The following is a 230686-nucleotide window of genomic DNA, read 5'->3' on the forward strand; positions in this document are numbered from 1 at the left end:
TACCTCAATTGAATGGAGAGGAGCGAAGGGGAACATTTTGGCAATTCAAACGTAGTACATATGGAGGTGAAACACATGAAAACATCCATAGAAAAAGACCTATTTCTCTTATCAGTCAGACACGCATTGATTGCCTGTTATTTTTTAGTGTTTCCGTTCGTTGCACAAGTCCTTTATACCCCGTCACCTTTATTGATGGCCCTCATCTCTCTTTTTATGATTCATAACCTTACAGAAAGTACCATTTGGCTCTACAAATCGAGAAAGATTAGAAAGCACCAGTCTGGTGACTTATCAAAACGCGGGCATGTCTTTAGCCAGCTCGTGCAAAGAGTTGAACAGCTCCTCATCCTCAGTTTTGTCATTCTATTGATCAATGAATGGATACATGGAAGGGCGGATCTATCTACACTCTCATTCACTCTTTTTCTATTGATCATCGTTTTTCTTCAGCACGTCCAGTTTTACTACGTTCAGCTATTTTTTAAATCCAACAGCTGGTTCACTTATGTTCCTTCTTTGCAAAAAGCACGTCCTTCATACATGGCGAGGGAGCGAAAGGCCCTGAAAAGGTTATAAATGTGCCATCACTCGTTTGATCCAGCCATAAACATCAGAAAATTATGATAAAATGTGGTAAGAAAGAATAGAGAAAGGGAGTGCGAGCGAGTGAAAGCAGTTGGACTATTGGAGTATTTGCCGATTGAGCATGAGCAAAGCCTGATGGATCAGGAGATCGAAAAGCCTAAGGCGTCTGGCAGAGATGTACTCGTGAAGATAGAGGCTGTGTCAGTGAATCCAGTTGATACAAAGGTGAGATCACCGAAGGATCAGAAGGAAGAAAAACTGAAAATTCTTGGCTTCGATGCAAGCGGTACGGTTGTTGAAGTGGGCGAAGCGTGTACATTGTTTCAGCCAGGTGATCACGTCTACTATGCGGGAGATATTACGCGTCAAGGATCGAATAGTGAATATCAGCTTGTGGATGAACGTATTGTGGCGAAAAAGCCTGCCAATCTATCCTTTGCAGAAGCAGCTGCGATGCCCCTTACAACAATTACGGCTTATGAGGCTTTATTTGACCGGATGCATATGAAGCGGAATGCTGAAGGGTCAACCTTGCTAATCATTGGTGGTGCAGGCGGTGTTGGGTCTATCGCCATTCAACTAGCCAAATTAGCGAAGGCAACTGTGATCGCTACCGCATCAAGACCAGAAACAAAAGAGTGGTGTCTGTCATTAGGTGCCGATCATATCATTGATCATCATCAGCCGCTTTTAGCGCAGCTCGAGGAAAAAGGAATTGGCGAAGTGGATTTTATTTTATGCTTAAATGATACAGATGGACATTTCAAAGGCATGGCAGAAGCCATCAAACCGCAAGGCACGATCTGTACCATTGTCGAAAACCAGCACAACCTAGACATTCAATTACTCAAAAATAAAAGTGCGGCATTTGTATGGGAATTCATGTTCACACGCCCTATGTATGAAACAGCGGACATGATCAAACAGCATGAGCTTTTGACAGAGGCGGGTGAGTTATTTGAGCAGGGAAAAATAACGCATACCTTAACAAAGGTTCTCAGTCCGATCAATGCTGCTAACTTGAAGCAGGCACATCAAACACTTGAGCAAGGAAAGATGATTGGAAAATTTGTGCTTGAAGGATTTGAGAGAGGAGAGAGCGTATGACGTCATTACAATATCCGATTGGCTTATATGAACCGATAGAAACAAAAACGAAAGCACAGCTTGAAGCATGGATGGATCAGTTGGCTGCAATCCCCGAAGAGTATGAAGCGGTGACCGCACCGCTGACAGATGCTCAGCTTGATACACCTTATCGGCCGGGAGGATGGACTGTTCGTCAGCTCATTCACCACGTAGCAGACAGCCATCTGAATGCATACTTACGATTCAAGCTTGCTCTCACAGAAGATACACCGGACATACGTCCATATGATCAGGAGGGATTTGCCTCACTTCCTGACAGCAAGGCACCCATCAGTTTATCCCTGCCTTTGATCAGCAGTCTGCATCGCAGGTGGGTCACTTTACTGCGGGGAATGTCAGAGGAAGACTTCAACGCTTCTTATTATCACCCAGCCGATCAACAAACGGTGTCCTTATATGATGCAACGGGAATGTACGTCTGGCATTCAAAGCATCACCTTGCCCATATCACGGAATTAATCAAAAGAAATCAGTGGAATTAAAGGAGTAAACGCATGTCTGGAAGAAGAATTGTCGGCGCCATGTTTATCTGTATGGCGGGATTGTTTTATATAGCGAAATATGTTCTTTTTGAGATTCATTTTTTTAGAACGAGCTTTGATGATGAGGTAAGTAAATTTCAGCTTCTTGAAGAAGTGCTCCCTGGCAGTACGTGGATCAGCATTTTTTTCCTCATCATTGGCTTAGCCTATCTTTTATGGGATGACAGGGAAGTGATTCGTAAAAATCTTTTCACCCCAGATCGGCAAGTAGAAGAAACAAAAAAGACGGACTCCAAGTGACCGTCTTTTTTCCTTTTAACCGCGTTCAGGACGCAGTGCTTTTTCTAAGATAGCAAGGCCTTCATTGACTTTTTCTTTTTCCTCGTCATTGAGCCGCTGCAGGGAATTTTTGATTTTTTCGTGTCCTTTTTGATAAATACTTCTGAAAATATTTTTCGCTTCCTCTGTCAGTTCTACGACAATGATTCTCCGGTCACGCTCAGAGTGCTTTCGCACGACAAAGTTAGACTGTTCTAACCGGTCAAGCAGACCTGTCATATTGGACAAAGAAGCGCCCATTTTTTCAGCGATTTCGGATACTTTGAGAGAGCCATGGTTATTGAGCAGCATGAGCACCTTCATTTGAGGCATACTCATATCAAGCTTCATCCATTCAGAAACATCTCCAAGACCTGCAGCTGTGAGCACTTTCATATAAAGAACCCATGTCTTTTTTTCTTCTGGAGATAAAATCTCTTCTTTTAATACGGTGGTGTCATGAATATTATATTCCACGCTTGTTCACTTCCTTTAAGCGGCTCTTTTTCTTTATATTACTGATTTTTACTTCTAATTGAAAGGTTCGTCAAGCTTTTGAATGTTAAACTGCATGAATCAAGTGGTATTTGTTGTATAATAATGTTCAGTTGAAATAATGAAGCAACCTAGAAAGTTGGGAAAAACATGTGGAACAAAAAAACGGGTATGACGATCTTAAAAATGCTTTTTCCGATCGTCATTATCCTTGTCTTGATTTTTGTCGCGAAGCAGGAGCTGAGCGGACTTTCCATTAAAAAGACGTTTTATATTATTGACAGCTTGAACCGAATGGACTTGTTTATTCTTGTCTTTCTTGGACTTGTCGCGGTTTTATCGATGTCCTTATACGATTTTATTTTACGAAAAAGCCTTGATATGCCCATCAGCGGCTGGAAAACGATACGCATTTCCTGGATTGCGAACTCCTTTAACAGTGTTCTTGGATTTGGCGGTCTATCAGGAGCAGGGCTTAGAACGCTTCTCTATAAGGAGTACATAACAGATACGAAAAAATTGCTGAAAGGCATTGCCCTTTTGACTTCCTCTGTCCTTTTGGGCTTATCTATTTTCAGTGATTTGATCTTGGTCAGGGTGCTTCCAGTTGAAAGTATTATCAGCCAGGAGCCGTGGCTTTGGGCATTTGTCATTATCTTTGCCTGTATTGTACCGATTTATATCGTCATGGCATCCATTCGAAAAAGCTCGATCGAGAGCGGTGAAAATGGACTGAAGCATCCAATTTACGCTTATATCGGGGCATCGTTTTTAGAATGGCTGGCAGCTGGACTTGTCATGTACATGGCTGTCGTCTCTATGGGGATGAATGTCGATGTCCGAATAGTCTTAGGTGTATTTGCGATTGCGTCAATCGGCGGTTTAATCAGTATGGTTCCGGGCGGATTTGGTTCGTTTGACCTTATCTTTTTACTGAGCATGCAATACATTGGTTTTGATAAAGAGATGGTGCTGACGGCGCTCGTCTTGTACCGCTTCGTGTACTCGATTTTCCCGTTTATCTTAGGGCTTTGTCTAGCTGCTTACGATTTAACGGGAACGACGCTTAGACGTCTTGAAGGCAATCCGAAAATGGCACCTGCCATTGAAACAACGAACGTTTTAATTGTTTTGCACCGTGCTTTATTAATCCGTTTATTGTACGGATCTTTATCGATTTTAACCTTTGGAAGCGGCTTGCTTATCATGGCATCTGTTGTGCTTCCAGTCGATCGATTAGGTGTGATTACCAGCATTCCGCGCTTTCTGTTATCAGGATTTAATGGTCTTTCTTTAATGTTCGGAATCATTCTGATGATTTTGTCCATTGAAGTGTATAAAAGAACGAAAAGATCGTACGTGCTGACAATGATCTCTTTAGCAGGCGGTTTTGTGTTTACTTTGTTAAAGGGGTTTAACCTCAGTCTGATTTTTATTTTGCCAGTCATCATGGCTGTGTTTTTCTCTCTTCGAAATCAATTTGTAAAGCAGCAGGCACCTTATTCCTTGTATCAGTTTGTGACGGCTGCCGCTGGTTATTTACTCGTGCTGTTTAATTATAATGTGATTGGCAACTTTATTTGGACAAAAATCGGACATTTCTTGAGTAAGGATTACTTGGTGCATAATGAACGGCATATCACGATGACAAGCATGATTGCTCTCATCGGTGTCCCGCTTTTCTTCTTCATTAGTAAATTGATTTTTAATAAGAAAGCATTTCCGATTGGAGAAAAAGCAGATGAGGAAAAACTAAAAACGTTTTTAGAAGAAAAGGGCGGAAATGCCCTCAGTCATCTTGGCTTTTTAGGCGACAAAAAACTATTTTTCTCAAGTGATGGAGAAGCGATGCTTCAGTTTGGACGAATTGGCCGCTGCGTCATTGTGCTTGGAGATCCATCTGGACGTGAGGCGTCTTATCCGCTTGTACTTGAAGAGTTTTTACAGGAGACAGAAAAAGCCGGCTACCGCGTCGCTTTTTATCAAGTAGAACGAGAAGGGATGGCTCTTTATCATGACTTAGGCTTTCACTTCTTTAAGCTTGGGGAAGAAGCCATGGTCGATTTAGAAACGTTTACTCTGTCAGGTAAGAAAAAATCAAATTTACGAGCTGTGGCGAATAAATTTGAACGAGAAGGCTACACCTTTGAAATGCTGGAACCTCCCTTTTCAAATGAGTTGATCTCAACCTTAAAACAGATCTCTGACAGCTGGCTCGGAAAGAAAAAAGAAAAAGGATTTTCGCTCGGTTATTTTCAAGAAGACTATCTTCAAAAAGCACCGATTGCGATTCTAAAGGATGAACAAGGGCAGATCATTTCCTTTGTATCATTGATGCCGATGTATCAAGAAGGGGAGATTTCCATCGATTTAATGCGTCATATGCATGATGCACCGAACGGGATGATGGATGCGCTGTTTATCCACCTGTTTCAATGGGCGAAAGAAAAAGGCTACAAATCGTTTAACATGGGAATGGCACCTTTATCGAATGTGGGGACGTTCCATCAGTCCTTTCTTACGGAGCGTTTGGCGAGTGTTATTTTCAACAATGTCAGATACATGTACAGCTTCAGCGGTTTACGGTCATTTAAACAGAAATATAAGCCTGAATGGCGCGGGAAATATTTAGCGTATAAAAAAAATACGTCACTGCCAGTCACAATGGTACTTGTCACCAAGCTGATTGGGATGGACCCCAATCGAAAGCGGCGTCCATAAACCAAAAGACCTTTACCTTTCACTAGGTGAAGGTTTTTTTAGACAAAAGAATAGCAAAAGTGGTAAAGTTGAAGGGTAAGGGGGATGTTCATATGACATTAAATGAATGGTTTACAAAGGGATTAGCTGAACGTATATATGTACACAACATGGAGAAAAACCGGGAAAATCTGCTCACGGTGTACAACCAGTATGCAATTCATCAAAAAGAAAAAGAGCTGCTTCAAAAGCTGCAAAAGAAAAAGCTCAGAGCACTTGTCATCACAGCGGATTGGTGCGGAGATGCGATGGTTAATGTCCCAATTTTCATGCGTATTGCAAATGAAGCACTCATTGATGCGCGCTATTTCATTCGGGATGAGCATCTAGACCTGATGGATCAGTATTTAACGAACGGGACCGCAAGATCGATTCCGATTATCGTCATCATTGATCAGGACGGGAATGAAGTGGGCAAATGGGGACCTCGCTCAGCAGAAGCGCAGCGCTTTGTCGACGAGAAAAAACCGGACAAAGATGCACCTGATTATGAAGAAGCTTTTCAAGTATTTGCGAAAGAAGCCGCACATCACTATACGACAGACCGCTACTTATGGAAAGATATTGAGAAAGAAATAGTAGAAGTTTTGGCAAAAATATAAACCAAAAGACTACTTCGCCGCAATGTGAAGTAGTCTTTTTTTATCTTGTTTTTGCGTTTTACCTACAAAACCACCGCATAAAGATGTAGAAAACCGCAGAATTCTATCAAATACCGCAGAAAACCGCAAAGCACCACGATTTTCCCAACCACTTTTAGTTGAAAAACCTCATATATGCTATGAAATCAATGATTTTGCCCTTATCCAAAGGCTCATATAACGCACAACGGTTGGCTTTTTCCCAATACAAGAGGCCCAGCAACTATAGTAATCTAGTTGTAATCTCCTTTGAACGAACTAAAAAAATGATGGAAAAGGACAGGCGATCAATTTATGAAAAAAATCATTTATCTCGATCAAGAAAAAAAGAAGCTCGCTGAATCGAAAAAAAGAGAACAGCGTTCCATTAAATCACTGAGGCTGCTTGTGTTTTATGACGGACAAAGCCCTGCATGTGCAAAAACGATTGATGTGTTAAGATCACTCGATTGGAAAAATCGGATTCACTTTGAATCCTTTAGACACTCGCAGCTGCTCAGGCTGAATAAAATCAGTGAAGAGAAGGCGGAAAAACGAATTGTGTCTATTTCCCTAGCCAAAAATCAAAAGAATTCAGGGATTTATACTTGGCTGCGTATGGCCTGCCATATCCCTGCTTTATGGGGAACGGTCCCATTCATCGTGCTCAGTATTTGGCTAGGCTTTGGACAGCATGCGTACGATTTCTTTGCAAAAAGACGGTATATTCATTCTGTCAAACGGGTGAACCATCATGACACAGATCAACAAGAGACCATTTAATAAATAGAAAAAGCATGACCTTCGATCGGCAGAAGGTCATGCTTTTTTGTAATAGGGAAGATATACTGTTAAATGATCGAGCAGTTTCTTTGTGTAGGACTTATAGGCCTGCTCATCAAGCTCAGCACCTGCATAGGTAAGTAAGGTCCTAAGAGCAAACAAATATTCACTGTGCAGCTCATTGTGTTCAAAGTAAGGAAGGGCTGCTTCGACCAAATAGGTTTTCAAATCAAGAGGGTTTTCCTCAATCATCAATTTATAGATTTTGATCATATATAAACAGTTTGGCTGAATACGAGGCTGTTTTAACAGCTCGTGTATGTAGGGAAGTGCTTTTTTGCGGTCATATTCAGCGTATAGTGTCGCAATTTCATATAGCGTTTCACAGTAACGATCTTCTATCTGTTCTTGATTAAAGTAATTGAGTGAATCTAGTAAATAAGGCACGGCTGAAGAGAAATCACCTTCACGTTTTAAGAGCACACCGTAATAAAAATAAGCGGACATTTTAATATAGGCATCAGGATGAAGGGACGTGTGCAAAATCACTTCCTTTATATATTTCTTCGCAGTTTGATAGGCTTTTAGTTCAAGTGAGATCACGCCGTGAATAAGTGTACAGTGAATAATCCGCTTGAAATTGTTCTTTTGTCTATATAAATCCATCGCTTGATGTGTCGCTTCAAGCGCATCACCCAGCTGTCCCATGTTTCCAAGTGCTTTTGCATAGTGATAATACAAATCACTTTGTTCGACTGAAGCGTAGGAAAAGCAGCTTTCAAGCTTTTTGAGCCCATCTTCAAGCTGACCAATTTTAATTTGATGAATGCCGTCAAGATATTCAAAAATTTCTTTTTCCGTTTCAATAAAGGTTTTTTCGAATTTTTTGAGCACGCGGTGTGTTTTTAAGGCAAGCGGCTGTTTATCCGTTAATAAATAAAATTGAAATAAGGACAAATGATACTGAATACCTAAATCGAGCGAAAAGAACTGCTCCTCGTGCTGAATGATCATTTCTGCATTTTGTTCAGCCTGATCGAGAGCATAGAAATACATATTCATTTGAAACTCATCCAAAAGTGATAGCAGATGACGCGCCTTTTGTGACAGCTTTTCTTGGCTGATGCCAAGCCGTTCAAGCAGCAAATTGATCGTATCTTGATTGGCCTCCTTTGAGCCATTTTCAATTTTACTTAAATGAGAGACAGAACAAATTCCTTCTGCCAATTCAGATTGGGTCATATTTTGTTTATAACGGTAGAGTTTAATGATTTGTCCAATATTGATTTTCATTCCATCCAGAAGCCTCCCTTCCAATCATGGTTGAAAGCCTTTTGACAAAAAAACCAGATCAGACAAAATGGGAATACTTGAAAATCATTTCATCATCTTGGCTTTTTTCTCAAAATTTGTTTAAAACGTAATATGATTGTAACATTACTTGAAAAAGTCAAACAACTATTTAGCAGACGGGGAGGAGGGATACTTGATTTGCAACTGCATGCGATGACGTTTATAATGTGAATGAGAATCAATTTCAATTAAGTTGATTGAAAGGATGACATATCATATGCCAGAAACGAAACAACAAACAGAAGCGTTAACGGTTCGAGACGCTGTCAGATATAGACGATCGATTCGAAAATTCAAAGACACACCGGTGACGATTGAGCAGCTTCAGCCGCTATTAGAGGATGCAGTCTATGCACCGAACCATAAAATCACGGAGCCATGGCGCTTTTTATATGCGGTGACGGATGAAGCGAAAGCGACTTTTGTAGAGCGCTTTATTGCTTTCTTTCAACGCAACAACCCAGATGCAAAAGAAGAAAAAATCAATCAATACAGAGAATACTTTTCTAAGGTTCCAGCGCTTTTACTTGTCGTGCTAAAAGAAGACGAGAACCCTGTCGTGAGAAATGATGATTTTGCCGCCGTCAGCGCACTTATTCAAAATCTTCAGCTGCTTGCGTGGGATCAAGGGATCGGTATGGTTTGGAAGAGCGGACGTATTTTATACGACAAAGGCTTTCAACAAGACATGGGATTAAAGGAAAACGAACGGTTTGCTGCGATCCTTCATATAGGTTATCCAGAAGAGGTGCCTGAGGAAAAATCACGTCAGAAAGCATCAAGTCTTCTTACTGAAATCAAATAAAAGAAAAGCAGACCGCTGAATAAGGTCTGCTTTTTTACTTATTGTTTTTTGGCGCGCTGATCGGCCGCTTTCATACGTGCCATTGCTTTTACGTCATTCGGATCTGCAAGTTCTTTGGAAAATTCAACATATTCGCCATCCGTCTCTTGTGCCGCGAGCTCGTGGTTGGATTTTTTGTGTTGGTCTTTTTTCAAAGCCTTTCCCTCCTTTACAAGATCACTTTAGTTATGTGCTTGTTGGAGGGGAATATCCGTCTTATTTGTTTCTTTTTTCTGCTGCTCTTTCCGCTTTTTTGAATTCCTGCTGATACAGGACTTCCTGGGTTTTCTTCAGCTTCGAAGTTGGCTGGTGTTCTTTTTTCTTCATCAAAATCGCCCCCTCATATCATTTCTAATAGGATGGGTGTTTTTGACAACATTTATTCCTTAGAATGCAAAATCGCTTCTTTTAGTTCAGGGTGCAAAAAGTCATAAGAAGAGAGCAGTGCTTTTTTTGGCAGAGCACGCTGACCTTCTAAAACAAGTAATGACATTTCGCCAAGGGCTGTTTTGATCACAAAAGATGGCACCTTCAACCAATGGGGGCGGTGAAGGGCAGAAGCAATGGTTTGTCCAAGCTGTTTCATTTGAACAGGATTCGGTGATGTCACATTGAGCGGGCCTGAGATCTCGTCATTATGAATCGCATAAGCAATGAGATGTGCCACATCCTCAACATGAACCCATGAAACCCATTGCGAGCCTGAGCCGATTGTCCCGCCGGCAAACAGCTTGTAAGGAAGTGTCATCAGTGGCAGTGTCCCTTTTTCGCCTAACACGACGCCAAAGCGGGTGTAGACTGTACGAATGCCGAGTGCTTCAATCTTTTGTCCCTCAGCTTCCCAAAGTTTTGATGTATGACTTAAGAAATCAGTATCTGCAGGAGGTGACTCCTCCGTAAAATCTCCTGTTTGAGATGTGCCATAAATTCCGACAGCACTTGCTTGAATCAGCACAGATGGCTTTGATTCCTGCGCTTCTATAATGCGTCTTACCTCTTGTGTTGATTTGAGACGGCTGGAGAGGATGCCTTCTTTTGCCTTGTCTGTCCAGCGTGTAAAAATAGATTTTCCAGCAAGGTTAATCCATACATCGATGGCAGGCAATTCATGCTCAGGCGCAGCACCTTCAGTCAGCCACTGCACATAATGTAAATGATTTTGTTCGGATTCCTTTGGATTTCTTGTTAAAATATATAGATGATGTCCCTCAGCAGCGAGCACTTTTGTGACATGCTGGCCGATAAAACCGGTTCCTCCGGTAATGGCGATATTCAATTGACATCTCTCCTCTCATATACATACCTATATCTTTCACGATTTTGAATCAGAAGAAACATCCTGACTGTTTTGGAAAAGGAGTGATCACAGGATGCCCTATATTACAAAAATTTCTGCTCAGAAAAACAATACAGAGCGGGTCAACATCTTTCTTGATGAAAAGTACGCCTTTAGCGTTGATTTAGATGTGCTCGTCCAGCACGATTTGAAAAAAGGAAAAGAGCTGGACGAAGCAGATATCATTGAGATTCAATTCGGTGATTCGGTGAAAAAAGGATTTCAGCAGGCCGTTGATTATTTATCCTACCGTATGAGATCAGTGAAAGAAGTCACCGATTATTTAACGAAAAAAGAAATCCCGGCACCTGCTATTAGTGAAATTATACACAAATTAAAGCATTATAAGTATGTAAATGATCTTGAATTTGCAGAAGCCTATGTCAGCACCCACCGCAAAACGAACAGCAAAGGACCGTCCGTCCTAAAAAAAGAATTGAAGCTCAAAGGCATAGACGATGACACGATTGAACAGGCGCTATCGCAATACCCTGATGACTTACAGCTCGAGGAAGCTGTTAAGCAGGTTCTCAAGCTTGTTAAAAAAGAAAAAAATCGTTCTGCAAAAGAGATCGAGCAGCGCATCAAGCTGCAGCTGCAGCGAAAGGGATTTTCGTTTGAGATCATTGATAAAGCCCTTCAAGAAGCCTATGATGGACAAGAAGAGGAAAAGGAAGAAGAAGCCCTCCTTTATATGCTGGAGAAGGCAAAACGCAAGGTAGGATATGACGGATCATTTGAAAAGAAGATGAAAGTGAAGCAATTTTTATTCAGAAAAGGCTTTGATCTCGATACAATTGATCACGTTTTAGACAAAGGGGAATGACAGATGGAAAAACGCTATAGTGAGATGACAGAATACGAATTGAAGCAGGAGATTGCCGCCCTTTCTGAAAAAGCACGAAAGGCTGAACAGCTTGGCATTGTGAATGAATACGCAGTTTTAGAACGGAAAATCGATATGGCGAAAGCCTATTTATTAGATCCAGCCTCAATTCAAACCAAAACGACTTATCAAATCAAAGACACAGAAGAAGAGTTTTATGTAGATTATCTAAATGGCGTTTTTGCGTGGGGATACAGAGTATCGGCTCCAAATAAGGAAGATGCCCTGCCGATTTCAATGCTGACGCAAAAGGACTGATCCTAAAAGATCAGTCCTTTTCTTTACTTCGAACGCTGTTTACGGACGTTGTTCTGAAGTACGATGTCGTGCTGCGTTTGCTGCGTTTCTCCGTTGACCTGAGAGGCAGAATGCTTTGCATTTGCCCATGGTTGAGGGTAAGCGGTTGTCCTTAATTGAACAAAGTCTGCCATATACGATTTCCCATTTGAACTCATATCTCAAGCACTCCCTTTGGAAAAATTAGCGTTTCCCTGATGCCCTCATACGTTCCTGTGGACGTGTGTTCGTTTCACCATTCGGCCGTTTAGACGCATAAGCATCTGTAGCGCCTGGTTCGCCTTCAAACTTGTGATTTACCTGATTTGGAAAGCCTTTTGCTTTATTACGCATATCGATTCCCTCCAAACAATACAAATCATTTGCGTCTTTTGAAGACGTAAGGGTAGTATATGAAAAAAGAAGTTTTTTTAAAAAGGCACATTCTGCTAGATGAAGGAGGAACAGGCATGGAACAATACTTTGAGCGATTAACAGAACAACTTATGGAAAAAAACAATATGCTGACATATGACGAAGCACGTACGTGGGTAGAGCTTCTTTGGAGTGATTTTGAAACGACTTATGCAAAGGCTGGCCGCAAATATAAAGGACAAGAAACAACAGAACGAATTGTCCAAGAGTGGATCGAGAGCTACGGCGCACAGCTGCATCTATTTCAAAATAAACAATCAAAGGCAAACGAGCATCTGCAACAAAACAATCGAGGGCTGCTTCACTAAAAGGTTGCCCTTTTACTTCCATTCATCTTTTTCAATCATTTGGAAAATATACAAATGAACAAATAACTTTATGAAACAATACCCAGTCTGTGATCGAAATTACAGGCTTTTTACAATGATTAAACTTAAAATTACATTAAATTCATCCTGCTGAAAATCACTGGAAATAAAACTCTGATATAATGAAACGATTGAAGAGACATGTAATTTATGGATAATAAAAAAGGGTTTCGTTTTCTGACAAAAAAGGAATAATGAACATATCAGACTATGTGAAAAAAGTGAAGAGAAGGTGCGATATGGAACGGGAATTGCTCTCTGTGATAATTCCTTCTTACAATGAAGGTGAAAACATCAGACGAATCTTTGAGGCACTCGAGGAAGAGTTTCGCGATTTTCATTATGACTTTGAAATCATCTTTGTGAATGATGGAAGCAAAGACAATACGCTTCAATACATGAGAGAGCTCTCTCGCAAAAGTGCAAAGGTCAAATATATATCCTTTTCGCGTAACTTTGGAAAGGAAGCCGCTATTTTGGCAGGTCTTGAACATGCAAAAGGAGCAGCTGCGATTATTATGGACGCCGATCTGCAGCACCCGACGTATTTAATTCAGGACTTTGTCAGAGGGTATGAAGAAGGCTACCATCAAGTCATTGCCAAACGGAATCGTAAAGGTGACAGCAAGCTACGCTCTTACCTGTCATCCATGTACTATAAGGTGATGAACAAGGTAGTAGAAGTGGACTTGCGTGATGGCGTCGGGGATTTCCGTTTAATTTCACGCCAAGCCATCGATGCACTGCTTCAGCTGAAAGAGGGAAATCGTTTTTCGAAAGGGCTTTTTTGCTGGATTGGGTTTGAAGAAAAGGTCATCTATTATGAAAATGTAGAAAGGCAGCATGGTGATACAAAATGGTCACTGAAGAAATTATTTAACTATGGCATAGATGGCGTCATTTCTTTTAACAACCGCCCGCTGCGAATTTGTTTTTATACTGGCATACTGATCTTATTTCTCTCATTGATTTACATCGTGGCCACCTTTATTCAAATCGTCAGAACGGGCATTATGGTGCCGGGTTATTTTACTTTAATATCAGCTGTGCTGTTCCTCGGAGGTGTCCAGCTTTTGAGTCTAGGTGTGATTGGAGAATATATTGGCCGTATTTATTATGAAACGAAAAAGAGGCCGCATTATTTAATCCAGGAATCAAATGTGATGGAACAAGAGACAAGCTCAAAGGAACAAGACCGAGTGTTAACGCAGTTATTTAAATAACGTGGAGTCAAATAACCGGCAAGCACGAATCGCTTGCTGGGTTGTTTTGTTTCAAAGAGTAGTGGATCTTTTGTGGAAAGGATTTAGATGATGAAACGTAGATGGATACTAATAGGAATGTGCCTCATTCTCGCTTTATTAGGACACTCCTTTTTCTTATATGAATATACCCAAGGCCGGTACATGACAGGAGATGGAGACGGGATCTCACAAATGCTCCCATTTAAAAAGCTGCTGTACGATGAATACGTCAAAGGGAACTTCTTTTATTCCTATCAATTCGGTCTAGGCGGCGGTACATATACGCAATTAGGTTATTATTTCACAACGTCGACTGTCTTTATGGTTACAGTCGCTGTCGTCTGGCTGATGAATGCGCTTCATCTCATCCAGTCAACGGACATCCATTTCTGGGCAAATGCCGTCATTTGGCTGAGTGTGATCAAGTTGACGCTTATTCTTTTCATCGCTTACCGTGTGCTCCATTCAATGGTTCAGCATAGGCTGAGTGCATTCACAGGAGCCGCAATTTACGGATTGTCTATTGTGTATTTTCGACATCAAACATTTTGGGAGTTTTTCACCGACAGCATGATGTGGCTCCCGCTGCTGGTGCTTGGGGTTGAACGGATTTTCAAAACTGGTAAGCCGGCTTGGTTTATTGCGGCGTGCAGCCTGATGCTCATCAACAATTTTTACTTTGCTTATATTCATTTTATCTTTTTAGCGATCTATCTTGTCTTCAGATATATCATCAAGCTTCGAAGTGAGGAGCATGGGTGGAAGGTGTTCTGGACGCTGGCGGTTTCTACGCTGTTATCCTTTGGAATCAGTGCTGCCTTTTTTGTCCCGTCTGTCTATGGATTTCTGAATAATATAAGACCGCCATATGATCAATCTATACCTTGGTTTGATCTGCATGATCATCTGCTGTTTACTAGCAGGGTGTATTTATTACCTGTCATCTTTCTCATTTGTATGTTCCTCGTTCCGCTTTACCGGAACAGGTGGTTTTTCATGTTTACATCGATCAGCGTTCTGCTCATTGTTTTTCACTACAGTCCAAAGATGGCGAGCGTGTTTAATGGTTTTTCAGCACCGCAGTACAGGTTTGAATACATTCTTGCCTTTACAGTTGGGGCGGTCGTAGCCATCACCATCAAGCATTTCTCGCAAATCGAGTGGAAGTGGAAAAAGCGTGCGGTCTTAGGCGCTTGGATCGTGTTTCTTCTCGCAGTCATCTTATCAGAACGAGCAAAGGGAAATATGGATGTTGTTGTATTTACAGGCATAGGACTGCTTGTGATCAGCTTGTTTTTCCTTGTGATTCATGCGGAAAAACGCCAGCACCTTCGTCTCATTTCAGCTGTGCTCATCGCTTTCAGCTTACTGACAGCAGGCGTGTATCAGCAGGGCTATTTATCTGAAAGAAGCAATATTAAGAGCGTATCAGATACGTATCTGAATAGTGAGGCGTATGCTGGACATGAGCAAATGAAGCTCATTCAGCAGATTCAAAGCCGCTCTTCAAAAGATCCGCTTGCCCGGATTGATTGGATGAACGGCGTGCGCAACAACACCCCGTTATTTGAAGGCTTTCAAGGCATGAGTGCGTATTCAAGTATATTAAATAAACATTTGCTCAATTTCTACTGGAATGACCTGCAAATCGATATGGGACGTGAAAGTGTCAGCCGTTATGCAACAATGGGGGACAGAGCGAATTTATACAGCCTGACCTATGGAAAGTATTATATGAGAGACAACATTATGCCTTACTCACCGCCAGCTTATTTTAAGCCAATATTGGAAAGCGAGCATTATAAAGTGTATGAAAATACACGGCCGCTGCCATTTGCAAGAACAACAAGCACGATTTATTCAGAAGAATCCTTAAAAAATGCCTCAGCGCTTGATAGAGAGCATGCGATGCTGCAAGGTGTGATTTTAGACAAAAAAGGAAACGCTGAAATTGAGCACGCGCCAGATCGAGTCAAGGATACAAAGATTCATACGGAACAAGCCGTATACGAACATGGCGTGCTTGATGTATACGGAGAAACAGGCGGCCTGAATATCACGCTGCCAGATGATATGGCCCGCGCTGGGGATGTGTATGTGAGCTTTTATGTGAAGCGGACAGACCGGAACGAAGGATTTCAGTTATCCGTTGACAACTACGTCACCTCACGAAAAAGCAATACATCCATTTACAAAACAGGCGTCAATGAAGTGACGATTCGGGTTCCTGCTGAGAAAATACTTTCGATTCGAGTGCCAAAAGGGACATATGAGCTCGATCAATTGAAACTGTATCAAGAGCCTTACCGCATCCTAGAAAAGGCATATGAAAAAGAAAAACAGGATAATGGCAGCCAGCAGGTAAAGCTCGAAAACAACCGCTTTACGATTTCATATGATAACAAACGCGGCGATGATTATATGGTTCTGCCAGTACCATATGAAAAAGGCTGGGAGCTCACAGTAAACGGTCAGCAGACCGATATTGAACAAGCCAATTACGCCTTTATCGGTTTTCCAATAGAAAAAGGCAAAAACGAGATTGTGCTAACCTACTATCCGCCTTATATCAGAATTCTCGCGTTGATTTCACTCGTCAGTTTGATCGGTGCGATCCTATATGCACGAAGACAACACAAGAAACACCACTTTTCATCATAAGTGGTGTTTTTTATCTTCCAAGGTCTGATCGAACACGATATCCATCATATGAAGCAAATCACTAAGCTTCTTTCTCAAACGAAAACGTCGCATAATCAAACAAAAAATGAAACAACCAAAGGCTTAGAGCAAAGAGGATTTCCTCAGAAGTAGACAGTAAAATGCCGCCTACCAATTCATCTGATAAATAGACAGCACCCCAAATAAACAAAAGATGAATGGATATGGCATAGAAAACGATGGAGCGTTTTTTGGAACGGCATTTTCTAACAACTCTCATAAGCACATGCTCCACATGCTCAAAGGATATCCCAAGTACCACATAGATGCCCATAAATAAAAGCATCGATAAAATCGATTGATAAAAAGCACCCGTTAAATGAAAGAACAGTACACAAAACAACAAAAATATGTAACAGACAGCAGACGCCGCCATGAGCCATTTCAGCCCTTGCCATAAAGCGTGAACAGATTGCTGCATAGGTGAACAAACACTCCTTTACATGAAGATACCTGCAAAAAGGACAGCCTTTTTGCAGGAAGTCATATGTTAATCCTCTTTTTTAGGCGCAGCGATCACAGGATGTTTTTCAGTATCAAGCAGTTTTAAGAAGTCTTCGCCTTGATCTAAATGATCAAGAACAAGCTGTTTCGGTGTGACCGCAAGCCATTGATTAAGTGAAATGTCTGCATAATGATCGCTCTTAAAGATTTCTAAGAAATAAAGCGGTTCGTCGCCTGTATTCTCTACATAATGCCCCATCGCAAATGGGACATATCCAACGTCTCCGGCCTGATAGTTGAAGGTTCTCGCATGTCCATCAGAAGCAAATACCGTCATTCGTGCTTTTCCAGAAATAAAATATTGCCATTCATCCGTATTTGGATGCCAGTGCAGCTCGCGAATGGCACCTGGATCAACTTTCACAAGAGCAGATGCAATCGTTTTAGACGCTTTGAAATTGGTAGAGTCCGCAATCCACACTTGTCCGCCGCTTGACGTAATCGGCTCCTGTTTTAACAGCTCATATTTAAAGGAATTCGGGACTTCTCCTTGCTCTGTTTTTACCTTGTCACATTCAAGGGAACCAGGAATTCCTTTTTGGAAAATATACTTTTCTTTCTCTGGCAGCTTGTCAAACTGCTCTTTTGTCATACCGAAGTTCTTGAGCACGACTTCCTCTGGCGTGTGGGCAAGCCAATCGGTTACTTGGAACGTACTATTTTCTGAGAATGACCCATCATCAAACACAAGCAAGAATTCAGCTCCCGGTTCAAGTGCTTGGATAGAGTGCGGCAGGCCAGAAGGGAAGTACCACAAATCACCCTCAGTCACATCCTCTGTAAAATTGCGCCCCTCTGCATCAACCGATGTAATCCGGGCTTCCCCATAAATCATGTACGCCCATTCCGCTTCCTTATGCCAGTGCAGCTCACGAATCGCACCAGGCTTTAGCCGCATATTGACAGATGCAAGACTTTTAGAGATCGGCAGTTCGCGGACTGTTACCTCTCGGGCGTAGCCGCCTTTTTCTAAACGATTGTGTGTATCAGAAAAAGAATATTTCAGGTTGGAGACTGTTCCATGATCGGTTTCTGGCGGCGTGAGCATATCTGGATTTTGTCTGTCCCGCTCGAGATTACGTGGAATTTTGACCGTTGCTCCTTTTTCTCCTCGAATCGGCTGCGGTATTCCATTTTGCTTTTCACTCATGATAAAATCCCCTTTCAACATCGTATTGTGTGAGGTGACAAAAGGCCTTTCATTTCGCCCTCGTTTTCATAAGGTGAAAAGAATCAAGCAGATGTCAATCTGATTCATCATTTTTTTGAGCAGCGACTAATCGTTGGATGAGCTTGCTTAATTCATCAAACTTTCGTTCAAAGCGTGTCAGCAAGTAAACCGTCAAAATGGCAGGGAAGCCAGCCTGACCGAGCTGCTTCAGCCATTCCTCTGAAAAAAAGGTCTCCATTTGTCTCACCTCCCAGCGGATGCTCGTCTTCTATATAAGTGGTATGAAAGAAGAAAAAGGAAAGCAGAGGGGGAGAAAATGAATCATTAGACCCGTTTCACGAAGTTTACTTTTTTTAACTTTTGTCCACTTAATGCTAGTAGAGGGAACAAAGGGGAGGATGCACATGGATTATCGGCTGTTATTGAAAGCAAAGTGGAAGGAAATCATTGATCACCCGCTCATTCAGCAGTTTTTAAGCAACCCGAAAAACGAGCAGCTGCTCCGGCAGGTCATGGAAGAGCCAAACGAGGAAAATGCCAAAAAACTAGATTCCGAGTTCAAACAGTTCTATCAGAAAATCCGCATCATCAAGTATATCTCCACAATGATACGCATCTTTTCAGTCGACTTTGACAAACGAGTAAAAAAGAAGCAGCAGCGTTTTCCGCTCATACTTGATCATCCTGATACGCAAGAAGTGAAAGACCCTGTTCAAACAGATACGTATGAAGCTGTGCTCTTCAACCAGCAAGACCTAGGGGAGCATCTGCAAGACCAAACATTGTACAAGGCCTACCAGCAGCTCACAGACAAACAAAAAATGGTCTTAACCCAAATCTATGTCGAAGGCCAAACGATGAAGGAAATAGCCGATCAGTTCGGCGAAACAAGACAAAACATCTCAAACATTCACAAAAAAGCACTCAACAAACTAAAAGAAGAAACAGGGGGAGATGTCCGTGCACGAAGACAAAATGACCAATGGAGAAATGGAAGAACTCATTGAAACCTTCACACCCATGATCAAAAAGAAACTACAAAACACGGCATATCAAGAAAGAGAAGACCTCGAACAAGAACTCTATATCAAACTCATCGAAAAAATAGACTGGCTGATTTACCAAGAAGGACCTGGATTTTGGGAGTTTATTGTGGAATATATGACGAAGTTGTAAAAGTGAAGCACAAAAAAGACTCGCTCACACAGAGCCGAGTCTTAATTTTTTTTGTAGTTTTTCTTCACTGAAAATCCAGCCGGTATAGGAATTTTTGATTTGATGATCCATGTCAATATGGCAGATCGCGACAAAAGGATAATGACCTTTGCTTCGGTAGCGCAAATCAATGAACCGCACCTCGTAATGATCCTTGTATTTATCCACTTCCCACCGATAGACAGGGGAGAAGGAGAGAAAGGCTGAAATGTTTTCATCTTGTTTGGCAATTTTCATAATTTCAGTATCAGGGACCGGCACACGGTTAAAGGTGTCTAAAATGACGACTTCTCCATTCATGCTGCGCCCAACATGGAAAGAGGATTTACATTTCACGGCAATGCGCCATTGTCTGAACTTCATTGTAGGCGAAATGATAATCTCTTCAATTTCATCGAATCGTGCACGCAGCTGACGTTTAATCTGAAGCTGCATGATGACCCTGACGATATAGTAACAGAAAATCACGGCGTACAGCGTGATGAACGTAAAGCCGGGATGACCGCCAATCGCCCAAACGACTATGGCGACAAGGTGTGTAAAAAAGATAAACGGATCAAACGTATTAATGATTCCAAGCGCTACCCATTTCTTCGAAAATGGACGAATGGCCTGTGTGCCGTATGCATTGAAAATATCGACAAACACGTGAAGCACAACGGCTAATAGTGTCCATAACCAGAGGTGAAGTAAATTCGCCCCCGGCACAAACGGGAAAATCACAGCCGGAATCAGCAATGACCAAAACAGTACAGCTGGAATGGAATGTGTAAATCCTCGGTGATTTCTTATATAAACCGCATTATTTTTTAGTTTTAGCACAGTATCAATGTCTGGTGCTTGGGAGCCGGCGATGGTCGCGATCATCACGGCGTGTGCCATGTGTGGATCTGCGCTGACGGCTGGATCTAAAAGTGCAAGTCCCCCAAGAGAAATGCCCATTACTACATGAGTACCAGTGTCCAATTGATTACCTCCTAGTTGTCATGCTTAGGAACAATCATACAAAGTATACGTCTCCAATCAAGACTATGTGCAAAATCACTTTTGCTTTATCCCGATTTAATGTAACATGTTAACGTATCTACAAACAGTATACAACAAATAAGGTTCTATTCAGAACGTTAGCCCTCGGTCCAATGAGAAGGAGTATAGATATGAAAGACATTCAAGAAAAGCTGGACCGCAAAGATATTGCGGGCTTTCAGCATGATTTAATTGATTGGTATGAAAAAGAACAACGAACATTGCCATGGCGTGAAAATCAAGATCCATACCGCGTCTGGGTATCAGAAGTCATGCTTCAGCAAACGAGAGTAGATACGGTCATTCCGTACTTCAACCGGTTTATGGAGCAATTCCCGACGGTGAAGGATCTCGCTTTAGCTGATGAAGAAAAGGTCATGAAAGCATGGGAAGGTCTTGGCTACTACTCAAGAGTGCGTAATTTACAGGCAGCTGTGAAAGAAGTATATGAATCCTACGGTGGCATTGTCCCTAATACGAAAGAGCAATTTTCAAAGCTCAAAGGTGTAGGCCCATATACGAGCGGCGCAGTGCTGAGTATCGCCTATAACAAGCCGTATCCTGCGGTAGACGGCAACGTGATGAGGGTCATTTCTCGTATTTTGTCCATATGGGATGATATTGCAAAACCAAAAACGAGAAATATTTTCGAATTTGCGGTCGATCAGCTCATTTCCCGGGAAAAGCCGTCAGAATTTAATCAAGGGCTGATGGAGCTTGGTGCGCTCATTTGTACCCCAACATCCCCTGCCTGCCTCATTTGCCCTGTAAACATGCATTGCTCGGCATTCGAGGAAGGCGTTCAGCATGAGCTCCCAGTGAAAAGCAAAAAGAAAAAGCCGACTGCTAAATCAATGGCAGCAGCGGTGTTATTTGATGACGCAGGCAACCTATATATTCATAAGCGGCCAAGTACAGGCCTTCTTGCGAATTTATGGGAATTCCCTAACATGGAAACCATGAAGGGAAGAAAAACGGAAAAAGAACAGCTCATTGATTTCTTAAAAGAGGAGGCGGGTGTACAAGCGGAGCTTGGTGATTTAGAAGGCACCATTCAGCATGTATTTACCCACCTCATCTGGAATATTTCTGTTTTCTTTGGACGAGTTACCTCTGTATCTGATGACACGAAGCTGAAAAAAGTCACAACAGATGAATTTGAGGCATATGCTTTGCCAGTCTCACACCAAAAAATTTGGAAGCTGGCACTTGAGCAGCCTAGTCATATTTAACCGTTGTACCGTGGGTATAATCAGCTTCATTTCGGTGCAGACCCCCGCGGTCTTCGATTTCAGAAATGATTTCTCGATACTTAGATTGCCCTTCTTCATTCAAATAAGGTAAAATTTGTTGGAAAGCATGATGAAAGTAAGCAAGCTCAGTATCTTTCCATTGATCCTTGGACATCATGCCAAGCTGGCTTAAATCGCGTCCGACATACATGAATGTAACCTCCTAATAGGAACTTTCCTATTAGTGTGAAGCGAATGAACGAAAACTATTCAAATCAGGAGATGAACCATAATGAGTCAACGTAAATGTGCATTAATTACAGGAAGCAGCAGAGGAGTAGGGAAAGAAGTGGCCCTTCGCCTCGCTGAAAAAGGATATGACATTGTCATTAACTATGCGAGAAGCAAAAAAGCCGCACTTGAAACAGCAGAAGAAATTGAAGCGATGGGTGTCAAAACATTGGTTGTTAAAGCCAATGTAGGTCAGCCTGAGAAAATCAAAGACATGTTTCAGCAAATCGATGATACCTTTGGTCGTTTAGATGTATTTGTGAACAATGCGGCATCAGGTGTTCAGCGTCCAATTATGGACCTTGAAGAAAATCATTGGGACTGGACGATGAATATCAATGCGAAAGCCTTGTTATTCTGCGGACAAGAAGCGGCGAAACTAATGGAGAAAAACGGCGGCGGACATATCGTCAGCATTAGCTCTCTTGGCTCTATTCGCTACCTTGAAAATTACACAGTAGTCGGCGTATCAAAAGCAGCACTAGAAGCTTTGACACGTTACCTTTCTGTTGAGCTTTCACAAAAAAATATCGTCGTTAACGCTGTATCAGGCGGCGCGATCGATACCGATGCACTTAAGCACTTCCCGAACCGTGAAGAGCTTTTAGAAGATGCGAAGAAAAATACACCTGCCGGCCGAATGGTGGAAATTAAAGACATGGTCGACAGTGTGGAATTCCTTGTATCAGGCAAAGCAGACATGATTAGAGGCCAGACGATTATTGTCGATGGCGGACGTTCTTTGCTTGTTTAAAAAAATCATGAATAGGATGTACACCTTCTGCACAAATTAATGTGCGTGGAGGTGATAATGATGGATCAACAACAAAACAAAACAAACGCACAACAAGTGAAGAAACAAAACCAAGCTGCTGCACAAGGTGGTCAATACGGCACTGAATTTGCTAGCGAGACTGACGCACAGCACGTAAAAAAATACAACCAAAAAGCTGAGCAAAACAAACAACAAAACAGCTAATCACTGAAACAAAGGAAAGCACTTCATATACGAATGAAGTGCTTTTCTTTTTGCCTCTCACCACCATCCGACAAAACCTGTAAAACCTCTACATAAACAGTCAAAGGATTTCCTTCTTCTTTCAAGAAATGGTATACAGACAAAAAGTGGATTCGATGAAAAGGGAGGAGTTAGATGTCTGATTTCGATCAGCTTGTAAAAGAACAAATGCAGCTCATGGATCAGCTGCTCGATGTGCAGGGAGAACTCGATCTATGCTTAGAAACAGAAAAACAATTGCTGCAGGATGAAAAAAAAGAAGAGTGGCATAGGCTTTGTGATCAGATCAAACAGAAACGTGAGGAACTGCAAAAAGTGCAAACCTTGTTTACAAAACAGACAGAAGAGGTCATCAACTCATATAAACAGATGGAAAAGAGTTCTAGCGTGATGTAAGTCAGTGTGCCGTTCAATTGGGTTGAATGGCTTTTTCATTTCATTTTTTAATGATGTAACGGTATAATATAATAGAGACATGTTTAGTTGGGAAATTAGGTCTTTGGACTGTTAGGTTTGTTTGTTATAGAAAGTAGGGGAGAAAATATGGGCTATCCCAAGGAAGGAGAAACCATCCAAATTCAAAGCTATAAACATAATGGCTTGATCCACAGGATTTGGAATGAAACCACCATTCTGAAAGCAACGGAATTGTGTATCATTGGTGCAAACGACCGTACAATGGTGACTGAATCCGACGGCCGTACTTGGATGACGAGAGAACCGGCTATTTGCTATTTCCATGCAAAACAATGGTTTAATGTAATTGGGATGCTTAGAGATGATGGGGTATATTATTACTGCAACATCAGCTCTCCTTTTGCGACAGATGATGAGGCAATTAAGTATATTGATTACGATTTAGACGTCAAAGTCTTTCCAGACATGACGTACAATATTTTGGATGAGGACGAATATGCAGATCATAAGAGGCAGATGAATTATCCAAAAGAAATCGATAGTATCTTAAGAGAGCATCTGAATACATTACTGCATTGGATTCACCAGCGGAAAGGTCCGTTTGCTCCTGAATTTGTGGATATGTGGTATGAACGTTTTTTACATTATACAAAATAAGCAAGAGCATCAAAAAACCTGTTTGGCTTTTTAGGCTAACAGGTTTTTGACTGCGTACGGATAAGAGGCACTGATAGATTGGGAAGGAGATTTACATGGGGGTCATTAAACGCTACATGGCTTTTGTAACACCGTATAAAAAACAGATTGCATTGACAATGGTCATCGGAATGATTAAGTTCTCGATTCCCTTAACCTTGCCTCTGCTTTTAAAGTATGTCATTGATGATGTCATTCAAGGCTCGGGGTCAGCTGAAGAAAAGACATCAACTCTACTGATCATAATGGGAATCATGCTCGTATTATTTTTAGTGTTGAGACCGCCTGTTGAATACTATAGACAATACTACGCACAGTGGACAGGCAGTAAGGTATTGTTTGATATTCGGGAGAAGCTGTTTTCGCATATTCAAAAGCTAAGTCTTCGTTATTATGCCAACACGAGAACAGGAGAAATTATTTCAAGAGTGATCAACGATGTGGAGCAGACAAAGGAATTTGTCATCACAGGGCTCATGAACATTTGGCTGGATATGATGACTGTACTGATCGTGATCGCCATTATGTGTACACTGGATCTGAAGCTCACCATCGTGTCTGTCATTATTTTTCCGCTATACGCGTTTGCAGTAAAGTATTTTTACGGACGGCTTCGTAAGCTGACAAAAGAGCGGTCACAGGCGCTGGCTGAAGTGCAAGGGCACCTGCATGAGCGGGTACAAGGAATGCCGGTCATTCGAAGCTTTGCGATTGAAGAATATGAACAAGAGAATTTTCATGATGAAAACAAAAATTTCTTAAACAAAGCAATCAACCATACGAATTGGAATGCCAAAACATTTGCTGTCGTCAATACCATCACCGACATTGCGCCGCTGTTAATCATTGCATTTGCGGGTTATACAGTAATTAACGGATCGCTGTCGATCGGGACCATGATCGCCTTTGTCGGCTATATTGACCGGATGTATAATCCGATTCGCCGTCTCATTAACTCATCCACGACGTTAACCCAGTCCGTTGCATCAATGGATCGGATCTTTGAGTTTATTGATGAGCCATATGAGGTCACAGACCGGCCGAATGCAAAAGAAGCCAATCATTTAAAAGGAGAGGTAGAGTTTAAACATGTGTCGTTTCGTTATGAACACACGCAGGAAGAGATTCTGCACAATATCTCCTTGAAAGTAGAAAAAGGACAAACGGTTGCCCTTGTAGGAATGAGCGGTGGAGGAAAGTCGACACTCGTCAGCTTAATTCCAAGGTTTTATGATGTCACAAACGGGTCACTTGAAATTGACGGCATTGATATCAAAGAGTACAAAGCAAGAAGCCTTCGAAATCAAGTCGGAATGGTGCTGCAGGATACATTCCTATTCAGTGACACGATTAAAGAAAATATTGCGGTTGGTGACCCTGAAGCATCTTTTGAAAAAATCGTGTCGGCTGCAAAAGCGGCAAACGCCCATGATTTTATTATGTCTCTTCCTGAAGGATATGACACGAAAGTAGGAGAACGGGGCGTGAAGCTGTCAGGCGGACAAAAACAGCGGATTTCCATTGCAAGAGTATTTCTAAAAAATCCACCGCTTTTAATTTTAGACGAAGCGACGTCTGCACTTGATTTAGAAAGTGAGCATTACATTCAAGAAGCGATGCAAAAGCTGGCGAAGGATCGCACAACCTTTATTGTCGCACACCGATTATCAACCATTACACACGCTGACCAAATTGTGGTCATGGAACAAGGCGAAATTGTGGAAAAGGGAACACACGAAGAATTAATGAATCAAGACAGCCACTATCGTCATTTATTTACCATTCAAACATTAAATTAGTAGAAGCCTATCCGATTCTAGCGGATAGGCTTTTTTATGCTTGTCAAAAACATGACATATTTCCCAGCTTGTCTCAATACAATTTTAAAAAGTATGACGGGGTGGTGAATATGTGAAAGAACAAGACGTGCTGCTAGATGTCAAACAGCTGTCCATTGCGTTTCAGCAGAAAAAGCAAAAAGTGCCCATCGTCCATCACATATCGTTCTCGATTCAAAAAGGGGAAACGTTAGGAATTGTGGGCGAATCTGGCTGCGGGAAAAGTATTACAAGCATGTCATTAATGGGATTGAATCAGCAAACCGATACAACGGGCGAGGTCCATTTCGAAGGGCAAAATCTGCTGTCACTTTCAGAGAAACAGTGGCGAGAGATAAGAGGAAATGACATTTCGATGATTTTCCAAGAGCCCATGACCTCTCTGAACCCATTAATGACCATCGGCAAACAAATGACGGAAGCCCTTTTCACACATCAAGCAATCGGTCAAAAAGAAGCAAAAGCGAAGGCGGTTGATCTTCTTGAAACAGTTGGGTTGAAGCAAGCGGAATCGCTACTTAAAAAATATCCACACGAATTATCAGGCGGCATGCGCCAGCGAGTCATGATTGCGATGGCAATGCTTTGTCACCCAAAGCTCATGATCGCTGATGAACCGACAACTGCACTTGATGTCACCATCCAAGCGCAAATCCTTCGTCTGCTCAAAAAGCTGAACGAAGAAATGGACACTGCTATTTTATTTATTACCCATGATCTAGGTGTCGTGCGGCAAATATGCCAGCGAGTCATGATTATGTATGCCGGTCGAATTGTAGAAGAAGGAACCGTTGACCGTATTTTCCAAAAACCTCTGCATCCCTACACGAAAGGTCTTTTCGCCTCAGTCCCATCGTTTAAAGAGAAAAAAGAAAAACTCATCTCTATTGCAGGTCATGTGCCAAAGCCAGGGGCCATCCGGTCCGGCTGTCAATTTGCACCACGCTGCCCATATCAAATGGCGCAATGTCTTGAAAAAGATCCAGCCTTACAATCCATAGAACACAATCACCGCGTGGCATGTTTTCTAATGGAAGGAGGAGAAGACACTGAGTCACCCACTCTTGCAAGTGAATCAGCTGACAAAACGGTATGACACAGCCGCTTTTTTTTCTAAACATAAACAATCGACTTTGGCATTAAATCAAGTGTCCTTTCACGTGAAGGAAGGAGAAACGCTTGGCATTGTTGGTGAATCAGGCTGCGGTAAATCAACACTTGGCAAAAGCCTAATGAGATTGACTGAACCGACGTCAGGCTCTATTCAATTAAAAGGGCAGGAGATCACCCTTCTAAAAGAACGAGACATGCGTTCCTTAAGAAAAGATATTCAAATGATCTTTCAAGATCCATATGCTTCTTTAAATCCGAGAATGAAAATCAAAGATATTTTAGAGGAACCGCTGATTGTCCATCAGCATGGGACGAAAGCAGAAAGACGGAAACGGGTAAAAGAGATGCTGCACATTGTTGGGTTTGATCCGTCTTACGGGGAACGTTATGCGCATCAATTCAGCGGCGGACAAAGGCAGCGTATCGGTATCGCTAGAGCACTTATTACGCACCCAAGTCTAGTTATTGCCGATGAACCAGTTTCGGCTTTAGATGTATCCGTTCAAGCGCAAATTTTGAATTTGATGCTTGAATTGCAAAAGACGCTTTCTCTGACGTATCTGTTTATTTCTCACGACCTTGGGGTTGTCAGATATATGAGTGACCGGATCGCCGTCATGTATGCTGGGCGCATTGTGGAGATGGGGCCTGCCGAAGATGTGTTTCACAGCCCGCTTCATCCCTATACGTCGCTGCTTCTGAAATCCATTCCACATATGGATCACGTACTAGAGGCGCAAGATGTGGCAGCAGAAGAAACCACAATGACGGAACGCGGCGGCTGTCCTTTCTACAAAAGGTGTCCAAAAAGATGGGAGAAATGCCTGAAAGCAGTTCCTGCTTTGTATGAGGAGGCACCGGGGCACGCGGCCGCGTGTTATTTATATCAAAAGGAGGAACACAATGAAGAAGACATGGTTATTCAGTAGTTTCATTTTTGTGCTGGCACTGGCGCTCTTTTTAGGGGGATGCTCGTCTTCACCGACATCAGAAGAAAAGGCAACAAAAGATACCCTCGTATTTGGCAGAGGGGGAGATTCCACTTCACTAGATCCAATCACAACAACAGAAGGCGAAACCTTTAAGGTCACAGAGAATATATTTGAAAAGCTTTTGAATTACGGTGAGAAAGACACGACCATCCATCCTGGCCTCGCAACAGAATGGGATGTTGCAAAGGACGGAAAATCATACACGTTCTACTTAAGAAAAGGTGTGAAATTCCACGATGGTACAGACTTTAACGCAGAAGCAGTGAAATTCAACTTTGACCGCTGGATGAATGGAGACGCAGAAAAGTTTCCTTACTATGGTATGTTTGGCGGCTATAAAAAAGATAAAGGGCATGTCATTAAAGACATCATCGTCAAAGGCGAGCATGAAATTGAATTTCAGCTAAAGCGCCCGCAGGCGACATTCCTCAAAAACATTGCCATGTCACCATTTGGCATCGCCAGTCCAGCCGCAGTTGAAAAAAGCGGCGATTCATTTAGAGAAAATCCAGTGGGGACAGGACCATTTAAGTTTAAAGAGTGGAAGCAAAACGACCGTATCGTGTTAGAAAAAAACGAGGATTATTGGCAGAAGGATAAACCAAAGCTGAATCAAATCATCTTCCGCTCCATTCCAGAAAACTCTGCTCGTTTAAATGCCCTTAAAACAGGTGAGATCGACTTAATGGATGGCGTGAATCCGTCAGATTTAGATGGCATTAAAACCGATAAAGCACTCCAGCTCATTGAAAGACCATCGATGAACGTAGGCTATATCGGACTGACCGTCACAAGAAAGCCGCTTGATAACAAGCTGGTTCGTCAGGCACTCAATTATGCGGTCGATAAAGAATCGATTATTGAGTCATTTTATGGCGGACTTGCTGAGCCAGCAAAAAATCCATTGCCGCCAGCTTTAGAAGGCTACAATGACGACATTGAGCCATATCCGTATGATCCAGAAAAAGCGAAAGAACTATTAAAAGAAGCGGGCTTCCCTGACGGCTTTCGCATCAAGCTTTGGGCGATGCCTGTACCACGTCCATACATGCCAGATGGGATGAAGGTAGCAGAAGTCATTCAGTCAAATTTTGAAAAGGTCGGCGTCAAAGCAGAAATTGTCACATATGACTGGGCGACCTATTTAGATAAAGCAAGTAAAGGGGAAGCAGATGTGTTCTTATTAGGCTGGACAGGGGACAATGGCGATCCTGATAATTTCATTTACACACTGCTGGACAAAGACAGCATTGGCGGTAACAACTATACATTCTTCGAAAACGATAAAATGCATGACATTCTCATTGAAGCGCAAACAGACACAGATCAAAAGAAACGAAATGAGCTGTATAAAAAAGCGCAGGAAATCATTCATGACGAAGCGCCTTGGATTCCATTGGTGCATTCGATTCCAATGCTTGCCGCTTCTAATGATTTAAAAGGCTATCAGCCGCATCCAACTGGTTCAGAAGCTTTAACTGACGTGTATTTCGAATAAGCAAATAAGGGAGATCATGTATCTCCCTTATCAAACAAAGATAAAGGCGGTGAAAGCTGTTTGTTTGCTTATTGTATGAAGCGGGCAGGAATGCTCATCCCAGTACTGATCGGAATGACATTGGTCGTGTTTTCAATTATTCGTTTTATACCTGGAAATCCAGCGCAGGTCATCTTAGGACAGCGGGCAACGAAAGAGGCTGTAGAACAATTAACGATCCAGCTCGGTTTAGATCAGCCATGGTACGTTCAATACGGTCATTATATGCTTGGCCTTTTAAAAGGGGATTTAGGGACTTCCATTCGAACAGGAGCGGCTATTGCCCAGGAAATGAAGCCTTACTTATTTGCGACGTTAGAATTGACCTTTTTTGCCATGGTGCTGGCGATTGTCGTGGGAGTGAATGCCGGAATCATTAGTGCTTGGTTTAAGCATTCCTTCTTTGATTATGCCGCGATGTTTATTGCACTCATCGGAGTGTCCATGCCAATTTTCTGGTTAGGCTTAATGGGGCAGTGGCTGTTCTCGATCGAATTAGGTATTTTGCCGACAACGGGCCGAGAAGACGTAAGGAATCCAGTCGAATCGATTACGTATATTCATACACTGGACACGCTTTTACAAGGCCGGTTTGATCAATTCGCTGACAGCATCAAGCATTTGATCTTACCAAGTACAGCACTCGCCACAATTCCTGCTGCGATTATTGCGAGAATTACAAGGGCAAGTATGCTGGAAGTGCTTCATTCCGACTTTATTCGAACAGCAAAAGCAAAAGGAGTACGTTCATTTTTTATCATTTATCAGCATGGCCTGAAAAATGCGCTCATTCCGATCTTGACGATTATTGGTCTTCAGACAGGACTCTTGCTTGGTGGAGCGATTTTAACAGAAACCATTTTTGCTTGGCCGGGAATTGGGCGGTATATATATGACGCCATCAGTTATCGTGATTACCCAGTCATTCAAACAGGTATTCTTGTCGTTGCGCTTATATTTGTCCTGATCAATTTCATTGTGGACATCTTGTATGCGGTCATTGATCCAAGGATTAAATATTAGGGAGGGAGAGTGACAATATGGAAGCACAAAAAGAACTTGAACTACCTCAGCCAAAAGATGAACGCTCTCAATCATTGATTCTTGAATCAATGAAGCAGTTCTTTCAGCATAAGCTGGCGGTCATTGGTAGTGTGATTGTTTTTTTATTTCTGATCCTAGCGATCTTTGCGCCGCTCATTGCTCCTTATGGAATCAATGAACAATCACTCGGTGAGCGATTTAGTGCCCCTTCAGCTGCACACTGGTTTGGTACGGATGATTTCGGCAGAGATATATTTTCAAGAGTTGTGCATGGAGCACGGATTTCCTTATGGGTCGGTTTTTTCTCGGTCCTCGGGTCTGTCATTTTAGGTACACTGCTTGGATTGATAGCAGGCTATGGCGGAAGAGTGTTAGATGCTGTGATCTCCAGATTGTTTGATATTTTACTTGCTTTTCCTAGCATTCTATTAGCGATTGCTATTGTCTCCATCCTAGGCCCCTCCTTACAAAATGCCCTTATTGCCATTGCGATTATTAATGTCCCAACCTTTGGACGGCTCGTTCGTTCAAAAGTGCTGAGTATTAAACAAGAAGAATACGTGCTGGCAGCAAAGGCGGTGGGGATGTCACACCGCCGCATCGTTCTGCGCCACATCCTGCCAAATAGTATGGTGCCGGTCATCGTACAGGCAACGCTAGCGATCGGAACGGCAATTATTGAGGCAGCCGCTTTAGGCTTTTTAGGATTGGGGGCACAGGCGCCAAGTCCAGAATGGGGGAAAATGCTCGCCGATGCGAGGCCTTATCTCGTTCAAGCCCCTTGGACATTATTCTTCCCAGGAATAGCGATCATGCTGACTGTTTTAGGCTTTAACCTGATGGGGGATGGATTAAGAGACACATTAGATCCTAAAATGAAGAAAATAAAATAAGACCGATTCTCAGAATCGGTCTCAGCGCGCGGGCAAACCCTCGCATTAAGTGTCAGTCCTGCGTGCCGGTGCTCACGAATACTCAATTCGCTCCGCTCCGGTACTCGTTCTTCCTAGACTGCAAAGGTTTTCAAGTCACGCTGAAAAGAAGACAAAGAGCTAAAATCAAGATCATTTTAGCTCTTTGTCAACAATTTAAGACCGATTCTAGGAATCGGTCTTTTCTGTTTATGCTTCTTTTTCTTCTGTCTCAATTTCACTATCTTTTGGGTGATACGTCTGGAAGCTTGTAATCAATGTATCTAAATGCTCTAATTCATCACGGTATTCGATGATGCTGGACATGACATTCAGCATGTTGTAATCGAGTAAGTCATTTTCTTGGTTTTGCTGATGCTGAATAAATGATTTCGTTAACGTCTCAAGGCGAAGAGAGCATTCATTTTGAAATTCATCGTCCTGCGGTTTCATTTTTCCGACGAATTTCATCAAGGTGCGCTCATGCCAATACAGTAAATAATCAATTTCATCCGTTAAGCTTTCCCTGAAATGCTCTGGCATCAAATGAATCTCATTTTCTAATTTATGAAGCTTCTTCAGCAAATACAGAGCACGATTTGAAGTCATAATGGCCTGCCTGAACAAAACAAGCTTTCTTGATTTGACATAGGTGGTTTTCTTTAAATAGCTTCGTTCCTCTTTGTATAACAAGTAAATATGATCTAATTTGATCATGCGTTCTTTTATTTGATCGATGTCATCCTTTAATGTGGAATGATCAGTAGACTGTCTGGAGGTCAGACGAATCCATTTTAAAATCTCCTCCGTATTTTCCATAATGTGATGAACAAGCTTTGTTTCATACTTTGGCGGCAGGAAGATTAAATTCACTAAAAATGAAGAGAGAACCCCTAACACCACAGTAGCTGTTCGAATTAAGGCAAAGGAAAGGAAATGATCCCCTGCACTTTCTAAAATCGCGATGACTGTTACAAGTGCAATTGGAATTGTGTGTTCAATCTTCAGCTTTAAATTAATGGCGATGACCATGACGGCGGTTAAACCGATAATGACTGGTCCTGTGCCAAAAAGCAGACCGAACGTAATGGCAAGCGCTGCTCCAATAATATTGGCTTGCACTTGATCAACAATGGTTAAAAAAGATCGATAAATTGATGGCTGGATAGCAAATACAGCTGCAATTCCCGCGAAGACGGGCGTTGGCAACCCAAGCCATGTTGCCAGGTAAAGCGCGAGTACAATGGCAATACCAGTTTTTAAAATACGGGCTCCAAGTTTCATTGGTTTTGTCCCTGCATTCCTTTCTTTTCGATAATAGATGATCACTCGTCATTTATCATTCATATTTTGATGAAACAACTAAGTAATATACAGCGGTCTTCCGAAATATTCAAGTGATTTTTGAAAGTTCATGAAAACATCTAAAGAAGGTATTGAGAAGAAATGTAACAGATTCGCACGCTTTTGACAAACAAGAGTTGGTCAATAAAAAAACAGGCGCATGTTTTTACGCCTGTTTTTGGACTTCATTATGATTGTTTTAGCTGTGCAAATGCATGATCTACTGCTTTTAGCGTCTCAGAAATATCTTTTTCAGTATGTGCGATCGTTAAGAACCAAGCTTCATATTTAGAAGGAGCGAGGTTAATGCCTTGGGCGAGCATTAATTTGAAGAAACGGGCAAACATTTCGCCATCAGTATTTTCAGCCTGCTCGTAGTTCACAATCGTTTCTGTTGTGAAATAAATTGTGAGCGCTCCTTTTAAGCGATTCACTGTAATATCTACTTGATGCTTTTTGGCATGGGCTAAAATGCCTTCTTCTAACATAGCGCCAAGCTGATCAAGACGCTCGTAAACACCGTCTTCTTTTAACACTTCCAAGCAGGCAATACCTGAAAGAATGGATGCAGGATTTCCTGCCATTGTGCCAGCTTGATAGGCTGGTCCAAGCGGGGCAACTTGTTCCATAATTTCTTTTTTACCGCCGTAAGCGCCGATAGGAAGTCCGCCGCCAATAATTTTTCCTAATGCAGTAAGGTCCGGTTTTACTTGAAGCAAGTCCTGTGCACCGCCATACATAAAGCGGAAAGCGGTAATGACTTCATCATAAATGACCAGTGCGCCTTTTTCATGTGTGAGGTCATTGACCTGCTGCAAGAAACCGTCCTTAGGCTCTACGATGCCGAAGTTCCCGACAATTGGCTCGACAAGGACAGCTGCTACTTCATCACCCCAGCGATCTAATGCTTCTTTATAGCTGTCAATATCATTAAATGGAACGGTAATGACTTCGTTGGCGATACTTTTTGGTACGCCCGCAGAATCAGGTGTTCCTAAAGTGGAAGGACCAGAGCCTGCTGCCACAAGCACAAGATCAGAGTGGCCGTGATAGCATCCGGCAAACTTAATGATTTTTGTTCTGCCTGTATATGCGCGAGCCACGCGAATCGTTGTCATCACCGCTTCTGTACCTGAATTGACAAAACGAACTTTGTCCAAAGCAGGCATGGCTTCCTTCAGCATTTTAGCAAAAGTGACTTCATGCTTCGTTGGTGTTCCGTAAAGGACACCTGTTTCAGCCGCTTTCGTGATGGCTTTTGTAATATGCGGGTGGGCATGTCCTGTAATAATTGGACCGTATGCTGCTAGATAGTCAATATAGCGGTTTCCGTCAACATCCCAAAAATAAGCGCCTTCTCCTCTTTCCATCGCAACGGGTGAACCGCCGCCTACTGCCTTATATGAACGAGACGGGCTGTTGACACCTCCAACAATGTGCTCCAGCGCCTCTTGATGTAATTTTTCTGATTCTGTTAATTTCATAAATAGCCTCCTATCTCAACGTATCACGTCGTCTAACATTATTTTAACATGCCGATGCAAGCGTCCTTAGTTGAATATCCTCTCAAAATTGGATAGGCTAATTAAAAAATAGGTTGGAGGGATTGTGTCATGACAATCGAAGTAGGACAGCAAGTACCTGACATTGAATTAACCGGTGACAACGGGGAGAAAGTAAAGCTTTCTGATTTTAAAGGAAAACATATTGTCCTTTATTTCTATCCAAAAGATATGACACCAGGCTGTACAACAGAAGCATGTGATTTCCGCGACCGCCATCAAAGCTTTGCAGAATTAGATGCTGTCATTATCGGCGTAAGCCCAGACAGTCAGGACAAGCACCAAAAGTTTAAAGAAAAACATGATTTGCCGTTTCTGCTTCTTGTAGACGATGAACAGAAATTGTCTGAAGCCTTTGGGGTATGGAAGCTGAAAAAGAACTTTGGCAAAGAATATATGGGAATCGAGCGTTCAACGTTTCTGATTAATAAAGAAGGCACGCTTGTGAAAGAATGGCGAAAAGTAAAGGTAAAAGACCACGTAGAGGAAGCACTTGAGGAATTGAAAGCTCACGCTTAATATCCTAACAGGATGAGATCGGCAGTCATGCCGGTCTTTTTTGTAAAGAAGAATAGGTAAAAAAGAGGATTGTAATTGACAAAGTTTCGGCTCTGGGGGTACACTATTTATAAAGATTATAATATAAGAATATTTTTGAAGAGAGGTGCATGATGAAATGGCTGCTCACGAACTAAAAGACGCTTTAGATGCTCTAAAAGAAACCGGTGTTCGAATTACTCCGCAGCGCCATGCCATCTTGGAGTTTCTCGTAAATTCTATGACTCACCCAACCGCGGACGATATATATAAAGCACTTGAAGGGAAATTTCCAAACATGAGTGTCGCAACGGTTTACAACAATTTACGAGTCTTCCGGGAATCTGGATTAGTAAAGGAATTAACGTATGGTGATTCCTCAAGCCGATTTGATTTTGCGACATCTGACCACTACCATGCGATTTGTGAAAACTGCGGAAAAATCGTGGACTTTCACTATCCTGGCCTTGATGAAGTTGAACAGCTTGCATCCCATGTGACGGGCTTTAAAGTCAGTCATCATCGCTTGGAGATCTATGGAACTTGTCAAGAATGTGCGAAAAAAGAAAATCATTAATGAAAAAAGCTGACCGGTTAAATGGTCAGCTTATTTTTATGACTTTTTTCGATTGTAGGATTCATCAAACTCTTTACCTTCTAATGCTGGATCAAGTGTAAGCGGCTCCCTGCAATGCATGCACATGTCCACCCGCCCAAGCACTTTTGTTTCCTTCTCACAGCCTGGACAAACGACACGTACTGCCTTCGTAGAAAGCATACCAATCCAAAAGTAAACGGCTGTACTTAATCCAATCGATAAGACGCCAAGCAGCATAAAGAAAGTCGACAGCCAGATCGATTCCTTGAAGAACACACCGATATACATGATCAGAAAGCCAACAAAAACCAAACTAAGTGCAAATGTTCTGATTTTATTAATCTTACTGGAGTATTTCGCCATCCCTAGTCCCCCTTATCTCCAATATAGCACATTTTACCTTTCCGTTTGAATTAGTTATAGAGTTTTGTGAATAAATTGCTTATAATGATTCAATGATCTTTTTTCATGTATTGAAGGAATTTTGATTCTATGAGGAGAAATACATAGCATTAGAGAAGAACTTTACACCCGAGTATTGGAGGAATCACTATGGAAAATCTTCTCCGTCCTATTTATCAAGAGAGAGCAAGCCATCCAGACACATTAGCTGTGATTATAGTAGAAAGAAGACATAAAGTATCTTCTGAGACGGATAACTTTGATGCAGCACTTTTAGTCATCGTAAAAGAAGCGGAAGAGCCGTTATTTATCAAGCACTATGAATCCGATCACCAAACAGCTTCTTTAAACGTTGTCACAGATGATCAACTGAAGGAATGGATTACCCTCGGTACTAACCGTCGAATCATCGATTGGATTTTGAATGGAAAAGTCCTGTTTGATCGAAATGAATATATCTTCAACTTAATTGATGAACTAAGTACATTCCCGTTTTCAAACCGCAAGCTCAAAATCGGTTTAGAATATGGCAAGCTCATTCGCAGATATATAGAAGGAAAAGCATTTTTTGAGTCAAATCAATTCCTTGATGCATATAATTCCATTGTGCATGCCCTGCATCACTTAGCACGTATTGAAGTAATTGATAAAGGCTTTCACCCAGAAGTGACCGTTTGGAACCAAGTGCGTCATATGGAGCCGGAAGTATACAAACTTTATTCAGAACTGATTGAAAGCCATGAAAGCCTGCATAAACGTTTGGAACTTTTATTTTTAGCAAATGATTTTTTGATCCATTCAAAAGCAGAAATTGGTGCCGCTCATTTGCGTCATGTCATGGAGCAGAAGGATATATGGCTTTTTGGTGAGCTTCTTGCACACCCTGATCTAAAGTATTTCACGCCTGACCTTAGCGTTATGATTGATTTCTTTGTGGAAAAAGGAATTGTTCAAGTGGAGCCGATTGAGACAAAGGGACAAAAAATCTATCATCGAGGATATTTTGTGAAAAAAGATATTGACGCATGAATATTATGATGGTATATTATTAAACGTCGCTAACGAGCAACTGAGTTGCTTTGAAAGAAAAGCTGACAAAAAGAAATTCTAAAAAACGCTTGACGCACACGGTGCTCAAATGTTATATTAAGAAAGTCGCCTCTGAGCGATAACGAAGATGATCTTTGAAAACTAAACAAGACAAAACGTACCTGTTAATTCGAGTTTTTATAAAAAAATCCTATGATACTTCATAGGTAGTCAGTCAAACTGGCGAGGCAGGAAGTGATCACATGCTAAGTTCGCTACATCGTGTAGCAACGCATGTGTGATATGCATCCTGCATACCTCGGAGAGTTTGATCCTGGCTCAGGACGAACGCTGGCGGCGTGCCTAATACATGCAAGTCGAGCGGACAGAAGGGAGCTTGCTCCCGGATGTTAGCGGCGGACGGGTGAGTAACACGTGGGTAACCTGCCTGTAAGACTGGGATAACTCCGGGAAACCGGAGCTAATACCGGATAGTTCCTTGAACCGCATGGTTCAAGGATGAAAGACGGTTTCGGCTGTCACTTACAGATGGACCCGCGGCGCATTAGCTAGTTGGTGGGGTAATGGCTCACCAAGGCGACGATGCGTAGCCGACCTGAGAGGGTGATCGGCCACACTGGGACTGAGACACGGCCCAGACTCCTACGGGAGGCAGCAGTAGGGAATCTTCCGCAATGGACGAAAGTCTGACGGAGCAACGCCGCGTGAGTGATGAAGGTTTTCGGATCGTAAAGCTCTGTTGTTAGGGAAGAACAAGTGCGAGAGTAACTGCTCGCACCTTGACGGTACCTAACCAGAAAGCCACGGCTAACTACGTGCCAGCAGCCGCGGTAATACGTAGGTGGCAAGCGTTGTCCGGAATTATTGGGCGTAAAGGGCTCGCAGGCGGTTTCTTAAGTCTGATGTGAAAGCCCCCGGCTCAACCGGGGAGGGTCATTGGAAACTGGGAAACTTGAGTGCAGAAGAGGAGAGTGGAATTCCACGTGTAGCGGTGAAATGCGTAGAGATGTGGAGGAACACCAGTGGCGAAGGCGACTCTCTGGTCTGTAACTGACGCTGAGGAGCGAAAGCGTGGGGAGCGAACAGGATTAGATACCCTGGTAGTCCACGCCGTAAACGATGAGTGCTAAGTGTTAGGGGGTTTCCGCCCCTTAGTGCTGCAGCTAACGCATTAAGCACTCCGCCTGGGGAGTACGGTCGCAAGACTGAAACTCAAAGGAATTGACGGGGGCCCGCACAAGCGGTGGAGCATGTGGTTTAATTCGAAGCAACGCGAAGAACCTTACCAGGTCTTGACATCCTCTGACAACCCTAGAGATAGGGCTTTCCCTTCGGGGACAGAGTGACAGGTGGTGCATGGTTGTCGTCAGCTCGTGTCGTGAGATGTTGGGTTAAGTCCCGCAACGAGCGCAACCCTTGATCTTAGTTGCCAGCATTCAGTTGGGCACTCTAAGGTGACTGCCGGTGACAAACCGGAGGAAGGTGGGGATGACGTCAAATCATCATGCCCCTTATGACCTGGGCTACACACGTGCTACAATGGACAGAACAAAGGGCTGCAAGACCGCAAGGTTTAGCCAATCCCATAAATCTGTTCTCAGTTCGGATCGCAGTCTGCAACTCGACTGCGTGAAGCTGGAATCGCTAGTAATCGCGGATCAGCATGCCGCGGTGAATACGTTCCCGGGCCTTGTACACACCGCCCGTCACACCACGAGAGTTTGCAACACCCGAAGTCGGTGAGGTAACCTTTATGGAGCCAGCCGCCGAAGGTGGGGCAGATGATTGGGGTGAAGTCGTAACAAGGTAGCCGTATCGGAAGGTGCGGCTGGATCACCTCCTTTCTAAGGATATATGGAGCAGCGTACGTTTTCGTCTTGTTTAGTTTTGAAGGATCATTCCTTCAAAACATGTCTCTAGCGAGACAGGATTGTTCTTTGAAAACTAGATAACAATAAGTAATACATTCACATTGAATGCAATGCAAAGTTCATCACACATAGTGATTCTTTCTAAAGTAAGAAATGGTTAAGTTAGAAAGGGCGCACGGTGGATGCCTTGGCACTAGGAGCCGATGAAGGACGGGACGAACACCGATATGCTTCGGGGAGCTGTAAGCAAGCTTTGATCCGGAGATTTCCGAATGGGGAAACCCACTGCTCGTAATGGAGTAGTATCCATACTTGAATACATAGAGTATGAGAAGGCATACCCGGGGAACTGAAACATCTAAGTACCCGGAGGAAGAGAAAGCAAATGCGATTCCCTGAGTAGCGGCGAGCGAAACGGGAACAGCCCAAACCAAGAGGCTTGCCTCTTGGGGTTGTAGGACACTCTATACGGAGTTACAAAGGAATGATATAAGCGAAGAGGTCTGGAAAGGCCCGCCAAAGAAGGTAACAGCCCTGTAACTGAAATGTTGTTCTCTCCAGAGTGGATCCTGAGTACGGCGGAACACGTGAAATTCCGTCGGAATCCGGGAGGACCATCTCCCAAGGCTAAATACTCCCTAGTGACCGATAGTGAACCAGTACCGTGAGGGAAAGGTGAAAAGCACCCCGGAAGGGGAGTGAAATAGATCCTGAAACCGTGTGCCTACAAGTAGTCAGAGCCCGTTAACGGGTGATGGCGTGCCTTTTGTAGAATGAACCGGCGAGTTACGATCCCGTGCAAGGTTAAGCAGAAGATGCGGAGCCGCAGCGAAAGCGAGTCTGAATAGGGCGCATGAGTACGTGGTCGTAGACCCGAAACCAGGTGATCTACCCATGTCCAGGGTGAAGTTCAGGTAACACTGAATGGAGGCCCGAACCCACGCACGTTGAAAAGTGCGGGGATGAGGTGTGGGTAGGGGTGAAATGCCAATCGAACCTGGAGATAGCTGGTTCTCTCCGAAATAGCTTTAGGGCTAGCCTCAAGGTAAGAGTCTCGGAGGTAGAGCACTGATTGGACTAGGGGCCCCTACCGGGTTACCGAATTCAGTCAAACTCCGAATGCCGATGACTTATCCTTGGGAGTCAGACTGCGAGTGATAAGATCCGTAGTCGAAAGGGAAACAGCCCAGACCGCCAGCTAAGGTCCCAAAGTATACGTTAAGTGGAAAAGGATGTGGAGTTGCTTAGACAACCAGGATGTTGGCTTAGAAGCAGCCACCATTTAAAGAGTGCGTAATAGCTCACTGGTCGAGTGACTCTGCGCCGAAAATGTACCGGGGCTAAACGTATCACCGAAGCTGCGGACTGTTCTTACGAACAGTGGTAGGAGAGCGTTCTAAGGGCTGTGAAGCCAGACCGGAAGGACTGGTGGAGCGCTTAGAAGTGAGAATGCCGGTATGAGTAGCGAAAGACGGGTGAGAATCCCGTCCACCGAATGCCTAAGGTTTCCTGAGGAAGGCTCGTCCGCTCAGGGTTAGTCGGGACCTAAGCCGAGGCCGAAAGGCGTAGGCGATGGACAACAGGTTGATATTCCTGTACCACCTCCTCACCATTTGAGCAATGGGGGGACGCAGGAGGATAGGGTAAGCGCGGTATTGGATATCCGCGTCCAAGCAGTTAGGCTGGGAAATAGGCAAATCCGTTTCCCGTAAAGGCTGAGCTGTGATGGCGAGCGAAATTTAGTAGCGAAGTTCCTGATTCCACACTGCCAAGAAAAGCCTCTAGCGAGGTGAGAGGTGCCCGTACCGCAAACCGACACAGGTAGGCGAGGAGAGAATCCTAAGGTGATCGAGAGAACTCTCGTTAAGGAACTCGGCAAAATGACCCCGTAACTTCGGGAGAAGGGGTGCTTCTTAGGGTGTTAAAGCCCCGAGAAGCCGCAGTGAATAGGCCCAGGCGACTGTTTAGCAAAAACACAGGTCTCTGCGAAGCCGTAAGGCGAAGTATAGGGGCTGACGCCTGCCCGGTGCTGGAAGGTTAAGAGGAGCGCTTAGCGTAAGCGAAGGTGCGAATTGAAGCCCCAGTAAACGGCGGCCGTAACTATAACGGTCCTAAGGTAGCGAAATTCCTTGTCGGGTAAGTTCCGACCCGCACGAAAGGCGCAACGATCTGGGCACTGTCTCAACGAGAGACTCGGTGAAATTATAGTACCTGTGAAGATGCAGGTTACCCGCGACAGGACGGAAAGACCCCGTGGAGCTTTACTGCAGCCTGATATTGAATGTTGGTACAGCTTGTACAGGATAGGTAGGAGCCTTGGAAACCGGAGCGCTAGCTTCGGTGGAGGCATCGGTGGGATACTACCCTGGCTGTATTGACCTTCTAACCCGCTGCCCTTATCGGGCAGGGAGACAGTGTCAGGTGGGCAGTTTGACTGGGGCGGTCGCCTCCTAAAATGTAACGGAGGCGCCCAAAGGTTCCCTCAGAATGGTTGGAAATCATTCGCAGAGTGTAAAGGCACAAGGGAGCTTGACTGCGAGACCTACAAGTCGAGCAGGGACGAAAGTCGGGCTTAGTGATCCGGTGGTTCCGCATGGAAGGGCCATCGCTCAACGGATAAAAGCTACCCCGGGGATAACAGGCTTATCTCCCCCAAGAGTCCACATCGACGGGGAGGTTTGGCACCTCGATGTCGGCTCATCGCATCCTGGGGCTGTAGTCGGTCCCAAGGGTTGGGCTGTTCGCCCATTAAAGCGGTACGCGAGCTGGGTTCAGAACGTCGTGAGACAGTTCGGTCCCTATCCGTCGCGGGCGCAGGAAATTTGAGAGGAGCTGTCCTTAGTACGAGAGGACCGGGATGGACGCACCGCTGGTGTACCAGTTGTTCTGCCAAGGGCATCGCTGGGTAGCTATGTGCGGACGGGATAAGTGCTGAAAGCATCTAAGCATGAAGCCCCCCTCAAGATGAGATTTCCCATTCCGCAAGGAAGTAAGATCCCTGAAAGATGATCAGGTTGATAGGTCTGAGGTGGAAGCGTGGTGACACGTGGAGCTGACAGATACTAATAGATCGAGGACTTAACCTATATTCTAATGTGAAGCATGAACATTGTTATCTAGTTTTGAGAGAATATTTTTAAAATATCTCTTGATTTATTTTCAATACATAGTATAATATCTTTTGTCACTAAATTGTCTGGTGATGATGGCGAAGAGGTCACACCCGTTCCCATACCGAACACGGAAGTTAAGCTCTTCAGCGCCGATGGTAGTTGGGGGTTTCCCCCTGTGAGAGTAGGACATCGCCAGGCTTTCTTCATTCCGCAGTAGCTCAGTGGTAGAGCTATCGGCTGTTAACCGATCGGTCGTAGGTTCGAATCCTACCTGCGGAGCCAATTTGGAGAGCTGTCCGAGTGGCCGAAGGAGCACGATTGGAAATCGTGTAGGCGGTAACCCCGTCTCAAGGGTTCGAATCCCTTGCTCTCCGCCACAATTTACATAATAAAGGGCCCGTTGGTCAAGCGGTTAAGACACCGCCCTTTCACGGCGGTAACACGGGTTCGAATCCCGTACGGGTCACCATTTTTATAGAATATACACCAGTTTTTTATTCGGAGGATTAGCTCAGCTGGGAGAGCATCTGCCTTACAAGCAGAGGGTCGGCGGTTCGAGCCCGTCATCCTCCACCATATCTTTTATATCGTCGCGGGGTGGAGCAGTTCGGTAGCTCGTCGGGCTCATAACCCGAAGGTCGCAGGTTCAAATCCTGCCCCCGCAACCAAAATGGTCCGGTAGTTCAGTTGGTTAGAATGCCTGCCTGTCACGCAGGAGGTCGCGGGTTCGAGTCCCGTCCGGACCGCCATTTTTCAAAAGAATACTTGGCTCGGTAGCTCAGTTGGTAGAGCAACGGACTGAAAATCCGTGTGTCGGCGGTTCGATTCCGTCCCGAGCCACCACTATTTGCCGGTGTAGCTCAATTGGTAGAGCAACTGACTTGTAATCAGTAGGTTGGGGGTTCAAGTCCTCTTGCCGGCACTGTTTTTCAAAAGTGGAGGGGTAGCGAAGTGGCTAAACGCGGCGGACTGTAAATCCGCTCCCTCCGGGTTCGGCGGTTCGAATCCGCCCCCCTCCACCATTTTTTGTTTTCATAGGGGCATAGTTTAACGGTAGAACAGAGGTCTCCAAAACCTCCGGTGTGGGTTCGATTCCTACTGCCCCTGCCAATTATAATTCATTACATCTATGGCGGTTGTGGCGAAGTGGTTAACGCACCAGATTGTGGCTCTGGCACTCGTGGGTTCGATTCCCATCAATCGCCCCATTTTATTATTGGGCTATAGCCAAGCGGTAAGGCAACGGACTTTGACTCCGTCATGCGTTGGTTCGAATCCAGCTAGCCCAGTTGATGTGCGGAAGTAGTTCAGTGGTAGAACACCACCTTGCCAAGGTGGGGGTCGCGGGTTCGAATCCCGTCTTCCGCTCCAATAATGGCGGCATAGCCAAGTGGTAAGGCAGAGGTCTGCAAAACCTTTATCCCCGGTTCAAATCCGGGTGTCGCCTTTTTTGAAAAGACTGCCGGGGTGGTGGAATTGGCAGACACACAGGACTTAAAATCCTGCGGTAGGTGACTACCGTGCCGGTTCAAGTCCGGCCCTCGGCACCATTGTTTTTTAATATAAGATGCGCTCTTTTATAATCATGCCGGTGTGGCGGAATTGGCAGACGCGCACGACTCAAAATCGTGTTCCTCACGGAGTGCCGGTTCGACCCCGGCCACCGGTATCATTTTTTAGTCAATAACGTTAGTATGACTACATTTAAGAGGATTGTACTTTGGTTTAATCGACCAAGTTACAATCCTCTTTTTGTTTGAGTTGTGTTCGCTAATCATGTTCGTTTTTTGTTAACTGACAAGAATACTTTACACGAAGGGGACAATTGATTTGTCAAAAAGACGAACTACAATTGAGAGGAAGGCTATATAGCTACAAACCCAGCAGAAAAACTTTCTAAACAAAAGACTAAACAGGTCAAGATGAATCCTTTTACTGAAACGGAAATCAAGGCATTGCTGAATGCTCCCGATAACAATATTTTTGTTGGTTATAGAGACTTTGTCATCAAGATGGGAAAAGGTAATAAGGAGCGTACTGTTTACTTTCAATATAAAATTAAGGAACACCTAAAGCGTTACTTTAAAGTAAGAGGAGAGCTAAATCACGATTACTTGTTCATTGGTCGCTTGGATAATCCACTTTCTAACAAGGCAATACAGGATAGGTTAACTTTATAAGGAAACATTGTACAATTAACTAAGAGAGTTAGTCCCCATACCTTAAGCCATACTTTCGCAAAGTTCTATATCACGAATGGCGGCGATGCATTTTCTCTTCAACAGATACTTGGACACACTTCAACTGAAATGACGAGGAAATATGTTCAGTTATTCGGTACTGACTTAAGACAAATGCACAAAAAGTTTAGTCCGATAGAAGGGATCTTGCTACGATGAAAAAGACACTAATATTTTTAGGCAGGCAATTAATTAAGGAGTCCATTTGGGACTCTTTTTAAATTCCTGTAGACTATGTATTCAGTCCATAAGGCTTCTAATTGATTTCTAATATAAATACATAATTATAAAATCAATATTTTATATGTATTATTTTTAATTTGCTGTAAAAACTATTCCTGAATTTGAGAAGGGAGGTAAGTATTTGTACAGAAGAATTAATGGTAAAGTATATTGGTGTGTTGAAGTTCCATCAAAATTTGTAAACGATGAGTGCCCAAAACCACCAGGGCCTGAACCTGATCCTTGGCCTAATCCACCTTGGTGTGACCCGCCTGAGCCTAATAAGGTATCTAATATAGTAATTAACTTTTATGACGACGACCCAGGAGGTACGGCTCATGGGGGAGCAGATCCTAGCGATCCTAAAGATCCTATTGAACCAAGTCCTGACCCAAATCCTGCGGAGCCAGATTCGCCTGAAAAATTCAGTGGAAAAGTAGTAATAAATTACTATGCGAAACGTTGATAAGTTATAAACTATTTATAAGTTGTATAAGATACAAAAAGGGTTAGTGTAATAACTGACCCTCTATTCATTTTTTCGAAAAACCACATACGTTAAACAATGAGTTATTTAATATGAAGCAATGTCAGTATACCCTTTCGAATTATAAGTTATAAATTTCTTATTTTATTAATTAAAACAAAAAGGGCCAATTGGCCCTTTTTATAATGCGTTTTCTTAATTGATCTACCGATAAATAAACATCTTTTTCTTTGCGATGAAGCATTGCATGGCAGTTCGGACAAACAGGAATGAGGTCTTTAATTGGATTTGCAATATAATCCTTTTGTATTTTGTTGAGTGGTACTATGTGATGTAAATGAATTAAATCTTTTGCAACTTCTCCATATACGCTTTCAAAATTCAAAGCACAAACTTAGCATTGAACCCCATAATGTTCTATACATTTCTTACGAACAATAGGGTTGCGCTCATATACGTTGACTGTTATAGATTTACGTTGCCCTTCTTCTAACGATTCAGGGACTTCGTCTGGATAATAATCTTTTGTTTCATGATCAAAGAATGAGGATATAATCCCGGACTTCGATAGGAACTTTCAGCGGTCCTTGTATACTCCTTTCACCACGAAAGTGGACAAAAGATAACTCAGTAGCATCAACCTTATCTATTAAGTGAAAGCGTGACCAGTTCCATGTCTTAGATTGCGTAAATTTCTCTTCATCTTTCCAAAACATTTTATTGTATTGAACTTCATGAGGTAATAAGAGTCCTTTGATTACCTCGAATTTATATTGTCCTTTTTGCACGTTATTCGAAACATATATAAATGCAAAATCACCATTTTCGTATTAACCGACCGTCTCCAGTGTATTGAATCATAATGACTGAATTTGCCTGCCAAAATCATATTCCTCCGGATTAGAGGGGACTAACCAAAAACGACGAGCATTAGAATGTTCTGTTTCTTCAAGTTCTTTTCTACGATTAGCAGCTGTTGTTTCTGGTGCAACAAAACAATACTCATCTTCTTTAACATAGTAAGGAATGTTATATACATAGCCACGTTCGATAGGATTATAGCACCTATACTTAGTTGTATTGATTTGCTAGGAATCTAGCAGCTTCTTGGATATTTGAAGCTTCAAAAATAAGTTCATCATTTTTAATGATAGTTATTTGATATATCCATAAATTCCCTCTAATTTATACAATATATCTTTTTCTACTTTATAAAGGCATCCCTAGTAGCTATTTCTTTACTTAAACTAGTCATTAATTAAATTCTCTTTTGCTTTAGGAAGCCTTGCATGTGCTCAAGCGCAGCTTGATTACATGCAAGTGTTACAAAATGGTTTATGGACACGAGGACAATTTTTGAACTTTATAAATATACCAATGTTCTATTTTTGTCCTCCAAAATTTAAAAAAAATTACTCCGTTGATTTACGTTTTTCATAGAGCAGATACTATTCAGTATTACATGAATAAATTTGAGGGGTTTCTTAATTCTCTAACAGTACAAGAAATAAATTAAAGCCTTACAATATGACAGAGGAACATATGAAGGAGATTATCTTTTACTTTATTGATGGTTACCTTATTATTAGACTAAAGGGATTGGATAATTGAAGAAGGATGAGATAAATTGTACATAGGAGAGGTGTTGTCATGATTACGGTTAAAAATGCTGAAAGTTATCTTAAAGATAGCATTGGTGAAGATACCGATGATATAAAAAAGGTTTGGGAAACATTTAAGGCTTTTTCAAAGGAGACAGTTGAGGGCGAAGAAGATAAAGAAATTTTATTTCAGTGTGGTGTCTATGACTTTACAGGAGAGGAACTATTTCATTTTGACCTTGTACGTCAGTTTACAGTTTATGAAGAAGATGATTATTCTCACATGGAACAACTACACTGTGAATTTTTATTTAAACCAACAAGCGAGTTAAAAAAGTTAAAGGTGGTAGAAGAATGGTCAATGGATTATGACGATATCGATCATTTTTTTAATCATATTGAAAGTATTCATGAGTTTAAAATACCTTTGAGTTTAAAGCCGATAAAATCAGAAATATATCAAGAAGAACTTTGATTGTTATTTCATAAACGGGTACTTTACTTTAAGAGGGTATACCTTGCCTTTTAGGAATAATTTATCATGGATTGCCGGTTCAGCTCCGGCCATCGGTATCTATTAAAAGTTTCATGATTGGTTTTTACCGTGAACCTAACGTTTCACCCTTGTGGTAAACGTTTTTTTGTGGTTATTAAAAATAGAAAACTATTAGAAAATAATGAGTATGTACTTCTTTTAGCAGAATAATCTTTAGATGATTTGCAACATTTGATAAGATACATTTAACCATGTAAGGCAGCACATTCACATAAAACAGTGTACAACCTTTGTGTAACTAAATGAATATTTGTGGGTACATACACATCTTTAGCTGACATCAACATGGTGACCCAGTTTAAGGGGAGAATTTATGAAAAAACAAAATGATCATGAGGAGTTATTGACAGGTGGAAATGTCTCAAACGTATATCGTTCGGGAGATACGGTTCGTCGAGAAGTAAAGTCAGACAATATCAATATACAAAAGCTGCTAAAGCATTTAGAAAAAAAGAATTTCTCCTATGCTCCAAAGTTTTTAGGGGTTGATGAACAAGGTAGAGAGATATTGTCCTTCATTGAAGGCGTAGCCGGTCATGATCCTTTAAAAGAATACATGTGCTCTCACCATGCCTTAAAAGAAATAGCGAGAATGCTTAGACTGTATCATGAGGCTGTTCGAGATTTTCCCATTTCAGACGATTTGGAACGAATGGACAATACGCCTGGAGAAATAGAGGTTGTGTGCCATAATGATTTTGCGATGTACAACATCATTTTCAAAGATAAAAAACCAGTGGGTATCATTGATTTTGATGTAGCTGCTCCTGGTCCAAAACTTTGGGATATCGCATATACTCTGTATACATGTGTACCTATCAGTAGGTTTTTTCGCACCAAAACAGGAGAAATCGTGAACTATCATTCATCAGAACATGCAGACCAGATAAAGCATAGAGTCAAACTGTTTTTTGAAGCTTATGGTGAGGAAATAGCAGAAGATTATTTGGAGATGGTGCTGCTGCGTTTAGAAGGATTATGTCAGTATATGAAACGAAAAGCGAGTGAGGGGGATATCGCTTTTCAAAACATGATTCAAGAAGGACATCTTGAACATTATCAAAAAGACATTCAATTTATTCATGAACATAGAAAAGATTGGATGTAAAGAGGCGGCGTTGTGATCATGCAAACGAAGACGATATTACAGGCTATCATTCAAGACGAGGGAGTAAATGATTATCCTCTTTTTAGACAATACTGTGTGAGAAAAGAACAGGGGCTGCGTAAAGATGCGCTAAACGTTCTTCAGGCCTTTATTGAAGAGATGACAGAGAACGATTTTGAAGTACAGCGTGAATTTGCTGCTTGGCTGTTTGAGTGGATTGAACGGTTTGAGGATGGTCATCATCTGCTTGTGTATCCGCTGGTAAATGGGGTGATCCAGCCTGTTTTTCAAACGTGGGAGAATGTTGACCCATTGGATGTGAGAACGTATCGCTGGCAAGGTTTGTTTGTGCATCAGGGAGAAGGGCTGCCTCATTTATTGAAGGCACTAGAGCTTGGGGGCAGCAAGGAACAGCGTGTGATTGTTCAAATTTGCGAAACCTATTTATCGGCCTTGTGGTATTCGTTTCATCATATACATGAAGATCTTTATTTAAGCACCTATGAGAAGGATCAAGAGAGAATTCAAGGGATTGAACGTGTTATGATGCTGATTCAAGATCAAAGAACTCGTACGAATGTTCAAAAACAAGCTGTCTATTATGACGAGCTTTTAACGGACTGGATGACGTTTCAGCAGACGGAGACAAGGGGCTTTATGAAATGGTGTGCGGAGCGTAAGAAACCGTATGAGTGGGTAGAGTCCTTTTATTATCAGCAATAGATGAGAAAACGGCAGAGTTCATTCTGCCGTTTTTTATTGCCATATTCGCTTTGCTTCTATATGATCTGGACTAAAATATTTCAGGGTATAGACATCTGGATTGCTTAGTTTCTTCCACTCCTCGAATCCAAGCGTTGGATCGGCGTGTTTAAGAAGCAGGCTCATGATATTGCCATGTGTGACGAATAGGGTATGATCTGTTTCTAATATTATTTGTTCGTGGAGCGCTTCTACAATACGATTCATGGCTTCTTGGCTCGATTCTCCGCCTTCACAGGTCATATGTAAGTCTGTAAAACTGAGCTTTAGTTTCTCATACCAATCGTCTATTGGTTTGCTGCTTAATACACGTTCAGAGAGGCGCTGATCGATTTTTATCTCGAGTTGTTTTGCATGAGCAAGTGGCTCAGTAGTTTGGATCGCTCGTTTATAAGGACTTGAGATAATTTGATTGAGATGAATGCTGGAAAAAAACTGTGCCAGTTCATGAGATTGAGTGATGCCTTGTGGTGTTAAAGCTGCATCTTTAGATTGTCCATCTGCTTGGCAGTGTCTGACGATATAATATGTTTTCATTGGATACACCTTTCATTGAGTATAAAAAAATCATCCAGTATTGGATGAGGATTTACGAAGATCTAGGTAAGCTTGTTCGTATCTGTTTCTTTATAGGGATCTATGAGCTTGGAGGTCAGGTCTAGATTGAACAAAAAATCATCGACGGTGTCTGTGCCAAAGGGAAGTGTGGAGAAGTTGATTGGGATGCTGTCTTCTTGCTTTTCTGAAGTGATTTGCTGTGCAGGCTGCTTTTTTCTCCAGTTCTTAAACAAGCGCATGTGAGGCCTCCTTTTCTTTGAAAAAGATGGATTTATACATAATATACGGGGAGAGTTGTCCAGGCGTCAAATGTTTTCTTCAAAAGGAACGATTCAATTGATAAACAAGAGCCACAGGAAAGTGCGGCTCTTGTTGTCAGTTTACATTGCGCGTTGTAATGCTTGCAGTAATTTACGTTCGCATCTTATGTTGTATTTCTTCTTATGGAGTTTCTTCGTTTTAAACCTGCCTATGACACGTCGAACATCGGGATCATAAATGATGAGCTCTCTGCAAGTTTGATCATGTAATAGTGCTTGAAACCAGCTATATTTTTTGAGATGTGCTACGTTCCTCGAGATATCCTCTTCATCCACTTGTAGAAAAGGGATATACACAGCAAGTGAAAAGATGTCTAAAATGAATCCCATTTTGCTTCCTCCTTTCATTGTTATTCATTACGCTTAGGAGAAGGCAAGGTTTCATTCAATAAACGTTAAAAACAATCCCAGTGCATAAACCATTCTTTTGATTCTTTGTCATAATAGAAATACATCGTGCCGTTATCACCAATCATGAAACGAGGTTTTTCTTCTGAGGCGATTTGCAGCATGAATTCGCCTTGTTGTTGATGGGGCGGGGATTGAATATACGCCCCATATCCACCGATTTTTGTGAACGAATAATTTGTGTATTGATTAAAGAAGTGGTCTGTCGCTTCTTCACTTTCGTTTACTTCTGTTAGATCCACATATGACCATGCTTCTTCCCAGCAAGGGAAGTCCCTTTGCTCACTTTCGTTCCATTGGATTTGAAAGGCTTTGAGCCCTCTCACTTCTTCAGGAGTTTCAGCTACTTCTAAACCTTCGATTGATGAATATTCAATGAGCTTCCAGCCTTCACCGTTTTTGGTGATATCAATCGGAAGTGTTTTCTGATTAAGAAAAATTTGAATCAGCTTACATTCATTGAAGCCGTTCATTCCTCCTGGCACTTCTGGTAAATAAATTTGTAAAATCGGAATCATGGCTCCATCTTGATCTGTCGGCCAGCCTTGATGAGGATCGATGAAAAAATGGCCGGCAAACCAGCTGTGTACAGCTGGATCAGGACGGAAGCCGCCAATTTTGGCGATGGCTGGCGTTTTCCCGATTAGATTTAATTCTTGAAAAGCTTTGATTTCCATGGGTTATTCCTCCAGCCTTTAGCCTGCAATGTGTGCATCATGAAATGTGCCCTTTATATTTCCTGTGACAATAATGACATGACCCCAAAATAAATCACCGTCATGATAGTAGACTTCAAACTCTCCCTCAGGGTAAACATGCAGGCTTTCAAGTGAAATGCGGCTCATAAATTGATTCAGTGTGAGTTCTTCTTGCTTTTCAGCTGATTCGTCTTGTTCCTGCCAATCTTTCGCTAGATCTATCAGCTGATTCGCGGCAAATGATTTAATAGAAGAATCCCATTTGGCCTGTTCTTGCATGAGTCGGTTTGCTGTTCGAAGAGAGTCCTTTATTTTTTCATCTTCTTCGAGGTTGAAGTAGAGAAGGCACTCTTCATTGCTCCATTGGATCGTCTTTTCAAATAAGTCTAGTCCTTTTACTAACTCAAAGGTGCCAAGTATGTCATCATGATAATACACAGGCTTTTGGGCTTCTTCTAAAATTTCTTGAAGCGCTTGATCCTGTGTATCTGTATTGATCAAAGATACAAGCATGAATTCACCTTCGCCTTTTCGAACCTGAAGTGTAACGATTGATTCTTTATGTAATTGTGCCTGTTTTTCTCTTAATCCTTCGTCATCTGTTAGCCAGCAAAGTCTTACATTTTCGGTTATGATATGGCCGTTTTCTTTCCAAGCAATTAGTGGAATAGAAGCGGTCCAAAGAGGTTCCTGTCCTGCTTTTCCTGCCCCTACGCCAGAAGGTCCTGTAACAGCAATGATAGTGACTACATCTTTTGAAAATCTCTCTTCAAAAGTGTTGATTTGTTTGTTAATCTTCATGTGATGTCCTCCAGCCTGATTTTTTTGTCATGAACATATAAGTGTTGTGATCAAGTTCTACCTCTTTATCACACCGCACATCAGTAGGGGAAATCAAGCTTTTTTTGTTTAAAACTGTTTTTTAGGGAGGTACATGGATTAATGGAGGTTGAGTCACAATAAAAGAAGCAAGGATCGAATTTTGTATAAATTTGGGTAAATGAGTCGAAAAGCCTAGGTGATTCTTCCTTTTCTTTATAATTACTTTGACACGAATAGATGAAAAAAGTAAAGTAATACTGAGTGATTTACAAAACCTTCTTCATCCACTAAAACATGAAGTGTGCGTAAATTTAATGTAAATGGATATTTTTCCTTTTATTTACTCGTATTTTTTTTGAAACTTATGATGCCTCTCATTCGTTATATTAAAGGAGCGCATGTATCCGGCGGAGACAGAGCATCGGCATGCTTGGCGAAGAAGATTTACATTTGCAAAATGAATGTAAATTTTTTATGATTTCATTTATATCAGAACGATGATAAGAAAGAAGAGGTTTTATGAAAAAAATATTTGCAAACAAATATAGCTTTTTTGTTTTGGCTGTCCTTTTATTCTGGGCTAAATCGTACACAGCCTACAAAATGGACTTTAATTTAGGAGTAAAAGGTTCTTTTCAAGAGGGGCTTCTCTTATTGAATCCATTTAGTTCAGCCATCGTGTTTTTTGGACTTGCTCTCTTTTTGAAGGGGCGTAAATCTGCCATTGTTTTAATTGTGATTGATTTTATTATGACCGCACTTTTATATGCAAATGTAGCGTATTACCGTTTCTTTGATGACTTTTTGACTTTCTCAACAATGAAGCAGGCAGGAAATCTTGGGGGAGGCATGACTGGCGGTGTGCTAGCAAGCATTAAGCCGCATGACCTTTTATACTTCCTTGATATTATCATCTTGATTGCGATTGTCATTTGGAGACCAGAAGTGAAGAAGTTCCAAATGAAAAAGACGTTTGCACTGCTGATTGTAGCTGCAGGTATTGGACTGTTCTTTGTAAACCTTCATTTGGCTGAAAAGGATCGTCCAGAATTATTAACGAGAACCTTTGATCATAAGTATGTTGTCAAATACTTAGGTGTTTATAACTATACGATTTATGATGGGGTACAAGCAGCACAAAACGCAACACAGGTAGCCAATGCAAGCAGTGAAGATTTAACGGATGTTGTGAACTATACGTCCTCTCACTATGCGAAGCCAAATGCAGAGTATTTTGGTAAAGCAAAAGGCAAAAACATTATTAAAATTCATTTAGAAAGCTTTCAGTCTTTCTTAATCGACTACAAATTAAATGGAGAAGAAGTGACTCCATTTTTAAACAAACTGGCTCATGGGAAAGATGATTTTACGTATTTCGATAACTTCTTCCATCAGACTGGTCAAGGGAAGACATCAGATGCTGAGCTGATGATGGATAATAGTATGTTTGGCTTGCCAGAGGGAGCAGCATTTGTGACAAAGGGTGAAAATACCTTCCAATCACTACCTGCCATCCTAGATCAAAAAGCAGGCTATACGAGTGCAGTACTTCACGGGGACTATAAATCTTTCTGGAACCGTGACACGATTTATAAACATATGGGAATTGATCAATTCTTTGATGCTTCCTATTACAACATGGATGAAGAAAACCTTGTGAATATGGGTCTGAAGGATAAACCGTTCTTCAAAGAATCAATTCCAATGCTAGAATCAATGAAAAAGCCATTTTATGCACATTTAATGACACTGACAAATCACTATCCATTTAATTTAGATGAAAAAGATGCGACAATCGCTAAGGCAACAACTGGCGATAAAACAGTCGATAACTATTTCCAAACAGCAAGATATTTAGATGAGTCATTAGAGCAATTCTTCAAGGACTTGAAAAAATCAGGTATGTATAAAGACTCAGTCATTTTATTATATGGTGACCATAACGGTATTTCTGAGAACCATAACCGTGCAATGAGTGAAATTCAAGGGAAAGAAATCACTCCTTATCAAAATGCACAAAACCAGCGTGTTCCGCTCATGATACGTATTCCTGGTAAGAAGGGCGGCGTGAACCATACGTATGGTGGTGAAGTCGACGTTATGCCAACACTTCTTCACTTACAAGGTATTGATTCAAATGAATTCGTGAATTTTGGAACAGACCTATTCTCTAAAAAGCATGATGAGACTGTTGCCTTCCGTAATGGAAACTATGTGACACCGAAATACACACTTGTTGATAATACCGTTTATGATACAAAAACAGGTAAAGTGGTGAAACAAAATAAAAAGACAGAGGCGATTAAAGCCCGTGTTGATAATCAGTTAAGTCTTTCAGATAAAGTGCTCTATAGGGATCTTCTTCGATTCCATAAGTTATCTGATTTCAAACCAGTGAATCCATCGGATTATTTCTATGGTAAAGCAAACAAAGAAAAAGAAGCGGATTCTTCTGCTAACTAACTGAGTTTTGGGCAAGCACAGAAAGGTGCTTGCCTTTTTCTCTCTCTTCGCTTGATTTGTTGGCAAAATATGTTTATATTTAGGGAGAAACAAGCGTGATGCCGGCTGACGCTGGTGACACACATTTCGTCCTTGGGGAATTCAGGAGGAGCTTATGACAACAAATACAAAAACACAAAAAAAGAAATCAGAATTATGGGGCTGGATCAAAGCCATCTTAATCGCATTTATTGCTGTTTTTATCATCCGGAACTTTTTATTCGCGCCGTACATTGTGAAAGGGACTTCTATGGACCCAACACTGCATAACACAGAGCGGGTGTTTGTGAATAAAACGGTTGATTATTTCGGTGATTATAAACGGGGACAGATCATTGTTCTTGATGGGGAAGACCGCAGCACTCATTATGTCAAACGATTGATTGGTTTACCTGGTGATAAAATTGAAATGAAAAATGATCAGCTATATGTTAATGGAAAAAAAGTGGCGGAGCCTTACTTAGCGTCAAACAAAAAGAAAGCAGCTGCAGATGGCACCTTGCTGACACCTGATTTTGGCCCTCTGACTGTTCCAAAAGGAAAGTACTTTGTCATGGGGGACAATCGCCAAAATTCAATGGACAGCCGCAACGGCTTAGGTCTTTTTACAAAGCGTGATATTCAAGGAACTACCTCATTTGTATTTTATCCTTTCCAAGACATTCGATTACTCAATCATTAATAAACAATAAAAAAGCACACAGCCGTGTGCTTTTTTCTATGTCATTCAGACTGACTTTTTGTAATCGCCTGTTCAAGATCTGCAAGAATATCTTCAATCGCTTCTGTTCCAACAGATAAACGAATGAGCTCTGGTGTGACACCTGTCGCTTTTTGTTCTGCTTCGCTTAATTGCTGATGCGTTGTGCTGGCAGGGTGAATAATGAGGGATTTAGAATCGCCCACGTTTGCGAGATGGGAGAAAAGCTTCACAGAATCAATGAGCCTTTTACCTGCTTCGCGTCCACCTTTAATACCGAATGTGAGGATTGCGCCTTGTCCTTTTGGTAAATAGGTTTGAGCAAGCTCATAGGATTCGTGACTTTCAAGGCCCGGATAGCTTACCCAATCGACAAGAGGGTGATCCTGTAAGAATTGTGCTGTTTTCAAGGCATTTTCACTATGCCGCTCAAGACGAAGATGTAATGTTTCTAAGCCTTGCAGAAGTAAAAATGAGTTGAATGGCGACAGAGCTGCCCCTAAATCACGTAAGAGCTGTACTCGTGCTTTTGTGATATAAGCCGCTTCTCCAATCGCTTCTGTATATGTCAGACCGTGATAGCTTGGATCTGGTTCAGTCAGTCCTTTGAACTTATCGCTGTCAGCCCAAGGGAATCGGCCGCTATCAACGATGACACCGCCAATTGATGTACCGTGACCGCCAATAAATTTGGTTGCTGAGTGGACGACAATGTCTGCACCAAACTCGATAGGTCTTAATAAATAAGGGCTGGCGAGCGTATTGTCCACAATAAGCGGGATATGATGCTTGTGTGCAATGGCTGAGATGGCTTCAATATGTAAAATGTCGCCTTTTGGATTTCCAATGCTCTCTGCATACACTGCCTTTGTTTTGTCTGTGATCGCCGCTTCGAGTTCTTCAAGGTTGGATGAATCGACGAATTTTACTGTAATTCCAAGTTTTTTGAGTGTATGGGCAAATAAATTGTAGGTGCCGCCATAAAGACTGCTTGAGGAAACGATTTCATCTCCGGCTCCTGCAATGTTTAAAATAGAATAAGTCGTCGCTGCTTGCCCAGAAGAAACAGCAAGTGCACCAATTCCACCTTCAAGCTCAGCGATACGCTTTTCAAATACGTCATTTGTAGGATTCATAATACGTGAATAAATATTTCCCGGTTCCTGAAGACCGAATAAATTCGCTGCATGCTCACTATCTCTAAAACCAAAGGAGCTTGTTTGGTAAATAGGAACGGCTCTTGAATAGGTCGCTGAATCAAGTTCCTGACCTGCGTGAATGGCTTTTGTTTCTAAACGAAATGGACGTTCTTCTGACATGGGTGTATCCTCCTTTTGTTAGATAAAACCAACTGTTTTGATAAGAAATATTTAATAAGACTATAAATCTTGTTCCTTGCTTGGTCAATCATTTTTTAGATAAATCTGAAAAAACAATAAATATAGTTGACAGGTAGGAATAGTGTGTATTAACATGAGCATACTGAAAACACAAACAAGAATGGCTGATCGGTCAACCGAAGGCTCTATCACTCAAGCATGAGTGAAGAGCCTTTTTTTATTTGAATAAGAAAGGATGATGAAGATGGAAAAAAAGAAAAAACGAAAAAAGTACAGAAAACACATGGATCTCACACTAGACATCTTGATTGAGCGGAACAAATATGAGATTTACAGCAGCAAGGAACGAATAGAAGCGATTTACGATCGGATCGATGAAAAGCATACAAGGACAAAATAACCATTTTATAAATTTGAGTTGATTTATGGGATTAATATGATTTAGGATGGTGCTAACAAATCAATATGATTAGCTGATCGGACAACGCGAAGGCTCTTATCTCTTTTTTGGGATAAGGGCCTTTCTGTGTATTTATCTGATCGCAAGAGGAGTGAAGGTTTCAATGACGATTTCAATTGATATTGTGGATAAATCCTTTTGGAAAGACAAACAGTCCATTCGGGTACTTGAAGACTTAAGATTGAACATCATTCCCGGGGAAATTGTAACAGTGATAGGTCCAAGTGGATGCGGGAAAAGTACATTGCTAAAAATCATAAGCGGGCTCGACACAGCGTATCATGGGCAAATTTTGATAGGAGACAGACGGATCACAGAACCTGGAATGAAACAGGGCTTTATCTTTCAGGAACACCGCCTGTTTCCATGGCTGACGGTCGAAGAAAACATAGCGGCCAATTTCAATTTAAAACAACAGGATGTCCGCCGCAAAGTGGATGAACTGATTGAAATTGTTCGTTTAAAAGGATTTGCACACGCTTATCCACATGAGCTCTCCGGAGGAATGTCGCAACGGGTTGCCATTGCGAGAGCACTTCTTCGTGATCCGGAGATCTTATTGCTTGATGAACCATTTGGTGCACTGGATGCATTCACACGAAAACACTTGCAGGATGTGCTGCTGGACATTTGGCAGGAGAAAAAAACAACGATGATGCTCGTAACTCATGATATTGATGAATCGATTTATTTAGGAAATGAGATTGTGCTAATGCAAGCGAGACCTGGCCGAATCCATAAGATTCTTCCTGTAAATCTACCGTTTCCGCGTGATAGAACGTCAACCGCTTTTCAACATTTAAGACAAAAGGTGCTTTCAGAATTTGAGAAAACAGATGAATTGTTACTAACCGATGGATCAGGGATTTAGGGAGGGCAAATTGCATGAAAAAGAAACAAATGATCGTTATCTTTTTGAGTCTTCTCCTTGTTTTAGCAGGGTGTGATCAAGCAGCAGACGGCTCAGAAAACAAGGTGAAAGAAATTAGGATTGGGATTCAGCAAAGTTTGAGCCCGCTGCTTTTAGCAAAGGAAAAGGGCTGGTTTGAACAATCATTTGAAAAAGAAGGAGTGAAGGTAAAGTGGGTGGAGTTTCAAAGTGGTCCTCCCCAATTTGAAGGACTTACTGCAAATCAATTAGATTTCTCGCAAGTTGGAAACTCACCTGTCATAGCAGGTCAGGCAGCAGGTATTGATTTTAAGGAAATTGGTTTATCTCAGGATGGGCTGAAAGCGAACGGTATTTTAGTGAATAAGAACAGTAAGATTCAAAAAGTAGAAGACTTAAAAGGGAAAAAAATCGCTGCCGCTAAAGGGAGCAGCGGCTTTGACTTTTTATACAAAGTATTAGATCAGGCAGGTTTATCTGCGAAGGATGTTCAGATCATTCAGCTTCAGCCTGATGAAGCGATATCAGCATTTGAAAATGGGTCCGTTGATGCTTGGTCGATCTGGGAGCCGTTCTTATCACTTGAAACGATAAAGAAGGGAGCAAAGCTGCTGGTGAATGGGGAAGCGACCGATTTATATTCTCCAGGTTTCACACTTGTTCGAACTCAGTTTGCTGATCAGCATCCTGAACTAGTAGTGAAATTCTTAAAGGTATATGACCATGCAGTGAAGTGGCAAAAAGCACATCCAGAAGGGGCTGTTACGCTATATGCGCGTTTAAAAAATTTAGATAAGAAGGTCGTCACACAAGTATTAAACAATACGGAACCACTTAATAAGCCCATTTCGAAGAAGATCATCAATGCTCAGCAGCATACCGCTGATTTTCAATATCAAACAAAAGCGATCCAGCGGAAAATTGATGTCAATCAGGTTGTAGATAATTCGTTTATTGAAAAAATGCTAAAAGAGGAGATGAATAAATGAAAGCTATTTCGAACCCGGCTTTAGCATCTAAAATTGAGCGGTCAAAGAAAAAAAGGAGAAAAGCTTCTTCTTTATATAAGTTAAAGGGACTGGTATTACCTCTTCTACTTATTGCGGTTTGGCAGATCATAGCTGGTTCTCAAATCGTTTCTTCCACTGTACTTCCTGCGCCTGTCTTGATTGCAGAATCTTTTCGAGATTTATTTCGTTCTGGTGAACTGTTTGGTCATCTTTACATCAGTCTTTATCGAGCGATATGTGGATTTTTACTTGGGGGAGGTTTAGGTCATTTGCTGGGCGTATGCGTAGGGTTTTCTAAAAAAACAGAGCAGTATGTAGATCCGACGTTGCAAATGCTGAGAACCGTTCCACATTTAGCGGTCACTCCTTTATTCATCCTCTGGTTTGGCTTTGATGAAACGGCGAAAATTTTATTGATTGCACTTGGGGCTTTTTTTCCGATTTATATTAATACTTTTCTAGGTATTCGCAGTGTAGACAATAAGCTGTTTGATGTGGCCCGCGCCTTAGAGTTTAATGTGTATCAAAGCATCACAAAGCTGATTTTACCGGCTGCTCTTCCTCATATTCTTCTGGGCGTGAGACTGTCATTAGGAATTGCTTGGCTTGGTTTAGTGGTAGCTGAGTTGATGGGTTCAAGCAGCGGGGTAGGCTATATGATTATGGATGCAAGGCAATTCTCTCAAACGGATAAAGTGTTTGTAGGAATTATCATCTTTGCAGTAGTTGGTAAGCTGACAGATTCATTTGTACGTCTGTTAGAAAAGCGTCTGCTCAAGTGGCGCACTAGTTATCAAGGTGAATAATAACAGGGGGCGATGTGATGAATATTTTATGGTTTATTCCAACGCATGGAGACGGCCGTTATTTAGGATCAGCAAAAGGGGCAAGACAGGCAGACTATCCATATTTTAAACAGATTGCTCAAGCAGCTGATCAGCTTGGTTATACAGGGGTCTTGCTGCCTACTGGGAGATCATGTGAAGATCCATGGCTGACGGCAGCTGCTTTAGCTGCGGAAACCACTCATTTAAAGTTCCTCGTGGCTCTTAGACCAGGGCTGATGCAACCGTCTGTTGCTGCTAGAATGACTTCTACATTAGATCGTCTTTCAGGCGGGAGACTGCTGATTAATGTGGTAGCAGGGGGAAGTAAAGAGGAGCTTGAAGGAGATGGGCTGTTCATTTCTCATGATGAACGCTATGAGGCAACAGAAGAATTTTTGACAATTTGGAAGCGGTTATTGAAAGGAGAAAATGTACAATTTCATGGCAAACATCTACAAGCGGAGAATGGCCGTCTGTTATTCCCACCAGCTCAAACACCCCATCCACCAGTCTTTTTTGGTGGATCATCATCAGCAGGAATTCAAGCAGCCGCCAAGCATACAGATGTCTATTTAACTTGGGGCGAACCGCCTGCACAAGTAAAAGAGAAAATTGCACAAGTGAAGAAACAGGCTGAAAAGGAAGGAAGAACGGTGAAGTTTGGCATTCGTCTTCATGTGATTGTGAGAGATACCGAAGAGGAGGCATGGCAGGCAGCGGAACATCTGATTCGTCATTTGGATCAAAAAACAATTGATGAGGCGCAAAAAGTGTTACAGAGGATGGACTCAGTAGGTCAAAGACGAATGGTGGAATTGCACCAAGGGAGGAAAGACCAACTTGAAATCAGCCCAAATCTTTGGGCAGGCATTGGTTTAGTACGCGGCGGTGCAGGAACAGCACTCGTCGGAGACCCGCAAACAGTAGCAGAACGTATCCTAGAATATGAGTCTCTAGGCATTGATACATTTATATTTTCTGGCTACCCGCATCTAGAAGAAGCTTATTATTTAGCAGAGCTTGTTTTCCCGCTCCTTCCATTCAAGAGATCAGGGGCTACAGGACTCTCTGTGCCAGCTGGTGAAATTATTGGGAACAATCATTTCCCAGATGCAGCCTCTGCTGCTAGTTCCTCTTAAATATGAAAAAGCAAAGCAGTCTGCGATGGCTGCTGTGCTTTTTTTCATAGAATAGCGGGAGTCTTATGTTGTGTACTGCTGAACAAAGTAAGGGCTTTTTTCCCAATCGCTTTTCTTGTATATACACATTTATAGAGTCAAGAAAAGAAGGGAAATATGCCCACTCTTTTATCAGAATGATCAGTAAATTTTTCATAATTGGCGTTATTACGACATATAATCAGGACTTTTTTATCTGATATATCGGGGGAATTCTTTCTATCTCACAAAAAAGAAAGAATAAATATGATTGATGATAAATATGGACTATTTGAAAAAAAGGAGAAAAAAGATGGTGGAAATGACATTAAATGGGTATTGTGGTTCTTATGGGGTGTCAAAATCTAGTAAATAAGAGAGGGTTTAAACAGATGAAAGGGAATAATTGAATAAAAAGTCACATTTTAATCAAATGTATGTTCGGTCAAAAATGGGATGTTCTGTAGATGTTTGGAGTGTGACGCCTATGATACGATCATCATAAGCTGGGAGGTGAAAAGTATGACTTATGCAGCGCCGCAAGTTGACTATTCCACTATGGAACCTGCTATTATGGACCAAGCTTGGTTCTTAGTATTTGTTGCTGTCCTCCTTGGATTGGGAGCAACAGTTGTTCTAGGAGCAGCAGTTTGGTGTATCGCAAACGGCAAGGGTAGCTTTACAGGAGCCGTTCAGTGGGAAAGTGGCTTAAAAGTCCAAATTGAATGTAAGTAGCTATACTTAGGATTCATCTTTTTACTTCTTAGATAAGACACCAGGGCTAAACCGTCTGTGGCGGGCGGTTTAGCCTGATCTGTTTTTAAAGAATATGCAGACACTTGGAGGTTATATGTTTACGATCGAGAATTTAACCAAGACGTATAAAAATAACGTGACTGCTGTCAATGATTTTCATTTAAAGATCGACCCTCATCAAATCGTTGCTGTTGCTGGACCGAATGGTTCGGGTAAAACAACAATGATTAACTGTATACTCGGCATTATTAAGCATACAGAAGGAAGGATTCACTTGCAGGACGTCCCAAATGATGAACCATCCTTTAAAAAACAAGTAGCCTATGTTCCAGATGACCTGCTGCTCCCTGAAGCATTGACTGGTGCTGAATATTTAGATTTTGTTTCTTCTATGTATGAATGTAAAACAATTCACAGAAGAAATCAACTAATTGAACTGTTTGATATGGACTCGGCTTTATCAAGACCGATCGAAACCTATTCACATGGAATGAAAAAAAAGACACAGCTGATTGCTGCATTTATGCTTGATAGTCAATTGGTGATCATGGATGAGCCCTTTAGAGGACTTGATATTGAAGCGGTTATAAACACAAAGAAACTGATGAAGCGGTATGCCGAGCACCATGGTGCGATCTTGCTTTCAACGCATGATATGCTTTCAGCGGAAGAGCTGTGCCACAAAATCGCCATTATTTCTAAAGGAAATAAAATGGATGAAGGGACGGTCTCAGCCTTAAAGGAGAAGTATCAATCAAGCACACTGGAACAGGTGTTTCTGAAAGCTTCAATGTTAAGTGATAGGGGTGCACATTTTGATGAAATCATTAATCATTTCTAAAATGATGCTTAAAATGTGGCAGCAGGAGATGTATAAGCTCTTTGATACTCAAACGAAGCGAATCATTGTGGTCTTATTCTTTTTGTTTGCCGTCACAATGGGAGCCATTATCGGATACAGCTTTACAGGTGTCTTTATGAAGGCTTTCTTAAATGGAGATGAACGTTCACTTGGATTACTTGTCGTGTCAATGGCGATCAATGCTTCTATTTTTACAAGCTTGTTATTCGTTTTGATCAAGGTCAGAACACCTGAACAAGACCGGTTTTCTATGCAGCTGAGCTGGTTCCCGCTCTCTACCTTTCAGAAAAGTTTTGGATACTTCATTCCGATGGTGACAGTGGTGGCAGGGCTTGTTTTATTTTTTATCGGCATCCTGCTTTTACCTAATTTTATTGCCCAGGGAATAGGTATTTTCTTTATCTTTACTTTCTTTTTGATGGTGCTTTTGCAGTCGCTTTTTGTCTTAATGCTGCTGCAGTTTATTTACAATATCACTTATTTGCTCGTTTTGAAATTAAGATTACCGTTGCAAAAATTTGCAGCGATATTTGTTTTATTGGCACTGGTTGTCACGTATGGATTGACGCACTTTGATATTAGCCAAATTCAGCAATCATATATTCAGTTTGATTATCATTTGATGTATTTGACAGCTCCGTTTTTCCTAGCGGCACAAGGAATGCCTCCTGAAGAGGTGAATTATGCCATCTTGATTCTGATCATCCTCTTATCGGCAGGCGGCGCATTTGTTTCTCTGGCGATGATGCCGATTATGGCAGAGAAAAAAGCGTTAACCTTTTTACACAAGCTGCCATTCTCTTCTTCAAAAAAGTGGTCACTTATTGTGAAGGAAATGAAATCACAGGTGCGAAATGAAGAAAATATTTTAAATTTTCTTATTCTCCTTATTGTGATCTTATTCGTTCGTTATCAGTTTGGATTCCGATTTGAAGAAGAAGCGTTTTTTGTTCTTTGCGCTCTTGCTGGATTAACAGCCTTCAATTCGTTTGGCAATGATAAACGAATGCTGGGCATGTATAAAACATTTGGTCTGAGATCGTGGGAAGTGGCTTTGTATAAGTTTATCGGCCTTCTGCTCGTAGGTGTACTGCAAATTGTTTTATTCATGCTGACAACGCTGACGCTTCCTGATCAGATTTGGCACGCATTGATTGGTGCCGCTGTGTTATGCAATGCGACTGCGCTCTTTTATATGGTAGGTATTTTACTTCCTCTTGATCGAAACAATCCCTATACAGGCATTTTTTCATTTGGAGCGCTTATTTTACTCATGATTCCGATTGTTTTTATTGGAAACTATGTCATAGGGGCGTCGAGTCAAACGCTTCAATGGCTGCTTGTGGCTGCATTTGAGGGTCTGCTCATCTTTGCCATATACAAAGGTTTTTCATGGAGGTATTCACATGATTCAACTTCTTAACAATAAGCTAAAGATTGAGCGGGTACCGGCACTAGCGCCGTATGTGACCTTACAAAAGAGGCATCTCACGGATACGCAGTATGGAAGCACACTCCCGATCAATGAAAGTGCCTATCATATGTTAACGAAAGTGGACGGTAAAAGAACAGAAGCGAGTATTACCGCAGAGCTCGCCGATTTGTTTCAGGTCGATGAGTCGGTGATTGCTCGTGATTTTTATCAGCTGATGATGGGATTGAATCAGCATCACTTGCTGTCTATTCATTATCATTCACCATATCGGATTGTGACAGCCTGCTGCCAATTTTTCAAGCAGTATCAAATCAAAATGAAGGAACGATTTGATTGTACTGGTCACTCGTTCCTTCACATTTTTGGGACGGCTTTGCTCATGGTGACGCGAAAAATCATCTTTTTCTGGATGCTTTTCATGGTCATGGCAGGGATCGCTTTTTTATTCATTCCTGATCCGTCGATTGCAGCCATTGCGATTTATTTTACGATTATTTATTTCGGGTTAATTACCGGAACCGCCTTACATGAGGCGGCACATGGCTATGCGCATCGAAAATTTGCAGGACGGGATGGTCCTCAAGGCTTTTTTGCGAGTGACATGATGTCAGTGAAGTTTGTAAGGCCCGTATTAGATCCATTTCAGAAAAAGCAGGTATGGATTACGCTGCTTGGACCGCTTGTTCCCGGTGTGATTGGCGCAGCAGGCATCATTGTCACCATTTTATTTCTAAAAGAAAACCCGGTTTCGACAGCTTTTTTCCTCTTTTCAATCACGTATTTTATTCAATTACTCTATCTTCTTCCGTTTATGGGGGATGGTAAGTCCATTATGAAGCAGCTATTGCTTGGGGGAATGGGAGGACAACGATCATGAACGTTCAGGCGATGAAACAAGGCGCGATAGTTGGTAGTTTTCTAGGATTCTTAGGCTTTCCGATGCTGACAATCGGTGTACTGTTCTATCATTTATTTCAATCAAAAACGAATGATGCTTTATTATTTAACAGTCTCGCTTTTGAGATGGAAGGCTCGTCCGCATTTACTTTTCAGATCAAGCCAAACTTTTTTATTTATATGATGGTGATTTTTGCTGTGAGTTTTCTCATTGTGGCATTCCTATCAGCCATGAAACAGAAAAAAGCAAAAGGTTAGGAGAATTCTCCTAACCTTTTTTTGTATTCCGACCAAATTTTAGTATAATAAGAAATAAAAAACATCAAAGGGGATCACAATGGTTAAAAAATGGAGCATTCTTTTATTCACAGTTTTTCTATTAGCAGGATGCGGCGAGAAGGCCGAAGAAACCACGACAACCGAAAAGGCGGTTTCGACAATAACAACAGATCCTGCCACTAAAAACCAAGTAACCATCGAACAAATGAAACTCTCAAAAAAAGAAAAAAACTTACTAGAAGCAGCAACGACTAATGAAAAGGTGGCTCTGACACTGAAAGGATTAACGAAGAAGAATAAGAGTATTACGTTTATCGGGAGTCATTACAAAAATGGACGATTAGTGAATAAGGAAGCATCATCTGCTACCTTTACTTTACACCAGGATGGAACCGACCAAACGGTGAATGTACTTCTTCAATTACATCATGAGAAAGATACATATGAATCACAATTTAGTATTTGGTCAAATAAAAAGAATGATGGAATGACGAAAGCGACATCAAGCTTTCCGTTCAAAGTAAGTGACTATGTATTTTCTGCACAATCTGAAACTGTCAAAGTTGCTTCTGGAGGAAAGGCACTGATTGCGTATACAGCGGCAATGGGGAAGGATGGAAGTTCACCAATGCTTGAGGAAATTCAGAAGAATCCAAAGCAAGCGCTGAAAAATAAGTCACATGCATACTTATTTTATATCCAGCTAGATAAATAACTATCGTAATATATACGGAGAATATGAAGTTTTTTGACGAAAAATCTTCATATTCTCTTGACGAATTGTTAAGAAAGTTGTAACATAATAAAAGTCAACGCGATGACGTTGCTTTTAAAAGATTGATGCGGGTGTAGTTTAGTGGTAAAACCTCAGCCTTCCAAGCTGATGTCGTGAGTTCGATTCTCATCACCCGCTCCAATACATAATTTTGTTTATAACGCAGTATTTCGTTTCTTAGATAAACGAAGTGTTGCGTTTTTTATTATGTCAGTATAATGTGAAAAAGCACTGTGAGGCTACAGTGCTTTTTCAATGAGTTCATATTTGCTTTCTCCGCCATGTATTTGTACAAACATCTTCGTCAAGGATTGAATAAGAGCTTCACTCTTTTCCCGGGAAATAGATGGCGGGAAAAGGATGATTTGAAGAATGTTCTTTGTGTCTTGAGAAATTTGTGCTTTACTTGCTTGAGAAAATAATCCATTCAGTCCTGCGCTGTCCTGCCATTCGATGTGACCAGCCTCATGTTTTGCCAGTGAAAGCGGTCCTTTGATGCGATCGGCATCTAAAGTCAGGATAGGTAAGAAATATTTTAGTGAGAAAAATATCGACAAATCCTGTACGGAATTGGTTGAGTCAATAAATTGTTCCTTTTGGATGTCAGAAAGAAGTGGAAGGAAAGGAACGTCTTTTAAAATATCCGTCCATTCTTTGATGGCTGGTACTTCTTCTAAAACTTTATCTTCGTATTCAAAAAATAAAGATTCTTGAAACAGGCGTAAGCGGCCTTTTAACATTTGAGGTGATGTACCCACTTCAATATGCGAATATTCAATCTGTCCAACATGGATAGACGGGTTTTGATGATGAGAAATTTCCATATGTATCTTCACAGTGACTCACTCCAATCGGTCATGATACACTCGTATTATACTGAAAACAACAGAAGAAACAAAGAAAGGAGGTTTGCAAGGTGATTCATGTTGGAGAATTAAAAGAAGAATTGATTCAATATGCGAAAGAAATTGGTGTCGATAAAATTCGATTTGCAAGTGCCGACACATTTGATTCATTAAAGGACCGCCTCATCTTACATGAATCGTTAGGGTATTTGTCAGGCTTTGAAGAGCCTGACATTGAAAAAAGGACAAACCCTTCTTTGCTGCTTCCGAAGGCCAAATCAATTGTTGCGATAGCGCTCGCGTATCCTTCCAAAATGAAAGATGCTCCTCGAAGTACAAAGGATGTGAGACGGGGGATTTTTTGCCGGGCTTCATGGGGAACGGATTATCATGTTGTGCTGAAAAAAAAGCTTGATATGCTCGAAGAATTTTTGCGAAGCAAACATGTTGATATACGGACAAAATCAATGGTGGATACAGGAGAATTGTCTGATCGTGCTGTAGCAGAACGTGCTGGCATTGGTTTTAGTGCAAAAAACTGTATGATTATCACGCCAGAGTTTGGATCTTATGTGTATTTGGCTGAAATGATCACAAATGTCCCATTTGAACCGGATGAGAAAATTGAAGACCAGTGCGGAACTTGTAATAAATGTGTGGATTCGTGTCCAACGGGTGCGCTGGTGAATCCAGGACAGCTGAATTCTCAGCGGTGTATTTCATTTTTAACGCAGACAAAAGGCTTTTTACCTGACGAATTTCGTTCGAAAATAGGGAATCGATTGTACGGGTGTGATACATGTCAAACTGTCTGCCCGATCAATAAAGGAAAAGACTTTCATCTGCATCCTGAAATGGAGCCAGACCCTGAAATTGCGAAGCCGCTGTTAAAGCCGCTTCTGACGATCAGCAATCGTGAGTTTAAGGAAAAATACGGTCATGTTTCAGGTTCATGGCGGGGGAAAAAGCCCATTCAGCGGAATGCGATTTTGGCACTCGCTCATTTTAAAGATACATCTGCCTTACCAGTATTAATTGAGCTGATGCACAAGGACCCAAGACCGGTCATTCGGGGAACGGCTGCATGGGCAATTGGCAAAATTGGCGATGATCAGCAGCTCCCAGAGCTGGAAAAGGCCCTTGAGCGGGAAAGTGATGAAGAAGCGAAAGAGGAGATTGTGAAAGGGATTGAGCTCCTGCAGACACCTTTAAATACTAAATAACATCCCTGTGAACATAGAATGAACCAAACAAAGATTTTAAAAAATGTTTGGTGGTGTCTGTGTGAAACAATTATTAGAGAAAACTTTAGAAGACAGGCTGGCGTATTTAATCAATGACCGTGCAATCAAACAGCCGCAGCTTATGTCTGATATGGAAGCAGTAGAGCGGAAAAAAGAGCTTTTTGCTAGAAGACAGGTTGAGATTGTGAAGGCAAAAGCAAAAACAAAACTTCTCGATTCAGCCATTCAAGATGATGGGGCTCAGCATGTGCAGTACCTTGCTCATCTCACATATGTATGCAAGGATGTAGACGATTCTTTTTATTTAGAGGAACAGGTGGAAAAAAGAGAAGCATTTCTTTATAACAACATGCTTGTCAAAGATCGGATGATGTTAGAAGAGCGGCAAAGGGAAGAGCATTTGGATGAGCGCTTTCAGACCGAAGATCAATTTGGGAGAGCCTTTCATTATGACCGGCGGGCTGCCGTGAAGTATGCGGAGACATATTGGAATAAACGGAATCCAGCCTATAAAAACTTTGAAGATAACTGTACAAATTTTATTTCACAATGTTTGAAAGCAGGGAATGCGCCAACGAGAGGGTATCCGAACCGCGGGTCTGGCTGGTGGGTGCGTCCGCATACGTGGAGCTATAGCTGGACGGTGGCTCATTCGATGAAAAATTATTTAGCGAATTCAAAAGCGGGTTTGAGAGCAAAGAAACTCAAAGAAGCGCACGAGCTTCAAATTGGTGATGTCATTTGCTACGATTTTGAAGGTGATGGAAGGTATAATCATACAACCATTGTCGTTGATCATGACAAAGGCGGAATGCCTCTTGTGAATGCACAGACGTATGACTCCCGCATGCGTTATTGGTCATATGAGGATTCGACTGCCTATACACCTGCTATTCGATATATGTTTTTTCACATTTTGGACGATGCCGCGAAGGATAGTTAGTGGTATAATGTTGAGCGGAAAAGAAAATTAGAGGTGAACTTTTTTGGGACTTCATGTCGTTTTATATCAACCAGAGATTCCAGCTAATACTGGAAATATTGCGCGTACATGTGCAGCAACAAATACAACCCTTCATCTGATTCGTCCGCTTGGTTTTTCGACAGATGACAAAATGCTGAAGCGTGCAGGACTCGATTATTGGAAATATGCCAATGTGGTCTATCATGATTCACTTGATGAATTGTTTGAGGCACATCCGAAGGGGCAATTTTTCTATATCACTAAATTTGGTCAAAAGCCGCACACAACATTTGATTACTCTCAGCTGGATGAAGACTATTTCTTTGTGTTTGGAAGAGAGACAAGTGGATTGCCGAAAGATTTGATTGAACAAAATATGGACCGTTGTCTTCGTTTACCGATGACAGAGCATGTTCGTTCTCTGAATCTGTCGAATACGGCAGCCATTCTTGTATATGAGGCACTTCGCCAGCAGCAATATCGCGATCTCATATAAGATCATGATAAAAGCCGAGATACTGAACTCGGCTTTTTTATGTGAAATCACTTTTTTTGACATGTTGAAAATGAAAAGGATGTTCCGCAAATGGAACATCCTTTTTTTCATTTACCAGGCTTGCCTTCGTAGCCAGCAGTGAAAATGGATACTAAAAACGTAATGATGACGCCCATCATAATGACCGTTCTCATATAAGCTCCCCCTTATCCCTTTGTTCCGTTCGCTGCCTGTTTCATATGATGTGAAGTTCACCTTGAAAAGCAGGAGAAGAAAATCATTTTTCTCCTATTTTTCCTTTATTATGAAGGGTCTTGCGGATGGTTGTCAATTCAGTTTGCCAATTCGTCATTTTGAAGAACGAAAGCATGTAATAGGACGCCTCCGCATAGATTGTAAAACAGTATCTGATTTCTAGCTTCAATCTTGAAAGAGGAGGTTCATATGGATATTTTAAAGAAAATCGAACAGCACAGAGAAGAAGAGCAGCGTCTCAAATGGGAAGGCACATTCAGCGATTATTTAGACATTATTAAGGAAAATCCACTTGTCGCTCAATCTGCTCATTCTCGCGTTTATCATATGATTAAAGACAGCGGGATTGAAGAGGAGAATGGGGTCAGAACCTACAAATTTTTTGATCAGGAGCTGTTTGGGTTAGAGGAATCACTCGAAAGATTAGTAGAGGAATATTTTCACCCTGCTGCAAAGCGGCTAGACGTCAGGAAGCGTATTTTATTACTGATGGGACCAGTAAGCGGGGGGAAATCGACGCTTGTCACTAGATTGAAAAGAGGACTTGAAGAATATTCATTAACAGATCATGGCGCAGTTTATGCGATCAAAGGCTGCCCTATGCATGAAGATCCGCTTCATCTCATTCCGCAAAATCTGCGGGAGGATTTCTATAGAGAATATGGGATTCGTGTGCAGGGGAATTTGTCGCCTCTGAACATGATGAGACTGGAAGAGGAATATGGCGGCAGAATTGAGGATGTAAGGGTCGAGCGGATCTTTTTTTCTGAAGATAAACGGACCGGCATTGGTACCTTTAGTCCGTCTGATCCGAAATCTCAGGACATTGCCGATTTAACAGGCAGCATCGATTTTTCAACCATTGCTGAATTTGGATCAGAGTCAGATCCCCGCGCCTACCGCTTTGATGGAGAGCTCAATAAAGCAAACCGAGGGATGATGGAGTTTCAGGAGATGTTAAAGTGTGATGAGAAATTTCTCTGGCACCTCCTGTCATTAACGCAGGAAGGGAATTTTAAGGCAGGAAGATTCGCCTTAATTAGTGCAGATGAATTGATCGTCGCCCATACGAATGAAACCGAGTACCGGTCGTTTATTTCAAATAAAAAGAACGAGGCTTTGCATTCAAGAATTATTGTGATGCCAATTCCTTATAACTTAAAGGTCACAGAAGAAGAACGCATTTATCATAAAATGATTTCAGAAAGTGATGTCTCAGATGTGCATATTGCCCCGCATACGCTGAAGGTAGCAGCAATGTTCTCCATTTTGACGAGATTGAAAGAGCCGAAGCGTTCTGATATTGATTTGGTGAAAAAAATGCGTCTGTATGACGGAGAAAGTGTCGAAGGCTTCCAATCAGTCGACATTGATGAGATGAAAAAGGAATTTCATGACGAAGGGATGAGCGGAATTGATCCGCGGTATGTGATCAACCGAATTTCATCCACCATCATTCGAAAGAATATGGAATCGATCAATGCACTGGATGTTCTTCGCTCCTTAAAAGAAGGGCTTGATCAGCATCCGTCTATCTCCAGCGAGGACCGGGAGCGTTATTTGAATTTTATTTCAGTCGCGCGAAAAGAGTATGATGATATTGCGAAGAAAGAAGTGCAAAAGGCCTTTGTGTATTCCTATGAGGAGTCTGCGAAAACGCTGATGGATAATTACTTAGATAATGTCGAGGCTTACTGCAATAAAAACAAGCTGCGTGATCCGTTAACGGGTGAAGAAATGAATCCGGATGAAAAGCTCATGCGTTCAATTGAAGAGCAGATCGGCATTTCTGAAAACGCCAAAAAAGCATTTAGAGAAGAAATTCTGATTCGTATTTCGGCTTATGCGAGAAAGGGAAAACGCTTTGATTATAATTCACATGAGAGATTGCGGGAGGCCATTCAGAAAAAGCTGTTTGCTGATCTAAAAGATGTGGTGAAAATTACGACATCGACGAAGACACCGGATGAACAGCAGCTGAAGAAGGTCAATGAAGTAGTGGCTAGATTAATTGATGAGCATGGCTATAATTCAACAAGTGCGAATGAACTTTTAAAATATGTAGGCAGTCTTCTGAATCGTTAATAAATGAAGGAGGCATTATTGGCGCATCAGCACCGGTAATGTCTTTTTTAGAAATGATCGTCAACTTGGATGACGAGCAGCATAGGATAAAGGAATCGATGGTTAGAAGAATTGTGCAAATAGGTGAGGAGGGGGATGGATGTCCCGGCAAGAAAAAAGTCAGTTTATTGTGTCTCAGGAAGACTGGTCCCTCCATCGAAAAGGCTATGACGACCAGCAGCGTCATCAGAAAAAAGTCAAAGAGGCGATTAAAAACAATTTGCCGGATCTTGTCACAGAAGAAAGCATCATCATGTCGAATGGAAAAGATGTTGTGAAAATTCCGATCCGTTCATTAGATGAATATAAAATTCGGTATAACTACGACAAAAATAAACATGTGGGTCAAGGTGATGGAGACAGCGAGGTTGGCGATGTTGTTGCGCGTGACGGCTCAGACAGCAAGCAGGGTCAAGGAAAGGGGCAGGGTGCTGGTGATCAAGCTGGTGAGGATTATTACGAAGCAGAAGTCTCATTAATGGATCTCGAGGAAGCACTGTTTCGTGAACTGGAGCTGCCAAACCTCAAGCAAAAGGAGCTTGACGACATCATTGTTGAACAAATTGAGTTTAACGATATTCGCAAAACCGGGTTAACAGGAAATATCCACAAAAAACGAACGATGCTGTCGGCATTTAAACGAAATGCGATGACAGGCAGTCCCTCCTTTTATCCAATCTACCCAGAGGATATCAAGTATAAAACGTGGAATGAAGTGACCAAACCAGAGTCGAAAGCCGTTGTTTTGGCGATGATGGATACGAGCGGAAGTATGGGGCTTTGGGAAAAATATATGGCGAGAAGTTTTTTCTTTTGGATGACACGTTTCTTACGGACAAAGTATGAGACGGTCGATATTGAATTTATTGCCCACCATACAGAGGCGAAGGTGGTAGACGAAGAACATTTCTTCTCACGGGGTGAGAGCGGGGGGACCATTTGCTCGTCTGTCTATCGAAAGGCACTAGAGCTCATAGACGAACGATACCCGCCGTCGCGATATAATATTTATCCTTTTCATTTTTCTGATGGTGACAATTTGACCTCAGACAACGCCCGGTGTGTGAAACTTGTTTCTGAAATCATGAAAAAAGCCAATTTATTCTGCTATGGTGAAGTCAATCAATACAACCGGCATTCTACGTTAATGTCAGCATATAAGCACATTCAGGATGAGAAATTTAAGCATTATATTTTGAAGCAAAAATCAGACGTTTTTCTCGCACTAAAAAAATTTTTTCAGCAGGAAGAAGTTCTTTCATAACGAGCACATTTGAAAAAACCTTTCAGCATAAGGGCTGAAAGGTTTTTTGTGTGGAGAAGGAAAGGATCGCCAAAAAAAAAAGTAAAACTTTCTCTTTGACATTTCAATTTTCATTTATTAATATTTAATCTTGTTAAATATAAGTTTTTCAAAAAAGATGCCGATCGTCTTTTCTTCTTTTTCTGCTCTTTGCTCATAAGTGAACAATAAGTATAAATGGGCTGCACACCATGATAGGGGCGGGAGTAGATGAAGGGAAAAGGACAGATTGTTGAGCTTGTTTCATATTCTGTCAGATGATGGGCATTCTAAGTTTGCTAAAGCAGATGACACTATATTTTTATACATGAAAGGAGAAACAAAACATGAACAGAGGGCGTTTATTGCTAACGAACATTATTGGCCTTATTGTGATTCTTGCCATTATTGCCGGAGGTGCTTATTACTACTACGAAAGCACAAACTTTGTTAAAACAGACGAGGCAAAAGTGACAGGTGACATGTACCAAATTACAGCACCAGCAGCTGGACAAATCAAAGGCTGGGATATCAACGAAGGTGACGAAGTAGAAAAAGACAGCACAGTTGCAAAAGTTGAAGGACAAACAAAAACAAACATTAAAGCAGTGGCTGATGGCACATTAGTCAAAAAAGAAGTACAAAACAATCAACAAGTGCAGCCTGGTACAGTTCTTGGTGAAACAATTGATTTAAGCAAGCTTTACATTACAGCAAATATTAAAGAAACAGATATTAAAAACATTGAAAAAGGCGACAAAGTCGACATCGTTGTAGATGGAGATCCTGATACAACATTTGAAGGAACTGTTGAACAAATTGGTTATGCGACAAACTCAACATTCAATATGCTGCCAGCAACTAATTCAAGTGGCAACTATACAAAAGTAACGCAAAAAGTAGCAGTGAAAATTTCAATTAAAAACCCATCAGACAAAGTACTTCCAGGTATGAATGCTTCTGTCAAAATTTCATCTTAATGATGATTGATATCAAAAAATGAAAGGAGGTTGTCTGAGATGGCAAATCAACCTGCAGCGACAAAACAGGGAACAGGCTCCTTGTCTTTACTGATCATTTTAATGGCCGGTTTGTTCGTAGCGATTTTAAACCAAACGCTTTTGAACGTAGCCATGCCTCATTTAATGACAGAATTTAATGTGAGTGCAACGACGATTCAGTGGCTGACAACAGGCTACATGCTTGTCAACGGTGTGCTGATTCCGTTGTCTGCGTTTTTAATCACACGTTTTGGACAGCGCAGCTTATTCCTAGTGGCTATGATCTCGTTTACACTAGGTACATTTATTTGCGGCATTGCGCCAAACTTTTCAACGATGCTCATCGGCCGTTTGATTCAGGCTGTCGGCGGCGGTATCTTACAGCCGCTCGTCATGACAACAATCCTTTTTATTTTCCCTCCGGAAAACAGAGGGAAAGGAATGGGGATTTTCGGTCTTGCGATGATGTTTGCTCCTGCAGTAGGACCAACATTATCTGGTTACATTATTGAACATTATTCTTGGCGTATTATGTTTTATGGACTTGTGCCAATCGGTGCGATTGTCATTATCGCGGCTTTCTTTATGTTTAAAAATATTGTAGAGCCTAAAAAAATCAAGCTGGACAGTCTTGGTGCAATTCTTTCAATCGTCGGTTTTGCTTCCCTTCTATACGGAGTGAGTGAAGCAGGAAGTGATGGTTGGACAGATCCGATTGTCTTATCTACGATTATTATTGGTGCGATTGCGATCATTCTCTTTATTTTCCAACAGTTGAAAGTTGATAATCCGATGCTTGATTTCCGCGTATTTAAATACAGCATTTTCTCATTATCAAGTGTCATTAACATCATTATTACGGTTGCCTTATATACGGGGATGTTCTTACTTCCGATTTATCTGCAAAACCTCGTTGGGTTTACAGCATTGCAATCTGGGCTATTAATGCTTCCAGGGGCACTTGCGATGCTCATTATGTCCCCGATTTCAGGGATCTTATTTGATAAATTTGGACCTCGTCCGCTTGCCATTGTGGGGATGCTCATTACCGTTGTCACGACATATGAGTTTACAAAGCTGACCATTGATACTTCCTATAGTCACATAGTGCTCATGTATGCAGTACGTGCATTTGGTATGTCACTCTTGATGATGCCAGTTATGACAGCAGGGATGAACCAATTACCGCAGCACTTAAACAGCCATGGTACAGCGATGTCTAATACATTAAGACAAATTAGTGGTTCCATCGGTACGAGTTTGATCACAACGATTTATACGAATCGGACGACATTCCATTATTCCAATATGGCGGATCAAACAAATACAGCGGACCCGTTCTTTATGAATTCATTCCAGGCGGCTGTATCGAATGTGATGCATCATATGGGTATGACAGCAGAAGCTGCTCAAAAATATGTATCCACCCAGCTCTTTACGAAAGCACAGATCGATTCAAACGTGATGGGTATCAATGATGCTTATATGTGGGTGACATTATTCTGTGCGGCTGGTGTCATTCTCAGCTTGTTCCTGCGAGATGTTCGTAAGGATAAAAAGCGAAAAGAACAGCAGCATAAGAAACAAGAAATATCACTGCTTCCAGCACCTAAGGAAGCAAACCAAGATGCAAGATAAGTGTGGAGGGACCGTACATGAAAATTTATGTTGTATACGATAGTGAAGGTGACCATACAAAAGCACTTGCAGAAGCGATTGCAGCAGGCGCGGGTGAAACAGAGCAAGCTGAAGTATTCATTGATCACGTGAAAGATGCGGATATTCGCAAGCTTGATCAAATGGATGCGATCATTTGGGGCTGCCCTGGTCACTTTGGTACCATTAGTTCTGGGTTAAAGACATGGATTGACCGTCTCGGCTACTTATGGGCAGAAGGAAAACTAATCGATAAAGTCGGTGCTGTTTTCTGTACAACTGCTACAACACACGGCGGTTTAGAAATGACAATGCATAATTTGATCACACCAATGTTCCACCAAGGAATGCTTGTTGTCGGCCTTCCTGGAAATGTTCCAGAGAATGCTTTATACGGCTCTTACTATGGAGCTGGTGTGACATGTCCGATCGATTCAGATGAATTGATTTCGACTGAAGGCATTGAACTTGGAAAAGCACTAGGAAGACGTGTAGCATCAGTCACTGCATCATTTAAGCGATAAGGAGAGGGTTCTTTTGGCGACGATTATTGTAGCGTTAGTAGCTGCTGTTCTAGTCATTATTGGATTAGTAGCGTTCAATGTCAGACACGCATCAGCCGATAAGGAAGAGATCAAAGAAGATGTCTCCAATCAGCCTGACGTGCCGCATAGCGAGCCAGAAGCTGTGGCGAGACATGTAGAGCCTGAAGTTGAAAAAAAAGCGTCAGAGCCTTCTCAAACGGATGATGCTGCGTCTGGCGACGATTTCTATAGACAGGCGCTTCAAAAGTTTAAGCAGCCAGAACCACCTGTCAAAGAAGAAGAACCAGAGACAAAAATGAATGATGATATGTATCGTTCTGCTTTGCAGAAGCTAAAGCAGAAGGACAAATAAAAAAGAGAACCTCTCATCAGGTTCTCTTTTTTTATGGCACAAAAAAACCGCCGGCAGAAGCCGAGCGGTTTTCCTTCACTCTATAAAGTGCTAAAAGAGCAGATGCTCTTAAATTACGCTTTGTTAACGTTAGCAGCTTGTGGTCCACGGTTACCTTCAACGATTTCGAAAGAAACTGATTGACCTTCTTCTAAAGTTTTGAAGCCTTCGCCTTGGATAGCAGAGAAGTGAACGAATACATCGTCTTGACCTTCTACTTCGATGAATCCGAAACCTTTTTCAGAGTTGAACCATTTTACTTTACCTTCTAACATGAAATTTCCTCCTAAAGCGATCTTAACGCTTAAATTCACTATTCTTGCTCTTACACAAACTTCAAAGACGAAAACTCTTTCAAAACTTTCTTCTTAAAGATGATACGAACAAAAATAATTACCTTTACTTTACCAGTGTTTGCGGGAAAAAACAACTGTTATACGAAAACTTTTTTAAAAATAATTAGTGCTAACAAATTGAGGAAAATGCCTATGTCAAAAGGTCTTTTTTTCTCTCTGAAAAGCTCACTTGATTTCGGCCGGACTCCTTCGCTTTATAGAGCTCCTGATCAGCTATAATCGGTAATTGCTTGATGTCTGCACCAGTTCCATGAGAATAAGCACATCCAATTGATACCGTAGTGTGAATGGACAGACCGTTTTTTAAATAAATCGGCTGATCGGCTATTTTTTTTCGCAAGCGTTCTGCAATCTGCCATGTTTTTTCAATTGTACAATTTGGTAGAAGGACAGCGAATTCTTCACCGCCAATCCGACCAATATAATCAGAGCTTCTTGTGTTTTTAATCAGTCTTGTACCGATTTCTTTTAAAACAATATCTCCCTCATGATGCCCATATTGATCATTGATGGTTTTGAAGTAATCGATGTCTAGGTAAATAAGGGACATTTGATGGATAGGCTGCTTCAACTTCTTAGTAAAAGCATCACTTAATACCTCATCGAACTTCCGTTTATTTAAAACACCTGTTAAAAAGTCATAATGAGCTTGGAATTTATACAAATTTAACAGCTGATATGCTTTTGTTTGATGCTCAATGACATAAAAGTTAAACAATCCAGCAATATATGAGAAAATCCAATAAGTAGAATGCAGCTGAAATGATGTCTCATGCACGATCAAGATGAACAGGCTTGTGGCAACAACATTACCAATCGTAATGGATAACAGCATTTTCAAAACATGATTCATATGACGCTCTGCAATCAAAAAAGAAGCGGCTGCGATAAACATCATGGAAAAAATATTGATGGAAGAAGCGATATTGGCTTCAATTAATAATCGGCCAATGATCACAACAAAAGCTGCAATCATTGTTTGGGCGATGCCTCCATAAAAGGCCGTTAAAATAAGGGGAATATGTCTTAAATCGATGATCGCTGGTCCTGTTTTAATAGAGAAGAACATTAAAAGGACACCGAGTAACCCAGAAAGCATGCCTTTGCATATTTGTCTGAGCAAGGTATCTTCTTTCTTTAGAAAATTCTCTTTAAACACAAGTATAAATAAGTAATGGAAAGTAACAAGAATTGTTAAATTAATAAAGAGGTCTCTTAGCAAATAGAATCACCTTTTTAAAATTACTAAAATTTGTTGCAAAAGAAAAGGGGAAAAAAGATAATTAATAAAAATTTTAATGATGAGGAATTGAAGAAAATGCGAGGAAAACGCTTTCCAGATCAAACGGACTGGCTTTCTTTTTTTGAAAAAATGCCAGATGCCGGATTTGAAAAAGAAATGCCGGTTGAATATCAAGAATTGACTTTTCGGTTCGAGAATCAAGAGGAGCGATTTGTTGTGAACATGTCGCTTGCTATGAAGGAGTTTAGCTTAAACGTCGTTCGAAAAAAGACCGAATCCGTTTTAGGAATATATGATTTTAAAACAGTGCAGCATGTAGAGATTAAAAAAGATCGGAAGGAAGAAAAGGAGCTGTTGCTGATATTAGAGCATCATGACGACTTCATCACAACAATCGAAATCACATTTCTACCTTCCTTTTGTCTTATGGTCAAAGAACATTTTTTAGGAGAATAAACAGGAGCCTCTTTTTATGAAGGCTCCTGTTTTATTATTTGTGCTCGATGTCATTGATGACTTGCTGGATCGATTCATCATCCATCACATTCATCACACTTTCATCAATGTGTAGAGATTGCGCATAAGACTCTCTTGGCTGATGAGTTCTTGATGGTGATTGGTGCTGGTTCGTTTGATTTGGCTGGACAGCTGTGAATGCCTGTTTGATCATTTGGCCAACTTCACCTGTTCCTTTTGATTCCTTATGTGAGCGGGACTCATGACGAGATGAATCTTGGTGCTGATGGTTTGCGCCTTTCATCATTGAAGACATATTCATTTGTGTCATGCTTTTCAGCCTTCTTCGTAAAACCGGGGAGAATAATGCAATGATAGCTGTTGATACTGCGATCATTGCGCCAGTGCTCATACCTTTTCTTTTTTTAAACAAACGAATCCCTCCATTTGATCGTGATGATCTTTCATCAAGTTTAGGATGACCAATCACAGCTGAATTATGAATTCATTTTGCGGAAAGAGAGGATATGTGCATAAAAAGCCGTCTGAATGAAAAACCTATGAGCAAAAGGAGGGAATAATTGATGAATAAGAAATGGATGCTATCTTTACTGCTCGTGCCAACATTAATCACCGCTGGGTGTGGAATGAACAACCAAGGCGATGAGCGTAGAGGAACAATGAAACGGCAGTATGAAAATGTCACATATAAGAATGACAACATGAGGCAGGATCAGCCAGATGTTCAAACACCTCAGAAGGTCAAAGTGTCAGATAAGGCGTCAGAGCTCGTAGCCAATATGTCTGAAGTGAAAACAGCGAACGTACTTGTCACAGGAAAAAATGCATTTGTTGCCGTTGTACTTGAAGGCAATAAAAGCGGTGATGTGACGGACGATCTGAAAAAGAAAATTTCAGACAAAGTCAAATCAACGGATCAACAAATCGACAACGTGTATGTATCTGCTAATCCAGACTTTGTCGATCGTATGCAAGGTTATGGAAAACGTATTAAAAGCGGAGAGCCAATTTCAGGATTTTTCGATGAATTTACTGAAACGGTTAGACGTGTCTTCCCTGAATCAAAATAGCTACGACAAAAGCCGTATGTCATATGCGGCTTTTTTGTTTGGAACCGCACCTCGCGCACCTGACTGCATAAAGTAAAAAATATATCACCTCTTGTTGATCTTTGTTTCTTCATAGAGAGAGAAAGAGGGTGCAGGATGAATTCAGGTGGGGAGCAAATGAAAGCAAGGCCGTCATTGATTCATAAAAAACTTGTAAGCGGGATGATTGCAGCAGGTCTGATTTTTTATGCTTTCACCGCGTACTTGATTTATGTTGCGTTTCAGCTGACAGGACAATATTTGGAGCAGTCTTCTCCTAAAACGGTTATCACGGAGGGACTCAATAAGCAAGTCTATGAACATATTCGAATCTACTATGCAGAGGAAGAGGATGCTTTTGTTGATCTGACCATAGAGGCCATGAAACAGGCAGAGAAGAGAACAGCGTCAGTGTTTCAGTTTGAAGCTGACAGACCTTTAGACGTTATTTATTTTGATGATAAAGAGACGATCGAACAAATGGCTGGAATTAAGCATATAACCGGATTTTACTCTGATCATGATCAAATGATTGGGTTATATCCAGATAAACGGGAAGCATTATTGAAGAAAGAGACTCTGCCTTTATACTTTTTCAATACGCTTTTTATTCATGAGTATGCTCATTTTGTTTTCTATGAAAAGGTCCATTCATATGAAGTATCTCCAGGCATTTTTCCGCTTTGGTTCCACGAAGGAACAGCAGAGTGGACGGCCTATGACGTGTTAAATGCTACGTCTGAACGCTTCGACGTGATTCCATTTCAATCTCTTCATTCTGATCAAGACTGGCAGAACTCCCGGGTAACGTATGAGACAGATGTCTATTTACAAAGCTATTATATGATCTATGAGCTGGTGCAGCTTTACGGACGAGATGTCATACATGAGATCATGGAGGAAACTGCGAAAACGGGCCAATTTGCTAGCGGCTTTGAACAGGCGACGGGGGAGAGGCTCACAGATTTTGAAGAACAATTTAAAGTGATGTACCAAAGAAAAAACGGCTGACCAGAGAAGGGGTCAGCCGTTTTTTTAATGAAGCGGTTTTTGTTGATCAGCCTTGCTAGGAGGCATTTGAACCTGCCCCTGAAGCGGTGCAAAAGCTGATGTCATGGCTGTCATGTCTTGTTTGGAAAGCTGAGGAACTTGATAGTAGCCATGCTTGTTTTGATACAAGAAAATTTCATAGGCCATTTCGATAAAGTTTGGAATCTGCGCAGCTAGCACACGTCTGACAACAGGGTTTGTAACTTCTAATGCGGACATAGAAAGTAATCCAGCGTGTGATTTGACTAGGCTGAGCATATGTCCTGTGATGCCTAAGTCTTTTACATCCTGTAAGGACTGATTCGGCTTCTTCGGTTGAGAAGGTTTGATTCCGTATGTCACTTGTGTGTGTTCTTTCATCATATAAGTAGCGGTTTCTTCACTAGGCTTTTGGCCTGTAGAAAAACAATCTACAGTGACATTGTACTGGGATAAAACGAATTGATATTGTCGATCCAGGATGTCGGATAATGCAGGATCTTGAATAAATTGCCGCAGGATCATATATTGATCCAAAATATTAATCGTGCCGGCTAAAATTTCATGTAAATCGAATAATTCATGCCCGCCATGGTTGAGTTCAGGCTGCTGAGCGTTTCCTTGAAACATTGGCTGCTGATCGTTTTGCATTGAGATTCCTCCTTTTGTTTATACAATCTGTTTTAATGTGAGGATGTTTTCTCGTTTTCATGCAAAAAACATTATTTACAATTAGAGGGTTTTCTTTCTTTTTGTCGAAAAAAAGTATCAGACGAATGAACATGGGGGTACCAGATGCAGGACAAAATCATTAATCGTTTGATAGAAGACGAACATGTGCAGGCACCAGTGATCGGCATCGGTGTTTCGCCGTTTGAACAGCATCATCTTGAGGCTTTTTTTCAATCGTTGCCACCTGAATTAAATGCCTCTTTTATTGTTGTGCAAAATCATGTGACAGGCGATTGTATAACAGATTTAGAAGCACTTGTTTTACCGATTGGCTACCGGGCAAAAACGATTAAACATGGTGAGAAAGTCATGAAGAAGACCATCTATTTTTGTCCGCAGCATGCGGCTGTGACGTTAACAGAAGATCATCGGCTTCATGTATCAGAGCAGCTGCCAACAAACAAGGCATGTTCTGTCGACTCGCTTTTTAAGTCACTTGCCAGTGTTCAAAAGGAAGAGGCGTTTGCGATCTTTTTTCAAAAAGGTCATTGCGTGGGGAGTGGATTGCTTCGGTTGGTTGAGCAAGGCGGTACAGCCTTATCATGCAGTGAGGTAGAGAGTGGTTTTGACAGCATGTATCATCACACATTCAAAAATCCATCCACCCTTGCAGCTTATATGGCCAATATCATCAATGTCCCGCATGTGGATGAGGCGGATCCAGCTTTACTAAGAATCATTGAACGTCTTGAAATGTATAAAGGGATTGCCTTTTCAACCTATGAAAAGAAAAGGCTGCTTTCTGTTATTCAAAAACGCATGCGCACTGCAAACGAACCGATGTCATTATTAACAGAGTACGATCGTTTATTAGAAAGAGAACCAGATGAGCTTGACCGCCTGCATGCCCAGCTCCTAAGCGGCACGACTGCTTTCTTTAGAGATATGGAGGCTTTTCGAGTATGTGAACAGAAGGTGATCCCGTCAATCATTGACCATTCGATGAACAACGGGAAATCTCGCTGCCGAATTTGGATTGCGGGATGTTCCACAGGGGAAGAAGCCTATTCTTTTACGATTTTATTTTTAGAAGAAATGAAGCGAAGAAATGTGTCCATTGAACTTCAAGTCTTTGCGACAGATATCAACCGAAAAGCCATTCAAATAGCTAGTAAAGGTCTTTACTCGAGAGAGTCTATGGCAAGCATACCGGAAAAATGGCGGGCGCAATATTTCGAAACAAAAGGTGACGCTTTTATTGTGAAGCAGTCGCTTAGAAAACATATTGTTTTTGCTCCTCACAATTTATTGATTGATTCACCTTTTATCCACCTCGATTTTATCAGTTGCCGAAATGTTCTGATGTACTTTGAGTCAGAAGTACAAAAACGAGTATTATCCCGATTCCAATATGCTTTAAAAGATCAAGGGGTGTTAATCTTAGGGCCAAATGAAACTGTTCCCAATATTCCTCGATTGTTTCAATTATTCAATGAGAAGTGGAACATTTACACCTATTCAAATGTTCCTGCATCTCGTGTCCCTTGGGTATATGACGCTCGTAATGCCGAGTTAAAAAAGCGAGCTGCTCAATATATGGAAGAAGTGAGCGAAGAATATGACGCATGCATGGTGATCAATGATTGTGACAAAATTCTGGCGATGTCAAATGGGGCCTATTCCTTCTTAGACCGTACAGAAGTGTCAGATCAATCATGTGAATATGTCACACCTGATTATTTGAAAGAGATGTTGAGTCAAACCTTTCAAAAGGTATGGACGGACGAGACAGAGGTTGTGTTTCAGCATGTTCTCATTTCGGAAAAAGGAAAAAAGCAGTATGCGGATTTTATTGTAAAGAGTTTTGATCACCGTTTTAAAGGGGTATACGTCATTCTCATTCGAATGAATGAGAGAGGGAAAATTCAAGAGAACAGCAGGGAAAAAGGGATGCCAGATCAGAATTCAGTTTATCAACAGCGTATTGTCGATTTAGAAAATGAACTCAATGAAATTAAACAAAAAGAGCAGGAGGCAAGGGCTCAATTAAAAGTGAAAAACACGCAAATAGCGGAGCTTGAGAAAAAACATGAACATTTTATTAATATCATAAACAACTTAAGGGTAACAAGGGAAGAACTGTATAGACCTTCTGTTAAGCCTCAGCTTGCGACGTTGTTTGTGGACCGGGACATGAATATTCGCTATTACACTCCTACAGCCGCCTCTTTATTTACTTCAGCTCAAATAAGGCAACAGCAATCCTTTCAGGCGATGGCTAAGAAGCTTACGCAGGAAACGCTCTATCATGACATACAATCGGTTATCTTGGACAGGCGCGTCATCGAACGAGAAATTGAGACGAATGAAGGAGAACAATTCACTGTTCACATCACACCTATCTTTGATCAAGATCATGAGGGAGCGGTGATGACGTGGATTAAAATGACGGAAATGACAAAAATCAAACAGTCACTCCATCTAGCGGTAACAGCACTGGATAATAGCCATATCCATATTGTTGTTGCAACTGAGGAAGGGGTCATCCAATGCGTGAATCAGCGCTTTTGCCAGTTTGTACAACAGCATGAATATGACCTGATCGGCAAAGATATTTTTTCTGTCTATCATTCGCTGTGTCAATGTGATGATTTAGAAAAGCAATGGGACGTTTGTTTAAAAGAAGGCAGCTGGACTGGTGAGCTGTTCTTTCAGGATTTATCAGGCCGTGAACGATGGGAGAGGGTCTCTTTACACCGAATTGATGATCCTGACAAAATGCAGTCAACCGTGATGCGGATTTCAGAGGACATTACCAATCAAAAGCAGTCAGAGAAAATGCTGATGAAGTCAGAGATGCTGTCCGCAGTTGGTCAGCTTGCAGCCGGCATCGCCCATGAGATACGGAACCCGCTGACGTCGTTAAAGGGATTTTTACAGCTGATGATTCAAAGTAAGAAATATCAGAAGGATTATGCAGATGTCATGATGTCTGAATTTAATCGGCTTGAAGCGATTATTAATGAATTCCTTGTGCTCTCTAGAAGCAAATCGGTGAAATTTGAGCCGGTACATGTCAATCTTCTGCTCGAAGAAGTGATCATGGTCGTTGAATCACAGGCGGTTTTAAAAGGCGTGTCTATTCAGAAGAATTTATCTCCGTCGCTGCCAAACATTCAAGGTATACCGAATGAGCTGAAACAAGTTTTCTTAAACATTCTTAAAAACGGTATTGAAGCGATGGATGGTGTGACAGGTGTCATTCAAGTCACATCCGTATTGGAACATAATCAGATGATGCTGATTTTTGAAGACCAGGGAAAGGGCATACCAGAAGACGAAATAGGGAAACTAGGTGAACCTTTTTATACAACGAAAGAAAAAGGGACTGGCCTTGGTTTAATGATGACGATTAAAATCATTGAAAGCCATGGCGGCAGCATTCGTTTTGAAAGCAAAAGCTTTGAGGGGACACGAGTGATTATTACGTTTCCAATGAGCTGACAGACATAAGATTTACAAGAAATCCATCTACCATCAATAATTACTTAGTACACTATGAGAGATAAAGCTCGGAAGGGGAGGGTCTAATGAAACGTGTTCGATCCATTCGAATGATCTGCTGTCTGGTTTTAGTGATCTTTAGTCTGCAATCCTTAATGCCTGGCATGATCACAGCAGAACAAGCCATTGCGTCTGAAAAGAAGGAAACGGTTTGGAACCAAAAGAAGCCAATGAAAATCAAAAAAGCCCGTCAGCTGATTGGAGAGACGGTGACAGTGAGTGGAATTGTGACAGCAGACCAATCGGCTATAGGCAATGGGAAACTGTCAACGTACATTCAAGACAAATCAGCTGGAATCAATATTTATTCAGCACAGCAAAGCAATTTCCCAGAACTAAAAGCAGGCATGAAGGTGACAGTAACGGGGAAGATCACGTCTTATAAAGGACTGATTGAAATTGTGCCGGATCGAGACCGTCTGAAGATCGATGGTGTGAATCAAACTTTGCCAAAACCGAAGCGAGTCTCCGTGAAACAACTAGAAACGGATCAGGCACGTAAACATGAAGGAAAACTTGTGAAGGTCAAAGGCTATGTTGAATCAAAACCAGAGCAGCCGGCTGGTGGTGGATACAATGTAGTGATCATTGATAAAAAATATCACAGCACCATCCTTAGAGTGATGGTGGATACAAGTGCCATTGATGAAGTAAAGACAGGGAAATGGTATGAGTTTACAGGAGTGTTAAGCAGATATGATACGCTGCAGGTGCTTCCAAGACACAAAGGTGATATCAGTCTGCTGAAACGCCAGCCAAAGCCGCCAAAAATGAAGAAAGAATACGAGGCAACGGTTGACCGGGTGGTAGATGGAGATACGATTCATTTAAAGAAGCCTGTGCTTGGTACAACAAAGGTGCGTTTTGTGAATATGGACACGCCGGAAACGTACCATAAGCCAAAAAATGAATTAGATCAAAACCAGCTGCGTTTTGGACAAAAGGCGGCGGACTATTTAAATACGCTTCTTTCAAGCGGAGATAAAGTCACATTAAAGATTGGTCCTGAAGCGAAGGACGCCTATGGACGTCTTTTAGCTCAAGTGAAAACCAAAAAAGGGGTTAATACGAATTTAGAGCTTGTGAAAAAAGGATATGCCCCTACGTATTTCATCTGGCCGGTTGGAGATGAAAAGGACTATCAGATGTTCCAAAAAGCTGTCAAAGAGGCAAAAGAAAAAGGGCTGGGCATATGGAACGAAGCGGACCCGCTGCTGGAACAGCCGTTTGAATTTAGGGCACGTGAACAGAAAAAAGGACTGACACGCTACGTCGGTGATTCATCAGCGAAAACGTACGTATCGCCTGACAGCTGGAAAGAAATCGCTGTAGATAAACGCATCTTTTTTGCTTCAAAAGAAGAAGCAGAACAGGCTGGCTATCAGCCGGCAGAGGAAGCTGTGGAAGTCCCGTTAACCATTTTAAGCATGAATGATTTACACGGAAAAATTGATCAACAATACGAACTGGATCTAAAAGGTGATGGCAATAAAGGGACGTACGGACGGATGGATTATGTGGCGGCTTATATGAAACAAAAACAAGCAGCAAACAAAAATACGATTACAGTCCATGCTGGAGATATGATTGGTGGCAGCTCTCCAATATCGTCTCTTCTGCAAGATGAACCAACAGTTGAACTTATGGAGAACATTGGCTTTGATGTTGGTACGGTCGGCAACCATGAATTTGATGAAGGGGTGGACGAGCTATTACGTATCATAAATGGCGGAGATCATCCTAAAGGCACAAAGGGATATGACGGGCAGAATTTTCCGCTCGTTTGTGCAAACTGTGAATACAAGGATACAGGCAAACCACTTTTACCTGCTTATGAAATCATGGATGTCGAAGGAATCCCTGTAGCATTTATCGGTGTTGTAACAAAGTCAGCCGCAGGAATGGTCATGCCAGAAGGGATTAAAGACATTCAGTTTACAGATGAAGTTAAAGCCGTAAATGAAGCTGCTAAGGAACTAAAACAAAAAGGGATCAAAGCCATTGCGGTCTTAGCTCATATGACGGCCTCGCAAAATGGAGATACCATCACTGGAGAAAGTGCGAAACTTGCCAAAGAAGGCGATGATGAAATTGATGTCATCTTTGCAGGGCATAATCACGAAGTGGTAAACGGAGAGGTCAATGGGAAATTAATTGTTCAAGCCTTTGAATATGGGAAGGCCATTGGTGAGGTCAATGTAACACTTGACCGCAAAACGAAAGATATTGTCAAAAAGAGTGCAAATATCCAGTACGTAGACCAATCTGGTATTGAAAAGGACAAGGAAGCAGCCGGCATCCTAGCTCATTACGGGAAAGAAGTTGAGCCGATTATTAGTGAGGTAGTTGGAGAAGCTGGTATCAAAATGGAAGGCGGCTATTCAAATGATGGAGACACGCCGCTCGGTAATTTGATTGCTGATGGCATGAGGTATTCTATGAAAAGTGATTTTGCCATGATGAATGGCGGCGGCATCAGACAAAACCTTGAAAAAGGGCCGATTACGTGGGGAGATCTGTTTAATATTCAGCCTTTCGGCAACGTATTAGTTAAACTTGAGATTAAGGGGAAAGACTTGGCTGAGATCATTGAAGCGCAAATTTCTCCTCAATTTGGACCAGATTATAGCATTTCGGGCTTTTCATATTCCTATGATCCGGTAACATATAAAGTAGTCGACTTAAAGCTGCCAGATGGATCAGCCGTTGCGCTCGATCAAACATATACACTCACCGTGAATAACTTTATGGCAACTGCCACTGGCAGTAAATATGCACCGATAGGAAGGCTTGGGAAAAATCCTGAAACAGGTCCAGAGGATTTAGAAGCCACTGTCGCTTTTGTGAAGAGCTTTGAAGGGGCTTCCATTGTGTATCAAAAAGAGGGACGCATTCAAAAAGCAAAACAAGAAGAAAAAGCAGCAAGCTAAAGAGCGTATCATCTAAGAGAAATGTAACAGGTAAAGGAGTTTAAGCATGAAAAAGTGGCTTGCACTTACTGTGATGACAGCAGGAATTGTCTTGCTAGGCTGGGGAATTTGGCAAATCGCCTCTACACACCTTCAAACAGCACAATCATTAGAAGACGCGAAGAAAGCGGTAGCGGACGATCAAAGGATGTCAAAAAAGCAGTTTTCTCCTGAAGTGGGGAAAGCCTCTGGCATCCTGACGATTCCGAAATTAAAAGCAGACCTTCCCATTGTCGAAGGGACAGATGCGGATGATCTTGCCAAAGGAGTCGGGCATTACAAAGGCAGTTATTACCCTGATCAAAAGGGACAAATCGTCCTATCTGGCCATCGTGACACGGTATTTCGCCGAACAGGTGAATTGAATATTGGCGATCAGCTGAAAATCACTGTGCCGTATGGTGAGTTTGTTTATGAAATCACACATACGAAAATCGTGGATCAGCATGATACATCCATTATTACTTTGCAGAATAAAAAGGAAGAGCTCGTGTTAACGACATGCTATCCATTTCATTTCGTCGGCAATGCACCAGAGCGGTACATTATTTATGCAAAAAGAGCATCTGTATAAAGAAAAAGAGCCTGCATTAAACAGCAGGCTCTTTTTTTAATGGATGATCTCGTCCATGAGCTGAGCCATATCTAGTGGAAGCGGTGCTTCTATGCTCAGTTGCTCACCTGTAAAAGGATGTGTCATCTCTACTTGTTTGGCATGGAGAGCGCATCTGTTGATATGATGGCGAGCTCCGCCATAAAGTTTATCTCCGGCTAAAGGGTGCCCAAGACTGCTAAGATGGACTCGAATTTGATGTGTTCTTCCCGTCTCAAGTTGCAGCTTGACGGCTGTCATTTGCAGGCGTTTATTGATGTTCATGACCTGAAAGTGAGTGACAGCACTTTGACCAGTAGGAGAGATTCTTCGTCTGACGGCATGATGCTTGTCACGGCCAATCGCTGCCTCGATAGTGCCTTTCTTTTTCTTGAAAAGTCCTTCTGCGATAGCGATGTAGGTTCGGCTGATCGTTTTTTTAGAAAGCATTTGATCAAGCGCAGCATGAGCTAATCTGTGTTTAGCAAAAATGACCGTGCCGCTTGTGTCTTGATCGAGTCTGTGAATATGTCTCACTCGCTTTTCCTCGCCATTTGCTTGAAAATGAAAGGCTACAAGGTTTGCCAGTGTGCCCGTTTGTCCCTTTTCATTCGGGTGCGTTGGTCGTCCAGCGGGCTTTTGCACAATCAATAAGTGCTCGTCCTCAAAGAGTACCTCTAATTCACCATATTCTGGCGTCACATCACTTTCTTCCGTTTCAAATAAATCGATCAGGATGTGATCGCCTGTACTGACTTTTGCCGCGTGATGGGCAGGCTTTTGATTTAAACGTATTTTTTGATGCTCCATCCAAAAATGGATAATTGGTTTTGAGGCCGACACGGCTGTTTTTAAAAACTGACTCAGTGAAGTGTCATGATCCTGCTCACCTGCTTTTAGCGAGAGCGTGTGTCCGTTAATGTTCATGATATTCGTTCCTCTCTTTGGGTATATATAGGAAACACTTACCTTGGCGAACGCCTTTTTTTCTGTGCTATTCTGAATGGAGAAATAACGACAGAGAGGTAGATGTCACGTGAGAATAATGAAAGCTGCTACAGACCTGCAAGAGCAGGCAATTGAAGAAATATCAAAGGATGTTGAAGATCTTCTATCCCATGCTGTCGGTGAAAACCCAGCTGCGCGTCAACAAGAACGCCCGCTGACCTTTGTTGAAGGGGTTTATAACGGAACGATGGACGATGCTTTTCGTATTTTATCGGGACTTCAGCTATTACATACCATTATTGTAAAACCTAAACGCCATATTACAAAACGTGATCGTGAGCTATTCGAGCGAAACCGTGAGCAGGTCAATGCATGCGGCTTTTCTTTTCCGTTTGATTTAGACGATTTTGCCAGCCGCCGTCTTCAAAATGCGTAAAAGTTGGTGTGAACTTCCTTGTTAACTTACAAGGCTGCCGCACATACTATTTTTAAGGGAACGGAGAAACCTTTAGATCTGTAATACCAAACCCGCTCTTTTTCAACATTGCCTATTTCTCCACGAATCGGAGCGCTTGGATCTCTTGCAGAATAAACCGAACACGGGTAGGAGCCTGACAAAATGGTACAGGCTCCTTTTATACATAATTATTTTAGCAGACATTCATCTTTGAAAGGCAATTTTATTCACGATATGATAGCATTGAGTATCATATTAAAGACTTTCGTAAAAAAAAGGAGTGGCCTCGTTGGTAAAGGCGATTATATTTGATTTTGACGGATTAATTTTAGATACAGAAACACATGAATATGAAGTTTTACAAGAAATGTTTGCAGAGCATGAGTCGGAGCTGCCTCTTTCTGTATGGGGCAACGTCATCGGGACGCAGGCAGGCTTTAAGCCTTTTGAATACTTAGAAAAGCAGCTAGGAAAGACGCTCGATCATGAGGCACTCACAGCGGACCGGCGTTCTCGTTTTCAAAAGAGAATGAAGGATGAATCAGCACGACCTGGCGTAGAAGCTTATTTACAGGCAGCGAAGGAGCTTGGGATCAAGATTGGCCTTGCTTCTAGCTCAGACTATAAATGGGTGTCCGATCACCTGAAGCAGATTGGTCTTTTCGATTACTTTGAATGTATCCGCACGTCTGATGATGTGGAAGAAGTCAAACCTCATCCAGAGCTTTATTTGCAAACCGCAAGCTGCTTAGGTGTAGAGCCGAAGGATTGTGTGGCATTTGAGGATTCAGTGAATGGGTCAGTTGCTGCCAAACGCGCAGGCATGAAATGCGTCATCGTCCCAAACAAAGTGACGAGCACGCTGCAGTTTGAAGAATATGATGTCAGATTAGAATCCATGGCTGAAATCGAATTGCTCCAGCTATTCCATCAGCTTGAAAAAGAGGATCAGTAAGGGGGCAAAAACATCATGGCAGAAAAACTCGATTTAACGCGATTTGAAAAAAGAATGGTGATTCGTAATATCCGGGAAGAAGATATTGACCGAATCATCGCCTTGCAGGAGGTATGCTTTCCGGGCATGGACCCTTGGAAACGAGAGCACCTTGAAAGCCATCTTGAGCATTTCCCAGAAGGTCAGTTTTGTGCTGAATTTGAGGGAGAAATCATTGGCTCTTGTTCAAGTTTATTAATTAACTTTGATGAATACGATGACCGTCATACTTGGCAGGACATCACAGATGATGGGTACATCACAAACCATAATCCAGATGGGATGAATATGTATGGAATTGAAGTGATGGTTAGTCCTGAATACCGCCGCATGAAAATTGGCCATCGTTTATATGAAGCAAGAAAAGACTTAGCGAGAAGATTAAATTTAAAAAGCATCATCATTGGCGGACGCATACCGAATTATCATAAATACCAAGAGGAAATGACGCCTCGTCAATATGTGGAGCAGGTCATGCTTCACCAAATTTATGATCCTGTTTTATCTTTTCAGCTGTTAAATGAATTCAGCCTCATGCGGATCAATCCGAATTACTTGCCGGATGATAAAGCATCGAGCACATATGCCACGTTAATGGAATGGAACAACGTCGATTATCGTCCGCAATCGAAGAGATATTATAAATCGGCATTCCCAGTTCGTATTTGCGTCATTCAATATGCGATGAAACAAATTCATTCCTTCGAGGAATTCATGAATCAGGTGGAGTATTATGTTGATGTCGCATCAGATGCGTCAGCTGACTTTGCCGTATTCCCAGAAATTTTTACAACGCAGCTCATGTCTTACTTAGAGGAGCGCTCCCCAAGTCTTGCAGTGCAAAGGATCACAGAATATACCGAGGACTACATTAATTTGTTCACAGACCTTTCTGTAAAGTACAACATTAACATCATTGGCGGATCCCATTTCGTTGAAGAGGAAGGGAAAATCTACAATATCGCTTATTTATTTAGACGTGATGGAACAATTGAAAAGCAATATAAGCTCCATATCACACCGAATGAAAGAAAATGGTGGGGGATTTCAGCAGGTGATCAGGTTCGGGTATTTGATACAGACTGTGGTAAAATTGCGATCCAAATTTGCTACGATATTGAATTTCCTGAGCTTGCTCGGATTGCAGCTGATAAAGGAGCGAAAATTATTTTTACTCCGTTCTGTACAGAAGACCGCCAAGGCTATTTAAGAGTGCGTTACTGTGCTCAGGCTAGAGCGGTTGAAAACCAGATTTATACCGTAATCTCAGGAACTGTCGGAAACCTTCCGCAAACCGAAAATATGGATGTCCAATATGCACAGTCAGCAATTTTTGCCCCATCTGACTTTGAATTTGCAAGAGATGGGATTGTAGGAGAATGTAACCCGAATATAGAAATGGTTGTCGTTGGCGATGTCGATTTAGAAATTTTAAGAAGACAGCGGCAAGATGGAACGGTACGTCAGCTCAAAGACCGAAGAAGAGACGTGTACCATATTGAATATAAGAAATAATGAAAAGAAGCGCCTGTCACAAGGCGCTTCAGCGCGCAGACAAACCCTCGCATTCGGTGTCAGGTCTGCGCTCCAGTGCTCACGAATGTTTCATTCGCTCCGCTCCGGTGCTCGCCCTTCCTAGACTGCAAAGGTTTTCTATCACGCTGAAAAGAAGACAAAGGGCTAAAATAAAAATCATTTTAGCCCTTTGTCAACAAAAAGAAGCGCCTATCACAAGGCGCTTTTTTTGATTAAGAGACATAGTAGCAGCACGAGCGCTGCTACCTGTTCAAGATTCATCATCATTTTTTGCTTAAATAAGATGGAGAGCTTATTTTTTCATGCGATAAAGGGATGCCGGAGCAAAATCTGAATATACTGAAACGAGATCATGTGTTCAAAAAGGAGAGGAACATGGGACGACAAGCTAAACATTTGTATATCAATTTACCGGTAAAGCATGTCAAGGAATCAAAGGCTTTTTTTGAGCAGCTGGGTTTTGACTTTCAAGAGCAGCTGACGAATGATCAGGCAGCTTGTTTGGTCATTGGTGACACCATTACGGTTATGCTGTTAACCCATAAGCATTTTCAAACCATCTCAGAAAAACAATTGGTGGATGCAAGGCAGGGATCAGAGGTCATTGTCTCTATGCGGGTTGATTCACGAAAAGAGGTCGATGAGCTGGTGGAGCAGGCGATGGCAGCAGGCGGATCACCGTTTAAGGAAAAGCAGGATCATGGGTTCATGTACGGTTGGAGCTTTCAGGATCTTGATGGTCATTTGTGGGAAGTGTTCTATTTGGATGAGGAGAGAAGCGGCCTTTCATAGGGTGCTTCTTTTTTATTGTTTAACAGTGGTATGATTATGAGGAAGAATAGGAATTCATCTAGAGAAAAGTAGGTGCAGCATGGAGTTTTTACTTGTCTTACTGCCAGTGTTCGGTATTTTCCTTATCGGGTATATTGGGCAGAAGGCCATTGGTTTTGACATACATACGCTTTCATCAATGTCTTTATATTTAATGTCACCATTTCTTGCGTTTGAAACCTTTTATCAAAACAAAGTGTCGATGGACTATGTGTACCTATCTATTTTTGTCGTCGGACTTTGTCTTTCACTTGTTTTATGTGTCTTTATTTTATCTCGTATTTATGGTTATTCGAAGGAAATGTATTGTGCCATGATTCTGTCGTCAGCATTTATGAACAATGGGAATTACGGCACGCCTGTTGTCCTGCTTGTCTTCGGAGCAGCAGGTTTAGATATTGCCATCGTCTTAATGGTGCTGCAGCAGCTTGTTATGAGTACGATCGGTATGTATTATGCAGCAAAGGGCGGAGAGGATGCAGGGGATGGGAAGGTCGTGCTGAAAAAAGTGCTGCGTATGCCGGTTGCATATGGGGCACTCCTCGGTCTATTATTTCAGCTGATGGATCTTACACTACCTAAAGAGGTGATGACGGGTGTCCAGCTTGTGGGAGATGCCGCCATACCGACGATTATGCTTATTTTAGGCATGCAGCTCGCCGTCATTTCTTTTAAGCAAGTGGATTATCGCAATATTTCTTATGCTGTATTGCTGAAGCTGTTTATTTCACCACTCATCGCATTTGGCTTTACACTCATTTTACCGGTAGATGATCTAGTGAAACAAATTATGATCTTAGTTGCAGCCATGCCGACAGCAGCAAATACCACGCTCATGGCTGTACAATTTCGAACGAAGCCTGAGTTTGTCTCAAGCACGACATTTCTCAGTACCGTTTTAAGCATCGTGACATTACCAGTTTTATTATGGATTTTATCTATGCACCCTCTGGGATAGGGGATAGGCGGCAAAACAAAGGGGGACATATCAATGAATGCAGATGTTCATTTTCAAGTGAGTGATGTGTTGAAAACAAAGTATTTTGCCCATGCAAAAGTGTTAGCAGGAGAAAAGGGATTGTTTCGGCAGGTCAAATGGGTCCATGTGCTAGAAGTGCCTGCTGTAGAAGATTTGTTAAATGGGGGAGAGCTCATCCTAACAACAGCCGCAGGCTTTCATGATCAATTGGATGTGTTTCAAGCATTTTTAAAACAGCTGATCGATTCTGGTGCGGCAGGCTTATGTATTGAATTTGTTCCGCTCAGATTCGATGTGCCGGAAGAACTGATTGCGTATGCAGAAGAAAGAGATTTTCCGCTGATTTTGTTTACAAAAGAAGTGAAATTCGTCAACATCACACAGCATCTCCATACGATGATGATTGAACGCCAGTATCAAATGATGGCTGATCTAGAAGCACTATCATCAAAGCTGAATGAGCTTTTGCTGACTCCCCATCCCCAGATGGATATTTTGGATCAAGTGTATCAGCACGTAAGGGGCATTCTTTTACTCATTCCTGTTCAGGGGGAGCCGATTATTTTATGTGATTCCTCTAAACAAACCGAAGAGATGGTCATGAATTATTTACAGTTTGCTTCCTTGCCAAAAGGATACGAAGTGACCAAAAAAGAAGTGCTTGCACTCAAGCAAACATTTGCAGACCTTGTGCTCATTCATCAAACAAACACACTCTCAGAATTCGAATTGCTCGTAATGGATAAAGGAGCAAATGCTCTGGCCCAGCAAACGCTAAGAGAGCTTTATACAGAAGAATTGAAGAAGACAAAAGAGAACGAATGGTTGCAAAAATGGTTCCAAGAAGAGCATACAGAAAGAGATATTTTAGAGCATCTTGAAGAAACAGAAGGATTGAAAAAGCCAACCGGCTGTGTGGTGATGCTCTTTCAAAAGCATCATCATATCGAAGAAATCGCAGGAAATCTATATTTTCTCGTATCTTGCCGCTCTATCTTTCAGCGAGCAGGTTTCCATTTGATTCCGTATGAGCATCAAGGACAAACCTTGTTTATTTTATTGAACACGAGAAAGAAGGAGGATTGGAAAGAGCGTGCAGAGAGGGCTGCGAGTGACATCAAACAATTGTATGAGCGCGAGCAGCCCCGCGGAACTGTGATCAATTTTGGCATCGGTCCATATTGTGAACAGTTTCAGCATATGAGAAAAAGTTTTCAAGCAGCCAAAGAAGTGCTGCATTTAAAGAAAGTGATGCCCCAGCGTGTGGAAAGCCCATTTTATCAAGATTTGCATATGCTCCGTCTTATGCCTGTCATGAAGGAAAGCGGACTGCTTGAATGTATGGTGAAAGAGTATTTGGAGCCTGTCATTTTATATGATAAGCAAAATAGCGGAAGACTTTATCAAACGCTGAATATCTTTTTACAGACAAACGGTTCTAAAAAGGAAACTGCAAGCCAGCTCTATATTGTCAGGCAGACGCTTTATCATAGACTAGATAAACTGCAAGCATTGCTTGGCGAGGATATGATGCAGGCACCGAAACGACAGGCGCTTGAATTTGCGATTCTTGCATATGAATTCCTACAAGGAAATGACCGTTAACGAGGTATGTTAGATTTGCTAAGCATCCGAGTAGAGTGTCTTACGATTCTTTTCAATCAGTTGACGATCTGTCTAATGTAATGGGCCCGGCCCCTTTTTTATAATGAAAGTAATGGTTGGTACTCTCTTACGGGCGGCCTAGTTTCAGTTTCATATGCCTCCCTTCTCAGCCATATAATGAATAGAGGGGCAATGTGCTGCTGAAGCGGTTTAAGCTTCTTTAATGATGAAAACGGATACATGGGGGTCGGGAAGATGAAAATACATGAGCAGGCTCAAAATCTTCAGGCGAAAGATGATCAGTTGATCTGGCATCATATGAAAGGGACAAACAAGGAAAATGAAAGCATGGTCATTCACAAGGCAGAAGGCGCATGGGTGACTGATATTCATGGGAATCGCTATTTAGACGGGATGTCAGGTCTTTGGTGTGTAAATGTCGGTTATGGCAGAAAAGAGCTTGCAGAAGCGGCATATGAGCAGCTAAATACAATGCCTTACTATCCGCTGACGCAAAGTCATGTGCCAGCGATTCAATTGGCTGAAAAGCTAAATGAATGGCTTGGAGGGGACTATGTCATCTTCTTTTCTAACAGCGGTTCTGAAGCCAATGAAGCCGCATTTAAGATCGCCAAACAATATCATGCGCAAAAAGGAGAGAGCACAAGAACAAAGTTCATCTCCAGGTATCGGTCGTATCACGGCAATACAGCAGCTGCCCTTGCCGCAACGGGGCAGGCGCAGCGTAAATATAAATATGAACCATTAGGTCAAGGCTTTATCCATGTCGCACCGCCTGATATGTATCGTCATCCTGAGGATCAAGAAACTTTGGCAAGTGCAGCGGCAATCGATCAATCCATGACGTGGGAACTAAGTGAGACCATTGCTGGAGTTATTATGGAGCCGATCATTACAGGCGGCGGTATCTTAATGCCGCCAAAAGGGTATTTGAAGAAGGTTAAAGACATCTGTGAGGCTCATGGAGCGCTTCTCATTGTGGATGAAGTCATCTGCGGCTTTGGCCGGACAGGGAAGCGGTTTGGTTTTATGCATGAAGATGTAAAGCCGGACATCATCACAATGGCAAAAGGGATCACAAGCGGCTATTTACCTCTTTCTGCAACGTGCGTGAAACGAGAAATCTATGAAGCCTACGCAGGGGAAGATACGTATGACAGGCTGCGCCATGTGAATACATTTGGCGGACACCCTGCTTCCTGTGCGGTTGCCCTTGCGAACCTAGAGATCATGGAAAACGAGAAATTAGTAGAACGGTCTGACACGCTTGGGCAAGACATGCTTGAACGTTTGCAAGAGTTAAAAGAGCATCCATTTGTCGGTGATGTCAGAGGAAAAGGCCTGCTGTTTGGAATTGAGCTTGTCCAGGATCAACAGTCCAAAAAACCAGCTGATCCACAGGTTGTCGGTCAATTGATTGCAGAATGTAAAAAACGCGGACTGATCATTGGGAAAAATGGTGATACGGTTGCCGGCTATAATAACGTTGCCCAGCTTGCACCGCCGCTCAATATAACAGACGAAGACGCCTCATTTATTATGAACACGCTTAAAGAAAGTATGGCACAGTTATAGCAGAGAGATTTCTCTGCTTTTTTCTATGGAAAAAGCACATACGCTGCTAAGTAAAATCGGCATTGGATACACTAGGTGTATTGAAAAATAGAAGAGATTCTATTACTGTTAGGAGATGACTGAACCAATACACTTTGAAGGAGACGGCATATGAGTTTTCATGATCAACCCATTCTACCTGCTGTTCGCAATATGAAGCAATTTGAGGAATTTTTAAAAAGTCCATTTACATATGGGGTCTTACTTGATGTCCATTTAGGCCGGCTAAAGGGCATCATGAATGAGGCAAATGCCCATCATAAAAAAATGTTTGTCCATGTCGATCTCATTCATGGGATCAAACATGATGAGTATGGAACGGAATTTATTTGTCAGGAAATGAAGCCGGCAGGAATTATTTCTACTAGGTCTTCTGTCATAGTAAAAGCCAAGCAAAAAAAGGTATATGCCATTCAGCGAATGTTTTTACTTGATACAAGTGCCATGGAAAAAAGCATGGAGTTCGTAGGGAAACATCGCCCAGATTTTATTGAAGTATTGCCAGGGGTCGTGCCGGATCTCATTACAGAAGTGCGCGAGCGAGCTGGGATTCCAATATTTGCAGGCGGGTTTATCCGTACAAAAGAAGATGTAGAAAGAGCGCTTGAAGCAGGTGCTACAGCTGTGACAACATCGAATACAGCCCTTTGGAAAGCGTTCCAAAAGTGAAAAAGATAAAATGTGAAAATTGATTGACAACGTTTTCATCCTCTGATACTATAGCACTAAGTTAATATCATGTGATGGAGAAACGGAGATCCACAACAGCGCTTTACTAGGTGACAAATGACCCTGATGTAAAGTATGTTTGTTGTGGATCTTTTTTCTTTATCTTTTTTTACACATTCATAGGGGATGGCAACTGAACCAGAGGAGGAATTTTCATGACACCATTTTGGGGTGAAGTCGTAGGTACAATGCTTCTCATTATTTTTGGAGGCGGTGTATGTGCGGCAGTCAATTTAAAGAAATCGCTCGCATATCAGTCCGGCTGGATTGTAATCGCTTTCGGATGGGGATTTGCAGTAGCCATAGCAGCTTATGCAACAGGTGGAATCAGCGGAGCTCATTTGAATCCAGCACTAACAATTGGGCTTGCGCTAGAAGGAAGTTTTCCTTGGGCTGATGTACCAATGTATATTGCCGGCCAAATGCTTGGCGCATTAATAGGAGCTATTATTGTCTTTTTACATTACTTACCGCACTGGAAAGCAACAGACGATCCAGGTGCAAAGCTGGGTGTATTCTCAACTGGTCCTGCGATTCCGCATACTTTTGCAAACGTACTTAGTGAAGTCATCGGTACATTTGTATTGGTTCTAGGAATCTTAGCGATTGGTGCAAATAAATTCGCAGACGGAGTCAATCCGCTGATTGTTGGTTTCTTAATTGTCGCAATTGGTCTTTCATTAGGTGGTACAACTGGTTATGCAATCAACCCTGCACGTGATTTAGGTCCGAGAATTGCACATGCGATTCTGCCGATTCCAGGTAAAGGTCCATCGAATTGGAAGTATGCGTGGGTGCCAGTCGTTGGTCCAATTTTAGGCGGCGCATTTGGCGGTGTTTTCTACAATGCAGCCTTTAAAGCGAACATCACTCCAGCCTTTTGGATTGTAAGCGTTATTTTAGTTGTGGTATTGTTAGGACTCTATGTAACTACGAAAAACCAAACAAATGCTGTAAATGAAAGTATGTAAGGGGAGGAAAACACCATGGCAAAAGAAAAATATATTCTCGCTTTAGATCAAGGGACAACAAGCTCAAGAGCGATCTTATTTGATCAAGAAGGCAAAATTGCACATACAGCTCAGAAGGAATTTAATCAATATTTTCCAAACCCAGGCTGGGTAGAACATAATGCAAATGAAATTTGGAGCTCTGTTCTTTCCGTCATTTCAACTGCTTTAATTGAATCAGGCATTGAAGCAGATCAAATCGCCGGTATCGGCATTACGAACCAGCGTGAGACAGCTGTTGTTTGGGATAAACATACAGGCGCACCCGTTTATAATGCAATTGTTTGGCAGTCTAGACAAACGTCTGGCATTTGTGAAGAGCTAAAAGCACAAGGACACAATGAAACGTTTAGAAATAAAACAGGTCTTCTCATTGATGCTTATTTCTCAGGGACAAAAGTAAAATGGATTTTAGACAACGTAGAAGGTGCTCGTGAGAAAGCAGAAAATGGCGACTTGCTGTTTGGCACAATTGATACTTGGCTTATTTGGAAGATGACAGGCGGTCAATCACACGTCACAGATTACTCCAACGCGTCAAGAACGTTAATGTTCAACATTTACGATCTGAAATGGGATGAAGAATTACTTGAGATACTTGGCGTACCTGCTTCTATGCTTCCAGAGGTGAAACCATCTTCACACATCTATGGTGAAACAACAGACTATCACTTCTTCGGCAGAAATATCCCGATTGCAGGAGCCGCGGGAGACCAGCAGTCTGCACTATTCGGTCAGGCTTGCTTTGAAGAAGGAATGGCAAAGAACACGTATGGCACAGGATGTTTCATGTTGATGAATACAGGGGAAAAAGCAATTAAGTCGGATCATGGTTTATTAACGACAATTGCATGGGGCATTGACGGTAAAGTTGAATATGCTTTAGAAGGAAGTATTTTCGTAGCTGGTTCAGCGATTCAGTGGCTGCGCGATGGACTGAGAATGTTTAAAGACTCAAAAGACAGCGAAGCCTATGCGGAGCGCGTTGAGTCAACAGATGGCGTATATGTCGTTCCAGCATTTGTTGGTCTAGGCACACCATACTGGGACAGTGATGTCAGAGGCGCTGTATTCGGATTAACACGCGGTACTTCTAAAGAGCACTTTGTCCGTGCAACGTTAGAATCACTTGCTTATCAAACGAAGGATGTTTTAGATGCGATGGAAAAGGATTCAAACATCTCATTAAAAACTTTGCGTGTGGATGGCGGAGCTGTAAAGAATGATTTCTTAATGGGCTTCCAAAGTGATTTGCTGGATGTACCAGTAGAGCGTCCAGAAATTAATGAAACGACGGCACTCGGTGCGGCCTATCTTGCGGGAATAGCAGTTGGCTTCTGGAACGACCGTTCAGACATTGCAAAACAATGGAACCTTGACAAGCGCTTTGACCCTAAAATGGAAGAGGACAGCCGTGACTCGTTATACAGCGGGTGGAAAAAGGCTGTAAAAGCAGCTCAAGCTTTCAAATAAACCAAAAGTATGGTATACTTCAAGTAAGTTAATAGAACGGTTGGAGAACTGGAGAGACCGCAGGCACCGAAGTGTAGAAATACGCTTTGGGTGTTTGCGGTCTCTTTTTCTTTACCGTACAACATGGGAGGAACAAGAGATGACTTTTTCTAGCTTAGAAAGAGAACAAATGCTGCAGGAAATGACAAAAAAACCATATGATGTGTTTATCATTGGTGGGGGTATAACAGGCGCTGGTACAGCACTTGACGCGGCTTCACGCGGAATGCGTGTCGGTCTTGCAGAAATGCAGGATTTCGCAGCAGGTACGTCTAGCCGCTCAACGAAACTAGTGCACGGCGGACTTCGTTATTTAAAACAATTTGAAGTGAAAATGGTCGCAGAGGTCGGTAAAGAGCGTGCCATTGTATACGAAAATGGTCCTCATGTGACAACGCCAGAATGGATGCTTCTTCCGATGCATAAAGGCGGGACATTTGGTAAGTTTTCAACCTCTATTGGACTTAGAGTGTATGACTTTTTAGCTGGCGTAAAGCATAGCGAACGCAGAAGCATGCTAAGTGCGAAAGAAACACTTGAAAAAGAACCGCTTGTCAAAAAGGACGGCTTAAAAGGCGGCGGCTACTATGTTGAATACCGTACAGATGATGCACGCCTCACAATTGAAGTCATGAAAGAGGCTGTGAAATTCGGAGCGGAAGCGGTCAACTATGCGAAAGTAAAAGAATTTATTTATGATAAAGGCAAAGTGGTTGGTGTTGTCATTGAAGATGTCATGACGCAGAAAACATATGATGTGTATGCGAAGAAGATCGTCAACGCGACAGGTCCATGGGTAGATCAGCTGAGAGACAAGGACCACTCAAAAGAAGGAAAACACTTACAGCATACAAAAGGAATTCACTTAGTATTTGACCAATCGGTCTTCCCATTAAAACAAGCGATTTACTTTGACACGCCTGATAAACGTATGGTCTTTGCCATTCCAAGAGAAGGCAAAACGTACGTTGGAACAACAGATACAGTGTACAAAAAACAGCTGGAGCACCCGCGTATGACAAAAGCCGATCGTGACTATGTCATCCAAGCGATTCAGTACATGTTCCCTGACCTCAATATTACAGAAAAAGATGTAGAATCCAACTGGGCCGGTCTTCGTCCGCTCATTCATGAAGAGGGCAAAGATCCTTCAGAAATTTCTCGTAAAGATGAAGTGTGGACATCATCTTCAGGCTTAATCACCATTGCTGGCGGTAAATTAACAGGCTACCGTAAAATGGCTGAGCATATTGTCGATCTAGTACGTGATGGATTGAAACAGGAAACGGGCAAAGATTACGGACCATGTAAAACAAAACATATGCCAATCTCAGGCGGCCATGTAGGCGGATCTAAAAACATGGCAGCCTTTGTTCAAGCGAAAACAGCAGAAGGCGCATCTGTTGGTTTAACAGAACCGATTGCACAAAAACTAGCTGAAAAATATGGTTCAAACGTCAGCAGTGTCTACAAACGAGTAGAGCAGCTTCAAGGGGAAGCAGACAAACGAAACATTCCAGCATATGTGCTGGCAGAGCTTGTCTATGCGATCGAAGAAGAACTAGCTGTAACACCTGTCGATTTCTTCTTAAGAAGAACAGGAAGCCTATTATTTAATATCAATTGGGCAAAAAAATACGCACAGCCTGTTGTTGACTACATGGCAGAGCGTTTTGGCTGGGATGAAGCAGCAAAACAGAAACATCAAACAGAATTAGATCAACTATTCCATGAAGCAGTCGTACCGCTTGATGCTGAATAAAAAGAAGACAAAGGGTTAAAGCAAGATCATTTTAGCCCTTTGTCAACGATCTGAAAGCCGATCATGTATCGGCTTTTTTTATTTGTGCAACATTTTTTCCAACTGCTAATGATATAGCATGACATAAAGGATGATTCCATATAAAATAACAGTAGATGTTATTTTATTGATGATAAGAGCTGGGGAGGACGACCATGAGTTGGAAGACGAATTATGAGCGATGGATCAATGAGAAGCACCTGGATACTGAACTAAAGGAATGGCTGGAAACGCATCAAGATGACCACCAGGCACTTGAAGACTGTTTCTACAAAAACCTTGAGTTCGGCACTGGAGGAATGCGCGGTGAGATTGGTGCAGGCACGAACCGAATGAATGTGTACACTGTTCGTAAAGCATCAGCAGGTCTTGCTGCGTATATTGCGAAACATGGAGAGGATGCAAAAAATAGAGGCGTGGCCATTGCATATGATTCACGCCATAAATCGCCTGAATTTGCGATGGAAGCAGCCAAAACACTTGCTTCACAAGGCATTCAAACGTACGTATTTGATGAATTGCGTCCGACACCAGAGCTCTCCTTTGCGGTTCGTGAGCTGCATGCATTTGCTGGAATCGTCGTGACAGCAAGTCATAATCCACCAGAATATAACGGCTATAAAGTGTATGGTGAAGATGGCGGGCAGCTGCCTCCATTTGAAGCAGATCAAGTCATTCAAGAAGTAGATGCAATTGAAAATGAACTGTCGATTTCAGTTGATTCTGAAGAAACGTTGAAACAGCAAGGGCTGATCAAAATAATCGGAGAAGAAATCGACCATGCTTATATTGAAAAATTAAAAACCATTAGTGTGCACCCTGAGCTGGCACATGAGGTCGATGTCAAAGTCGTGTTTACTCCGCTTCATGGGACAGCCAATCACCCTGTCAGAAACGGGCTGCAGGCTCTTGGATATCAGCATGTCACTGTTGTGCCTGAGCAGGAAAAACCAGATCCACAATTCTCAACAGTGACCTCGCCGAATCCAGAGGAGCATGCCGCATTTGAATACGCCATCAAGCTTGGTGAAAAACAAAATGCAGATATCCTTATTGCCACAGACCCAGATGCTGACAGGTTAGGCATTGCGGTCAGAGATCACGAAGGAGAATTTATCGTCTTAACAGGCAACCAAACAGGCGCTCTGCTGCTCCATTATTTATTATCTGAAAAACAAAAGCTGGGTCAGCTGCCGCCTCGTCCCGTTGTGATGAAAACCATTGTTACAAGTGAGCTTGGGCGCGCTGTAGCATCAGCTTTTGGTGCCGACACGATAGACACACTCACAGGCTTTAAATTTATTGGAGAAAAAATTAAGCAGTTTGAAAAGAGCGGAGAATACACGTTTCAATTCGGTTATGAAGAGAGCTATGGCTATTTGATCGGTGACTTTGCCCGAGATAAAGATGCGGTGCAAGCGGCACTATTAGCCGTTGAAGTCGCTGCCTTCTATAAAAAGCAGGGCAAGTCCTTGTACGACGCGCTTGTCGATATTTTCAAGCAGTTTGGATTTTACCGGGAAGGATTAAAGTCGTTAACCTTAAAAGGAAAAGAAGGAGCAGAGCAGATTTCAGCGATCCTTCATACCTTTAGAACAAATCCGCCAGCTGCCATCGCAGGGCAGCGCATCACAGTGATTGAGGATTATCAATCAAGTCAAAGACAACTTGTGGCTGAAAAGAAAGAGGAAACCATTCACCTGCCAGCATCAAATGTGCTGAAATATTTCCTTGAGGATGGTTCGTGGTTCTGCTTAAGACCTTCTGGCACTGAGCCTAAAGTGAAATTTTATATTGCAGTCAAAGGCACGTCTTTAACAGATAGTGAAGAAAAGCTAAAGCATTTGTCAGAAGAAGTGATGAAAGTCGTTTATGATATTGTGGAAGAAACAGCGAAATAACGAAAGACAAGGCCATCGTGTATGAATACATGATGGCTTTTTCTCAGCCAAAAGGATGAGAAGAAATCATTCTTTTGGAGAAAGAGCGACGAGGGGGCTCATGGTATAATGAGCGTAATGATAAGTGAAGGCTGCAAATGCCGGGGGTAAACAATATGGGAGAATACCAAGAGAAAGTTGAAACATTAAAAATGTTAAAAGAAATTGCTGAAAAGCTTAATGAAGGCATGGAAATGAAAGAAACGCTCCATGAAGTGCTCCATATGCTGATGGATGTCACAGGCTTTCATTCTGCATGGATTTATTTTATAGAAAAAGACGGGTCATATGAACTGATGGCAGAGGTTTCCTTACCTGAAGCACTTGCAAAGCATCAAAAGCAGCTCATGTGTCAAAATGATTGTTATTGCATCAACCGATACACAAAAGGTTCACTGCAATCAGCCACCAATATTATTAATTGCAAACGGATTGAAACGGCAATTGAAGAAAAGCTTGGGGATACAGAAGGAATTACTCATCATGCGACCGTACCGCTAAAAGCGTGTAAGCGTACGTTCGGTTTATTAAATGTGGCGGCAAAAGGAAAAGTCACGTTTACGCAAGAAGAGCTGAATTTGCTTGAAAGCATTGCACTTCAAATTGGCACCGCTATTCAGCGGATGAAGCTTGTGCAAAATGAACAGCAGCATGCACTTTTGGAAGAAAGAAACCGGCTCGCACAGGACTTGCATGATTCTGTCAACCAAATGCTGTTCTCTGTGAGTCTGACGGCTAAGGCTGCACGGCAAATGACAAGCGATCAAAATCTAGGGGAAATGATTGATTTTATTCAGCATTTGTCACAAGATGCTCTGATTGAAATGCGATCACTCATTTGGCAGCTGAGACCAAGAGGCCTTGAAAAGGGGTTTACGACAGCAATTGAAGAGTATGCACAGCTTTTAGGATTACACTGCACTTTATCTTTATCAGGCTGTATAGAAATGGATCATTCTCACAATGAAACTTTGTTTCGGGTATGTCAAGAAGCGCTGAATAACTGTCAAAAACATGCGGAAGTAGAAGAAGTCGAGGTCAAGCTTGAGCAATCAAAAGACACGTTGGAGATGAAAATCATTGACCACGGAAAAGGTTTTCAATATGACGAGCAGATGAGCCTTCCTTCACTTGGGCTGAAAGGGATGTCTGACCGCATCCAAAGAGCAGATGGTACATTTTGTATCTATTCAGAATTAGGTAAAGGAACCACGATTCATGTAAAAGTGCCATTTTCACAAGAAAGGAAGGGATCGTCATGAGAGTCGTCATTGCAGATGATCATCATATTGTGAGAAAAGGGCTTGTGTTTTTCTTGCAGACACAGTCTGATGTGGACATCGTTGGTGAGGCGTCCAATGGGCAAGAGGCATTAGAGGTTGTCAGAGAAACCCGGCCTGACATTGTCTTAATGGATTTGTCTATGCCTGTCATGAATGGCATTGAGGCAACGAAACAAATGACGCTGGAAATGCCGGACACCCGCATTGTGATCCTGACAAGCTATGCGGACAAAGATTATGTGATTCCCGCTATTCAAGCAGGGGCGAAAGCCTATCAATTAAAGGATGTAGCACCAGAAAAGCTGCTTTCGACTATGATTGAAGTACAAAATGGCACCTATCAGTTAGATGGTCATATCACGACCTTTCTTGTGCAGCATCTGACAGAGCCAAAAGAGCAGAAATGGGCATTGATGAAAGAGCTGACCAATAGAGAGCGAGATGTTTTATTTGAGATTGCAAAGGGCAAAAGCAACAAAGAAATTGCCTCATCTCTGTTTATTTCTGAAAAGACTGTCAAAACGCACGTATCTCATGTATTATCAAAGCTAGAGCTGGCAGATCGAACCCAGGCGGCTCTGTATGCAGTGGATTATCAAAAAAATCAGCCAAAAGAGCTGCTATGACAGAAAGGATCTTAGTCGTTATGCTAAAACTTTTAAGCGCACATTCAATTCAATGAATTGAATAAAAAAGAGCACAGATGTTGGTTATTTGATGTGCGCTTTTGTGTAAAAAGAGAAGCATGAACAGCCTAATTTCTAATAGAAAAACAAAAAAAAAGACTTGATGAGAGTATGCTCATCAAGTCTTTTTTTATTTTAAAGGAGGTGATGAGCTGGTCAATCAAAGGTGAATGTAAAATCGGAGGGGATCAAGTGGAGGCATATGAATTAGTAAGTGATGACAAATTAGAGCTTTAATAAGCTTGGGATCCATACATTATCTCTAACGCTTCCGTCTATTTCATGTCAGCCACTTTATGTTTCCTATCACAGCGCACTGCTAATTGTATGGAAAAGGGAAGGGCTAAAAAAATTCATTTTAGCCCTTTTTCTTTATGTGTACATCGGTTGTGAATAAACTTCAGCAGCAGCAGCCTCTGAAGCATGGTCAATGTACTGCAGGAGCCCATATAAACATTTTTCAACATCGGCATCGTTCCGGTTAAATTGATACGCATGTAAGAAATGCTCAATACGTTTCGAGAGCAAATCATCTTGCGTACGTACCATAAGAATAAGTAAATTATCCCATTGCGAGCGATGCGTATAATAAAGTGCTTTATCATAATCCGCCACATTCATTAAACCTTCTCCTTTCCCTTGAGAAGTTCCTCATTAGTTTGCTCGGATCATATCGACTTTTTCAGGGGAAAAGTTGGTGTCCGCATCAATCGTGTACCGGGAATTATAGGCTGAATAAATGCTTCATGTATGAAAAAGGACCGGCCAGCTAAACCTAAACAAAACATATATGAAAGTGAGTTCAATGATATCATGCAGCCGAAATGGTGGATGCTTATTGCAGCAGGAATCGTTTTGCTTGGCAGTTTGATGATTCATCCTGCATCAAAAGCAGCGGTGCAGCCGTTTGAAAATTGGGAAAGACTTGCGTACACAGCGCTGAAAGATGAATATAAAGGTGCCGCTTTAAACGATTATCATTACATTGGCCGTACACAAGTGAATGATGAGCAGACAAAAGATGTGTTTCGCGTCACTGTAAAGGAAGGATCAACTCGCTTTGCCGCACATGCAGAAATTTATTTTCATCCGGTGACCGGTCATTTGATTAGTATTAACGTGTTTCGATTATAAAAAAGCCCCTTTTTTTGTAAAGGGTGCTTGAGGCGTTCAGTCAAAAAAGACAAAGGGCTAAAATAAAGATCATTTTAGCCCTTTGTCCAACAATTTTTTTCGAAATGGAATTACTTCATGCTACCTTGAAGATAAGCGCGAATATCCACACCAAGTGAATCCGCTAATCGCTGGCCGTAATCTTCATCGGCACGATAGAAGTTGCAGATTGCAAGTAATTTTGTTTGGTCATTAACATCTTTCAAATCAGCTGTTAGGTTTTTAATCAATGCTTGTTTCTCTTCTTCAGAGTAGCTTCGATATTTTTCTCCAGCTTGTTTGAAATCGTTCGGTTTTTCAATTTTTTGTCTCACCATACGGTCACCGTGAAGAACTGGCTCACTTTCTTTGTAGTGAGGGTTTTCTTTTGGCTGATCGGCATAACGGTTTGGTTCATAGTTAATATGACCGCTTGGACGAGTCGTTGTCATAAAGCCATCCTGCTGGTTATTGTGTACAGGTGCATAAGGGCAGTTAACCGGAATGCGCATGTAGTTCGCACCAAGACGGTGGCGCTGCGTATCAGGATATGAGAACAGACGGCCTTGAAGCAGTTTATCTTCAGATGCCTCAATTCCTGGAACAAATGCACTTGGCGTGAAAGCAGACTGTTCTGTTTCAGCAAAGAAGTTCTCAGGATTGCGGTTGAGTGTCATGCGTCCTACTTTTTGAAGCGGGTAATCTTCCTCGCTCCATGTTTTTGTTGGGTCACATGGATCATAATCAAGGTCATCATAATCGCTAAGCGGCATAAGCTGAACATATAAGTCCCATGCTGGGAAGTTGCCTTTTTCAATGCGGTCATATAAATCTCTTGTCGCATGCTGGAAATCGTTTGCTTGAATTTCCGCTGCTTCTTCCATAGATAAGTTGCGAATACCTTCAGAAGGTCTCCAGTGATATTTCACATATTTTGCTTCACCGTATTTGTTCACCCATCTAAATGTATGCACACCAGAACCGCGCATTTCAGCGTAGCTTGCAGGGATTCCTTCGTCAGAGAAAAGCCATGTGAGCATATGAGTGGATTCAGGCGTTAAGGTCATAAAATCCCAATAACGGTCAGGATCTTGAATATTGGTTACAGGATCTGGCTTGAGAGAGTGAACCATATCAGGGAATTTCAATGCATCACGAATAAAGAAGATCGGCAAGTTGTTACCAACGAGATCATAGTTGCCTTCTTCTGTATAAAATTTGACAGCAAAGCCGCGCGGGTCACGCAATGTTTCAGGTGAACCTTTCGGATGAATAACGGTAGAGAAGCGAACAAAAACGTCTGTTTGTTTTCCTTCTTCACTTAAGAAGGCTGCTTTTGTATGTTTCTCCATGCTGTTTTCTACTTCAAACACACCGTAAGCGCCGGCGCCTCTTGCATGAACGACGCGCTCTGGAATACGTTCACGGTCAAAGTGTGCAAGTTTTTCAATCAAATGGTAATCATCAAGAAAGGTAGGTCCGCGGTGACCAGCTGTTCTTGAGTTTTGGTTATCGCCAACAGGCACTCCTTGGTTCGTTGTCAAATTTTTATGATTTGAATTTGTCATTCTTTTCTCCTCCTGTAAACAAAAAAGTGTTTTCTAGCAATCTATATACCCTAATTATATTGAATCAAACATGATAGTCAATATTTATTTATAATAATTTTAAATAAATTATTATTACAAGAAGGTAAAGAAAAAGACGAAAGAATAAATTCTTTCGCCTTAAAGCAGGAGCTCTCTAAGAGCATCTTTGTTTTGTGTTAAATCGTTTAGTGTGTATCGGTCTAGAACGCTTAAATAAGCAGTGAGTGCTTCATGAAGTACATGCTTTAATGAACAAATTGGGGAGATGATGCAGCTGTTTTTCTTTGGATCAAAGCATTCAACCATGACTAAATCATCCTCTGTATAACGGACAACCTCTCCAATATTAATACTTTCTGGGCTTTTTCCAAGCCTGATCCCGCCATTTCTTCCGCGAATCGTTTCCACATACCCGCGTTTTCCAAGATGATAAATCACCTTCGTCAGATGATTTTTAGAAATGCCATAAACATCGGCGATCTGCTGAATATTTGACAGTTCATTATTTTCTCTCGAAGCTAAATAAATGAGTACCCTTAATGAGAAATCTGTGTAATTCGTAAGTTTCATTTTGACGACCTCTAAACCTAATAGAGTTTTGTATCATCGTAACACATTTTAGACAAAAACTGTTCGAGAAAGTGTAAAATGTGACAACATTTAAAACATGTATTATAAATATTGCTTTTGGAGGCTGTCATCTATTACGATAAAGATGTATTTAAAATACTTCTTTTGAAAGAAGGAATGACGATGTTATCTAAAGATCAAATGAATGCAATAAAGCAATCAGCACCTCTACTAAAAGCCGAGGGAACCAAACTTGTCACTGTTTTTTATCAAAATATGATTCGCCAGCACCCGGAGCTGCTCAATCAATTTAATAAAACAAATCTGATGAACGGAAGTCAGCCAGAGGCACTTGCTGCGACACTATATCAAGCTGCACTGCACATTGATCGGTTAGAGGAATTACTTCCTGCGGTCAAACAAATTGCCCATAAGCATGTCAGTGTCATGGTCAAAAAAGAACAATACCCAATTGTCGGATATCACCTGATTGAAGCGATGAAAGAGGTGTTTGGTTTAAGAGAAGAAGATGCCACTTTATTAGCTTGGAAAGCTGCATATGACATCATTGCGAATATTTTCATCACCATAGAAGCAGAAATGATGGATGAAAATGTGAACCAGACAGGCGGATGGGCAGATGTGAAGCCGTTTGTGATTAAGAAAAAGAAGCAAGAATCTCCTTCGCTTATCTCTTTTTATTTAGTACCAGAAGATGGATCAGAGCTGCCAATGTATAAAGCAGGCCAATACATTACGGTTCAGGCAGATATGCCAGGAGAAGCCTATATGTGCAGCAGACAATACAGCTTATCAGACGAGCATCATCCATCTTATTACCGTATTACAGTGAAGCGTGACGGTCATGTGTCTACATTTTTGCATGATGAAATGGAAGAAGGGGACGTTCTTCAAGTGAGTATGCCGCAGGGAATGTTCTGTTTGCAAGATGACATAAAAGAGCCTGTTTATTTCATCAGTGCTGGGTCTGGTGTCACACCAATGATTGGTTTAGTGAAAACTGCCGCACAAAACAGCCAGACATTCACGATGATTCATACAGATCGATTAGAGGATGTCATCGCTTTTGAAAATGAGTTTGAACGCGTTCTAGCTTCAGCTTCCTATGGACGCATCATCCTATGTAACGAACAATTTGCGCAGTCTGGAAAGGGTGAACTTGTTGAGAAAGCGGCTTCCCGCATTGACCGTCCATTTCTTCAATCGGTAATCGGAGAAGGGAAAGGCCAATTTTATCTATGCGGATCCCCGGTGTTTACACAGGAGATCATTCATCATCTAAAAGAGCTGGGAATTCCAGCACACCATATTCATTTCGAAGCATTCGGCGGGCAATCCACAAAAGAAATAGAAGTCGTCTAAACGATTGGCGGAACATCATGTTTTTTTACATACGCTCATATAGTAGGGATAAGTCCGATGAGGAGGGATGGTTTCCTTGAGCGTATCTGAAAAACGTCTTTTACAAAGAGCGATTGATGAAATTACAGAGATTGCAGAAGGATTTGGTCTAGATTTTTATCCGATGAGGTATGAAATCTGTCCCGCGGAAATTATTTATACGTTCGGTGCATATGGAATGCCAACACGATTCAGCCACTGGAGCTTTGGGAAGCAATTTCATAAAATGAAGCTTCATTATGATTTAGGGTTAAGCAAAATTTATGAACTGGTCATCAATTCAAATCCTTGCTACGCCTTTCTACTTGATAACAATACGCTCGTTCAAAATAAATTAATTGTGGCTCATGTATTGGCACACTGTGATTTCTTCAAAAATAATTGCCGTTTCCAAAACACAAAACGAGATATGGTCGAAAGTATGTCAGCAGCGGCAGAGCGGATCAAAGAATATGAGCATATCCATGGAACAAAAGAAGTCGAGTCCTTTTTAGATGCCGTATTGGCTATCCAAGAGCATATTGATCCATCTCTTGTTCGATCAAAATTAAGTTGGAATATGGACGATGAAGAAAGTGAAGATGATAAACCAAAACGTCAAACGCCATATGATGATTTGTGGGGAATGGATGAGCCGAAAACGCGTGAGAAAAAGAAAACTGTTAAGCAGTTTCCGCCAAAGCCGGAAAAGGATCTTTTACTCTTTATTGAGGCGCATTCCCGCGAGCTGGAGCCGTGGCAGCGGGATGTCCTTACCATGCTGAGAGAAGAAATGCTCTATTTTTGGCCGCAGCTGGAAACAAAGATAATGAATGAAGGCTGGGCATCGTATTGGCACCAGCGGATTATGCGGGAGCTTGATTTGGATTCAAGTGAATCGATAGAGTTTGCGAAATTAAATGCAGGTGTGGTGCAGCCATCTAAAACAGGCATCAATCCTTACTATTTAGGGCTGAAGATTTTTGAAGATATCGAAGAGCGTTATGACAACCCATGTGAAGAATTAAAAAAAGCAGGGGTCACAGAAGGATCTGGCCGCAGCAAAATGTTTGAAGTCAGAGAAATTGAGTCAGATATTTCCTTTATTCGAAACTACTTAACGAAAGACCTTGTGATGAGAGAAGATTTGTACTTGTTTCAAAAGCAGGGGAGGGACTATAAAGTCATTGATAAAGAATGGAAGGCGGTTCGTGATCAGTTAGTCAGTATGAGAGTGAATGGCGGCTTTCCGTATTTGACCGTGATCGATGGCGACTATTTAAAAAATAACGAACTTTATATCAAGCATTGGTATGAAGGCATTGAACTTGATCTGAAATACTTAGAAAAAGTCCTTCCGTATTTATATCAGCTGTGGGGAAGAAGTGTGCATATCGAGTCCGTTCTTGAAGGAAAAGAAGTGATGTTTTCTTATGATGGAAAAGGGGTTCATAGGAAATATCTTGCATGAAAAAGACCAAAAAAGATGTCTCTTAGCAGACATCTTTTTTGTCCATTTTATTGGTTTTTCAGCAGTTTGAAAATGTGTTTTGCTTGATCGGTATTTTCCATTAGACCTTTTAGCTGCTGGCTTGTTGGGCCATACGCAAAGAATGGAACTTCATCACCGGTATGACCAGATGTTGTCCAGCCTGTATGTGACCTTGTATTGATCACTTCTTCAATTGCATCATCAATTTTAACAGTATCCTTTGTTTCAGCGGCCTTTTGAATAGATGCTATTTCTTCTTTTGTGAAATCAAGATTGATATATTGTTTCAGGGCTGACTCGACAGGCATGCCGCTGACAATTTTGTTTGCGATAAAGTCAGGCGTTTTTTTCGCTGCTTTTACCGGTTTGTAATCCCAGCTCCCTGAACCGTCTGCTCCGAAGGAAAGTCCGCCAGTTGAATGATCCGCGGTCGTGATGACTAACGTGTTTTTATCCTTTTTCGCAAAACGAATCGCTTCTTCAAATGCTTTTTCAAAATCCTTCATTTCACTCATCGCACTGACAATATCATGATCATGTCCAGCCCAGTCAATTTGACTGCCTTCGACCATAAGGAAAAATCCTTTTTTGTTTTTAGACAGCTGTTTGATGGCTGAGGATGTCATGTCTTGCAGGGAAGGGGTCGTTTGATCACGATCAATGGCTTTATCGAGACCTCCATCGGCAAAAATGCCTAACACTTTTTCATTTTTGTTTTTTTGTAAGGCGGCTTTATTGGTGACATAATCATAACCGGCTTGTCTGAATTCCTTCGTCAGATCACGATCTTTTCGGACAAAGTCGACAAGACCTCCGCCAAGCATGACATCGACTGTATGCTGTTTTCCGATTTTCTCATCGAAGAAGTCATCGGCGATGGCTGCAGTGTTTTTCCTAGACACATCGTGAGCGGCATACGCAGCAGGCGTAGCATTTGTTAATTCAGATGTCACGACAAGACCCGTCGATTTTCCTTTTCGTTTGGCTTCTTCTAAAACGGTTTTTAGTTTTTTGCCGTTTTTGTTTACACCAATGGCATTGTTGTATGTCTTTTTACCAGTAGCCATGGCTGTACCAGCTGCTGCTGAATCGGTAATGTTATTTTTAGAGTCGTCAGGGTATGTTTTGTGCATGCCAGTGAGGTAAGGGTCAAACGCTGTTTGCTTTGAAAGGTCACCGTTATGTTTAAATGAGCGGTAAGTTGAAAGATAAGGTGTTCCCATGCCATCTCCAATCAGCACGATCACATTTTGCACGTCATTTTTCGGCTTCTTTTTAGCCTCAGCTTTGTCAGCTTGTCCAAATTCAATCCCTGAAAAAATGCCAATCGATAGCACAGATGCTGCTGCCACTGCAGCGATTTTCGTTTTCGAGCTTTTCAACACACTCATTCATTTTGCCTCCTCATTGTTCATGTATCGCTCTTACGTTTACAATGGTAGAGCAGAAGTGTGGATTCCGTTTTACAGCATCGTAAAGTTCACTTTAAAATTGTAAAGGTCCACTTTACATAGAATGAACCAAAAAGAGAAATGAATGTATCATTTATCCATGACAAGATGCGATTATTTTGTCATGATTGTGTAATAAAAATGAAATAAAAAGAACCCTAAAAAAAAATAAATTTTGCCGAATTAATAAGCATAATGTCGTAGGAAGTCAAGACTATTTCTTCTGGTATTTGATCCTTATAATAGGGAGTAGATAAAAATTCGGATCAGATAGATACATACAGGAGGAACAAATGAAAAAACAATTGATCACAGCTGCAAGTGCAGTTCTACTTGGGACGACATTATTTGCCGGAGCTGCCTCAGCACAATCAGTAAAAGTTCAAAAAGGTGACTCTCTTTCTGTTCTAGCGAAAAGATACAAAACAAGCGTGAGCAAAATTAAATCAGACAATAAGCTGAAATCTAACGTGATTTATGTTGGACAAACCTTAAAAGTGAATGGCACTTCTTCGAAAAAAGCAGTGAAGACATCAAAAACAACAACAAAAGTAAAAACGGCTTCAGCAACTGCCACTCATAAAGTTGTCAAAGGAGATACATTATCTAAGATTGGCAAAAAATACGGGATGACTGTGAAAGAGTTGAAATCGTTAAATAAACTTAAAACAGACCTCATTAAAATCGGTCAAAAGCTAAAGGTGAAAAAGACGTCTAAAGTAAAGACGAAACCTGTGAAAGAAAAAACAGTCTCTACTTCTTCCTTAAACACGTCTAAACTCATAGCAGATGCTAAAGCGCAAAACGGTACTCCATATAGATGGGGTGGAACGACACCGAAGGGCTTTGATTGCAGCGGATTTATGTGGTATATCATTAACAAACAAAAAAAGATTTCAAGACAAACAACTGAAGGTTTCTGGGGATCGATGAAAAGTGTATCCAAACCAAAGGCTGGAGATTTTGTCTTCTTTACAACGTATAAATCGGGTCCATCTCACATGGGTGTCTACCTTGGGAACAATAAGTTTATCCATGCTGCTTCTGACGGTGTAACGATCAGTGATATGACATCAAGCTATTGGAAGCCTATTTATCTTGGAGCGAAAACATTTGTAAACTAATTCATTTGAAGAGACTGCTATGAAGCAGTCTCTTTTTTCATATATCATTTATGCCGCAGAACTGGTCTTTTTTTCATATATCATTTATGCCGCAGAACTGGTCTTTTTCTCATAGATCACTATCAGTCTAAAGGCTTTAAAATAACATAATTGTGGACCCACTTTTAAAAAAGGGTCTTATTTTTGTTGAATAATAAGTATATGAAAAAAATATAATCTTCCATGTTGTATAATAAATAGAGGGAGACAAACTATCAATTGAATAAGGATTGAAGAAAATCTAACCGTTTTATTGACAATATTTTCGTTGATATATAAGAATTTTCACTCTATTTTTAAAAAAAGTGTTTTCATTTTTTAATTTTCATATATAATAATTTTACGCCACCAATTTATTGCGCTAAATTTAATCTAAATATTCAGAAAATATCGTGAATTACATAAATGTGGCGTCTTTAGACTGATACTAAGTTTTGGGAGTGATGGTATGAGCAATTCGTTGTTTAGAAAAAAGAGCATTTCAGAGCTCATTGCGGCAACACAAGGGGAAAAAGCATTAAAAAAGGAATTGGGTTCATTTGATTTAACCATGCTGGGCATTGGAGCCATTATCGGGACAGGGATATTTGTTCTAACAGGTACAGGAGCCGTCACTGCGGGGCCAGGACTCGTGCTATCATTTGTCATCGCAGGTCTTGCTTGTTTGTTTGCAGCACTGTCATACGCGGAATTTGCTTCCACAGTGCCTGTATCAGGGTCTGTGTATACATTTACGTACGCATCAATGGGGGAATTTCTAGCATTCATCATTGGATGGGATTTAATATTAGAATATATGCTGGCCGCTAGTGCCGTTTCAGCGGGCTGGTCAGGCTATTTTGTGTCATTTTTAAATGGGATAGGGATTCATATACCAGTTGAGTTAACAGCAGCACCTGGTGGTTTAAAGGGGCAAGTGACATATTTTAATCTTCCAGCATTTATTATTTTAATGGTCATCACCTTCCTGCTGTACTTTGGTATTAAAGAATCAAAACGAGTAAATAACATCATGGTTATTATGAAAATTGCTGTGATTCTGCTCTTTATTTTAGTCGCTGTGAAATATGTAAAACCTGAAAACTGGACACCATTCGTACCATTTGGGACATCAGGGGTCTTAAGTGCAGCAGCCCTAGTATTCTTTGCATTTATCGGGTTTGATGCAGTTGCTTCTGCGGCAGAGGAGACAAAAAATCCATCACGCAACCTGCCTAGAGGGATTATTACTTCCTTATTGATTTGTACACTGCTTTATGTCATTGTTAGTGCGATTATGACGGGCATTGTTCCTTTCATGAATTTTGAAGGAGTATCACATCCAGTGTCTCTCGTTTTACAAGTAGCCGGACAAAACTGGGTGGCTGGTATTGTGGATGTCGGAGCGATTCTAGGGATGACAACCGTAATGCTTGTCATGCTGTACGGCCAGACACGCGTGATGTTTGCTATGTCTCGTGATGGCTTGGTGCCAAAGGTATTATCAAAAGTTCACCCAAAGCATAAAACTCCTTACATCAATACACTGTTCTTCGGTACATTGTCAGCATTAATGGGTGGATTTATTCCACTTGATGAGCTGGCAAGCCTAGTAAACATCGGGACACTTTCAGCATTCATTTTGATTTCAGTGGCGGTCATTGTGATGAGAAAAACGCAGCCGGACTTACCACGAGCTTTCAGATGCCCAGCAGTTCCGCTTATTCCGATCTTAGCTATTCTATCTTGCGGATTGCTCATTTATAAGCTTGGTGCAATCACCTTTGTTCGTTTCTTAATCTGGCTTGCCATTGGGCTGGTTGTGTATTTCTTATATTCAAGAAAGCATTCAGAATTGAATAAAAAGTAAATGAAAAAAGCCCGTGCTGCTTGGCATTAGTCAAGTAACACGGGCTTTTGCTTTTGAGTGCTGATTAAAAACCTAACTGAAGATCGACATCGATTGATACGATGGCATAGACACAAACAATGACAAAGATATTCAGTACGACACCGAGGAAACCTGGACCCGTACGGCCTTTTTTAATGAACAGTTCAATAATGCCAAATGGAACTGCGGCCATTGCAAAAGGAAGCATTTGAAAAGAATAAAATGTCACGTTGCTGATAATGGCGAGGTTTAGCATGAGCAGGGATAATATCGCTGTGCCGACAGAAATCCAGCCAAAAACATTATGCTCTTTAAAAATTCTTACCAATTCCATAATTCCACCTCGCTCACTTTTGCCGTTTTAATGCGTTTTGTCTTTACAAATTTCTCAATTTCTTTAGAAGGTCCAGTGACCACAGAGCCATAAACGGTGACGCCATTTTGATCGATATAGCGTATACGATTAGACAGATCAAGATCAGGTCTGCCAGAGATCGTTGTTGCCCATGTCGGGTGCTGATTAACATAAGCAAGGGCATCTTTGAATTGATCTACCTCAGTTTTTGATGTGTGCTGAAGCTCTTTTAAAAATTCAGAGTCCTTCCCAGGAAAGCCGATTGGCCGCTGATTACCACTTAATGAATCCTCTGTTTTAATCGCATTCCACAGCACTTTCATATCGTATTTTTTAGCAAAGGAATAAATATCCTTTGGTGTGTAAGCTCTGTCATAGGATACATACACTTCACTTACTGTTCCTTCAGGAAGCTTGTCTAACGTAGTGAGTGTTTGTTTTTTTGAGGCATCTGCCTGCGCCGAAGGATGGGTAAAGAAACCCTCCGTTTCGCGTGCGCTGTCACCATAATAAGAGATAGTAGGCTGCTTTAATTTATCGAAAAACATCTCGATTTGTTCACTGCCAATAGCTTCTGTTTTATTGCCAATTTGCTTTTGCAGCTTCAATTCGGTGTTCATCCCAAAAAGCTTGACCTGACCTTTTAAATCCTTCATATCAATGGCCACGTTTGGTTTGGTCAAAGCGACGGTGACAGCGGCTGTTTCCATGAAGTGATTGCCTTTGCTCTCGGCTCCGCCAACGCCGTAGTATAAATAACTTCCTAATGTACAAAGCGGTAAAATAATGAGTGTCGATATGACAGCAAGTACGGAAATACGTAAATATGACTTTCTTTTTCCGTATTGTAAAATGGCTTTTTGCTTCTCAGGACTGATGGAAAAATCTGTCCAATCCGAGTCGTTCAGTTCCTGGCTTAAGCGTTTTTCGTTTTCTTCAAGCTCTTCCTCAAACGCTATCATTTCTTCCTCATTCATCTCACCATTATTATATTGTTCCCATCGCTTGTTAAACTCTTCATTCATCATTAACACCTCTGTTGTAAAGTGCTTTTAGGCGCTGCCTTGCACGAAATAAAACACTTTTGAAATTTGCTTCAGTAATATTCATGACCTTGGATGCTTCCTTGTAATTTAGTTCTTTTAAATAATACAATGTCAACGCTTCCTTGTAGTTATCTGGAAGCTGCTCTAAATACATGGTGAGGACTTCCTTTATTTCAACCTGTTCAGCAGGGCTTTGTACAGACGTTTGTAAAAGACCGCCAATGAGGTCATCCGATATGGTCACTTCTTTTTTATGTTTCCTGACATAATCAATAAAAGCATTTCGTGCCACCTGAAATAACCAAGGTTTCACTTTGCTATGGTCGTAGGAATGAATATGTATATACGCACGCATAAAGGTTTCCTGCAATAAGTCTTCTGCCAAATGTTTGTCTTTTGTCATGGAGAGCAGAAACCTGTAAACATCGTTCATATACATTTGATAAATTTCATCGATCGTCACTGATTTTTCTCCCCTCTATGTTATACACGCATAAGAAAGGCATAAAGTTGCACGAAACTTCTCATTACCGTACATTACTCATTTCTTTCGCCGAATCAAAATCATTTCTCCTTATCATAGCGAAATTTGCATCATTTATAAAGTATTTTCAATAGAACAAATCAGGAAAAAACATCGAAAAACGACAAAATTGGACACAATTCCTATTCTATTCTCCCCTAAAACCTGGTGCTTGAATACAGGCAGAACGTTCATTTTTAAACGAAAAAAATAGGGAGGATTGGACTGTGTACAAATTTTTAGTACCAGGTAATAAAAAATTTGTTATAATAGAGACAAATCCTTCATTCTTCAAACAAAGGAAGTGCACTATGTATAAATTTTCAGGCTATACCGTCAAACTATTATTTGGTCTCCGAGGTGGAATCAAAGTATATCAAAAAGAGAATCTGCCAACTGATCGGGGTTTTGTCATTGCTTGTACACATGAGGGTTTTGTGGATGTTCTTGCATTAGGCGCAGGAATTCTTCCGTTTGAGATCCACTACATGGCGAAAAAAGAATTGTTTGCAAATAAATGGATCGGTGGATTTTTAAAAAAGATTCATGCCTTTCCTGTTGATCGAGAGAATCCTGGGCCAAGCAGTATTAAAACGCCCATTAAATTATTAAAAGAGGGAAAGATCGTTGGGATTTTTCCAAGCGGAACACGTACAACAGAGGATGTTCCTTTAAAAAGAGGGGCGGTTACCATTGCGCAGCTCGGTAAAGCGCCAATTGTTCCAGCCGCATACAAAGGACCTTCAAATGCGAAAAGCCTTTTCAAAAAAGGGAAAATGCGCTTAATCATTGGTGAACCGATTGAGCTGTCTGAATTTGACCATCTGCCGCCAAAAGAAAGATTAGGTGCCATGACAGAAGTATTAAACACAAGAATCAAAGAGCTAGAAGCTCAATTAATGGAAAAGGCATAAGAAAAACGACCGCTTGCTTAGGCAAGGGTCGTTTCAGCGTGTAGACAAACCCTCGCATTCGGTGTCAGTCCTGCGTGCCGGTGCTCACGAATGCTCAATTCGCTCCGCTCCGGTACTCGTCCTTCCTAGACTTCAAAGGTTTTCTATCACGCTGAAAAAGAAGACAAAGGGCTAAAATAAAATCATTTTAGCCCTTTGTCCACAATGTGAAACGCCCACTTGCTTAAGCAAGTGGGCGTTTTTTGTTACGAAGCGCCTTCTTCAGCTGCTTCTAATAATTGTTCATTTAACTTTTTTACTTCGATGTATGCCACATGGTGTCCATCGACTTCATTAATAATAAATTCATAGCCTTGTTCACGAATGGCGTCATTTTTCTCTACTTCATATTTCTGAGTAAGGAACCAGCCGCCGATTGTGTCGACCTCTTCATTATCAAGCTGTGTACCTAATAGCAGGTTGACTTGATCAACAAGAACCTTGCCATCAAAGATGTAATGGTCTTCTCCAAGTTTACGCACTTCGTTGATTTCATCAATGTCGAACTCATCACGAATTTCACCAACGATTTCTTCAAGGATGTCTTCAACGGTCACAAGACCTGCTGTACCGCCATATTCATCTGATAAAATGGCCATGTGTACACGTTCACGCTGCATTTTGAGCAGTAAATCATGAACAGGAACCGTTTCAATCACATGAATAATCGGATTGACAAACTTTTCGATCGTATCGCTTGTAGAGCACTCACCGCTAATGCAGGCAGTGAGAACCTCTTTAATGTTAAGAACACCGATAATGTTGTCTTTGTCGCCATCTTCAATTGGATAACGTGTATATTTCTCTACCTTTGTTACCTTCAGCATTTCCTCAATGGTAATATCATACGGGAAGCTGACAACTTCGGTACGAGGAATCATAATTTCTTTCGCCAGACGGTCATCAAATTCGAAAATTTTATTTACATATTTGAATTCAGACTGGTTAATCTCGCCGCTCTTATAGCTCTCTGATAAAATAATCCGCAATTCTTCCTCAGAGTGCGCCATGTCATGCTCAGATACTTGCTGAAGACCGAACGCTTTCGTTAACAAACGAGCAGATCCATTTAATACCCAAATGAACGGGAACATCACTTTGTAAAAGATCATCAGTGGTCTAGCAAAAAGAAGGGATACTTGCTCAGCCTTTTGAATGGCGAGTGTTTTCGGTGCAAGTTCTCCAACGACAACGTGTAAAAACGTCATGATACTAAACGCAATAATAAAAGTGACAATAGAACTAGCTGATTGAGGAATGGACAACTCTGCAAAGAGCGGCGCAAGCATATGCGCAATTGTTTCTTCCCCTAACCAACCAATACCAAGGGCGGTAATGGTAATACCAAGCTGACAGGCTGATAGGTACTCATCAAGGTGAGTCGTTACATGCTTGACAGCAACTGCTGTTTTATTACCTTCTGCGATTAACTGATCAATTCTTGAGCTTCTTAAGCGAATGATCGCAAACTCTGATGCAACGAAAAACGCGGTTAAAGCTATAAGTAAAGCAACTATGAGTAAATTAACTATGTCCAATTAAGGCCTTCGTTCTGACTTTGAGAACGAAGGTAACACCTCCTGTTTAGTAAAAATTTTAACTTAACAGCAGTAAAAATGATTGGACAGCCGTCATTTTTTCAGGAGTAAGCTGCTCTTTTAGTTTTTCACGTTGCTCTGGCTGAAGCTGCTTACAACGTGCCAAAATGCGGTCCATATGCTCATTCATCCGATCGATATCAGAGGTTAAATGGACAAGTTCATCATGATCTTCCTTTTGAGAAGGGAATTGTTCATCTAATCTGGATTTGATGTCAGAAAGAGCCAATCTCTGCTGTTTGCAAAGAACGATTAATTGTAATCGTTTTAAAGCATATTCATCGTAATAACGATAATTTGAGCAAGATCTAACAGGCGCAAGCAAACCTAGATTTGTATAATAATCTACAGTTCGTTTCGTCACCTGTGCAATCTGTGCTAGTTCACCAATACGATACTTTTTCTCAGCCCCATCTGAACATCTCCTCCTAACCGTCACGTTATAGTTTATGAAAATAGTTTAATATAATTCTAGTCTGAAACACAAGTTAATTGTTCATATTTCCTGCCAATAAGAAGAAACAGAGGAGGATTTCCCTCAATTTAGTCAGTCATGTCAAAAACAGCATGATGATACAGGAATTTTCAGATTATTTATGGTAAGATAAAATGAATACCGTTTCATATATATGTAGAGAGGCGGAATTTTACGTGAACCGGAGGTGGTTAAGTGGGGCCCTCAAAGTCGTCTTATTTAATCAGTTAACCGTTTTGCAAAACATAACATCATCAATCAGGAGGTGACTCCTTGTTCTTCTAAGAAAGAGCAAGGTTAAATGGACGATATTGTTAATCTGAGTATAGTCGGTGTTTTGATTGCTTTAACAGCTTTCTTTGTTGCATCTGAATTTGCCATAGTAAAGGTGAGAAGTTCAAGAATTAATCAGCTTGTTGCTGAAGGGTCCAAAAAGGCCATCATGGCGAAAAAGGTGACATCAAGGCTAGATGAATATTTGTCAGCCTGTCAGCTCGGTATTACAGTGACATCCCTTGGTTTAGGGTGGATAGGTAAGCCGGCTGTGAAAGAACTTTTGGTTCGAGGTTTTGGTTTGACAAACATTCCTGATTCAGCAATCAGCCTGATCTCAGCAACACTTGCGTTCTCTATTATTACCTTTTTGCATGTAGTTGTAGGTGAGCTTGCACCAAAAACGCTTGCCATTCAAAAGGCGGAAAAAATGACGCTATGGCTGTCAGGCCCGCTGCATGCATTTTATATCCTTATGTTCCCTTTCATTTATGTGTTAAACGGGTCAGCCCGTCTGCTAACTAAAATGATGGGCATCGATATGGGGTCTGAAAAAGAACATTCCCATTCTGAAGAGGAATTGAAGATTTTATTATCTGAGAGCTTAAAAAATGGGGAAATCAACCCATCAGAATATAATTATATGAACAAGATTTTCGATTTCGATAATCGAATTGCCAGAGAGATCATGGTACCGCGGAGAGAAATTTGTGCGATTCCAGAAGATATGCCGTTAGATGATATCCTCGCCATCATGACGCAGGAAAAGTATACACGTTTCCCTGTGTTTTCAGGAGATAAAGACCATGTCATCGGCATGCTGAACAAAAAGCAGCTCTTTGCAGATCTTGTGTATCAAGGTGAAAAAGATCAACTGAAAATTCAAGATTATATATATCCAGTGATTGAGGTTATCGACACGATTCCTATTCAAGAGCTTCTCGTCAAGATGCAGCGTGATAGAATGCATATGGCGATCTTAACTGACGAATATGGCGGAACGTCTGGACTTGTCACAACGGAAGATATTTTAGAAGAGATTGTCGGAGATATTCGAGATGAATTCGATGAAGATGAACAGCCAGTTATTCAAAAAAGAGCCGATCATCATTATGTTTTAGATGGCAAAGTGAGATTAGATGAAATTCAAGATTTGATCGAGATCTCTTATCATGATGAGGAAATTGATACAATCGGCGGACTCATCTTAAAAGAGAATATTGATATCAGAGAAGGACAATCCGTCTATCTTGATGATATTCGAATGAAAGTGCTGGAAATGGATGGACGCTACGTTAAAAAGATCGATTTGAAAAAAGGCGTCACAACGTCAGAAAAAAGCAGTACACGCACTGGACTTGATATAAAGGAGCCGCTGCTAGTAAACGAAATGACCTTGAGCGAAAAATAAGCTCAAGGTTTTTTTAGGTATTTAGTCTCTTTTTAACGAATGTATGTTCGGTATATAATAAGAACAAACGTTCGATAAAGGGGGATGGACATGCTTTGGTATGAAACAGCAAGTATCACGGAGAAAAAAACCTCAATGAAACGAATTGAGTTTCATTTAAAGAATTTCAAAAATTATCAAGCAGCAATTTTAAATATCGAAAGGCAGCTTGAAAAAAGAAGCCCGCATCATCTCGACCACATGACACGGAAAAAGTTAGAAGAGCAAAAAAATCAGTATGAACTCATCGTTGCTTGTATTGAAACGGCATTAAAAGAGTTGGACGAAATAGAGCAGCAGCTCATCGATTACAAATATTTTCGAGATTGGCGGATGGCAAAGTGTGCTATGGAAATTGGCTATAGTGAAAAAACACTCTTTTTGATGAAGCGCCAGCTCATGGATCAGCTGCTCATCAGCTTAGCCGCCATCACCAATATTTAAAGATGCTGTCCTATTTGATAAAACGCAGCAAAGAGACATAAAGATCCGATGATTGTGACCAATAAGTAGACAGCAAGTTGTCCAATTTGCCGCTCATGCAGCATGGCCGCAGCTTCTACACTAAATGTAGAGAAGGTTGTAAAACCACCGAAAAAACCAGTCCCAATGATCATAAGCAGCGGATCATTGTCAGTTACTGCACCTGTCAGTAAACCTAAACCGGCAGCGCCGAGTAAGTTGATGAGAATAATACTATACGGAAAACGAGTATGAAACTTGGTTTTCTGAATCGATTGACTGAGGAAAAATCGAAGGGCACTGCCCATCCCGCCGGCCACAGCTGTATAAAATACAATCATTTATCTGCTTCCTTTCGGCTGCTCATCTTGTTGAAAGAGGCGCTGAGCGGTGATCAGTCCACATAAGGCAGCGCCCACTCCAGCAATCACTGAGAGTACAATGTACATGATACTTGATGTGAACAGTCCATCCTGTAATAAGAGAACCGTTTCTTTAGAAAAAGTGGACATTGTCGTAAAACCACCGCAAAATCCTGTTCCGATCAAAGCAGCAAGATATTTTTTTCCTTTCCGAAACATAAAATACCCTGTTGAAAAGCCAAGAAGCAGACTGCCTGTCATGTTTTCAATCAGTGTTGCATAGGGGAATGTCTGGCTGACAACGGATTGGCTAAGTTCATATCTGCAAAGAGTACCAACCAATCCACCGATAAATACGGCGAGATATGCTTTCATTTACATCATTTCTCCTTTAGAAAAAATGGCGGGTGATCCGTCACCACTCCATCAATGGGGTATGTTTTCATCCTGTCGGCTGTTTTTTGATCTTTCACTGTCCATATAAAGACATCCATTCCAAATGAGTGGATGCGATCAATCCACCAGCTGTTGATCATCGTTTTCTTCATATTAAGGCAATCCGCAAAGGAGCTGTACTCCGCTAATTTCCTTTTCGTCAGTTTAAAGGCAGAGGGTTTTATAATAAAAGCTGTTCGAAGAGAAGGGGCGTAAGCTTTGACTCTTTGAAGTGCATTGGCATCAAAAGATTGAACCATGATGTCACGGGAATAGGCAAACCGGTTGATGATATCGACAACTGCCTTTTCAATCCCAATCTGCCGTTTTGGATGCTTGATCTCAATCAGTATCCCGACACGCTGACTGTATCTTTCAAGAATTTCCTGTAAGGTGGGAATTCGTTCGTTGGCGTACTGAGAATCAAACCAGCTTCCTGCATCTAATTTCTTCAGCCGATCAAGTGTATAACCTTTCACTAAACCGCTTCCGTTACTCGTTCGATCAACAGTATCATCATGGATGACGGCTACGTGCTGATCCATTGTCAGCTGGACGTCTAACTCAATATAATCCGCACCCTGCTGAACAGCTAAATCAAATGCAGCGATTGTATTTTCTGGGGCAGCGCTTGAAGACCCTCTATGCGCGATAATATACACATGCTCCAGCTCCTGACATAAGATCTGGTCTTATCATATCAAATTTTTGCAGTTTTTCCTTCTTTACTATATGGTACGAGGGAGAGCTGTATGTAATGGAACATGGCATATGGTGAGTAAGCATCGTGTATGAAAGGTGAAAAGTTGCAGGAATATCCCAAGCTCTTATTGAGTAAATCTGAACTACATCATTTTTTCTTCGATCAATTTTGTCCAAATCGTCAGCGTTCGTCAAAATATTAGTGCTTTCGTCATGTTGACTGAAAATTCTGATGTTTTATAATGATGAAAAGGAGGCGAGATGATTGGGTAAAGGGAGAATTAGAGTGGAAGAACGTATTAAGGCCGAAACGGATGCTGAAATGTTTAAAGCGACTCTCCTTGATCAGGCTCAGAAGAAAAAGTAGTTTGCTGCCCGTCGATATGTCTCTAGCCAAAATTTCATATTTGAACTTCATGCCTCGGGATCAGTCCCGAGGCTTTTTATGTAGAGGTCAGACATTTAAGAGAGGACATGAACGAAGGTTATATTATAAACTAGAGAGGATTGTTTTAAAGGAGAGAGACAGACATGTTTACACAAAAATGGCTGGATACATATTTTACAGTAGATATTGCGATCCAAATTGGTATTAGCCTTTGTATTTTATTGCTTTTTTTATTGCTTCGGAAAGTATTTACGAAGTATTTATTTCAGCTTCTGTTTAGGCTGACGAATCGGTCTAAAACGGAGGTCATTAACCAAATTGTTGTGGCATTTGAAAAACCAGCGAGGCTGTTTTTCGTGGCACTTGGTTTATATTTTGCGTTAAGACAGGCACCATACTTTGAGCATCATATGGATGTCATCATTAAATTGTATAGATCTTCTATTATATTGATGCTGACGTGGGGGCTTTGTAATTTAACCGCTGCATCTTCTTTCTTGTTTCAAAAGGTCAATTCGAAATTTGAATTAGATATGGATGATATTTTAGCACCATTTTTATCAAAGGTACTTCGCTTCATTATTATTGCACTGAGTATTAGTGTCATTGCACAAGAATTTAATTATGACGTAAATGGACTTGTGGCAGGTCTCGGTCTAGGTGGTCTAGCCTTTGCGCTCGCCGCTCAGGATACAGTGGCTAACTTTTTTGGAGGGATTGTCATCATTACAGAGAAGCCTTTTACGATGGGCGACTTTGTGGAGACACCAAGTGTTCTTGGGACTGTGGAGGACATTACATTTCGAAGTACAAGGTTTCGAACACCTGCTGAAGCCGTCGTGACCGTTCCGAATTCTACGCTTTCAAAGGAGCCAATCACAAACTGGACAAGAATGAATAAACGTCAGATTACGTTCTCTGTTCGCGTTTCCTACAATACACCAAAGGAAAACATTGATCAGTGTATTAAGCGTCTCAAACAGATGCTTCACGAGCATGATGGTGTGCATAAGGAGACAATCATGGTAAATCTCGATGTACTGGCAGACAGCTATTTGAACTTGTTTTTCAACTTTTACACAAACACGACAGCTTGGTCTGAAAACCTTGATATTAAGCAGGATATTAACTATCGCATCATAGATATTTTCCACGAGGAAGGGGTAGAATTTGCTTTCCCTGGTCAGGCCATTTATATGAAACAAAAAGGTGAGAAGCAGCTGGGTGAATAAAGGAGGAATGGTGTGTGGACCAAACAAAGGTGGATGTGTTAAGAGAGAAATTATCGCAGGCTTCACATATCACAGTACTCTCAGGTGCAGGTATGAGTACAGAATCGGGTATTCCTGATTTTAGATCAACGGGTGGTCTGTGGACAGAAGATACTTCCCGCATGGAGGCGATGAGCCGATCCTACTTTTTATCAAATCCTCATCAATTCTGGCCGAAATTTAAGGAATTGTTTCAGATGAAAATGAGTGGAGAATACGAGCCAAACAGCGGGCACACCTTTTTAGCCAGCCTTGAGCAACAAGGGAAGCATGTGGATATTTTCACCCAAAATATTGACGGCCTTCATAAAAAGGCGGGAAGCCAGCATGTATATGAACTCCATGGCTCCATTCAAACGGCCACTTGTCCATCGTGTCAGGCGGAATATGATCTGCCTTATTTATTAAAAGAAGAGGTGCCGGTCTGTCAAAGGGTTTCCTCAGACGGCAGTACGTGTGGACGTGTGCTAAAAACAGATGTTGTTCTTTTTGGAGATATGGTCAAACATCTTGATCAAGTGGAGACATCACTTCAGAAAACGGACATGCTGCTCGTCATGGGGACTTCTTTAGAAGTAGCGCCAGCAAGATATATTCCAGAGGATGCAGCTCATGATCCTTCCATCTTCATGGTGATGATGAATTTGAGTGAAACAGAATTCGATCCGCTTTTTGATCTTGTCTTTCATGAGCGAATTGGCGATCTCGTGAAAGCTTTATAAATCATTAAAAAACCCGCATCCTAAAGGTGCGGGTTTTACTTTATTGCTGCAGCGGCTTCATTGTTTCATCAAGGACTTCAAATGTATAACCCTTTGCCTTTAGCTGCGTAATTAAGCTGCTTAAGTATTTTGCCGTCGCCGGCTGATCATGCATTAAGATGATTTTTGGTTCTTTTGGATATTTTGTCTCCAGCACTTGCAGCTGATTTAATACCTCTGGTACATATTTTGAGCTTTTATATTTCCAGTCAAGACTGTCAATGGTCCAGTCCCAGTAGACAAAGCCTTTTTGTTTTAAACGTGCTTTTTGCTGATCGGTTAAATTTGGGGTGCTGCCATAAGGTGTTCTCACAAGATGGGTATACTCACCTGTGACAGAAGCCAAAATGCGCTGATCTTCCTTCATCTCGTTAACAGGAGAATCTTTTTTTTGATAAAAGCGTTTCACATCATGGGTGATGCCATGAAGCCCTAATTGATGACCTTCTTGATGGAGCCTTTTCACAGCTGCCGGGTGTTCTTTAATCTGCGGTCCGAGCATAAAGAATGTGGCTTTCACTTGATGCGCTTTTAGCACATCTAACAGCTGATTTGAAGTCGCTGATGGACCATCATCAAAGGTTAAAAAGATCGTTTGATCCGTTATATGTTTATCTGAATTGATCTTAAAATGTGCATCTAATGTTTTCCGAGAAGCATCTTTTGCTTTCATACTAGTGCTTGTGTCTCTAAATTGACTGCTCGCAGATAATTTCGCCGGCTGATCTGCTGCCTGCATATTGGTTTTGGACATATCCCAAATAAAAAAGAGGATCAGTGTCAGGATGACAAAACCAATCGCCTTTGAGAGCAGCATTGTGTTTGAAGGTGTCTGTTTTTTTTTAACCCGTTGCATTACAATCGCTCCAATAAATCAAAAATTTGTGTCGAATCATGTAGTGGATTCTGTCTTTTTTCGCTGTTTTTTGTCGTGTTTATATGGAGTAAGTATACAGGAAAAAAGAGCCTATGAATATAGAAGATGCTAAAAAATTGGAATCTTTTTGGTTATCAATCTATATTTGTTACAATGAAAGGTTATCCATTTCATATGATGTGAAATAATTCTGAATAATCATTGAAACGAACCCATTTATCCGCTAAGATAGCATCAGATTCAACCATTATTGCAAAGCGAAGGGGAGATTCCATATGAAAATATTGTACAATGGAGATTTCATTGAAAAAAAGGATGCACATATTGATATTGAGGACAGAGGCTATCAATTTGGTGACGGAGTCTATGAGGTCATCCGTGTATACAATGGTACTTTGTTTACGTTAAAGGAACATACAGAGCGTCTGTTCAAGAGTGCAAAGGAAATTGGCATTCATCTGCAAGGTACAGTATCAGATATGGAAGAAAAGTTACAACAGCTCGTCGCTCACAATCAATTAACAGATGGCGGTGTGTATATTCAAGTCACGCGGGGTGTCGCCCCTCGTAAACATCAATATAGTGATTCTCTTACTCCTCAAATCACGGCATATACGTTCCAGGTGAAAAAGCCTGTTCAAGAGCAGAAAGCTGGTGCAAAGGCCATATTATCTGAGGATCTTCGCTGGTTAAGGTGTGATATCAAAAGCTTAAACCTTTTATATAACATCATGGAAAAGCAGAAAGCATCTGAAGCGGGTGCGTTTGAAGCAATCCTGATAAGAGACGGTTTTGTGACCGAGGGAACCTCCTCGAATGTATATGCCGTGATTGATGGCGTGATTCGTACTCATCCTGCAAACAATCTCATTTTAAACGGCATTACTCGTAGAAAGCTGCTGGAGGTATGTGAGGAAGAAGGGTGTACTGTTGAAGAAACTCGTATAAGCAAAGAAGAACTGCTGCGCGCTCAGGAAATCTTCATCAGCTCGACGACAGCTGAAGTCATTCCGATTGTTGAAATAGATGGCGAGCCAGTAGGGGAAGGCGTTCCAGGCAAGCTGACAAAGCGCGTACAGGTAGGCTTTCAGCAAAAAATTAACCATGAAAGTGAAGCATCGATCTCTTCATAAATAAAAAAAGGCTGTAAACTAATGTTTACAGCCTTTTGTGATGCATTTATTTCACAATAAGCACAGGTATATCTGATTTTGTTGATAACTTTTCACTCACACTGCCAAACAGCATTTTTTTCAATCTGCTTTGGTCACGTGCTCCCATGACGATGAGGTCTGCTGATATTTCCTCCGCATATTCGATAATCGCTTCCGCTGGTTCTCCCTCTACAATTTCAATGGCAGCCTCAAACTGCTCCTCATTTAAAAGCATTCTTGCTTCCGCAACGACCTCTTCTGTATGGTCTTCAAAAATCAAGGGACTTTGCTGTTCATCATGAGGTACATATACAGGGGGTGTTTGAAGATCTGCCGTACCGCCGCCGATATAAGCTCCGCCAGTCATTGGGCGCGGCACATCAAACACCTGTCTGTCTGTTTTGCCATCATGTGCATAGGTAACGGTCAGCTTGGCATGTAAGGTTTTAGCTAAAGCGATTGCCTTTTTTAATGCTTTCTTACTGTCTTCATGTCCATCAAACGCAACGACCATCCGATCAGCTTGAAACAATGTCCTCATTCCTTTCAAAAGGAGTCTTTACACTCATGGTATACCCGTTAATAGAAAAAGATACACATAAGGAAGATGGATTTTTGTTAGAAAATTTCATTTATTGAAAAATATTTATTGACAAAATGGTGACAGCCACTATAAGATAAAAAAAGATTCAAGAGCCAAAAGGAGGAAATGTCATGTGCAACATTGGAAGAATGAAATCAAACTGCATGAATGGGTTGATTCACGTGACAATTACACCTTCATTGGTCATTGAAAAGGAACTCGTCTGTTCCAATTGATCGGATGAATCAAGGCGTATGTTGCGTATTTGTCAACATGCGCCTTTTTACATGACGAAAAGAGGCGTACCAGCAAGCTGGTGGCCTCTTTTTTTGTTGAATTCATTTCGCATTTCGAAATAAAGGGATGAAAAACAACAAGTAAATGAAGAGGAGTGAAAGCATGTGAACAAGCCAAAATCAAGACAAATGACAAAAGCTCAAAAAACGAAACAAGGTGACTTGCAGGAAAATTTAGAAAGCGGCTAGCTTGAAAAGGAGAGACAAACATGTTTTCAGTATTTGCGAAATTAGGCTGGTTCTTTAAACAAGAGTGGAGGCGTTATACGATTGCTATTACGCTCCTGCTCATTGTGAATGTGCTTGAAATGCTGCCGCCAAGATACCTTGGCCAGGCAGTTGATGACATTCGTTCTGGTCAATTTACAACATCCAGTATTGTGTTTTATGTGACCATTTTTTGCTTACTAGGTGTCGTCGTCTATACACTTACATATTTTTGGATGTATCAGTTATTTGGCGGCGCAAATGTCATGGAGCGTGTGATGCGTGGGAAACTGATGCGCCACTTGCTTAAGATGACGCCTACCTTTTATGAAAAGAAAAAAACCGGCAACTTAATGGCATTAGGTACAAACGACTTGAATGCTGTGGCCTTAACAACAGGCTTTGGCGTTCTGACCTTGGTTGATTCCACTGCTTATATGCTGATGATCTTCTTTACGATGGGGCTGACGATTAGCTGGAAATTAACCTTAATGGCGATTATTCCTATGCCGCTGATGGCGCTCTTGATTGCGTTTTATGGAAGCAAAATTCATGAGCGCTTTACAGTCGCTCAAGATGCATTTGGTGATATGAACGATCGCGTTCTTGAATCAGTGGCAGGTGTCCGGGTCATTCGGTCTTTTGTGCAGGAGAAACAAGATGTCGAACGCTTTCGAGAAATGACAGATGATGTATTTCAAAAAAACATGCGAGTGGCGATCATTGATTCTTTGTTTGAACCGACAGTGAAATTACTTGTGGGGATCAGCTACTTAATCGGAATCGGCTACGGAGCCTATCTCGTGTTCCAAAGTGATTTAACCATTGGGGAGCTTGTTGCATTTAACGTCTATCTTGGCATGATGATCTGGCCAATGTTTGCGATCGGCGAATTGATTAACATTATGCAAAGAGGAAATGCGTCGTTAGACCGGTTAAATCATACACTCAGCTACAAGCCGGACGTAACAGATGCTGCTCAGCCGAAAACGTTACAAGAGCCTGGAGATATTGAGTTTGATCATGTGACATTCAGATATCCAACCTCATCTAAAGATAATCTCATTGATGTGTCCTTTACCGTTCGAAAAGGACAGACGATTGGGATTACAGGCAAAACAGGAAGCGGCAAAACGACCATTGTCAAACAGCTTCTGCGCCAGTACCCGGCAGGTGATGGGCAAATCTTGCTATCAGGTGTTCCGATCCAAGACATTGAATTAGATCAGTTATTTCAATGGATCGGATATGTACCGCAGGATCATATACTTTTCTCAAAAAGCGTGGAACAGAATATGCGCTTTGGTCATCGTGACGCGAAACAAGATGAGTTAGCACAAGCAATCAAAGATGCTTACTTTGAAAAGGATTTACGCCTTTTGCCAGAGGGTCTGGAAACCATGGTTGGGGAAAAAGGTGTGGCGCTGTCAGGCGGACAAAAACAGCGAATATCTATTGCACGTGCTTTATTAATTGATCCAGACATTTTAATTCTGGATGACTCATTATCTGCGGTAGATGCAAAAACAGAAACCGCTATTTTAGAAAATCTAAGACAAAACCGCCATGGCAAAACGACGTTTATTACAACTCATCGCCTATCAGCTGTTGAACATGCCGATCTCATTCTTGTCATGGAAGAAGGACGCATTGTCCAAAAAGGCACCCACAACGAGCTCATCCAGCAGGATGGGTGGTACAAAGAACAATTTTTGCGTCAGCAGCTAACAAATCAGCTGGAAGGAGGGGATGAGGCATGACAACAGGAAGAAGACTCCTTGCCTACGCACTCCTATATAAGAAAGTATTGTCTGTTGCCTTAATCTTTCTAATGATTGCAGTTGGTGCTGAGCTGACAGGGCCGTTTATTGGGAAGAAAATGATTGATGATCATATTTTAGGTGTAGAAAAACCGTATGTCGAGGTCAATGAAAAGACAGACAAAACCGTTTATTACCAGGGAAATAACTATATACGAAGCGATCGATTAAATAATGGAATGGATTCTGGAAAGCAAATCAATGTAGTGCAAGTCGGGTTCGGTTACTATTTTGTGAATGAGCCGATTCGTTTTGATGGAAACAGAAAAATATCGGGAGATCAGCTCACCATTGATAATGGGAACGAGCGTGAAACCTATGAGGTAAAGCGTTTATCAAAAGAGGAGATTTTCGCTTTTTATCAGCCAGAAATCAGTGGTTTGGTGCAGCTTGTTCTATTTTATCTAGGACTGCTCATCGTTGCGATTTTCTTTCAGTATGGGCAGCATTATTTGCTCCAGAGGATTGCAAATCGAATTATTCAAAAAATGAGGGTAGACGTATTTGAGCACATCCAAACGCTGCCGATCCGCTATTTTGATAATTTACCGGCTGGAAAAGTTGTCGCAAGGATAACAAATGACACGGAAACCATTCGTGATTTATATGTAACAGTCCTTGCAAATTTCGTGACAAGTGCTATTTACATGATTGGGATTTACATTGCCATGTTTTTATTAAATGTGAAGCTGGCACTCATCTGTTTGGTTGCTGTACCGATTATTTTCCTATGGTCGATGACTTATAGAAAGTTTGCATCGGTGTACAATCACCGCATTCGTTCGATCATCAGTGAAATCAATGCCAAACTAAATGAAGCCATTCAAGGGATGACAATCATTCAAGCCTTTCGTCATGAAAAAGCGACGCAAGAGGAATTTGATGAGCTGAACAACAATCACTTTCGATATCAGCGAAAGATGCTGCATTTAAATTCACTTCTTTCACATAACTTGGTTAACCTGCTGCGAAATTTAGCATATGTCGCACTCATTTGGTATTTTGGCGGTGCGTCGCTAAGTGCGACAGGCATTGTGTCCATTGGTGTGCTCTATGCGTTTGTCGATTATTTAAATCGATTGTTCCAGCCGATTACAGGCATTGTGAATCAGTTCTCTAGGTTGGAATTAGCAAGGGTTTCATCAGAAAGGGTTTTCCGATTATTAGATGAACCAGGAACAGAAGTGGAAGAACCTGTTCAGAAGAAGCTGGAGGGACACGTTCAGTTCAAAGATGTCACCTTTGCTTATAATGAAGGGAAAAATGTCTTAAAGAACATTACGTTTGAAGCGAAGAAAGGTCAAACGGTTGCACTTGTGGGGCATACTGGTTCTGGGAAAAGCTCGATCATGAACTTGCTGCTGCGTTTTTATGACATTCAGCAAGGAGACATTCTCATAGATGGTGAAAGCATTTATGATCAGTCGCGTCAAACGCTCCGTAAACAAATGGGCATTGTGCTGCAAGACCCGTATTTATTTTCTGGAACGATTGCCTCCAATGTGAGCTTAGGGAATGAAGACATCAAAAGAGAAACGATTGAATCCTCATTAAAGCAAGTAGGTGCCGCAGAGTTATTGAAGCACCTGCCAGAAGGCTTTGATGAACCAGTCGTTGAAAAGGGAAGCACCCTTTCCTCAGGGGAACGTCAGTTGATTTCATTTGCGCGCGCATTAGCGTACGATCCAGCGATTTTAATTTTAGATGAAGCCACCGCGAACATTGATACAGAAACAGAAGCGATCATTCAGCGGGCACTTGATGTAGTTAAAGAAGGACGAACGACTTTTGTGATCGCTCACCGATTATCCACTATTAAAAAAGCCGATATGATCTTGGTGTTAGAAAAAGGTGAAATCGTCGAGCGTGGCAGTCATGAACAACTCATGCAGCAAGAAGGGCTGTATGCACAAATGTATGAACTACAAAAAGGTGCTGTTGCAAACAGCTGATGAATAGTAGAAAAAAAGAGCCTCATTTAATTGGAAGAGGCTCTTTCCTTTGCATGAAAAAGTCGAGGGTTCTGTCCTCGACTTTTACTGGTTATATTGTTTGGACAGGCAACATCATCAATAAGCGATGCCGACGCGTTGATGTACAAACTCCTTCGAATTTAACTGCTGATATAAAAAGTGTGCGGTATCGTCAACTGAAATTTTCTTTCCATCTATAGGGAGAAAATCTTTCTCATAGCGATATGACCGTGTCACTTCTCCATCTGGTAAATAGGTTGGACAAATAATGGTCCAATCTAGATCAGTCGATTGAAGGATTTCAAACGCTTTCGCATGCTCTTTAGCTGCTCGGGAAGTGGTCCGTCTTGATTCATTTGTTTCAAAACGGTAGAGCTCCGGCTGCTGCCTTGCTTTTAAAATGCCTGCTGTACCAATTGTAATAATTCTTGATGTATTCGTTTGCTTCATGGCTTGTACGATATGCTCCATTGAAACAGATAATGTATCATCACCATCTGTTGATAGACAGCTCACAACAATATCTGCTCCTTTGATTGTCTCAAGCACATCTTCTCGATTTCTTGAATTGCCGGTGACTTGAAACATACCCGCAAGCATTTCTTCTCGGTTTGTCCGAATCAATGAACGAACCATGTAACGTTCATCTACTTGAACGAAACGAAGAAATGCTTGTCCTACACGTCCATGAGCACCGAAAAGAGCTATTTTCATCTGTTCGATCCCTCCACTACATACTATAAGTGAAAAGAACCCAAATTGGTACAACTTTTATGTGATGCTTTTTTTATAAAGATGAAAGGACCGAATACTATGAGCATATTCACATAATAGAGAGATCCCTACAAATTGTAAAAGTTCAAAGTTCATACCAGAAAAAATGTCCATGAAGATCCGCTCCTTTCTACTACATGATATGAGCTGAAAGGAGTTTGGTGAGGGATCAAAACAAAAAAAGAAGACACCATAAGAGGTGCCTTCTATGATCCAGATATGAAATTAAGCTTTTGTTCCGCCAAGGTTTTGTTGAGCGAAAGACACAAGACGTTTTGTAATTTCTCCACCAACTGAACCGTTAGCACGAGATGTTGTTTCTGCTCCAAGATTTACACCAAATTCAGAAGCGATTTCGTATTTCATTTGATCGATCGCTTGCTCTGCTCCAGGAACTAGTAATTGGTTTGAACTATTAGAATTAGCCATGATGTGATTCTCCTTTTTGTATATGATTTGTTTTTTTTTGGTTGGGTTTGCTGGAATCGCACCAGCGAATGATCAAGTCATTTGCCACTTGGCGAAACCCAATGCAGTAACTGCTTTGTACTAAGTATTATGGTTATTTCCGAAAAAAACATACGAAAAAAGAACATGGTAAATGTTGTGTTAACATACAAAAACCATCACCCAATGATGAGTGATGGTGCTGCTTATATATCTTTTTATTCTGCTGAGCGAATGCGCAGCTCTGTATCCGAATCAAAGAAATGGGCTTTGTTCATATTAATCGCAAGAGGGATAGACTGTCCGGCCTGTACATCGGTACGAGAATCAACACGTGCAATAAACGATTGACCATCGATAGAAGAATAAAGCATCGTTTCTGCCCCCATTAATTCAGCTACTTCTACGTCAGCATGAATTTTTGTGCCTTCAGACGCCTCTATAAATACTGGTTCATCGTGAAAATCTTCTGGTCTGATGCCTAAAATGACATCCTTTCCAATATAGCCTTGGCTGCGTAATACTTTCATTTTTCCTTCTGGTACACGAATATGAGTTTTTCCAACCGCAATGGCACCGTCAGAGAGCTTTCCTGTAAAAAAGTTCATCGCAGGTGAGCCGATAAATCCACCTACAAACACATTCTCTGGGTTTTCATATACATCTTTCGGAGCTCCTACCTGCTGAATAAAACCATCTTTCATGACAACAAGGCGTGTTGCCATTGTCATGGCTTCAGTCTGATCATGTGTCACATAGATAAATGTCGTTTGCAGACGCTGATGAAGCTTAGAAATTTCAGCACGCATCTGAACACGGAGTTTTGCATCTAAATTAGAAAGCGGTTCATCCAAAAGAAAAACCTTTGCATCACGTACAATCGCTCTGCCAAGTGCAACACGCTGTCTTTGACCTCCAGACAGTGCTTTTGGTTTCCTGTCTAAATATTGCTCAAGCCCTAATATTTTAGCTGCATTTCGAACCCGCTCATCAATTTCTGCTTTCGGAAACTTCCGAAGCTTTAATCCAAAAGCCATATTATCGTACACATTCATATGAGGATATAATGCATAGTTTTGGAAAACCATTGCGATATCCCGGTCTTTCGGCGCTACATCATTCATCCGTTTTCCATCTAACAGAAAGTCTCCTTGTGATATTTCTTCTAGACCTGCAATCATGCGAAGGGTTGTTGATTTTCCGCAGCCTGATGGACCAACAAACACAATAAATTCTTTATCTTCTATATGTAGATTAAAGTTGTCTACTGCTGTTACCTTGTTATCGTATACTTTATAAATTTGATTCAGCATCATTTCAGCCATTAGATGTCAGCCTCCCCAGTCCTTCTTTTTTTGAAAGCGCTTTACTAGTAAATAAAGTGTATAAAATGAGGAAGAGTCTGTAAATGGACAACGTGCACAACATCCTATTTTCATTTTTGGGCAGGGTGCTCATGTCTTCATTCTTTATGAAAGATCGAGTAGAGTCATCATCAAATAAGCAGCGGATGCTTCTGGAAAATGTCGTATATCTAGCCCAGTGCGCTCAATAAATTTATCAATTCGATATTGAAGACTGTTTCTGTGAACATATAACGCTTTTGCTGCTTTGGATGCGTTTAAATTACATTGCATATAGGTCATGAGAGTTCGGTAAACATCCCGGTCAAAGACCGCTTCTTTAAAAGCATCTGAAATAGCATGAGAGAGTGCGGATGCATCATAACAAATGAACGAAGGCAGGCATTGATAAAATGTGGCTGCCCCTGATCTAAGCTTTTCTCGCTGCATATGGTATAAAAATAGCTGTTGTTCATTTAATAACCTCATCTGTAAATGGTCATTTGGCAAATGCAGCTGTCCTTGTATAAAGACTGAGTCTGTTAAAAAATCACTTGTAATAGCTAGAGACAAATCATTTAACTGATCTAATTGACTGTTTTCTGATGTGGCATTTGGTTGAATCAGCATAGCTGTTTCAGGGCCTGTCCATATGAAATGAGTATGTTCGAGGCTGTTATTCACAGCCTCTTTTATTTGCTGTCTTTGTTCTTCTTGATGGATCATTTGAAAATAATAAACACGGACGGGATGTTGGACAGTTAGTGGTTTGTTTTCAAAAAGATAGCTGAACCATTTTTGTTCATCCTCGGTCTGCGCTTTTTGAAATAGATCAATTGGTGTAAGAAAAGAGTTGAGAAGAAGTGTTTCTCTTTCTGAAAGCTCCGATTTGTTTACTCCAAATATTTCACCTTCGTCTGTTTGATACCAAAGAATTTGTTTGTCATGAGTAGGTGTGCTGATGATATGGTCTCCGTAAACAAGTTTTAATTTTTCTAACATGGCGGGGCTCCTTAAACAGTTTAATCATAGACATGGAACAGCATTAATTCGTGGATTTCTTCTTTTAAAGTTGGTTCTACTTCATGGGGCGGAAGCTGAGAGCCCCATTCAATGTCACCTGTTTTGTGGTAGATGCCTTCATAGTGTGCACCATTGTGGAAAAAGGATATTTTCCAGCCTGGCAATTGTGCTTTCTTAAAAAGGGGTTTCCATTGAAAATGAGAAATCATATCATCATTGCCTCCTTGCTTTTATTGATGAAACAATAAACAAACACGACAACACGGAAACAACCTTGAACTTGATTTTATTGTATCTCATCTCATGAAAAGAGCATAGAAAAAGCATAGATTTATGAGCACTGACATGTGACAAAAAAGCGTCAGTAGACGTTCGCGTGATCTGAAGTGGTGAGTGCCGTTTTTGAAAGGTAAGATGCGTAATCCATGATTCTTTTTCCAATCAGCCATTCTGATTTTTTCAAAGAGACATGCTGGAAAATCTCTCGGCCAGGGCGAGAATTTGCTTCGAACATCCAAATTGCACCTGTTTGATCAATGCCTAAGTCAAAACCGATTTCACCAATATGCCCGGTCATTTTTTTATCTATCACCTGGCTAAGCATGATGGCAGTATGAGAAAGCTGCTGTAAAATCTGCAAACGTTTCTTTTCTTCTGGAAAGACAGCATAAAGTGTTTTCACCGTCCCCCCGTGTAACTGGTGAGTCGTAATGGTATGATCTCCAGAAACCTTTGCTGCTGCTGCTGTGACTGTCCAATCACCTTCTTTATTTTTATTCGTATGAACTCTGAAATCCATCGGTTGATTGTCTATTTGAAGAAGCTCAATGCCTTGTTGTGCAATAAAATCATGAATTGCATGATCCTTTCGCAGCCTTTGAACAAACTGATCTATTGAATCATATGGAATAGAATTTCCGAAATTTGAGGATACAGTGATTCCGTCGTTTTCCTTTTTTAACTGATAAATCCCGTCTCCATGACTTCCGTTTGTTGGTTTTAAGTATATAACTTGATGCAGATGGAGGAGTGTTTCAATTTTACTAAGAGCGTCCACGGGATCTAATTGTACAGAATGTGGGAGAAAGGACCATGTTTTTTCATCTGTTAATAGCTGTTCATGAATCTCCCATTTATTAAAAAAGTAAGGGTTGAACCAAGGGATATCATAGTCTTGGGTGAGCTTTCGCTTCGTTTCTTGAATGAGTGCCGACTGAGCAGCTTTTCTATTTGGAAGCCGGTCATAAATGACTGACGGAAGGGGAAGCTGTTTTTTAACCCATGAATCTTCGTGGTACAACAGTCCTTCTACAATTCCTTTTTCCCAATCAATAGAATGTGACCCAAAAAGATAGGCAAAACCAGGATGCTGCCTGAAAGAGTGCAGCAGTTTGATAAAAAATTCTGATCTCGTTCCTAATGGCTGTGTACTTTGCTCAAAACCTGCAGTGAAAATGCCAACCAACGGCCCTATAAAAAGTGTATGGTCAATGATGATCACATCAGCTTTTGATTGGTAAGGAATCAGTAAACCTCTGTATAGATCTTCAGATAATAAAATTTTATTTGGATGCTGATGATAGGAAATGTTGAAGCCATCTACTAAACGAGACCCTAGAGCAAGAGAATAGATGGCATCTTTCTGTTTATAATGGACGGGAAGATGAATTGTTTTTTCACTTGTAAGGTGTGGGGCGATGATGCAACGCTTTCTGTTCATAAGAAACCTCCTTCGGTTGAGACTTTGTCGATTGCGCATGTTCAAGAATGATACGAATCAATTCGTGTTCCTTCTCAGGATAAACATTTAAAAAAGCGGACCGCCCTGGCTTTGATCTGATATTTGATATGAAAAGTCTGCCTTCACTTGTATGAAGTAAGTCTACTGCGAATTCAAAGCAAGGAGAGTAAGTTTTATCTATATAAGCTGGGAGTGATGCCTGAATGGATGCAATATCATCTAAAAGGAGTTCCTTGATGTGTGGCTGCAATGTATTTAGATAGTGTTCAAAGCCTATCACAGGAGCTGATTTTTGTGTATGACTTAAAAGACAATTTTCTGCAGGTGATTTTGTGTGAATTCCCATGCGTTTCCATTGATTTTGTGAATCTTTCATAAGGAAAATCTTGATTTCATTGAATAAAATTTCTTTTTGATCATTCGTGTTGAAAAATTGAAGGAAATACCGGCCTGCATATTTTTTGCACCAGCGCTCCAGCTCTGACGTACGAGAAAATGTAATGGTTTGATTGGAACTTAGTTGAACAGTAAATGTTGATTTGCCATCAAAGGAAATGAAGTAAGTAGATGCTGCATGCTGAGGGGAGAGAGGCTGCATTCTACAATAACCGCCAGCACCGTACTCCCTTACCATATTGATCAGGTCTGAGGGCTCTTTTAATAAAAAGCAGCCAGGTAAATATGGCTGTGAAGCAGAGAGGAGACGGAGCTGCTCAAATAGCACCATTTTATTTGAAATGCCGGTATTCAAAAAAACTGTTTTTGGATATTTTTTTAGCCATTCCATGATGGGTTTTGCTTTTTTAGATTGTGCGTCATGCCGGTAAAGACATCGGTCATAAATCAAGTCGGGAATCGGAAATTGTGCGTCGGCAAACCCTTGGCCATTCGTATATGCTTGGCCTTGTATCAAATTTGAAGCCGGCTTTAAATCAAATGGTGTAAAACGAACAACCTCTAAACGATAAGAAGAGGCAGCTTTGGCGAGCTGCAGAGTGAATGCCTCTTCATACTGCGGAGAAAGGCTCGCAATACCTAATGTTGTCATTAAAAAACACCTTCTTTTCAACTTCTTTTTTTACCATCAAAAAACATTTTTTTATGATTTTACATAAAGCTTACGCTCCTTTATCATTACGACAGATCGCTTGATCATATGTCTCGCTGCATGCTTCATTTGCTTGGGAACTTGACAACAACTATAATACGTATAGATCAAAACAATAAACCTCGGGTGTTGTTTGAAAGGTAGATGACGACTTTGAATATATTCACAACGTTTATCTTTATGATTGTTATCGGCGCAGTCATAGGAGCAGCGACAAACCATCTTGCAATTAAAATGCTTTTTCGGCCTTATAAGCCATATTACTTATTCGGAAAACAGCTTCCATTTACACCAGGGCTTATTCCTAAAAGAAGAGACGAAGTAGCCAAGCAGGTTGGTGTCATGGTTATGGAGCATTTGCTCACGCCAGAAGGTATTCAAAGGCGATTTGAATCATCGGAGGCAAAGCAGGAGATCCTGCGTACATTCCATCGATATATTGACAAAGGCGCAAATATGGAGATCACCGTATTCTCACTGCTAGAAAAATTCGGCTTTTCACAGGCTGATGTCAAAGCAGATAGATGGCTCCATCAGTGGTCTGACCAGAAGCTCGCTTCATTGCTTGAAACATATAACGAGCAAACTTTATCTGAATTGCTCCCGGTAGAAGTGGAAACCAAAATATCATCAAAAATTCCAGATGCAGCAGATTATATTTTAAAGAGAGGCATTCATTATTTTGAAAGTGATGAAGGCAAAGCCAGGCTTGGCAATATGATTGATGATTTCTTAAAAGAACGGGGAATGCTTGGCAGTATGGTCCAAATGTTTCTAGGGAATTCAAGCTTAATTGACCGTGTGCATCCAGAAATTATCAAGTTCTTAAGAAATGCAGAAACAAAAAGATTTTTAGCAGATTTACTTGTTCAAGAATGGGACAAGGTGAAGCTATTTTCTCTTCATGAGCTTGATGAAAAATGGAATGTGAAGGAACTTATTTTTAGTGTGAAAAATCAATTGCTTTCTCATTTCTCTACAAAGCTGATATTAGACAAACCAGTTGGAACTTATGTCAGTGCTGTAGCGGATGACCTTAAAACATATTTTGCGCCAGTGTTGATTAATAAGGGGATCGAAGCGGCTTCAAATGCTTTAGAGAGTCTGCTTGCAAAGCTGCAATTTGAAGATATCATTCGTGAACAAATTGAACTTTTCCCGCTTGAAAAAATGGAAGAGCTTGTAGTCAGCATCTCTAATAAAGAGCTGAAGATGATCACATTTCTAGGCGGTCTTTTAGGCGGGATGATTGGTGCTATCCAGGCTGTTTTTGTGGCGCTATTCTAAGACAAGCTATAGAAATTTTAATGAATTCATTGTATATATGTGAAACGAAAGCCATAGTTTGTTATAGTGGAGTGGTGTCCGCCGATCATATCGGTGATAACGGATAGAAAGGAGACATAACATGTCTGTAAATCTTTATGATGTTGCATATGACCTTGAAAAAGCATTGCGTCATAGCGAAGAATATTCAACTTTAAGAAATCTTTATGATGAGGTAAACGCGGATGAGTCCTCTAAAAGAATGTTTGAGAACTTCCGTGACATTCAAGTAAACCTTCAACAAAAACAAATGACTGGTCAAGAGATCACACAAGAAGAAGTGGAGCAAGCTCAAAAAACAGTTGCTCTTGTTCAGCAGCACGACAAAATCTCTCAGTTGATGGAAGCAGAACAACGTGTGAGTGTTCTTATCGGTGAATTAAATAAAATTATCATGAAGCCACTTGAAGAGCTTTATGGGAATCCAGAAGAAAACTAATGGAAAGGGCGATGTCATTCGCCCTTTTTTGTTTTATCTTTTCTCCTCAATATCTTTTAAAAAAAGGTTGTCGAAGCACATAAATTCTGCGATAATACTTATATTGAAAGTGCTTTCAAAAAGGCGCTCTCAAGGGACAATTGGGTGCGTTTCACTTGGGATTTATGGCGTTGAGCCAAACGAGAGAGAAGCGCTTCTGGGAGAAACGCAAAGCATCATAAGGGGATCTGATATAAGCAATGCTTTGGTGTGTAAATGATAAGGGGATCATGGGGAGCTTCATCACTCCATTGTAACGCATCCAAACCATACATAAAAAAAAGCCTAGGGGTAGGCTTTTTTTATTTATCCATCTATTCATAACCTAGGGCTCTTTCAACTGCATGTTCTAAAGCACCAAGCTAGGGCATATCCTCATCGTAAGTACAGTCATCAAGAAGGGGGATGCCTCAGTGTCAAAAAAACTACTTGCACTCAATATAGATGGGACGTTACTTCGTTCCAATGGTAAAATCCATTCTGCTACAAAAGAAGCTGTGGAATATGTAAAGAAAAAAGGGGTTTACGTGACGATTGTCACCAACCGGCATTTTCGTTCCGCTCAAAAAATTGCCAAGGCGTTGAAGATTCCAACATCAACCCTTGTGACGCATAGTGGTGCATTTATCGCCGATAAACTCGATGAGCCGCTTCATGTGAAAAAATTAACGGAAGAAAAGACATTTAATCTTGTGCAAATCCTTGAAAGCTTCGATTGTAATGTCCGCTTGCTGCATGAAAAATTCTCGATCGGCAACCGGAAAAAAACGCAGTCTCAGCTGATGGGAAAGACGCTCATTCATCCGTCTGATCCAATTTTCTATCCCGTCCAATTTGTTGAATCTTTAAGTGATATGCTGATGGATGAACCAGTCAGTACTCCAGTGATTGAAGTATATTCGACCGCGGAGCTTCAGCCTGAGATTCACAGGACCATTCAACAAGCATTCCCATCTGTTGATCTTATTAGGATCAGTGATGAGAAAATGAATATTGTATGCAAAGGGGTTTCGAAGGAAGCGGGACTTTCTCTTTTAACCTCTGCACTCGGTTTTACTTTAGAAGATACGGTTGTCATTGGTCATGGAACAGATGACATTCCAATGCTTGAATTGGCTGGTTTAGGCGTTGCTATGGGAAATGCCCCCAATGATGTCAAGCGTAAAGCCGATTGGGTGACGCGCTCGCATGATGAACAGGGTGTGGCTTATATGATCAAGGAATACTTTAGAATGCAGCAAAGAGAAGGATTTTTACATCAATTTGATATTAAGCGATAATACAGTGAAGGCCCTGTCAATCAAGAAATGACAGGGCCTTCGTCTGTTCCCTTCATTGCTTTTCCTACATGAATTTTGTAAAATGAAACAAGTTTGAAGATAAAGGTGATATGATGCGAATTTTAATTAAAGGGCTGTCAGATGAACGATTTCATCGCCCGCTTGTCAATATAGCCAATTTATTTGAAGAAGATAGTGAAGTGATGTTTGAACCAAGTGAACTGGATGATGGTTTGATCATGGTATTTAGCTGGAAGGAAGAAAATGGCATGGTGGAAGCATCTGGTCATATCGATGGATCAGACATCACCAGTCGTTTTTCGCGGGATGTTCCAGAGAGCTTGAACGATAAGGAGCGCTGGAAACAAATCAAAAACACAGTGCTGTCTGTTTATTTACACTTGCTTCAGGAGCACACAGGAATGACACAAAAGTGGGGGATTCTCACAGGAATACGTCCGACGAAATTGCTTCATAAGATGCTGAGAGAGGGCATGTCAAAGGAAGATGCACATACGGCGTTAAAGCGTGATTACTTGATTCATGATGAAAAAATCAATTTGATGCAGGAGATTGTCGATCGTCAGCTTAAAGCCATTCCAGATCTGTATGACCTTCAGCAGGAAGTGAGTATTTATATTGGCATTCCTTTCTGCCCCACAAAATGTGCTTACTGCACGTTCCCTGCTTACGCCATTAAAGGACAAGCTGGCAGAGTGGGAACGTTTTTGTTTGGTCTGCATTATGAAATGCAAAAAATGGGCGCATGGCTAAAAGAACACGGGATCAAAGTGACGACCGTTTACTTTGGCGGAGGCACGCCAACGAGCATCACAGCGGAAGAAATGGACTTGCTGTATGAAGAAATGTATCGCTCGTTCCCTGATGTGAAGCATATACGGGAAGTGACTGTCGAAGCAGGGCGTCCTGATACGATTTCCCCTGATAAGCTAGAGGTGCTAAACCGCTACAATATTGACCGGATTAGCATTAACCCGCAATCGTATGAGAATGAAACACTAAAGGCTATTGGCAGGCATCATAGTGTGGAAGAAACGATTGAAAAGTATCACTTATCAAGACAGTACGGCATGAATAATATCAATATGGACTTAATCATTGGATTGCCGGGAGAAGGGCTCAAAGAATTTCAGCACTCCTTGCAGCAGACTAAAGAGCTCAAGCCTGAATCTTTAACCGTGCATACACTCTCCTTTAAAAGAGCATCTGAAATGACGCGCAATAAGGAGAAATACCAAGTAGCAGACCGAGAAGAAATCACGCGTATGATGGATGAAGCGGTCTCTTGGACGAAAGCACATCAATATCACCCGTATTATTTATATAGACAAAAAAATATTTTGGGAAATCTCGAAAATGTCGGGTATTCATTAGATGGACAGGAAAGTTTGTATAATATCATTATCATGGAAGAAGTACAGACAATCATTGGCATTGGATGCGGTGCAGCAAGTAAATTCATTGATCCACGATCAGGAAAAATTACGCAGTATGCCAATCCAAAAGATCCAAAATCGTATAATGACCGGTATGAACAATATACAGAAGAGAAGATTCAATTCCTTGAATCATTATTTATTTCTCACGTTTAAACACTGCGATGACGCAGTGTTTTTTTCATTTGTAAAAGGGTATATAAGTGATAAAAAGGTAAAGCAGGTGTACATATGATAGATGTGATCGGAATTGGGATTGGGCCCGCCAATTTAGGATTGGCCGCTTTGTTAGAGGAGTATGAGGAAGTCTCATGCTGTTTTTTTGAACAAGAGTCTGAGTTTGCTTGGCATCCTGGTATGCTGATCAAAGGAACGGATTTGCAAGTTTCCTTTTTAGCAGACCTTGTCACAATGGCGAATCCAAGGAGCAGGTATACATTTTTAAATTATTTACATGAATCAAATAGACTTCACCGGTTCTATACATTTGAACAGTTTGATATCCCTCGGAGAGAATTCAATGAGTATTTATCATGGGTGGCAGGAGAATTAGACAGCTGTCAGTTCGGGATGAAGGTAGAAGAAGTGACGGACTGCCAAGATGGCTACCTTGTGAAAGTCAGACGGCTGAACGATGGATCGCTTTCTGAGTATCGTGCAAAGCATGTCGTGTTAGGCACAGGAAGCAAACCAATGATTCCAGTCGATGTGCCTGAAGCAGCATACCCATATGTGACCCATAGCAGCCGTTATTTAGATCAGCAGAAAGCACTTCACGAAGCTGAGTCGGTGGCGGTAATCGGCTCAGGGCAGAGTGCAGCTGAAATTTTCTTAGACCTGCTTCAGCATCAAAAGAAAGGACAGCAGCTTTCATGGTTTACACGTTCTAGTGAATTTAGAGAGCTGGAGACGGCAGAACTTGGCCAAGAACTTTTTACACCAAAGTATGTCGAGTATTTTCATTCGCTTCCTTATGAAGAACGTATGAACACATTGCCTAGGCTGACAGGATTAAGAAATGGCATCGATGCATCAACGCTTTCGCGCATTTATCAGGAGTTGTATCATCGCTCCGTTTCAGGTGAAGAGCCATCTGTGCTCATTCAGCCAATGACCGAGCTTGAAGCGATTCAAAGAGGAGAGCATCAGCCTTTGGAGCTGCATCTCAAACAGTGGCAGCTGAAGAAAGAAAAAAGCATAACTGTAGATCATGCTGTATTGGCTACAGGATACACGCCGAATATTCCTGAATGGTTTAGTGCATATGAACCTTTGATTGAATGGGAAAGTGATGAGCATTTTAAAGTGACAGACGACTTCAGGCTTGTGTTCAAAGACAAGCGTTCAAATCATTTTTTTACATTCACGAATCTTGATCATTCTCATGGAACAGCGGCGACCAATTTGAAACTATCGATTTACCGCAACCAGAAAGTCATTCGAACCATTCGCGGGGTCGAGGAAGCGCCAGTCAAGCAAGAAACTGCATTTCAGCAATTTGAATAAGACATAAAAAAGGGCCCAAGCATAGGGCCCTTTTTCATTAGATTGTCGTTTCTTTTTTTACTTTTGGTTTTTCAGGTTTCCATTTGAAGATTTTGTTTAGGATTTGATAGATTTTCTTAGATTCTTTCGTTACGAGCGGTCCTAAGATCGCAAGGATTAAGACATACAATGCAGCAAAGGGTTTCAAAGTAGCGGCAAGTCCGCCGGCGATGCCAAGCTCGGCAACAATGATTGAAAACTCTCCTCTCGATACGATGGTTAATCCAATATTAGAAGAGGCTTTATGAGAAAATCCAGCTCTCCGTCCAGCGAACATTCCGGCAGTGAAGTTCCCAATTAAGGTAAGAATCACAGCGCCGATCGCAAGCCAGAAGGCATCACCCAATGTAAACGGATCGATACTGAGACCAAAGCTGAAAAAGAACATCGCTCCAAAGAAATCTCTAAACGGAACCACGAGATGCTCGATGCGGTCAGAGTGCTCTGTTTCTGAAAAAACAAGACCAAGTAAGAGAGCCCCAATAGCCTCTGCTACATGAATCGTTTCTGAGAAACCAGCGACAAAGAACAAAGCCGCAAAAATCACAATGATGAACACTTCGTTTGAACGGATATCAAACAACTTATTTAATAGTTTTGGCAGCTTCCGCGCAATGATAAAGAAAAGCATCATATAACCAAAAGCGATTAAAATCGATAATAAGGCACCGCCAACAGTAGTGGCATCTCCAAGAACAAGACCTGATACGACGGATAAATATACGGCAAGGAAAATATCCTCAAACATAATAATCCCTAGAATTAACTCTGTTTCAGGATTTGCCGTCCGTTTCAAATCGACAAGGACCTTGGCCACAATGGCGCTGGATGAAATGGTGATCACCCCTGCCATAATGAGAACCTCAAGGAATCCAAACCCTGTGATAAAACCGTAGAGCAGTCCTAAGCTGAAGTTGATCAAAATATAAATAGATCCGCCGACTGCAATAGATTTACCCGATTTAATGAGTTTTCCGACAGAGAACTCAAGTCCAAGATAGAAAAGAAGGAACAGGACGCCCATTCTGCCAAAAAACGAAATGATCTCCGTGCTTTCGATAAATTTCAAATCAATGATCCCGATAGTTGGAGCATGCGGCCCAACAATCATTCCGAGGACAATGAGAAAAGGGATGATAGAAAATTTAATTTTATTGGCGATTAAGCTGGCGATGGCGATAAGAATTAGCGCCGTCCCAACTTCAAAGACTAAATGATCCATTCATCACTCTCCCCCTCTAGAAAGAAAATCACGTACCAATCGTTTCAAGTGTTTTCTTTCGCCCGAAATGACCATCGTATCATTTGCTTGAATAATCGAATCGGCACCAGGGTTGAGTAATTTTTCATTTGTATGTTTAATGATCGCAATCACGGTGACTTCATAATTTTGTCTCACATCTAAATCACCGAGTGTATGTCCAACCGCTTTTGCACCTTTTTCCACTTTAAACCATTCAATGATCAAGTCGTTGAAGGCCATTTCAATGGTTTCTAGTGCCTGCGGTTTATACACCATACCGCCGATAATAGCAGCGATTTGCCGGGATTCAGCATCATCGAGTGAAATGGTAGACAGCACTTCATCTGGATCATCATCGTCAAAACGATAAATTTCCCGTCTGCCATCATCATGAATCACAATCGTCATTTTTTCTCTATTTCTCGTTTCAATTTCAAATTTCTTTCCGATCCCAGGAAGATCATTTTCTTTAATGTTCATTTTATCCCTCCGAATTTGATAGTCTGTGTTTTTCATATTGTAAATGCGGATGAAATAAAATGAATCAGTAGAGGTAATTAGATTGATACATAACGGGGATCGCACACTTCATTTCCAAAAAACATAGATCAATGGACAATGCAGCTGATGGGGCAGGCTTTGGCAGAAAAGTCTTGGCATCCATCATTGATAATCTGTCCTTCAACAGAATGGATGAAGCATGTTTTTTTGAAAACGAAGGTGTCTTCACAGCATTGATTTTTTCATCATAAATGGATGGAGAAATCAGGCTAGGTGTGCTCGCTTCTGCCTGTGAAGCAAAAACGACATTTGAAAAAGGAGAAAACATGACGATGAAGCTAACCAATATCATGATGGAACATCTGATCAATCATCCTCCTCCTTTCAAATTTATTTTCTTTCTTTTTTTACTATATAAAAATATATTTCTTGTTTCAATCATTATGCTTATTTTAGTATCAATTGATCTTGAAATTTTTTGTTTAGAGAAAAAGGTTTTACATGATGGAAATGGAAGTAAGTTATGAGCTTTTAAAAGAAGAGGGGGATGGATGATGACATATATCAATTGTCAGTTAGACGGGGATGTTTTTGAAATCGTTTTCAATAGGCCTGAAGCTTATAATTCTTTTCATGTGGACATGTTTGCTGAATTCAAAGAAGCATGTGATGCAGCGGAGGAAAGCAGTGCAAAAGTCGTTGTCATCAAGGGAGCGGGAAAAGGATTTTCAGCAGGCGGAGATATTGGGATGATGCTCAAGCAGGAAAGTGAAGAAGATTTCCATCGTGTGATGGATTTGATCGAGGGAATTACACTTTCTCTAGCTGGTATGAAAAAAGTGACGATTGCGCTTGTCCACGGGTCAGCAGCAGGCCTCGCTTTTAGCTTTGCTCTAAGCTGTGACTACTTGTTTATGCATCAGGATGCAAAACTTGCCATGAATTTTAATGGAGTAGGATTAATTCCAGATGGCGGGGGGCATTTTTTCCTCACAAAAAGAGTCAGTGAGCAAACCGCTAAACAATTGATTTGGAGCGGACAAAAGCTGCCAGCTGAAGAAGCGTTAAAGCTGCGCCTTGCAGACGGGGTGTTTCAGGATGAGGTCGATACGTACCAAAAAGTGTGTGTGAAGCCATTTATGAACATGCCGCTTCAAGCCTTTATCGAAACAAAGATGATCTATTTCCAGCAGTCAGAATCAAAGCTCTTAGCCGTTCTTCAAAAAGAGAGAGCAGCACAGGCAAGACTGAGAAAAAGTCATGATCACAAGGAAGGTATACAAGCCTTTTTAGAAAAAAGACGTCCTGTCTTTCAAAAAGCATAAATGAACATGAGGCCGGCGAAAGCCGGCTTTTTAACGTTCAAATAAAAGCAGCTTTCCTGCTTGATCAACGAGTCGATGAGAATGCTTTGTGTATTGTTGTTCCATTAAGCGATGACGTCCTAATTCCTTTGCTTTCTTGTCACTATCCGCTATGATTTTTTCATTTAATAAAGTCTCACCCGACCGGTCAAATACGGTTAAAAAGTATGTCTTCTCCATGCCTCATCTTCCTTTCCTCTGTTTTTTAATGTAATTAAACATGGAATAAGACAAAACCTCTTTTTTAGCCCTTAAAAATGTGTTTTTTAGATTGAGAGTGATAGAACGTGCATTCGTAAAAATGGCATGATAAAATATGGACAATGACAGTATCGGACAAGGAGATAGACGTTTGACTAAGCTCACCTTTATTCATGCCGCAGATTTACATTTAGACAGTCCATTTGCAGGAATGTCGACTATACCTAATTCTATATTTAAGCGGCTCAAAGAAAGTACATTTCAAAGTGCTAAGAACATCTTTGATCTTGCCGTTGCGCGGGCAGTAGACTTTGTGCTGCTGAGCGGAGATTTATTTGATGAATCCAATCGCAGCTTAAAAGCACAGCTGTTTTTAAGAAATCAGTTTGTAAGACTGCAAACGCACGGGATTGAAGTCTTTATTATTTATGGGAATCATGATCATTTAGGCGGGGAATGGACACCGATTGAGTGGCCCGAGAATGTACATGTCTTTTCGAGCAGTACACCAAGTGAGCACTCCTATTATCGAGGGAAGCAGCTTGTCGCGAGTATTTATGGATTTAGCTACAAAGAGCGGGCTGTCTATGAAAATATGACATCTCATTATGTCAAAACAACAGATGCTGCCTATCACATTGCAATGCTTCACGGCACATTAGCCGGACAAGAAGGACATGATGCATATGCCCCATTTCAGCTTCAGCAGCTCATAGCACGGGATTTCGATTATTGGGCGCTCGGACATATACATAAAAGAGCCCTCCTTCATGAAGACCCATTTATTATTTACCCTGGTAATGTGCAAGGCAGACATATAAAAGAAACGGGAGAAAAAGGCTGTTACTTGATTCACCTCTCCGAAGATTCTCACACAGCGGATTTTATCAGCTGTGCAGATATCATCTTTGAGAAACTGGCCATAGACATCACAGAAACGGCTCATATGACGGATCTTGTCACACTTGTGGAAGGCAAAATCAATGAGCTGAAAGAGGAAGGCGTTCCTCATTTTGTGAGAATTGAATTGACAGGTGATGCACCTTCTTACTTTGAGCATATGCAGCTTGAGGTCCTCGAAGAGCTGTTGACTGTTTTTCATGAGCAGGAGGAAGATGAAGACGTGTTCGTTTGGGTGATGTCAATTGACTGCCGAACAAATGAGGATGTGATCTATCCAGAGGATTCCTTTTTGAAGGAACTAACGGCAGAAATTGCACAGTTTGAGTCATATGAAGAGCTGCTTTTACCGATCAAGCGTCACCCAATCTACAGGAAGTCAGGAAAAGCGCTCACAAAAGAGGATGAATTGGATATAAAAGAAGAAGCACAAAGGCTGCTGACGGAACAGCTGAAGCAATTATGAGAAAAGGAGAGGTATGATGAAAATACGTTCACTCCATATAGCGAATTTCGGGAAATTTTCAAATCGAACCTTTCACTTTTCTGATGACGGTTTTCAGCTAGTTTACGGCCTGAATGAATCGGGGAAAACGACATTGAAGGCGTTTATTGAGTCGATGTTATTTGGTTTTTCAAGAAACAAGATATACAAGCCGAAACAAGGGTCTTTCTATGGCGGCTCCCTCACTTGCTTAGATGAGGAGTTAGGTGTCATTCACATTGAGAGATCGTCCGATCGAGGCGGTCAAGCACAGGTGTTTTTACCGAATGGTGAAGTGAAAGATGAAGCATTCTTGCGAACTCTTTTAAAGGGAACAGATCGCAGATTATTCCAATCAATCTATTCATTTGATGTGTTTGGACTGCAAAATGTCCAAGTCTTAAACGAAGATCAAATCGGTGAATTCCTCCTTTTCTCAAGTTTATTTGGCTCAGATGCTGCCTCTAAGATGGATAGCAGGCTGCTTAAGCAGCAGGAGCAGCTGTTTAAACCAAATGGACGCAAGCCGGAATTAAACCAGCAGCTTGATCGTTTAAAAGAGCTGGCTGCCCAGCTGAAACAAGCTAGATTGGCAGAAGGCCGTTATACAGAGAAAAAACGGGAGCATTCTGAATTAATAGAGAATATCGCAGCGCTTCAAAAGGAAATGAAGCAGACAGAAGAACAGATTCAGCAGTTAAACGAACACATTCGACTTTATCCCATGATAGAGAAGAAGATGGAGTTAAAAAAAGAATTAGCCCGTTATCCAGAACGAGTCAAACGCTTTAGAGCAGAAACAGAGCATGAATTGGATAAATTAGAATCACACCTTCACCCGAAAAAGGCTCAAATGACTGCACTAAAGCAAAAATTAGATCATTTGCAAACCTTGCTGGCACAAGTTCAACCGCTTTATGACAAGGATACATTACTGGAGATGAAGCGTGTCGTTGATGAATCTTCTCATGCTGAACGTGTCAAAAACCGCTTAGCTGAATGTAAAGCAGAACGTGATTCATTGAAACAAAAAATGGACGAAGCCGCAGCGAAGCTAAAGTGGCAGCGTTCAGTCAAGCTTGATCAGATTGATGACTCCCTTGAATTTGAGTGGGAATTAAAGGAGGCTGTCAGCCAATACGTTCGTTTAATGGACAGAAAGGCACAGCTGGATGACCGGTTTGATCATGCAAGACATGAGCTGGAGGAAGCGGAAACCGCTTTAAAAGGATTAAAGGAACAGCAGGCCAAATCGCACAGTACAGTGGAAGCTGGGGAAACAAGAACAAAAGAGAAACAGGTTCATTCCCGGGCGTGGTTATTTCCTGTGATGGTGATATTTGATGCTGCATTTCTGCTTGTCCTTTTCTTTTTAACAGAGTGGTGGGTTACTTTCTTATTTGCAGGATTTTCTGTTTTTGTCTTCTTTGCTATTTACCCATTTTTGAAATCGGCACAGGTGAAACAGGGAAGCGGCAGGGGAGCATTCGATTCCTTCCAAGTACAGGCAGCTTCAGCTGAAACGCTTGTGAGGCAGAAGGAGCTTTTGTACGAAAGGATCATCAGGCAATATGAAGACTGGGAGCAGGAGCTGGAACCTGTCCAGCAGCAAGTAGAGGAAAAGAAAAGACAGCTGGGCTTGTCCTCAGAGCTTTCTTTCCTAGTAGAAGCCTTTCTTATTCTGAAGCAATTAAAAACGGATACAGCGGAATATGAGGAGCTTAGCCGGGAAATAGACGAGCTTGCCGGCCAGCAATCCAATTATGAGCAAAGGGTGGAAGCATTAAGCAGTCTTCTGCAACGAAAGGAAGGCACCATTCAAGAGAACATCTCGGCCTTTCAAGAGATTTTGAAAGATGAGGCGAAAAGAGAAAAAGAACGTCAGACATTGGATGTATCGATTCAACATGTGAAACAGCAGATCACGGCGCTGGAAGGGGAAATTGACTATTACGAAAAACAAATGGACGCGCTTTTTCGTCAAGTAGAGGCAGAGTCCAAAAAAGATTACCAAATTCTTTCCCATCTATCGAAAGAATATCGGGAACGGCTTTCCCATTTGCAGCAGCTGAATCAAGAGCTGCATAGAAGCGGCTGCTTTGATGAGGAAGAATCGATTGTTCGTAAAGGGTTGCGTCTTCTTGAAGAAGAGTGTGCGGAAGCGAAGCACCACCTGAATAACATACAATCGAATGCGGCGAATATGGAAAAACGTCTGGCAGAACGAGCAGTGGAAATCCGGCAAATAGAAGCTTCAGGTACGGTGTCTGATTTGACTCATCAGCTTTCAGCTGAGCAGGAGCATGCAAAGCACCTTGCGAAAAAATGGGCGGCGGTTCAGCTTGTTCGCTCCGTCATTCGAGAAAAATTGAATGAACATAAAGAAAAAAGGCTGCCAGCACTGCTGCAAACAGCTTCCCGCTTTATTCAGCCGTTAACGAATGATCGATATGAAGCCATTTTATTTTCACCCGAGGATGACCGGCTGATCGTGAAAAGGATGGACGGACGAATATTCCGCCCAGAGGAGCTCTCACAAGCAACCTGTGAACAAGTCTATCTGGCCATTCGTTTTGCACTCGCCTTGTCTCATCAGCATGAATGTCAGCTTCCGTTTATGATGGATGACAGCTTCGTTCATTTTGATCATGTTCGTCTAGGAAGAGTGCTGGAGTTGATGAATGAACTCACGCGTTTTGAAACACAGCTGTTTTATTTTACCTGTCATCAGCATATGACGCAGGCAGCAGAAGATGGACAGATTACGAGTTTAGCAGTTGAATGATTGACAAATAATGACTTATGTTATACTTATATGAGCAGAAACATGGAAGGAGCTTTTATTGAATGGCTAAAGGGATCATGACCTATGATGTCGGCGAACAAGTTGACCTGCATTTATTAATTAAATCATCTACTAAAGGGATTGCAAGTAATGGCAAACCATTTTTAACGCTCATTCTTCAAGATCAAAGTGGAGATATTGAGGCGAAACTATGGGATGCAAAGCAGAATGATGAAATCACCTACGGCCCGCAAACCATCGTGAAGGTAGTAGGCGACATTCATCATTATCGCGGGAGGAATCAGCTGAAGCTTAGGAATATACGCCCTGTTGCTGAAAACGAGCAAATTCGAATTGATGACTTTCTCGAAACAGCTCCTATTCCAAAACACGATATGATGGATACGATTATGCAATATATTTTTGATATGAAAAACCCTAATATTCAGCGTGTTACAAGGCATTTGCTGAAGAAATATGGACAGGAATTTGCTGATTATCCAGCAGCGACAAAAAATCATCACGAATTTGTCTCTGGACTCGCCTACCACGTCGTGTCTATGCTGCATTTAGCAAAATCAATTGTTGACCTATATCCATCACTAGATCGAGATCTTTTATATTCAGGCATCATTCTTCATGATTTAGGGAAAGTCAAAGAGCTTTCGGGTCCAGTCTCCACGACATATACTGTGGAAGGGAATTTAATTGGCCACATTTCCATTATGGTGACAGAAATTGCGAAAGCTGCGGAAGAGCTTAGCATTGATTCAGAGGAAATTCTCATTTTACAGCACTTAGTCCTGAGTCATCACGGAAAAGGAGAATGGGGCAGCCCGAAACCACCAATGGTGAAAGAAGCTGAAATTCTCCACTATATTGATAATTTAGATGCGAAAATGAACATGATGGATCGTGCACTTGAGCATGTGAAGCCTGGAGAATATACAGAACGTATTTTTGCACTTGAAAATCGTTCGTTTTATAAACCAACCTTCCATCACGAATAATCATGTCAAAACGTCCGTTTATGCGGGCGTTTTTTTCATAACTTGTCTTCTTTTCGCATAAGCATATAACACAAAGGAAGAGAGGAATGTCCTTAAGAAAAGGAGGCGATGAAAAAATGTTGTTTTTTCCGTGGTGGGTGTATGCATGTATTATCGGCATTATTTTCTGTGCGTATAAATTAATGACAACAGCCAAAGAGGAGCAAGAAATTGATCAATCCTTTATTGAAAAGGAAGGAGAAATATTTATCGAGCGAATGGAACAGGAAAGAGAGCGCAGACGCCAGAATCAGCAGGTAAAAAGATCACAGGATACTGCGGCACATGAAGATCATTCAATTGCTTAATCTCGTCATACAAAAACCCCTCTGCACGATTACGGCAGAGGGGTTTTTTGTGATTACTGGTTCTGTTGTGTCTGCTGATTTTGTGCAGGCTGTTCAGATTTTTCTTTGAACGTTTTTTGAAGCTCTTTATCTTTTACTTTCACATCAGCATCTTTTACTAATTTGTTTAAGATGTTTTGGATTTCATTTGTGTCTGCTTGTTTTTGGTCAAGCAGTTCTTTTTTCAAGTCTGCTTTCATGTCATCATATTTACCGCGTTCTTCAGTCTTTTTAATGATATGGTAGCCGAATTGGGATTTTACTGGCTTGCTGATTTCATTTACTTTTAGTTTGAAAGCAGCTTTGCTGAAGTTCTCGTCCATTTGGCCTTCTTTTGCGAACCAGCCTACATCTCCGCCTTGTGCTGCTGAAGCAGTATCAGTTGAATATTCAGAGACAAGGGAATCCCATTTTTCACCTTTATCTAATTTCTTTTCCACTTCGTCAGCTGTTTTCTTATCAGCTACTAAAATGTGGCTTGCACGGATTTTTCCTTTAAGGTCATCGTAATACGATTTTACTTCTTTATCAGTGATTTTGATGTTAGCTTTGGCAGCCTTTTGAGTCAGCAGCTCATATTTCACTTGATCTTTGATGTAATCTTTACCGAATTCATCTTGAAGCTGTTTTAAACGATCTTCACCAAGTGTCTTTTTATATTCTTCCAATTTCTTATCAATTTCTTTATCAGATACTTTGTATTTGTCAGCAAGAACCTTTTGTTGAACAAGTAGGTTTAGAGCATCTCCACCTGCTTGTTTCTTAAGAGTTGTATAAAGTTCTCCTTTTGTGACATCTCCTGATTTCGTTGTGGCGATCACATCTTTATCACCGCTACTGCATGCGCCAAGAGTTAAAACACTTACTGCTGTTACAGCTGCTAAAGCCATTTTTTTCATTCAAAAAACACTCCTAATCTTTCCAATTTATTTATCATTGCTTGTATCATAACATATTGTGACACGCTGTAAAAAGAAATGCAAATGGAAGGGCATTCGTCTAGTCAAAAAATTGCGCGCGACATACACATATAGTGATCACAAAAAGGAGGCTGAATTATATGGGAGCAGGATATTCTAATGGGTTTGCTTTATTGGTCGTGCTATTCATTTTGCTGATCATCGTTGGTGCAGCATATCTTTACTAATTAAATCGCTGTGACAGAAGGGAGCCGTCCTGCCGTGCGTGAGGGCGGTTCTTTTTTCAAACGATGACAGGTGCCTAAACGTTTTTTATTTTTCTGCATACACTGAGCTTAGAACAGAGGAAGAACTGGCAGGAGGTGTTTTCACATGGGAGGAGAAGTCTTTGCTGGCGGTTTTGCACTAGTCGTCGTATTATTCATTTTATTGATCATCATCGGTGCATCTTGGATTTGCTAATTAAAATATACACAAAAAGCTGCCCTCAAACTGGCAGCTTTTGCTTTGATCTTAAATGGAAATGGTAATTTCAACAAATGATGAGATAAGTAAGATCAGTATCGATACATTGATAAAGCGAAACACCTTATCTTGCCGTTCTTCAGGAATCTCTCTGACAAGGCATAATGTATTAGTAAGCCTGTTTATTGAATACACAATAAACGCGGCAAAGACGATGAAGTAAAATAAAACTATCGGAGATCCCCCCTCTCTATGCTATTCCCATACTACATTACCAAATTTTTTATGAAAAAGATAGAAGTTGGCTTTAAAAACCTCATGATGAGGAAGTTTGGTCAACTAAAATATCAAACTCGTCTTGAGCTTGATCGATGATGCAGGATTTAGGTGCTTTGAGCAGCTTCCATGCAAATAAAAAGTCAGGCAAACAATAGCCTGCATGTATACTTGCGATGATGATAAAATAGTGTGCGTACATAGGAAACGCCACGCCTAACACAAAGTAAACCGGTGAGATGACACAAAACGGGCTGAGAAGTGAAAAAAGCATCACTTTCTTAGGCACGCGCTGCCAGCAATTTCGTTTCATCAATAGCGTCATTTTTTTCTTATTTTTCATCACTGGGATCAAGTGAACCACACGGTGGACAAGCAAAGTCACAAGTAAGAGCACGGCAAAAAGAGGTGCGTTATGGCTGCTTAGCCTCGTTTCAGGATGAGTCAGTTGAAAACATAAAAATGCCATAATGAAAAAAAGGATAGCAAGACTTATGGCAGAAATCATCATTCTCGTATAACCATAATCCTTTTCAAGATTAATGGTCTTCCAACAATTCATTTTTCATCCTTCCAATCTAAAAATCGAATTGAATATCTCAAGATAATTTACTCTTCCTGAGGATAAAAATCAATGGTTTTGATGAAAAAAAATAAAATGATGCCTTCATATGGAATAAAGAGAGGAAACTTTGGATTTTTCAAGAAAAAAGAACTGAAGGGGGAGGTTCGTCTCTTTCGTCAATGAGTAATTTCGGCTAAAATAGAAGGACTAAGAGAAAGAGGGAACGTACATGAGTATTGAGGAACGAATGAGCCAGCTAGAATACTATATGGAACTTTTATTGACGGCAACCGATATGAGCCGTTATCCATATTATGCGTTATTGATCAGGCAGCGTGTATCGAAAGAAGAGGCAGAGGAAATTGAGCGTATTTGTGCTGAGCTTACAGAGGAAATGGATAAGCAAAAAGCACAAGGCTACGTCATGTTTGACGATCTCCTTGCGCTCTTTGCGGGACAGTTAATTGAAAAGCTGGATGTTCATGAGACGATATTTGCTTTGCATGATCAAGGGCTCTTTCAGCCGCTAATGAATGAATTTATAAAGATCATTAAACAATTTGATTTGTTTTAGACGCTTTTTCTGCTGCCTCAGCTGAGTTTTCAAGTTCCTCAGTCTTTTTTGTGACTTTTCCTTGCTCATTCAAAAAGTCCTTCTCAATGTTTGAAAACGATTTCTCAAAAATCTCCATGAAATCCTCACCATAAATGTTACGGATGATACACATCATTTCTAAAATCTCAGGGAACTTTCCGTAAATGTCATGAAGCGGCTGTGCGCCTTTGACAATACCAGTTCGGGCCGGGTCATAATCTTCGAGTAGTTTATGGAATGTCTCTTCGCCTTTTGGCGTTAGCTCAATATACGTATTGCGCTTATCGTTTAACTTTTTAGAAAATTTTAAAAATCCTCGTTCCTCCAGTTTCTTGGAGAAGTTAAACGCCGTTGATACATGCATGACGCCAAACTTTGCAATTTCTGATATTGAAGCTCCTTTTAATTGATACGCAATCCACAAAATATGATGTTCATTGATATTTAGGTTATACGGTTTGATCCACTGCTGCCAGTCCTTTTCAATGGATTTCCAAAGAGCTTTGCTCAATTGGGCCATTCTTTGACTGAATAAAAGTGCTTCTTTTACATCGAAAGGCTGTTCCGAATGATTCATCCATTTCACCTACTTCTCTTTTTCTTGTAATTCTATTATGCCAATAAAATAAAGATTAATAAAGCTGAAAATTCAAGAATTTTTAAAAGTCATGAAAAACATTGTCAAAATAACCTTTTTTCAACAAAAAAAGTGCGGGATACGCACCCCGCACACTTTTGTAAACGAATATTTTTTTGTGAGTATATTAGTTTTGTAAGGTTTTCTCCAGTTGTTTGAGCTTTTCCTCAATTTCCTGAATTTCCTTTTGTAAGTCCTGCTGATGAGGTTTGATTTCTTCGCGCCATTGCTGAATCGATGTTTGCAATTCAGACCCGACTTCTTTAATCACCTCTGCGCTTTCTTTTGCTGTTTCCACAATTTGCTCTTTTAAAGCTTGTCCATCTCTTTTTAATTTTGTCAGCGTATCTTCGAATTTGTCATAGCCGTCTTTCACTTTTCCGCGCACATCTCTGCCAGAAGAGGGAGTCGTCAGGAGCACTGCCGCACCTCCGAGGAGACCGCCTACAAATAATCCTGTTAATAAAGAACGTCCACTAGCCATTCAAATCACCTCTAGTCAAATTTTACACATTCGCATGTTCTCTCTGAGCTGATGATCAGCTTCATTGAACTTCCATACATAGCTTGCTTTATTTTAGCATACTTTTGAAGAAAAGGGAGGGGAGAAGGTTGTCTGTCTTTCTGTTCGTTTTTATGTGTATCGTCATCGTTTTTACAGGTGGTTCTATTCATTATGCAAGACAGCTTGGGTATGCAGGGTCTTATCCGCCAAAACATGTTTTAAAGCAAAAAGCACTTGTGTGTGCGGCTGGTGCAGGAATTTCGCTCCTCATTTTGCTGCTGACCCTTTTTCTTTTATAAAAGCATGAAAAAAACCTCTTCATCTATCATGAAGAGGTTCCAGCGTGTAGACAAACCCTCGCATTCTTTGTCAGTCCTGCGTGCTGGTGCTCACGAATATCAAATTCGCTCCGCGCCAGTACTCGTCCTTCCTAGACTTCAAAGGTTTTCTATCACGCTGAAAAGAAGACAAAGGGCTAAAATCAAGATCATTTTAGCCCTTTGTCAACAATCTGAAACCTCTTCATCTATCATGAAGAGGTTCGGTTATTCGTTAAGCAACTTCTATCATTCTTGCACGTCTCAGAATGGACTGAGCAATTGGGAAGACAAATACCATAGCGATGGTATTAATCACGGCTGCTGGCAGGACAACACCCACAAGAAGTGCCGGTAATGCAGCTGGCAGTCCAGTGATCAGTAAAGCGGCAGATAAGAAAATCACACCGGATACGATCGTTCCAATCGCAGTTAACGCAGCGGTCAGCACGACTTTGTTCTTTATCTTCAAGCAAGATAAGAAAAGGGCTAAGAAGATAAAGGCTGTCACTGGCTTATCAATCATATTCGGAATTTGTCCGCCTGGGAATCCCGTTGTTAATGCAGAAATCACGCCAGTCACTAGCGCAATCACGACTACATGCTGTACCTTTGGGAAAAGGATGATGCTTAAAAACATCATGACCAGCATCATATCAGGTTTCATTCCGAAAAAGATGGGCGGGAAAATCGTATGCAAGACAGCTCCCATTGCTGCAAGCAATGACATAATCACTAATTCTTTTGTTTTCATTTCTATGCTCTCCTCTGCTAAGCTCTTATAGGACTCTCCAATAATATGGCTCATCATTTATTGCAAGAGTCATGACTTTATATTTCTCGTTATTATAACAAATTTATTTCCCTATAGAAAAGCCTTTTTACTCATTTTCTTGCTGGAACTTTTTCATAAAGTCCGCAAGCTTTTGGCAGTCTTCAATTGAGACCGCATTGTAAATAGATGCTCTGCATCCGCCAACAGAACGGTGGCCCGCAAGTCCAACCATTTGCTCTTGCTTTGCTTTTTCCACAAAGGAAGAAGTAAGCTCATCATCGCGAAGAGTAAAAGTGACATTCATATGCGAACGGCTGTCAGGACGCGCATGTCCTTGATAAAAACCGCCGCTTTGATCAATTGTATCATAGAGAATGCCTGCTTTTTGTTCATTGCGTTTTTCCGCTGCTTCTACACCGCCAGCATGTTTGATATGCTCAAGGACAAGTGACAGCATATAAATCGCAAAAGTCGGTGGTGTATGGTAAAGAGAATTGGCTTTTGCGTGTGTTGAATATTTTAATATTTTCGGTGTGCTGCTTTTCTCTTTCTCTAATAAACGTTTGCGCGCAATCACAATCGTAATACCAGAAGGTCCTAGGTTTTTTTGTGCCCCGGCATAGATGAAATCAAATGAAGAAACGTCTATTTTTTTGCTGAGAATATCACTGGACATATCCGCAATGAGCGGGAGTGACGTGTTCGGGAACGTTTTCCACTGAGTGCCGAAGATCGTATTGTTCGATGTGATGTGTAAGTAAGCACCATCTGTTAAACCGGAAGTATCTACTTCTGGAATATACGAGTAGTTGTCATCTTCACTTGAAGCAAGCACAGATGTCTGACCAAACCCTTTTGCTTCTGACAATGCTTTTTCTGACCAAGCGCCTGTTTGAATGAAATGAGCTGTTTCGCCTTCATGTAAGAAGTTCATAGGAATCATCGCAAATTGAAGACTAGCTCCGCCTTGTAAAAAGAGGACTTCATAATCTTCTGGAATGTCCATCAGTTCCACCAAAAGCGCTTTTGCTTTATTGTGTACTTCTTCATATTCACCGCTGCGATGAGAAAGCTCCATCACAGACATCCCAGTTTGTTTAAAATCAACAAGTTCTTCCTGTGCTTTTTGAAGCACTTCTAGCGGCAGTGCCGCCGGACCAGCATTAAAATTCGTCGTTCGCTTCATCACAATCTCTCCCTATTTCTCGCGTTAATGGATCAAAAGATAAAACCATCCTATCACAAATTTGAAGCATTTGGACAAAAAATTTGAATCGTTCAAAATATCTTACTATTAGGAGATGGAAGCAATGAAAAGGGGCAAAAATAAGAAAAACCTCATCTGTTAAGATGAGGTACAGATTGTTGACAAAGGGCTAAAATGATCTTTATTTTAGCCCTTTGTCTTCTTTTCAGCGTGAAAGAAAACCTTTGAATTCTAGGAAGCTCGAGCACTGGAGCGGAGCGAATTTGACATTCGTGAGCACCAGCGCGCAGAGCTGACAACGAATGCGAGGGTTTGTCTACACGCTGAACCTCACCTGTTAAGATGAGGTAAGCCGCGTGTGGATGGCAGAAGAAATGTCTTTTAAATCCTCTGACGTGTATTGATCTTGATGTGATTTCCATACGGCACCAAAGCCATCGCCTTTTCCGTAGCGCGGAATGATATGCATATGGTAATGGAACACGGATTGTCCGGCTTTTTCACCGTTGTTGTTCAAGAGGTTTAACCCGATTGGTTCAAATTCCTGTTTGATCGCCCTTGCAATTTTCGGAATCGCTTGGAAGTAGTGGTTAGACACTTCTGGTGTCATCTCATAGATGTTTTCTTTATGTATTTTCGGGATTACAAGGGTATGTCCTTTTGTTACTTGGCTGATATCAAGAAAAGCCAATACATGCTCGTCTTCATATACTTTTGCACATGGAATGTCTCCATCAATGATCTTGCAAAAAATGCAGTCGCTCACGCCATGTCACTCCTCATTATTTTTCCTTTATCGTATCACAAAAAGAAGCAAAAAAGAAAACAGGACAAGCGAACTCCTTTGGTCGCTCATCCTGCTCCTGCAGAAGAAATGCTGATGCTTTCATTCGAATGCCTTTTGAATTCTCTATTTACTGAAATAAAGAATTCATATGCCTGCTATTTCTGCCGTAAACACCTCATTTGACGTTTTGGTTTGTCGTATACATATTGTATAGGACACAAAAATCAAGAATCAGTGAAGCAAAACAGAAGCTAAGGTTTTTAGATGAAAAACCAACTTGTCATGCGGTTCTTTGCCTTTAACAAACACCTCATTTACTTATTGGTCATCAAGTTCATTTCTTCTACATACATTATGATGACCAAAGCGCCTATTTTTTATTCAGACTCGTCTATAGGTAAACATTTCAAATTATCATTCGTTTTTGTTACTATAAAGGAAAAAAGAAAGAAAGGAACGAATTCATGTCCCTTCTCACTGTAAAAGATGTAACGGGTGGATATACGAAGAATCCCGTTCTAAAAAATATTTCATTTGAATTAGAAAGAAATCAAATCGTCGGTCTCATTGGCTTAAACGGGGCGGGGAAAAGTACAACCATACGCCATATTATCGGGCTCATGAAACCGCATAAAGGTGTCATTGAATTGAATGGACGAACCCTTCAAGACGACCAAGAGGCGTATCGTTCACAATTTACGTTTATTCCTGAAACACCTGTTTTATATGAAGAATTAACGTTAAAAGAGCATTTAGAGCTGACCGCGATGGCTTACGGTCTATCAAAGGAACAATTAGACGAACGGCTGCCATCATTGCTGAAAGAATTTCGAATGGAGAAACGGCTGAAATGGTTCCCTGCTCATTTTTCAAAAGGAATGAAGCAGAAGGTCATGATTATGTGTGCATTCCTTGTGGAACCAGAGCTGTATATCATCGATGAACCGTTTTTAGGGCTTGATCCTCTTGCGATCAATGCACTGCTTGAACGGATGAATGCTGCGAAGAAAAGCGGCGCTAGTGTCCTGATGTCAACGCATATTTTGGCGACAGCTGAACGCTATTGTGATTCCTTCATTATTTTGCACGAAGGGGAAATCAGAGCGAAAGGAACACTGACAGAGCTGAGAGAACAGTTCAATATGAGAGATGCGACACTCGATGATCTTTATTTGGAATTAACAAAGGAAGAAAGCTATGAGTAAAACAACGCTTACTATTTGGAAATCAAGATTAGAGGAACACGTACAAGAAACAAGAAAATACTTAAAATACATGTTCAACGATCATCTTGTCATTGTGCTCATTTTTTTCCTTGCAGGCGGAGCAAGCTGGTACAGCAGCTGGCTCAAACATATTCCGGCTCACTTCCCATCCTACTGGGTGATGGCAGTTGTTTTCTCATTAGTACTTACAAGCTCATACGTACGTACGTTGATTAAAGAAGCCGATCTCGTGTTTTTGCTTCCTTTGGAAGGGAAGATGGAGCCTTACTTAAAACAAGCGTTTAACTTTAGCTTCATTTCTCAGCTGTTTCCTCTCATTGCTGTATCCATTGTCGCACTTCCGCTTTATTCGGCGGTGTCTTCAGGAGGCATCACGGAGTATGTGCTGATATTGGCGCAAATGATCTTAATAAAGGGCCTGAATACAGCCATTCAATGGAGAATGACTTATTTTCAAGGAAAACACGTGAGATGGCTCGATGCAGCCCTTCGTTTTCTATTAAATATGATGCTGATCTACACCGTCTTACAGGCAGCCTATGCGATTGCAATCGTTTTTTATCTTATCTATGGTGTCTATCTTGTCTACTTAACAAATGCAGTGAAAAAACAGCCTTTTCAATGGGAAATGCATATTTCTGATGAATTAAAACGGAAGCAGCGCTTTTATCGTTTGGCAAACTTATTTACAGATGTGCCTCACTTAAAGAAACAGGTGAAAAGAAGAGCATACATGGACTGGATGTTGAAGTTTGTTCCTTATGATCAGCGTAAAACTTTTTCTTATATGTATGTGAGGGCGTTTGTACGCTCAAATGACTATTTTGGTCTGGTGTTTAGATTAACGGCCGTGTTTGTCCTGATTATTTTGTATACAGGTGCAGCAGGCTGGGTGGGTGCGCTGCTTGTCTTGTTCACGGTATTTATCACAGGTGTACAGCTTGTGCCGTTAACGAAGCATTTTGCTCATCTTTCATTACAGGCACTTTATCCAGTTTCTCAAAAGGAAAAGGATCGAAGCTTTTTTGTTCTCGTCCGTAATGTGCTCATCATCCAATCGATATTGCTGAGCTGTGCGGTACTTCCAGCAGGGGGCTGGCAGGGAAGCGGACTTGCCCTTCTCATTTCTGTTGCGTTTGTGCTTGTCCTCTTTAAGCCTTACGTACAAAGCAGGTTAAAAAAGATGAGATAAGTGGAGATTACAGCGAGCGTATGATGACATCAAGGAGGGGACTGGATGAATGCAGCTGAACGGGAGTTGTATGAAGAAGCCATTCTTTTTCAAACACGTTTTTTAAGAAAACCTTCAAAGATCGAACGGTTTTCAAAAGGAGTTCAGCAGCAGGTGAACCGCCGAATTCCTGCCAGGTTTCATCAAGTCATCACAAGTGCAGTCAAAACAATGGTTGAATCCACCGTATCAGGATCACACTTTACTTCATTTTCAGTGATTGATGAACAATTATCTATTGTAGAACGAAATGAACTGGCAAAGGATAAAGTGAAGTATTACCAAAAGGCGGCTGCTATCGAAGGGGTTGGAACAGGTGCAGGCGGTTTATTCCTCGGAATGGCAGACTTTCCGCTGCTGCTGAGCATAAAGATGAAATGCCTTTATGAGCTGGCGTGTATTTATGGCTTTGATTTATCTCAAAAGGAGGAAAGGCTCTTTTTGCTCTGTATATTTCAGCTCGCCTTTTCCAGCAGTGCCCATCGTCAAAAAATGATGAAGATCATAGATGATTGGGAAACGAGCCGCGAGGAAATGGATTGGTACAGCTTTCAGCAGGAGTATCGAGATTACATTGATCTTGTAAAGCTGTTTCAATTAATGCCGGTCGTCGGAGCCGCTGTTGGCGGGGTGGCAAATCATCAGCTGACAGGACAGCTCGGAGAGGTTGCACGCCATGTGTTTCACTTGCGAATATTGAAAGAAATGAAATAGAAAAACCGCTGATAACAGCAGCTTTAGATTGTTGACAAAGGGCTAAAATAATCTTTATTTTAGCCCTTTGTCTTCTTTTCAGCACAGCGTGATAGAAAACCTTTGCAGTCTAGGAAGGACGAGCAGCGGAGCGGAGCGAATTTGGCATTCGTGAGCAGCGGAGCGCAGACCTGACACCGAATGCGAGGGTTTGTCTACACGCTGAAACCGCTGATGACAGCGGCTTTTCTTTATTCATTGTAGGAAAGAACGGCGTTAGCGAGAACCTTTGCTGCGATAGGCATTGCTTTTTCGTTGATATCAAACTTTGGATGATGATGTGGATACACGTCCTGGCTGTTTTCGGGCATGGCGCCTGTGTAGAAGAAGGTACCAGGGACATGCTGAAGGTAGTAAGCAAAGTCTTCTCCGCCCATTTGGGTTTCCGCTTCTTTTACTTCTGTGACACCTTCTGTCTGGTTTGCGATGCCAGCAATATATTCAGTCGGCTTTGGATGGTTTTTGACAGCTGGGTATCCTCTTACGTATTCATATGTGTAGGCAGCATCATGCATCTGGCATACCCCTTTTACCACCTGTTCAATTTCTCGTTCGATGATATGCCGTGCACTTTCTTCAAAGGATCGTGCAGTACCCGTTAAAACAGCTGAATCTGCAATAACGTTAAAGGCATTCTCCGCTACAAAACCTCCAACAGAAACAACAGCAGAATCAATTGGATTGACTTTACGTGCAACGACTTGCTGCAGGTTTGCGACGATTTGTGAACCGATGAGTACGGCATCTTTGGTTAAATGAGGCTGGGCGCCGTGTCCGCCTTTCCCTTGGACTTGAATGGAGAAACGATCGGCCGCTGCCATAAAGTTCCCGCTTTTATAAAGAATCGTGCCACAAGGCTCTGAAGACCAAAGGTGCGTACCAAATATCACATCGACCCCGTCTAAACAGCCGTCTTCAATCATTGGTTTTGCACCGCCGGGAGCATATTCCTCGGCATGCTGATGAATGAGGACGATCTTTCCTTTTAATTGATCACGATGCGTATGCAAGACTTTTGCTAATACAAGAAGTGTCGCAGTATGCCCATCGTGACCGCACGCATGCATCACACCAGGCTTTGTTGATTTGTAAGGTACATCTTTTTCATCGTGGATGGGAAGTGCATCAAAATCAGCTCTGAGGGCAATGGTTGGTCCCGGAGAAGCTCCTTCAATAAAAGCGAGTACGCCATGACCGCCCACCTTGGTACGCGTAGGTATTTGTAATGTATCATAGTAGCTGGCGATGAAAGCGGCTGTTTCTTCTTCCTGAAAAGAAAGTTCAGGATTCATATGGAGATGGCGTCTAATTTCAACCATTTCCTCATAATGTTCATCAAGACGTTCATTGATGCTTTTTTGTAAAGTGGATATTGTCATTGAATCGAAAACCTCCTTCATGCTCTTTTACTGATTGTATGGTAATTGTTAGAATCTTTCAACAGAAGAGGATTTCGTGGTCAGTATCAAAAGGTCATTTTACATAAAAGTCGAAGTTGATATGAAGTAGGGAAAGGGAGGAGTAGCGTTGGGAAGCTGTCCAAATTGTTCAAAAACATTTTCTTTCGTCGAAAAATTTCATTTATCACATACGAAAATGATGATGTGTCCAAGCTGCCGGCATCAAATCAAAGAAACATTTGTCTCAAAAATGAGTTTTTTCATGGTCTGCTTGATTCCACTATTGGTGCTGCTGATTCAATTGAAAGGTGCTTCACCTATGTTGAAGTGGCCGGTCTTATTAGGTTGGATATTGCTAAATTTCTATGTGCTTCAGCCGATCATTCATCGGTACGAGCTGAAATCAAGTTCATAAAATGAAGAGCCCAGGCGACTGGGCTTTTTTTGATGAAAAAAAGAAGTGCTGAGAGCAGCACTTCCTTAATTGTCTGTGACGGCATGGTAGGATGTGAGGTAAGCTGGACGAGAGAAAATGGAGCCTGTATCCTCGTGTGGCTGAAAGAATGCTTCTGATTCTTGAAAGTCTTGAAATAAGTCCTCTGATTCCCAAAGTGTCAAAATCAAATAAACTTCTTCATCTTTTTTAGGTCTTAAAACGCGAATAGCCTGAAAGCCGCGCTGATGCTCTGAGATGTTCGTCTTTTTCTGAAAGGTGGATTCAAACAGTGCTCTGCTTTCAAGCTTAACAGGGATATGATTCAAGGTGACGAAACCAGATTGGACAAGCTCGCCTTTCGCATAAATCACATCATAGGCATGAGGGGCTTTAAATACAGTCTCACCCTCCGTTTCATGAAAAAGAGCTGCTTGTTCTTTTCCGACCATATAAAGCAGATTTTCCAGATGGTGTTTCTTTGCGATTTTATGCAAAAAATCTGCTGTTCCATATGTAATATAAAAATTCATCTAAACCGCCTCCTGCTTGATAGTATAACAAAAGAATGATATATAATTCTTTGGCAGTAAATCCATAAAACATATTATGAAGCAATACATCCCATACTATCCGTATAAAGGAATGAGGTGACCTAATTTGAAGAAAAAGAAGATAATCATTCCATTAGTCATTGCAGGAAGTACAATCGTACTCTCATTCATTGGCTATCTGACGATTTTATTTTTAGGACATTATGTCATAGATGAAAAGAAGCTTGTTTTTCACGCTTCCTCCAAAATCATTGATCAGAATGGAAAAGAACTCACAAGCATGTATTCAGAAAATCGGGACCCTGTGTCATTAAAAGAGGTGCCTGATAAAGTAGCAAAAGCTTTTGTGGCTGTCGAGGACAAGCGTTTTTATGAGCATCACGGAATTGATGCACAGTCTATTTCAAGGGCGGTTTATCGAGATATATTAGCAGGAGGGAAGGTAGAGGGCGGCAGTACAATTACCCAGCAGCTCGCAAAAAATATTTTTCTCACAAATGATAAAACCTTTCTTCGAAAAACGAAAGAAGTCATTATTGCCATTAATTTAGAGAGAGATTATTCAAAGGATAAGCTGCTAGAGATGTATTTGAATCAGCTTTACTTTGGCCATGGTGTTTATGGTATTCAGGCAGCAGCCAATTATTATTTTAGTAAGGATGTGAAAGATTTAACGGTCAGCGAAGGTGCCACACTCGCTGCGATGCCAAAGGCACCATCTTCTTACTCGCCTGTTTTACACCCTGATAAAAATAAACAGAGGCGGGACACCATCCTGAATTTAATGAACGAACAAGGATATTTGTCTTCAACAGAAACAGTAGAAGCAAAAGGGAGAACACTAGGCATTCATTTAAAAAAGAAATCAGAAACGCCTTGGGTGGACAGCTATGTTGATCTCATTATTAAAGAAGCAGAATCAGAGTATGCCATTTCGCATGAACAATTGCTTCAAGGCGGCTATACCATTACAGTTCCGATTGATATGAATCTGCAAAAAACCGCTTATGATGCGATGAAGAACAACCGTTATTTCCCGGGAAAAAGCGGTTCTCCGGAAGGCAGCGCCGTATTCATTGATAACGAGTCTGGTGGAGTGAAAGCAGCCATCGGGGGACGAGAATATCAGGCAAGAGGCTACAACAGGGTGACAGCTGTTAGGCAGCCGGGATCTGTTTTTAAGCCGATCGCAGTCTACGGCCCGGCAATGCAGGAGAAAAAATTCAGACCTTATTCACTGCTTGAAGACAAAGAAAAAAGCTATGACGGCTATTCACCTAAGAATTACGATGGGCAGTATGAAGACAGGGTCACAATGGTGGAAGCCCTCATGAAAAGTAAAAATACCGCTGCTGTGTGGACATTAAGCCAGCTGGGCATTGATACGTCGAAATCATATCTCGAGAAAATGGGGATAGATATCTCGGATAAAGGCTTAGCTATTGCACTTGGCGGTTTAGAAAAAGGAGTTTCTCCATTACAGATCGCTGGAGCCCTTCATACTTTTGCAAATGAAGGTGTATATAAAAAGCCTTTCTTTATTCAAAAAATCACCAATGATGAAGGAGAAACTGTAGAAAAGAATCGTAGTCAGCAAGAACGAGTATTTAGTGTGCAGAATGCTTGGAATATGACAAGAATGCTCCAGCAAGTCGTCAAGGGCGGAACAGCCCAGAGCGGTTCATACGCTGGAGATTTAGCAGGTAAGACAGGTACGACCACATATTCAGGTGTGAAAGGTGCAACAAAGGATGCTTGGTTTGCCGGCTATACGCCTAGTACAACGGGTGCAATTTGGATGGGGTATGACAAAACAGATAACAGCCACTATTTAACTGGAGGCAGTCAATACCCTGTGCAGCTGTTTAAAGATATTTTAACAGCAGCTCAAATCACCAATGAAACGTTTGAAAAACCAGAGGGGATTAAAGAGCTCGAGTCGCCCATCCATTTAGAGGGATTATCAGGATTTGAAGCTCGCTATGCGTTTAAAATCAAAGGCTTGTTTACATTAGAGCTGTCTTGGGACAATCAGGAGGATAAACGCATTGAATACCGCATCTATGAAAAGAGAAATGGAAGCGAGACGCTGATCGACACAGTGACAGGCGTGGACAGCTATACAATGCCGTATGCCAATGTATTTTCAAATGCAGAGTATAAGGTTGTTCCATATAATACCCAAACGCAAGAAGAAGGAGAAGGCAGTCCATATGTCAAGCCAGAGGCTTTTGGACGTTAATATTCGGCGATTTTTTGAACATTGAGCCGCTTTAGTATACCGTGCCTTGAAAAAACGGTATAGTAAAAGCAGGTTTGAGCCTTGTACAAAAAGAGAGTATAAGGCGAAAGGTGGAATGAAAGGTAATGGGAAAAACGAAGGTTTTTAATGACACGTTCTTAAAGGCGTGTAAAGGGGAAAAAACAGACCATGTACCAGTGTGGTATATGAGACAGGCAGGACGCTCACAGCCTGAATATCGTGCCCTTAAAGAAAAATACGGGCTATTTGAAATTACGCATCAGCCAGAGTTATGTGCTTATGTAACAAGACTTCCTGTAGAACAATATGGTGTAGATGCCGCTATTTTATATAAAGATATTATGACCCCGCTTCCGGCTATTGGAGTGGACGTAGAAATTAAAAATGGAATTGGACCTGTGATTGATGCACCGATTCGATCTAAAGCAGATATTGAACGTCTTGGGGAACTTCATCCTGAAGAAGACCTGCCATATGTGCTTGATACCATTCAGCTTTTAACGAAGGAGCAGCTGAATGTTCCGCTTATCGGTTTTGCTGGCGCACCATTTACGATGGCAAGCTATATGATTGAAGGCGGTCCATCTAAAAATTATCATAAAACAAAGGCGCTGATGTACAGTGATCCTGAGGCGTGGATGCTGCTCATGAACAAGTTAGCTGATATGACGATCACGTACATACGTGCGCAGGTAAAAGCCGGGGTCAGCGCATTTCAAATTTTCGACTCATGGGTTGGCGCTTTAAATGCAGCAGATTACCGGACATTCATTAAGCCTGTCATGCAGCGAATTTTCACAGAGCTGAAGTCTGAAAACGTCCCAATGATCATGTATGGAGTTGGTGCAAGCCATTTAGCGAAAGATTGGCATGACCTGCCGCTTGATGTGGTTGGACTAGATTGGCGTATGAGTGTAGACGAAGCAAGAAAAGAAGGGCTCACAAAAACGTTACAGGGGAACCTTGATCCAACTATCTTACTTGCTCCTTGGGAAGTCATTGAAGAGAGAGCAAAAGATATTTTAGATCAAGGAATGAAATCAGATCACTTTATCTTTAACTTAGGTCATGGGGTATTTCCAGATGTTTCACCAGATACGTTAAAGAAGCTGACAGATTTTATTCACGATTATTCAGCGAAACATAAAAAATCATCCATCTAAACTATTTCAAATGATCTGAAGGAGTGTTGGTTGTGGAGAAAAAGAAAATGGGACTTCTTGTCATGGCATATGGCACCCCATATAAAGAAGAAGATATTGAGCGTTATTATACACATATCCGCAGAGGCAGAAAGCCGGAGCCAGAGATGCTGCAAGATTTGAAGGATCGCTACAAGGCAATCGGCGGTATTTCTCCTTTATCAAAAATTACTGAACAGCAGGCAAATGGTTTGTGTGATCATTTGAACGACATCCAAGACGACATTGAATTTCATGTCTACATTGGCTTAAAGCATATTGAGCCGTTCATTGAGGATGCAGTTGCAGAGATGCACAAGGACGGCATCACAGAAGCAGTGAGTATTGTTCTTGCGCCGCATTTTTCAACCTTTAGCGTGAAATCGTATAACAAGCGTGCACAAGATGAGGCAGACAAGCTTGGCAATCTGAAGATGACGTCTGTGGAAAGCTGGTACGATGAGCCGAAGTTTGTGGACTATTGGGTGAAACAAGTGAAGGATACGTATGCATCAATGAGTGAAGAGGAAAGAGAATCAGCCGTACTCATTGTGTCTGCACACAGCCTTCCTGAAAAGATTATTGCTGCAGGAGATCCATATCCTGATCAGCTCGCACAATCTGCCAAAATGATTGCAGAAGGTGCAGGAATTGAACATTATGAAATTGGCTGGCAAAGCGAAGGCAACACGCCTGATCCATGGCTTGGACCAGACGTTCAAGACTTAACACGGGACCTATTCGAACAAAAAGGCTATAAAACGTTCGTATATGTGCCTGTTGGGTTTGTCGCTGACCATCTTGAAGTGTTATACGACAACGATTATGAATGTAAAGTCGTGACAGATGAAATCGGTGCAGCCTACTATCGACCAGAAATGCCAAATGCGAAACCAGCATTTATTGATGCCCTCGCAACTGTCGTATTAAAGAAGCTTGACGAAAGCAAGTAATTATATAAAAGAAGGCGATCCTATGCATGACAATCAAAAACACCTTGTCATCATTGGCGGTGGCATCACTGGTTTAGCCGCCGCCTTCTATTTGGAAAAGGAAGTCGAAGAAAAAGGTCTTCCCATTCAAATATCTCTTATTGAAGCGAGCCCTAGGCTAGGTGGAAAAATCCAAACATTATATAAAGACGGCTACATCATTGAACGTGGACCTGATTCATTTTTAGAAAGAAAGGTCAGTGGACCACAGCTGGCGAAGGATGTGGGTCTCACAGATCAGCTCGTCAATAATGAAACAGGGCAGGCGTATGTACTAGTCAATGAAACCCTTCACCCGATGCCAAAAGGCGCTGTCATGGGTATTCCAACTCAAATCAGCCCATTCATCACAACCGGTCTTTTTTCAGTTGCAGGAAAAGCGAGAGCCGCAATGGATTTCGTCTTGCCAAAAAGCAAGGAAACAGAAGATCAGTCGCTCGGTGAATTTTTTAGAAGACGTGTCGGTGATGAAGTAGTTGAGAATTTAATCGAACCTCTTCTATCAGGCATTTATGCAGGTGACATTGACCGTCTCAGCTTAATGTCCACCTTCCCGCAGTTTTATCAAACAGAACAAAAGCATCGCAGTTTGATTCTTGGGATGAAAAAATCACAGCAGCATGCGAAAGCGCAGCAAGTGACAGCGAAAAAACAAGGGCAGTTCCAAACGATCAATCAAGGACTTCAAGCGCTTGTTGAAGCAGTAGAAAGCAAGCTCAAACTGACAACGATTTATAAAGGGACAAAAGTGAAGCAGATTGAAAAAACAGATGGGGGCTACGGTGTGCAGTTAGACAGCGGTCAAACGCTTTTTGCTGATTCAGCCATTGTGACAACTCCGCATCAATCGATCTATTCCATGTTTCCAAAAGAAGCGGGGCTTGAGTACTTGCATGATATGACATCTACTTCTGTTGCAACGGTTGCACTCGGTTTTAAAGAAGAGGATGTTCATAATGAATATGACGGCACTGGTTTTGTCATCTCAAGAAACAGTGATTTCTCTATTACAGCCTGTACGTGGACGAACAAAAAATGGCCGCATACAGCTCCTAAAGGAAAAACGCTATTGCGTGCGTATGTAGGGAAGGCTGGCGACGAATCAATTGTCGAGCAGTCAGACCATCAAATCGTCAGCATTGTGCTGGAAGATTTGAAGAAAATCATGGATATTAAAGCAGATCCAGAACTGACGACAGTGACTCGCTGGAAGACGAGCATGCCGCAATATCACGTCGGTCATCAAAAAGCCATTTCGAACATGCGAGAAACGTTTAAGCAATCATATCCTGGTGTTTATATCACAGGTGCTGCTTTTGAAGGTGTCGGAATCCCTGATTGTATTGATCAAGGAAAAGCTGCCATTTCAGAGGCTGTATCCTATCTATTTTCATAAAACAAACTCCCTTTTCTATCAAGGAAAGGGAGTTTTTCATGTTCGAATAATTCAAAAAGAGTTGTGAATCATAAAACTGAACAAAGTTGTTGCATCTGGAGAAAAGGATATGGTATATTACTTTCTGTACTTAATGACCAAAACGTTCAAATAGTCATTTTGGGAGTGAGATCATGAGTGTTGATAGGAGACAAATGATTTTAGACGGGGCTACGAAGGCATTTACTCAATTCGGGTATAAAGCCACCACAATGGACCTTGTGGCGAAGCTTGCCAACGTCGGAAAAGGAACCATTTATACCTTTTTCAAAAACAAAGAAGAGCTGTTCGATGAAATTTTTACATCCCTTTTAATGGAGATGAGGAAAATTGCGGATGAAGCAATGGATGAGGAGAAAAGTTTCTCTGAAAACCTTCATTTAGCACTCTTTGCAATATTGGAATTTCGAAAAAACCACCAGCTCACAATCAAAATTTTTCAGGAAAATGCGGAGCTTGGCACGTCAGCGGTCAAGGAAATGATTGAGAAGATGGAGCAAATGATCATTCGCTATATTAAAACGAAAGTAAAAGAAGCGATTGATAAAGGCGATATTAAGCCATGTGATCCTGAATTGACTGCATTTGTGATGGTGAAACTATATATTGCACTTATTTTTGATTGGGAAAAGCGATATGAGCCTTTAACAAAAGAAGAGGTGGCCGAGTCGCTGGAGCTTTATGTACTCAAAGGACTTTTAGCCGCAACATAATTTTTTTTAAGTTCAAATGACCAAATTCTAAATTTAGTCATTCATCTATGGGAGGAAAACAGCAATGAATTTAATTCGGAATCAATGGAAAGACATTGTGACGAGCAAAAAACTACTGATCCCGATTTTCGCTGTCTTATTTATTCCGCTGATTTACAGCGGCGTATTTTTAAAAGCGTACTGGGATCCATATGGTACAGTTGATCAATTGCCTGTAGCGGTTGTCAACTTGGACGAAGGCAGTCATTATGACGGAAAAACACTGCATGTCGGCGATGATTTAGTGAAGGAATTAAAGAAAAATGATAATTTCAAATGGAACTTTGTCGATAGTGAAGAAAAAGCCTTGAAGGGATTAAATAACGAGGATTATTATCTCGTCGTGGAAATACCAAAGGATTTCTCGAAAAATGCAAGTACAGTCCTTGATAAACATCCGAAAAAATCGAATCTGAAATATTATACGAATCCAGGCGCCAACTATGCGGCGTCACAAATTGCGAATAATGCCATTATCAAATTAAAAGATTCGGTTTCAAAGGAAGTCACAAAAAATTACGCAGAGGTCATTTTTGATAACTTCAAAACGATTGCAAAAGGCTTAGATCAAGCAAGCGATGGTGCGAAGAAAATTGATGACGGAACAAAAAATGCAAAAGATGGAAGTAACAAGTTAAAAGAAAATCTAGCAAAATTGGCTGAGGGAACGTTAACCTATAGCGAAGGTGTTCATCAGTTTGCTGGTAAAATGGGTGAACTGAACACAGGGATACAATCTCTTGACAGCGGTCTTGGCCAGCTCTTAACAGGCTATCAAACCATCGATCAGAAATTTGGAGAGCTTGGTACAGGGATTGATACATTGACTGAAGGGCTAAACACAAGCCGCGAAGGTCATCAGCAGCTCGCTTCTAAAATGCCGCAATTTACAGCGGGTATTGAGCAGCTAAACAACAAAGCACAATCTTTTTCAGAAAAAATCGAAGCAGTAGAAAAAGTCTTGTCGTCACCAGAATTAGCGAATCTTGAAAAGATGGCGCCTAAACTTGATCAGGTGAAAAAAGACGCAAAAACGTTTAGTACAAAACTGGCTTCATTAAAAGAAGCGTTATCGAATCGAGATGCTAAAGTAAAAAGCATCATCCAAAACAGCTCAATGACAGATGAAGAGAAAAAGGCGGCAATGGATCAGCTTGACAGTCTGCCTAAAATCGAACTGCCTGATCTGTCTGGACTTGAACAAAGCTTAGCGGCCTTGCAGGAACTTCCTGATGCTAGTGAGGTTCAATCTGCGGTTGCTTCTGCAAAAGCTCAGCTGCAGCAAGTCAAACAGCTGCCAAAGAAAACGGAACAGCTGTACACGTCTACAGTCGCGATACAAAATGCGATTGATCAAATGACATCTGGTACGAATAAATTGTATCAAGGTGCACTGAAGCTCCAAACAGGTCAAGGCCAATTACAAGATGGTCTGCAAACAGCAAATGGAAAGCTTGATACAGCGAAAAGCGGTGCAGATAAGCTTGCGAATGGTTCAAGCCAGCTTAGTGCAGCGTTAAATAAGCTGGAAAGTGGTTCAACGAATATCCAAAGCAACACATCTAAGCTTGCTGAAGGTTCAAAATCACTCGATAAAGGATTGGGAGATTTAAAGAGCGGTACAGGTAAGCTGTCTGATAAATTAAAAAGTGCCGCTGATGAAACAGGAGAAATTGATGCGGGTCAAGACAATTACAATATGATTGCGAGTCCCGTGAAAACAGAAAATGATACAGCGAAAAAGATCGATAATTATGGTACAGGGCTCACACCTTATATTTTATCGATGGGACTCTTTGTAGGGGCTCTCATGCTCACTGTTGTATTCCCAATGAAAGACCCTGCTGGACGCCCTAGAAATGCGTTTGAATGGTTTTTCAGTAAATATAGTGTGCTTCTCTTTGTCGGTATCCTGCAAGCAGTTATTGCAAGCTCCATGCTCATCTTTGGGCTTGGTCTTGAGGTGGAAAGCCTCTGGCGCTTCTATCTCTTTGCGATTATCGTCAGTCTGACATTCTTAGCGATCATTCAGCTGCTGGCGACGACTATGGGGAACCCAGGACGCTTCATTGCCGTTATTATCTTGGTTCTTCAGCTCGCAGCAAGTGCTGGTACATTCCCGCTTGAGCTTGTGCCGAAATTCTTTCAAGTCATTCATAGTCTGCTTCCAATGACGTATACCATCAACGGATTTAGAACGATCATTGCAAGCGGTGATGACAGCTATTTATGGCACCAAGCAGCGATCCTTGGAACAGTTGCGATCATCATGATGGCAGCAACAACAGCATACTTTGCTTGGAACGTAAGAAAAATGAAACACGACGAAGCTTAATCTATGAATCCTTTCTCTTTATAGAGGAAGGATTTTTCATTTGAAATTAGACATCTCGAACCTGAAGCGATATATTTTAAGAAGAGATGCTGAAAAAGGCATACATGGAAGGAATTGCTTTCAGACAAAGGAGGAAAATGCCGAATGACAACTGAAGTAAACGAAACCGTTCAGCTGATTCAAAAGCTCGTATCAATCCCAAGTCCATCAGGCAATACAGAAAAAGTGATCGGCTTTGTTGAGCGTTTTTTACAAGATTTGAATATTGAGACAAAACGAAATCGAAAAGGCGGATTAATTGCCACCATCAAAGGGACAGATGACAAAGAACACCGCATGCTGACAGCGCATGTTGATACGCTCGGTGCGATGGTTAAGGAAATTAAATCAAATGGACGGCTTCGCCTTGCACTTATTGGAGGCTTTCAATATAACTCAATTGAAGGCGAATATTGTGAAATTGAAACAGCATCAGGCCATACATACACAGGGACCATTCTTATGCATCAAACATCCGTACACGTCTATGCGGATGCTGGAAAAGCGAAACGAAATCAAGAAAATATGGAGATTCGTCTCGATGAAAAGGTGAAAAATGCAGACGATATCAAAGCACTTGGCATTCAAGTAGGGGACTTTATTTCATTTGATCCGAGAGTGGAAGTGACGTCTTCAGGGTTTATTAAATCAAGACATCTTGATGATAAGGCAAGTGTTGCGCTGCTTTTGCGTCTCATCCACCGGATTCAAAAGGAAAAGATCACATTGCCGCATACGACGCATTTCTTAATTTCCAATAATGAAGAGATTGGCTACGGCGGCAACTCGAATATTCCAGAAGAAACAGTGGAATATCTAGCTGTAGATATGGGTGCGATCGGTGACGGTCAATCAACAGATGAATATAGTGTATCGATTTGTGTAAAGGATTCGAGCGGCCCTTATCACTATGGATTACGCAAGCATTTAGCTGCATTAGCAGAAGAGAACAACATTGATTACCGCCTTGATATTTACCCTTATTATGGCTCTGATGCATCAGCAGCCATTAGAGCAGGGCATGATATTATTCATGGACTGATTGGTCCTGGTATAGACTCCTCGCATGCTTTTGAAAGAACACATGAAGATTCACTTATCCATACAGCGGATCTCCTTTACTACTATGTTCAATCACCATTAATCACAGCATAAAAAAAGAACCCCTGATAGATGGGGTTCTTTTTGATTAGCTTGAAAGCTGTGTTGGCTCAGGTGCCTCTTGTCCAGTCATCACACGATGTCCTTTTTCAGGGTCATACTGCCCTTCCCATTTAGACATGACAACAGCTGCAAGTGCATTTCCTGTTAAGTTTACAACTGTCCGCGCCATATCCATGATACGGTCCACACCTGCAATAAATGCAAGACCTTCAGCAGGTACACCGATCGTTCCTAATGTCGCGAGTAATACAACAAATGAAGTACCAGGAACGGCAGCCATTCCTTTAGATGTAACCATCAGCACAAGAACTAGTGTAAGCTGCTGGACGATCGTAAGGTCAATGCCATATACCTGTGCAAGGAAAAGTGCAGCAATGGCTTGATACAAGACGGAGCCGTCCAGATTAAATGTATAACCGATTGGGATAACGAACGAAACAATGCCTTTTGGACATCCGATGCGCTCCATTTTATCCATGACTCTTGGTAAAACTGTTTCAGAGCTGGATGTACTAAAGGCAAGAAGCATTTCGTCTTTCATGTAAGCAAGAAATCTGAAAATATTGACGCCAATCATCTTTCCGATAATTCCGAATACAACGATAAGGAAGAGAGCGAGCGCAAAATAAACAAGACCTACAAGCTTACCTAATGAAATAAGAGATTCAAGACCAAATTTTGATACGGTCACACCAATGAGTGCAAATACACCAAATGGTGCAGCTTTCATCACAACATTGACGACATGGAACATGGCATGTGATACACCCTCGAAGAAGGCGAGCACTGGTTTACCGCGTTCCCCAATCGCTGAAACGCCAAGTGCAAATAGCACAGTGAAGAAAATAATCGCAAGCAAATCACCTTCCGCCAATGATTGGAAGAAGTTCGTTGGAACGATATGAAGGAACGTATCAGCAACTGATTTGCTGCTTTGCTCTTTTTCCGTTTCAACATACTGGCTAATATCTTGTTTTTCTGCATGTCCAAAGTCAACGCCTGCACCAGGTTGTACAAAGTTTGCAAGGACAAGACCAAGGACAATCGCAAATGTTGTGATAATTTCAAAATAAAGAATGGTTCTAAAACCTAGTTTCCCTACTTTTTTACCATCACCCGCACCTGCAACACCTAAAATTAAGCTGGATACGACAATTGGTATGACAATCATCTTGATGAGTCTTAAGAAGAAGTCTCCAATTGGTTTTAAGTATGTCTCGACACCTGGGTTACCGAAAAAGATTGCCCCAACAACGACACCGAGAATAAGACCGATTAGGATTTGAGTAGCCAATCCAAATTTTAATTTTTTCATAGATTTCCTCCCTAACATATTCATTAAAGGAATATTCCCATCATATTAAGTTTTAATATATGAATTAAAGTATAACTAAAATTAAAGAGGTTCGTCCACGATAAAATTATATTAAGAAAATACAAAATTGTTAGAAAAAATAGACATTTAGAACCCTCTTCATTGCTTTTAGTCAATAAAAAGTGTCTTCAGAACTAAAACTCATCATATGAAAATACTAAAAAACCCTTTTGTGACAGGGGTTTTACCTTTTTACCTATTTTTCAGAAAAAATAAAAAGCACTTTTGACTCCAACTGACGAAGGAGGAAAAAAGTGCTTTTTTATTCAATTTATTTCCTTATTTAAGATAACTTACTTGTGAGCATTCCTCACATTCATTACCATAACACTCGTGCTGTTCCATTAAATCATTTCCACATTTTGTGCATTTTTTTGAGGGCAAATTTCTAAAAAACTCTGTGATTTTTCCTAGCATTTGTCATCCTCCTATACGTTTTGTTGCTATTATTGTATTATAACAGATTAATAATTGTCAATCTGTTTTGTAACAATAGGCAGGAAGAATGCTTTTTTCATGAAAAATGGGTATATTGTAAGAAGGGGATTTTTAGAAAAGGAGGGAAAAATGACGATGAAATTAACCATAATTGGATGCTATGGAGGGTTTCCGGCAGCTGGTGAAGCGACATCAGGCTACCTTTTTGAATCAAATGGCTTTCGTCTTCTTGTAGACTGCGGAAGCGGTGTTCTTTCAAAGCTTCAGCAATACATTGATATAGAAGAACTAGATGCTGTTCTCCTTTCTCATTATCACCACGATCATATTGCAGATATCGGACCACTCCAATATGCGAAGCTAGTGGGATATCATTTAGGAAAAAGCAGCGGCCCGCTTCCGATCTATGGACATACTGGTGATCAAGAAGCATTTGGACGGCTTTCTGATGATGTACATACAAAGGCAAAGCCTTATCAGCCGGAAGAAGGGATTCAACTCGGACCCTTTCAAATTGATTTTTTGAAAACGGTTCATCCAGCAGAATGCTATGCGATGAGAATTCAGGCAGAAGATGCTGTGGTCGTGTATACAGCAGACTCAAGCTATCAGGAGGCATTTATTCCATTTAGCAAGGGGGCAGATCTGCTCATTGCCGAAAGCAATTTTTACGCTGGACAAGATGGATCAGGTGCTGGACATATGAACAGTACGGAAGTAGGAAAGATTGCAAAGGAAGCAAATGTTGGGGAACTCATCATCACCCATCTGCCCCATTTTGGTCGTCATAAAGACCTAGTCAATGAAGCACAGGCGTTATATACTGGCAGTATACAGCTTGCCCATTCAGGGCTTAGATGGAACAAGGAAGGAAGATAGAGATGCTGTTTATCGATAACGAACAACATTATGATCCAATGATTAATTTGGCAATTGAAGAATATTGCTTAAAATATTTAGATCCAGAAGAAACATATTTGCTGTTTTACATCAATCAGCCGTCGATCATTATCGGAAAGAACCAAAATACAATAGAAGAAATCAACACAAAGTATGTGGAAGACAACGGAATCAAAGTCGTGCGCCGCTTATCCGGCGGTGGTGCAGTTTACCATGACAAAGGGAACTTAAACTTCAGCTTTATCACAAAAGATGATGGAGACAGCTTCCATAACTTTAAAAAGTTCACAGAGCCAGTCATCAAAGCGCTTGAAAAGCTGGGCGTTAAAGCTGAATTGAGCGGCAGAAATGACATCATGGCAGATGGACGCAAAATTTCTGGAAATGCCCAGTTCGCAACAAGAGGACGTATTTTCAGCCATGGCACACTTCTATTTGATTCAGAAATTGAACATGTCGTTTCGGCTTTAAATGTGAAAAAAGAAAAAATTGAATCAAAAGGCATCAAATCGATTAGAAGCAGGGTTGCCAATATTAGTGAACTGATGGATCAAAAAATGACAACAGAAGAATTTAGAAAAATTCTTTTAAGCTACATTTTTGATACAAATGGGGACGTGCCTCAATATCGCCTGACTGAAAAGGATTGGGAAAAGATTCACGAAATTTCTAGAGATCGCTATCAAAAATGGGAATGGAACTACGGCCGTTCACCGAAATTTAATTTGCAGCATTCTAAGAGATTCCCTGCAGGCTCCATTGATTTGCGATTAGAAGTGAAAAAAGGGATGATCCAGGATTGCAAAATCTTTGGTGATTTCTTTGGCGTAGGGGATATTGCCGATATTGAGAAGCGGCTCATCGGACAGCAATATGATCGTAAAACGATCAGTGATGTCTTAGAAGATATGGATATGCGCCACTATTTCGGCAACGTATCAAAAGAGGATTTTCTTGATTTGATTTATTAATTGCGGGAAAGCACGGCTAGAGATAGCAGTGCTTTTTTGATTGAAGGAAATGAAAGCGATTTACATTTGATCTTGTGGATTTTTTCGATTGTCTATTATAATAGAAAGGAGGAATGTTCGGCCATAAAATGAATGGTCATTCATTCATTGATGACATGTAAGGGGTGGGAGAATGGATTTGATCAAAAATCTTCAGCAGACGGCGATGACGAAGGGAGAAAATATCGCACTGATCTTTGAAGGAAAGAAGTGGACCTATCGAGAGCTGATGACAAGTATCGAGCGTTTTGCAGATGGATTAGTCAACGAAGGGTTTCAAGCCGGGGATCATATCGCGCTTATTTTAGGAAATTCACCGCATTTTGTCATTTCTTTTTTTGGCGCATTAAAGGCAGGGCTTGTCGTTGTACCTATTAACCCAACGTATACACCTAGTGAAATTGGATATATGCTCATCACAGGCGATGTGAAAGGTATTGTGGCGCCTGAACAGCTTCTGCCAGTTTACGAGCAGGTGTATGAGCAGCTTCCGTCCATTGAAAGAGTCATTATTTGTGCAGAAAATGAATCGGCGTGCAGATCAAGCTTCAAGGAAGTATCTGATCGACTTGTTTTCTTTGGAAAACTTGTGTCAGGTGCTGCGAATGAAAACGTACATCCTTCCATTCAGCCAGATGATACTGCTGTTATTTTATTTACATCTGGCACGACAGGAAAACCAAAAGGTGCCATGCTGACTCATTTCAACCTTTATTCAAATGCCAGAGATGTCGCTGAGTATTTATCGATTGATAAAGAGGACAAGGTTATTGCCGCTTTGCCAATGTTCCATGTATTTTGTTTAACAGTCTGTATGAATGCGCCGTTGATTCATGGTGCGACGATTTATGTCTTGCCGCATTTCAGCCCGTCAGAGCTTTTGCGCATGATGGAAAAAGAGAAGCCAACGCTATTTGTTGGAGTGCCCACCATGTATAACTATTTGTACCGCCAGGAGGGGCATGAGGAAGCGATGTCATCCGTGAGGATCTGTATATCAGGTGGTGCCTCAATGCCTGTTGCCTTACTCCATGGCTTTGAGAAAAAATTCGGTGTTACGGTCCTTGAGGGCTATGGGCTATCAGAGGCTTCTCCAGTGACTGCATTCAATCCTCTTGACGGAAAAAGAAAACCAGGTTCTGTCGGGACTGACATTATGAATGTGAAGAATAAAATTGTGAATGAACTAGGAGAAGAAGTCGGTCCAAATGAAGTCGGAGAGCTGATAGCAAAAGGGCCAAACATCATGAAAGGCTATTATCAAATGCCAGAAGATACAGAAGCTGCACTAAGAGACGGCTGGCTGTATACTGGCGATTTGGCGAGAAGAGATGAAGAAGGATATATTTATATTGTCGATCGGAAAAAGGATATGATTCTTGTTGGCGGTTATAATGTTTATCCAAGAGAAGTAGAAGAAGTACTCTATCAACATGAAGCTGTAGCAGAAGCCGTTGTCATCGGTGTGCCAGATCCGAACACGGGAGAGGCAGTCGTCTGTTACATTTCCCCTAAGAAACATGCTCACATCAATCAAGAAGACATCATCACACATTGTTCACGCTATTTAGCAAAATATAAGCAGCCCCAAACGATCCATTTCATAGATGATATTCCTAAAAACACAACAGGTAAAATTTTAAGAAGAGCGCTAAGAGAAAAGTATCAAGCAGAAGAAAGTAAATAAAAAAAGGGAGTCTCTGATGAGGAGACTCCCTTAGCATGTAGACAAATCCTCGCAATTCAAGGTTTTCTTTCAAAGATCATTTTAGCTCTTTTGAATGGCTTCTTTTAACTGTCTCTGAAAAGAATTCGACTGTTTTTGATTCAGTTCATAAAACGTTCCATCAACTAAAAAAACGACCTGTGATCGGTTGGTCCAAAGCTGGAAGGTGGTGCCGTTTGTGCGTCCGAACATCACCTTGGCGATATAATCGGGCTTTTTTAAATTTTTCTTGAGATGATTGCTTGTTTGTTTGCCTTTATTTAATTCTTCAATTAAATCTTCTACTGTGTCCTTATCATCTATTTCATAAGAGATGGATTCATTCGCAGGTGAGAGCAGCAATTTTTCAGCTCGATTCTCATCAAAGATTTCGCTCGTCCGGCTGAACACATAAAAGAAGGTGATTAATAAAAGTCCAAAAATCACAACTCCTGCAAGGATTTTCTTCATTTTGATCCTCCAACTTACTGTTTTACATGTAGCTTCTCCGATTTTTGAGTCGCATAATCATTTTTTTCGCGAAAGCTTTTTCTGATGGGGCATGCTATGATGGAGCCACATGAGACAGGTTCTAAACGAAAAAATGCGTGACTAGAATAGAGAGAGGGATGGAAAGGAGGCTGACCTGTGCGAGTACGTAAATGGATGGCTCTTGCAACAGTAGCATACATATTGTACGGTCTTTTTATTTATTCGTATCTGTTTCTAATGGGAGATTCATCGGTACCTGAAAGTGTAAAAGGGACAAGTGCAGATCCGCATACCTTTATGACAAGTCATGAGCTTGTGATCAGCGAGAATTTCTCGAATATACGGAATCTGCTGTATTTCATCACCATCCCATTAGATTGGTATGTCTTTTTCCTTTTGCTCATTTCAGGGTATTCACGGAAAATAGCAGACTGGAGCTTGGCAGCAGCTCGTTTCAAGTTTTTAAGCAAACTTGTGTATGTGTTTGTGCTGTCACTTCTAACAATGATCATTTCATTGCCAATTAAGTGGATTGGCTATCAGCTTTCTTTGCACTACGGAGTATCTGCACAAAGTACGGCAAGCTGGTTGAAAGATCAAACACTGGATTTTTGGATTCAATATCCGCTTCTTTCCCTTTGTGCTATTGTGTTCTTTTGGCTGATTCAAAAGAGAAGAAAACGCTGGTGGCTGTATGCGTGGTGTTTGACAGTCCCAGTTACGCTGTTTCTCTTCTTTATACAACCGGTCGTCATTGATCCGTTATATAACAATTTTTATCCACTAAAGGATCAAGCTCTAGAGAAGAAAATATTAACGCTGGCAGACAAAGCGCATATTCCGGCAGATCATGTATATGAGGTCAATATGTCTGAGAAAACGAATACGATGAACGCTTATGTCACAGGAATTGGTGAAAATAAGCGTATTGTCTTATGGGATACAACACTGCAAAAGCTGAAAGACCAAGAAATTTTATTTATCATGGCGCATGAAATGGGACATTACGTCATGAAACATGTCTATATTGGATTAGCAGGATATTTAGTGCTGTCATTGGCCGGATTATTTGCGATCGACCGTCTTTATTTTTATCTTTATCAAAAAGGAGCAGCCACATTTCGTCTCAAGGTGTCACACGACATTGCTGCTCTTCCGCTTCTTTTAATCATCGTATCGATGCTGTCTTTTGCAGCTTCACCTTTTACAAATGCAGTGTCAAGGCATCAAGAACGGGCAGCCGACGAATATGCGGTGAACATGACAAAAGACGGGGAGGCAGGCGTAACGTCTTTTCAAAAGCTTGCAAAATCAGGGCTGTCCCAGGTAAATCCACCGTTTTTAGTGAAGATCTTCCGCTATGGACACCCAACCATGATGGAGAGAATCATGGATATGGAAAAAGCGGCGGAAAAAGAGAAAACGCCGAAAAAGCAGTAATAAATAAAATCCGGCTGGATCAGCCGGATTTTTTTATCACACTTGGTTAGTTAGAAGCAGCTTGAACGTTGATTAACCCTTTTCCATAATAGAATGAGTCACCAAGCGGTGTCGCTGTATTTTCTAAGCGCTGGCGAACCTGTGAATTTGTTAGGTTCGGGTTTTTAGAAAGAATAAGCGCTGCTGCTCCTGCTACATGAGGAGACGCCATAGATGTTCCAGTATAAGAAGTGTATCCACTGCTTGGCACTGTACTTAAAATAGAAGTACCAGGTGCAGAAACATCTAATTCAGGACCTGCGCTAGAAGATGAGTTTCTGACATTGTTACTGTTTACATTGGCAACAGCAATTGTAGACTCGTATTTGGCTGGATAGCCAACTGTACTTCTAGAGCCACTAGAGCCTGAATTACCTGCGGCGGCAACAACAACGACTCCGCGGTTGTTTGCTGTATCAACGGCATTTTTAAGTGCTGTTGAACCGCTTGCTCCGCCTAAACTCATATTGATGACATCCATGTTATTGGCCACAGCCCATTCAATACCGCTAATAATCCAGCTGTATTGTCCGTCGCCATTGCGGTCTAATACTTTCACAGCATATAGGGAAGCGCTTGGAGCGACCCCAAGAACACCAATTGTGTTATCAAGGGCAGCAATGGTTCCAGCTACGTGAGTTCCATGTGATTGAAAGTCTTGGGTGGCATTTGGCTCTGAAGGGACGAAGCTCGCACCGCCTGCAACATTTAAGTCAGGGTGTGCAGCGTGGATTCCAGTATCAAGGACAGCTACTTTGACATTAGCACCTTTATAACCTTGAGCGTGTACAGCTGGAGCTTTGATTTGAGGGATTCCATAAGGGACGGTTTGTGCATATGCTTCTGCTTTATGATCTTCTTCTACGTAAGCAATGCTAGGGTCATGTTCAAGTTTTTTGGCAGCTTGTTCGGACATTTTCACTTGTGCAGCATTAATGAGGCGGTATTGTTTTTCTAGTTTTCCACCATTTTGAATGACAGCTTGTTTCTTAGAGCTGTTTGTGGTGGCAGAGGCTTTAAAACCAACAATATAGCTTTTTTCACTATCTGTTTTGGAGACCGTCTCGGCATTTGCCATGGAGCCTCCAAACCCTGCTGAAAACAGAAGAGGGACAGCCAATAAAACACTTGTCATCACATTTTTCTTTTTCACGCACATTCCACATCCCTTTTTCTTATTTCAGAATAATCATCCGTAGTCTATAAGAATGATCCGTTTGATTATTCTGTATATTCAGTTTAAGGGAAGTAGGCAAATAAGAGTAGACCCGAATTTTTGTGAAAGTCCTAGCGAAAATTGGGGAATTAAGTCACTTGGAACTGGTGGTAAAATATGTTTATTCTATCATTTTAGCGATGATCTATTAAAAAGGGAGTGTGCTTTTTTTCTCATGATCCATTTCCGGTTAAATATTCGATACCCGAAAAGCCATAAAATAGGTAGAATCGTCTAGCATCTATTTCGAATTTCGATATAAAAAAATATTATTTTATCATTGTTTTTGCCATAAAAAAGAACCTGCTAAGATAACAGGCTCTTTAAGAAGGGGCGGATTGAGTTAAATGGCTGACCACGTTGTAATCACGGACCTTCCATTTACCATCTGACCATTCCACATAATTTAAGCAAGCATTAACAAGTCTCGTGTTCTGTAGACCCATATGTTCATCAGCCAAAGTGGTGAGTAAAGCATGGATAGCAGCGCCGTGAGCCACGATCAGGACATGTTGATCTGGATAGGTGGCTCTGACTTTCTCAATACCTTCTAGCATTCGGTTTTGAATCGTCTCAATTGGTTCCATATTTGGATATTGTTTATCTGGAAACAGCTTTTGACGCTCCTCAAACGACATGCCTTCAGCGTCACCATAATCTCGTTCTATAAAATCATCCATGATGACAAGTGGTGCATGGACATGATTTAAAATCAAGTGTGCCGTTTCTTTTGCCCTTGTTAGTGGACTGGAAATGACAACATCCCAATGGACATCCTTTAAGTAAAGTCCAGTTTGTTCAGCCTGCCATTTACCTGTGTCGTTTAAAGGGATATCTGTTCGTCCTTGAATTCGTTTCGCTGCATTCCAATCTGTTTCCCCGTGTCTGACTAGGCAAATTGTTGTCAATCAAATCCCGCCTTTTCTATCTTTTCTTCTATTATACTAAAGCAGAAGAAAAAAGGCTGTATTAGCGATTTGTCAGGCTTGTTAAGGATTCGACAGAACTTGCGACTTGAGACACCGTTTGTTTGACTTCCTTCAATTCGTTAAGGAAGGTCTGAAGGTCAATTTCAATTTTTCCGTTTTGGTTTTTGCTTAAGTTCATGCTGCTGACGATATCATCAAAGAGTGAATTGATTTGTGTCATTTTTTCTTTACTGTCTGTCACAAGTAAATTCACGTCCGCAATGTGCTGAGAAACAATGGCGATTTGTGAATTCGTATTGTTGACAAGTTCAGATACAGTTGAAACCGTTTTCTTGGTGTCCTCTGATAATTTGCGTACCTCGTTTGCAACGACAGCAAAGCCTTTTCCATGTTCACCTGCTCGTGCAGATTCGATTGAAGCATTTAAAGATAACAAGTTCGTCTGCTCTGCAATGCCTGTGACAATCCCAAAGATTTGTTCAATTTGTTTGGCGATTTCTTCAAGGCGCTTAATTTCTGTTTCAATCTTTGTCATGCTGCCATCAATTTGGTTCATTTGTGTTTGCTGAATTTCTAATTCTTTTTTACCGCCGATTGATTTTTCTTCGACCTGTGCTGAAATTTGTGTTCCAGCTTGTGACATATCCGCCATCTCATCCGATTTTGAGACAAGCTTGTCGACTGCACTTGTTGTGTTTGAGAAGAGCGAAGCAAGCGAATTTGAAGTCTCCGTGATTTTTGTATGAAGCTCCTGCTGCTGCTCTTCTGCTTCATCACGAATTTTAGAATATTCATTTTGGAATGTATCTAGGACAAGCTGCTGCTCTAAATTTAAAATTTTCGTCGTCGCTTTGACCGCTGTCTGATATTCTTTGAAATCTTGGATATGGTTAGCGAATAAATCCATAATGGATAGCAGAAGGTCTTGGAATGCTGCCATGTACCATTTAGGCTGGAGTCCAATCCGTAAATGAACTTGCGCTATTTTAATGCGTTTTGCCACATAGGCTTCGTCAATCACACCTGCAAACATTTCGCTAATATGAATGCGGAGTGTTTTTTTCAAACGATCGACAGAACTATTGTCTTGAATGATATGCATCAAGGAAGACTCGACTTCTAAATTTTTATAAAACTTATCAACAATATGCGCGATGTCATCCTGAACAATTGGATTGAGCTGCTTTAATATCAATAGGTCATGCTGCGTCAGGTCAATCATTTTGATTTGTTTGGCGATGTCTGTATTGGCCGAAAAGTTGATTCGTTTTATTCCATCATCCTGCTGTGTAAAAAAAGCAGTATTATTTGGTTTTTTCTCTTTTTTAAATAACAATGTTTTTGTCCCCCTATAATCATCACAAATATCAGACTTTATGTTTTTTATCGGATAATATTGGATTTTTTTAAGAGGGACGAGTGAAATTTCACTGTTCTTTATATGACCTTTTTAGTGGTTTTTTAGCAGGGCCTTCTACTACTTCTCCAGTAATGGAAAAACGTGAACCGTGACACGGGCAATCCCAAGTGCGGTCACTATTATTCCAAGCCACTTCACAGCCTAGGTGAGTACACGTTGTATCGACTAGAAAGACATTCCCATCCTCTGATTTATAGGCGCCGCACTTTTTATGTTCATACGAGATAATGCCGCCCTCGCCTGGTTTTAAATCATCGATTGTTTGATCAGTTCGTTTGAATTTACCACTGATCAGCTTGGCAGCGACATTGGCATTTTCTTTAACGAAATCTTTGACGAAAGAGTCAGTAACAGGTCTTGATGGCGTAAAGATTGATTCATATGGATTCGATTTTCCTTCAATTAAATCACCGATAAGAGTGGCTGCGACGTGGCTTGTGGTCATGCCCCATTTTCTAAAGCCGGTTGCTACAAAGATATTCTGGTGGTGTTTGGTCAGGCGGCCAATGTAAGGGATTTGATCCATTGTGACCATATCGTGTGTCGACCAGCGATACAGCACTTCTTCTATTCCAAGGGTGGCATCTCCAAACGTTTCTAGTCCTTCATAGTGAGCGGATTCATCTCCGCCTTGTCCTGTTTTATGGCCTTCTCCTCCGATGAGGACTACTTCTTCACCGTGCCATTCTGCCGTTCTTAAAGAGTGAGCAGGCTGGTCAATTCCTAAATACATTCCGTCTGGGAGTGATTTGGTTGTTCTAGCTGCTACGACATAGGATTGCTCTGGATGAATTCGGGTGAAATAAAGTCCTTTTCCATCATAAAAAGGAAAGTGTGAGCATGAAATGACATAGCGCCCTGTCAGATGATGTCCGCTTTTTGTGACGACAGCAGGCCGGTTCCCTTCTTTTACATCAACAGCGGTTGTTTGTTCAAAGATACGTACACCTCGCTCTAGGAGCTTGTCGATTAGCGCATTGAGATAATGAAGGGGATGAAACTGTGCCTGATTGGTCATCGCAAGGGCTGCTTTAATGTCAGCGTCAAAAGGAAGCTTTGTTTTCCATTCCCGGTCAATACCAAGCTGTTTGTAGGCATCTAATTCCTTCTTTAACTTTTTTACACCGCTTTCTTCCTTTGTATAAAGGTAAGCATCTTTTATCTCTAGCTGACAATCAATGTCGTGCTCTTTAATACGAGCTTGAATGAGGTCTTTTGCTTTCTCATTTGCTTCTACATACAAACGTGCTTTTGGCATCCCAATTTGTTGAATCAGCTCATAATAGTATACATCATGCTGTGAGGTGATTTTAGCCGTTGTGTGTCCGGTTGTGCCTTGCAGCAATTGTTCGGCATCGATGATGATCACATCTAGTCCTCGCTCTGTCATTTCAAACGCCGCAGCGATACCGGTAATACCGCCGCCGACAATAATCACATCTGCTGTGAGATCTTCACTGACAGCAGGAAAAGAATGTTTCTGACTGTCCGCCAGCCATAACGATTTTGCCTGTTCCATTCCTTTATGTTCTTGTTCCATGTTGTCGCCTCCATTGACTTATTGTGTATAATTTTTCCACAATGCTGAAAATCATACATCTGAAAGGAAACAGGGGCGCCATACATAAAAAAGCCGCCAGCACATAAAAATAAACAAGATAAAAGGAAGGAGTGGACTAACGTGTCAACAAAGCAGCCGAAGAAAACATTGCCGCCTCAGCACCAAAATGAACGTCCGGGTCTTGAATATAAAATGAATCCTAGACCTGTCTTTGATCGTGAGGTGCAGGATAAAAAGTTAGCAGGAAAAACAGCCATTGTGACAGGTGGAGACAGCGGGATTGGAAGAGCAGTTTCTGTTTTATTTGCGAAAGAAGGTGCCAATGTCGCCATTGTTTACTTAAGTGAACATCGTGACGCCGAGGAGACGAAGGACTATATTGAGAAAGCGGGAGGCCGTGTCATCTTAATTGCAGGTGATTTAGGGGATGAGGCTTTTTCAAATGAGGTCGTCAAAAAAACAAAAGATGCCTTCGGTTCCATTGATATTTTGGTGAATAACGCCGGGGAACAGCATCCGCAAAAAAGCATTGAGCAAATTACCTCGCATCAGCTTCTTCGGACGTTTCAAACGAATATTTTTGCCATGTTTTATTTAACAAAGGCTGTTCTTCCTCATTTAAAAAAAGGAAGCAGTATCATTAATACAGCCTCTGTCACCGCCTATAAAGGGCATGAAACATTGATCGATTATTCATCCACAAAAGGGGCGGTCGTAACCTTTACGAGATCATTATCTTTATCGCTCATTAAACAAGGGATTAGAGTGAATGGAGTAGCTCCCGGTCCTATTTGGACACCGCTGATTCCCTCAACCTTTACGGAAAAAGAAGTCTCTGAATTTGGCGGAGATGTCCCAATGGAACGTCCTGGTGAGCCAGTAGAGCTTGCGCCAAGTTATTTATTTTTAGCGAGCGAAGACTCATCTTATATGAATGGACAAATGCTGCATGTGAATGGCGGGACCATTTTAAATGGATAAACAAAAAACTTGCGGTAAAGAGACGAGTTGCTGTCTCTTTGCCGCAAGTAAAATCATCATGATTGATGTAAGCAGTGTTCTGCATATTGAGCTGACAGGTCATTGAATCGCTTTTCATCACGCTGATCCAGTGCCTTATCAATCTCTTCTCTTAGGAAGGTTAAGCGCTGTTTATAAAGCGCCTCATCTAAAACCATTTGAATATAGATGTCTAAAATGGTGACGCCGTTTTCTTCGGTTTTTTGGGTGTTGCGGGACTTCATGAGCTCAGCATACGTTTTTTTCTCTTTCATAAAGAATCCCCCCGATGCCTTTTTTATAGTATATGGATTGGCGGAGAAAAAATCAACAAGAATTTATAATTTTTAGACAATTTATTTTTGAGCAGAATCGACATCTCTTGTCCAATCGACAGGATGTGATATATCTTTAAAAATGGCTTTTCGATAGATCGAATGGACTAAAAAATATGATAAAAAGATGATTTTTAATAAATTTTGAAAAAATCCTGTCGTTTCTTATATGTTGGTGATAGATTAATAGTATCTTAAATAACCAAATATTAACACAGGAGGAAATGAAGTGTCAGGAATTAGTGAAACACCTTTAGATTCATACGTCATTAATCAAACAACAATGGCGGTCCTTCCAGTTGAAGAAGGAAAAAGAGTATATTCAAAAGTCATAGAAAGAGAGACAAGCTTTTACGTTGAATTAAAGCCCCTGCAAATTATTGAACGCAGCTGCAGATTCTTCGGCTCAAGCTATGCAGGCAGAAAGGCGGGAACATACGAAGTAACAGGAATATCTCATAAACCTCCAATTGTGATTGACTCATCCAATCATCTGTATTTCTTCCCAACTTATTCATCCAACCGTCCTCAGTGCGGCTGGATCTCCCACAAATACATTCATACCTTCCAAGAATCATCCCTCGGAGACACGGTGGTCACCTTTACAAATGAGCAAACCGTCAAACTTGATGTCTCATATAAATCATTTGAGAGTCAGGTGCACCGGACAGCATATCTCCGAACGAAATTTCAAGATCGTCTTGATGGTGGTCTTCCGAAGAAACAAGAATTTATGCTGTATCCAAAGGAACAGCAGCTCAATCTCGTATACGATTTTATATTAAGGGAGCTTCGTAACAGATATTAGTCAAAAGCCAGCGGCAGAGCAGCCGCTGGATCTCTTATCAAGCAGGAATGCAATGTAAAAAGACGCCGCTACATCATAAAGATGAATTCATTGAAACCAAATACGTATGTCTCGTCGTCTATTGGTTGTATTGGGAAATGACAGGGAAATGTGGATCCTTTGACGTATTTTCATCCATTTACTCATAAATCACAGAAGTGACACGAGCTTGTCTGTTACAATAAAAGAAATCTTATGTGGTAAAGGATGCTTATATTTGACCGATATGAACGAATGGGATGAAGAAATGGAGGCTCTGTATGAAAAAACAATCACATTTGGTGCTGCTATTTATCCTAACTTTGACATTACTAGCAGCCTGTCAGCAAGCAGGTCAGCCGCCTTCAAAGCAAGACACAAAAGAAGCTGCTTATGAACAATGGGTGCAGTCTTATATGGATGAGTTAAATAAAGCATATGAAAATATGACCGATCAGTTTATCTCAGATGGACATGGAAAGATCCAAACAAATAAAAAATTGACAGAAGCGACGAAAGCATTTGATCGTGTGATTCAAAAAGGGCTGGATCATCAAGAAGTTCCAGCCGCTTATCAAAAGGCCGATCAACAATTAAAGACAGGTCTTGCTTCCTTTGAAAAAGGGATCAGTAAGGTGGAAAAGCTCTTGAAGCACCCCGATCAAGAGAAGCTGTTTATTTCCGCTACCCATCATTTTCAGGATGGCTTGCAGCAAACAGCCGCATTTATTGAAGAAGTAGGTCAGATTCAGCAATCATCTTAAAAAGCTTGGAAGTAAACCTTCCAGGCTTTTTTAAATGTGAAGTATTTTCTTTAAACGGCGGACGCCCTCTTGAATCATGTTTTCGTCCGTACAGGCGAATCCTAGCAGTAATCCCTTTCGATTGCTTTCAAAACAATAAGGACTTAACGGATAAATGCCAACACCAGCTGCTTTTGCTGCCTCAATGCTTTCTTTTTCATCAAAGTCTTGCGCTCCTTCTAAAAAGACATGAAGGCCCGTATCGGTTCCATAGATACGGAAGTGTTTGTCAAAGTGATGTGTCAAAAGGGCTTCCATCATGGCTGCCTGTCTTTTTTTATACAGCTGTCTCATTCGCCTGACATACCGCGTGAATTCCCCTTCTTTGAAAAAAGAAGCGAGTGTGATTTGTTCCATAATGGGCAGCTGCCTTTGAATGAGTGATTGCAGTGCGGCAATTTCTTTCATGACTGCTCTGGAGCCGACAATGGCAGCTAAGCGGATGCCAGGTGCCAGCACCTTTGAGAAGCTTAAGATGTAAATGACATGCTCGGGAGCTTCTGAAAATAGGGAAGGGAGCGGCCCGCCATGGTAACGATAATCTCCATCAAAATCGTCCTCTAATATATAAGACTGATGGCTGACAGCAAACTTCAGCAGCTGCTGCCTTCTGTTTACACTCATACATACTCCAGTTGGACGCTGATGGGAGGGCGTCACAGCAATCAGTTTTGTTCGCCGGGGCAATGTATTCACCACCATTCCTTCTTCATCAACTGGTGAGGGATGAATGTTCATTTCGCGATGCATAAACGACAGCCTTGCCCCAGGGAAACCTGGATCTTCAACAGCCACTGTATCACCTTTTTTTAGCAATACCTGTGAAATCAAATCAATGGCTTGCTGCGTGCCACCTGTTAGCACCATTTGATCTTCCTCTACATCAATCCCGCGTTCAACAGATAAATATTGTCGTATTTCTGAACGCACCTCCCATAATCCATGCGAAGAGGAATAGCCCCAATCCTTCATATCTAATCGCTGTAATGCTTTCATGAGCGAGCGCTTCCATATGTTTTGAAAGTGTGCATCGATGGCTGGCTCCTGATGACGAAAATCAATATCAAGCTTCTCATGAAATTGATTGGCTGACAGCCAATGATCCATTTGTTTTTCGGCCTCTTCAAAGTGAGGTCTTGTCGGAGGTGAGAAAGGCGGTTCACTTTGATGGGGAGGGGAAGCTGTATATTGATCGCTTGAAATGACCTTTGTACCACCTCTTCTAGATGTGCTCACGTAACCCCTTGCCAGCAGCTCATCATAGGCAAGTTGTACGGTTGATCTTGATACATTCAGCTCCTGTGCTAACACTCTTGTCGGTGTTAACTGATCGTCAGGATGCAGTTTTTGTGTATGAATTTTTTGAATGATCTCAGTCACGATTTGCTGCCAGAGCGGAGTAGCGCTTGAACGGTCTAAATGAATATACATCGTGCACCTTCTCTCGTTTTCACATCATAAGTTGATGATGACACGGAATTATGGACTGGTCAATAGTGTCATTTTTGGATGTAGGAAGTAAGCCAAATGGTGTGTACACTGTTCTCATATGCAATGACATAGAGGAGAGAGTCAAATGATTTCAGCATCCAAAGAAGAAACGGCACACCTATCCATCATCCCGTTTATTTTCGTTTTACTTGGTCTTTTTATGATTACGATTGCTGTGAATCTGCAAGTGCCCCTTTATACGGCGTATGCAGAACAAGCAGGGTACGGAAAGGCGGCAACAGCACTTGTATTTGCCGCGTATGTCTTCGGACTTATTCCAGTTTTGCTTTTTCTTGGCGGCATTTCTGACCGAGCTGGACGCAAACCGATTTTATTGGTTGCGCTTGGCTTTTCGTTATGTGCCACCTTGTTGATGATTGTACACCCTTCCATACAGGTGCTCTTTGCTGCCCGGCTCTTGCAAGGTGTCGGACTTGGTCTTAGTGTTGGAACATGCACCGCATATTTGATTGCTTTATATCCAGAGAAGTCAGGCTGGATTCCAACTTTTATTGCACTATGCAGTTCGGTTGGATTTGGGGGCGGTGCTCTTTTTACAGCACTTCTTTCTTTTCAGCGTGTGTCGCTCACGCCGCTTAGCTATTGGATTGTGCTGGCCTTTTTAATCTTAACCATGATGGGTGTCTTCTTTTTTGTGCCGCCTGTCCAAGGAGATACAGGCAAACCGATGATGAACATGCCAAGATTTCCAAAAGGAACAATGCCGGCGAATGCAGCCATTGCTATCGCATGGTCGGTGTGCGGCCTTGTCATTTCGATCTTGCCAGCACAGCTTAAACTAAATGGTTATGAATTGTGGGTAGGGCCAGCGCTCTTTTTAATTAATATGGCAGGTGTCCTGATGCAGCCCTTTGTGCGTAAGATGAATAGCAGCACAGCGCTCCTTTTGGGGTTTATCTGTCTTCCATGCGGATATGGCCTCTTACTATACGGTGCAAACAGCGGATCTATTTTCCTTGTGCTTGCCGGAACGATGCTGGCGGGTACTGCCTGCTATGGATTTACTTATTTAGGTGGCCTTCAGCTCATTGTTGAGCGAGGGAAAAAGGAGGCGGCTAGAGCCGTTGCAGGATATTACTTGTTTGCCTATTTAGGGCTTGGTATTCCGAGTGTCTTTGTTGGCCTCTTCGCTGATATGTATGGTACTCAGATCGTGTTAACCCTCTTTTTCTTGATCGTTTTGGCTGCCTGCCTCATTCTCTTGATCTCAGGTATCAGGCAGAAACAAAAGTAAGATGTCCAACTTTCTCTTTCTCCTCCAATTCGTTTAAAATATAGAGAGGAGAGGGGAAGATGAACATGAAAAAAGTGCAGCTTGACGGTGCAGCGTGCAGGTCGCAAGAAGAGCTTCATGACCAGCTAAAAACAGTTTTACACCTTCCTGACTATTACGGAAAAAATCTTGATGCCCTTTGGGACTGTTTGACAGGAGAGGTGGCTCTTCCAGTAGAACTGACATGGGTGAATTTTCAAACGAGCAAAGACGCTCTTGGTGATTATGCTGAGAACTTGCGTCAGTTATTTCAAGAAGCAGAAGAAGAACTGAATGGACAATTTCAATTTGATATTCAATCATGATGAAAAAAGCAGCCGCTGCCGCAGGCTGTTTTTTGAATTTCCGGTTCTTGAATGTTTCATTAGATTGTAAATAGGTGAGCCCTCTGCTGTTTAAATAATTTTTTATTGTGGATTCATAAAAATATGTTGCATGCAGGAAACTTTCATCAAAATATGTTATAGTGGAACCTACATTGATAGACTAAGATAGAGTGAGGGTTCGGAAAGGATGAAGGAAAAAAGATCAAAAAGAAGACTAAGGCCTTGGGTAAAAGCCGTGCTGTTTATCATGACATTTGTCATGGTGATGGCAGTTTCCGTGACTGGATACGCATACTATAAAATTTCAAAAGCGTCGAATAAGGCGCAAGTATCATTAGAAAGAGGAGACACCTCGCAAAAGCGTGTGAAAGCTTTTGATCCAGGAAAGGACAGCTTTTCGGTGCTGCTGCTTGGAATTGACAGCCGTCCAGGTGAAACGGTAGACGAAGCAAGAAGTGATGCGGTCTTACTGGCGGCGGTGAATCGAACAGACAAAACCATTAAGCTTCTCAGTATTCCTCGTGATGCTTATGTGGATATACCGGGGAGAGGATATGATAAAATTGCTCACGCCCATGCGTTTGGGAGTGCAGATTTGTCAGTCAAAACGGTCGAAAACCTATTGAACATTCCTGTAGACTATGTGATTTCCGGGAACTTTAAGGCGTTTCAAGACATTGTGGATGAGTTAAATGGAATTGACGTAACGATTAAAGATGAAGGCATCGCAAAACAAATGGAAAAGGATTCAAAAGGGAAAGTTCATGTGCAAACAGGAACACATACGTTAAATGGTGAAGAAGCTTTAGCCTTTGTGAGAACGAGAAAGGCTGATAGTGACCTCATGCGCGGAAAACGCCAAATGGAGGCACTTCAAGCCATCTTCGAAAAATCTAAATCGATTTCTTCGATCCCGTCATATGACAACATCATTGATACGCTTGGTGATAATGTCTCAACCAATCTTTCCATGAAGCAGTTCATCGGTCTTTTTCCATTACTGAGCTCATTGAAATCAGTGGATACGATTCAGCTAAAGGGCCATGATTATCAGCCTGGGAATGTGTATTACTTTGAGTTAGATGGACCAGGATTAGAAGAAGTTAGAACAGAGCTGAGAAAACAGCTTGAATTATCATAAATAAGAAGGAGCCTGCCGCCACGGCAGGCTTTTTTCTTTGCATGGGTACCACGCCGCATTTTAGCAAGAAGTTAATTTGCTTGATGCAGAAAATATCCAGTCAGCAGTTCCTCTACCCGGTGACGTATACGCGGATTAAAGTATTTATGCTTTTCTTCATAGCCATTTATGATAAATAGATACGTTGTAAATCCTTCATCGTGTTCAATTTTCTGTACTTTCATATTTTCTTTACGTAAATGCTGCTTCAGTTCGTAAAGTGCTTTCTGTGCTTCCTTTAACACGGAGGTCACAAGCTGAATGTATGGTTCATTTAATTTAAATGTTTGATGTTGTTTTAAGTGTGTCAGATCACGATTGAGGATGGAGATGACCATTGGGAGAAAGATGGCCTGTTCCATCATCTGAAGCTGTATTCTTGATAGTCTCGTCATGTCCAAGCCTGCTTTCTTTAAAAATAGAACAAATGTTCTTATTTATTATATCGAATGAGTCAAATAATCTCAAGGGGGCGAGTGGGATTCATTTGTATATTTTTATGTTTTCCATGTAAAATGAAATGTAGACAAACCTTGAAGGAGTCAAACAAGTTGACATCATTTCTTTCTCTATTTACTCATGAAAATATCACATCATTTTTTGAAAGCTACAAGGCCTTTGGACCAATTGTCGCTATATTGCTTCCTCTGATTGAAGCATTTCTTCCGTTTTTACCACTCGTGGCGTTTGCGGTGGCAAATGCGAATGCATTCGGCCTTTGGGAAGGCTTTTTATTAACCTGGATCGGTGCAAGTGCAGGTTCTATTCTTGTCTTTTTACTGATCAGAAAATTTGGACAGATGAGAATGCTGAACTTTATCAGCAGACACCCTTCCATTAAGAAATTAATGCTTTGGGTAGAGAAACGGGGATTTGGTCCGTTATTTATTTTACTCTGCTTTCCTTTTACACCTTCCGCGGCTGTCAATGTTGTCGCAGGCTTATCAAGAATTAGCATGTGGCAATTTTCATTAGCTGCTTTAGCTGGTAAGTGTGTCATGCTCTTTATCATTAGTTTTATCGGTTATGATCTTTCTGCTTTAGTAAAGAATCCGTTAAGAAGTGTTTTTGCGGTTCTAGTTATCGTTTTATTATGGTATGTTGGAAAGAGAGTAGAAAATAGGTTGAACATTCGAATGAGCAAGCGTGAGGACAAAGGAGGCTCTTAATGAAAAAGAAGCCATTGCTATGGTTGATGATTATTACATGCATCGTCTTATTGTTCCAGGTAAAGAATTTCATGTTTGTGAAGTATAAAGTAGAAGGGGTTAGTATGGACCCCACATTTACAGATGGAACAGAATTATTAATCAACAAGTTCTCGCCAAAACTCACGAAAATTAGCCGGTTTGATTATGTGTTATTTCACGGCCCTAAAAATCAAATTTTGATCAAAAGGGTCATTGGGCTCCCAGGAGAATCGATCAAGTATGTAGATGATCAGTTATTTGTCAATGGGGAAAAATGGAAAGAACCCTATTTAAAAGAGCAGAAAAAACATAAAATGGGGAATGTCCTGACAGGAGATTTTCAGCTGAAAGCCATCACAGGACAAGATAAAATCAAAAAAAACCATTACTTCGTAATCGGAGATAACCGAATACATAGCTTCGACAGCCGGCATTTTGGAACGATTTCAAAGGAGCAAGTAGTTGGTGTCAAAAGAAATCAGGATGAATAAAAGAAGAGACGCTCTGCACATGCAAAGCGTCTCTTTTTTTATTTTGCGGCTTTATATTCAGGATGTCTTTTTGCCCAGACATGATGTAAGAATCGAAAAAACGGTGGCAACATCGCAATGACAAGAATGATTCTAACGACTTGTACAGCTACTACAAAGGTTGAGTCCTCATGGAGTGTGACTGCTGTTGTTGCCATTTCTGCAATACCGCCAGGCGAAAAGGCAAGAATGGCTGTAATGACAGAAATGCCTGTGACCTCTGCAATGGCAATTGAACTGAGAACCGTTGCAGCAATCAATCCAGCTGAGCTGACGACGGCTACAATTAACGTGTTTTTTAGCCCGACAAACATCTGTTTATTCATTTTTGAACCGATGGTTGCACCGAGAAATACCTGTGATGCGATATTCGCTTGTGCTGGCCAATAAGGAATCAAATCATGACCTATGAGCGCACCTGCACCTACTTGAAGAGCTGCAACTCCTAACATGCTGCCAATCAGCCAAGGGGCAGGGAAATGAAGCCGAACCGCGAGGCGTGACATAAGCCAGGCACCTAAAATAAGTGCAGCAGTCCACGAGATATTTGACAGGGTGAAAACGCCGGATGAAAAGGCGCTCCCTTGCACGGTTGCAGCTGCATCCGCTGGATTTTTTGTATTTAAATAGAACACCGTAAATGGGATGGTAAGTACCACCATTAATACACGTGTTGTTTGTACGAGACTGACAACGGCTGTATTTGCTCCAACCTCTTGGGCAATCCCTGGCATAGCAGATAAACCGCCTGGGGCTGTTCCGACAAAGCTGGTCAGCATATCTGTTTTACTCAGCTTCCATAAGGCAAAGCCAGAGAGCATCGCCAGTAGAATAGAAAAAACGAGCATGAAACTCACAGGGAGCCAATGTTCAGCAAAAATATGAAGAACTTTCATGTTCATTTTCTGTCCGAGTTCGATTCCGAGAATGAATTGACCAAGGAGTAGCCATCTGCTGTGAATACGCAAGGTGTTGTTTCCTTTACGCTGAAACAGGGTGGGACGTCGCATGGCAATAAATGCAGCTGTGATTAATGTACCGACCATCCAGCCAATAGACATTCCTGTTAAAGACAAAAGAAATCCACCTAAACCGCTTATCGCGATCAAAATGAGATCGGTTCGAAGGCTGTTTCCTTGTTTCATCACATGTAAACCTTCTTCCTATAAATTTGTTCAGTAAGTGAAATGTTGTTATCTCTACTATAATACAAAAGTCTTTATAAATAAAATACGAATTTTTTTACCTTTTTCATAAGATTATCTTATCAAGAGCAAGATAGCCTCTTGATAAAAGTGAAGATATAATTTTTACCAAAAACAAAAACAATATACAACGATTTTCCCCTATTTTAGTTATCAGTTGACTATCATTTTCAATTACACTACAATCCTTAGTGTGAGGTGATTACATGAAAATTCCTTCTTTTAAATATAATGAAAAGGGATTGAATCGTTTTTTCGGTCCTTTAGAGGGAAGAATTATGGAAATCCTTTATCAAGGTGAGGATATGCCGATTAAAGAAGTGCAGCAGAAGCTGTCAGATGAAAAGCCGATTAATTTCAACACAGTGATGACTGTGCTGAACCGCTTAACCGAAAAGGGAATTGTCGAGAAGAAAACAAAAGGGCGTTCATCTATTTATAATCCCATTTTAACAAAAGAAGAATTTCTAAATGAGCAGACAAAATGGATTACGCAAGGGCTGATGGACGATTTTGGTCCACTGGCAGTGAATCATATGGTGGATGCAATTGAAAGTGCTGACCCTGAATTACTCAAAGTGCTTGAAGCAAGGCTGGCATCCAAAAAAGAGGAGCAGCAAAATGAATAAAATGAAATCGAGCCTGCTATTTTTAAGCGGTATATTGATTGGTTTAACGATTTTTTATCAGATGGGGTATTACGTGCTTTCAAGCTTTTTTGGCTGGAATCAAGCATATAATCTCATTCATGTATGCCAGTCTGTTCTCGAATTCTATGGATTCACTCCTTTGAAATATTTTCTAGATGCTTTAGTCCTCTATACACTGGGATTTGCAATTTTTTATATGACGAAGCAAATCAAAACGTACATTCAATTCAAGCAAAATCTGATGCTTGCAGTCGATTACCAGTCTACCGAATCTTTATCTGAAAAATATGCAAACGACATCATTGTGTTTCATTGTCATGAACCGCTTGCTTTTGCCATGGGGATGCTTCATCCAAAGGTCTACTTATCAACATCTCTCATGGACATGCTGGATGAAGAGGAAATTGATGCTGTTGTTCATCATGAATTGCACCACAAATACAGCTACGATCCTTTAAAGGCTTTCACATTCTCAATGCTTACAAAAGTGATTTGGTACATTCCAGTGTTAAAGCATATGAGACAAAGCTATTCCGTTTTTCGTGAAGTGATCGCAGATGACTACGCGATTCGGCAGACAGGCACTGAGCTTGGAGTAGGGCAAGCCCTTTTGAAACTGATTAAAAAGAGAACGCAGTTTCAAAAACAAACGAAGTTTGCGGTATCCTTTGGAGATCGGGCATTGAATTTAAGAATACAGAAGATCTTAAACCCAACATACAATATTCCTTTCAATGTACCCATCATTCCCATTGTCACATCAACGATTCTCATGGTGGCCTTAATCATTATGCTTAATCTAAATTACTAATTTTTTTTACTTATTAACATTACATTATGTAGTGTAAAAACAGGAGGAAATCACTATATGAAAACGAATCAAGAAATAGGAACACTTTTCGTACGTGTTATTTTAGGTATCATCTTCTTTCTACACGGACTTCAGGCATATCAAGGAGGTCTGGGAGGAACAGCGGCATTCTTTGGACAAATCGGTATACCGGAATTTATGGCCTATATTGTGAAGACAATTGAACTGGTCGGTGGTATCGCCTTGATTTTAGGTCTAGGAACACGTATTTTCGCAGCCTTATTTGTACCCATTATGGCTGTGGCGATTATGACGGTTGGTTTTTCTAAAGGATTTGTTGGCGGTTATGAATTTGAACTATCGCTGCTTGTCATGGCGCTTTATTTAACACTTAGCGGCAGTAAGATGCTGTCCATTGATGGGATGCTAAAACATCAGCAGCAAAGCAATGAAGCAAAATTTCATTAAGCGATCATGAAAAAAACTCCTTCTGCTATTTGTGGCAGAGGAGTTTTTTTATTTATCAAATTGTCGTTTTCACGTTTGAAAAAGTGAAAGAGATGAGAGGTTTGCTGAGAATCGTTCTTTATTTTATAGATTGAATGACTAAAAAGACAATTTCATTTTTTGACGGAACATACGATCTCCTATTAAAATAGGACTATCTAAGACACATGGTGCGTTAAAAGATATAAAAACCATACAGCATGCTGCTGTTCATCTTGAGCGATACGTTTCATCAGCTCTTTTGTTCCTTGATCCCGGACATAATCTGATATCGTTAAGTAAAAATCGACCGTTCTTTGTTCATCTTTAAATGCGAAAAGAAGTCCTTCTCTAAATTGATCTGGACAAGGTTCTGTTATGCTTGGTTTGTGGTTTTTACCTGTTAAAGAATAATATAGCTTTGAAAATAGTTGATAGTGTCTGACTTCATCCTGGCGTATTTCTTGAATGATTTTTTTTGCCTCAGGAGTTTTTGCTCTTTGGGCAAGTTTTTCGTAGCATTGGATCGCAGAATATTCACCATTGATTGCTTTTTCAAGATCTGAAATGATTCTTGTGTTTTGGCGCATGTCATATGGCGAGTAGTCATAATAACCGTAATACATGATATTGCCAGCCTCCTTTGAGTTCATGATGGTTTATGATATGAGAAGAGTAAGGAAAGGTGCCTATATCTTTTTAGGAAGGAGAAGGGGAAAATAGCTATTTACTTTTATTTTCGCTAGAATATGAGTACATAAGAAAGGTGTTGTGGAGCGTGGAGATTCAGTTTTTAGCAGGCAGATCGGGGAGTGGAAAAACGACTGCAATCTTAGAGGAAATCAAAGAACAGCTTCGGCTTGATCCGTTGGGTCCGCCAATCATTTTTTTAGTCCCGGATCAAATGACATTCTTAATGGAATACGAGCTTGCAAAAACGTCTGAAGCTGGCGGGATGATCAGGGCAAAAGTATTTAGTTTCACGCGTCTTGCTTGGTCTATTTTACAGCAGACTGGCGGAGCGAACCGGCAATTTGTGACAAGCACAGGAATTCAAATGCTTTTAAGAAAAGTGATTGAAGAGGAGAAAGAAAAGTTTAAGGTATTCAAAAAAGCGAGTGATAAGCCGGGGTTTGTGGAGGAAATCGAAAAGACGATGGCTGAGTTCAAGAGATACTGCATGCTGCCGGAGGATATTGAAAAAATTTCATTATCGAGCATGCATTCAGAGTATACAGAAGAAAGACGGGCAGCCGAGAAATTGCATGATCTGCATGTTCTTTATCAGCAGATGGAGCAGCATTTACAAGATGAATATGTGCATTCAGAAGACTATTTGACACTTCTCACGCAGCAAATTCCTTTATCTGAAGAAATAAAAGGAGCACACATTTATATAGATGGTTTTTATCAATTTACACCGCAGCAGCTTCTCGTCATTGAACAGCTTCTGCTGCATGCTGAGAAAATAACGGCTGCTTTCACAGTGGATCGTTCCTATCATGATAAGCTGCCAAATGAACTTGATTTATTTCGTATGACAGGTAAAACGTATTTCCAGCTCTATCAGCTTGCCAAAGAGTGCGGAGCGGCCATTTCTGAGCACATTTTGGAGAGAAATAACCGTCATCTTCATACGCCGGATCTTGCTTATTTAGAACGGCAATATGAGCAGAGACCGGTGCAGCCATATCAGGAAGTCACTCCTCATCTCACAGTATCTAAAAGTGCGAGTAAACGAGCTGAAATTGAGGGAGTAGCGAGAGAAATTCTTCATTTAGTGAGAGAAGAAGGACTTAGACTGCGAGATATTTCGATTGTAGCGCGGCATGTAGACGACTATAAAGATACGTTAAAAGAGGTTTTTCGAGATTACGATATTCCTTTTTTTATTGATGGAAATGAATCGATGCAGTATCATCCGCTCATTGAATTGATTCGTTCGAGCATGGATGTCATAAAAGGAAACTGGCGGTATGAGGCCGTGTTTCGATGCGTGAAGACAGAGTTCTTATTTCCGCTCGAACTTGCCAGAAACAAAGCGAGAGAACAGGCAGATCAGCTTGAAAACTACTGTATTGCTTATGGTGTAAAAGGAGAACGCTGGACAAACGGCTCCCGTTTCCATTACAGGCGGTTCCAATCATTAGATGAGGATTTTGGACAAACAGATCAAGAAATTGAAATGGAACAGATGCTGAATGATGTAAAGGAATGGATCGCACCTCCGCTTTTCCAATTGCAAAAAAGGCTGAAAAAAGCGCAAAAGGTAAAAGACATGGTAGAGGCAGTCTATGTCTTTTTAGAGGAAATACAAGTGCCGGATAAACTTGAAAAGGCTAGGCTGGAAGCTGAAGAAGCAGGTAGATTAGCTGAAGCCATGCAGCATGGACAAGTATGGGAAGCTGTTATTCAATTAATGGACGAATTTGTGGAAATGCTCGGTGAGGAGGAGCTCTCATTTCCTTTATTCCAACAGATGATGGATACAGGATTGGCCTCTTTAAAATTCGCTTTAATTCCGCCTTCACTCGACCAAGTATTTATCGGAAGTATGGATTTATCCAGAATGTATCAAGTGAAGTGTATGTTTATCATTGGGGTAAATGATGGCGTTATTCCCGCACGCCCTTCTGACGAAAGTGTATTGTCTGAGGATGACAGGGAATGGTTAAAGCGAGCAGGAGCAGAGCTGGCAGAGACAGGAAAGGAACGGCTACTAGATGAGCAATTTTTAATTTACCAGGCGCTGTCGAGTCCATCTCATCATTTGTATCTGTCTTATTCAGTGTCAGATGAAGAGGGGCGCTCTCTATTGCCTTCGACTCTTATCAAGTATTGTCAGGAGCTTATGCCAAATCATGAGCATGCTTTGTATGTGTTAGACCCGGAACAGCTGGATGACAAGGAGCAATTAAAATTTGTAGCGAATGAGCATGTCTCGTTATCGTATACTGTCTCGCAGCTGCAGCAATGGCTCAACCAATATCCCATCAGTGGTGTATGGTGGAGTGTCTATAATTATTTGATGACGTCATCTCATCGGGATGTATCAAAAAACATCTTGTCGAGTTTGTTTTTTACAAATCGAGCGAAGCGCTTAAAACCAAACGTCACAAAAGAACTTTACGGTGATCACATTCAAGGCAGTGTTTCAAGAATGGAGAAATTCAATGAGTGTGCATTTTCTCACTTTGCTTCCCACGGGTTAAAACTAAAGGACCGGCAATTTTATAAATTGGAAGCACCTGATATCGGCCAGCTGTTTCACTCGGCCTTAAAGCATATTTCAGATACGCTTGTTGAACAAAAAAAGGATTGGAAAAACCTTACGAAGGATGACTGTGTCAACTATTCAAGACATGCAATCGAACAGCTTGCTCCGCGTCTTCAAAAGGAAATCCTATTAAGCTCTAACCGGCATGCTTATATTAAAGAAAAGCTCCAGAAAATCTTGATTCGAGTCTCTACTATATTAAGTGAGCATGCAAGAGTGAGTGGATTTTCTCCCGTTGGGCTTGAGTTAGGCTTTGGCGGCCAAGGACCACTTCCACCGTTTACTTTTCAATTGAAAAATGGCTGCACGATGGAGCTTGTCGGAAGAATTGACCGGGTGGATAAAGCAGAAGGTTCAAAAGGGCTGCTGTTGAGAATCGTCGACTACAAATCGAGTGAGAAAGGTCTTGATCTAGCAGAAGTATACTATGGGCTGGCTTTGCAAATGCTCACATACTTAGACCTGACCATTACGTATTCGAAGGAGTGGCTCGGTGTAGAAGCAACACCAGCTGGCATTTTATATTTCCATATTCATGATCCGCTCATTCAAGTACCGATTCCGCTTGCAGAGGATGAAATTGAGCAGGAAATCTTCAAGAAATTTAAAATGAAAGGTCTATTGCTTGAAGATGTAGAAGCGGTAAAGCTAATGGATCAAACGCTTGAATCAGGAAGATCACAAGTCATTCAAGCCGGCTTGAAAAAGGATGGGTCTTTCCGTTCTGACTCTGCTGTTTTAAGTGAAGATCATTTCCATATACTCACACAGCATGTTCGGCGCACGTTTGAAGAGGCAGGCGAAAGAATTACAAATGGCGAGGTAGCCATTAATCCATATAAATTGAAGGATCAAACACCATGCCGCTTTTGTTCATTTAAGTCTATTTGTCAATTTGATGAATCGATAGAGGATAATGAATTTAGAGTGCTTTCATCTGAAAAGGATGATGTTGTGATAGACCGGATCAAAAAAGAAGGGGATCAGTATGCAAATACCAAAACCGAATAACAGTACTTGGACGGATGACCAGTGGGAAGCCATCGTTTCAGAAGGACAAGATATCCTTGTTGCGGCGGCGGCAGGGTCAGGTAAAACAGCTGTTTTGGTTGAACGGCTGATTCGAAAAATGACCCGGCCTGAAGATCCAATTGATGTGGATCGTCTGCTCGTTGTGACTTTCACAAATGCATCTGCGGCAGAGATGAAGCATCGGATCACAGAAGCACTTGAAAAGGAATTAGCCCAAAACCCCGGGTCCCTTCATATGAGAAGACAGCTGTCGCTCATGAATCGTGCCAATATTTCCACCCTGCACTCCTTTTGCTTGCAGGTTTTGCGCACCTTTTACTATGAGATTGACCTTGATCCAGGCTTTCGTTTGGCTGATCAAACAGAAGGAGAATTATTAGGAGATGAAGTGTTAGATGAACTGTTTGAGGATGAATATAAGGCTGGAAAGCCAGCGTTCTTTGAACTGGTTGATCGTTACACTTCTGATCGTCATGATTTAGACTTGCAATGGCTTGTGAAGAGAATTTATGAGTTTTCCAGATCTCACCCTTCACCTGAGCAATGGATGAGGGCATTCCTTTCTCTTTATGATGTAGATGCTCAAACAAAAGTAGAACAATTACCGTTTTACCCATATATCAAAGAGGATCTTTCTCTCGTTTTTCGAAGCTGTCTGGAACTGCTCGAACGAGCCCTCGCCCTATCAAAAGAACCGGGCGGGCCGGCACCGAGAGCAGAAAATTTTATAGATGATTTAGAGCAAGTCAATGAATTAATCAGGCACCAAGATGATTTTGAGAAGCTTTACGAGCTTTTGCCAAACATCAATTTTAAAAGGCTCAAAACATGTAAAGGGGACGAATATGACCCTGTGCTGTTAGAAAAAGCCACAGATGCACGCAATCAAGCAAAAAAACAATTAGAAAAGCTTAAAGATGAATACTTTATGCGCAGTCCGGCCCAGCACTTGAAAAGCTTAGCTGAAATGAAGCCGGTGGTCGAGACACTTGTGGAGCTTGTCATCCAATTTGGACAGCGTTTCGAAAGAGCGAAGCAAGAAAAATCAATCGTGGATTTTTCGGATTTAGAGCATTATTGCTTACGCATTTTAGCAGAGCAGGACGCGGAAGGAAATTTGATCGAAACAGAAGCGGCCAAGTACTATCAACAGCAGTATGAAGAAGTACTCGTTGATGAATATCAAGATACAAACCTTGTGCAAGAAACGATTTTAAAGCTTGTATCTAAAGGGGAACATGCTGCAGAGGGCAACCTGTTTATGGTTGGTGATGTAAAGCAGTCCATATATCGTTTTAGACTGGCTGAGCCCATGCTCTTTTTAACCAAATATAAACAATTCACACCAGACGGCAAAGAAACAGGGAAGAGAATTGATTTAAATAAAAACTTCCGCAGCCGTTCAGATGTGTTAGACAGTACGAACTTTTTGTTCAAACAGCTGATGGGGGAAACAGTTGGAGAAATTGAATATGATGAACAAGCTGAATTAAAGCTTGGAGCGAGTTATCCAGAAAGCGAAGATACAACGACAGAAATGCTTCTTGTACATTTAGATCAACAGGAAGCAGAAACTGACGAAGAGCGAGAAGAGCTAGAAACCGTACAGCTTGAAGCGAGAGTCATTGCTAAAAAAATAAGACAATTGGTGGAGCAGCCATTTCAAGTGTACGATTCAAAACAGCAAATGACCCGTAACTTGCAGTATCGGGACATTGTGATTTTGCTTCGCTCCATGCCGTGGGCACCGCAAATGATGGAGGAATTGAAGAAGCAGGGAATCCCTGTGTATGCGAATCTTTCCTCTGGTTATTTTGAAGCAACAGAGGTGTCTGTGATTCTTTCTCTGTTAAAAGTCATTGATAACCCATATCAAGATATCCCGCTTGCAGCTGTATTAAGATCACCAATTGTTCATTTAGACGAAAATGAAATGGCACTGATCCGCACGAGTGATAAAAAAGGCACCTATTATGATGCTGTGAAAGCATTTATGAGTGGGACTCATTCAGATCACCCTACATGCAAAAAACTAGAACGATTTTTCAGGTTGTTGCGTAAGTGGCGTGATTTCTCTATGAATCATTCAGTAGCGGAATTGATTTGGGAAGTATACCGCGATACGCAGTATCTAGATTACGTCGGCGGGATGCCTGGAGGCAAACAGAGACAGGCGAATCTCCGTGCTCTTTATGATCGAGCGAAGCAGTATGAAAAAGCTGCTTTTAGAGGGCTGTTCCGTTTTCTTCGCTTTATCGAAAGAATGCAGGAGCGTGGAGATGATCTTGGGGCGGCAAAAACGTTCAGTGAAACAGAGGACGTTGTTCGCATGATGACGATCCACAGCAGTAAAGGATTAGAATTTCCAGTCGTCTTTACCGCAGGACTCGGCAGAAACTTTAATATGATGGACTTAAACCAGTCCTACTTACTTGATAAAGAATTAGGCTTTGGAAGCAAATATATTCATCCAGAGCTGAGAATTAGTTATGCAACATTACCGCTTGTTGCGATGAAAAAAAAGATGAGGAAAGAGCTATTATCTGAAGAGCTGAGAGTTCTATATGTAGCGCTCACAAGGGCTAAGGAAAAATTATTTCTTGTCGGCTCTGTCAAAAATCAGGTGAAGGCATTAAGCAAATGGCAAAATGCTGCAACCGGAGAGGACTGGCTCCTCCCTGATTTTGAACGTTATCAATCGAAAACATACTTAGATTTTATTGGTCCTGCTCTCATCCGTCACCAAGCAATGTCATCTATTTTAGAAGAAACAGGTGATGTTGTTCTTTCGCACCCATCAGCATTCACAATCTCATTTACTCAAGCTTCCGATCTTCTAAAAGAAGATATGTCACTTGAAAAGAAGCAGCAAGATGAGGTGGTACAAGCATTGATGGACGGCTTACCTGTTGAAGGTTATGGTGATGCTGATGAGAAAGTAGCAGAGAGACTTTCATGGAGATACCCGTATCTAGCGGCCTCACAAGTCGGCACAAAGCAGTCTGTTTCAGAGATAAAGAGAATGAAAGAAATACAGGATGAGTACAGTGTTCCTTCTTCTCTTAGAAGAGCTCATGCAACGTTGTATGACCGGCCGGCTTTCATGAAGAAAAAAGCACTCACTGCCGCAGAGCAAGGCACCGCAATGCATACAGTCATGCAACATATTCCGCTTTCTTCTGACGAGCCCCTCGATGAAATCCGTATACATCAGCTGCTCGATTCCTTACAGCAGCGAGACTTGCTAACAAATGAGCAAGTTCAGTCAATTGATCAAGAAGGAATTTCCGCTTTTTTCTCTACTACTATTGGTCAAAAGCTGCTGAAAGCGGACTGGGTGAAACGAGAAGTGTCATTTAGTATGGTGTTACCTGTTAAAGAGGTATACAGCCATATTGATGCAGAGGGGGAGCCTGTCCTTATTCAAGGGATGATTGACTGTTTATTTGAAACGGATGGAAAACTATATTTACTAGATTATAAAACAGATAGAGTGCAAGGCAGATATACAGGCGGTCTTGAAGCAGCTGTACCTATTTTGAAAAAGCGCTATGAAACTCAAATAGCGTTGTATGCACAAGCGGTGGAACGTTTAACAAACAGAACATTAGAGGAGAAAATTCTTTATTTCTTTGATGGGAATTTAGAAATTTCATTATAAATGTATCGTAATGAGAGGTGAATCAAATGAGGATTTTGCATACGGCAGATTGGCATCTAGGAAAAACTCTTGAAGGCCGGAGCCGGCTTGATGAGCAAGCACAGTTTTTAGATGAGCTGTATCAAATCGTAAAAGACGAACACATTGATGTCATTGTCATGGCTGGAGACGCCTTTGATACAGTGAATCCGCCTGCTAGAGCAGAACAGCTTTTTTATGAAAGTCTATCTGCCTTATCTGATAAAGGAAAACGTCAGGTCGTGGTCATCTCAGGCAACCATGATAATCCGGATCGACTATCTGCCGCATCTCCTTTAACAAATGATCAGGGGATTCATTTAATTGGATATCCGACAAATGACATCATCCGCGTCGATGTTCCTTCTTCGAGTGAACGTTTATCCATTGCAGCACTCGCTTATCCGTCTGAAGCGAGGCTTAACGAGGTGCTGGCTGAAACATTTGAAGAGAAATTGCTTCGTGATCATTACAATTTAAAAATACAGCAAGCGTTCCAACATTTAAGCGCTCAATTTCAAGCCGATACGGTCAATATCGCAACAAGCCATATTTATGTGGCAGGAGGAAGTCAAACAGATTCAGAAAGACCGATTGAAGTAGGCGGTGCATATACCGTTGCGGCTGAAAGTCTGCCAGAAGCAGCCTGCTATGTGGCCCTTGGTCATTTGCACCGCCCGCAAACCATCAAACGTGCCAAAACGATTGCCCGCTATTCCGGGTCACCTCTTGCTTACAGCTTTTCTGAATCAGGATATGCCAAATCAGTCACGATTGTAGAGGCAAAACCTAATGAAAAAGCAAGCTGGAAAGAAGTGTTGTTATCAAGCGGAAAACCACTTGTGAAATGGAAGGCAACTGAAGGATTGAGCCAAGTACACGAGTGGCTGGATGAAAAACGGGATCTTCAGGCATGGATTGATTTAGAGATTCATTTAACAGATCAACTCTCCATAGAAGAGATTCATCAGCTCCGAAAGCAGCATAGCGGGTTTGTCCATATTAGACCGAAATTTAAAGAACTGCAGCAAATGGAAGAACAAAAGCAAGTCGAAAAGCTCTCAATCGAAGAGCGGTTCGTGAAATTTTATGAGCGCCAGACAGGCGGCGGTCTTCCTGATGAAAAAACAGTCAAGCTGTTTTTGGAGCTCGCCAATGAAATGCAAGAGGAGGAAGCGACTTGAAGCCGATTACACTAACCATTAAAGGACTTCATAGCTTCAGAGAAGAACAAACAATTGACTTTAGCTCATTATGTGATGCAGGTGTGTTTGGCATTTTTGGACCGACAGGAAGCGGAAAGTCGTCCATATTAGACGCCATGACCCTGGCACTTTATGGCAAAGTGGAACGTGCGTTAAATAATACACATGGTATTTTGAACCAAGCGGAAGAGAAGCTGTCAGTTTCCTTTACGTTCGCTTTGCAAAAGGAACATCACATTTCTTATAAAGTAGAACGTGCTTTCAAGCGGGCAGATGAAATGAAAGTCAGAACGACACTATGCCGTTTGATTGAAATTGGTGATACGCAGACAGTTCTTGCAGATAAAGCGAGTGAGGTCAATCGTAAAATAGAAGAATTACTCGGGTTAACCATTGATGATTTTACGCGAGCGGTTGTCTTGCCCCAAGGGAAGTTTGCAGAATTCCTTTCTTTAAAAGGAGCCGATAGACGACAAATGCTTCAGCGTTTGTTTAACCTAGAGAAGTATGGGGATCAGCTCGTTAAACGTTTGCGCGCAAAGGCGCAGAATCAGTATGGACAAAAAAATGAACTGCTTGCTGAGCTGAATGGTTTAGGTGAAGCTGGTCCAGAGGCGCTCGCAAAGGCAAAGGAAGCGGCAGAGCAGGCAAAGGCTATTTTTCATGAGAAAAAACAAGCGCGGGATGAAGCGTTCACTGCTTTTACAAAGGCGCAAACAATTTGGCAGTATCAAAAGGAACAAGAAGCTTATGAGACGGAACTAAACCATCTGAATCAACTGGCACCATCAATGGAAGAGAAAAAGGCCAAGCTTCATATTGCTGAGCAGGCAGAGGCATTAAAGCCTTATGCGGATGCATTAACAAAGGCTGAAAATCAGCTTTCTCAAGCATTAAAAGAGAAGCAGGAAGCAGAAAATCAGCTACTGCATCAACGAACGATCTATGATCAAATGACACAGAACTATGAGCAAGCAAGGCAAAAGAAAATAGAAACTGAGCCAGAACTTCTTCAAAAGAAAGAGCAGCTGCTTCAGCTAAAGGAAATTGAACGGAAAAAAGAGGCGGCTCTTCAGGAAAAGACGGCAATCGAACAGCGAAAAAACGATACAACGCAGCAATTATTACAAAAAAAAGAAGAAGCAGACAATCTCCAATCTTTGTTAGAACGTGCACTGGCAAAACAAACACAGCTGAAGCGTGAGCTCGAGCAATTACAAGTCTCTGTAAAAGAACGGAAAAGTGTACAGGATGCTTTGCGTTTAAGCGAAAATATTCAAAGAATACACCAAAGCATACACAAGGAAGAACAAAAGATGGAGGAGCTCAAAAAGCGATCAACACAGAGCGCAGCAGCATATGAAAAGCTTCAAAAACAGCAAAAAGACCATCATGAAAAAATAGACCAATCATTTCAAGCGATTGAACAGCTTTATTTCTATGTATGTGAATTCGAACGGGCTTTTACAGAATGGAGTAAAAGAGAACAAAGTCAGAAGCTCGAAAAATTAAAACAGCGTGATGCTGTTAGGGCGGCGGAATTAAGAAAAGAATTAGCGGCAGAGCTCGTAGATGGTGAGCCATGTCCTGTTTGTGGATCGATTCATCATGACCCAAAGGCACTGGAAAATAATGACCATGAAGAAACAGTGGCACAAATCGATGAAGTGATTCAACGGATGGACACAGAGCTCAAGCAGGCAGAGGAATATACAAGAGACATGTATGCCGCCAAGCAGCTATTGGAAACGCACGCCAATCAATTAGTAAAGCAGTTTGCCTTTTTATCTCAGAAAGCTCCAGGTGCGGAAGTTGCAGCAGCAGTAGAAGCAGTGCAAAAGCCGGAGTCCTTGCAGTATCTCATGCAAGAATGGAAAGGCTTGAAACAAGATATTCAAGAAGTTGAACGTAAACGAGCTCGTTTAATGGATGAAACATATGATCAAGCAACAGGGATAAGCAAGATGAAAGATCAAATGACATTTGATCAGCAGCGTATCGAAGAATTAGACGGGCTGATCAAGGAGCTTCAATCTGAGCTTTCAGAGCAAACGTCTCAATTTGAACAGGCTTTCCCGCACTTTACATTGCATCAAGTACAAGAGATGCAAAAGCAGATCGATGAAAAGGACCAGCAAGCGGAAGGCTATAAAGAGCGTATTGAGAAAAGTATTTCATTTTTGGAAGAAAAACAGCAGGCAAAAGAACAGCTGCAAACAGCCATATACGATGTAGAGAAGGAACTTGATAAACTAGCGCATCAGCTAGAAAGCCAGCAGCAGCTCATTCATCAATATGAAACAGATTTAGGGAGATATCCATTGAAAGCTGTCTCCATTTCTGATGAATTGATCGAGGTTGAACACACGCTTGCTCGTCTCAATGAAATGGAACAGCAATCGTACAAGCAATTACAGCAAGCGCAGGAGCTCTTTAGTGAAGCACAAAGTCATTTTTCAAGCTGTGAGCGTCAGCTTCAAGAGGCTGACCGGAGAAAACAAGAAGCAAGTGAAGCATGGACTAAAGAATCGGAGTCTTCTCCTTTTGATAAGCCTCAAGAGATTGAATCTGCTTTCATGAATCAATCAGTACGTCAAACTGTTAAACAAGAAATTGACGAATTTGAGGATAAAAGAAAGCAATGTGCCGCAAACTTAAAGCGAATTTCTGAACTGCTGAAAGATGAGTCACTAGATGAAAAGCAATGGACTGACATTCAACTGAGGAAAGAAGCGGCAGAAAAGGCATTGGAAGAAGCAACAGTGATGAGCGGCTCTGCATATGAACATCTGCGTGTAATGGAAGAAAATCACCAGCGATTTGCAAGTATTCATGAACGTTTGGCGGAGCTGCAGCAAGAAATTGATCGGCTCGATAAGCTGCAAACCGTGTTTAAAGGAAATACATTTGTTGAGTTTTTAGCAGAAGAACAGCTGGAAAGTGTCAGTCGTGATGCATCTGCCCGTCTTGGTATTTTGACAAGACAAAGGTATGCGATTGAGGTTGATTCAGAAGGCGGTTTTGTCATGCGTGATGATGCGAATGGCGGTGTCAGACGTCCAGTGTCCAGCTTGTCCGGCGGGGAAACCTTCCTGACGTCGCTTGCGCTTGCGCTAGCTCTTTCAGCGCAGATTCAGCTGAGAGGTGAGTTCCCGCTGCAATTCTTTTTCCTTGATGAAGGCTTTGGTACCCTTGATCAAGACTTGCTTGATACAGTGATTACTGCATTAGAGAAATTACAGTCTCAAAACTTAGCTGTTGGCGTCATCAGCCATGTGGAAGAATTGAAAATGCGGCTGCCGAAGAAACTGATTGTCCATCCGGCAGATCCAAGCGGGAAAGGGACAACAGTCTCAATGGAATTAATGTAAATATTGAGGTGATGACACGGGTGGCAAAGCAAACAATTGGATTATGTGAGATGTGCGGAAGACAAGATGTCCTGCTCACAGAACATCACTTAACCCCAAGAGAAGAAGGCGGGGCTTTTTTACCGACTGCCTACCTATGCATCCCTTGTCATAAACAAGTACATGCCCTCTATACAAACCAGGAGCTTGCCGCACGTTTGAACACAATTGATGCGCTGAGGCAGGATGAAAAGCTTGCTTCGTACATCAAATGGATTCGGAAACAGCCGGCAAGCAAGCTGGTCAAAACAAAAAAATCGAGACAGCGCAGAAAGAAATAAGCATAAAAAAGCGCTCCTCTATTTGAAATGGATGTAGAGGAGCTGCTTTATGCATTGCCTACCATATTCTGATCATTTAAGTCAGGATCCACATAGTTGGTGGCGCTAATGCCATTATTTAATATCAAGAAATCTCCGGTATTCCCCGCTCCAGAGCCTAAAGCAGATTTTGACGAACTTTTAGGCGACAGGTAGAATGAGTCACCGACGTTTACGACGCCTCCAGAAATAGAGTTAATGTAAATGGGTCCGACAATTGCTGGCATAATCGACATCCTTTATTCGAAGTCATATCACCATCATATGCGCAGGTAGGTCCATTTGTGAGTTTTGCGGACTTTCATCATTGCTAAACAGCTCTCTAATATGCTTCACTCGCGCAACGCCATTCATTCTACAAGTAGAGCCGATTTGATAGACAGAGGACGATGATACCCCTTCTACATGGATTGAAGACACTTTAATCACAGGCTTTTCATGGTAAAATGCTGTTCTCACTGATCGCTCTGGCAGCATCAAAGGAATGGGCTCATAATACACTTCAAATTCTTTCGCATCTAAATTTTCTGCTTCATAGCCATAAAACAAACTAATGGTTCGTTGAACAGCTAATACCTTGACTTTCGGGCATAGCTCCTGAGTATCACCAATTTGAACCACACTCGAAATCCCGACAGAATTCACCTTTGAGAACTTCACTTGAGATGTGCGTTTGATCATTATCGAGGCGCCAGAGGAACAAACGGGCCAATAATCAGAGATTCTGGCGGTGTATCAAAAATTGAGGATAATTGTACATGGTCTGTGTCCCCGATGATAAACAGGGAAGAAGACGATACCCCGACTACTTTAATGCTTCCAGTCTCGATGTTGCGGTTGACAACTGTGAAATTCATCCGTTTTCCTCTCCTTTCGTTTCACTTGGAATATGGGCTAAAAAGTGCTCAATCGCTCGCTTTACATCATGCTTCACATATTCAGCAATTTGCTCTGAACGCTGCAACGGTGTCATATCTTCCCGGTGTGGCAGCTGTCCCGCATAGTATTTGATCCTGCTGTCAATTTGCTTGCGAATATCCTCAATGATATGGTGTTTGTTGCTTTCATCGAGGGACCCTTCGTATCGCTGTTCTAGTTCTTCAAGAAGTTCTGGTGCTTCTTCATTTAAAAATGCATCGACAAGCTGCCGTGTTTGATTGAAAAATTGACCAGCCATTTCTTGCTGCATCATTCCAATTCCCGGGGTTGTTGTTTGGCCCACTTCAAAGTTTTGAACACTGTTTGGATCAGATGGATTGAGGCCGATATTCAGCGTTCCTTCCAGCCGTTCGATTTTCAGTTGATCAAATTGATAATCAATCCGTTCAATATTCGTTGTCGGTTTATCTTTGATCATTTGTATTTCCTGCTGAAGCTCGTTAAGCCTTTTTTCTAGCATCATGATTTGTTGCGAGTGTTTTTGAATGATGCCATATACTTGTGAAGCGTTGCTCTGATAATCATACATTTACATACACCTCCGGGGATTGCAGATGGCTTAAGTTGTTGGTGACTGAAGCGGTACAAAAGGTGCTGTGCTTGCGCCTTGAGATTCTTCAATACCTTGTGTACCTGCTGCGGCAGGCGCTGCTTCTACATAGCTTCCCGTGTTATACAGGTTGGAAAGGGCCTTGATGGATCCAGCACTCCCAATTTGCAGAACAGAGGAGTTACTCACAGACTCTACACGTAAATAATTAATTTGTATCGCTTGATTAATATAGAAGTTCAACGGATTTTCACTCCTTACAAGTTACCAACAAGCGGTTGATCAATGACATCACTGTCGTACGTATTTGTCACACTTTTGTAGTTGCTAATTTGTAATTGATCACCTGTATTAAAACTGCCTGCGCCAGCAAACGTTTTAACCTGACTATTTGGAGAAATGGTGATGCAGTCTCCAACATGAACGACTCCGCTCGTTCCGACGGCATTTACTTTAAAGGCTCCCACAATAGCCGGCATAGCGGTGCACATCCTTTATAAAATTAGGGCACTTGTTTTGGGCGTTTCACCATAGCTTATGATGGGTCTTTTAATGTGTGATTGTCTTTTTGAAAGCTTTTGATGAGAGGAATTAGATGTATGGCTTACCCTTTTTTTGAGCAATCTTTAGAGGTGGATTTGATGCCTTTATTTAAGAGTGTGTCAAGCTCTTGACTGCACCTGATCGTTTCTTCGGCATTCATCCCGAATTTTTTTGCAGTCTCAATTAAATGTAATCTTTTTTGTTCAATTTCATAATTGATCATAACGGACGCCAACTCTCACATTTTTTATCAAATAGAAGGATATGGTTAGTATACCCTATTTTTCTATAAAAAAAGCTGTTTCGTCAATATGAGTAATAAAGTGACAAAATTCGAAAGTGTTCTTACGTACCAAATGTTTCTTTTTTGATCTCAGTCTGTAAATAACGTCGTCTTTTGTTGATATACTGCCGGATTAAGTCTCTTTCAGACTGCAAGACGTCTTTTCGATCTTTCGTATATGGATCATCTCCAATTCGATTCTCAATCGATTCATGCCATTTCTCGACGATTGGGCAGAGCCGGTCTTCTACAAAATGTGTATCGAGTACATGCTGGAAAAGTGTGTAATAGGCTCTTTTAAACGAAGGGATATCTAGTAATCTAGCAGTTAATGTATTAAAGCCGTTTACTGGGATATAATCAAACGGCATTTCTTCTCCATGAATGTCACGACCCCATGTTGCATCATAATCCCAAGGAAGTACTTGAAACCTCCCTTGTTCATTTACATAAAGAGCGTAGTTATGAACAAAACCATCAAAGTTTTGTGTGCATACCACACCGATGAGCCAGCGGAAATACTGTGTCACATCTAGGTATTGTTCAATTTTTTCTGCAAAAGTGTCATCTTTCGCTGTGTTGAGAAAGTAAATAAATTCACTTAGCTGCTGATCATGTTGAGAAGTTCCCGTTTTTTTCTCGTATCCGAGAAGAAGGTGCTTTTTTGGTTTTTTATCAAAAGAACTCAAAAGGGAGAAGTTCGCGTCATCATCAACCGCATAATAAATGCCGCCTCCTGAAAGCTGCCGTTTTTGAAGAAAGAACTCATCGACGGATTCTATTTTCAAATAAATCCCTTCTTTTCTTCCATTTATGGTGAGAAACACATGAGAAGCAGCGGGGCTATGCACCCCCATCTGCTCAAAGAAATAAAAGGACAGCCTGTTTCGGATAAACGAAGGATCATTGTACTCTGCATTTAAATGAAAGATCGATTCGCCTTGTCTTTGTTTCGGCTTTCGATATTCAATTTGATAGGACTTTTTCTTAAGCTTTCTAATGTGTGATCCGCGGTATGAAGCATAAATATGTGATTTGGTTTGGCCGGTTTTTAGAATAGCTTCAACAGGTTCATCGTTCCAAATGTCTTTTTTTAATTCAATCAGGTCCTTTGGATGAATCCACATATCAAATTGTTTTAAAGATTCTGTGTTCATACGTTCATCAGCCTCCTATATGCTCTTCTTTACGATATGAAAGTGAGGGAATGTCCTGTACCGGCTGGTAGGTATTCATGGAGTTTTAAGGGAAAGAGGCATTCGTCACGAACACTTGTCTACCGAGTCTCGTAACATAAAGCAGAGAAGATAAACAGCTTTGTCTGTTTGTTTTGTCGAAGCATAGACTGGGAGGGGAATTGTTCGTGAGTACAATTGATCATTCACACATTGAACATGCAGTAGCTTCACTTCGAAGTGAGGGACGTGATCATCACTTAGATCGTGAACCAGAATCGAGACGTTCGCATAAGTCAGCTCGTTCTCGTCATTCAAGTCGCGGTCATTGGTTCTTTGGTGGTGGTGGACGCCGTAAATCACGCCGCAGTAAAAAAAGTTACAGAAGCTATCGTTCAAAGAAAAGTTATCGCTCTAAGAAAAGCTATCGCTCGAAGAAAAGCATGAAGAGTAAAAAGTCATATAAAAGCAAAAAATCTTACAGAAGCAAAAAGAGCGAACCGAAAAAGTCACACCGCAGCAAATGCAGATCTCATCATAAGAAAAGCTGCCGCAAATCACACCGCAGCAAATGCAGATCCCATCATAAGAAAAGCTGCCGCAAATCACACCGCAGCAAATGCAGATCTCATCATAAGAAAAGCTGCCGCAAGTCACATCGCAGCAAATACAGATCCCACAATAAGAAGAGCCGCAAGTCACGTCGCAGTCATCGATCTAAACGTTCTCATCACCATAAACGCAGCCGATCTTGCCGAAGATGTGGAAAGAAAACGCATCGTTCCCGAAATAGAGGAAATGTTGAGCGTAAATGGGATCAAGGAAACATGTGGGAGTACCGCCGTTTTCGCTAAGCGTTAGATCATCATTTTTGAAACCCTTTTTAAAAGAGAGTATGATAAAAAAGGGTTTTTTTTGTTTCATAGAGAAATAAAATGAGACATCATAACTTAGCGAAATGAAGATTGTGAGGGGAAGACATGAAGTTTTTTACAGGTGAAATACATAGCAGCATGTTTATTGGGGTAGTCATTGATGATGAATGGGTGATGGACGTCAAAAAGGCAGAAGCCAAATTATTTGAGCTTGAGACACTGCCAAACTCTTTATCTGAGTGTATCAAAATGGGGGACAAGTTTGTTGAACATGTCGGGCAGCTTCTTGATTGGGCTGAGAAAAAAGAAGAAGACCGCGGTTCTTATGTATATCCGCTTTCGGACGTGAAACTCCATGCACCAATTCCAAAGCCGTCTAAAAACATCATGTGTGTCGGAAAGAATTATCAAGACCATGTCATGGAGATGGGAAGTGCGGCGGATATTCCTAAAGACGTGATGATTTTTACAAAGGCACCTACTTCTGTCATTGGACACGAAGCGAACATTCTCCTTCATGAAGATGTGACAAGTGAATTGGATTATGAAGGAGAGCTTGCCATCGTGATGGGCAAAACAGGGAAAAACATTGCTCCTGAAGAGGTCCAAGATTATATATTCGGTTACACCATTTTAAATGATGTGACGGCAAGAGATTTGCAGAAAAAACATAAACAATTTTTCATTGGCAAAAGCTTAGATACAACCTGCCCGATAGGACCTTATATCGTTCATAAGTCAATGATCGAGGATCATGGTGCGCTCCATGTGGAAACAAAGGTAAACGGAGAGGTTCGTCAGTCTGCCAGTACGGAATTAATGATCTTCACAGTTGAGGACATTGTCTCCACTCTTTCAAAAGGGATGACATTAGAAGCGGGTGACATCATTGCAACAGGTACACCTTCTGGGGTAGGGAAGGGCTTTGAACCGCCTAAGTTTTTAGCTTCTGGAGATCGTATTGACATCACGATTGAACCGATTGGAACGCTGACAAATCACGTCAAATAAAGCGCGTGATGACACAGGATTGTCGCTTTGTGTTCGACTTATTTCGTGGTACGATGAGAAGGTACTTGTTCTGATAAAGGGGGAAATCACAAATGGGAACACATTTACATATCACAGCATGGGTGCTGGGGATTATTTTATTCTTCGTAGCCTTTGCTCTAGCAGGTAAAAATGACAAAGGCGCTAAAATTGTGCACATGATCGTTCGTTTATTCTACTTGATCATCATTGCAACAGGCGTAGAGCTGTATGTTCGCACAGGAATGAAAATTCCAGGTTACGGGGGCGAGTATATTGGAAAAATGATTCTTGGTATCCTAGTGATCGGTTTCATGGAAATGGTCCTAGTGCGCAAGAAAAAAGGAAAATCGGTGACTGGTGTGTTGATTGGTTTTATCGTATTTGCGATTGTGACCATTCTTCTCGGTTTACGTCTGCCGATCGGTTTCCATATCTTTTAATATAAAAAGGACATTGCTTATACGAAGCAGTGTCCTTTTTATGTGGCATCAAATTGTGAAACGATCCGTTGTCCGTCTGAAGTGGTCCATTCAAAACGAATGTGACTGGCGTCTGGCTCATGGTGACATTGAAGTGCAAGTGATTGCGTATCTGCCGAAAACTGAAAGAAAGAGACGCGCTGCAATGAATGAAAGGAAGAGAAAACACAATCATAGACGGAAAAACCAAGCTGCTCTATCTGGTCAAGGATGTGATCAAAAACGTTTTCCGGTACGAACATGAGAAGATCAAGCCATCCTTTGGCAAGAGACGCCGTATATTGAATGTTTTCTCCTCCCTGTACTTCTATTAGCTGCCCGTTTTCATGAAGAATCATAGAACCGAGCAATTCCCCTTTTGTCCATTGGTCATTTTCCTTCAAACAGATCATTGTGCTTTGAAGACTTTCTGGCAGCATGATCTCTCCTTCATCATCTTCAATCAGGAAATGCCCGTTTTCAATGAGCAAATACCCATTACACCATCTTCTGCTGCAGCGTTCAAGCTGTCTCATTCGATTCTCCATTTGCAAAAGCTCCTTTCCTCTTTCTTTTCTTACCAAATCAAGCTTGTCCTATACGCCGGGAAAAAAGGACAAATCAACTATCAAGGAGACGATGCATAAACTAAGAAAGGCTGAATGAGAACACTTGAGGAAAAACGGATGGGAGCTGATGATGATGTGTGGAATTACAGGCTGGGCAGACTTTAAAAAGCCGCTCATCCAACAGGATCATGTAATCAATCAAATGACAGATACATTATCTAAAAGAGGGCCAGATGATACAAATACATGGAAAAGTGAGCACGTTCTTTTCGGGCATAAAAGGTTAGCGGTGGTAGATGTAGAAGGCGGAAAGCAGCCGATGACATATACACATCAAAACCATGCTTATACGATTGTATACAATGGAGAGCTCTATAACACGGAGGATATAAGAAAAGAATTGTTAAAAAGGGGGCACCGCTTTCTTGGGCATTCTGATACAGAAGTTCTTCTTCATGCCTATACAGAATGGAAGGAAGAGTGTGTCTCTCATTTTAATGGCATTTTTGCATTTGTGATCTGGGATAGTGAGCGTGAATTGTTATTTGCAGGGAGAGACCGGCTAGGCGTCAAGCCATTTTTCTATACAGAACGTCATCATTCCTTCTTATTTGGTTCAGAGATCAAAGCACTTCTTGCTCACCCTGATATCAAAGCAAAAGTCGATCATGAAGGGCTGTCGGAGATCTTTGGCTTAGGACCGTCAAGAACACCAGGTCAAGGCGTGTTTAAAGGGATAAAAGAGCTGAGACCTGCACATGCCTTGACCTTTTCAAAAGACGGTCTGCGCGTATGGAGATACTGGAATGTCAAAAGCAAGAAACATACTGATTCACTTGATGACACCGCACAGCACATTAAGCATCTCTTTACAGATGCCGTGACAAGACAGCTCGTCTCTGATGTGCCTGTATGTACATTTTTATCTGGGGGCGTCGATTCTAGTGCCATTACTGCCATTGCCGCTAAGCACTTTGAGAAAATAGGGAAAGCACCGCTTCATACGTATTCCATTGACTACGAAGGAAACGATCAATTCTTTGAGGCAAATCAATTCCAGCCGAATGCTGACGGTCCATGGATTGATCAAATGACCAAAGCGTTTCAAACGAATCATCACAGCTGTATCATTGGACAAAAAGAGCTCGCTTCCTATCTGAAGGAAGCCGTTGAGGTTCGAGACTTACCGGGTATGGCAGATATTGATTCTTCCTTGCTTTGGTTTTGCCGAGAAATTAAAAAGGACTTCGTTGTTGGCTTGTCAGGTGAATGTGCGGATGAAATCTTTGGCGGCTATCCTTGGTTCCATATGGAAAATGAAACGAATGGTTTTCCTTGGATGAGATCGACTGAAGCTAGAACTCAGCTCCTGCAAGACTCGTGGCAAAAAAAGCTGTCACTTAAGGAATATGCGCAAAGCAAATATGAAGAAACGGTGGCAGAAACGCCTCTTTTAGATGGAGAAACCGGCGTCGATAAAGCCCGGAGAGAACTTTTTTACTTAAATATGATCTGGTTTATGACAACACTGCTTGACCGTAAAGATCGAATGAGTATGGGGGCTAGTCTTGAGGTACGTGTGCCATTTGCAGATCATCGCCTTGTCGAATATGTGTGGAATATTCCTTGGGAAATGAAAATGCATGGAAATCGTGAAAAAGGGGTTTTACGAAAAGCATTAGAGGGAATTTTACCGAATGAAGTGCTTTATCGAAAGAAGAGTCCTTACCCGAAAACACATCATCCAGCCTATACTCAGGCTGTGAAAGAGATGCTCACAGACTGCCTCGCGCAAAAAGACTCTGTACTTCACGAATTTTTAGATCCACATCAATTAAAGCAACTGATTGAAACGGAAGGGGCTTCCTTTCATGTGCCATGGTATGGCCAGCTCATGAAGGGCCCGCAGTTGATTGCCCATCTAGCACAGATTCATCATTGGTTTGAAACGTATCGAATTGATATAGAAGCGTAATAAAGAGTCGGCTTTCTTGCACATGTTGAAAGGAAGCCGGCTTTTTTGATACATAACATGAGACTTTTTCAGCACATCAAAAGTTGATCTAATCTTTCTAATTTGTATAATTAACTTAAAGTGAATTAATTTGGAGGAAAAAGGATAATGAAAATCATTGTGATTGGAGCGGGACCAGGGGGCCTTGCAGCAGCTATGATGCTTCAAAGCAAAGGACATGACGTTCATGTATACGAAAAGCAGCCCTTTGTCGGCGGGCGTAACGCTAAGTTTCAACTTGGTGATTTCACGTTTGATACAGGTCCTACCTTTCTCAGCATGATTCATATTGCAGAGGAGCTGTTCACCTTTGCTGGTAAAAATCTTTATGACTATATTGATGTGATTGAATTAAAAGAGATGTATAGATTAATATTTCAAGACAATCAGCTGGATATGATCCGGGATCGCGATGAAATGTACAAACGATTAGAAGCCTTTGCACCTGGTGAGGGCGAAGGATATCTAAGATTTATGAATGATACAAAGCGCAAAATGGATCGTCTGACACCAATTTTACAAAGTAAAATGGACCGCTTTCATCATTACCTTCGTCCGAAGGTGATCAAAGCACTTCCACAGCTTTCACTAAATAAAAGTTTGTATGATGTGCTGTCAGACTATTTTTCGAATGAATCAGTGAAATATGCTTTTACATTTCAATCAAAGTACTTAGGAATGTCACCGTGGGAATGCCCTGGTGCGTTCTCGATTCTTTCGTTTATGGAACATGACACAGGTGTATTCCATCCGAAGGGCGGTGTCAATCAGCTGTCAGAAGCGATGGCAAAGGCGGCGCTTGAAGCTGGGGCAGAGATTCATCTGTCAGCAGGCGTTGAAAAGCTGCTCACGGAGGGAAGGAAAGTAAAAGGCATTCGTTTAGAATCTGGGGAAGAAATACAAGCAGATGAGGTTGTCGTCAATGGAGACTTTGCACATGTGATGACAAAGCTTGTCGAGCCAGGACTCTTAAAGAAATACAGCGAGAAAAAATTAAAAAAGAAAAAATTCTCATGCTCTACCTTTATGCTTTATTTAGGACTGGATACCATGTATGATGAGCCGCACCATACCATCGTTTTTTCCGATGATTATGCTCGATTTGTCAAAGGCATTACGAAAACATATGAGCTGCCAGATGATCCGTCTATTTATATTCAAAATGCAAGTGTAACCGATGACTCACTTGCTCCAAAAGGAAAATCAGCTCTTTATGTGCTGGCTCCAGTTGCTAATAACCAAAGCGGTATTGACTGGGAAGCACATCAAGATGAATTTAGAGAGCTTGTGCTGGATACATTGGAGCGGAAAACCGGCTTTCAAGATGTGAGACAGCATATAGAAGTCGAGCGGATGATCACACCGAAGCAATGGGAGGAAGACCTTTACGTTTATGAAGGAGCTACATTTAACCTCGGCCACCAGCTGACGCAGATGATGGTCCTAAGGCCGCACAATGAATTTGATGAATTAAAGAACTGCTGGCTTGTTGGAGGAGGAACACATCCAGGAAGCGGACTGCCAACCATTTTAGAATCAGCACGTATCACGACAAATGCCATTCTTAAAAAAGAGAAACATTCACACAAAACAATGCCGCATCAAGAAAAGGGGAGCGCCTCATGAAACAACATATATTGATTGCTGGCGGTGGTATTGGCGGAATGATCTCAGCGCTTTATTTAAAAAAAGCGGGACATGATGTCACCCTTGTCGAAAAAAATGAACGGCTTGGCGGGAGACTTGCTTTTGTACGTGAGAAAGGATATAAAGTAGATGAAGGTCCGACCATTGTCCTACTTCCTGACATGTTAAAAGGCATTTTACATGAGGTAGGAATTGACGAATCATCTCTTGATCTTGTGGAGCTTGATCCGCTGTATACCATTCAATATCAAGATGGAACCTCCTATACGAAGTACTCTGATGCACTCCGTCAGTTAGATGAAATCAGACGTGTATTTCCAAAAGAAGATCAAGGGTTCCAGAGGTTTATGGAAGAAATGACGGACCGGTTTCAAGAAGGACAGAAAGCCTTTCTAGAAAAATCATTTCACGAAAAACGTACATTTTTTACAAAAGCGAATATGAAGATTTTAATGAAATTAAAGGCGTATCGAACGGTACAAAGCGCTCTGAAAAAATATTTCTCAGACGAACGCCTGCGAGATGCATACGCACTTCAAACCCTCTATGTTGGAGGAAACCCGTATGAAGCATCGGCTATTTATTCGCTTGTGTCCTATAGTGAGCACGCACATGGAATCTACTATTTAAAAGGCGGCTATGCGAGTTTAGTAGATATATTGGAAGAGCAGCTCATCAACATGGGTGTGCATGTAAGAAAAAATGAAGAAGTCACACAATTGGTGTTTGAGGGAAAACGGGCAGTCAAAGCAAAAGTAAATGATGAACATGTAGCTGCTGATGCATTTGTAATCAATGGAGATTATCCAGCTGCGTTAAAACAGTTTGGTTTAGACGAACAAGATCGCCGGAAATACGTGCCTTCCTCTGGCTGTGTGATGGTGTATCTCGGGTTAAACAAAATGTATCATGAAGCACCTGTTCATCAATTTTTTATGGGAGAACACTTTGATCAGCATATGAAAGAGGTTTTTCAAACGAAAACGATTCCTCAAGACCCGTCATTATATACATTTAATCCATCGATCATTGATCCATCTCTTGCCCCAGAGGGCTGTAGTGTTCTATACATGCTCGTTCCCGTTCCTTCAGGAGATCATATCAACTGGGAAGAGGAGACAGATTTTGTCGAGAACATGGTGGAGCGCCTTGAGAAAAGAGGCTTTCCGAGATTGCGAGAGTCGATTGTTTGGAAAAAGGTCAGAACACCAAATGATTCCTTGCGAGAAGGATTGTTTGAAGGCGGCAGCTTTGGACTTGCACCTAATTTGTTTCAATCAGGTGTCTTCCGCCCGCAAGTGAAGGTCAGCGAGACAGATAATCTTTATGCGGCAGGTGCTTCCACGCATCCGGGCGGCGGGGTGCCAATCGTGATGCAAAGTGCGAAGCTCATGGCCTCTGTACTACTAAAAGATTTGAATGATAGAAAGGAAGTGAAGCTAAGTGGTTGATGTACAAACAGCATTAAAAGTATGTGAGGAAACCATTCAAACCCATTCTAAAACGTTTTACCGGGCCTTTTCCATGCTGCCTAAAAAGAAAAGACAGGCCGTCTGGGCCGTATATTCCTTTTGCCGGAGAGCAGATGACATTGTAGATGAGTCGCCTACGCCACAAGAGGACCTTGCATCCTTTCGGGAGACGTTTGATCGATTTTTACAAGGTGAGGTAGACCGGAATGATCCGATATGGGTGGCGCTAGAGCATACATTTCAAGAGTTTCGGATGGATGAAGCCCCGTTTCGTGACCTGCTCCAAGGACAGGAGATGGATTTAGAGCAGCAGCGATACGAAACGTTAGATGAACTGCTCATCTATTCCTATCATGTTGCTAGTACCGTTGGACTCATGCTCCTTCCCATTATTGCACCACGTAAAAAAGAGCAGCTAAAAGAAGCAGCCATTTCGTTAGGGATCGCTATGCAGTTAACCAACATCCTTCGAGATATCGGCGAGGATCAGGCTGAACGAGACCGCATTTATTTGCCAAAGCAAGTGATGGACCAATTCGGGTACACAGAGCAAGAATTGCAGAAAGGGATTGTCAATCAAGCTTTTCAGCACGTCTGGGAGTACATTGCTTTTGAGGCAGAGGCATACTACGAGGAGTTTTTTGACCATCTTCATGAATTCCCGCTGTATTCACGAATACCGGTGAAAGCAGCAGCTCACTTTTATAAAGCCATTTTAGATAAAACAAGAGAAAACGAATACCGCGTCTTTACCGAGCGAGCATTTATTTCAAAACAGGAAAAAGCACTTATTTTAGAAGATATTACGTAAAAAAGGACTGCACCCAGTCCTTTTTTATGTGGAAGAAAAGCGATACTCCGTCCATACTCTGGAACGCCAGCGCCTATACATGAAGATGCCTCTGACCCATTCATCCACGATAAAAGAAATCCAAATCCCAATGAGACCCATTTCAAGCTGAATGCCTAGCAAGTAAGCGATCGGAAGCCCGATTCCCCACATTGATATCATCGCCATATACACTGGAAACTTCGCGTCACCAGCCGCCCGCAATGAATTAATAATGACCATATTAAAAGAGCGTCCCGGCTCTAAAATGATCGTCAATAGGAGAAGCGTAGCGGCGATTTGAATGATTTCACGATTGCTAGTGAAAAAGGTAAGCAAATGCGTCGATGATAAAGATAAAGCAGTGGAAGAAAGAAGAGAGATCCCAATGGCCCAGTATAAGCTTTTCATACATCTGCGGTAGGCAGCATCAAATTCTTTCGCTCCAATATGGCGCCCGATTAAAATCTGTGTCCCTTGGCTAATCGCTGCACCAAACAACATAATGAACATCATCAAATTTTGAGTGTAGACCTTTGCTGCTAAAGCCTGCGTTCCCATAAATGTAATAAACAGTGTAATGATCATTTGGGAGCCGTTATAAGAAAGCTGCTCTCCAGCAGAAGGGATTCCAATTTTCAGCAGCTTTTTTAAATGCGTCCGCTGGATGTGAAACATACTCTTCAAAGAAAAGCGCAATCCAATTCGGCGGCCGACAATGAGAATCATCGCCATCAATCCGATCAACCGAGCGAGTGAGGTAGAAAAGGCAACACCCATGACACCTAATACCGGAAAGCCAAACGGACCAAAAATGACCAAATAATTGCCGGCAACGTTTAGCAAATTCATTCCGATGGTGACATACATCGTGTCTCTTGTATATCCGTAGCTTTTTAAAATAGCACTATACGTCATAATGAGCGCTTGAATAAAAGAAAGCAGCCCAACAATTTGTAAAAAGACCGCCGCATCCGGCATGAGTTCACTTGATAAGCCCATCATGTGCAGGATTGGAACAGCTAACACAAACATAAGGAGACTAATGACAAAGCTGATCAAGAAGTTGGTTCCTAGTGAGACATAGGCGACTTGAGCCGCTTCCTGCTTGCGGTCAGCTCCTAAAAGCTGCGCAATCACAATGGTCGTTCCTGTTGTAATGAAGCTGAACATGACAATTAATAAATTCAGGAGCTGGTTGCTTACACCTACTGCGGCCACACTGTTATCGGAGTATTGGCTGAGCATGAGTGTATCAGCGCTCCCCATGAGCATATATAAAGAGATTTCGATAAAAATAGGCCAAGTTAATGCAAATAAT

The 230686-nt window shown here is 41.4% G+C and carries 224 protein-coding genes, 17 tRNA genes, 3 rRNA genes and 2 pseudogenes (1 of these 246 cut by a window edge); 161 read left to right on the forward strand and 85 right to left on the reverse strand.

Features of this window, described 5'->3' with window-relative positions; genetic code table 11:
• Positions 1-75 precede the first annotated feature (75 nt).
• From MHB67_RS04025 to MHB67_RS04040, 4 genes are all read left to right on the forward strand, one after another.
• Entirely contained in the window at positions 76-579 is a 504-nt protein-coding gene (locus tag MHB67_RS04025; RefSeq protein ID WP_342492810.1) for a hypothetical protein, read from the forward strand.
• A gap of 90 nt (positions 580-669) precedes the next feature.
• Positions 670-1695: a zinc-binding alcohol dehydrogenase family protein gene (locus MHB67_RS04030; RefSeq protein ID WP_342492811.1), complete on the forward strand. Its 1026-nt coding sequence runs from the start codon at positions 670-672 to the stop codon at positions 1693-1695.
• Complete coding sequence (locus tag MHB67_RS04035) at positions 1692-2219, forward strand: YfiT family bacillithiol transferase (protein WP_342492812.1); 528 nt, start codon at positions 1692-1694, stop codon at positions 2217-2219. The genes MHB67_RS04030 and MHB67_RS04035 overlap by 4 nt, the downstream gene beginning before the upstream one ends.
• 12 nt (positions 2220-2231) lie before the next feature.
• On the forward strand, positions 2232-2519 hold the full coding sequence (locus MHB67_RS04040) for a hypothetical protein (protein WP_332285300.1): 288 nt from the start codon (positions 2232-2234) through the stop codon (positions 2517-2519).
• Positions 2520-2534: 15 nt separating this feature from the next.
• On the opposite strand, the gene MHB67_RS04045 is transcribed toward MHB67_RS04040, so the two are convergent.
• Positions 2535-3014 (reverse strand): MarR family transcriptional regulator, encoded by a 480-nt coding sequence (locus MHB67_RS04045; protein WP_024425228.1) that lies wholly within the window; start codon positions 3012-3014, stop codon positions 2535-2537.
• 168 nt (positions 3015-3182) lie between these two features.
• Here MHB67_RS04045 and mprF point away from each other — a divergent pair, with 168 nt between their 5' ends.
• The 3 genes from mprF (at position 3183) to MHB67_RS04060 (ending at position 7195) form a co-directional block, all read left to right on the forward strand.
• Entirely contained in the window at positions 3183-5753 is a 2571-nt protein-coding gene (gene mprF / locus MHB67_RS04050; RefSeq protein WP_133744894.1) for a bifunctional lysylphosphatidylglycerol flippase/synthetase MprF, read from the forward strand.
• A 92-nt stretch (positions 5754-5845) separates the two neighbouring features.
• On the forward strand, positions 5846-6394 hold the full coding sequence (locus MHB67_RS04055; RefSeq protein WP_103132713.1) for a thioredoxin family protein: 549 nt from the start codon (positions 5846-5848) through the stop codon (positions 6392-6394).
• A 333-nt stretch (positions 6395-6727) separates the two neighbouring features.
• Positions 6728-7195, forward strand: coding sequence for a DUF393 domain-containing protein (locus MHB67_RS04060; RefSeq protein ID WP_024425226.1), 468 nt, complete (start codon positions 6728-6730; stop codon positions 7193-7195).
• Positions 7196-7231: 36 nt separating this feature from the next.
• Here MHB67_RS04060 and MHB67_RS04065 read toward each other — a convergent pair whose 3' ends face one another.
• The gene (locus MHB67_RS04065) at positions 7232-8488 is read right to left on the reverse strand and encodes a transcriptional regulator (protein ID WP_024425225.1); all 1257 of its coding nucleotides are present in this window, start codon (positions 8486-8488) and stop codon (positions 7232-7234) included.
• A gap of 277 nt (positions 8489-8765) precedes the next feature.
• On the opposite strand from MHB67_RS04065, the gene MHB67_RS04070 reads away from it, so the two are divergent.
• Positions 8766-9353 (forward strand): nitroreductase, encoded by a 588-nt coding sequence (locus MHB67_RS04070; protein ID WP_024425224.1) that lies wholly within the window; start codon positions 8766-8768, stop codon positions 9351-9353.
• 38 nt (positions 9354-9391) lie between these two features.
• Here MHB67_RS04070 and MHB67_RS04075 read toward each other — a convergent pair whose 3' ends face one another.
• The 3 genes from MHB67_RS04075 to MHB67_RS04085 all read right to left on the reverse strand — a co-directional run bounded on the left by MHB67_RS04075 (position 9392) and on the right by MHB67_RS04085 (position 10668).
• Positions 9392-9547, reverse strand: coding sequence for a YfhD family protein (locus MHB67_RS04075; RefSeq protein WP_024425223.1), 156 nt, complete (start codon positions 9545-9547; stop codon positions 9392-9394).
• A 61-nt stretch (positions 9548-9608) separates the two neighbouring features.
• Positions 9609-9719, reverse strand: a complete 111-nt coding sequence (locus MHB67_RS04080; RefSeq protein ID WP_017358836.1) for a YfhE family protein — start codon at positions 9717-9719, stop codon at positions 9609-9611.
• Positions 9720-9771: 52 nt separating this feature from the next.
• Entirely contained in the window at positions 9772-10668 is an 897-nt protein-coding gene (locus MHB67_RS04085) for a TIGR01777 family oxidoreductase (protein ID WP_044334456.1), read from the reverse strand.
• A gap of 94 nt (positions 10669-10762) precedes the next feature.
• Here MHB67_RS04085 and recX point away from each other — a divergent pair, with 94 nt between their 5' ends.
• Both recX and MHB67_RS04095 read left to right on the forward strand, forming a co-directional pair.
• Positions 10763-11554, forward strand: coding sequence for a recombination regulator RecX (gene recX, locus MHB67_RS04090; RefSeq protein ID WP_024425808.1), 792 nt, complete (start codon positions 10763-10765; stop codon positions 11552-11554).
• 3 nt (positions 11555-11557) lie between these two features.
• The gene (locus tag MHB67_RS04095) at positions 11558-11872 is read left to right on the forward strand and encodes a YfhH family protein (RefSeq protein ID WP_044334454.1); all 315 of its coding nucleotides are present in this window, start codon (positions 11558-11560) and stop codon (positions 11870-11872) included.
• Between the two features lie 23 nt (positions 11873-11895).
• On the opposite strand, the gene MHB67_RS04100 is transcribed toward MHB67_RS04095, so the two are convergent.
• Together MHB67_RS04100 and MHB67_RS04105 are read right to left on the reverse strand one after the other, a co-directional pair.
• Positions 11896-12069 (reverse strand): YpzG family protein, encoded by a 174-nt coding sequence (locus MHB67_RS04100; RefSeq protein WP_008360604.1) that lies wholly within the window; start codon positions 12067-12069, stop codon positions 11896-11898.
• A 25-nt stretch (positions 12070-12094) separates the two neighbouring features.
• Positions 12095-12244 carry a small, acid-soluble spore protein K gene (locus MHB67_RS04105; RefSeq protein WP_003217849.1) on the reverse strand — a complete coding sequence of 50 codons (150 nt, stop codon included), beginning with the start codon at positions 12242-12244 and terminating at the stop codon, positions 12095-12097.
• Between the two features lie 116 nt (positions 12245-12360).
• Here MHB67_RS04105 and MHB67_RS04110 point away from each other — a divergent pair, with 116 nt between their 5' ends.
• The 3 genes from MHB67_RS04110 (at position 12361) to MHB67_RS04120 (ending at position 16598) form a co-directional block, all read left to right on the forward strand.
• Positions 12361-12633, forward strand: coding sequence for a YfhJ family protein (locus MHB67_RS04110; protein ID WP_024425219.1), 273 nt, complete (start codon positions 12361-12363; stop codon positions 12631-12633).
• A 299-nt stretch (positions 12634-12932) separates the two neighbouring features.
• Positions 12933-13916 (forward strand): glycosyltransferase family 2 protein, encoded by a 984-nt coding sequence (locus MHB67_RS04115; RefSeq protein ID WP_024425218.1) that lies wholly within the window; start codon positions 12933-12935, stop codon positions 13914-13916.
• An 87-nt stretch (positions 13917-14003) separates the two neighbouring features.
• The gene (locus MHB67_RS04120) at positions 14004-16598 is read left to right on the forward strand and encodes a YfhO family protein (protein ID WP_342492813.1); all 2595 of its coding nucleotides are present in this window, start codon (positions 14004-14006) and stop codon (positions 16596-16598) included.
• A 61-nt stretch (positions 16599-16659) separates the two neighbouring features.
• Here MHB67_RS04120 and MHB67_RS04125 read toward each other — a convergent pair whose 3' ends face one another.
• The 3 genes from MHB67_RS04125 to MHB67_RS04135 form a co-directional block, all read right to left on the reverse strand.
• A complete protein-coding gene (locus tag MHB67_RS04125) occupies positions 16660-17079 on the reverse strand; it encodes a regulatory YrvL family protein (RefSeq protein ID WP_024425804.1) in 420 nt (139 codons plus the stop codon).
• Between the two features lie 69 nt (positions 17080-17148).
• Entirely contained in the window at positions 17149-18312 is a 1164-nt protein-coding gene (locus tag MHB67_RS04130) for an oxalate decarboxylase family bicupin (RefSeq protein WP_024425215.1), read from the reverse strand.
• Between the two features lie 94 nt (positions 18313-18406).
• Positions 18407-18571 (reverse strand): YvrJ family protein, encoded by a 165-nt coding sequence (locus MHB67_RS04135; protein WP_073204399.1) that lies wholly within the window; start codon positions 18569-18571, stop codon positions 18407-18409.
• Positions 18572-18737: 166 nt separating this feature from the next.
• Here MHB67_RS04135 and MHB67_RS04140 point away from each other — a divergent pair, with 166 nt between their 5' ends.
• Positions 18738-19340 carry a sigma-70 family RNA polymerase sigma factor gene (locus MHB67_RS04140; RefSeq protein ID WP_149125850.1) on the forward strand — a complete coding sequence of 201 codons (603 nt, stop codon included), beginning with the start codon at positions 18738-18740 and terminating at the stop codon, positions 19338-19340.
• Positions 19288-19509: a sigma-O factor regulator RsoA gene (gene rsoA / locus MHB67_RS04145; protein ID WP_342492814.1), complete on the forward strand. Its 222-nt coding sequence runs from the start codon at positions 19288-19290 to the stop codon at positions 19507-19509. Before MHB67_RS04140 ends, rsoA begins: the two co-directional genes overlap by 53 nt.
• A 24-nt stretch (positions 19510-19533) precedes the next feature.
• On the opposite strand, the gene MHB67_RS04150 is transcribed toward rsoA, so the two are convergent.
• Entirely contained in the window at positions 19534-20514 is a 981-nt protein-coding gene (locus tag MHB67_RS04150; RefSeq protein WP_149125844.1) for a metal-dependent hydrolase, read from the reverse strand.
• Positions 20515-20705: 191 nt separating this feature from the next.
• Between MHB67_RS04150 and mutY the strand changes: the two genes are divergently transcribed.
• The gene (gene mutY, locus MHB67_RS04155; RefSeq protein ID WP_342492815.1) at positions 20706-21806 is read left to right on the forward strand and encodes an A/G-specific adenine glycosylase; all 1101 of its coding nucleotides are present in this window, start codon (positions 20706-20708) and stop codon (positions 21804-21806) included.
• Here mutY and MHB67_RS04160 read toward each other — a convergent pair.
• Positions 21793-22017, reverse strand: coding sequence for a hypothetical protein (locus MHB67_RS04160; protein WP_003217808.1), 225 nt, complete (start codon positions 22015-22017; stop codon positions 21793-21795). The genes mutY and MHB67_RS04160 overlap by 14 nt on opposite strands.
• A gap of 81 nt (positions 22018-22098) precedes the next feature.
• Between MHB67_RS04160 and fabL the strand changes: the two genes are divergently transcribed.
• The 10 genes and pseudogenes from fabL (at position 22099) to MHB67_RS04210 (ending at position 31645) form a co-directional block, all read left to right on the forward strand.
• Positions 22099-22851, forward strand: a complete 753-nt coding sequence (gene fabL, locus MHB67_RS04165; RefSeq protein ID WP_342492816.1) for an enoyl-[acyl-carrier-protein] reductase FabL — start codon at positions 22099-22101, stop codon at positions 22849-22851.
• A gap of 75 nt (positions 22852-22926) precedes the next feature.
• Positions 22927-23076: pseudogene (locus MHB67_RS04170) on the forward strand (gamma-type small acid-soluble spore protein); the annotation flags it as partial.
• A 174-nt stretch (positions 23077-23250) separates the two neighbouring features.
• A complete protein-coding gene (locus MHB67_RS04175; RefSeq protein ID WP_039177303.1) occupies positions 23251-23511 on the forward strand; it encodes a YgaB family protein in 261 nt (86 codons plus the stop codon).
• 147 nt (positions 23512-23658) lie between these two features.
• The gene (locus MHB67_RS04180; protein ID WP_024425209.1) at positions 23659-24189 is read left to right on the forward strand and encodes a DUF402 domain-containing protein; all 531 of its coding nucleotides are present in this window, start codon (positions 23659-23661) and stop codon (positions 24187-24189) included.
• A 95-nt stretch (positions 24190-24284) separates the two neighbouring features.
• A complete protein-coding gene (locus MHB67_RS04185; RefSeq protein ID WP_133744902.1) occupies positions 24285-26027 on the forward strand; it encodes an ABC transporter ATP-binding protein in 1743 nt (580 codons plus the stop codon).
• A 112-nt stretch (positions 26028-26139) separates the two neighbouring features.
• On the forward strand, positions 26140-27162 hold the full coding sequence (locus tag MHB67_RS04190) for an ABC transporter ATP-binding protein (protein ID WP_122632170.1): 1023 nt from the start codon (positions 26140-26142) through the stop codon (positions 27160-27162).
• Positions 27131-28108, forward strand: a complete 978-nt coding sequence (locus tag MHB67_RS04195) for an ABC transporter ATP-binding protein (RefSeq protein WP_080708071.1) — start codon at positions 27131-27133, stop codon at positions 28106-28108. The genes MHB67_RS04190 and MHB67_RS04195 overlap by 32 nt, the downstream gene beginning before the upstream one ends.
• Entirely contained in the window at positions 28083-29669 is a 1587-nt protein-coding gene (locus MHB67_RS04200) for an ABC transporter substrate-binding protein (protein WP_151863195.1), read from the forward strand. Before MHB67_RS04195 ends, MHB67_RS04200 begins: the two co-directional genes overlap by 26 nt.
• 60 nt (positions 29670-29729) lie before the next feature.
• Positions 29730-30731, forward strand: coding sequence for an ABC transporter permease (locus MHB67_RS04205; protein ID WP_024425205.1), 1002 nt, complete (start codon positions 29730-29732; stop codon positions 30729-30731).
• 17 nt (positions 30732-30748) lie between these two features.
• Positions 30749-31645 (forward strand): ABC transporter permease, encoded by an 897-nt coding sequence (locus tag MHB67_RS04210; protein ID WP_073204415.1) that lies wholly within the window; start codon positions 30749-30751, stop codon positions 31643-31645.
• Between the two features lie 228 nt (positions 31646-31873).
• Here MHB67_RS04210 and MHB67_RS04215 read toward each other — a convergent pair whose 3' ends face one another.
• Positions 31874-32947, reverse strand: a complete 1074-nt coding sequence (locus MHB67_RS04215; RefSeq protein WP_024425203.1) for an aromatic acid exporter family protein — start codon at positions 32945-32947, stop codon at positions 31874-31876.
• A gap of 248 nt (positions 32948-33195) precedes the next feature.
• Complete coding sequence (locus MHB67_RS04220) at positions 33196-34491, reverse strand: glutamate-1-semialdehyde 2,1-aminomutase (protein ID WP_342492817.1); 1296 nt, start codon at positions 34489-34491, stop codon at positions 33196-33198.
• A 129-nt stretch (positions 34492-34620) separates the two neighbouring features.
• On the opposite strand from MHB67_RS04220, the gene bcp reads away from it, so the two are divergent.
• Together bcp and perR are read left to right on the forward strand one after the other, a co-directional pair.
• Positions 34621-35088 (forward strand): thioredoxin-dependent thiol peroxidase, encoded by a 468-nt coding sequence (bcp, locus tag MHB67_RS04225; RefSeq protein ID WP_024425791.1) that lies wholly within the window; start codon positions 34621-34623, stop codon positions 35086-35088.
• Between the two features lie 157 nt (positions 35089-35245).
• Positions 35246-35683 (forward strand): peroxide-responsive transcriptional repressor PerR, encoded by a 438-nt coding sequence (gene perR / locus MHB67_RS04230; protein ID WP_012009347.1) that lies wholly within the window; start codon positions 35246-35248, stop codon positions 35681-35683.
• A gap of 36 nt (positions 35684-35719) precedes the next feature.
• On the opposite strand, the gene MHB67_RS04235 is transcribed toward perR, so the two are convergent.
• Positions 35720-36067 carry a YgzB family protein gene (locus MHB67_RS04235; RefSeq protein ID WP_024425201.1) on the reverse strand — a complete coding sequence of 116 codons (348 nt, stop codon included), beginning with the start codon at positions 36065-36067 and terminating at the stop codon, positions 35720-35722.
• Between the two features lie 189 nt (positions 36068-36256).
• Between MHB67_RS04235 and MHB67_RS04240 the strand changes: the two genes are divergently transcribed.
• The 22 genes and pseudogenes from MHB67_RS04240 (at position 36257) to MHB67_RS04345 (ending at position 45068) form a co-directional block, all read left to right on the forward strand.
• Positions 36257-37135, forward strand: coding sequence for a nucleotidyltransferase-like protein (locus tag MHB67_RS04240; RefSeq protein ID WP_024425790.1), 879 nt, complete (start codon positions 36257-36259; stop codon positions 37133-37135).
• Between the two features lie 316 nt (positions 37136-37451).
• Positions 37452-39000, forward strand: a 16S ribosomal RNA gene (locus tag MHB67_RS04245).
• A 182-nt stretch (positions 39001-39182) separates the two neighbouring features.
• Positions 39183-42113: ribosomal RNA gene (locus MHB67_RS04250) — 23S ribosomal RNA — on the forward strand.
• 109 nt (positions 42114-42222) lie between these two features.
• Positions 42223-42338: ribosomal RNA gene (gene rrf / locus MHB67_RS04255) — 5S ribosomal RNA — on the forward strand.
• Together the 16S, 23S and 5S rRNA genes with 16 tRNA genes alongside form the textbook arrangement of a ribosomal RNA operon.
• A gap of 9 nt (positions 42339-42347) precedes the next feature.
• A tRNA-Asn gene (locus tag MHB67_RS04260) sits at positions 42348-42422 on the forward strand.
• A gap of 4 nt (positions 42423-42426) precedes the next feature.
• Positions 42427-42517: transfer RNA gene (locus MHB67_RS04265), tRNA-Ser, on the forward strand.
• Positions 42518-42534: 17 nt separating this feature from the next.
• A tRNA-Glu gene (locus tag MHB67_RS04270) sits at positions 42535-42609 on the forward strand.
• 31 nt (positions 42610-42640) lie between these two features.
• Positions 42641-42716 (forward strand) — tRNA-Val (locus MHB67_RS04275).
• 15 nt (positions 42717-42731) lie between these two features.
• Positions 42732-42808 (forward strand) — tRNA-Met (locus MHB67_RS04280).
• Between the two features lie 4 nt (positions 42809-42812).
• Positions 42813-42889 (forward strand) — tRNA-Asp (locus MHB67_RS04285).
• 18 nt (positions 42890-42907) lie between these two features.
• Positions 42908-42983, forward strand: a tRNA-Phe gene (locus MHB67_RS04290).
• Between the two features lie 6 nt (positions 42984-42989).
• A tRNA-Thr gene (locus tag MHB67_RS04295) sits at positions 42990-43062 on the forward strand.
• A gap of 15 nt (positions 43063-43077) precedes the next feature.
• Positions 43078-43162 (forward strand) — tRNA-Tyr (locus tag MHB67_RS04300).
• Between the two features lie 14 nt (positions 43163-43176).
• A tRNA-Trp gene (locus tag MHB67_RS04305) sits at positions 43177-43250 on the forward strand.
• A 22-nt stretch (positions 43251-43272) separates the two neighbouring features.
• Positions 43273-43348: transfer RNA gene (locus MHB67_RS04310), tRNA-His, on the forward strand.
• Between the two features lie 9 nt (positions 43349-43357).
• Positions 43358-43429 (forward strand) — tRNA-Gln (locus MHB67_RS04315).
• A gap of 7 nt (positions 43430-43436) precedes the next feature.
• Positions 43437-43511: transfer RNA gene (locus MHB67_RS04320), tRNA-Gly, on the forward strand.
• 5 nt (positions 43512-43516) lie between these two features.
• Positions 43517-43587 (forward strand) — tRNA-Cys (locus MHB67_RS04325).
• Positions 43588-43601: 14 nt separating this feature from the next.
• Positions 43602-43690 (forward strand) — tRNA-Leu (locus MHB67_RS04330).
• A 37-nt stretch (positions 43691-43727) separates the two neighbouring features.
• Positions 43728-43809 (forward strand) — tRNA-Leu (locus MHB67_RS04335).
• 253 nt (positions 43810-44062) lie between these two features.
• A pseudogene (locus MHB67_RS04340) lies at positions 44063-44539 on the forward strand (tyrosine-type recombinase/integrase).
• A gap of 205 nt (positions 44540-44744) precedes the next feature.
• The gene (locus tag MHB67_RS04345) at positions 44745-45068 is read left to right on the forward strand and encodes a hypothetical protein (protein WP_342492818.1); all 324 of its coding nucleotides are present in this window, start codon (positions 44745-44747) and stop codon (positions 45066-45068) included.
• 172 nt (positions 45069-45240) lie between these two features.
• On the opposite strand, the gene MHB67_RS04350 is transcribed toward MHB67_RS04345, so the two are convergent.
• Positions 45241-45474, reverse strand: a complete 234-nt coding sequence (locus MHB67_RS04350) for an HNH endonuclease (protein ID WP_342492819.1) — start codon at positions 45472-45474, stop codon at positions 45241-45243.
• Positions 45475-46739: 1265 nt separating this feature from the next.
• Between MHB67_RS04350 and MHB67_RS04355 the strand changes: the two genes are divergently transcribed.
• From MHB67_RS04355 to MHB67_RS04365, 3 genes are all read left to right on the forward strand, one after another.
• Positions 46740-47165 (forward strand): hypothetical protein, encoded by a 426-nt coding sequence (locus MHB67_RS04355; protein WP_047202843.1) that lies wholly within the window; start codon positions 46740-46742, stop codon positions 47163-47165.
• 394 nt (positions 47166-47559) lie between these two features.
• Positions 47560-48354, forward strand: coding sequence for a phosphotransferase (locus MHB67_RS04360; protein ID WP_342492820.1), 795 nt, complete (start codon positions 47560-47562; stop codon positions 48352-48354).
• 18 nt (positions 48355-48372) lie between these two features.
• Positions 48373-49077 carry a hypothetical protein gene (locus tag MHB67_RS04365; protein WP_342492921.1) on the forward strand — a complete coding sequence of 235 codons (705 nt, stop codon included), beginning with the start codon at positions 48373-48375 and terminating at the stop codon, positions 49075-49077.
• A gap of 33 nt (positions 49078-49110) precedes the next feature.
• Here MHB67_RS04365 and MHB67_RS04370 read toward each other — a convergent pair whose 3' ends face one another.
• From MHB67_RS04370 to MHB67_RS04390, 5 genes are all read right to left on the reverse strand, one after another.
• Positions 49111-49653, reverse strand: coding sequence for a histidine phosphatase family protein (locus MHB67_RS04370; protein WP_342492821.1), 543 nt, complete (start codon positions 49651-49653; stop codon positions 49111-49113).
• Positions 49654-49715: 62 nt separating this feature from the next.
• Positions 49716-49913, reverse strand: a complete 198-nt coding sequence (locus MHB67_RS04375; protein ID WP_103132159.1) for a hypothetical protein — start codon at positions 49911-49913, stop codon at positions 49716-49718.
• A 141-nt stretch (positions 49914-50054) separates the two neighbouring features.
• Complete coding sequence (locus tag MHB67_RS04380) at positions 50055-50324, reverse strand: hypothetical protein (RefSeq protein ID WP_342492822.1); 270 nt, start codon at positions 50322-50324, stop codon at positions 50055-50057.
• A gap of 65 nt (positions 50325-50389) precedes the next feature.
• Entirely contained in the window at positions 50390-51079 is a 690-nt protein-coding gene (locus tag MHB67_RS04385; RefSeq protein WP_342492823.1) for a DUF1963 domain-containing protein, read from the reverse strand.
• Between the two features lie 18 nt (positions 51080-51097).
• A complete protein-coding gene (locus MHB67_RS04390; RefSeq protein ID WP_342492824.1) occupies positions 51098-51901 on the reverse strand; it encodes a DUF2262 domain-containing protein in 804 nt (267 codons plus the stop codon).
• 540 nt (positions 51902-52441) lie between these two features.
• On the opposite strand from MHB67_RS04390, the gene MHB67_RS04395 reads away from it, so the two are divergent.
• Positions 52442-54385 (forward strand): LTA synthase family protein, encoded by a 1944-nt coding sequence (locus tag MHB67_RS04395; protein WP_024427404.1) that lies wholly within the window; start codon positions 52442-52444, stop codon positions 54383-54385.
• A 154-nt stretch (positions 54386-54539) separates the two neighbouring features.
• Positions 54540-55106 (forward strand): signal peptidase I, encoded by a 567-nt coding sequence (gene lepB, locus MHB67_RS04400; protein ID WP_041116900.1) that lies wholly within the window; start codon positions 54540-54542, stop codon positions 55104-55106.
• Positions 55107-55147: 41 nt separating this feature from the next.
• Here the strand turns inward: lepB (MHB67_RS04400) and MHB67_RS04405 are convergent, their stop codons facing one another.
• Positions 55148-56443, reverse strand: a complete 1296-nt coding sequence (locus MHB67_RS04405; protein ID WP_024425342.1) for a homocysteine synthase — start codon at positions 56441-56443, stop codon at positions 55148-55150.
• Positions 56444-56708: 265 nt separating this feature from the next.
• Here MHB67_RS04405 and MHB67_RS04410 point away from each other — a divergent pair, with 265 nt between their 5' ends.
• The 12 genes from MHB67_RS04410 to MHB67_RS04465 all read left to right on the forward strand — a co-directional run bounded on the left by MHB67_RS04410 (position 56709) and on the right by MHB67_RS04465 (position 65952).
• Entirely contained in the window at positions 56709-56864 is a 156-nt protein-coding gene (locus tag MHB67_RS04410) for an FbpB family small basic protein (protein WP_029706872.1), read from the forward strand.
• A 163-nt stretch (positions 56865-57027) separates the two neighbouring features.
• Positions 57028-57795, forward strand: coding sequence for an ABC transporter ATP-binding protein (locus tag MHB67_RS04415; RefSeq protein ID WP_044333683.1), 768 nt, complete (start codon positions 57028-57030; stop codon positions 57793-57795).
• A 14-nt stretch (positions 57796-57809) separates the two neighbouring features.
• Complete coding sequence (locus MHB67_RS04420) at positions 57810-58802, forward strand: aliphatic sulfonate ABC transporter substrate-binding protein (RefSeq protein ID WP_342492825.1); 993 nt, start codon at positions 57810-57812, stop codon at positions 58800-58802.
• Complete coding sequence (locus MHB67_RS04425) at positions 58799-59629, forward strand: ABC transporter permease (RefSeq protein ID WP_133744047.1); 831 nt, start codon at positions 58799-58801, stop codon at positions 59627-59629. The genes MHB67_RS04420 and MHB67_RS04425 overlap by 4 nt, the downstream gene beginning before the upstream one ends.
• A 17-nt stretch (positions 59630-59646) precedes the next feature.
• Positions 59647-60789, forward strand: a complete 1143-nt coding sequence (gene ssuD, locus MHB67_RS04430; protein WP_103132154.1) for an FMNH2-dependent alkanesulfonate monooxygenase — start codon at positions 59647-59649, stop codon at positions 60787-60789.
• A gap of 540 nt (positions 60790-61329) precedes the next feature.
• Positions 61330-61542 (forward strand): hypothetical protein, encoded by a 213-nt coding sequence (locus tag MHB67_RS04435; protein WP_012009371.1) that lies wholly within the window; start codon positions 61330-61332, stop codon positions 61540-61542.
• Positions 61543-61657: 115 nt separating this feature from the next.
• Positions 61658-62404 (forward strand): ABC transporter ATP-binding protein, encoded by a 747-nt coding sequence (locus MHB67_RS04440; RefSeq protein ID WP_025093295.1) that lies wholly within the window; start codon positions 61658-61660, stop codon positions 62402-62404.
• The gene (locus MHB67_RS04445) at positions 62382-63848 is read left to right on the forward strand and encodes a hypothetical protein (RefSeq protein WP_073204446.1); all 1467 of its coding nucleotides are present in this window, start codon (positions 62382-62384) and stop codon (positions 63846-63848) included. Before MHB67_RS04440 ends, MHB67_RS04445 begins: the two co-directional genes overlap by 23 nt.
• Positions 63832-64737 (forward strand): PqqD family protein, encoded by a 906-nt coding sequence (locus tag MHB67_RS04450; protein WP_103132153.1) that lies wholly within the window; start codon positions 63832-63834, stop codon positions 64735-64737. Before MHB67_RS04445 ends, MHB67_RS04450 begins: the two co-directional genes overlap by 17 nt.
• Positions 64734-65015 (forward strand): hypothetical protein, encoded by a 282-nt coding sequence (locus MHB67_RS04455; RefSeq protein ID WP_024425332.1) that lies wholly within the window; start codon positions 64734-64736, stop codon positions 65013-65015. Before MHB67_RS04450 ends, MHB67_RS04455 begins: the two co-directional genes overlap by 4 nt.
• A 79-nt stretch (positions 65016-65094) precedes the next feature.
• Positions 65095-65751, forward strand: a complete 657-nt coding sequence (locus MHB67_RS04460) for a hypothetical protein (RefSeq protein ID WP_133744045.1) — start codon at positions 65095-65097, stop codon at positions 65749-65751.
• A 127-nt stretch (positions 65752-65878) separates the two neighbouring features.
• Positions 65879-65952: transfer RNA gene (locus MHB67_RS04465), tRNA-Gly, on the forward strand.
• A 98-nt stretch (positions 65953-66050) separates the two neighbouring features.
• Here MHB67_RS04465 and MHB67_RS04470 read toward each other — a convergent pair.
• Entirely contained in the window at positions 66051-66647 is a 597-nt protein-coding gene (locus MHB67_RS04470) for a hypothetical protein (protein WP_243837380.1), read from the reverse strand.
• Positions 66648-66730: 83 nt separating this feature from the next.
• Between MHB67_RS04470 and queG the strand changes: the two genes are divergently transcribed.
• The 9 genes from queG to MHB67_RS04515 all read left to right on the forward strand — a co-directional run bounded on the left by queG (position 66731) and on the right by MHB67_RS04515 (position 76575).
• Positions 66731-67879: a tRNA epoxyqueuosine(34) reductase QueG gene (gene queG, locus MHB67_RS04475; RefSeq protein ID WP_342492922.1), complete on the forward strand. Its 1149-nt coding sequence runs from the start codon at positions 66731-66733 to the stop codon at positions 67877-67879.
• Between the two features lie 61 nt (positions 67880-67940).
• On the forward strand, positions 67941-68843 hold the full coding sequence (locus tag MHB67_RS04480; protein ID WP_213405146.1) for an amidase domain-containing protein: 903 nt from the start codon (positions 67941-67943) through the stop codon (positions 68841-68843).
• Positions 68844-68886: 43 nt separating this feature from the next.
• On the forward strand, positions 68887-69360 hold the full coding sequence (gene trmL / locus MHB67_RS04485; RefSeq protein ID WP_034282301.1) for a tRNA (uridine(34)/cytosine(34)/5-carboxymethylaminomethyluridine(34)-2'-O)-methyltransferase TrmL: 474 nt from the start codon (positions 68887-68889) through the stop codon (positions 69358-69360).
• A 444-nt stretch (positions 69361-69804) separates the two neighbouring features.
• Positions 69805-71700, forward strand: a complete 1896-nt coding sequence (locus MHB67_RS04490) for a PrkA family serine protein kinase (RefSeq protein ID WP_024425326.1) — start codon at positions 69805-69807, stop codon at positions 71698-71700.
• A 139-nt stretch (positions 71701-71839) separates the two neighbouring features.
• Positions 71840-73003: a sporulation protein YhbH gene (yhbH, locus tag MHB67_RS04495; RefSeq protein WP_024426618.1), complete on the forward strand. Its 1164-nt coding sequence runs from the start codon at positions 71840-71842 to the stop codon at positions 73001-73003.
• Positions 73004-73368: 365 nt separating this feature from the next.
• Complete coding sequence (locus MHB67_RS04500; protein ID WP_024425324.1) at positions 73369-74001, forward strand: HlyD family efflux transporter periplasmic adaptor subunit; 633 nt, start codon at positions 73369-73371, stop codon at positions 73999-74001.
• Positions 74002-74040: 39 nt separating this feature from the next.
• On the forward strand, positions 74041-75660 hold the full coding sequence (locus MHB67_RS04505) for a DHA2 family efflux MFS transporter permease subunit (RefSeq protein WP_024426617.1): 1620 nt from the start codon (positions 74041-74043) through the stop codon (positions 75658-75660).
• 17 nt (positions 75661-75677) lie between these two features.
• Positions 75678-76202, forward strand: a complete 525-nt coding sequence (locus MHB67_RS04510; protein WP_024425322.1) for a flavodoxin family protein — start codon at positions 75678-75680, stop codon at positions 76200-76202.
• A gap of 13 nt (positions 76203-76215) precedes the next feature.
• A complete protein-coding gene (locus tag MHB67_RS04515; RefSeq protein WP_024425321.1) occupies positions 76216-76575 on the forward strand; it encodes a hypothetical protein in 360 nt (119 codons plus the stop codon).
• A 113-nt stretch (positions 76576-76688) separates the two neighbouring features.
• On the opposite strand, the gene cspB is transcribed toward MHB67_RS04515, so the two are convergent.
• Both cspB and MHB67_RS04525 read right to left on the reverse strand, forming a co-directional pair.
• On the reverse strand, positions 76689-76889 hold the full coding sequence (cspB, locus tag MHB67_RS04520) for a cold shock-like protein CspB (RefSeq protein WP_008349061.1): 201 nt from the start codon (positions 76887-76889) through the stop codon (positions 76689-76691).
• Between the two features lie 211 nt (positions 76890-77100).
• The gene (locus MHB67_RS04525) at positions 77101-78192 is read right to left on the reverse strand and encodes a diguanylate cyclase (protein WP_073204463.1); all 1092 of its coding nucleotides are present in this window, start codon (positions 78190-78192) and stop codon (positions 77101-77103) included.
• 96 nt (positions 78193-78288) lie between these two features.
• Here MHB67_RS04525 and MHB67_RS04530 point away from each other — a divergent pair, with 96 nt between their 5' ends.
• Positions 78289-78669, forward strand: a complete 381-nt coding sequence (locus MHB67_RS04530) for a hypothetical protein (RefSeq protein WP_073204466.1) — start codon at positions 78289-78291, stop codon at positions 78667-78669.
• Between the two features lie 34 nt (positions 78670-78703).
• Here the strand turns inward: MHB67_RS04530 and MHB67_RS04535 are convergent, their stop codons facing one another.
• Positions 78704-79102 (reverse strand): hypothetical protein, encoded by a 399-nt coding sequence (locus MHB67_RS04535; RefSeq protein ID WP_024426613.1) that lies wholly within the window; start codon positions 79100-79102, stop codon positions 78704-78706.
• Between the two features lie 151 nt (positions 79103-79253).
• On the opposite strand from MHB67_RS04535, the gene MHB67_RS04540 reads away from it, so the two are divergent.
• Positions 79254-79760, forward strand: coding sequence for a YhcN/YlaJ family sporulation lipoprotein (locus tag MHB67_RS04540; RefSeq protein WP_034623898.1), 507 nt, complete (start codon positions 79254-79256; stop codon positions 79758-79760).
• Positions 79761-79916: 156 nt separating this feature from the next.
• Positions 79917-80789 carry a hypothetical protein gene (locus tag MHB67_RS04545; RefSeq protein WP_133744064.1) on the forward strand — a complete coding sequence of 291 codons (873 nt, stop codon included), beginning with the start codon at positions 79917-79919 and terminating at the stop codon, positions 80787-80789.
• 24 nt (positions 80790-80813) lie between these two features.
• On the opposite strand, the gene MHB67_RS04550 is transcribed toward MHB67_RS04545, so the two are convergent.
• Positions 80814-81458, reverse strand: coding sequence for a spore coat protein (locus tag MHB67_RS04550; protein ID WP_151039200.1), 645 nt, complete (start codon positions 81456-81458; stop codon positions 80814-80816).
• A 144-nt stretch (positions 81459-81602) separates the two neighbouring features.
• On the opposite strand from MHB67_RS04550, the gene MHB67_RS04555 reads away from it, so the two are divergent.
• The 3 genes from MHB67_RS04555 to MHB67_RS04565 all read left to right on the forward strand — a co-directional run bounded on the left by MHB67_RS04555 (position 81603) and on the right by MHB67_RS04565 (position 88586).
• The gene (locus tag MHB67_RS04555) at positions 81603-84983 is read left to right on the forward strand and encodes a CheR family methyltransferase (RefSeq protein WP_206533967.1); all 3381 of its coding nucleotides are present in this window, start codon (positions 81603-81605) and stop codon (positions 84981-84983) included.
• An 86-nt stretch (positions 84984-85069) separates the two neighbouring features.
• A complete protein-coding gene (locus tag MHB67_RS04560; protein ID WP_206533966.1) occupies positions 85070-87973 on the forward strand; it encodes a 5'-nucleotidase C-terminal domain-containing protein in 2904 nt (967 codons plus the stop codon).
• A gap of 46 nt (positions 87974-88019) precedes the next feature.
• A complete protein-coding gene (locus MHB67_RS04565) occupies positions 88020-88586 on the forward strand; it encodes a class D sortase (RefSeq protein WP_024425312.1) in 567 nt (188 codons plus the stop codon).
• A gap of 36 nt (positions 88587-88622) precedes the next feature.
• Here the strand turns inward: MHB67_RS04565 and MHB67_RS04570 are convergent, their stop codons facing one another.
• Positions 88623-89531 (reverse strand): RluA family pseudouridine synthase, encoded by a 909-nt coding sequence (locus MHB67_RS04570; protein ID WP_133744040.1) that lies wholly within the window; start codon positions 89529-89531, stop codon positions 88623-88625.
• A 109-nt stretch (positions 89532-89640) separates the two neighbouring features.
• Here MHB67_RS04570 and MHB67_RS04575 point away from each other — a divergent pair, with 109 nt between their 5' ends.
• The 14 genes from MHB67_RS04575 (at position 89641) to MHB67_RS04640 (ending at position 106490) form a co-directional block, all read left to right on the forward strand.
• Complete coding sequence (locus MHB67_RS04575) at positions 89641-89988, forward strand: DUF5365 family protein (protein WP_024425310.1); 348 nt, start codon at positions 89641-89643, stop codon at positions 89986-89988.
• Between the two features lie 310 nt (positions 89989-90298).
• Complete coding sequence (locus tag MHB67_RS04580; protein WP_041089572.1) at positions 90299-90964, forward strand: HAD family hydrolase; 666 nt, start codon at positions 90299-90301, stop codon at positions 90962-90964.
• A gap of 15 nt (positions 90965-90979) precedes the next feature.
• On the forward strand, positions 90980-92518 hold the full coding sequence (locus MHB67_RS04585; protein ID WP_012009394.1) for a bifunctional GNAT family N-acetyltransferase/carbon-nitrogen hydrolase family protein: 1539 nt from the start codon (positions 90980-90982) through the stop codon (positions 92516-92518).
• A 396-nt stretch (positions 92519-92914) separates the two neighbouring features.
• Positions 92915-93331, forward strand: coding sequence for a VOC family protein (locus tag MHB67_RS04590; RefSeq protein WP_024425308.1), 417 nt, complete (start codon positions 92915-92917; stop codon positions 93329-93331).
• Positions 93332-93410: 79 nt separating this feature from the next.
• Complete coding sequence (locus MHB67_RS04595) at positions 93411-94328, forward strand: AEC family transporter (protein ID WP_024425307.1); 918 nt, start codon at positions 93411-93413, stop codon at positions 94326-94328.
• 33 nt (positions 94329-94361) lie between these two features.
• Positions 94362-95954, forward strand: coding sequence for a PucR family transcriptional regulator ligand-binding domain-containing protein (locus tag MHB67_RS04600; RefSeq protein ID WP_212048177.1), 1593 nt, complete (start codon positions 94362-94364; stop codon positions 95952-95954).
• A 255-nt stretch (positions 95955-96209) separates the two neighbouring features.
• Positions 96210-97550, forward strand: a complete 1341-nt coding sequence (locus MHB67_RS04605) for an aspartate aminotransferase family protein (protein WP_342492826.1) — start codon at positions 96210-96212, stop codon at positions 97548-97550.
• Positions 97551-97700: 150 nt separating this feature from the next.
• The gene (locus MHB67_RS04610) at positions 97701-98258 is read left to right on the forward strand and encodes a glycerol-3-phosphate responsive antiterminator (protein WP_024425304.1); all 558 of its coding nucleotides are present in this window, start codon (positions 97701-97703) and stop codon (positions 98256-98258) included.
• Between the two features lie 215 nt (positions 98259-98473).
• Positions 98474-99289 (forward strand): MIP/aquaporin family protein, encoded by an 816-nt coding sequence (locus MHB67_RS04615; RefSeq protein ID WP_252057746.1) that lies wholly within the window; start codon positions 98474-98476, stop codon positions 99287-99289.
• A 15-nt stretch (positions 99290-99304) separates the two neighbouring features.
• Positions 99305-100801, forward strand: a complete 1497-nt coding sequence (glpK, locus tag MHB67_RS04620; RefSeq protein WP_024425302.1) for a glycerol kinase GlpK — start codon at positions 99305-99307, stop codon at positions 100799-100801.
• A 139-nt stretch (positions 100802-100940) separates the two neighbouring features.
• Entirely contained in the window at positions 100941-102602 is a 1662-nt protein-coding gene (gene glpD / locus MHB67_RS04625; protein ID WP_024426602.1) for a glycerol-3-phosphate dehydrogenase, read from the forward strand.
• A 194-nt stretch (positions 102603-102796) separates the two neighbouring features.
• The gene (locus MHB67_RS04630; RefSeq protein WP_212048183.1) at positions 102797-104542 is read left to right on the forward strand and encodes a phospho-sugar mutase; all 1746 of its coding nucleotides are present in this window, start codon (positions 102797-102799) and stop codon (positions 104540-104542) included.
• Between the two features lie 155 nt (positions 104543-104697).
• Complete coding sequence (locus MHB67_RS04635) at positions 104698-105843, forward strand: GAF domain-containing sensor histidine kinase (RefSeq protein ID WP_212048184.1); 1146 nt, start codon at positions 104698-104700, stop codon at positions 105841-105843.
• Entirely contained in the window at positions 105840-106490 is a 651-nt protein-coding gene (locus MHB67_RS04640) for a response regulator transcription factor (RefSeq protein WP_342492827.1), read from the forward strand. The genes MHB67_RS04635 and MHB67_RS04640 overlap by 4 nt, the downstream gene beginning before the upstream one ends.
• A 432-nt stretch (positions 106491-106922) precedes the next feature.
• Here the strand turns inward: MHB67_RS04640 and MHB67_RS04645 are convergent, their stop codons facing one another.
• The gene (locus MHB67_RS04645) at positions 106923-107171 is read right to left on the reverse strand and encodes a YhdB family protein (RefSeq protein ID WP_024425297.1); all 249 of its coding nucleotides are present in this window, start codon (positions 107169-107171) and stop codon (positions 106923-106925) included.
• Positions 107172-107420: 249 nt separating this feature from the next.
• On the opposite strand from MHB67_RS04645, the gene MHB67_RS04650 reads away from it, so the two are divergent.
• A complete protein-coding gene (locus tag MHB67_RS04650) occupies positions 107421-107684 on the forward strand; it encodes a YqzG/YhdC family protein (RefSeq protein WP_249116535.1) in 264 nt (87 codons plus the stop codon).
• Positions 107685-107794: 110 nt separating this feature from the next.
• On the opposite strand, the gene MHB67_RS04655 is transcribed toward MHB67_RS04650, so the two are convergent.
• Both MHB67_RS04655 and MHB67_RS04660 read right to left on the reverse strand, forming a co-directional pair.
• Complete coding sequence (locus MHB67_RS04655; protein WP_024425295.1) at positions 107795-109270, reverse strand: catalase; 1476 nt, start codon at positions 109268-109270, stop codon at positions 107795-107797.
• A gap of 159 nt (positions 109271-109429) precedes the next feature.
• Positions 109430-109861, reverse strand: a complete 432-nt coding sequence (locus MHB67_RS04660) for an Rrf2 family transcriptional regulator (RefSeq protein ID WP_024425294.1) — start codon at positions 109859-109861, stop codon at positions 109430-109432.
• Between the two features lie 183 nt (positions 109862-110044).
• On the opposite strand from MHB67_RS04660, the gene MHB67_RS04665 reads away from it, so the two are divergent.
• Complete coding sequence (locus MHB67_RS04665; RefSeq protein WP_103132138.1) at positions 110045-111244, forward strand: globin domain-containing protein; 1200 nt, start codon at positions 110045-110047, stop codon at positions 111242-111244.
• Positions 111245-111320: 76 nt separating this feature from the next.
• On the forward strand, positions 111321-112733 hold the full coding sequence (locus tag MHB67_RS04670; RefSeq protein WP_103132137.1) for a SpoVR family protein: 1413 nt from the start codon (positions 111321-111323) through the stop codon (positions 112731-112733).
• A gap of 47 nt (positions 112734-112780) precedes the next feature.
• Here the strand turns inward: MHB67_RS04670 and MHB67_RS04675 are convergent, their stop codons facing one another.
• Positions 112781-114145, reverse strand: coding sequence for an alkaline phosphatase (locus MHB67_RS04675; RefSeq protein ID WP_024425291.1), 1365 nt, complete (start codon positions 114143-114145; stop codon positions 112781-112783).
• A 353-nt stretch (positions 114146-114498) separates the two neighbouring features.
• Here MHB67_RS04675 and MHB67_RS04680 point away from each other — a divergent pair, with 353 nt between their 5' ends.
• Together MHB67_RS04680 and MHB67_RS04685 are read left to right on the forward strand one after the other, a co-directional pair.
• A complete protein-coding gene (locus tag MHB67_RS04680; protein WP_024426592.1) occupies positions 114499-115329 on the forward strand; it encodes a C40 family peptidase in 831 nt (276 codons plus the stop codon).
• Positions 115330-115816: 487 nt separating this feature from the next.
• Positions 115817-117217, forward strand: a complete 1401-nt coding sequence (locus MHB67_RS04685) for an amino acid permease (protein ID WP_044333781.1) — start codon at positions 115817-115819, stop codon at positions 117215-117217.
• 64 nt (positions 117218-117281) lie between these two features.
• Here MHB67_RS04685 and MHB67_RS04690 read toward each other — a convergent pair whose 3' ends face one another.
• From MHB67_RS04690 to MHB67_RS04700, 3 genes are read right to left on the reverse strand one after another with little or no spacing between them, the layout of a single operon-like run.
• Positions 117282-117572: a hypothetical protein gene (locus MHB67_RS04690; protein WP_024425288.1), complete on the reverse strand. Its 291-nt coding sequence runs from the start codon at positions 117570-117572 to the stop codon at positions 117282-117284.
• A complete protein-coding gene (locus tag MHB67_RS04695; RefSeq protein ID WP_024426591.1) occupies positions 117560-118618 on the reverse strand; it encodes an anti-sigma factor in 1059 nt (352 codons plus the stop codon). Before MHB67_RS04695 ends, MHB67_RS04690 begins: the two co-directional genes overlap by 13 nt.
• Entirely contained in the window at positions 118611-119102 is a 492-nt protein-coding gene (locus MHB67_RS04700) for a sigma-70 family RNA polymerase sigma factor (RefSeq protein ID WP_024425287.1), read from the reverse strand. Before MHB67_RS04700 ends, MHB67_RS04695 begins: the two co-directional genes overlap by 8 nt.
• A 371-nt stretch (positions 119103-119473) precedes the next feature.
• On the opposite strand from MHB67_RS04700, the gene MHB67_RS04705 reads away from it, so the two are divergent.
• Positions 119474-120076, forward strand: coding sequence for a 1-acyl-sn-glycerol-3-phosphate acyltransferase (locus MHB67_RS04705; RefSeq protein ID WP_024425286.1), 603 nt, complete (start codon positions 119474-119476; stop codon positions 120074-120076).
• A gap of 245 nt (positions 120077-120321) precedes the next feature.
• Here MHB67_RS04705 and MHB67_RS04710 read toward each other — a convergent pair whose 3' ends face one another.
• Together MHB67_RS04710 and MHB67_RS04715 are read right to left on the reverse strand one after the other, a co-directional pair.
• Positions 120322-121653, reverse strand: coding sequence for a hemolysin family protein (locus MHB67_RS04710; RefSeq protein WP_024426590.1), 1332 nt, complete (start codon positions 121651-121653; stop codon positions 120322-120324).
• A gap of 58 nt (positions 121654-121711) precedes the next feature.
• Positions 121712-122152: a MerR family transcriptional regulator gene (locus MHB67_RS04715; protein WP_034667702.1), complete on the reverse strand. Its 441-nt coding sequence runs from the start codon at positions 122150-122152 to the stop codon at positions 121712-121714.
• 337 nt (positions 122153-122489) lie between these two features.
• Between MHB67_RS04715 and MHB67_RS04720 the strand changes: the two genes are divergently transcribed.
• Both MHB67_RS04720 and MHB67_RS04725 read left to right on the forward strand, forming a co-directional pair.
• Positions 122490-123872 (forward strand): hemolysin family protein, encoded by a 1383-nt coding sequence (locus MHB67_RS04720; RefSeq protein ID WP_342492828.1) that lies wholly within the window; start codon positions 122490-122492, stop codon positions 123870-123872.
• A 90-nt stretch (positions 123873-123962) separates the two neighbouring features.
• Positions 123963-124355 carry a hypothetical protein gene (locus MHB67_RS04725; RefSeq protein WP_024425732.1) on the forward strand — a complete coding sequence of 131 codons (393 nt, stop codon included), beginning with the start codon at positions 123963-123965 and terminating at the stop codon, positions 124353-124355.
• Here MHB67_RS04725 and crcB (MHB67_RS04730) read toward each other — a convergent pair.
• Genes crcB (MHB67_RS04730) through MHB67_RS04740 form a run of 3 tightly spaced genes read right to left on the reverse strand, consistent with a single transcriptional unit; the run spans position 124352 to position 125832 of the window.
• Entirely contained in the window at positions 124352-124714 is a 363-nt protein-coding gene (gene crcB, locus MHB67_RS04730; RefSeq protein WP_044333775.1) for a fluoride efflux transporter CrcB, read from the reverse strand. The two genes, MHB67_RS04725 and crcB (MHB67_RS04730), sit on opposite strands and share 4 nt — an antisense overlap.
• On the reverse strand, positions 124715-125110 hold the full coding sequence (crcB, locus tag MHB67_RS04735; protein WP_044333773.1) for a fluoride efflux transporter CrcB: 396 nt from the start codon (positions 125108-125110) through the stop codon (positions 124715-124717).
• Positions 125111-125115: 5 nt separating this feature from the next.
• Positions 125116-125832 carry a glycerophosphodiester phosphodiesterase family protein gene (locus MHB67_RS04740; protein ID WP_342492829.1) on the reverse strand — a complete coding sequence of 239 codons (717 nt, stop codon included), beginning with the start codon at positions 125830-125832 and terminating at the stop codon, positions 125116-125118.
• Positions 125833-126137: 305 nt separating this feature from the next.
• Here MHB67_RS04740 and MHB67_RS04745 point away from each other — a divergent pair, with 305 nt between their 5' ends.
• The 3 genes from MHB67_RS04745 to MHB67_RS04755 all read left to right on the forward strand — a co-directional run bounded on the left by MHB67_RS04745 (position 126138) and on the right by MHB67_RS04755 (position 128253).
• Entirely contained in the window at positions 126138-126239 is a 102-nt protein-coding gene (locus MHB67_RS04745; protein ID WP_017360338.1) for a YhdX family protein, read from the forward strand.
• Between the two features lie 164 nt (positions 126240-126403).
• Complete coding sequence (locus MHB67_RS04750) at positions 126404-127492, forward strand: mechanosensitive ion channel family protein (protein WP_151039224.1); 1089 nt, start codon at positions 126404-126406, stop codon at positions 127490-127492.
• A 14-nt stretch (positions 127493-127506) separates the two neighbouring features.
• On the forward strand, positions 127507-128253 hold the full coding sequence (locus MHB67_RS04755; protein ID WP_151039226.1) for an NAD-dependent protein deacylase: 747 nt from the start codon (positions 127507-127509) through the stop codon (positions 128251-128253).
• A 40-nt stretch (positions 128254-128293) separates the two neighbouring features.
• Here MHB67_RS04755 and MHB67_RS04760 read toward each other — a convergent pair whose 3' ends face one another.
• Complete coding sequence (locus MHB67_RS04760; RefSeq protein WP_024425738.1) at positions 128294-129148, reverse strand: polysaccharide deacetylase family protein; 855 nt, start codon at positions 129146-129148, stop codon at positions 128294-128296.
• A 296-nt stretch (positions 129149-129444) separates the two neighbouring features.
• Here MHB67_RS04760 and dat point away from each other — a divergent pair, with 296 nt between their 5' ends.
• A complete protein-coding gene (gene dat, locus MHB67_RS04765) occupies positions 129445-130302 on the forward strand; it encodes a D-amino-acid transaminase (RefSeq protein ID WP_133744032.1) in 858 nt (285 codons plus the stop codon).
• Between the two features lie 46 nt (positions 130303-130348).
• On the opposite strand, the gene MHB67_RS04770 is transcribed toward dat, so the two are convergent.
• Positions 130349-130855, reverse strand: coding sequence for a universal stress protein (locus tag MHB67_RS04770; RefSeq protein WP_024425740.1), 507 nt, complete (start codon positions 130853-130855; stop codon positions 130349-130351).
• A 556-nt stretch (positions 130856-131411) separates the two neighbouring features.
• Between MHB67_RS04770 and MHB67_RS04775 the strand changes: the two genes are divergently transcribed.
• Both MHB67_RS04775 and MHB67_RS04780 read left to right on the forward strand, forming a co-directional pair.
• Positions 131412-133169 (forward strand): ABC transporter transmembrane domain-containing protein, encoded by a 1758-nt coding sequence (locus tag MHB67_RS04775; protein ID WP_034282232.1) that lies wholly within the window; start codon positions 131412-131414, stop codon positions 133167-133169.
• A complete protein-coding gene (locus tag MHB67_RS04780) occupies positions 133166-135181 on the forward strand; it encodes an ABC transporter ATP-binding protein (protein ID WP_044333755.1) in 2016 nt (671 codons plus the stop codon). The genes MHB67_RS04775 and MHB67_RS04780 overlap by 4 nt, the downstream gene beginning before the upstream one ends.
• A 117-nt stretch (positions 135182-135298) precedes the next feature.
• On the opposite strand, the gene MHB67_RS04785 is transcribed toward MHB67_RS04780, so the two are convergent.
• The 7 genes from MHB67_RS04785 to MHB67_RS04815 all read right to left on the reverse strand — a co-directional run bounded on the left by MHB67_RS04785 (position 135299) and on the right by MHB67_RS04815 (position 141578).
• Positions 135299-135916 (reverse strand): NAD(P)H-binding protein, encoded by a 618-nt coding sequence (locus MHB67_RS04785; protein ID WP_103132128.1) that lies wholly within the window; start codon positions 135914-135916, stop codon positions 135299-135301.
• A gap of 285 nt (positions 135917-136201) precedes the next feature.
• A complete protein-coding gene (locus MHB67_RS04790) occupies positions 136202-136405 on the reverse strand; it encodes an alpha/beta-type small acid-soluble spore protein (RefSeq protein ID WP_024425744.1) in 204 nt (67 codons plus the stop codon).
• Between the two features lie 236 nt (positions 136406-136641).
• Entirely contained in the window at positions 136642-137748 is a 1107-nt protein-coding gene (gene ugpC / locus MHB67_RS04795; protein ID WP_024425745.1) for a sn-glycerol-3-phosphate ABC transporter ATP-binding protein UgpC, read from the reverse strand.
• Between the two features lie 144 nt (positions 137749-137892).
• Positions 137893-138768 carry a helix-turn-helix domain-containing protein gene (locus tag MHB67_RS04800; RefSeq protein WP_024426580.1) on the reverse strand — a complete coding sequence of 292 codons (876 nt, stop codon included), beginning with the start codon at positions 138766-138768 and terminating at the stop codon, positions 137893-137895.
• A 20-nt stretch (positions 138769-138788) separates the two neighbouring features.
• Entirely contained in the window at positions 138789-138998 is a 210-nt protein-coding gene (locus tag MHB67_RS04805) for a YheE family protein (protein ID WP_003211787.1), read from the reverse strand.
• 152 nt (positions 138999-139150) lie between these two features.
• Positions 139151-140509, reverse strand: coding sequence for a YheC/YheD family protein (locus MHB67_RS04810; protein ID WP_103132127.1), 1359 nt, complete (start codon positions 140507-140509; stop codon positions 139151-139153).
• Positions 140466-141578 (reverse strand): YheC/YheD family protein, encoded by a 1113-nt coding sequence (locus MHB67_RS04815; RefSeq protein WP_073204540.1) that lies wholly within the window; start codon positions 141576-141578, stop codon positions 140466-140468. The genes MHB67_RS04810 and MHB67_RS04815 overlap by 44 nt, the downstream gene beginning before the upstream one ends.
• 213 nt (positions 141579-141791) lie before the next feature.
• On the opposite strand from MHB67_RS04815, the gene MHB67_RS04820 reads away from it, so the two are divergent.
• The 5 genes from MHB67_RS04820 (at position 141792) to MHB67_RS04840 (ending at position 147685) form a co-directional block, all read left to right on the forward strand.
• A complete protein-coding gene (locus MHB67_RS04820) occupies positions 141792-142925 on the forward strand; it encodes a DUF445 family protein (protein ID WP_073204543.1) in 1134 nt (377 codons plus the stop codon).
• 121 nt (positions 142926-143046) lie between these two features.
• The gene (locus MHB67_RS04825; RefSeq protein WP_024425750.1) at positions 143047-143403 is read left to right on the forward strand and encodes a YlbF family regulator; all 357 of its coding nucleotides are present in this window, start codon (positions 143047-143049) and stop codon (positions 143401-143403) included.
• A gap of 452 nt (positions 143404-143855) precedes the next feature.
• The gene (locus MHB67_RS04830) at positions 143856-144722 is read left to right on the forward strand and encodes a Cof-type HAD-IIB family hydrolase (RefSeq protein ID WP_039177545.1); all 867 of its coding nucleotides are present in this window, start codon (positions 143856-143858) and stop codon (positions 144720-144722) included.
• A gap of 113 nt (positions 144723-144835) precedes the next feature.
• Positions 144836-146335: a coproporphyrinogen III oxidase gene (locus MHB67_RS04835; protein WP_342492923.1), complete on the forward strand. Its 1500-nt coding sequence runs from the start codon at positions 144836-144838 to the stop codon at positions 146333-146335.
• A gap of 75 nt (positions 146336-146410) precedes the next feature.
• Positions 146411-147685, forward strand: coding sequence for a SidA/IucD/PvdA family monooxygenase (locus MHB67_RS04840; protein WP_044333736.1), 1275 nt, complete (start codon positions 146411-146413; stop codon positions 147683-147685).
• Between the two features lie 37 nt (positions 147686-147722).
• Here MHB67_RS04840 and MHB67_RS04845 read toward each other — a convergent pair whose 3' ends face one another.
• The 3 genes from MHB67_RS04845 to MHB67_RS04855 all read right to left on the reverse strand — a co-directional run bounded on the left by MHB67_RS04845 (position 147723) and on the right by MHB67_RS04855 (position 149838).
• A complete protein-coding gene (locus tag MHB67_RS04845) occupies positions 147723-148946 on the reverse strand; it encodes a cation:proton antiporter (RefSeq protein ID WP_034282218.1) in 1224 nt (407 codons plus the stop codon).
• Between the two features lie 3 nt (positions 148947-148949).
• Positions 148950-149447, reverse strand: a complete 498-nt coding sequence (locus MHB67_RS04850; protein WP_024425442.1) for a cation:proton antiporter regulatory subunit — start codon at positions 149445-149447, stop codon at positions 148950-148952.
• A 64-nt stretch (positions 149448-149511) separates the two neighbouring features.
• Positions 149512-149838, reverse strand: coding sequence for a potassium:proton antiporter (locus MHB67_RS04855; RefSeq protein WP_232624175.1), 327 nt, complete (start codon positions 149836-149838; stop codon positions 149512-149514).
• Between the two features lie 181 nt (positions 149839-150019).
• Between MHB67_RS04855 and MHB67_RS04860 the strand changes: the two genes are divergently transcribed.
• A complete protein-coding gene (locus MHB67_RS04860; RefSeq protein WP_051582030.1) occupies positions 150020-150793 on the forward strand; it encodes an enoyl-CoA hydratase in 774 nt (257 codons plus the stop codon).
• A 30-nt stretch (positions 150794-150823) separates the two neighbouring features.
• Here the strand turns inward: MHB67_RS04860 and MHB67_RS04865 are convergent, their stop codons facing one another.
• Positions 150824-151012: a YhzD family protein gene (locus MHB67_RS04865; RefSeq protein WP_073204555.1), complete on the reverse strand. Its 189-nt coding sequence runs from the start codon at positions 151010-151012 to the stop codon at positions 150824-150826.
• Positions 151013-151184: 172 nt separating this feature from the next.
• Here MHB67_RS04865 and MHB67_RS04870 point away from each other — a divergent pair, with 172 nt between their 5' ends.
• From MHB67_RS04870 to MHB67_RS04885, 4 genes are all read left to right on the forward strand, one after another.
• Positions 151185-152399 carry a DNA repair exonuclease gene (locus MHB67_RS04870; protein WP_283859984.1) on the forward strand — a complete coding sequence of 405 codons (1215 nt, stop codon included), beginning with the start codon at positions 151185-151187 and terminating at the stop codon, positions 152397-152399.
• Between the two features lie 16 nt (positions 152400-152415).
• Positions 152416-155202 (forward strand): AAA family ATPase, encoded by a 2787-nt coding sequence (locus MHB67_RS04875; RefSeq protein ID WP_342492830.1) that lies wholly within the window; start codon positions 152416-152418, stop codon positions 155200-155202.
• A 62-nt stretch (positions 155203-155264) separates the two neighbouring features.
• Complete coding sequence (yhaM, locus tag MHB67_RS04880) at positions 155265-156212, forward strand: 3'-5' exoribonuclease YhaM (protein WP_024425447.1); 948 nt, start codon at positions 155265-155267, stop codon at positions 156210-156212.
• A 116-nt stretch (positions 156213-156328) separates the two neighbouring features.
• Positions 156329-156559: a sporulation YhaL family protein gene (locus MHB67_RS04885; RefSeq protein ID WP_024425448.1), complete on the forward strand. Its 231-nt coding sequence runs from the start codon at positions 156329-156331 to the stop codon at positions 156557-156559.
• A 53-nt stretch (positions 156560-156612) separates the two neighbouring features.
• On the opposite strand, the gene MHB67_RS04890 is transcribed toward MHB67_RS04885, so the two are convergent.
• The gene (locus MHB67_RS04890) at positions 156613-157497 is read right to left on the reverse strand and encodes a peptidylprolyl isomerase (RefSeq protein ID WP_024425449.1); all 885 of its coding nucleotides are present in this window, start codon (positions 157495-157497) and stop codon (positions 156613-156615) included.
• A 161-nt stretch (positions 157498-157658) separates the two neighbouring features.
• Between MHB67_RS04890 and MHB67_RS04895 the strand changes: the two genes are divergently transcribed.
• Both MHB67_RS04895 and MHB67_RS04900 read left to right on the forward strand, forming a co-directional pair.
• Positions 157659-157745: a YjcZ family sporulation protein gene (locus tag MHB67_RS04895; protein WP_008361129.1), complete on the forward strand. Its 87-nt coding sequence runs from the start codon at positions 157659-157661 to the stop codon at positions 157743-157745.
• A gap of 145 nt (positions 157746-157890) precedes the next feature.
• A complete protein-coding gene (locus tag MHB67_RS04900) occupies positions 157891-157980 on the forward strand; it encodes a YjcZ family sporulation protein (protein ID WP_017360317.1) in 90 nt (29 codons plus the stop codon).
• A gap of 51 nt (positions 157981-158031) precedes the next feature.
• Here MHB67_RS04900 and MHB67_RS04905 read toward each other — a convergent pair whose 3' ends face one another.
• Positions 158032-158217, reverse strand: coding sequence for a hypothetical protein (locus MHB67_RS04905; protein WP_072368131.1), 186 nt, complete (start codon positions 158215-158217; stop codon positions 158032-158034).
• 82 nt (positions 158218-158299) lie between these two features.
• Entirely contained in the window at positions 158300-158821 is a 522-nt protein-coding gene (locus MHB67_RS04910; RefSeq protein ID WP_024425450.1) for a DUF3267 domain-containing protein, read from the reverse strand.
• A gap of 232 nt (positions 158822-159053) precedes the next feature.
• On the opposite strand from MHB67_RS04910, the gene MHB67_RS04915 reads away from it, so the two are divergent.
• The gene (locus MHB67_RS04915) at positions 159054-159398 is read left to right on the forward strand and encodes a YhaI family protein (protein ID WP_044333717.1); all 345 of its coding nucleotides are present in this window, start codon (positions 159054-159056) and stop codon (positions 159396-159398) included.
• On the opposite strand, the gene MHB67_RS04920 is transcribed toward MHB67_RS04915, so the two are convergent.
• Together MHB67_RS04920 and MHB67_RS04925 are read right to left on the reverse strand one after the other, a co-directional pair.
• Positions 159376-159996, reverse strand: coding sequence for an HTH-type transcriptional regulator Hpr (locus MHB67_RS04920; protein ID WP_024425452.1), 621 nt, complete (start codon positions 159994-159996; stop codon positions 159376-159378). The genes MHB67_RS04915 and MHB67_RS04920 overlap by 23 nt on opposite strands.
• A 187-nt stretch (positions 159997-160183) precedes the next feature.
• On the reverse strand, positions 160184-160540 hold the full coding sequence (locus MHB67_RS04925) for a YtxH domain-containing protein (RefSeq protein WP_024425453.1): 357 nt from the start codon (positions 160538-160540) through the stop codon (positions 160184-160186).
• A 128-nt stretch (positions 160541-160668) separates the two neighbouring features.
• On the opposite strand from MHB67_RS04925, the gene MHB67_RS04930 reads away from it, so the two are divergent.
• A complete protein-coding gene (locus MHB67_RS04930) occupies positions 160669-160860 on the forward strand; it encodes a hypothetical protein (protein WP_024425454.1) in 192 nt (63 codons plus the stop codon).
• Between the two features lie 253 nt (positions 160861-161113).
• Here the strand turns inward: MHB67_RS04930 and MHB67_RS04935 are convergent, their stop codons facing one another.
• The 3 genes from MHB67_RS04935 to MHB67_RS04945 all read right to left on the reverse strand — a co-directional run bounded on the left by MHB67_RS04935 (position 161114) and on the right by MHB67_RS04945 (position 163626).
• Positions 161114-161632, reverse strand: coding sequence for a tryptophan transporter (locus tag MHB67_RS04935; protein WP_095408118.1), 519 nt, complete (start codon positions 161630-161632; stop codon positions 161114-161116).
• A 127-nt stretch (positions 161633-161759) separates the two neighbouring features.
• Positions 161760-162839: a 3-phosphoserine/phosphohydroxythreonine transaminase gene (gene serC, locus MHB67_RS04940; protein ID WP_151039238.1), complete on the reverse strand. Its 1080-nt coding sequence runs from the start codon at positions 162837-162839 to the stop codon at positions 161760-161762.
• A 358-nt stretch (positions 162840-163197) separates the two neighbouring features.
• Positions 163198-163626: an HIT family protein gene (locus MHB67_RS04945; protein WP_024425457.1), complete on the reverse strand. Its 429-nt coding sequence runs from the start codon at positions 163624-163626 to the stop codon at positions 163198-163200.
• A 485-nt stretch (positions 163627-164111) separates the two neighbouring features.
• Here MHB67_RS04945 and MHB67_RS04950 point away from each other — a divergent pair, with 485 nt between their 5' ends.
• Genes MHB67_RS04950 through MHB67_RS04960 form a run of 3 tightly spaced genes read left to right on the forward strand, consistent with a single transcriptional unit; the run spans position 164112 to position 166818 of the window.
• Positions 164112-164852 (forward strand): ABC transporter ATP-binding protein, encoded by a 741-nt coding sequence (locus MHB67_RS04950; RefSeq protein ID WP_034624026.1) that lies wholly within the window; start codon positions 164112-164114, stop codon positions 164850-164852.
• The gene (locus MHB67_RS04955; RefSeq protein ID WP_342492831.1) at positions 164845-166065 is read left to right on the forward strand and encodes an ABC transporter permease; all 1221 of its coding nucleotides are present in this window, start codon (positions 164845-164847) and stop codon (positions 166063-166065) included. The genes MHB67_RS04950 and MHB67_RS04955 overlap by 8 nt, the downstream gene beginning before the upstream one ends.
• 45 nt (positions 166066-166110) lie before the next feature.
• Entirely contained in the window at positions 166111-166818 is a 708-nt protein-coding gene (locus MHB67_RS04960; RefSeq protein ID WP_087975647.1) for an EcsC family protein, read from the forward strand.
• Between the two features lie 230 nt (positions 166819-167048).
• Here MHB67_RS04960 and MHB67_RS04965 read toward each other — a convergent pair whose 3' ends face one another.
• Positions 167049-168236: a M20 family metallopeptidase gene (locus MHB67_RS04965; protein WP_024425461.1), complete on the reverse strand. Its 1188-nt coding sequence runs from the start codon at positions 168234-168236 to the stop codon at positions 167049-167051.
• 148 nt (positions 168237-168384) lie between these two features.
• On the opposite strand from MHB67_RS04965, the gene MHB67_RS04970 reads away from it, so the two are divergent.
• Positions 168385-168672, forward strand: a complete 288-nt coding sequence (locus MHB67_RS04970; RefSeq protein ID WP_240503415.1) for a hypothetical protein — start codon at positions 168385-168387, stop codon at positions 168670-168672.
• Between the two features lie 65 nt (positions 168673-168737).
• On the opposite strand, the gene MHB67_RS04975 is transcribed toward MHB67_RS04970, so the two are convergent.
• The gene (locus tag MHB67_RS04975; RefSeq protein ID WP_024426559.1) at positions 168738-169223 is read right to left on the reverse strand and encodes an antibiotic biosynthesis monooxygenase; all 486 of its coding nucleotides are present in this window, start codon (positions 169221-169223) and stop codon (positions 168738-168740) included.
• 127 nt (positions 169224-169350) lie between these two features.
• On the opposite strand from MHB67_RS04975, the gene MHB67_RS04980 reads away from it, so the two are divergent.
• From MHB67_RS04980 to MHB67_RS05010, 7 genes are all read left to right on the forward strand, one after another.
• The gene (locus tag MHB67_RS04980) at positions 169351-171486 is read left to right on the forward strand and encodes a PBP1A family penicillin-binding protein (RefSeq protein ID WP_034624029.1); all 2136 of its coding nucleotides are present in this window, start codon (positions 169351-169353) and stop codon (positions 171484-171486) included.
• Positions 171487-171611: 125 nt separating this feature from the next.
• Entirely contained in the window at positions 171612-172670 is a 1059-nt protein-coding gene (gene hemE / locus MHB67_RS04985; protein ID WP_024425464.1) for a uroporphyrinogen decarboxylase, read from the forward strand.
• 32 nt (positions 172671-172702) lie between these two features.
• The gene (gene hemH, locus MHB67_RS04990) at positions 172703-173641 is read left to right on the forward strand and encodes a ferrochelatase (RefSeq protein WP_024425465.1); all 939 of its coding nucleotides are present in this window, start codon (positions 172703-172705) and stop codon (positions 173639-173641) included.
• A 22-nt stretch (positions 173642-173663) separates the two neighbouring features.
• Positions 173664-175076 (forward strand): protoporphyrinogen oxidase, encoded by a 1413-nt coding sequence (gene hemY, locus MHB67_RS04995; protein WP_073204576.1) that lies wholly within the window; start codon positions 173664-173666, stop codon positions 175074-175076.
• A gap of 173 nt (positions 175077-175249) precedes the next feature.
• Entirely contained in the window at positions 175250-175828 is a 579-nt protein-coding gene (locus MHB67_RS05000; RefSeq protein ID WP_024425467.1) for a TetR/AcrR family transcriptional regulator, read from the forward strand.
• 64 nt (positions 175829-175892) lie between these two features.
• Positions 175893-178202: a YhgE/Pip domain-containing protein gene (locus tag MHB67_RS05005; protein WP_342492832.1), complete on the forward strand. Its 2310-nt coding sequence runs from the start codon at positions 175893-175895 to the stop codon at positions 178200-178202.
• 144 nt (positions 178203-178346) lie between these two features.
• Positions 178347-179396 (forward strand): M42 family metallopeptidase, encoded by a 1050-nt coding sequence (locus tag MHB67_RS05010; RefSeq protein ID WP_025093349.1) that lies wholly within the window; start codon positions 178347-178349, stop codon positions 179394-179396.
• A gap of 34 nt (positions 179397-179430) precedes the next feature.
• On the opposite strand, the gene MHB67_RS05015 is transcribed toward MHB67_RS05010, so the two are convergent.
• Both MHB67_RS05015 and yhfH read right to left on the reverse strand, forming a co-directional pair.
• Positions 179431-180720, reverse strand: a complete 1290-nt coding sequence (locus MHB67_RS05015) for a cation:dicarboxylase symporter family transporter (RefSeq protein ID WP_024425470.1) — start codon at positions 180718-180720, stop codon at positions 179431-179433.
• A 339-nt stretch (positions 180721-181059) separates the two neighbouring features.
• The gene (gene yhfH, locus MHB67_RS05020; RefSeq protein ID WP_008359029.1) at positions 181060-181197 is read right to left on the reverse strand and encodes a protein YhfH; all 138 of its coding nucleotides are present in this window, start codon (positions 181195-181197) and stop codon (positions 181060-181062) included.
• A 156-nt stretch (positions 181198-181353) separates the two neighbouring features.
• Between yhfH and MHB67_RS05025 the strand changes: the two genes are divergently transcribed.
• The 3 genes from MHB67_RS05025 to MHB67_RS05035 all read left to right on the forward strand — a co-directional run bounded on the left by MHB67_RS05025 (position 181354) and on the right by MHB67_RS05035 (position 184815).
• Positions 181354-182097 carry an MBL fold metallo-hydrolase gene (locus MHB67_RS05025; protein WP_024426552.1) on the forward strand — a complete coding sequence of 248 codons (744 nt, stop codon included), beginning with the start codon at positions 181354-181356 and terminating at the stop codon, positions 182095-182097.
• A 2-nt stretch (positions 182098-182099) separates the two neighbouring features.
• Positions 182100-183089 (forward strand): lipoate--protein ligase, encoded by a 990-nt coding sequence (locus tag MHB67_RS05030; protein ID WP_024425472.1) that lies wholly within the window; start codon positions 182100-182102, stop codon positions 183087-183089.
• A gap of 172 nt (positions 183090-183261) precedes the next feature.
• Entirely contained in the window at positions 183262-184815 is a 1554-nt protein-coding gene (locus MHB67_RS05035) for a fatty acid--CoA ligase family protein (RefSeq protein ID WP_206533948.1), read from the forward strand.
• Between the two features lie 81 nt (positions 184816-184896).
• On the opposite strand, the gene MHB67_RS05040 is transcribed toward MHB67_RS05035, so the two are convergent.
• Positions 184897-185304 (reverse strand): hypothetical protein, encoded by a 408-nt coding sequence (locus MHB67_RS05040; protein WP_024426550.1) that lies wholly within the window; start codon positions 185302-185304, stop codon positions 184897-184899.
• Positions 185305-185481: 177 nt separating this feature from the next.
• On the opposite strand from MHB67_RS05040, the gene MHB67_RS05045 reads away from it, so the two are divergent.
• On the forward strand, positions 185482-186765 hold the full coding sequence (locus MHB67_RS05045) for a M48 family metallopeptidase (protein WP_073204584.1): 1284 nt from the start codon (positions 185482-185484) through the stop codon (positions 186763-186765).
• A gap of 46 nt (positions 186766-186811) precedes the next feature.
• Here the strand turns inward: MHB67_RS05045 and MHB67_RS05050 are convergent, their stop codons facing one another.
• The 4 genes from MHB67_RS05050 to MHB67_RS05065 form a co-directional block, all read right to left on the reverse strand.
• On the reverse strand, positions 186812-187957 hold the full coding sequence (locus tag MHB67_RS05050; protein WP_044335827.1) for a S8 family peptidase: 1146 nt from the start codon (positions 187955-187957) through the stop codon (positions 186812-186814).
• Positions 187958-188343: 386 nt separating this feature from the next.
• On the reverse strand, positions 188344-188928 hold the full coding sequence (locus tag MHB67_RS05055) for a histidine phosphatase family protein (protein WP_122631153.1): 585 nt from the start codon (positions 188926-188928) through the stop codon (positions 188344-188346).
• Positions 188929-188989: 61 nt separating this feature from the next.
• On the reverse strand, positions 188990-190285 hold the full coding sequence (locus MHB67_RS05060) for a globin-coupled sensor protein (protein ID WP_213404848.1): 1296 nt from the start codon (positions 190283-190285) through the stop codon (positions 188990-188992).
• Positions 190286-190376: 91 nt separating this feature from the next.
• The gene (locus MHB67_RS05065) at positions 190377-191909 is read right to left on the reverse strand and encodes an FAD-dependent oxidoreductase (RefSeq protein ID WP_342492833.1); all 1533 of its coding nucleotides are present in this window, start codon (positions 191907-191909) and stop codon (positions 190377-190379) included.
• Between the two features lie 141 nt (positions 191910-192050).
• On the opposite strand from MHB67_RS05065, the gene MHB67_RS05070 reads away from it, so the two are divergent.
• The gene (locus tag MHB67_RS05070) at positions 192051-192911 is read left to right on the forward strand and encodes an SDR family oxidoreductase (protein WP_024425480.1); all 861 of its coding nucleotides are present in this window, start codon (positions 192051-192053) and stop codon (positions 192909-192911) included.
• 56 nt (positions 192912-192967) lie between these two features.
• On the opposite strand, the gene MHB67_RS05075 is transcribed toward MHB67_RS05070, so the two are convergent.
• Positions 192968-193204 carry an IDEAL domain-containing protein gene (locus MHB67_RS05075; protein WP_008348804.1) on the reverse strand — a complete coding sequence of 79 codons (237 nt, stop codon included), beginning with the start codon at positions 193202-193204 and terminating at the stop codon, positions 192968-192970.
• A gap of 289 nt (positions 193205-193493) precedes the next feature.
• Between MHB67_RS05075 and MHB67_RS05080 the strand changes: the two genes are divergently transcribed.
• Both MHB67_RS05080 and MHB67_RS05085 read left to right on the forward strand, forming a co-directional pair.
• Positions 193494-194072 carry a competence protein ComK gene (locus tag MHB67_RS05080; protein ID WP_024425481.1) on the forward strand — a complete coding sequence of 193 codons (579 nt, stop codon included), beginning with the start codon at positions 193494-193496 and terminating at the stop codon, positions 194070-194072.
• A gap of 299 nt (positions 194073-194371) precedes the next feature.
• On the forward strand, positions 194372-194854 hold the full coding sequence (locus MHB67_RS05085) for a hypothetical protein (RefSeq protein WP_024425482.1): 483 nt from the start codon (positions 194372-194374) through the stop codon (positions 194852-194854).
• 30 nt (positions 194855-194884) lie between these two features.
• Here MHB67_RS05085 and MHB67_RS05090 read toward each other — a convergent pair whose 3' ends face one another.
• Positions 194885-196324: a PLP-dependent aminotransferase family protein gene (locus MHB67_RS05090; protein WP_073204600.1), complete on the reverse strand. Its 1440-nt coding sequence runs from the start codon at positions 196322-196324 to the stop codon at positions 194885-194887.
• Between the two features lie 145 nt (positions 196325-196469).
• Between MHB67_RS05090 and MHB67_RS05095 the strand changes: the two genes are divergently transcribed.
• The 3 genes from MHB67_RS05095 (at position 196470) to MHB67_RS05105 (ending at position 199145) form a co-directional block, all read left to right on the forward strand.
• Positions 196470-197639, forward strand: coding sequence for an MFS transporter (locus MHB67_RS05095; RefSeq protein WP_024425484.1), 1170 nt, complete (start codon positions 196470-196472; stop codon positions 197637-197639).
• A gap of 65 nt (positions 197640-197704) precedes the next feature.
• The gene (locus MHB67_RS05100) at positions 197705-197983 is read left to right on the forward strand and encodes a barstar family protein (protein WP_024425485.1); all 279 of its coding nucleotides are present in this window, start codon (positions 197705-197707) and stop codon (positions 197981-197983) included.
• A 208-nt stretch (positions 197984-198191) separates the two neighbouring features.
• Positions 198192-199145, forward strand: a complete 954-nt coding sequence (locus MHB67_RS05105) for an LCP family protein (RefSeq protein WP_044335803.1) — start codon at positions 198192-198194, stop codon at positions 199143-199145.
• Positions 199146-199216: 71 nt separating this feature from the next.
• Here MHB67_RS05105 and MHB67_RS05110 read toward each other — a convergent pair whose 3' ends face one another.
• Positions 199217-199579 (reverse strand): hypothetical protein, encoded by a 363-nt coding sequence (locus MHB67_RS05110; protein WP_044335801.1) that lies wholly within the window; start codon positions 199577-199579, stop codon positions 199217-199219.
• A 156-nt stretch (positions 199580-199735) separates the two neighbouring features.
• Here MHB67_RS05110 and MHB67_RS05115 point away from each other — a divergent pair, with 156 nt between their 5' ends.
• Both MHB67_RS05115 and lepB (MHB67_RS05120) read left to right on the forward strand, forming a co-directional pair.
• Positions 199736-200353 carry a TVP38/TMEM64 family protein gene (locus tag MHB67_RS05115; protein ID WP_024425492.1) on the forward strand — a complete coding sequence of 206 codons (618 nt, stop codon included), beginning with the start codon at positions 199736-199738 and terminating at the stop codon, positions 200351-200353.
• Positions 200353-200865: a signal peptidase I gene (gene lepB, locus MHB67_RS05120; protein WP_044335799.1), complete on the forward strand. Its 513-nt coding sequence runs from the start codon at positions 200353-200355 to the stop codon at positions 200863-200865. The genes MHB67_RS05115 and lepB (MHB67_RS05120) overlap by 1 nt, the downstream gene beginning before the upstream one ends.
• Positions 200866-200903: 38 nt before the next feature.
• On the opposite strand, the gene MHB67_RS05125 is transcribed toward lepB (MHB67_RS05120), so the two are convergent.
• Entirely contained in the window at positions 200904-202049 is a 1146-nt protein-coding gene (locus MHB67_RS05125) for an AbrB family transcriptional regulator (RefSeq protein ID WP_151039543.1), read from the reverse strand.
• Positions 202050-202315: 266 nt separating this feature from the next.
• Here MHB67_RS05125 and MHB67_RS05130 point away from each other — a divergent pair, with 266 nt between their 5' ends.
• The 3 genes from MHB67_RS05130 to MHB67_RS05140 are packed head-to-tail and all read left to right on the forward strand — an operon-like array spanning position 202316 to position 204038.
• Positions 202316-202738: a BlaI/MecI/CopY family transcriptional regulator gene (locus MHB67_RS05130; RefSeq protein ID WP_024425495.1), complete on the forward strand. Its 423-nt coding sequence runs from the start codon at positions 202316-202318 to the stop codon at positions 202736-202738.
• Entirely contained in the window at positions 202731-203570 is an 840-nt protein-coding gene (locus MHB67_RS05135; protein ID WP_024425496.1) for a M56 family metallopeptidase, read from the forward strand. Before MHB67_RS05130 ends, MHB67_RS05135 begins: the two co-directional genes overlap by 8 nt.
• A gap of 57 nt (positions 203571-203627) precedes the next feature.
• The gene (locus MHB67_RS05140; RefSeq protein WP_024425497.1) at positions 203628-204038 is read left to right on the forward strand and encodes a DoxX family protein; all 411 of its coding nucleotides are present in this window, start codon (positions 203628-203630) and stop codon (positions 204036-204038) included.
• Positions 204039-204235: 197 nt separating this feature from the next.
• On the opposite strand, the gene MHB67_RS05145 is transcribed toward MHB67_RS05140, so the two are convergent.
• A complete protein-coding gene (locus MHB67_RS05145; protein WP_044334155.1) occupies positions 204236-204682 on the reverse strand; it encodes a ferritin-like domain-containing protein in 447 nt (148 codons plus the stop codon).
• 152 nt (positions 204683-204834) lie between these two features.
• Here MHB67_RS05145 and addB point away from each other — a divergent pair, with 152 nt between their 5' ends.
• The 5 genes from addB to MHB67_RS05170 are packed head-to-tail and all read left to right on the forward strand — an operon-like array spanning position 204835 to position 216940.
• Positions 204835-208344, forward strand: coding sequence for a helicase-exonuclease AddAB subunit AddB (addB, locus tag MHB67_RS05150; protein ID WP_342492834.1), 3510 nt, complete (start codon positions 204835-204837; stop codon positions 208342-208344).
• Positions 208322-212026 (forward strand): helicase-exonuclease AddAB subunit AddA, encoded by a 3705-nt coding sequence (gene addA / locus MHB67_RS05155; protein WP_342492835.1) that lies wholly within the window; start codon positions 208322-208324, stop codon positions 212024-212026. The genes addB and addA overlap by 23 nt, the downstream gene beginning before the upstream one ends.
• 26 nt (positions 212027-212052) lie before the next feature.
• On the forward strand, positions 212053-213228 hold the full coding sequence (gene sbcD, locus MHB67_RS05160) for an exonuclease subunit SbcD (protein ID WP_122631156.1): 1176 nt from the start codon (positions 212053-212055) through the stop codon (positions 213226-213228).
• Positions 213225-216620 carry an SMC family ATPase gene (locus tag MHB67_RS05165; RefSeq protein WP_342492836.1) on the forward strand — a complete coding sequence of 1132 codons (3396 nt, stop codon included), beginning with the start codon at positions 213225-213227 and terminating at the stop codon, positions 216618-216620. Before sbcD ends, MHB67_RS05165 begins: the two co-directional genes overlap by 4 nt.
• A gap of 20 nt (positions 216621-216640) precedes the next feature.
• Complete coding sequence (locus MHB67_RS05170; RefSeq protein WP_024425503.1) at positions 216641-216940, forward strand: hypothetical protein; 300 nt, start codon at positions 216641-216643, stop codon at positions 216938-216940.
• Between the two features lie 47 nt (positions 216941-216987).
• Here the strand turns inward: MHB67_RS05170 and MHB67_RS05175 are convergent, their stop codons facing one another.
• The 8 genes from MHB67_RS05175 to MHB67_RS05210 all read right to left on the reverse strand — a co-directional run bounded on the left by MHB67_RS05175 (position 216988) and on the right by MHB67_RS05210 (position 220451).
• Positions 216988-217206, reverse strand: a complete 219-nt coding sequence (locus MHB67_RS05175) for a spore germination protein (protein WP_003211468.1) — start codon at positions 217204-217206, stop codon at positions 216988-216990.
• Between the two features lie 22 nt (positions 217207-217228).
• Positions 217229-217660 carry a spore germination protein GerPE gene (locus tag MHB67_RS05180; protein WP_024425504.1) on the reverse strand — a complete coding sequence of 144 codons (432 nt, stop codon included), beginning with the start codon at positions 217658-217660 and terminating at the stop codon, positions 217229-217231.
• On the reverse strand, positions 217660-217836 hold the full coding sequence (locus MHB67_RS05185) for a germination protein GerPD (protein WP_003210893.1): 177 nt from the start codon (positions 217834-217836) through the stop codon (positions 217660-217662). Before MHB67_RS05185 ends, MHB67_RS05180 begins: the two co-directional genes overlap by 1 nt.
• A complete protein-coding gene (locus MHB67_RS05190) occupies positions 217833-218447 on the reverse strand; it encodes a spore germination protein GerPC (protein WP_024425505.1) in 615 nt (204 codons plus the stop codon). The genes MHB67_RS05185 and MHB67_RS05190 overlap by 4 nt, the downstream gene beginning before the upstream one ends.
• Positions 218448-218477: 30 nt before the next feature.
• Positions 218478-218711 carry a spore germination protein GerPB gene (locus tag MHB67_RS05195; protein WP_003210877.1) on the reverse strand — a complete coding sequence of 78 codons (234 nt, stop codon included), beginning with the start codon at positions 218709-218711 and terminating at the stop codon, positions 218478-218480.
• A 14-nt stretch (positions 218712-218725) separates the two neighbouring features.
• Entirely contained in the window at positions 218726-218947 is a 222-nt protein-coding gene (locus tag MHB67_RS05200; RefSeq protein WP_024425506.1) for a spore germination protein, read from the reverse strand.
• Between the two features lie 125 nt (positions 218948-219072).
• Positions 219073-219234, reverse strand: coding sequence for an aspartyl-phosphate phosphatase Spo0E family protein (locus MHB67_RS05205; protein WP_029707539.1), 162 nt, complete (start codon positions 219232-219234; stop codon positions 219073-219075).
• A 122-nt stretch (positions 219235-219356) separates the two neighbouring features.
• On the reverse strand, positions 219357-220451 hold the full coding sequence (locus MHB67_RS05210; RefSeq protein WP_073204632.1) for a CotH kinase family protein: 1095 nt from the start codon (positions 220449-220451) through the stop codon (positions 219357-219359).
• A 998-nt stretch (positions 220452-221449) separates the two neighbouring features.
• Between MHB67_RS05210 and MHB67_RS05215 the strand changes: the two genes are divergently transcribed.
• Entirely contained in the window at positions 221450-222355 is a 906-nt protein-coding gene (locus MHB67_RS05215; protein WP_073204637.1) for a fumarylacetoacetate hydrolase family protein, read from the forward strand.
• A gap of 92 nt (positions 222356-222447) precedes the next feature.
• Positions 222448-222816, forward strand: a complete 369-nt coding sequence (locus MHB67_RS05220) for a YisL family protein (RefSeq protein ID WP_024426524.1) — start codon at positions 222448-222450, stop codon at positions 222814-222816.
• A 38-nt stretch (positions 222817-222854) separates the two neighbouring features.
• Here the strand turns inward: MHB67_RS05220 and MHB67_RS05225 are convergent, their stop codons facing one another.
• Complete coding sequence (locus MHB67_RS05225; protein ID WP_342492837.1) at positions 222855-223382, reverse strand: DUF2777 family protein; 528 nt, start codon at positions 223380-223382, stop codon at positions 222855-222857.
• A 154-nt stretch (positions 223383-223536) separates the two neighbouring features.
• Between MHB67_RS05225 and asnB the strand changes: the two genes are divergently transcribed.
• The 4 genes from asnB (at position 223537) to MHB67_RS05245 (ending at position 229347) form a co-directional block, all read left to right on the forward strand.
• Positions 223537-225378, forward strand: coding sequence for an asparagine synthase (glutamine-hydrolyzing) (asnB, locus tag MHB67_RS05230; protein WP_073204643.1), 1842 nt, complete (start codon positions 223537-223539; stop codon positions 225376-225378).
• 147 nt (positions 225379-225525) lie between these two features.
• On the forward strand, positions 225526-227043 hold the full coding sequence (crtI, locus tag MHB67_RS05235; RefSeq protein ID WP_044334175.1) for a phytoene desaturase family protein: 1518 nt from the start codon (positions 225526-225528) through the stop codon (positions 227041-227043).
• Positions 227040-228515 carry a phytoene desaturase family protein gene (crtI, locus tag MHB67_RS05240; protein WP_151862955.1) on the forward strand — a complete coding sequence of 492 codons (1476 nt, stop codon included), beginning with the start codon at positions 227040-227042 and terminating at the stop codon, positions 228513-228515. The genes crtI (MHB67_RS05235) and crtI (MHB67_RS05240) overlap by 4 nt, the downstream gene beginning before the upstream one ends.
• Complete coding sequence (locus MHB67_RS05245) at positions 228508-229347, forward strand: phytoene/squalene synthase family protein (RefSeq protein ID WP_044334179.1); 840 nt, start codon at positions 228508-228510, stop codon at positions 229345-229347. Before crtI (MHB67_RS05240) ends, MHB67_RS05245 begins: the two co-directional genes overlap by 8 nt.
• Positions 229348-229371: 24 nt before the next feature.
• Here MHB67_RS05245 and MHB67_RS05250 read toward each other — a convergent pair whose 3' ends face one another.
• Positions 229372-230686 carry the 3' portion of an MATE family efflux transporter gene (locus tag MHB67_RS05250; RefSeq protein WP_044334180.1) on the reverse strand. 62 nt of this gene lie beyond the right edge of the window, so only the last 1315 of its 1377 coding nucleotides appear in the window; the start codon falls outside the window, past its right edge; it ends in the stop codon at positions 229372-229374.

This window comes from Bacillus sp. FSL H8-0516, assembly GCF_038635285.1.
In the GTDB taxonomy this organism is placed as follows: Bacteria; Bacillota; Bacilli; order Bacillales; family Bacillaceae; genus Bacillus; species Bacillus safensis.

Bases quoted from the DNA above. Each gene is read 5' to 3' on its own strand.
- MHB67_RS04025 (WP_342492810.1), top strand. From the start codon at position 76: ATGAAAACATCCATAGAAAAAGACCTATTTCTCTTATCAGTCAGACAC.
- MHB67_RS04035 (WP_342492812.1), top strand. From the start codon at position 1,692: ATGACGTCATTACAATATCCGATTGGCTTATATGAACCGATAGAAACA.
- MHB67_RS04040 (WP_332285300.1), top strand. From the start codon at position 2,232: ATGTCTGGAAGAAGAATTGTCGGCGCCATGTTTATCTGTATGGCGGGA.
- mprF (WP_133744894.1), top strand. From the start codon at position 3,183: ATGTGGAACAAAAAAACGGGTATGACGATCTTAAAAATGCTTTTTCCG.
- MHB67_RS04055 (WP_103132713.1), top strand. From the start codon at position 5,846: ATGACATTAAATGAATGGTTTACAAAGGGATTAGCTGAACGTATATAT.
- MHB67_RS04060 (WP_024425226.1), top strand. From the start codon at position 6,728: ATGAAAAAAATCATTTATCTCGATCAAGAAAAAAAGAAGCTCGCTGAA.
- MHB67_RS04065 (WP_024425225.1), bottom strand. From the start codon at position 8,488: ATGAAAATCAATATTGGACAAATCATTAAACTCTACCGTTATAAACAA.
- MHB67_RS04070 (WP_024425224.1), top strand. From the start codon at position 8,766: ATGCCAGAAACGAAACAACAAACAGAAGCGTTAACGGTTCGAGACGCT.
- MHB67_RS04080 (WP_017358836.1), bottom strand. From the start codon at position 9,719: ATGAAGAAAAAAGAACACCAGCCAACTTCGAAGCTGAAGAAAACCCAG.
- recX (WP_024425808.1), top strand. From the start codon at position 10,763: ATGCCCTATATTACAAAAATTTCTGCTCAGAAAAACAATACAGAGCGG.
- MHB67_RS04095 (WP_044334454.1), top strand. From the start codon at position 11,558: ATGGAAAAACGCTATAGTGAGATGACAGAATACGAATTGAAGCAGGAG.
- MHB67_RS04100 (WP_008360604.1), bottom strand. From the start codon at position 12,069: ATGAGTTCAAATGGGAAATCGTATATGGCAGACTTTGTTCAATTAAGG.
- MHB67_RS04105 (WP_003217849.1), bottom strand. From the start codon at position 12,244: ATGCGTAATAAAGCAAAAGGCTTTCCAAATCAGGTAAATCACAAGTTT.
- MHB67_RS04110 (WP_024425219.1), top strand. From the start codon at position 12,361: ATGGAACAATACTTTGAGCGATTAACAGAACAACTTATGGAAAAAAAC.
- MHB67_RS04115 (WP_024425218.1), top strand. From the start codon at position 12,933: ATGGAACGGGAATTGCTCTCTGTGATAATTCCTTCTTACAATGAAGGT.
- MHB67_RS04120 (WP_342492813.1), top strand. From the start codon at position 14,004: ATGATGAAACGTAGATGGATACTAATAGGAATGTGCCTCATTCTCGCT.
- MHB67_RS04125 (WP_024425804.1), bottom strand. From the start codon at position 17,079: ATGCAGCAATCTGTTCACGCTTTATGGCAAGGGCTGAAATGGCTCATG.
- MHB67_RS04130 (WP_024425215.1), bottom strand. From the start codon at position 18,312: ATGAGTGAAAAGCAAAATGGAATACCGCAGCCGATTCGAGGAGAAAAA.
- MHB67_RS04135 (WP_073204399.1), bottom strand. From the start codon at position 18,571: ATGGAGACCTTTTTTTCAGAGGAATGGCTGAAGCAGCTCGGTCAGGCT.
- MHB67_RS04140 (WP_149125850.1), top strand. From the start codon at position 18,738: ATGGATTATCGGCTGTTATTGAAAGCAAAGTGGAAGGAAATCATTGAT.
- rsoA (WP_342492814.1), top strand. From the start codon at position 19,288: ATGTCCGTGCACGAAGACAAAATGACCAATGGAGAAATGGAAGAACTC.
- mutY (WP_342492815.1), top strand. From the start codon at position 20,706: ATGAAAGACATTCAAGAAAAGCTGGACCGCAAAGATATTGCGGGCTTT.
- MHB67_RS04160 (WP_003217808.1), bottom strand. From the start codon at position 22,017: ATGTATGTCGGACGCGATTTAAGCCAGCTTGGCATGATGTCCAAGGAT.
- fabL (WP_342492816.1), top strand. From the start codon at position 22,099: ATGAGTCAACGTAAATGTGCATTAATTACAGGAAGCAGCAGAGGAGTA.
- MHB67_RS04175 (WP_039177303.1), top strand. From the start codon at position 23,251: ATGTCTGATTTCGATCAGCTTGTAAAAGAACAAATGCAGCTCATGGAT.
- MHB67_RS04180 (WP_024425209.1), top strand. From the start codon at position 23,659: ATGGGCTATCCCAAGGAAGGAGAAACCATCCAAATTCAAAGCTATAAA.
- MHB67_RS04185 (WP_133744902.1), top strand. From the start codon at position 24,285: ATGGGGGTCATTAAACGCTACATGGCTTTTGTAACACCGTATAAAAAA.
- MHB67_RS04200 (WP_151863195.1), top strand. From the start codon at position 28,083: ATGAAGAAGACATGGTTATTCAGTAGTTTCATTTTTGTGCTGGCACTG.
- MHB67_RS04210 (WP_073204415.1), top strand. From the start codon at position 30,749: ATGGAAGCACAAAAAGAACTTGAACTACCTCAGCCAAAAGATGAACGC.
- MHB67_RS04215 (WP_024425203.1), bottom strand. From the start codon at position 32,947: ATGAAACTTGGAGCCCGTATTTTAAAAACTGGTATTGCCATTGTACTC.
- MHB67_RS04220 (WP_342492817.1), bottom strand. From the start codon at position 34,491: ATGAAATTAACAGAATCAGAAAAATTACATCAAGAGGCGCTGGAGCAC.
- bcp (WP_024425791.1), top strand. From the start codon at position 34,621: ATGACAATCGAAGTAGGACAGCAAGTACCTGACATTGAATTAACCGGT.
- perR (WP_012009347.1), top strand. From the start codon at position 35,246: ATGGCTGCTCACGAACTAAAAGACGCTTTAGATGCTCTAAAAGAAACC.
- MHB67_RS04235 (WP_024425201.1), bottom strand. From the start codon at position 36,067: ATGGCGAAATACTCCAGTAAGATTAATAAAATCAGAACATTTGCACTT.
- MHB67_RS04240 (WP_024425790.1), top strand. From the start codon at position 36,257: ATGGAAAATCTTCTCCGTCCTATTTATCAAGAGAGAGCAAGCCATCCA.
- MHB67_RS04355 (WP_047202843.1), top strand. From the start codon at position 46,740: ATGATTACGGTTAAAAATGCTGAAAGTTATCTTAAAGATAGCATTGGT.
- MHB67_RS04360 (WP_342492820.1), top strand. From the start codon at position 47,560: ATGAAAAAACAAAATGATCATGAGGAGTTATTGACAGGTGGAAATGTC.
- MHB67_RS04365 (WP_342492921.1), top strand. From the start codon at position 48,373: ATGCAAACGAAGACGATATTACAGGCTATCATTCAAGACGAGGGAGTA.
- MHB67_RS04370 (WP_342492821.1), bottom strand. From the start codon at position 49,653: ATGAAAACATATTATATCGTCAGACACTGCCAAGCAGATGGACAATCT.
- MHB67_RS04375 (WP_103132159.1), bottom strand. From the start codon at position 49,913: ATGCGCTTGTTTAAGAACTGGAGAAAAAAGCAGCCTGCACAGCAAATC.
- MHB67_RS04380 (WP_342492822.1), bottom strand. From the start codon at position 50,324: ATGGGATTCATTTTAGACATCTTTTCACTTGCTGTGTATATCCCTTTT.
- MHB67_RS04385 (WP_342492823.1), bottom strand. From the start codon at position 51,079: ATGGAAATCAAAGCTTTTCAAGAATTAAATCTAATCGGGAAAACGCCA.
- MHB67_RS04390 (WP_342492824.1), bottom strand. From the start codon at position 51,901: ATGAAGATTAACAAACAAATCAACACTTTTGAAGAGAGATTTTCAAAA.
- MHB67_RS04395 (WP_024427404.1), top strand. From the start codon at position 52,442: ATGAAAAAAATATTTGCAAACAAATATAGCTTTTTTGTTTTGGCTGTC.
- lepB (WP_041116900.1), top strand. From the start codon at position 54,540: ATGACAACAAATACAAAAACACAAAAAAAGAAATCAGAATTATGGGGC.
- MHB67_RS04405 (WP_024425342.1), bottom strand. From the start codon at position 56,443: ATGTCAGAAGAACGTCCATTTCGTTTAGAAACAAAAGCCATTCACGCA.
- MHB67_RS04410 (WP_029706872.1), top strand. From the start codon at position 56,709: ATGGAAAAAAAGAAAAAACGAAAAAAGTACAGAAAACACATGGATCTC.
- MHB67_RS04415 (WP_044333683.1), top strand. From the start codon at position 57,028: ATGACGATTTCAATTGATATTGTGGATAAATCCTTTTGGAAAGACAAA.
- MHB67_RS04420 (WP_342492825.1), top strand. From the start codon at position 57,810: ATGAAAAAGAAACAAATGATCGTTATCTTTTTGAGTCTTCTCCTTGTT.
- MHB67_RS04425 (WP_133744047.1), top strand. From the start codon at position 58,799: ATGAAAGCTATTTCGAACCCGGCTTTAGCATCTAAAATTGAGCGGTCA.
- ssuD (WP_103132154.1), top strand. From the start codon at position 59,647: ATGAATATTTTATGGTTTATTCCAACGCATGGAGACGGCCGTTATTTA.
- MHB67_RS04435 (WP_012009371.1), top strand. From the start codon at position 61,330: ATGACTTATGCAGCGCCGCAAGTTGACTATTCCACTATGGAACCTGCT.
- MHB67_RS04440 (WP_025093295.1), top strand. From the start codon at position 61,658: ATGTTTACGATCGAGAATTTAACCAAGACGTATAAAAATAACGTGACT.
- MHB67_RS04445 (WP_073204446.1), top strand. From the start codon at position 62,382: ATGAAATCATTAATCATTTCTAAAATGATGCTTAAAATGTGGCAGCAG.
- MHB67_RS04450 (WP_103132153.1), top strand. From the start codon at position 63,832: ATGATTCAACTTCTTAACAATAAGCTAAAGATTGAGCGGGTACCGGCA.
- MHB67_RS04455 (WP_024425332.1), top strand. From the start codon at position 64,734: ATGAACGTTCAGGCGATGAAACAAGGCGCGATAGTTGGTAGTTTTCTA.
- MHB67_RS04460 (WP_133744045.1), top strand. From the start codon at position 65,095: ATGGTTAAAAAATGGAGCATTCTTTTATTCACAGTTTTTCTATTAGCA.
- MHB67_RS04490 (WP_024425326.1), top strand. From the start codon at position 69,805: ATGGATATTTTAAAGAAAATCGAACAGCACAGAGAAGAAGAGCAGCGT.
- yhbH (WP_024426618.1), top strand. From the start codon at position 71,840: ATGTCCCGGCAAGAAAAAAGTCAGTTTATTGTGTCTCAGGAAGACTGG.
- MHB67_RS04500 (WP_024425324.1), top strand. From the start codon at position 73,369: ATGAACAGAGGGCGTTTATTGCTAACGAACATTATTGGCCTTATTGTG.
- MHB67_RS04505 (WP_024426617.1), top strand. From the start codon at position 74,041: ATGGCAAATCAACCTGCAGCGACAAAACAGGGAACAGGCTCCTTGTCT.
- MHB67_RS04510 (WP_024425322.1), top strand. From the start codon at position 75,678: ATGAAAATTTATGTTGTATACGATAGTGAAGGTGACCATACAAAAGCA.
- cspB (WP_008349061.1), bottom strand. From the start codon at position 76,889: ATGTTAGAAGGTAAAGTAAAATGGTTCAACTCTGAAAAAGGTTTCGGA.
- MHB67_RS04530 (WP_073204466.1), top strand. From the start codon at position 78,289: ATGCGAGGAAAACGCTTTCCAGATCAAACGGACTGGCTTTCTTTTTTT.
- MHB67_RS04540 (WP_034623898.1), top strand. From the start codon at position 79,254: ATGAATAAGAAATGGATGCTATCTTTACTGCTCGTGCCAACATTAATC.
- MHB67_RS04545 (WP_133744064.1), top strand. From the start codon at position 79,917: ATGAAAGCAAGGCCGTCATTGATTCATAAAAAACTTGTAAGCGGGATG.
- MHB67_RS04550 (WP_151039200.1), bottom strand. From the start codon at position 81,458: ATGCAAAACGATCAGCAGCCAATGTTTCAAGGAAACGCTCAGCAGCCT.
- MHB67_RS04555 (WP_206533967.1), top strand. From the start codon at position 81,603: ATGCAGGACAAAATCATTAATCGTTTGATAGAAGACGAACATGTGCAG.
- MHB67_RS04560 (WP_206533966.1), top strand. From the start codon at position 85,070: ATGAAACGTGTTCGATCCATTCGAATGATCTGCTGTCTGGTTTTAGTG.
- MHB67_RS04565 (WP_024425312.1), top strand. From the start codon at position 88,020: ATGAAAAAGTGGCTTGCACTTACTGTGATGACAGCAGGAATTGTCTTG.
- MHB67_RS04570 (WP_133744040.1), bottom strand. From the start codon at position 89,531: ATGAACATTAACGGACACACGCTCTCGCTAAAAGCAGGTGAGCAGGAT.
- MHB67_RS04585 (WP_012009394.1), top strand. From the start codon at position 90,980: ATGGCAGAAAAACTCGATTTAACGCGATTTGAAAAAAGAATGGTGATT.
- MHB67_RS04590 (WP_024425308.1), top strand. From the start codon at position 92,915: ATGGGACGACAAGCTAAACATTTGTATATCAATTTACCGGTAAAGCAT.
- MHB67_RS04595 (WP_024425307.1), top strand. From the start codon at position 93,411: ATGGAGTTTTTACTTGTCTTACTGCCAGTGTTCGGTATTTTCCTTATC.
- MHB67_RS04600 (WP_212048177.1), top strand. From the start codon at position 94,362: ATGAATGCAGATGTTCATTTTCAAGTGAGTGATGTGTTGAAAACAAAG.
- MHB67_RS04605 (WP_342492826.1), top strand. From the start codon at position 96,210: ATGAAAATACATGAGCAGGCTCAAAATCTTCAGGCGAAAGATGATCAG.
- MHB67_RS04610 (WP_024425304.1), top strand. From the start codon at position 97,701: ATGAGTTTTCATGATCAACCCATTCTACCTGCTGTTCGCAATATGAAG.
- MHB67_RS04615 (WP_252057746.1), top strand. From the start codon at position 98,474: ATGACACCATTTTGGGGTGAAGTCGTAGGTACAATGCTTCTCATTATT.
- glpK (WP_024425302.1), top strand. From the start codon at position 99,305: ATGGCAAAAGAAAAATATATTCTCGCTTTAGATCAAGGGACAACAAGC.
- glpD (WP_024426602.1), top strand. From the start codon at position 100,941: ATGACTTTTTCTAGCTTAGAAAGAGAACAAATGCTGCAGGAAATGACA.
- MHB67_RS04630 (WP_212048183.1), top strand. From the start codon at position 102,797: ATGAGTTGGAAGACGAATTATGAGCGATGGATCAATGAGAAGCACCTG.
- MHB67_RS04635 (WP_212048184.1), top strand. From the start codon at position 104,698: ATGGGAGAATACCAAGAGAAAGTTGAAACATTAAAAATGTTAAAAGAA.
- MHB67_RS04640 (WP_342492827.1), top strand. From the start codon at position 105,840: ATGAGAGTCGTCATTGCAGATGATCATCATATTGTGAGAAAAGGGCTT.
- MHB67_RS04645 (WP_024425297.1), bottom strand. From the start codon at position 107,171: ATGAATGTGGCGGATTATGATAAAGCACTTTATTATACGCATCGCTCG.
- MHB67_RS04650 (WP_249116535.1), top strand. From the start codon at position 107,421: ATGATTCATCCTGCATCAAAAGCAGCGGTGCAGCCGTTTGAAAATTGG.
- MHB67_RS04655 (WP_024425295.1), bottom strand. From the start codon at position 109,270: ATGACAAATTCAAATCATAAAAATTTGACAACGAACCAAGGAGTGCCT.
- MHB67_RS04660 (WP_024425294.1), bottom strand. From the start codon at position 109,861: ATGAAACTTACGAATTACACAGATTTCTCATTAAGGGTACTCATTTAT.
- MHB67_RS04665 (WP_103132138.1), top strand. From the start codon at position 110,045: ATGTTATCTAAAGATCAAATGAATGCAATAAAGCAATCAGCACCTCTA.
- MHB67_RS04675 (WP_024425291.1), bottom strand. From the start codon at position 114,145: ATGAGTGTGTTGAAAAGCTCGAAAACGAAAATCGCTGCAGTGGCAGCA.
- MHB67_RS04680 (WP_024426592.1), top strand. From the start codon at position 114,499: ATGAAAAAACAATTGATCACAGCTGCAAGTGCAGTTCTACTTGGGACG.
- MHB67_RS04685 (WP_044333781.1), top strand. From the start codon at position 115,817: ATGAGCAATTCGTTGTTTAGAAAAAAGAGCATTTCAGAGCTCATTGCG.
- MHB67_RS04690 (WP_024425288.1), bottom strand. From the start codon at position 117,572: ATGGAATTGGTAAGAATTTTTAAAGAGCATAATGTTTTTGGCTGGATT.
- MHB67_RS04695 (WP_024426591.1), bottom strand. From the start codon at position 118,618: ATGAATGAAGAGTTTAACAAGCGATGGGAACAATATAATAATGGTGAG.
- MHB67_RS04705 (WP_024425286.1), top strand. From the start codon at position 119,474: ATGTATAAATTTTCAGGCTATACCGTCAAACTATTATTTGGTCTCCGA.
- MHB67_RS04720 (WP_342492828.1), top strand. From the start codon at position 122,490: ATGGACGATATTGTTAATCTGAGTATAGTCGGTGTTTTGATTGCTTTA.
- MHB67_RS04725 (WP_024425732.1), top strand. From the start codon at position 123,963: ATGCTTTGGTATGAAACAGCAAGTATCACGGAGAAAAAAACCTCAATG.
- crcB (WP_044333775.1), bottom strand. From the start codon at position 124,714: ATGATTGTATTTTATACAGCTGTGGCCGGCGGGATGGGCAGTGCCCTT.
- crcB (WP_044333773.1), bottom strand. From the start codon at position 125,110: ATGAAAGCATATCTCGCCGTATTTATCGGTGGATTGGTTGGTACTCTT.
- MHB67_RS04750 (WP_151039224.1), top strand. From the start codon at position 126,404: ATGTTTACACAAAAATGGCTGGATACATATTTTACAGTAGATATTGCG.
- MHB67_RS04760 (WP_024425738.1), bottom strand. From the start codon at position 129,148: ATGCAACGGGTTAAAAAAAAACAGACACCTTCAAACACAATGCTGCTC.
- dat (WP_133744032.1), top strand. From the start codon at position 129,445: ATGAAAATATTGTACAATGGAGATTTCATTGAAAAAAAGGATGCACAT.
- MHB67_RS04775 (WP_034282232.1), top strand. From the start codon at position 131,412: ATGTTTTCAGTATTTGCGAAATTAGGCTGGTTCTTTAAACAAGAGTGG.
- MHB67_RS04780 (WP_044333755.1), top strand. From the start codon at position 133,166: ATGACAACAGGAAGAAGACTCCTTGCCTACGCACTCCTATATAAGAAA.
- MHB67_RS04785 (WP_103132128.1), bottom strand. From the start codon at position 135,916: ATGAAAATAGCTCTTTTCGGTGCTCATGGACGTGTAGGACAAGCATTT.
- MHB67_RS04790 (WP_024425744.1), bottom strand. From the start codon at position 136,405: ATGGCTAATTCTAATAGTTCAAACCAATTACTAGTTCCTGGAGCAGAG.
- ugpC (WP_024425745.1), bottom strand. From the start codon at position 137,748: ATGGCTGAAATGATGCTGAATCAAATTTATAAAGTATACGATAACAAG.
- MHB67_RS04800 (WP_024426580.1), bottom strand. From the start codon at position 138,768: ATGTTAGAAAAATTAAAACTTGTTTACGGAGACCATATCATCAGCACA.
- MHB67_RS04805 (WP_003211787.1), bottom strand. From the start codon at position 138,998: ATGATTTCTCATTTTCAATGGAAACCCCTTTTTAAGAAAGCACAATTG.
- MHB67_RS04810 (WP_103132127.1), bottom strand. From the start codon at position 140,509: ATGAACAGAAAGCGTTGCATCATCGCCCCACACCTTACAAGTGAAAAA.
- MHB67_RS04815 (WP_073204540.1), bottom strand. From the start codon at position 141,578: ATGACAACATTAGGTATTGCGAGCCTTTCTCCGCAGTATGAAGAGGCA.
- MHB67_RS04825 (WP_024425750.1), top strand. From the start codon at position 143,047: ATGTCTGTAAATCTTTATGATGTTGCATATGACCTTGAAAAAGCATTG.
- MHB67_RS04835 (WP_342492923.1), top strand. From the start codon at position 144,836: ATGCGAATTTTAATTAAAGGGCTGTCAGATGAACGATTTCATCGCCCG.
- MHB67_RS04840 (WP_044333736.1), top strand. From the start codon at position 146,411: ATGATAGATGTGATCGGAATTGGGATTGGGCCCGCCAATTTAGGATTG.
- MHB67_RS04845 (WP_034282218.1), bottom strand. From the start codon at position 148,946: ATGGATCATTTAGTCTTTGAAGTTGGGACGGCGCTAATTCTTATCGCC.
- MHB67_RS04850 (WP_024425442.1), bottom strand. From the start codon at position 149,447: ATGAACATTAAAGAAAATGATCTTCCTGGGATCGGAAAGAAATTTGAA.
- MHB67_RS04860 (WP_051582030.1), top strand. From the start codon at position 150,020: ATGATGACATATATCAATTGTCAGTTAGACGGGGATGTTTTTGAAATC.
- MHB67_RS04865 (WP_073204555.1), bottom strand. From the start codon at position 151,012: ATGGAGAAGACATACTTTTTAACCGTATTTGACCGGTCGGGTGAGACT.
- MHB67_RS04875 (WP_342492830.1), top strand. From the start codon at position 152,416: ATGAAAATACGTTCACTCCATATAGCGAATTTCGGGAAATTTTCAAAT.
- yhaM (WP_024425447.1), top strand. From the start codon at position 155,265: ATGGCTAAAGGGATCATGACCTATGATGTCGGCGAACAAGTTGACCTG.
- MHB67_RS04885 (WP_024425448.1), top strand. From the start codon at position 156,329: ATGTTGTTTTTTCCGTGGTGGGTGTATGCATGTATTATCGGCATTATT.
- MHB67_RS04890 (WP_024425449.1), bottom strand. From the start codon at position 157,497: ATGAAAAAAATGGCTTTAGCAGCTGTAACAGCAGTAAGTGTTTTAACT.
- MHB67_RS04895 (WP_008361129.1), top strand. From the start codon at position 157,659: ATGGGAGCAGGATATTCTAATGGGTTTGCTTTATTGGTCGTGCTATTC.
- MHB67_RS04900 (WP_017360317.1), top strand. From the start codon at position 157,891: ATGGGAGGAGAAGTCTTTGCTGGCGGTTTTGCACTAGTCGTCGTATTA.
- MHB67_RS04910 (WP_024425450.1), bottom strand. From the start codon at position 158,821: ATGAATTGTTGGAAGACCATTAATCTTGAAAAGGATTATGGTTATACG.
- MHB67_RS04915 (WP_044333717.1), top strand. From the start codon at position 159,054: ATGAGTATTGAGGAACGAATGAGCCAGCTAGAATACTATATGGAACTT.
- MHB67_RS04920 (WP_024425452.1), bottom strand. From the start codon at position 159,996: ATGAATCATTCGGAACAGCCTTTCGATGTAAAAGAAGCACTTTTATTC.
- MHB67_RS04925 (WP_024425453.1), bottom strand. From the start codon at position 160,540: ATGGCTAGTGGACGTTCTTTATTAACAGGATTATTTGTAGGCGGTCTC.
- MHB67_RS04935 (WP_095408118.1), bottom strand. From the start codon at position 161,632: ATGAAAACAAAAGAATTAGTGATTATGTCATTGCTTGCAGCAATGGGA.
- serC (WP_151039238.1), bottom strand. From the start codon at position 162,839: ATGAAGCGAACGACGAATTTTAATGCTGGTCCGGCGGCACTGCCGCTA.
- MHB67_RS04950 (WP_034624026.1), top strand. From the start codon at position 164,112: ATGTCCCTTCTCACTGTAAAAGATGTAACGGGTGGATATACGAAGAAT.
- MHB67_RS04955 (WP_342492831.1), top strand. From the start codon at position 164,845: ATGAGTAAAACAACGCTTACTATTTGGAAATCAAGATTAGAGGAACAC.
- MHB67_RS04960 (WP_087975647.1), top strand. From the start codon at position 166,111: ATGAATGCAGCTGAACGGGAGTTGTATGAAGAAGCCATTCTTTTTCAA.
- MHB67_RS04965 (WP_024425461.1), bottom strand. From the start codon at position 168,236: ATGACAATATCCACTTTACAAAAAAGCATCAATGAACGTCTTGATGAA.
- MHB67_RS04975 (WP_024426559.1), bottom strand. From the start codon at position 169,223: ATGAATTTTTATATTACATATGGAACAGCAGATTTTTTGCATAAAATC.
- hemE (WP_024425464.1), top strand. From the start codon at position 171,612: ATGGGAAAAACGAAGGTTTTTAATGACACGTTCTTAAAGGCGTGTAAA.
- hemY (WP_073204576.1), top strand. From the start codon at position 173,664: ATGCATGACAATCAAAAACACCTTGTCATCATTGGCGGTGGCATCACT.
- MHB67_RS05000 (WP_024425467.1), top strand. From the start codon at position 175,250: ATGAGTGTTGATAGGAGACAAATGATTTTAGACGGGGCTACGAAGGCA.
- MHB67_RS05005 (WP_342492832.1), top strand. From the start codon at position 175,893: ATGAATTTAATTCGGAATCAATGGAAAGACATTGTGACGAGCAAAAAA.
- MHB67_RS05010 (WP_025093349.1), top strand. From the start codon at position 178,347: ATGACAACTGAAGTAAACGAAACCGTTCAGCTGATTCAAAAGCTCGTA.
- MHB67_RS05015 (WP_024425470.1), bottom strand. From the start codon at position 180,720: ATGAAAAAATTAAAATTTGGATTGGCTACTCAAATCCTAATCGGTCTT.
- yhfH (WP_008359029.1), bottom strand. From the start codon at position 181,197: ATGCTAGGAAAAATCACAGAGTTTTTTAGAAATTTGCCCTCAAAAAAA.
- MHB67_RS05025 (WP_024426552.1), top strand. From the start codon at position 181,354: ATGAAATTAACCATAATTGGATGCTATGGAGGGTTTCCGGCAGCTGGT.
- MHB67_RS05030 (WP_024425472.1), top strand. From the start codon at position 182,100: ATGCTGTTTATCGATAACGAACAACATTATGATCCAATGATTAATTTG.
- MHB67_RS05035 (WP_206533948.1), top strand. From the start codon at position 183,262: ATGGATTTGATCAAAAATCTTCAGCAGACGGCGATGACGAAGGGAGAA.
- MHB67_RS05040 (WP_024426550.1), bottom strand. From the start codon at position 185,304: ATGAAGAAAATCCTTGCAGGAGTTGTGATTTTTGGACTTTTATTAATC.
- MHB67_RS05065 (WP_342492833.1), bottom strand. From the start codon at position 191,909: ATGGAACAAGAACATAAAGGAATGGAACAGGCAAAATCGTTATGGCTG.
- MHB67_RS05075 (WP_008348804.1), bottom strand. From the start codon at position 193,204: ATGAAAGAGAAAAAAACGTATGCTGAGCTCATGAAGTCCCGCAACACC.
- MHB67_RS05085 (WP_024425482.1), top strand. From the start codon at position 194,372: ATGAAAAAACAATCACATTTGGTGCTGCTATTTATCCTAACTTTGACA.
- MHB67_RS05090 (WP_073204600.1), bottom strand. From the start codon at position 196,324: ATGTATATTCATTTAGACCGTTCAAGCGCTACTCCGCTCTGGCAGCAA.
- MHB67_RS05095 (WP_024425484.1), top strand. From the start codon at position 196,470: ATGATTTCAGCATCCAAAGAAGAAACGGCACACCTATCCATCATCCCG.
- MHB67_RS05100 (WP_024425485.1), top strand. From the start codon at position 197,705: ATGAAAAAAGTGCAGCTTGACGGTGCAGCGTGCAGGTCGCAAGAAGAG.
- MHB67_RS05105 (WP_044335803.1), top strand. From the start codon at position 198,192: ATGAAGGAAAAAAGATCAAAAAGAAGACTAAGGCCTTGGGTAAAAGCC.
- MHB67_RS05110 (WP_044335801.1), bottom strand. From the start codon at position 199,579: ATGACGAGACTATCAAGAATACAGCTTCAGATGATGGAACAGGCCATC.
- lepB (WP_044335799.1), top strand. From the start codon at position 200,353: ATGAAAAAGAAGCCATTGCTATGGTTGATGATTATTACATGCATCGTC.
- MHB67_RS05125 (WP_151039543.1), bottom strand. From the start codon at position 202,049: ATGAAACAAGGAAACAGCCTTCGAACCGATCTCATTTTGATCGCGATA.
- MHB67_RS05130 (WP_024425495.1), top strand. From the start codon at position 202,316: ATGAAAATTCCTTCTTTTAAATATAATGAAAAGGGATTGAATCGTTTT.
- MHB67_RS05135 (WP_024425496.1), top strand. From the start codon at position 202,731: ATGAATAAAATGAAATCGAGCCTGCTATTTTTAAGCGGTATATTGATT.
- MHB67_RS05140 (WP_024425497.1), top strand. From the start codon at position 203,628: ATGAAAACGAATCAAGAAATAGGAACACTTTTCGTACGTGTTATTTTA.
- MHB67_RS05145 (WP_044334155.1), bottom strand. From the start codon at position 204,682: ATGTATTACGGTTATTATGACTACTCGCCATATGACATGCGCCAAAAC.
- addA (WP_342492835.1), top strand. From the start codon at position 208,322: ATGCAAATACCAAAACCGAATAACAGTACTTGGACGGATGACCAGTGG.
- sbcD (WP_122631156.1), top strand. From the start codon at position 212,053: ATGAGGATTTTGCATACGGCAGATTGGCATCTAGGAAAAACTCTTGAA.
- MHB67_RS05175 (WP_003211468.1), bottom strand. From the start codon at position 217,206: ATGCCAGCAATTGTCGGACCCATTTACATTAACTCTATTTCTGGAGGC.
- MHB67_RS05180 (WP_024425504.1), bottom strand. From the start codon at position 217,660: ATGATCAAACGCACATCTCAAGTGAAGTTCTCAAAGGTGAATTCTGTC.
- MHB67_RS05185 (WP_003210893.1), bottom strand. From the start codon at position 217,836: ATGAATTTCACAGTTGTCAACCGCAACATCGAGACTGGAAGCATTAAA.
- MHB67_RS05190 (WP_024425505.1), bottom strand. From the start codon at position 218,447: ATGTATGATTATCAGAGCAACGCTTCACAAGTATATGGCATCATTCAA.
- MHB67_RS05200 (WP_024425506.1), bottom strand. From the start codon at position 218,947: ATGCCGGCTATTGTGGGAGCCTTTAAAGTAAATGCCGTCGGAACGAGC.
- MHB67_RS05205 (WP_029707539.1), bottom strand. From the start codon at position 219,234: ATGATCAATTATGAAATTGAACAAAAAAGATTACATTTAATTGAGACT.
- MHB67_RS05210 (WP_073204632.1), bottom strand. From the start codon at position 220,451: ATGAACACAGAATCTTTAAAACAATTTGATATGTGGATTCATCCAAAG.
- MHB67_RS05215 (WP_073204637.1), top strand. From the start codon at position 221,450: ATGAAGTTTTTTACAGGTGAAATACATAGCAGCATGTTTATTGGGGTA.
- MHB67_RS05220 (WP_024426524.1), top strand. From the start codon at position 222,448: ATGGGAACACATTTACATATCACAGCATGGGTGCTGGGGATTATTTTA.
- MHB67_RS05225 (WP_342492837.1), bottom strand. From the start codon at position 223,382: ATGGAGAATCGAATGAGACAGCTTGAACGCTGCAGCAGAAGATGGTGT.
- asnB (WP_073204643.1), top strand. From the start codon at position 223,537: ATGTGTGGAATTACAGGCTGGGCAGACTTTAAAAAGCCGCTCATCCAA.
- crtI (WP_044334175.1), top strand. From the start codon at position 225,526: ATGAAAATCATTGTGATTGGAGCGGGACCAGGGGGCCTTGCAGCAGCT.
- crtI (WP_151862955.1), top strand. From the start codon at position 227,040: ATGAAACAACATATATTGATTGCTGGCGGTGGTATTGGCGGAATGATC.